Source organism: Bradyrhizobium sp. CSA207, from assembly GCF_029051685.1.
Taxonomy (GTDB): Bacteria; Pseudomonadota; Alphaproteobacteria; order Rhizobiales; family Xanthobacteraceae; genus Bradyrhizobium.
The window spans coordinates 54,816-278,859 of record NZ_JAACFT010000006.1 but is presented as its reverse complement, the minus strand read 5'-3'; the positions used below and the strand labels follow the sequence as shown (position 1 = coordinate 278,859).

Sequence of the window (224,044 nt, the reverse complement as noted above, 5' to 3'; positions counted from 1 at the left end):
TCGTTCTCGCCGAGAATCTTGATCTTGCCGACCACGGCGCGCCCGACGCTGCCGCGATGCTCCAGCCATTCTTTCGAATTGCAGACGGTGACGCCGTTGCCTTCCGAGCCGGCGTAGTACTCGATCAGGATCGGTCCCCACCATTCGATCATCTTTGCCTTGACGTCGACCGGGCAGGGCGCGGCGGCATGGATCGCGCCTTTCAGCGTGGAGACGTTGTAGCGGTTGCGGACCTCGTCGGGCAGCTTCAGCATGCGCACGAACATGGTCGGCACCAGCTGCGACTGCGTCACCTTGTGCTTCTCGACCAGCTTCAAAAACTCTTCGGCGTCAAAATGCTCCATGATGATGGAGGTGCCGCCGAGCACGATCGCCATCATGTTGAAGCGCAACGGCGCCGCGTGATAGAGTGGCGCCGGCGAGAGGTAGATTGTGTCGGCGTTCATGCCGCACATGTTGGCGCAGAGCACGCGCAAGAAGGCGTTCGGCTCGTCGATCGGCTTGCCCTCGAACGCCTTCTTGATGCCTTTGGGGCGGCCGGTCGTGCCTGACGAATACAGCATGTCGTAGCCGGCGACTTCGTCCGCGATTGGCGTCGTCGGCTGCGCAGCCGCTTCCCTGTCGTAGGAGCGGAAGCCCGGCAGCGGCTCGTCCATCATGTAGAAGATCGGCTCGCCGGCGGCGCCCTTGATCAGGCCCTTGATCTGGTCGGCGCATTTCGGCGTGGTGATCACGACCTTGGCGCCGCAATCGGCGATGATGTAGTCGATCTCGTCCTGCTTCAGATAGCGGCTGATCGCGGTGTAATAGAGCCCGCTGCGCTGTGCCGCCCAGCAGATCTCCATGAAGGCGAGGCGGTTCTCCATCAATAGCGCGATGTGGTCGCCCGCCTTCAAGCCGAGCGAGCGGAACAGGTTTGCGCCCTGGTTCGAGAGTTCGTCGAGCTCGCGGTAGGTGATCGCCTTGCCGGTGCCGGCCATCTGGTAGGCGATCTTATCGGGATTTGCGCGGGCGTGGATGGAGGGATGAGTCATTGGGAAGGTCTCAAAACAAGTAAGGTGTCATCCCGGCGAAAGCCGGGATCCATAACCACAGGCCTCGGTTGTTGAGACAAGATGGAGCTCCAGCGCAGCACAACCACAGCCTCCTGTGATTATGGGTCCCGGATCGGCGCGCGCTTGAGGCGCGCTTGTCCGGGACGAAACCCCTGCGCGGAAGAGGCTTACAGCCGCTCCACGATCGTCACGTTGGCCATGCCGCCGCCTTCGCACATGGTCTGTAGGCCATAGCGCTTGCCGCGATGATGCAGGGCGTGAATCAGCGTCGTCATCAGCTTGGTGCCGGAGCAGCCGAGGGGGTGACCGAGCGCGATGGCGCCGCCATTGACGTTGAGACGTTCCGGATCGGCGCCGGTGCTCTTGAGCCACGCGGTCGGCACCGAGGCGAAGGCCTCGTTGACCTCGAACAGGTCGATGTCGTCGATCGTCATGCCGGCCTTCTCCAGCGCGCGCTTGGTGGCGTGCAGCGGTGCGTCCAGCATGATGACGGGATCGCCGCCCATCATGGTCATGTGATGGATGCGCGCCAGCGGCTTTGCGCCGAGCTGCTTCAGGCCGCGTTCGTTCACGACCAGGACGCCGGAGGCGCCGTCGCAGATCTGGCTGGCGCTGGCCGCGGAGAGCTTGCCGTTCTCGACGATCAGCTTGACGCCCTTGATACCGTCGAGTGTCGCGTCGAAGCGGATACCCTCGTCGATGTGGTGGGTATCCTTGGAGCCGTCGGCGCGCGTGATCTCCAGCGGCACGATCTCCTTCTTGAAGTGGCCGGCCTGGGTTGCCGCGATCGCGCGCTGATGGCTGTTGTAGGAGTATTCGTCGAGTTCATTCTTCGACAGGCCGTACTTCTCGGCCATCATCTCGGCGCCGGTAAACTGGCTGAACACGATGTTCGGATAGCGCTGCTCGATGCCCGGGCTTTTGTAATTGCCAAAGCCGTTCTTGGCCGGGAGCTGCGACGACAGGCCCATCGGCACGCGCGTCATCGATTCCACGCCGGCGGCGATCACCACGTCCATCGCGCCCGACATCACCGCCTGCGCTGCAAAGTGCAGCGCCTGCTGCGAGGAGCCGCACTGGCGGTCGATCGAGGTGCCCGGCACGCTCTCCGGCAGCTTCGAGGCCATGATCGCGTTGCGCGCGACATTGTTGGACTGCTCGCCAACCTGCATGACGCAGCCCATGATCACGTCCTCGACCAGGGCCGGATCGACCTTGGTGCGGTCGACCAGCTCGTTCAGCACCTTTGCGGCGAGATCGGCCGGATGCCAGCCGGCGAGGCGGCCCCCCTTGCGCCCGCCGGCGGTACGCGCAGCGGCGACGATGTAAGCCTCGGCCATGTCGGTTTCTCCCTGGATTGTTCTGAATGGTTGGTTGTCGGGGCGGATTTAAGGGTCGACCGGTCGTTTAGTCAATCGATCAATTAACTCTTGTGATGAGGCGCTGCTTGGGCTTATCTGCAGCCCGCGCGGCGAGAACAGGGATTTCCGTGACTACCAGCGTACCGAACAGGCTCCCCAGCGGGAAGAATTCCACGGCAGAGAAGTTGCTCGTGGCCGCCAGCGAGCTGATGATCGAGCGCTCGTCGATCGAGATTTCGCTGAGCGACATCGCCCAGAAGTCCGGCGCCAACGCCGCACTGGTCAAATATCACTTCGGCAACAAGGACGGCCTGTTGCTGGCGCTGCTCGCGCGCGATGCCGCGACCGAGCTGTCCAATCTCGAATATCTGCTGGCGCAGCCGATCACGTCGACCGCGAAGCTGAAGCTGCATATCGGCGGCATCATCCGCGCCTATCACCGGTTTCCCTACATGAACCGGCTGATCCATTATCTGCTGCACGAGAGCGTCGCGGGCTCCGCCGACGAAGTCTCGAAATTCTTCGTGGCGCCGCTGCTCGATTTTCATCGCCGGCTGCTCGCCGAAGGCGTCAGCCACGGCGAGTTTCGCCAAACCGATCCGGTGCTGTTCTACACCAGCCTGATCGGCGCCTGTGATCATCTGTTCTTCGGCCGGCATGCGATGTCTCGCGCGACCGGCGTCGGCCCGGTCACCGACGAAGTCTGCCGGCAATATATCAAGCACATGGAAACGCTGATCTGCGGCGGCATCCTCACGAGATCCGAGGAAGCTGCCGCGGCCGGATGATGCGGCCGAAACTCAAGTCCAGAGAAGAAACGCCCAAGGAGAAGGTAGAGGAAAGGTACAAGCGATGCAGTTGAAAGACGTTGCCGTTCTCATCACCGGCGGTGGGTCGGGCCTCGGCGCGGCGACCGCCCGCGCTATGGCCGCCAAGGGCGCCAGGATCGGCGTGATCGACCAGAGCAAGGAAAACGCCGAGAAGGTTGCGGCCGAAGTGAAGGGCGTCGCGCTGCATGCCGACGTCACCGACGAGGACGGCATCAAGGCGGCGATTGCCAAGGCGGAAGCCGTCCACGGCGTCGCGCGCGTGCTGATGAACTGCGCCGGCATCGGCGGCTCGCAGCGCATCGTCGGCAAGGACGGCGTTTATCCGCTGGCGAAGTTTGCCCGCATCATCAACGTCAATTTGATCGGCACCTTCAACTGCCTGCGGCTGTTCGCGGAGCGCCTCGTCACCGCAGAGCCGATCGGCGAGGAACGCGGCGTCATCATCAACACGGCCTCGGTCGCTGCTTACGAAGGCCAGATCGGCCAGATCGCCTATTCGGCGTCGAAGGGCGGCGTCGTCGGCTTGACCCTGCCGGCAGCCCGCGACCTCGCCAGCCAGAAGATCCGCGTCAACACCATCGCGCCCGGCCTGTTCCTGACGCCGCTGTTGATGGGTTTGAGCGAAGAGGCTCGCAAGAGCCTCGGCGCCCAGGTGCCGCATCCCACACGGCTCGGCGATGCCTCTGAATACGGCTCGCTTGCCGTGCACATCGTCGAGAACCCGATGCTCAACGGTGAAACCATCCGCCTCGACGGCGCTATTCGCATGGCGCCAAGGTAGGGCGACGCTCTTCTTCCTTCTCCCCTTGTGGGAGAAGGTGGCGCGAAGCGCCGGATGAGGGGTTCTCTCCGCGGAGACAGACCCCTCACCCAAGTGAATTCTTGGCTCACATCGATCATGCCCTCTCCCACAAGGGGAGAGGGCGCAGTCATCGGCACTTCATGCCATGGATGCAGGAAGTCCACTTCCACTTCCCCGACAAGCGAAAGCCTGTCTATATCAGGCGCTGAACGAGAATGATCCGCAAAGGACGAGTAATTCCGGGAGACGCAAAATGAGTGGGAGTGCGGCAGCGGTGATGATGAAGCCCGCCTTTCGCAAGGTGGAGTGGCTGGCGCGCGACATCGACGTCGAGCGCCGCGACGACGGCACGGTGGTGCTGAGGTCGCGCATTCCCTTGCAAGCTTACGAGAAGCACATCCCGGCCTCGTTGGCGAAATGGGCGAGAGAAGCGCCGGAGCGCATCTGGCTCGCACAGCGGGGCGGCGCTGATCGCGCGTGGCGAAAGGTCTCTTACGGTGAAGCCAAGCACACCGTGGATGCGCTGACGCAGGGCCTGCTTGATCTCGGCCTCGATAGTCGTCCGGTCGCGATCCTGTCCGGCAATTCGATCGAGCACGCGCTGATGACGCAGGCCGCGATGCAGGCGCGTTCTCCGGCCGCACCGGTGTCGCCGGCCTACTCCTTGATGAGCCACGATCACGTCAAGCTCAAGTACCTGTTCGACCTGATCAAGCCGGCCGTGGTGATGGTGCAGGACGGCCCGACCTTCGAGAAAGCGCTGAAGGCGCTCGATCTTACCGGCGTGACCGTCGTTCACGTCGTGCGCCCCTGCGACGGCATCAACAGCGTCAGCTTTGCCGAACTCGCCGCGACGCTTGTGACCGCCGACGTCGAAGCGTCGATCGCGAAGATCACGCCCAAGACCGTCGGCAAGCTGCTGTTCACCTCCGGCTCGACGGGCATGCCTAAGGCGGTCATCAATACGCAGGAGATGATGTGCGCCAATGCGGCGATGATGATGCAGGTGCGACCGCGCACGCCTGGCGGCCCGCTGTCGACCATGCTGGACTGGATGCCGTGGAACCACACCATGGGCGGCAACGCGGCCTTCCATCCGATCCTGGTCGATGGCGGCACCCTCTATATCGACGATGGCCGCCCGATGCCGGGCCAGTTCGAAGAGACGTTGCGCAATCTTCGCGAGGTCTCGCCGACCTATTACGCCAACGTGCCTGCGGGTTACGCCGCGCTGGCAGCGGCCATGGAGAAGGACGACGCGCTGTGCCGTTCCTTCTTCAAAAATCTCTCGATCATGGCCTATGGCGGCGCGCGGCTGCCGGACGATCTCTACGACCGCATGCAGGCCCTCGCCGTGAAGACCACCGGCGAGCGCATCGTGTTCTACACCGGCTGGGGCTCGACCGAGACCGCGCCGACCTCGACCGGCACCTATTGGAACACCGAGCGGGTCGGCCTGATCGGCCTGCCGTTCCCCGGCGTGGAATTGAAGATGGTGCCGTGCGATTCGAAATACGAGCTGCGGCTGCGCGGGGTCAACGTCACGCCGGGCTATTTCGGCCAGCCTGATCTCACCAGGAAGATGTTCGACGAGGAAGGCTTTTACTGTATCGGCGATGCCGGCATATTCGTTGACGATTCCGATCCGGTGAAGGGCATCATTTTCGCCGGCCGCGTGGTGGAAGATTTCAAACTCACGACCGGCACGTTCGTGCATGTCGGCTCGCTGCGCACCGATACGATCGCCGCCGCGACGCCCGTCGTGCACGACGCGCTGGTCGCGGGGCAGGATCGTCCCTTCATCGGCCTGCTCGCCTGGCCGAACCTGCACGCCTGCCGCCAGCTCGCCGGCAGTCCCGACCTGAGTTTCGAGGACGCCGTGAAGCACCCCGAGGTGATCGCCTGCTTCAGGCGCGGGCTGGAGGCTCACAACAAAGAGTGCAAAGGCGCCAGCAGCCGCATCATCGCTCGCGCCATGCTGATGGCCGAGCCGCCCTCGATCGACGGCAACGAGCTCACCGACAAGGGCTACATCAACCAGCGCGCCGGCCTCGAGCGCCGCGCCGCGCTGGTTGAGCGGCTTTATGCGGACAAGCCGGACCAGGATGTGATCGTGCTGCGATGAAAAACGCACTCTCTCCATTCGTCATTCCGGATGGCCCGCAGGGCCGGGCCCGGAATCCATCAGGCCGCATACGCGCGGCGAAATGGAACCTCAGATGCGCAATTGCGCATCATAGCTCGCGACTTTGTCGCGCCCCGGAATGACGTCATCAAATGACAACGAGTAAAAAGGCACGCCGCCATGAACTTCGATTTCTCCGACGATCAAAAGCAGCTCCGCGATCAGGCGCGCAAGTTCCTCACTGAGAAATGCTCGCCCAAGGCCGTGCGCGTCGTGCTCGACGGCAAGGCGCCCTATGACAAGGAGCTGTGGAAGGGCCTCGCCGAGATGGGTTTTCTCGGCGTCGCAATTCCCGAGGAGTTCGGCGGCGCGGGTGCCGGCCATCTCGAGCTCTGCGTCATCGCCGAGGAGATGGGCCGCGCCAATGCGCCGGTGCCGTTCTCATCGACCGTCTATCTCGCCGCCGAAGCGCTGCTGATCGCCGGCAGCGACGCGCAGAAGAAGAAGTGGCTGCCCGCGATCGTCTCGGGCGAGGCGATCGGGACGCTGGCGCTGTTCGAGGGCAAGGGCAATCCATCGCCGAAGAACATCAAGCTCGCTGCGGCTGGTGGCGTGCTCAACGGCGTCAAGCGGCCGGTCGCCGATGGTGCCATCGCGAACTTTGCGGTGGTTGCCGCGCGCACGGGGACGGGCGGGCGTGACGGCGATATCTCGCTGTTCCTGGTCGATCTCAAAGCCGGCGGCGTCGAGGTGAAAAGCCTGACCAATCTCGACCCCACCCGCGGCCAGGCCGAGCTGACTTTCAGGGATTGCAAGGCCGAGCCGCTTGGCGCGGCGGGCGAGGGCTGGAGCATCCTCACGGAGGTGCTCAACCGTGCCGCGGTGCTCTGCGCCTTCGAGCAGGTCGGCGGCGCCGACCGAGCACTGGAGATGGGCCGCGATTACGCGCTCGATCGCATCGCCTTCGGTCGCCAGATCGGCTCGTTCCAGGCGGTCAAGCATATGCTCGCGGACATGTACGTGTCGGCGACGCTGGCGCGCTCCAACAGCTATTACGGCGCCTGGGCGCTCTCGACCAACGCGACCGAATTGCCGGAAGCCGCAGCCGCCGCGCGCATCAGCGCGACGCAGGCGTTCCAGCACTGCGCCAAGAACAATATCCAGGTCCATGGCGGCATGGGCTTCACCTGGGAGTTCGACTGCCACATGTACTACCGCCGCGCCAACGCCATGGCGCTCGGGCTCGGCAGCCTGTCCTATTGGGAAGACCAGTTGATCGATCGGATGCGCAAGAAGAACGCGGCGTAGGGAGATACTCGTGTCCCGGACGCGGTGCAGCGCGGAGCGGTGCGCTGCAGAGCCGGGACCCAGAGAGCCGCAAGGGACCCCGGATCTGCAGCGCGTCACTTCGTGCCGCGCAGCGTCCGGGGAACGCAGGAGAGAATAGCGCCATGAACTTCGACGACACCCCGCAAGAAGCCGAATTCCGCGCCACAGCCCGCGCCTGGATCGCGGCGAACGCGCCCAAGCAATATGAGGAGGAATTGCGCAAATCCTCGCTCGGCCGCACCCAGCTCAAGAACGCCAATATTCTGGAGGTCGCAAAGGCCTGGCAGAAAAGGAAAGCCGATGCTGGCTGGGCCTGCCTGCACTGGCCCAAGGACTATGGCGGCCGCGGCGCCTCGCCGATCGAGCGTGTGATCTGGCAGCAGGAGGAGGGCCCGTTCGGCAAGCTCTCCGGCATGTTCATCATCGGCCACGGCATGTGCGGGCCGACCATGATGGCGTTTGCGCGCGAGGAGCATAAGCGCACTTATCTGCCGCCGCTCGCCTCCGGCGAAAAGGTCTGGTGCCAGCTGTTCTCCGAGCCCGCCGGCGGCTCCGACGTCGCGGGCCTGCGCACGCGCGCCGAGAAAGACGGTGACGACTGGGTCATCAACGGCCAGAAGATCTGGACATCGGGCGCGCATTATTCGGACTATGGTATTCTTTTGACCCGTACCGATCCCAACGTGCCCAAGCACAAGGGCCTCACCATGTTCTTCCTCGACATGAAGAGCCCGGCCGTCGAGGTGCGCCCGATCAAGCAGGCGAGCGGCGCCTCCGACTTCAACGAGGTCTATTTCACCAACGTTCGTATTCCCGATCACCAGCGCCTCGGCGAGGTCAATGACGGTTGGAACGTCTCGCTGACCACGCTGATGAACGAGCGCATGTCGATCGGCGCGGGCGTCTCGACCGGCTTTCCGGAACTGTTCGACTATTGCTCCAGCCTGATGCTGGACGACGGCCCCGCGATCGAGGATCGCGCGGTGCGCTCGAAGCTGGCGAACTGGGCGGTGAAGGCGAGTGGCTTGCGCTACACCAGCATGCGCGCGATCTCCGCGTTGTCGAAGGGCGAGCGGCCGGGACCGGAGAATTCCATCGGCAAGCTGGTGGCGGGCTCGATGATCCAGGATGTCGCCACTTACGCGCTGGATTTGCAGGGCGCCGCCGGCGTGGTCAGCGGTCCCCAAGATGCCGAAGTTGCGGGCCGCTTCCAGGCGATGCTGCTCCGCGCGCCTGGTACCCGCGTCGAAGGCGGCACCGACGAGATCATGCGCAACATCATCGCCGAGCGGGTCCTAGGCCTGCCCGGCGACATCCGTGTCGACAAGGACGTTCCGTTCAACAAGATCCCGACGAAGGGAAGAAGCTGATGACCCTCATCCTGAGGAGCCGCGAAGCGGCATCTCGAAGGATGAAGGCCCGACTGGGGCCTTATGGTTCGAGACGGCGCTACGCGCCTCCTCACCATGAGGGGCTGACACCGAGCAAACATTGAGAGGTCCGCCATGAATTTCGACGACACGCCGCAGGAAGCTGCATTCCGCGAGACCGCGCGTAAATGGGTCGATGCCAACGCGCCGAAGGAGTTCTTGGCGGAGCTATCAAAATCCTCGCTCGGCCGGATTCGGCTCGCCAATCACGACATCGTCGATGTCGGCAAGGCCTGGCAGAAGAAGAAGGCCGAAGGCGGCTGGGCCTGCCTGCACTGGCCGAAGGAATATGGCGGCCGCGGTGCCACCCCGATCGAGCGCGTGATCTGGCAGCAGGAGGAGGGTGTCTACGGCAAGCTGACGCAGCCGTTCCAGATCGGCGAGGGCATGTGCGGTCCGACCGTGATGGCCTGGGGCAGCGAGGACGCCAAGCGGCGCCATCTACCGAAGCTCGCCGCGGGCGAGGAGATCTGGTGCCAGCTGTTCTCCGAACCGTCCGCGGGCTCGGACGTCGCCGGGCTGCGCACGCGGGCGGAGAAGAAGGGCGAGAACTGGATCATCAACGGCCAGAAGATCTGGACCTCCGGCGCGCATTATTCCGACTTCGGCCTCCTGATCGCGCGCACCGATCCCAACGTGCCCAAACACAAGGGCCTCACCATGTTCTTCCTGGACATGAAGAGCGCCGGCGTCGAGGTTCGTCCGATCAAGCAGGCCAACGGCATGCAGGAGTTCAACGAGGTCTATTTTACCGACGTCGTGATCCCGGACAGCCAGCGTCTCGGCGCCGTCGGCGAGGGCTGGAGCGTCTCGCTGACCACGCTGATGAACGAGCGCATGTCGATCGGTTCGCGGCTCGCGACCGGCGTCCCCGAGATGTTCGAGTTCTGCTCCAATCTGATGCTGGAAGACGGGCTTGCCATCGACGATCCCGCCGTGCGCTCGAAGCTTGCGAGCTGGGCCGTGAAGTCGAGCGGATTGAAGTACACCAGCTACCGCGCGATTTCGTCGCTGTCCAAGGGCGAGCAGCCGGGCCCGGAAAACTCCATCGGCAAGCTGGTCTCGGGCATGATGCTCCAGGACATCGCCACCTACGCCATGGACCTCCAGGGCGCGGCCGGCGTTCTCACCGGCACTGACGAGGAGACCGTGCAGGGCCAATTCCAGCAGATGCTGCTGTCCTCGCCCTCGATGCGCATCGCCGGCGGCACCGATGAGATCTTGCGCAATATCATCGCCGAGCGCGTGCTCGGCCTGCCCGGCGACATTCGCGTCGACAAGGACGTGCCGTTCAACAAGATCCCGACCAAGGGGCGGTGAAGAAGGGCTGTAGGGTGGGTTAGCCCTGCGGATGCGCGAAGCGCAATCCGCCCGGCGTAACCCACCACTTCTGCCAATGCTGAAACAAAAGAGGTAGGTTACGCCTTCGGCTCACCCACGCAGACGAAAAGGCCGCGCCATGGATGCGAAATCGCCCACTCACACCACCGAAGGCCGCATCGGCGTGCTCGAAGAGCTCCTCAATGAGCGTTACTCGGTCCGCGCTTTCCTGCCGAAGCAGGTCGATCGCGCCACCATCGAGCACGTGCTGAAGACCGCGCAGCGCACCGCGTCCTGGTGCAACAGCCAGCCCTGGCAGGTCGTCATCGCCAGCGGCGAGGCCAAGGAGCGCTTCCGCAAGCTGATCTACAAGGAGGCCTCTAGCGGTCTTGGCGATGACTACGATTTCACGCCGCCGCGCGAATATGTCGGTACCTATCTGGAGCGCCGACGCGAAAGCGGCTTCCAGCTCTACAACACGCTGGGCATCGCCCGCGGCGACAAGGCGGCCTATGCGAAACAGGCGCTGGAGAATTACAATTTCTTCGGCGCGCCGCATGTGGCGATCATCCACACCAACGAGCCGCTCGGCATCTATGGCGCGATCGATTGCGGCGCCTATGTCAGCAATTTCATGCTGGCCGCCCAGGCGCGCGGGCTCGGCACCATTCCGCAGGCGGCATTAGCGCGCCATTCCGGCCTGATCCGACGTCACTTTAATCTTTCGGACGACCGCCGCGTCGTCTGCGGCATCTCGTTCGGCTATGCCGACCACGCCCACAAGGTCAACAGCTACCGCACCTCGCGGGCGAGCGTCGCTGATACCGTGACGTTTGTGGAGGACTGACGGCAGCGGTCGCATCGCTTGCGTGCTGCGCAGGAAGTACTCTCACGAAGACGGCCGTTGAACGGCCGTCTTTACATGTGTCGCTGGGTCCGATTGACGTCAGCCGCTATCCGCCGCTGCCGCCGATGACGGCGCGCACGGTCTCGTCAGGTCCAAAATCCTCGGCGCCGTCGACATAGAGCAGCGCTGCGAGCTTCGAGCGGGCGCGGTTGACGCGGCTCTTGATGGTGCCGACCGCGCAGCCGCAGATCGAGGCTGCGTCCTCATAGGAGAAGCCGGAGGCGCCAACCAGGATCAAGGCTTCGCGCTGGTCCTGCGGAAGCTTTTCGAGCGCCGTGCGAAACTCCTCGAACTCGAGATGCGCGTTCTGCGAGGGCTGCGTTTTCAGCGTCTTGGCATAGTTGCCTTCCGCATCCTCGACCTCCCGCCGCCGCTTGCGATAGTCGGAGCGGAACAGGTTGCGCAGGATCGTGAACAGCCACGCCGGCAGGTTGGAGCCGGGCTGGAACGAGTCGATGTTGGCGAGCGCGCGCAACAGCGTCTCCTGAACCAGATCGTCGGCACGGTCCGCATTGCCGCTGAGTGAGATGGCGAACGCGCGCAGACTCGGCACGGCCGCCAAGATGTCATTGCGCAGGGAGTCCGTGAGAGGCATTAATCCCTCCCATTGTTGTTGTCGTTAGAGCCCCCGTCATTTTCCACTTGGGGCGTCGCTCCCGGCGCATCAAGCTTCTTGATCAGCTCCGCGAACCGATCCGGAACCCCCTGCCGCACGACGTCGTCGTACATGGCGCGCAGTTGGTGCCCGATCCGGGATTGAATCTCCGGAGTGAGCCCTCCCTTGCCGGGGGTCGTGCTTCTGCTGGCTTGAGACTTGAGATCTTTCATGACCTGTTCCACGTTTCCCCGAGTTAAGTGACTGCAAAATAGAGAAATTTTCTCAACCGGGAGCCGTTCCCTAGTTAGGCACAATGCGAGGTTCGATAAAAAGTTCCCCCTCTTACGGAACTTTTCTTGGTCTGGAGCGTAATCAGCCGTGCGGGGGAACCAGGGCCTCCCCCTCGTTATGCACCAAGGCTGGGCCCGATGAATGGAGTGGGGATGTCCCGTTCACAGCTTGTTGCTGAGCACTTGCCGTTGTTGCGCCGGTATGCACGTGCCCTGACGGGCAGCCAGGCCTCCGGCGACGCCTATGTCGCAGCCATGTTGGAAGCCATGTTGGGAGACCCGTCGGTGCTCGACGAGAGCCGCGGACCGCGGGTCGGCCTATTCCGGCTGTTCACCCAGATCTGGAATTCGGTCTCCGTCAACGATGACGCCGAAGTGGCGACCCTGCCGATGCCGCCGGAGCGGCGGCTGTCGAACATCACGCCGCTGCCGCGGCAGGCGTTCCTGCTGCTGTCGCTCGAGGGATTTTCGGAAGAGGAAGTCGCCTACATCCTCAACACCGACGTCGCCGAGACGCGGCGGCTGGCGGACGCTGCAGGACGCGAGATGGCTGCCGAGATCGCCACCGACGTGCTGATCATAGAGGACGAGACCTTCATCGCCATGGACCTCGAGAGCCTGGTGAAGAACCTCGGGCACAACGTTGTCGGCGTCGCGCGTACCCATGCCGATGCGGTGGCGCTCGCCAAGAACAAGCGGCCCGGCCTGATCCTCGCCGACATCCAGCTTGCGGACGGCTCGTCGGGCCTGGACGCCGTCAACGAATTGCTGCGCACTTTCGAGGTGCCGGTGGTGTTCATCACCGCCTATCCGGAGCGCTTCCTCACCGGCGAGCGGCCGGAGCCTGCGTTCCTGATCTCGAAGCCGTTCCAGCCGGCGATGGTGTCGGCGGTGGCGAGCCAGGCGCTGTTCTTCCAGCGCAACTCGCGCAACCGCGCGCCCAGGGCGCCGGCGGCTTAAGAAGGCGCCGGCGGTGTAACCGCGGCCTGACATTGGCTGATGATAATCCGATCCGGCGTACCGCAAGGTTGCGCCGGATTTTTCCTGTCGTTTTGCCGCGCTTGACGGCCGTTGAATTCGCCGCTCATACCTCGTGCAGCGGCCACGTTGCAGCCGCAGTGCAACCGGAGACGTGTTCATGGACCAGCAACTTCTCGACCGCCTCGCCATCCGCGACCTCGTCGAGAACTGGGCGGTCTGGCGCGATGCCGGCGACTGGGAGCGCTTTGCCACCGTCTGGCACGACGAAGGCTGGATGTCCGCCACCTGGTTTCAGGGGCCGGCACGGGATTTCATCCGTGTCAGCCAGGAGGGGTTCGCCAAGGGCGTGCGCATCCTGCATTTCCTCGGCGGCACCAGCATCGAGATTTCCGGCGAGCGCGCCATCGCCCAGACCAAGATGACGATCTCGCAGCGCGCGCCAGTGCATGACGTGCCCTGCGACGTCGTCTGCACCGGGCGCTTTTATGATTTCCTGGAGAAGCGGCAAGGCCATTGGGGCATCGTTCGCCGCCAGCCGATCTACGAGAAGGACCGGATCGATCCGGTCGATCCCGCCGCAACCCTCCGCCTCGACAGCCAAGCTCTCGCTGCGCTGCCTGAAGGCTACCGCCATCTCGCCTACATGCAGGAGCTGATCGGCTACAAGATCAAGCGCGACATGCCGGGCCTGACCGGGCCTGAGGTCGAGAAGCTCTATGCCGAGGGACGGACGTGGCTGGCGGGGAAGGCGAAATGAACTCCCAAAAAAAGCAGGGCGCGACTGGCATCACCACAGTCGCGCCCTACGTCGCCGGCTTATGGGGCAGGGGGGAATAGCCGGCTGTTGTGACGACTCCCGGGTGCGGGAGTCGTTCCAGGCGGGTGCAAAATATTTTCCGAGGCTCGCGACTTTCTGGCACACGGTTAAGTGATCTTAGCCGTTGAGAACTCCTGGTCCTGTGCTTGCGTTGTTCCCGCGATCGCCATGGGGCGAGGGATCGATTGCCATGTCACAGATTTATAAGGGATTTTTGGGAGCCGTCGCGATTGTCGCGACGCTTGGCGCCGCGCAGCTGGCTTTCGGCCACGATCTCGCCGACCGCTGGCAGGCGGTCGCGGACAAATCCGGCGATGTCGTCAATCGCGCCGGCAAGGCCGACCGGCTCGCCGACCTCAAGCAGGCCCCGGCTCCCACCCGCACCGTCTCGATGCGCCTGAACGATCTCGCCGATACGTCCGTCTTGCTGCGGGTGCCCGCGTCGACCGAGACCGGCAATGCCAAGCCGCCGGTGCTGCTCCCCAACCAGAACCAGAAACAGGGCCGCAACAAGCCGACGATCGCCTGCGAGCCGATGGTCAGCTCCCTGACCGAAGTCGCCAAGCTGCTCCAGCCCGGCCGCTGCTTGACCTGATCCCCGCCGGCCGTGGACAAATCGCCCTTCCCCCCGCCGGGAGGCGATCTATCACGTCCACTTGATCCCCTCTCCCTTCGCGTTATATCCGGGGTTTCTTCCCCTTTCCTTTGACCGGATAGACGCATGACGACGTCAGATACGGCTGCGCATACGCAGCCCTTCCAGGCCGAGGTTTCCGAGCTTTTGCACCTCATGGTGCACTCGGTCTATTCGGAGACCGATATTTTCCTGCGCGAGCTCGTCTCCAACGCGTCGGACGCTTGCGACAAATTGCGCTACGAGGCGATCGCCAATCCGGCGCTGCTGGGTGAGGGCGACGCGCTCAAGATCCGCATCGCCCCGAACAAGGCGGCCTCCACGCTCACGATCGCCGACAACGGCATCGGTATGGAGCGGCAGGAGCTGATCGACCATCTCGGCACCATCGCCCGCTCCGGCACCAAGGCCTTCGTGTCGAAACTGAAGGAGGCCAAAGACGGTCTCGGTCTGATCGGCCAGTTCGGGGTCGGCTTCTATTCCGCCTTCATGGTCGCCGAGAAGATCGTCGTGGTCAGCCGCCGCGCCGGCGAGAGCGACGTTTGGAGCTGGACCTCCTCAGGCGGCTCGGGCTTCGAGATCGCCCGCGCCAGTGAGGAAGAGGCCGCGCACGTGCAGCGCGGTACCGAGATCGTCCTGCACTTGAAGGATGACGCCAAGAAATATCTCGAGACTTATGAGATCGAGCGGATCGTCGGCGCCTATTCCGACAACATCCTCTTCCCCATCGAGCTCGTGCCGGAAGAGGGCGAGCCGCGCCAGATCAATTCGGCGAGCGCGCTGTGGCAGCGTTCGAAATCGGAGCTGACGGCCGAGGACTACAAGAAGGCCTATCAGCAGATCGGCTCCGCCTTCGATGATCCGGCGATGACGCTGCATTATCGCGCCGAGGGCCGCTATTCCTACGCCGTGCTGCTGTTCGCGCCGTCGACAAAGCCGTTCGATTTGTTCGAACCCTCGCGCAAGGGCCGGGTGAAGCTCTACGTCCGGCGCGTCTTCATCACCGACGATGCCGATCTGTTGCCGGGTTACCTGCGCTTCATCCGCGGCGTCGTCGACAGCGAGGATCTCCCGCTCAACATCTCGCGCGAGATGCTTCAGAACAATCCGCAGCTCATGCAGATCCGGAAAGCTGTGGCGACTCGCGTCGTCAACGAGCTCGAAAGCCTCGCCGAGAAGGACCCGGAGAACTTTGCGAAAATCTGGGACGCCTTCGGCGCGGTGCTGAAAGAGGGCATCTACGAGGATTTCGAACGCCGCGAAAAGCTGCTCGCGCTGTCGCGCTTCACCACCACATCGGGCGAGAAGCGTTCACTCAAGGACGTCATCGCCGATTTCAAGCCGAACCAAACCGAAATCTATTATCTCGTCGGCGACAGCATCGAGCGGCTGAAGTCCAATCCCCGGCTCGAGGCGGCGACCGCGCGCGGCATCGAGGTGCTGCTGCTGTCCGATCCGGTCGACGCCTTCTGGACCTCGATGCCGTCGGAGTTCGAGGGCAAGCCGCTGAAGTCGCTGAGCCAGGGCGATCTCAACCTCGACCTGATTCCGCGCGTCGACGAGACCGACGAGGCCAAGAAGGACGAGCCCGTCGCCGACGAAGCCGCCACCATCGCCGTGATCAAGGCCGCGCTCGGTGAGCGCGTCAGCGACGTCAAGGCCTCGACGCGCCTCACTAACTCCGCCTCCTGCCTCGTCGCCGACAGCCAGGGGCCGAGCCGCGAGCTGGAGCGCATCCTGGCGCAGCAGAATCGCGGCAAGCCCACCAAGCCGATCCTGGAGATCAATTTGCGCCATCCGCTGGTGACTGCGATCACCAAGGCGCAAGCCGGCTCCAAGGTGGTCGACGACCTCAGCCTGCTCCTGCTCGAACAGGCGCAGATCCTCGATGGCGAGTTGCCGGAAGACCCCGCCGCTTTTGCTGCGCGGCTGAACCGGCTCGTATTGCAGGGGCTCGGCGGATAGCGGCCCCGTAGACGGCGAAATCATCTCACACTGCGCTCCTTCCCCTTTGCGGGGGAGGAGGTTGCCCAGGAACGGTATCTGTCGTGATGGTCGCGAACAACGCCGAGCGGCTATGTGCGTCACGCGAGCCACACCTCACCTTGCCGTCATCTGTCCTTAGGAACAGTCGCGTGCGCCGAGATGTTGTGCCATATGAACCCGCCGGCATCGACTTCGCCGACGTTACCGATTCGAGGATTTCTTCATGCGCCTGCCGTTCCTGACCCTCACTGCGATCTTCACGCTGCTGGGCGCAGCCGATGCCAGCGCGCAGAGGTACGATCCGGCCTATCCCGTATGCATGCACCGCTACACCGGCGGCGGCGGCGGCTTGGGCGGCGGGGGCGGTGACTACTTTGACTGCACCTTCACCTCGTTGCCGCAATGCCGTGCCACGGCGTCGGGCCTTGCCGCGACCTGCGACCTCAATCCCTATTACGCCTTCAACGAACCGCTGCCGCCCCGCCGGCGTCACAAGAAGGTGCAGCAGTAGCGGTAGGCGATGCGGCTTCCGGAAACAGGTTTGATGCATCGCTCAGTGGGCCTGATGTGACTGCCGGTGCGGTGCTCATGGCCGCGCCGTCTCACTCGCAGACCGTCGATCCCAGCTATCTCGTCTGCATGCACGTCTATTCAGGCTCGAGCGGTGGCGGCGGAGAGTGGTACGACTGCTCCTTCATTTCGCTGCCGCGGTGCCGCGCCGCGGCTTGGGGCCGCGCCGCGACCCGCGATCTCAATCCCTACTATCCCGTGAACGCCCCGCCGCGATCGTCCCCGGGGCGTCGGTCCGCCTTGCCAGCAGATGTCGCGACCTAGTCCTTCTTGATCCCGACAACTCCACCACCTTGCGCCAGCGCTCTGCCTCCGCGGTCAGCACGCCGCCGAACGCGTTGGCGTTGCCGTGCAGCGGGACCGCGCCGAGTTCGGCGATGCGGGGCCAGGCCGCACGCCGTTCCCGTCGGCTTGGTAAAGGATGACGAGAGTTAATCGGGAGCTAACCGAGTTTTACCTTGTCTCTTAACGCCTAGGCAGGACGCACGGAGCTAAACTGCCGGGACCAGCAGACACGTTCCGAAAGAATGAACGGCATGACCACCGGCGTCATCGAACAATCGAAAGCTGTGCGCGCGCCCTCGGCTTCAAAAATCTGGCTGAAGGCGATCGAGCTCACCGCGCGGATCGAGACATTGCCGGGCCGGCTGTTCGCCGACGTCGTCGACGACTGGGCGCGGCGTCAACCCGATCGCGCTGCGCTGGTCACCGACGACGCAAGCCTCGACTATCAAGGCCTGTCGAAGCGCATCAACCGCTATGTGCGCTGGGCGCGCTCGGTCGGCGTCGCCAAGGGCGACACCATCGGCCTGATCATGCCGAACGGCATCGATTACGTCGCGGCCTGGCTCGGCATCAGCCGCGTCGGCGGCGTGGTCGCGCTGATCAATACAAAACTCGTGGGGCAGTCGCTCGCCCATTGCATCGATGTCGCAAAGCCGTCGCACCTCATTGTCGCGCACGGGCTGGACGAGACGCTGGGCAGCGCGTCGCCGCATCTGAAGACGGACGCAAAAATCTGGATCCACGGCGATGCGCGAAGCGAGCGCGCGATCGATGTCGCGCTCGCCGCACTCGACGACGGCCCGCTCGCGCCGGATGAGCATGGCGGCGTCACCATCGACGACCGTGCGCTGCTGATCTACACGTCCGGCACCACGGGCCTGCCCAAGGCCGCCAGCATCAGTCACCGCCGCATCCTCAATTGGGGCTTTTGGTTCGCCGGCCTCACCGGCGCGGCCCCGCAGGACCGGCTCTACGACTGCCTGCCGCTGTTCCATTCGGTCGGCGGCATCGTCGCGCCGTGCAGCATGCTCGCAGCCGGCGGCTCGGTCGTGATCGCGGAAAAATTCTCGGCGTCGAATTTCTGGCATGACGTCGTTCGGCACGATTGCACGCTGTTCCAGTATATCGGCGAACTCTGCCGCTATCTGCTGAAAGCGCCGCCGTCGGAATACGAGAACCGCCACCGCCTGCGGCTCGCCTGCGGCAACGGCCTGCGCGGCGACATCTGGGAGGATTTTCAGGGACGCTTCGCCATTCCCCGCATTCTCGAATTTTACGCCGCGACCGAAGGCAATTTCTCGCTGTTCAACGTCGAGGGCCAGCCCGGCGCGATCGGCCGGGTTCCGCCGCTGCTCGCGCACCGCTTCCCCGCCAGCCTCGTCAGGCTCGATCCCGACACTGGCGCGCCGCTGCGCAATGAAGACGGACTTTGCATTGCCTGCGCGCGCGGCGAGGCCGGCGAGGCCATCGGCCGTATCGGCACGGCGGATCAGGGTGGCGGTCGCTTCGAGGGCTATACCGATGCGGGAGAGACCGAGAAGAAGGTTTTGCGCGACGTCTTCGCCAAGGGTGATTGCTGGTTTCGCACCGGCGACCTGATGCGGCTCGACGACAAGGGCTTCTTCCACTTCGTCGATCGCATCGGCGACACCTTCCGCTGGAAGGGCGAGAACGTCGCGACCTCGGAGGTCAACGACGCCGTGCGCGATTTCACCGGTGTCGTTGACGCCACCACCTATGGCGTCGGCATTCCCGGGACCGACGGCCGGGCCGGCATGAGCGCGATCGTGGTGAACGAGGGCTTTGACATAGCTGCACTGCCTGCGCATCTGGCGCAGCGATTGCCGCCGTATGCGCGGCCGGTCTTCATCCGCATCTCGCACGAGCTCGACGCGACCGAGACGTTCAAGCAGAAGAAGGGCGAGTTGGCACGCGAGGGGCTCGACCCGAACGCGATAACAGATCCGCTGTTCATGGCCGAGCCGAAATCCGGCGCCTATGTCGCGCTGGACGAAGAGACATATGCGCAGATCGTGGACGGCTCGATCAGGCTGTAGCCGCACGAAAATCCGGAGATAGGTCCAATTTTATCCGAATTGTCCAAGAGGCCATTTACTTCTGTCGGGTAAACAAGCGGCCATGGGAGGCGGTCATCAAGAACCGCCGCAACACGACGACAACAGAAGCGAGCCAGCCATGTCGGTAAGGTCTAAGGTTATTGAAGCGATCCAGCAGATCGCCAAAGAACAGCACGTCACGCTTCCTGAGCTTTCGGAAGACCTGTCGCTGCACGAGACGGGCTTCGATTCGCTCGCCTTTGCGATCCTGGTCGCGCGCCTGGAGGACGAGACCGGCGTCGACCCTTTCACCATTTCCGAGGACGCGGCGTTCCCCGCCACTGTGGGCGATTTCGTGCGGGCCTACGAAAATGTCCCCGCGTGAGATCTTTGCGCTCCGCGACCATCTCGGCGCGGAGCTGACGGGCCGCACCCTGTCGGATGCGCACACGAGCGTGTCGCTGACCGATGTCCTGTCGCAGACCGTCCTGGGCGGTCGTCTGCGCGAGCTGTCGGGCCGCGCGGTATTGTTGAAGCTGTCCGATCAGCTCCGGTCGGGCCTTGCCATGATCGAGCTCGACGGCATCGCCCGCCGCATGCTGCTGTGTCCGCCGGATCTCAATCCGGCGCATCTGGACGCGCTGATCGCGGATGCCGGAATCGACGCCGTCGTCACCGACGAGCCGGATCGCTGGACTGACACCGGCGTTCCGCTGGTCGTCACCGCACAATTGCCGCTCGTGCCAACCATTCCCGCTCAGACCGAGCGCGGCACTGAATGGCTGATGCTGACCTCGGGCACGTCGGGTGTGCCGAAGATCGCGGGGCATACGCTGGAAGCGCTCACCGGCGCCATCGTTGCCGAAGGCGCCGCGCGCGGTCCGGCGCCGGTGTGGGCCACGTTCTACGACATTCGTCGCTATGGCGGCCTGCAAATCTTCCTCCGCGCCATTCTCTCCGGCGGCTCGATGGTGCTGTCCGACCCGCATGAGGCGCTCGCCGATCACGTCGCGCGGCTCAATGCGCGCGGCGTTTCGCACATCTCCGGCACGCCCTCGCATTGGCGCAAGCTGTTGATGAGCGGTTCGGCCGCGCACTTCGCTCCGCGTTACGTCCGTCTCTCCGGCGAGATCGCGGACCAGGCGGTGCTCGACGGCTTGAAGGCGGCATTTCCGGGATCGTCGGTCGGCCACGCCTATGCCTCGACCGAGGCCGGCGTCGGCTTCGCCGTCAATGACGGGCTGGAGGGCTTTCCGGCGGACTATCTCGGCAATCGCAACGGCGTCGAGATGAAGGTCGTCGACGGATCGCTCCGCATCCGCTCGAGCCGCACCGCGCACGCCTATATCGGCCGCGACGCGTCCGCGCTCACCGACGATGACGGATTCGTCGACAGCGGTGACATGGTCGAGCTGCGCGGCAACCGCTATTACTTCGTCGGCCGCCGTGGCGGCATCATCAATATCGGCGGGTTGAAGGTTCATCCCGAGGAGATCGAGGCGGTGATCAATCGTCATCCCGACGTACGGATGTCGCGGGCGAAATCGCGGAAGAGCCCGATCACCGGTGGCATCGTGGTTGCCGACGTGATCCTCGCCGACGGCACCGATCCGGGGCGGGCGAAAGAGATCCGCGAGCAGATCGTCCAGCAGTGCCGCGCCCAACTCGCGTCGCACAAGGTGCCGGCGGTAGTCCGTTTCGTCGAAACCCTCGACGTCACCCCGGCCGGCAAATTGGCGCGCACCGATGCATAATGTCCTCGTCACCGGCGGCAGCCGCGGCATCGGTCTTGCGATCGGCAAGCGCCTGGCCGGCGCCGGCTACAACGTGATCGCGGCGGCGCGGCGCGAGAGCGAGGAGCTCAAGGCCGCGATCGCCGAGTCCGAAGGACACCTGCATTTCCGGGCCTGCGATCTCGCTGTGATCGATGCGATCCCGGCTTTTGCGAAGCTCATCCGCGAAGAATTCGGCGCGATCTATGGCCTCGTCAACAATGCCGGCCTTGGCACCGAAGGCCTGCTCGCCACCATGCACAATTCCGAGATCGAGGCGCTGGTCCAGCTCAACGTGCTGTCGCCGATCATTCTCACCAAATACGTCGCGCGGCAGATGATGGCGGACGGTGCGGGCCGCATCGTCAACATCTCGTCCATCATCGCGACGACGGGCTACAACGGCCTGTCCGTTTACGGCGCGACCAAGGCTGCCGCCACCGGCTTCACCCGCTCGCTCGCGCGCGAGGTCGGGAAGCTCGGCGTCACCGTGAACGCGATCGCACCCGGCTTCATCGACACCGAGCTCACGCACAATCTCTCCGACGAGGGACGCAAGCGCATCGCCGGTCGCAGCGCACTGCGCCGTTTGCCGGACATGGACGACGTGGCGCGGATGGTGGAATATCTTTTGGGCGAAGGCGGCCGCAACGTGACCGGCACCGTGTTCACGATCGACGCGGGGAACACGGCGTAATCGGGAACTCCCTCGCCACAATTGAGTTGATCCGCGATAATGTCATTTCCCCGGATTTGGTCGTAAGATGCGCCGCAATCGATTGGGTTACGTCAATCGATCTGCCCCAATCGCCAGGGAGCAGCCCATGAAGATGTCAAGCATGACCGCTTCGAACGTGATCGCCAATCGCGGCCGGATCGAGCAATCCGCCGCGAAACCGGCCGACGTACACTGCCCGCCGATGACGCATCAGAATTCCGGCGATCATGGCCATGAGATGTATCCGCAGCAATTCGTGCGGCTCGTGGGGTGCCACGCTGTATCGGCGCCTTCGCTGGGCAAGCGTCAGGACGAGAAGCTGCACTAACGCGTATCGGCGCTCACGGTTCGTGCTTCGGCAGATCAATCCGTTCGTGTGAAAACTCCGCCGGTCCCTCGGTGAGGCGGCGAATACGGCGCTCGCGTTCGCCCGGCGGCAATGCGGGATCGAGCAGCCGGTCGATCTCGTGCACAGCGATCTCTTCGAGCCTGGTGGCGTCCGATGCGGTCGCCGTGTGGGGTGCCGCGGATGCCGCGGGCGCCACTCTCAACCCCATTTCGACCAGCTTGCAGATAGCATCCGAACGGGTCAAATGATGCGCTTCGGCCCAGGCGTCGACGGCCGAGGTCAATTCTTCGGGCATCTTCACCGCGCTGACGGCATCGAGCCCCGTGCGCCGGCGCACCGGGGAGCCAGAATCCTTGTTGCCGAAGTCAGACACCTCGATCATCCCGCTAGAGGTCTAAGTGATCCAATCGTAGTAGCGATCGGCGGGCAACTGTTTGATGCCGATCAATGACGAAGTGCGGCAATGCGGCGCGGCGTGATCTTGTTGTCCGCCTCCATTTCAGCCAATGATCGGGACTACGAGGGCGCGCCGGCCGATGAACCCGGATCGACCCTGCCACGTATCTGTTTCGGACGCGCTTCCCAATGATCCGGCATCATCCGATGACCCCAGGCGAAACCTTCTACGGCGCTATTCCCGTCTTCCACGGCTTCACCAGCCTGATGGATCCCAAGCTCTATTCGCCGCTGCCTGACGACTGGACCATCGGTGTCGCCGACATCGTTGATTCCACCAAGGCGATCGCGGCGCACCGCTACAAGGCGGTCAACATGGCGGGCGCCGCAGTGATCGCGGCGGTGACGAATGCACTGGAAGGGCGGGAATTCCCGTTCGTGTTCGGCGGCGACGGCGCGAGCTTTGCGGTCGCGCCCGGCGATCTCGACCCTGCCCGCGAAGCGCTGGCCGCGACCGCAACGTGGGTGCGGGGGGATCTCGACCTGAAGATGCGCGTCGCGCTGGTGCCGGTCAGCGCCATTCGCGCGCAGGGCCTCGACGTGCGCGTCGCGCGCTTCGGTCCGTCGGCCAACCTGTCCTATGCGATGTTCTCCGGCGGCGGACTGGGCTGGGCCGATGCGGCGATGAAGCGCGGCGAGTTCGCGGTCACCGAGGCGCCCGCTGGCACGCAGCCTGATCTCTCCGGGCTATCCTGCCGCTTCGAGGAAATTCCCGCCTCGCGCGGATTGATCCTGTCGGTGCTGGTGGTGCCGGCGCGCGGCGCCGAGGCGCAAGCGTTCCGGAAGGTGATCGAAGATGTCATTGATCTCGTCGAGCGCAGTCCCGATGCCGGCCGGCCGGTGCCGTCGCAGGGGCCGCCGCTCAAATGGCCGCCGCAGGGGCTGGAATACGAGGCGCGGGCGAAGCGGGGCGGCTCGCTGTTGCAGCGACGAATCGGCGTGCTGTTCTACACGTTGTTCGTCTATCTCATCGTGCGCTTCGACATCAAGATCGGTGGCTTCGTACCGAAGCTCTATACGCGGCAGGTGGTCGAAAATTCCGACTTCCGCAAATATGACGACGGCCTGCGCATGATCCTGGACTGCACCCCCGAACTCGCGCGTGCGTTGAGCGATCGCCTCGCGGCAGCAGCGCGCGACGGCATCGTGCGCTACGGCCTCTACCAGCAGGACGCAGCGATGATGACCTGCTTCACGCCCTCGGCGTTGCGCAGCGATCACGTGCACTTCATCGACGGCGCGCGAGGCGGTTACGCGTCGGCGGCGACGGCGCTGAAGGCAATGATGGCGAGCTAACGTCCCGCGCGCGTCCAGGTTTCGCCGCCGCAGAGCGCGCCGACGCAGCCTTCGACGCGCAGCGAATCCGCGCCCGCGACGGTGATGCTGCTCGCATAGGTGCTGCCGTCGTCGGCATTGTAGATCTGGCCGGACCATTTGTTCGGGCCCGTGGGCTGCATGCCGCTGAACAGCGGCAATCCGATCATCGGACGCCTGGCGAGCGCGGGATTGGGGTTTTTGCTGTCGGTCGCCGGCTGGCCGGTCGCAGTGTCGTGAGGCTCCCTCAGCCAGACGATGACGCCGCAGATGCCGCTGCCGCACTTGCCGATCTTCACGCGCGCATCGCCCGCCTGGGTCAGCCAGATGCCACTCGCGTCGGCGCTCTGGGCATAAGCGGGTGCGCCGGACAGCGCAGCCAGAAAAACGGTCAGGACGGCGAATCTGAATGTCATGGAGAGAGCCCCGGAATGGAGGCGCCTCCATAGCAGCCCATCAGGATAGTGCAACGCCCGATTGAATCACATTTCTGCGCTCATTTGCCCCAGCGCACGAAGGCGACCGAGGCTGCGGTCGAGAGCCCAAACGCGACCATGGCGCCGCCGACCAGCGCGAACAACGTCCATGCCGGCGCCTGCACCATGACGAGGCCGGCGCCGCCGATCGCCACGATCAGAAGTCGCGCGGTCGAGGCGAGCACGGGGCCGCCGACGCGCGCCGCGCCTTGCGACGAGAAATACAGCGAGACGCCGATGCCGAAGAACACGAAGGCCGGGCCGGCCCAATGGAAATAGCTGCGTGCGGCGGCGGTGACGCCGGGGTCCCGGGTAAAGAGCGATACCCACAGCGACGGATCGATTGCGACGAGAAGGCCGACCAGACCGACAGTGAGGCCGGAGGCGGCAGCCGCAGTCCAGGCGACTCGCCGTGCGCGCTGCAGGTGCCCAGCACCGATCGCCATGCCGACCATCGGCACCGAGGCGATGCCGAACGCGAAAGTGATCGGGATCAGCAGAAATTCCAGCCGCGAGCCGATGCCATAGCCGGCCAGCACCTCGGTGCCGAAGGTCGCCAGGATCTTGGTGAAGATCAGGATCGTGAGCACGGTCTGGAGCGGCGACAGGCAGGCGACCGCGCCGACCTTGAGAATGTCGAAAAACATTGCGCGCTCGAAATGGAAGGCGCGGACATTCAGCGGCAACCGGCTGCGGCCGGACAGCAGATACCAGAGCAAGAAGACTGCGGCGCCGCTGAACGCAACCAGCTGGCCGGCGGCGACCCCAGGCATGCCGAATTGCGGCACGCCGAACAGGCCGAGCCCCAGCGTGCCGCCGAGCGCGACTTGCACCAGGCTTGCCCCGATCAGCGTCATCGAGGGCAGGCGCATGTCGCCGGTGCCGCGGATCACCGAGGCGAGCGTGTTGACGAGCCAGATCGCGATCGCGCCGGAGAACAGCACCTGGGAATAGCCGCAGGCTTCCTCGAGCACGCGTTCGCGGCCGCCGAGCAGCGCGAAGAAGCTGCGGCCGAAGGGAAGCATCATCGCGGTGAAGAACAGCCCGCCGCAGAGGCCGATGATGGCGGCATGCAGCGCCAGCGTCGCGGCGCCGTCGCGATGTCCCGCGCCGAGTGCGCGGCTGATTGCAGACGAGACGCCGCCGCCCATCGCGCCGGCGCTCATCATTTGCGTCAGCATCGCGAACGGAAACACCAGCGCGATTGCGGCGAGCGGGACAGTGCCGAGCCGGCCGATATAGGAGGTCTCGGCGATCGCAACCAGCGTGCTGCCGACCATCGCGATCATGTTGGGGAGCGCCAGCCGCAGCAGCGTCGGCAGGATCGGCGCCGTCAGCAGGCTGGCGATGGGGGAGGCGACCGGTGCACGCGGCGGCGCGGCGTCAAGGGAGGCGTCGATCGTCATGTGTCACCGGGCGGAAAATTAAATGATGATCGACATATTATAGGGCGAGCCGCGCCGGCACAGCCCCGCCGTCACGCAGGGCTCACCACGGCAGGCCGCATAGGTCGATAGTGCCGAGGCGCGGTGCGCGGACGATGTCGAACACGAAGGGGGCCATTAGATCGAACCGGATCCGCCCCTCCGGCTGCTCGCAATAGACATCGCCGGTGAAGGCGCGCCAATTGCGAGCCTCGTAGAACGCCACATTGTGCGGCTCGCAGACTAGCAGGGCGAAGCGGACCGCCTCGTTGGCGCGCATGGTGTGCACCGCCGCGTCGATCGCCATGGTCGCATAGCCGCGTCCGCGCTGATCCTCGCGCGTGCACACGCCGCCGATACCACCGACATGTACCTTGCCGCCGTTCCAGGTGATGGTGCGGAAGTAGACGCCGACATGGCAAACGAGGCCGTCCTCGGGCGTCTCGATCAGCACGCGCAGATCGGCATTGGCCCATTTGACGTGACCCCAGGGCAGCTTTTCGACGATGTGGGGGCCGAACACCGCCTGATGCAGCGGTTCGGCGATCGGCCACGAGGCGTCGCCGTTCAAGATGTCGATCTCGATGCTCATTGCTTTCTCTTTTGCATCTCGGCTACCGGGGGGATTCGATCTGCCATAAGCGCTTCAAAGGCAATGATATTTTACGGCGAGCCGCCACTCCGGATTGGATGTTCAATTGATGCGACGATTTTGTGCAATCCGGCCACGTGAGCGCATCACCCGTTTGCGCAAATTGGCGGTATTTAATGGCCGCGGAACCTTCTATAAGGGGTGACCGTTAAGCTACGTTCCCCACCAGTTGCGGACAAGAACCCATGACATTCACGCTGCCCCCTCTTCCTTACGCCTATGACGCCCTCGGGCAATTCATGTCGAAGGAAACGCTGGAATTCCACCACGACAAGCACCATCAGGCCTACGTCACCAACGGCAACAACGCGCTCAAGGGGACCGAATGGGAAGGCAAGTCCCTTGAGGAGATCGTCAAGGGCTCGTTCGGCAAGAACCCCGCCGTGTTCAACAATGCCGGCCAGCACTACAACCACATCCACTTCTGGAGCTGGATGAAGCCCAATGGCGGCGGCACCAAGCTGCCGGGCAAGCTCGAGAAGAAGATCAACGAGGACCTCGGCGGCTTCGAGAAGTTCAAGACGGACTTCCAGGCGGCCGGCGTCGGCCAGTTCGGTTCCGGCTGGTGCTGGCTCCAGGTCAAGAACGGCAAGCTCGAGATCTCCAAGACCCCGAACGGCGAGAATCCGCTGGTGCACGGCGCCACCCCGATCCTCGGCTGCGACGTCTGGGAGCACTCCTACTACATCGACTATCGCAACCGCCGTCCGGACTATCTGAAGGCGTTCGTCGAGAACCTCGTGAACTGGGAATACGTCGAGTCCCTGTTCGACAAGGCCTGAGTGATCCACTCGATCATTCCGGGTTCGATGCATCGCACCGTCCGGAATGCCAGTGAAAGGCATCGAAAAGGCGGTCGCATGCGCGGCCGCCTTTTTGCTGCGCATTCTCCAGCCCCTGCACAGCCCTGCGCAAAGCGCGCATGGGCCCTGTCATGGTTTCGTTTGCATCGGGGGCAGGGTCTCCTTAATCAGGATTGGCATCCCTTCCCTCCGATCCAAGCCCCGTTGTCAGAACCTTCTTCGAAAGACCCGGCGCCTGCCGCGGACGCCGAGTCCGAGCCGCGGCCTGGGCGCGTCCGCAAACCGATCGGCTGGTCGACGCTGGTCATCGCCGCGTTGGTTGCGCTCAGTGCGGCGCTGGTCTGGCGGCGCGACGGCACCGACGGTGTGCTGGAGATCCTCACCCACGATCTGTCGCTGTTCGGCGGCATCCTGCCGCGCGTGCTGGCGGGCTGCCTGCTCGGCGCATTCATCTCGGAAATCCTGCCGCACGAGAAAGTCTCGCGCTCGCTCGGGCCGAAGTCCGGGCTGAAGGGGCTTTTGATCGGCACCGCCTTCGGCGCGATCCTGCCCGGTGGGCCCTTCACCGCCTATCCCGTGGCGAGTGCGCTGCTGGCGGTCGGCGCCGATTTCGGCGCCACCATTGCCATGGTCGTGAGCTGGACCCTGATCGGTTATGGCCGCGCGGTGGCGTGGGAAATCCCGATCATGGGCACCGATTTCACCCTGTGGCGCATCGTCATCTCGCTGCCGCTGCCGGTGCTCGCCGGCGCGCTCGGCCGTTTTGTGTATGTCCGGATGTATCCGAAGCCGGTCACGAAGGACGACGAGACGTGAGTGCGGCGCTTCTCATCGATATCCTGCTGTGGGGCTCGGTCTTCGGCGTCGGCCTGATCGCCTTTCGCCGCGGCCCTCCAGTGTTCAATGCCTCGCTGCGCGAAGGCTCGATGGACTTCATCAACATCGTGCCGCGGATTGCGTTGGGAGTGATCGGCTCCGGCTATATCGCCGCCATCATCCCGCAGGAGGTGATCACCGGCTGGCTGGGGCCGGATAGCGGCTGGCTCGGGGTCGCCACCGCCGTGGTCGCCGGCGCCGCCACGCCAGGCGGTCCCGTGATCGGCTTTTCCATCGGCACGGTGGCGCTGAAATCCGGCGGCGGGGTGCCGCAGGTGGTCGCCTATGTCGTTGCCTGGGCGCTGTTCGCCTTCCAGCGGGTGATCTTGTGGGAAATCCCGTTCATGCCGGCCCGTTTCGTCTGGTTCCGCTGTGCGGTTTCGGTGCCGTTCCCGTTCGTCGCCGCCGCCATCGCCATGGTGATCGGCAAGCCCTGAGCTGGGCGTGGACAGGCGTAATGTTATAATATAACATCTTCAAATGGTTCCCGCCGCGTCCCACGCCCACCATCACGACCATTCCGACGCCCACTCGCATGGGCACGACCACGTGCATGCTCATGTCCACAGTGCGACCTCTCCGCATCCGGCCCAGGCGGCGCCCTGGTCGATCCTGCGCATGACCATGGCCACGCGCCTTTCGGCCGCGATCGCGGTCTGCGCGGTGCTGTGGGGCATCGTCTGGCTGGCGATGAGGTGATCCATGGCGGCACTGCATTTCCACAACGTCACGCTCGGCTATGACCGGCATCCGGCCGTGCATCATCTCAATGGCGAGGTCGCGCCGGGCGCGCTGGTGGCCGTGATCGGCCCGAACGGCGCCGGCAAGTCGACGCTGCTGCGCGGCATCGTCGGCATCCTCAAGCCGCTCGACGGCAGCATCCATCTCGGCGAACTCGACTCCCGCGATATCGCCTATCTGCCGCAGAGCGCGGAGATCGACCGCAGCTTTCCAATCTCGGTGTTCGATTTCGTCGCCACCGGACTGTGGCGCGCGACCGGCCTGTTCGGCGGCATCGGCAAGGCCGCACGCGACAAGATCTTGCATGCGATTGCGGGCGTCGGGCTCAACGGTTTCGAGAATCGTCCGATCGGCACGCTCTCCGGCGGGCAGACGCAGCGCGTGCTGTTCGCGCGCGTTCTGCTCCAGGACGCGAGCCTGATCGTGCTCGACGAGCCCTTCAACGCCATCGACAGCAAGACCACGATCGATCTGCTCGCGCTGGTGAAGCACTGGCATGGCGAAGGCCGCACCGTGTTGGCCGCGCTGCACGATCTGGACATGGTGCGCACGCATTTCAGCGAGACGCTGGTGCTAGCGCGCGGGCCGGTGGCATGGGGCCCGACGGCGGAAGTTCTGACGCCGGAAAACCTGATGGTCGCGATGCGGATGTGCGAAGCGTTCGACGACAGCGCCGCGGCCTGCGCCGCCGATGATGCCCGCTCGCGAGCGGCGTGACATCTGATGTTCTATGACGCGTTGATCGGCCCGTTCACCGAATTCGAGTTCATGCGGCGTGCGCTCGCCGCCGTGATCGCGCTGTCGCTCGCGGGCGCGCCGATCGGCGTGTTCCTGATGCTCCGGCGGATGAGCCTTGTCGGCGACGCCATGGCGCACGCGATCCTCCCGGGCGCGGCCGTGGGTTTCCTGCTCTCCGGCCTCAATCTGTTCGCGATGACGGCCGGTGGCCTGATCGCCGGTTTTGCGGTCGCGATCCTCGCCGGCGTGGTTTCGCGCTCGACCGGGCTGAAGGAGGACGCCTCACTTGCAACCTTCTATCTGGCGTCACTCGCGCTGGGCGTCACCATCGTCTCGATCAAGGGTACAAACATCGACCTGCTGCACGTGCTATTCGGCAACATCCTGGCGATGGACGACCAGACGCTGCTGGTGGTCGCCTTCAACGCCACGGTCACGCTGCTGGTACTGGCCGTGATTTACCGCCCGCTGGTGATCGAGAGCGTCGATCCCCTGTTTCTGCGCACCGTCAGCCGGGCCGGAGGACCTGCGCATCTCGCCTTCCTCGCGCTCGTCGTCGTCAACCTCGTCAATGGCTTTCAGGCACTCGGCACCTTGCTAGCGGTCGGCCTGATGATCCTGCCGGCCGGCATTGCGCGTTTCTGGTCGCGTGATCTGACGGCGATGATCTGCATCGCCGTGATCGTCGCCGCTGTGTCCGGCTATGCAGGCCTCGTGCTGTCATTCCAGACACGCGTGCCGTCCGGGCCTGCGATCATTCTGGTGGCGAGCGGGCTCTACATCGTCTCCGTCCTGTTCGGCCGTGTCGGCGGCGTTATCAGGCAGCTGTTTCCCGGCCGGCATCTGGAAGCGTGACGGCAATGCGACGTGTCCTGCTTTGTGTGCTCTTGCTGATCGCCTCGCCGCTGCACGCCGCCGAGCGACTCAACGTGGTCGCCAGCTTCTCGATCCTTGCCGATTTGGTCCGCAATGTCGGCGGTGACCGCATCAGCCTCACGACGCTGGTTGGCGCCGACAGCGACGTCCACGTCTACACGCCTGCGCCTGGGGACGCGAAGCGGATCGCGGATGCAAAGCTCGTCATCGTCAACGGGCTTGGTCTCGAAGGCTGGCTGCCGCGGCTGGTGCAATCCTCGGGCAGCAAGGCAAGGGTCGTCACCGCAAGCGCCGGCATTACGCCCCTGAAACTCGGCACGGCCGCAGATCCCCATGCCTGGCAGTCGGTCCCCAACGCCAAGGCCTATGTCACCAACATCGCCACTGCGCTGGCCACCACCGATCCGAACGATGCGGACTTCTTCCGTGCCGAGGCAAAAGCCTATCTGGAAAAGCTCGAAACGCTCGACCGCGAGGTGCGTGAGGCGGTGGCAAAAATACCGCCGGAGCGGCGCAAGGTGATCTCCACCCACAACGCCTTCGGCTATTTCGCTGCCGAATATGGCATCCAGTTCATCGCGCCGTTGGGTGTCTCCACCGAAACCGAGCCCAGCGCCCGCGATATCGCGGCCATCATCGGCCAGATCAAGGCCCAAAAAATCCCGGCGGTATTCCTGGAGAACATCAGCGACGACCGGCTGATCCGCCGGATCGCCGCCGAGACCGGGGCAAAGGTCGGCGGGACCCTGATTTCGGACGGTTTGACCGGCGAAAAGGGGCCCGCACCCACTTACATTGACATGGTCAGGCACAATATAAAGGCGCTGACCAGCGCGCTTGACCAATAGGGCAGGGGCCACCCGCCTCGCGTCGCGCAAAAGCCCGAAGTCCGGAGTTGTTATGTCTGAAGCGACCTCTCAAAAAATTCCTGTGACCGTGCTGACCGGCTATCTCGGTGCCGGCAAGACGACGCTGCTCAACCGCATCCTGTCGGAAAACCACGGCAAGAAGTACGCCGTCATCGTCAACGAATTCGGCGAGATCGGCATCGACAACGACCTCATCATCGGCGCCGATGAGGAAGTGTTCGAGATGAACAATGGCTGCATCTGCTGCACCGTGCGCGGCGACCTCGTGCGCATCATGGACGGGCTGATGAAGCGCAAGGGCAAGTTCGACGCCATCATCGTCGAGACCACGGGCCTTGCCGATCCGGCGCCGGTGGCCCAGACCTTCTTCGTCGACGAAGACGTGCAGAAGAATGCCCGGCTCGATGCGGTCGTCACGGTCGCCGACGCCAAATGGCTGTCCGACCGGCTCAAGGACGCGCCCGAGGCCAAGAACCAGATCGCCTTCGCTGACGTCATCGTGCTGAACAAGACCGATCTCGTCACCAAGGGGGAGCTTGCCGAGGTCGAGGCCCGCATCCGCGCGATCAACCCCTATGCAAAGCTGCACCGCACCGAGCGCTGCTCGGTGGCTTTGGCCGACGTGCTCGATCGCGGCGCCTTCGACCTCGACCGCATTCTCGACATCGAGCCGGACTTCCTCAATGCCGACGATCATGACCACGACCATGATCATCACCATCACGGCCACGACCATCATCATCATCACGGCCACGGCCTGAAGCACTATCACGACGAGGACATGCAGTCGCTGTCGCTCAAGAGCGACAAGCCGCTCGATCCGAACGTGTTCATGCCCTGGCTCCAGAACCTGGTGCAGGTCGAGGGCGGCAAGATCCTGCGCTCCAAGGGCATCCTCGCCTTCCACGACGATGACGACCGCTACGTCTTCCAGGGCGTCCACATGATGCTGGAGGGCAATCACCAGCGGAAATGGCAGGACGGCGAGCCGCGCGAAAGCCGCCTCGTCTTCATCGGCCGCGAATTGCCGGAAGAGGCTATTCGCACGGGCTTCGAGAGCTGCATCGTCTCGTGATGAAAGAGTTTGCGCCGGCTCCCGATTCAGCCTCGATCGTTTCCGTCACCGACAGCGTCAAGCCGGTCGCGCTCGGGATGGGCGTGATTTCAGCCCATTTCCTTGGCCACCGCGCCGCCTTTGTCGGCGGCGAGGAGAACGTCGCGCTGGTCGATAGCCAGGGCGAGATCAGCAAGGTCGCCGTGCATAGCGGCGGCATTCTCTCGGCTGCGTGCGACGGCAAGCGCCTCGTCATGGGCGGCGACGACGGCAAGGTTGTTGCGCTCGATGCCAAGGGCGAAGTGACGCTGCTTGCCACCGACCCCAAGCGGCGCTGGATCGATGCGGTGGCGCTGCATGCCGACGGCGCCTTCGCCTGGTCGGCCGGGAAGTTCGCCTTCGTCAAGAGCGGCAAGCAGGAGGAGAAATCGATCGAGGTGCCCTCGACCGTCGGCGGGCTTGCGTTCGCGCCGAAGGGCCTGCGGCTCGCGATCGCGCATTACAACGGCGCGACGCTGTGGTTTCCGAACATGGCGGCCACCGCCGAATTCCTGCCCTGGGCCGGCTCGCATCTCGGCGTCACCTTCAGCCCGGACAACAAATTCCTGGTCACCACCATGCATGAGGCGGCGCTGCACGGCTGGCGGCTTGCCGACAACCGTCATATGCGCATGACCGGCTATCCCGGCCGCGTCCGCTCGATGTCCTGGAGCGCGGGCGGCAAGGCGCTGGCGACCTCGGGCGCCGACGCCGTCATCCTGTGGCCGTTCGCCAGCAAGGACGGTCCGATGGGCAAGGAGCCCGCGATGCTCGCGCCGCTCCAGGCGCGCGTCTCGGTGGTTGCCTGCCACCCCAGGAACGACATCTTCGCCGCCGGCTACAGCGACGGCACTGTGCTGATGGTGCGGCTGGAGGACGGCGCCGAGATCCTGGTCCGCCGCAACGGCACGCCGCCCGTGGCCGCGCTCGCCTGGAACGCCAAGGGCACGCTGCTGGCGTTCGCGGATGAAGATGGGGACGGCGGCCTACTTGAGCTTTAATCTGTCATCGTTCCGGCCGTATAGGGGGCCATGCGGTTTCTGACGACTTTCCAGATTGCTGATTTTCTCGACACGCTGGTCAGCCTGTTCACGGCCTTCGTGCTGGGCACGCTGATCGGCGCCGAGCGGCAATACCGGCAGCGCACCGCGGGCCTGCGCACCAACGTGCTCGTTGCGGTCGGAGCCGCCGCCTTCGTCGATCTCGCCATGCATCTGACCGGCGCGGACGGCGCGGTGCGGGTGATCTCCTACGTCGTCTCCGGCATCGGCTTCCTCGGCGCCGGCGTCATCATGAAGCAGGGCATGGACGTGCGCGGGCTCAACACCGCGGCGACGCTGTGGGCGTCGGCCGCGGTCGGCTCCTGCGCCGGCGCCGACATGATTGCGCAGGCCGCTGCGCTGACCGTGTTCGTCATCGCCGGCAACACCATGCTGCGTCCGCTGGTCAACGCCATCAACCGGATCCCGCTGAACGAGAAGGCGTCGGAGGCGACGTACTATTTCAAGCTCGCGGTTGCGGCAGATGCTCTGCCCGACATGCGCGACCGGCTCGTCGACAAGCTCGAGGGTGCTAAATATCCGGTGGCCGATATCGACGTGGTCGAGACCGGGGATGACCTGATCGAGATCGTCGCAAAGCTGGTCGCGACCGCGGTCGATCCGAACGAGCTGAATGCGGTGACGACCGATCTGCAACACCTGCCCGGCGTCCGCCACGCCACCTGGGAAGTCAGCACTTCCGACTGAGCGCGGCGTTTTGGCGCGCCGACGTGCGGTTCCGATTTGCCCAGCACGGAACCGCTGTCGCGCCAATTCGTTGATCCCGCGGACAAAAGCGGTGATCGATATGACCGGCAAAGACCACAAGGGCACACTGACACGAGACCTGCTGATCGCCTGCTCGCTGTTTGTGGCTGGCGTCGTGGTGTCGGGCCTGTCGTTGGTGCAGATCCGTGCCGAGAGCCGGATGCAGACGGCGCAGGCGACGGGGCCGCTCCAGGGCACGCCCTCCGACGATCAGAGCAAGCCGCCCGCGGAATCCAAGCCGGGCGGCGAACGGCCGACTACGCCGGCGCCCGAACCCGCGCGCCCCGAACCGCAGACCCAAGGCGCAGCGGGCGCGGCTAAACCAGCATTACCGCCGGCACCTGCCGAGAAGATCGCACCGCCAATCAAGGAGAAGTAACGACCTGGTCGTTGCAGCGTCATGGCCGGGCTTGTCCCGGCCATCCACGTTCTTGGAGCTGCACGAAGCAAGTTCGTGGATGCCCGGGACAAGCCCGGCCATGACGATCAGCCCCTCACCGCACCAGAATATTCCGGAACTGCCAGGGATCGCTGGTGTCGATATCCTCCGGAAACAGTCCCGGACGATCCGTCAGCGGCGTCCAGTCGGTGTAGTAGCCCTTTACCGGGCCGAGATACGGCAACTGGATTTCCAGCAGACGGTCGAAATCCATCTCGTCGGCTTCGACGATGCCTTCGTTGGGGTTTTCCAGCGCCCACACCATGCCGCCGAGCACAGCAGAGGTCACTTGCAGGCCGGTGGCGTTCTGATAGGGCGCGAGCATGCGGGTCTCTTCGATGGAGAGCTGCGAGCCGTACCAGTAGGCATTGTTGTCATGGCCGAACAGCAGCACGCCGAGTTCGTCGATGCCATCGACGATCTCGTTCTCGTCGAGAATGTGGTGTTTTTCCTGCATCTTCGCGGCGCGGCCGAACATTTCATGCAGCGACAGCACGGCATCGTCAGCCGGATGATAGGCATAGTGGCAGGTCGGCCGGTAGACCGCCGTGCCCGATGCGTCGCGCACCGTGAAATAATCGGCGATCGAGATCGACTCGTTGTGGGTGACGAGGAAGCCATATTGCGCGCCGCGAGTCGGGCACCAGGTGCGCACGCGCGTGTTGGCGCCGGGCTGCATCAGATAGATGGCGGCGCCGCAGCCAGCTTCGTGGGTCCGCGCGTTTTCAGGCATCCATTTTTCGTGGGTGCCCCAACCGAGTTCGGACGGCTGCACGCCTTCCGACAGGAAACCTTCCACCGACCAAGTGTTGACGAAGACGTCCGGCTCTTTCGGCGACTTGGAGCGCTGGGTGTCGCGTTCGGCGATGTGGATGCCCTTGATACCAGCCTGCCGCATCAAGTCCGCCCATTCGGCTCTGGTCTTCGGCTTAGGGGCATTGAGCTTAAGATCAGCGGCGACATTGAGTAGCGCCTGCTTGACGAAAAAGGAGACCATGCCGGGATTGGCGCCGCAGCAGGAGACGGCCGTGGTCGAACCCGCGGGGCGCGCCTTCTTGGCGGCCAGCGTCGCTTCGCGCAGGGCGTAGTTGGAGCGCGCTTCCGGGCCCTTCGAAGCATCGAAATAGAAACCGAGCCAGGGCTCGTTGACGGTGTCGATATAGAGAGCACCGAGTTCGTTGCAGAGCTCCATGAAATCGGTAGAGCCGGTATCGACCGAGAGATTGACGCAAAAGCCCTGGCCGCCGCCTTCGGTGAGCAGCGGGGTCAGCAAATCGCGATAATTGTCGTTGGTCAGGCCCTTCTGGATGAATCTTACATTGTGCTTCTCGCAATGTGCCTTGCGGCCCTCGTCCTTGGGGTCGATCACGGTGATGCGCGACTTGTCGTAATCGAGATGCCGCTCGATCAGCGGCAACGTGCCTTTGCCGATGGAGCCGAAGCCGACCATGACGATCGGGCCGGTAATCTTCGCGTAGATCTGCGAGGCGGGGCTCATAGGATGGTTTCTCCGGAAAGTGCGGGCAGACAAATGGTGAGGGGTGGATCAGGCGCTGCGGCGCTTGGCGGTCACTTCGATCTCGACTTTCATCTCGGGCTTGTAGAGCGCCGAAACGACGACGAGGGTTGCTGCCGGCCGGATGTCGCCCAGGACTTCGCCGCAGACCGCGAAATGGGCGTCCGCATCCTTGACGTCGGTGAGGTAGTAGTTCGCGCGAACGATGTCGGCCATCTCGAATCCGCCCTCCTTCAGGGCGGCTTCAATGGTCTTGAAGCAGTTGCGTGACTGGCTGGTGACATCAGCCGGCATCGTCATCGTGGTGTAGTCGTAGCCGGTGGTCCCCGCGACGAAGGCGAACTCGCCCTCGATCACGGCGCGGCTGTAACCGGCGGTCTTCTCGAACGGGGAGCCGGTGGAAATCAGGCGACGGGGCATGGGCTCGGACCTCGATTGAGGGGGATGTTTCGCGGGTTAAAGGGCGTTTCTCGGGCTCGCGCAACCCCAAAGGAACGGGCGTCGGAGTAGGCGCGTGCAGGCACCGCCGCGCGACGCGGCTTGGGTCGTCGCCATGATGGCAATCCCTTAGGCCGCGTGCGCGTGCAGGGCGCGCGACGCCCGCCGTTTGGGCAACGCCGCGCCGCTCGGGATAATCATCCCGGAGACGCCGTCGAGGGCGCCTTCGGTGAGTTCCAGCGCGAGCAGGCGGTCGCGCTGGAACGGGCCGGGCAGCGAGAGCTCGCCGGTCTTGGCGGCCGAGAAACCAAAGCGGGCGTAGTAGGGGGCATCGCCGAGCAGGATCACGGCGGCATGCCCGCGCGCCCGGGCGGCGGCCAGCGCTTGTTGCATCAGCGCGGCGCCGATCCCGAGCTCGCGGCAGGCAGGATCGACCGCCAGCGGTCCGAGGACCAAAGCGGGCCTGCCTCCGGCGCTGACGTGCCACAGACGCACGGTTCCCACGAGCTGTCCCTCGTGCACGGCGGCAAGCGCGAGGCCGGCGGCGGGTGCACGTCCGTCGCGCAGGCGCTGGCAGGTGCGGCCATGGCGGTTCTCGCCAAAGCAGGTATCCAGCAGCGCTTCACGCGTCGCGACGTCGGCAGCACGCTCGGCGCGGATCGCGAACGGAGCGGCTTTCGAGGTGAGGGCGATCTGTGGCTTCCGAAGAGCAGTCATGGCGCGTCAGTCCCCGCTTGAATCGACGTGCGCGCAGCACGCCGGTCCAAGGCGTCGTCAGAATCGAAATGTCAGGGAAGGAGCCGGCAAGCCGGCTCCGGGGTTCGTCAGGCCTCGAACGGGAGGCGGATCAGATGTGATACGTCTTCAGCGGCGGGATGCCGTTGAACGCCACCGCCGCGTAAGTCGACGTATAGGCTCCGGTACCTTCGATCAGCAGCTTGTCGCCGATCTCGAGCGTGACAGGGAGCGGATACGGGTTCTTCTCGTACAGCACGTCGGCGCTATCGCAGGTCGGGCCAGCGAGGACGCAGGGCGTCATGTCCGCCCCGTCATGCGGGGTGCGGATGGCGTAACGGATCGACTCGTCCATGGTCTCGGCGAGACCGCCGAACTTGCCGATGTCCAGATAGACCCAGCGCACCTCGTCCTCGTCGCTCTTCTTCGAGATCAGCACGACTTCGGATTCGATGATGCCGGCGTTGCCCACCATGCCGCGGCCGGGCTCGATGATGGTCTCCGGAATCTGGTTGCCGAAGTGCTTGCGCAGGGCGCGGAAGATCGACCGGCCGTAGGTGACCACCGGCGGCACGTCCTTCAGGTACTTGGTCGGGAAGCCGCCGCCCATGTTGACCATGGTCAGGTTGATGCCGCGCTCGGCGCAGTCGCGGAACACCTGCGAGGCCATCGCCAGCGCACGGTCCCACGCCTTCACCTTGCGCTGCTGCGAGCCGACATGGAAGGAGATGCCGCACGGCTCCAGGCCCAGGCGCTTGGCAACGTCGAGCACCTCGACCGCCATTTCCGGGTCGCAGCCGAACTTGCGCGACAGCGGCCACTCGGCGCCGGCGCAGTCATAGAGAATGCGGCAGAACACCTTCGCGCCGGGCGCGGCACGGGCGACCTTCTCGACCTCGGCGGCGCAATCGACCGCGAACAGGCGAATGCCGAGCGCGAAGGCGCGCGCGATGTCGCGCTCCTTCTTGATCGTGTTCCCAAAGGAGATGCGGTCGGGCGTAGCTCCAGCGGCCAGCGCCATCTCGATCTCGGCGACCGTGGCGGTGTCGAAGCAGGAGCCCATGGAGGCGAGCAGAGCCAGCACTTCCGGCGCCGGGTTCGCCTTGACGGCATAGAACACGCGGCTGTCGGGCAGCGCCTTGGCAAAGGTCTGGTAATTGTCGCGCACGACTTCGAGGTCGACGACGAGACAGGGCTCGGTGTCCCGGCCCTCGCTGCGGCGGTTGCGCAGGAATTCCTGAATACGTTCGGTCATAGCACTCTCCCAAACGGCCCAGCGACGGGGATCCGTTCAAAAAATGACGTCGGATAAGAGCGCTCCGGCCAGATCGCGCGATGGAGGCGCGACGAAGCCAAAGACTCAAACCAGACTGTGCTGCCGTGGATTGGTTGGGAATGCTCCCGCCCGCTCACCTGGCAATGAAGGACAAGCCTTTTCAGTAGCCCGCGCCGGCGTTGGAATGCCGGTAGAGACCAAAAAAGCCCGATCCGTCGTTGCTTTAAGTCGCGTCCCCCGTTGAGAGCGGGGTGCGCCGGTTCGCCTCCGGCTGCCAGTCACGGTTGCAAAGAGTAAAGTCACCTTCGACAAGGCATCTCTTGAGAGAGATGCTGGACGCTTCGGGTTCGCTTCATCTTCCGACTTTTCAGTCTTCCGATTTCGGCGCTTCCGAAGAGCCCCTCGGCTTCTTCACCCCTTGGCGGCTGTCCGGCCTCTTGTCCGGATACCTACCGACTGACACACGACCACAGGCACGTGCGAAATTGGGCAAGTCCGCACATAAGCGTTTTGACTCTGCTTCGCAAGAATTTTTTTAGGCTGCGAACCGAATTGCCTAACATCTGCTTGCGCTGTGTCGCGCAGGCGACGCCGAACATGAACAGGCGTTAAGTTTTTCCGTGCAGCGCGCGTCTCGCGCGCGTGCGCGCTTCAGCCGCGCTTCGTGAACGGCTCGACGCGCTGAGCTCCACGGACGAACGCGGTCATGACGAGGACGCCGAGTGCGAACAGCGCGGCCTGGAGGATATGCGCGCCTTGATCGCCGAGCCCGAACAGGATCGCGAGCGCCCAGCCGCCGGCAAAGGCCGCGCCGAACACTTCGGCGCCGATCAGGATGGCGGCGCTGATGACGGTGATGACGCTCGGCCAGACGATCTGACGGGAGGACGAGGAAGGCGCGTTCATGGGTTCAAGGTCCGTGGCTTCGAGGGCCGCAATCTCCCCGAAAAGCCCGCCGGGAGCAAGGCCAAATGGCCCAAAAAAGCCCCATCGCGTGCTATAGCTGGCCCCGACAAATCGGCTCAGAAATCGGGACTTGTGATGTCAGAACTCCGCCAGACTACGGACTCCGAGACCAACCCGCTGCTGAAGGCCTGGGTGACGCCGTTTGCGACCCCGCCGTTCGACGAGATCAAGCCGGAGCACTTCCTGCCGGCCTTCGAGCAGGCCTTCGCCGACCATTCCGCCGAGATCGCGGCGATCACCAACGATCCGGCGGTGCCGGACTTCGCCAACACCATCACGGCACTGGAGCGCTCCGGCAAGCTGTTGAACAAGGTCACCGCGGTCTTCTACGACCTCGTCTCGGCGCATTCCAATCCGGCCATCCTGGAGATCGACAAGGAGGTCTCGTTGCGGATGGCGCGGCACTGGAATCCGATCACGATGAATGCCGTGCTGTTTGGCCGCATCGCCCAGCTGCACGAGAACCGCGCCAATCTCGCTCTCACGCCGGAGGAAATCCGGCTGCTGGAACGGACCTACACCCGCTTCCACCGCTCCGGCGCCGGCCTTTCCGATGAGGCCAAGACGCGCATGGCCGAGATCAACGAACAGCTCGCCCAGCTCGGCACCGGCTTCAGCCATCATCTGCTCGGCGACGAGCAGGAATGGTTCATGGAGCTCGGCGAGGGCGACCGGCAGGGCCTTTCCGAGAGCTTCGTCGCCGCCGCCAAGGCCGCGGCAGAAGAGCGCGGCATGGCCGGCAAGGCCATCGTTACGCTGTCGCGTTCCTCGGTCGAGCCGTTCCTGAAGAGCGCAGGCCGGCGCGACCTGCGCGAGAAGATCTACAAGGCCTTCGTCGCGCGCGGCGACAATGGCAATGCCAACGACAACAACACGATCATCGTCGAGATCCTGAAGCTGCGCGAGGAGAGCGCCAGGCTGTTGGGCTATCCGACCTTCGCCGCCTACCGGCTCGAGGATTCCATGGCCAAGACGCCGGAGGCGGTGCGCGGCCTGCTGGAACGGGTCTGGAAACCCGCCCGCGCCCGGGCGCTGGCCGACCGCGACGAGATGCAGACGCTGATCACGCAAGAGGGCGGCAATTTCAAGCTCGCGCCTTGGGATTGGCGCTTCTACGCCGAAAAGCTCCGCCTCCAGCGCGCCAATTTCGACGACGCCGCGATCAAGCCCTATCTCGCGCTCGATCATATGATCGCGGCTGCCTTCGACTGCGCCACGCGCCTGTTCGGCATCACCTTCGAAGAGCGCAAGGATGTCCCGGTCTGGCATCCGGACGTCCGGGTCTGGGAGGTGAAGGGCCGGGACGGCAAGCACAAGGCGCTGTTCTACGGCGACTACTTCGCCCGGTCGTCAAAGCGCTCCGGCGCCTGGATGACCTCGCTGCGCGACCAGCAGAAGCTCGACGGCGAGATCGCACCGCTGATCCTCAACATCTGCAATTTCGCCAAGGGCGCCGACGGCCAGCCTTCGCTGTTGTCGCCCGACGACGCCCGGACCCTGTTCCACGAGTTCGGCCACGGCTTGCATGGCATGCTCTCCAACGTGACTTACCCGTCACTGTCGGGCACCTCCGTCTTCACCGACTTCGTCGAGCTGCCGTCCCAGCTCTACGAGCATTGGCAGGAGCGGCCCGAGGTGCTCCAGCAGTTTGCCCGCCACTATCAGACCGGCGAGCCGCTGCCCGACGACCTGCTGCAACGGTTCCTTGCCGCGCGAAAGTTCAACCAGGGCTTTGCCACCGTCGAGTTCGTCTCCTCGGCCCTGATCGACCTCGAATTCCACACCCAGCCGGCTTCGGCCGCGCAGGACGTGCGTGCCTTCGAGAAGAAGGAGCTGGAGAAGATCGGCATGCCCGAGGAGATTTCGCTGCGCCACCGGCCCACGCAATTCGGCCACATCTTCACCGGCGATCATTATGCCGCGGGCTATTACAGCTACATGTGGTCGGAAGTGATGGACGCCGACGCCTTCGGCGCGTTCGAGGAGGCCGGCGACATCTTCGATCCCACCGTGGCCAAGCGTCTGCACGACGACATCTATTCCTCGGGCGGATCGGTCGATCCGGAGGCCGCCTATGAGGCGTTCCGCGGCCGCCCGCCGGAGCCCGACGCGCTGCTCCGCCGTCGCGGCCTGCTCGACGACGCAAAGGCGGCCTGATGGGCATGCGCGCCCCGTTCGGATTGCTGCTCGCCGCCGGCCTCACGCTCGCAGGCAGCGCGGCGCGGGCGCATCCGCATGTCTGGATCACCGCGAGCAGCGAATTGCTCTACGCAGCCGACGGCACGATCACCGGCGTTCGCCACGCCTGGACCTTCGATGACATGTTCTCGGCCTATGCGGTGCAGGGGCTCGAGGGCAAGACCAAGGGGGCCTACACGCGCGAAGAGCTCGGGCCACTGGCGCAGACCAATGTCGAGTCGCTGAAGGAATATGCCTACTTCACCTTCGCGCGAGCCGACGGCAAGAAGGAGCGATTCCAGGAGCCGGTCGACTATTTCCTCGACTACAAGGATACGGTGCTGACCCTGCACTTCACGCTGCCGTTGAAGAATCCGGTCAAGCCCAGGCAATTGATGCTCGAAGTGTTCGACCGCTCCTTCTTCATCGACTTCCAGATGGCCAAGGACAATCCGGTCAAGCTGGTCGGTGCGCCCGCCGGTTGCCAGATGAAGCTGGAGCGCCCGAGCGACGGCACGGCGAGCGCGCAGAAGCTCAACGAGCAGACCTTCATGAGCGGCGAGAACGCCAATTTCGGCATGATGTTCGCCAACAAGATCACGGTGGATTGCCCTTGAAGCGGCATCTCTCTCCTCTCGGGCGCGGGCTGATCGCCTGCGCTGCGGTTCTCCTCGTCGCTGGCGTGGCCGATGCGGCGCTCCACAATGTCCTCGCGCAAAATCCGTTCGGCGCGCCCCGGTCGGCGGCTGAGCCCGAAGTCGGTGGCGTCATCGGCTGGCTATTGGCAAAACAGTCGGAATTCTATCGGCAGATGTCCGCGACCATCCGCGCTGCCAAGACCGACGGCTCGGCGGTGTGGACGCTGCTCTTTATCTCGTTCGCCTACGGCATCTTCCACGCTGCAGGCCCCGGTCACGGCAAGGCAGTGATCGCTTCCTATCTCGTCGCCAACCGCGAGACCGCGCGGCGCGGCATCGTACTGTCGTTCGCGTCCGCATTGATGCAGTCGCTGGTCGCGATCCTCATCGTCGGTATCTCGGCCTGGGTGCTGAATGCGACCGCCAAGACGATGTGCAAGGCGGAAGGCGCCATCGAGATCGCGAGCTACGCCCTGATCGCGCTGTTCGGCCTGCGTCTGGTCTGGGTCAAGGGCGGCACCTTGATCCGTGCGCTCCAGGCCGCCCAGCCCGTGCCGGCGATCGCGGGCGTGCCGCATCATCACGATGACGGCCATCACCACCATGATGCGCATGATCATCATGACCACGATCACGGTCACGTCCATGCCCAGCATGGGCATGACCACGTCCACGACGAGCATTGCGGCCATTCCCATGGTCCCGCGCCGAGTGAGCTCGCCGGGCCCGGCGGCTGGCGGCGCGGATTCGCCGCGATCCTGACCGTCGGCATCCGCCCATGTTCGGGCGCGATCCTGGTGCTGGTGTTCGCGCTGGCGCAGGGGCTGTTCTGGGCCGGCATCGCCGCGACCCTGTTGATGGGGCTCGGTACCGCAATCACGGTTGCAGCCATCGCGGTCGTTGCCGTTTTCGCCAAGGACGTCGCCGGCCGCCTGAGCGCCGGGCGCGACGGCGGCGGCGCGCTGTTCATGCGCGGCATCGAATTCGGCGCCGCCGGCCTCGTGCTGCTGTTCGGCGCGGGCCTGCTGTTCGGCTATATCGCGGCCGAACGAACGACGTGTTTTTGAGCTCTTCCCTCTCCCCTTGCGGGAGAGGGTCGCTTCGCAAAGCGAAGCGGGGTGAGGGGTTCTCTCCGCGAATTCCTCTTTATCAATGAGCTCGCGGATCTAACCCCTCATCCGGCGCTTCGCGCCACCTTCTCCCACAAGGGGAGAAGGTAAGAAGGTCACACCGGCAAAAACCGCTTCAACATCGGCATGAAGAAGATCCCAAGATTGATGGCAAAGCCGATGCTCCAGAGGATGGAGCGCAGTGTCGGGCGGTTGCCGAGATAGGTCAGCACATAGGCGATCCGCACGATCAAGAACAGCACCGCGAGCTCGTCGATCAGGCGCTGCGGCGAGTCTCGGAATTCGGCGAGCAGCACGGCGAAGGCGAAGAATGGGAAGGTCTCGATGCCGTTCTGGTGCGCGCCGAGCGCGCGCTGCGCGATGGCGTCCTCATAGAAGGCGGGATCGCGCGGCCGCGAATTGTCGAAGGCGCGAAACCTGATCCATTTGATCGAGGCGATCGTTAAGAGATAGAGCAGCAGCGCTCCGAAAACGCACCATTCCGCAAGCGTCATGGTTCCTCCCCCTGTGCACCGACCCTAGCGAAACCGGCCCAAACTTGACAAGTTCGGAGCAACGCGCGACGCAACTTACCATGACGACCATTGTCCCCATCGCGACCGCGAAGCCAGCGGTGCAACCCGGGCTGCCGCGGGTCGGCGTGCTCCTGGTCAATCTCGGTACGCCCGATACGGCCGATGCCCCCGGGGTGCGCGTCTATTTGAAGGAATTCCTCTCCGATCCCCGCGTCATCGAGGACCAGGGCCTGATCTGGAAGCTCGTGCTGAACGGGATCATCCTGCGCAGCCGCCCCCGGACCAAGGCGCTCGACTACCTGAAGATCTGGAACACCGAGAGAAACGAGTCGCCGCTGAAGACCATCACGCGGTCGCAGGGCGACAAGCTTGCAGCCGCGCTATCGGACCGCAGCCACGTCGTCGTGGACTGGGCGATGCGCTATGGCAATCCCTCGATCCAGTCGGGCATCGAAGCACTGATCGCCAAGGGTTGCGAACGCATCCTCGCCGTGCCGCTCTATCCGCAATATTCGGCCCCGACCTCGGCCACCGTCTGCGACGAAGTGTTCCGTGTGCTCTCCCGCCTGCGCGCGCAGCCGACGTTGCGGGTGACGCCGCCGTATTACGAGGACGAGGCTTATATCGAGGCGCTTGCGACCTCGATCGAGGCGCATCTCGCCACGCTGCCGTTCAAGCCGGAGCTGATCGTCGCCTCGTTCCACGGCATGCCGAAATCCTATGTCGACAAGGGCGATCCCTACCAGGGCCAATGCGTCGCCACCACCGAGGCGCTGCGCCGCCGGCTCGGCATGGACGCGACAAAGCTGCTGCTGACGTTCCAGTCACGCTTCGGCAATGACGAGTGGCTCCAGCCCTACACCGACAAGACGATGGAGCGGCTCGCCAGGGAAGGCGTGCGCCGCATTGCCGTGGTGACGCCGGGCTTCTCCGCCGACTGCCTGGAGACGCTGGAGGAGATCGCGCAGGAGAATGCCGAGATCTTCAAGCATAATGGTGGCGAGCAGTTTTCCGCGATCCCCTGCCTCAATGATAGCGAACCCGGCATGGATGTGATCCGCGCCCTGGTGCTGCGTGAGCTTCAGGGCTGGATCTGATGGGCGCCGGATGAATCGCCGCGACGTCTTGGGGCTTCTTGGGACGCTTGCCACGCTGCCGTCGTCGGCACTGGCGCAGTCGGCCGCGACGCGCCGGCTCGGCGTGCTCTCAGTCACGGCGGACGATGATGCGGTCGGGCAGACCCGCAGCGCCATCCTGGTCGAGGCGCTCGCCGCGCACGGCTGGAAGGAGCACGGCAACCTCGAGATCGACTGGCGCAGCGGTGGCGGCGACCGGGCGCGCATCGCGCGGCTCGCCGATGAATTGGTCGCGCTCAAGCCCGACATCCTGCTCGCAGTCGGCACGCCGTCTGTGGAAGAGCTGCGCCAGCGCACCGCGACGACGCCGATCGTGTTCGCCGTCGTCACCGATCCCGTCAGCCAGGGGTTTGTCCAGAACCTTGCCCATCCCGGCGGCAATATCACCGGCTTCACCGATTATGACGGCCCGCTGGCCGGCAAATGGCTGGAAATGCTGGCGCAGGTTACGCCGCCTGCCGCCCGTGTCTTCGTCGTCTACAATCCCGCCACCGCCCCGTTCGCCGGCCTGATGCTGCGCACGGTCGAGGACGCCGCTCAGAAGCTCGATGTGACCGTCGAGCCCGCGCCGGTGCATGACGCCGCATCGATCGCCGCGCTGGCATCGCGGAAGGACGGCGGCTTCTTGATCCTGCCGGACTTCTTCACCATGGCCAATCGCGCGCCCCTGCTGGCCGCGATCGCGCAAGCGCGCGTGCCCGCGGTGTACTGGAGCCGCACCTTCGTCGACGAGGGCGGGCTGATGTCCTACAGCACCGACAGCGTCGAGCAGCTCCGCCGCGCCGCCTCCTATATCGATCGCATCCTGAAGGGCGCGCAAGCGGCCGATCTTCCGGTCCAGAACCCCACCAAATTCGAGCTCGCGATCAACCTGAGGGCGGCCAAGGCGCTTGGCCTCACCATTGCCCCCGGCCTGCTCGCACTCGCGAACGACGTCATCGAATAGGCTTGTCGGCGACGCGGTAGGCTAGAAACGCTAATGCTGGCCGCCTAGGTCCGCGCCTGCACGCTTTCAAGAGCGCCTTGCAAATACTTAATCGTGGCCGTTCCCTCACGGTACGTGTTGTGCAGAATTGCGCCGGTGCCGACGTGAGTCGCGACCGCTAACCCCTCGCTGAACCGTTGGGGTCGTGATCCCGACCAATGACAGCGCGGGAAAGGTTCTTTTCCTGCCTTGGAGGACATATGAGCGGTTTCGACATTTTCGCGATTGTGCTGGTATTGCTTGTCATCGTCACGCTCATTGCCGGCGTGAAGACGGTGCCGCAGGGCTATGACTGGACCATCGAGCGGTTCGGCAAATACACCCAGACGCTGACGCCGGGGCTCAACCTGATCGTGCCTTATTTCGATCGCGTCGGCCGCAAGATCAACATGATGGAGCAGGTGATCAACATTCCCGAGCAGGAGGTGATCACCAAGGACAACGCCACCGTGACGGTGGACGGAGTCGCCTTCTTCCAGGTGTTCGACGCGGCGAAAGCGAGCTACGAGGTCTCCAACCTCGAGCAGGCGATTATCGTGCTGACCATGACCAACATCCGCTCGGTGATGGGCTCGATGGATCTCGACCAGGTGCTGTCGCATCGCGACGAGATCAACGAGCGCCTGTTGCGGGTGGTCGATGCCGCGGTCTCGCCCTGGGGGTTGAAGGTCAACCGGATCGAGATCAAGGACATCGTGCCGCCGGCCGATCTCGTCGAGGCGATGGGCCGACAGATGAAGGCTGAGCGCGTCAAGCGTGCCGACATCCTGCAGGCCGAAGGCGCCCGCCAGTCCGAGATCCTGCGCGCCGAGGGCGCCAAGCAGGGCCAGATCCTCCAGGCCGAAGGCCGCCGCGAGGCCGCCTTCCGGGATGCCGAGGCGCGCGAGCGCCTGGCCGAGGCCGAGGCCAAGGCGACCCAGATGGTCAGCGAAGCCATCAGCAAAGGCGACGTCGCAGCGCTGAACTATTTCATCGCGGACAAGTACATCAAGGCATTCGGGCAGCTGGCCGACTCGCCGAACCAGAAGATCATCATGCTGCCGGTTGAAGCGATGAGCATGCTGGGCTCGCTCGCCGGCATCGGCGAGATCGCAAAGGCAACGTTCGGCGAAAGCGCGGCATCCGTCGCGGCCGCCGCTCGCCGCGGCTCGGTGCCACCCACGGCTCCCACGCCAGCGGTTCCGCCGAGGTGACGGCATTATTCATAGAGGTCGTGTCATGACCGACATGTTCGTTTCGCTCGGCACCTGGAACTGGCTGATCTTCGGTTTCATCCTGATGGCGCTGGAGGTGCTGGCGCCGGGCGTGTTTCTGTTCTGGCTCGGGCTGGCCGCGCTGCTGGTCGGGCTGATCTCGTTCGCTGTCGTCGTGTCCTGGCAGATCCAGCTCTTAATGTTCGCAGTGTTCGCAGCCGCCGCCGTCCCGGTGTGGCGCCGGCTCGCCCGGCCGAAGTCCGCTACCGGCGCAAGCCCCTTCCTCAACAAGCGCGCGGACGCGCTGCTCGGCCGCGAGTTCACGCTGGAGAAGCCGATCGTCGACGGCAGCGGCACGATGCGCATCGGCGACACCGTCTGGCGCGTCTCCGGCCCGGATACGCCGGCCGGGACGAGAGTGAAGGTGGTGCAGGTCGACGGTGCCAACCTGACGGTCGCCGCGGCGTAGCTTTCTTCCCCTCCCCCCTTGTGGGGGAGGGTGGCTCGCCGCGCAGCGGCGAGACGGGTGAGGGGTTCTCTCCGCGATGAATCTGCTGCAAGCGAGTGCGCGGAGAGAGACCCCTCATCCGGCGCTTCGCGCCACCTTCTCCCACAGGGGGAGAAGGGAAGTCTGCGTGCTTGGCTACATCTTCGATTCCTACTTCCTCCACCTCTCCGCAAACCGGTGCAGCGGCATGAACGTCTCGCACAAGTCGCGCCCCAGCGGCGTCAGGCCGTAACCGCCGGCCTCGCCGAGCTCCACAAACCCAGCTTCGCGCAATTCGCTCAGCCGCGTTTGCAGCACCGTCGGTGAGGCCTCGTCGCAGGCGGTCCGCAGTGCACGGGAGGTGAGGGGGGCGTCGCGCAATTCCCACAGGATCCGCAGGCTCCAGCGCCGTCCCAGGAGGTCGAGCAACGCCATGATCGGCCGTCCCGTGCGCGAGCCGCGGACGCCGCTTGATCTGGAAGACGCCTGTTTCGCCATCGTGACCCTCTTGCGCTCTGCTACAGATAATGTAGCGTATGCGCTACGATAATTGTAGCACCGGAGACGGACCATGTCTCAAGCCATGTCTCAAGCCATGTCTCAAGCCACGCCCCGCGTCGCGCCGCTCGCGCCGCCTTATCCCCCGGAGATCCAGATGCAGTTCGACCGCATCATGCGCGGCGCGCCGCCGCTGATGCTGTTCCGGGTGATGGCGGGCCACGCCCGCGCCTGGGACAAGTTTCGCGCTGGCGGCCTGCTCGATCCCGGGCCGCTGTCCTTGCGCGAGCGCGAGATCGTCATCGACCGCACCTGCGCGCTGACCGGATGCGAATATGAATGGGGCGTGCACGTTGCGGTCTTCGCCGGGCCGGCGAAACTCACCGACGACGAGGTCCGCGCCACGGTGCAGGGCGGTGCGACGTCAGCGTGCTGGTCGCCGGCCGAGCAGCCGCTGATCGCCGCGGTCGACGCGTTGCATCACCGCGCGACGCTTGACGATGCGGAGTTCGCCGCGCTTGCGGCGCATTACGACGAGGCGCAGATTCTGGAGATCATGCTGCTGTGCGGCTTCTATCGCACGGTGTCGTATCTGGCGAACGGACTGCGATTGCCGCTGGAGCAGAAGGCGGCGCGGTTTCCAACCGTCTAACCGCCCGTCATTGCGAGCGTAGCGAAGCAATCCAGAGTCTTTCCGCGGCGGCAGTCTGGATTGCTTCGCTGCGCTCGCAATCACGGAGGAGAGAGAGAGGGCGCCCTAAGCCACCCCCGCCCGCAACAGATCGTGCAGATGCACGATGCCGACCACCTTGTTCGCCTCGGTCACGACCAGCGTCGTGATCTTGCGCGTGTTCAGCACCTCGATCATCTCGGTCGCGAGCATGGAGGGCGGCACAGTTTTCGGCTGCCTGGTCATGATGTCGTCGACCGAGGCCGTCAAGAGATCGGGCCGCATGTTGCGGCGCAGGTCGCCATCGGTGATGATGCCAGCGACCTCGCCTCCCTCGTTGACGATGCAGACGCACCCCAGGCCCTTGGCCGACATTTCCATCACGGCATCCGACATCTTGGTGCCGGCCGGCTTCACCGGGATTTCCGCGCCGGTGCGCATGTAGTCGCGAACGAATTTCAGCATGGCGCCAAGCTTGCCGCCGGGGTGGAAATGCGCGAACTCCAGCGCGGTGAAGCCGCGGCCTTCGAGCAAGGCGATCGCAATCGCATCGCCGATCGCGGCCTGCATCAGCGTCGAGGTGGTCGGCGCCAGATTGTGCGGGCAGGCTTCGCGCGCCTTCGGCAGCTCGATGACGATGTCGGCGGCCTGCCCGAGCGAGGAGGCCGCGTTCGAGGTCACCGCGATCATCGGGATCGCAAACCGCGCCGAATAATTCACGAGGTTCTTCATCTCCGGCTGCTCGCCGGACCAGGACAGCGCCATGATGACGTCGTCGGTGGTGATCATGCCGAGGTCGCCATGGCCGGCTTCGGCGGCGTGCACGAAGAAGGCGGGCGTGCCGGTCGAGGCCAGCGTCGCCGCGATCTTGCGCGCCATGTGGCCGGACTTGCCGAGCCCGGTGACGATGACGCGGCCCTTGGCCTGCCGGATCAGGTCGACAGCTGCTGCAAACGTTGCGCCGAGCGGGCCGCGCAGCGCGGCGGCGAGCGCGTTGATGCCGCCGCTCTCGGTCTCCAGCGTGCGGAGCGCGGATTCGACACTGGGGGCTGGGCCGGATGATGGGGTCATCAGCGGTTTCGAACTCGGCATGCTTTGATCCAGGAAGGTGGGCGATCGCCCGGTCGGCGCCTCCTTAGCACGCCGGGGCCTTCGAGGCGACGCGGGTCTCCAGACCCTCAACGGGTCATTAACCATAATTGTTTTAACTCCATTAACGATGGTTCCCGCTGTTCGCGCCGGACCATCGTGGAAGTGCCTGATTTCGTTGGAGTTATATTATCGTGGGGTCGTCTCCAGGCAGGGGCCGGAGCAAACGCGCGCAACTCGTCCGCGCCGCTTTGCCATGCCTGCTGCTGACCGCGCTGGAGAGTGCTCCGGCCACGGCCCAGAGCCTCACGCCCGATCTGTTCAATCCGAGCCGCGGCGGCTTCGCTTCGCCCGACACGCTGCCGACGCGTCGCACCGCCGGCGTGCCGCAGGCGCCGACGGATGCGCTGCCGGTGCTACCCGATCCCAATGCCGATCCACGCAAGCGCCAGCAGGCACCGGCGAGTTCGCGCATCGGTCAGGTCCCGACCTACGGCCTGCCTGCCGCCAACGGCGCCAGCGGTTCAGGTTACGACTCGCTCAACCGCAAGCGGCAGCAGCCAAAACTCTATCCGGGGCAGCCGAAGCCGAAGCGCGCCGGCCCAGGCTCGCCGGTGCATCCTACGACACCGGTCGCGAGCCTCGGTCCGCCGCGCATCGCGCCGCCGCCGTCGGACACCGCCAACAAGACGCCGATACCGCGAGCGATGGCCGGCACTGTGCCCGGCCAGCCGCTGCGCCGCCGCCTCAAGCTCGACGAAGATCCGTTCGGCGCGGTTGGCGACTACGTCGGCAGCTTCCTGATCAAGGGCGGGCTCGAACTCTCGGCCGGCTACGACACCAATCCGGCGCGCCTCAACAAGCCGGTCGGCTCGCCGGCCTATGTGGTCGCGCCCGACCTGCTCGTGGTGTCCGACTGGGAACGCCACGCGCTGGTCGCGGATTTGCGCGGCTCGTTCTCGGGCTACACCAACAACATGCCGGCGACGATCGACGGCTTTGCCTCGCCCTCGCCGGTCGAGGTCGATCGCCCCGATTTCACCGGCCATGTCGATGGCCGCTTCGATGTCGATCGCGACCTCAAGCTGACCTCGCAATTCCGCCTCAGGCTCGCCACCGACAATCCCGGCAGCCCGAACGTGCAGGCCGGCTTGCAGAAATTTCCGGTCTACGCCACCTATGGCGGCACCTTCGGCTTCGACCAGACCTTCAACCGCTTCCAGGTCGCGGCCGGCGCCACCGTCGATCGCACCGCTTACACCAACTCCAAGCTCACCGACGGCACGACCTCGAGCAACGACGACCGCGACTTCAACCAGTATGGCGGCGTCGGCCGTTTCTCCTATGAGCTGAAGCCGGGCCTGAAGCCGTTCGTCGAAATCCAGGGCGACAGCCGCGTGCATGACCAGGCGGCCGACCGTAACGGTTACTTCCGCGATTCATCCGGCGGCTATGGCAAGGTCGGCTCGTCCTTCGAGTTCTCGCGCATCCTCACTGGCGAAGTCTCGGTCGGCTATTCCGCGCGCAACTATGTCGATCCGCGCCTGAGCCAGCTCGCGGGCTTCCTCACCTCGGGCTCGCTGATCTGGAATGCGAGCGGCCTGACCACGGTGAAGTTCTTCACCGACACGCAGATCGCGGAGACCACCATCCCCGGCTCCTCCGGCGTGCTGGTGCGCACCTATGCGGCCGAAGTCGACCACGACTTTCGCCGCTGGCTCACGGCCGTCGGCAAGTTCACCTACGGCACGCTCGACTACCAGGGCCAGAACCGCAACGACAAGACCTACTCGCTCGAAGGCAATCTGATCTACAAGCTCAACCGCAACCTCTGGGTCAAGGGCACTCTGCGCCACGACATCCTGGACTCGAACCAGCCGGGCTCGAGCTCGCAGGGCACGGTGGTGATGGTTGGGGTGAGGCTGCAGAATTGAGGATGTTCGAGCGCGCCAGTTGAATCGCCGCTCTCACCATTCACTCCCCCGTCATACCCCGCGAAAGCGGGGTATCCAGTACACCGCGGCTTATCCGTATTCGTTTAACGTCTCTGGAACACTGGATCGCCGGCTCCAGTGCGCAATTGCGCACAAGGCGGGCGATGACAGCTCAGATTGTGACGATTAGCTCGCGCCCCACTCACCTTGGCAGATCCGTCTTCCCCATCAGGAACGTATCGATCGAGCGGGCACACAGCCGTCCCTCGCGGATCGCCCACACCACCAGCGATTGGCCGCGGCGCATGTCTCCGGCCGAGAACACGTTCGGGCGCGAGGTCTGGTAATCCAGCGTGTTGGCCTTGACGTTGCCGCGTGGGTCGAGCTCGACCGAGAGCAGCTTCAACAGGCCCTCGTGCACGGGATGCACAAAGCCCATCGCGAGCAGGACGAGGTCGGCGTCGAGGTCGAACTCGGTGCCGGCAATCGGCTTGAACTTGTCGTCGACGCGCACGCAGTGCAGCTTCCTGACCTTGCCGTTCTCGCCGGAAAACTTCTGTGTCAGCACGGCGTACTCGCGGATCGCGCCTTCGGCCTGGCTAGAGGACGTCCGCATCTTCAGCGGCCAGTTCGGCCAGGTCAGGCCCTTGTTCTCGCGCTCGGGCGGGGCGGGCATGATCTCGATCTGGGTGACCGAGAGCGCGCCCTGGCGCAGCGAGGTGCCGATGCAGTCAGAGCCGGTGTCGCCGCCGCCGATGACGACGACATGCTTGCCACCGGCCAAGATCTCGGTGACGCCGCCCAGCGGCTCCTCGGAGACGCGGCGGTTCTGCTGCGGCAGGAAGTCCATCGCATAGTGGACGCCGTCGAGGTCGCGGCCGGGGATCGGCAGGTCGCGCGGAGCTTCCGCGCCGCCGGTCAGCGCGACCGCATCGTACTCGTTGAGCAGCTCGCGCGGATCGACATTGCCTTCCGCGCCGACATGGCTGTTGTAGTGGAAGGTGACGCCTTCGGCTTCCATCTGCGCCACACGGCGGTCGATGATGTTCTTCTCCATCTTGAAGTCGGGAATGCCGTAGCGGAGCAGGCCGCCGGCCTTGGCGTACTTCTCGAACAGATGCACGTCGTGGCCGGCGCGCGCGAGTTGCTGCGCGCAGGCCATGCCGGCCGGACCAGAGCCGATCACCGCGACCTTCTTGCCGGTCTTGACCGCTGCGACTTCCGGCTTGACCCAGCCATTGTCCCAGGCGCGATCGACGATCGCGCACTCGATGGTCTTGATGGTGACGGGATTGTCGTCGATGTTGAGCGTGCAGGATGCCTCGCACGGCGCCGGACAAATGCGGCCGGTGAACTCCGGAAAATTGTTAGTCGAGTGCAGGTTGCGCGAGGCTTCTTCCCAGTTGTCCTGATAGACGAGGTCGTTGAAGTCGGGGATCTGGTTGTTGACCGGGCAGCCGGGCGTGCCGGGCGCGACCGACCCGGTGCCGTGGCAAAAGGGAATGCCGCAGTTCATGCAGCGCGCGGCCTGGTCGCGCGTTTCCTTCTCGCTCAAGGGAACGACGAATTCGTGAAAATGCTTCACGCGCTCGGCGACCGGTGCGTACTTGCGATCATGCCGTTCGATTTCGAGAAAACCCGTGATCTTGCCCATCAAACCCGAAGTCCCTGCCGCTTAATCGTTTGTCGTTTCGCCCCTCATCCTGAGGAGCAGCGCCGTTAGCGCCGCGTCTCGAAGGATGAAGGCCCCGCTGATGGTCTCATGGTTCGAGACGGCGCTTCGCGCCTCCTCACCATGAGGCTTTCTTACCTACGCCCCGATTGCGATTTTCGGCTCGGCGTCCGCGTTGGCGGCCAGTTCGCGCAGCGCGCGCCGGTACTCGACCGGCATCACCTTGCGGAATTTGAGCAGCCACTCCTTCCAATTGGCAAGGATATCGGCGGCGCGCTTGGAGCCGGTCGCCTTGGCGTGGCGCGTGATCAGGACGTGCAGCCGCTCGACGTCGGACTCGAGCAGGTTGTTGAACACGTCGACCCGGCCATGCGCTTCGAGGTCACCAAACTGGTTGTAGGCGCTCTGGGCAATCATCTCCTCCGAGAGGACCGGCTGGAGCTCGACCATCGAGAGGTTGCAGAGCTTGTCGAAGTCACCGGTCTCGTCGAGCACATAGGCGATGCCGCCGGACATGCCAGCTGCGAAGTTGCGCCCGGTCTTGCCGAGCACGACGACGATGCCGCCGGTCATGTATTCGCAGCAATGATCGCCGGCGCCCTCGACCACCGCGACCGCGCCCGAGTTGCGCACGGCAAAGCGCTCGCCGGCGACGCCGCGGAAGTAGCACTCGCCCTGAATGGCGCCGTACATCACGGTGTTGCCGACGATGATGCTCTCTTCCGGCACGATGCCGCTCTCCTTCGGCGGCTTGACGATGATCTTGCCGCCCGAGAGGCCCTTGCCGACATAGTCGTTGGCTTCGCCTTCGAGCTCGAAGGTGACGCCGTGCGCGAGCCAGGCACCGAAGGCCTGGCCGGCGGTGCCCTTGAGGCTGACATGAATGGTGTCATGAGGCAGCCCGGCATGGCCGTAGATCTTGGCGACCGCACCCGACAGCATCGCGCCCGCGGAACGGTTGGTGCTGTTGATCGCGGCTTCGATCTTGACCGGTGCGCCGCGGTCGAGCGCGGGCTGTGCCTTCTCGATCAGCGAGCGGTCGAGCACCGCTTCCAGATGATGGTTCTGGCGCTCCGAATGGTAGATCTTCTGGCCCTTTTCCTCCTTCTGGCGGACGAAGAGCTTGGAGAAGTCGAGGCCCTTGGCCTTCCAGTGCGCGACCAGCTTGGTCTGATCAAGCAGCTGGGTCTGGCCCACCATCTCGTTGAAGGTGCGGAAGCCGAGGCTCGCCATGATCTCGCGGACTTCCTCCGCGACGAAGAAGAAGTAATTGATCACGTGCTCGGGCTGGCCGGTGAAGCGCTTGCGCAGAACCGGATCCTGCGTCGCGACCCCGACTGGGCAGGTGTTGAGGTGGCACTTGCGCATCATGATGCAGCCGGCCGCGATCAGCGGCGCGGTGGCGAAGCCGAACTCGTCTGCGCCCAGTAGCGCGCCGATCACGACGTCGCGCCCGGTGCGGAAGCCGCCGTCGACCTGGACCACGATGCGGCTGCGCAGCCGCTCGCGCACCAGCGTCTGGTGGGTTTCGGCAAGACCGATCTCCCACGGCGAGCCGGCGTGCTTGATCGAGGTCAGGGGCGATGCACCCGTGCCGCCCTCGAAGCCCGCGATGGTGACGTGGTCGGCGCGCGCCTTGGCGACGCCCGCGGCCACCGTGCCGACGCCGATCTCGGAGACGAGCTTGACCGAGACCGCGCCGTCCGGGTTGACGTTCTTGAGGTCGTAGATGAGCTGCGCCAGATCCTCGATCGAGTAGATGTCGTGGTGCGGCGGCGGCGAGATCAGGCCGACGCCCGGCGTTGAATGCCGGACCTTTGCAATCGTGGCGTCGACCTTGTGACCGGGCAGCTGGCCGCCTTCGCCGGGCTTGGCGCCCTGGGCCATCTTGATCTGCATCATGTCGGAGTTGACGAGATACTCAGTGGTGACGCCGAAACGGCCCGAGGCGACCTGCTTGATCGCTGAGCGCATGGAATCGCCGTTCGGCAGCGGCTTGAAGCGGTCGGCTTCCTCGCCGCCTTCGCCGGTATTCGACTTGCCTCCGATCCGGTTCATAGCGATCGCGAGCGTGGTGTGCGCCTCGCGCGAGATCGAGCCGAAGCTCATCGCGCCAGTGGCAAAACGTCGGACGATGTCCTTGGCCGGCTCGACTTGCTCGATCGGCACCGGCTTTCGCTTCTCTTCCTCGGCGCCCTTGATCCGGAACAGGCCGCGCAGCGTCAACAGGCGCTCCGACTGCTCATTGAGGATCTTTGCAAAGGCGCGGTAGCGCTCCAGCGAATTGCCGCGCGCGGCGTGCTGAAGCAGCCCCACCGACTCGGCGGTCCAGGCATGGTCCTCGCCCCGGGTGCGGTAGGCATATTCGCCGCCGACGTCGAGCGAGGTCTTGTAGACCAGCGCGTCGCCGAACGCGTCGGCATGACGGCGCACCGCCTCTTCGGCGATCTCGGACAGGCCGACGCCCTCGACGCGAGTATGGGTGCCGGCGAAGAATTTTCCGACGAAGTCGGCCTTGAGGCCGACCGCGTCGAAGATCTGCGCGCCGCAATAGGACTGGTAGGTCGAGATGCCCATCTTGGACATCACCTTGAGCAGGCCCTTGCCGATCGACTTGATGTAGCGCTTGACGATCTCGTAGTCGTCGAGCGAGCCGGGCAGGCGGTCCTTCATCGCGATGATGGTTTCGAACGCGAGATAGGGATTGATCGCTTCGGCGCCGTAGCCGGCGAGGCAGGCGAAATGATGCACTTCGCGCGGCTCGCCGGATTCGACGACGAGGCCGACCGAGGTGCGCAGGCCGGTGCGGATCAAATGGTGATGCACGGCGGCGCAGGCGAGCAGCGACGGGATCGGCACCCGGTCGGTGCCGACCATGCGGTCGGACAGGATGATGATGTTGACGCCTTCGCGCACCGCGCTTTCAGCGCGCGCACAGAGCTCATCCAGCACCTGGTCCATACCGGCCGCACCGAGGCCGGCGTGGAAAGTCGTATCCAGCGTGCGCGACTTGAAGTGGGATTCGGCCACGTCGGAGATGGAGCGGATCTTTTCGAGATCCGCGTCGGTCAGGATCGGCTGACGCACTTCAAGACGCTTGGTAGTGGCCATCCCCTGGAGGTCGAACAGGTTCGGCCGCGGTCCGATGATCGAGACCAGGCTCATCACCAGCTCCTCGCGGATCGGGTCGATCGGCGGATTGGTGACCTGCGCAAAATTCTGCTTGAAGTAGGTGAACAGCGGCTTGGCCTTGTCCGACAGCGCCGAGATCGGCGTGTCGTTGCCCATCGAGCCGGCTGCCTCCTCGCCGGTGGCCGCCATCGGTGTCATCAGGATGGCGATGTCTTCCTGGCTGTAGCCGAACGCCTGCTGGCGATCGAGCAGCGACAGGTTGGAGCGTACGCCGGTGGTCGGCACCTTCGGCAGCTCTTCCAGCACGATCTGGGTCCGCTCCAGCCACTCCTCGTAGGGATGACTCCGGGCGAGCTCGGCCTTGATCTCGTCGTCGGGAATCAGGCGGCCCTGCTCGAGGTCGACCAGCAGCATCTTGCCGGGCTGGAGCCGCCACTTGGTGATGATCTGGTCCTCGGGGATGGTCAGCACGCCCATCTCGGACGCCATCACGATGCGGTCGTCCTTGGTGACGAGATAGCGCGCCGGTCGCAGGCCGTTGCGGTCGAGTGTGGCGCCGATCTGACGGCCGTCGGTGAAAGCGATCGCAGCGGGGCCGTCCCACGGCTCCATCAGCGCGGCATGATATTCGTAGAAGGCACGGCGCTTCTCATCCATCAAGGGATTGCCGGCCCACGCCTCCGGAATCATCATCATGACGGCGTGCGGCAGCGAGTAGCCGCCCTGCACCAGGAATTCGAGCGCGTTGTCGAAGCAGGCGGTGTCCGACTGGCCTTCATAGGAGATCGGCCACAGCCGGCTGATGTCCTTGCCGTAGAGCTGCGAGCTCACTGAGGCCTGGCGTGCCGCCATCCAGTTGACGTTACCGCGCAGCGTGTTGATCTCGCCGTTATGCGCGATCATGCGGTAGGGATGCGCCAGCGACCAAGCCGGGAAGGTGTTGGTCGAGAAGCGCTGATGCACCAGCGCCAGCGCGCTCTCGAAGTCCGGCTCGTGCAGATCGGGATAGTACTTGCCGAGCTGGTCGGCGAGGAACATGCCCTTGTAGATCACGGTGCGGCAGGACATCGAGCACGGATAATAGCCCGCGAGCCCGCGGTCGCGGCGCTGGTAGATCGCCTGGGAGATCGACTTGCGCAGGATGTAGAGCCGGCGCTCGAAATCGTCCTCGGTCTCGGCGGTGCCATTGCGGCCGATGAACACCTGCATGCAGGCGGGTTCGGTCGGCTTCACGGTGACGCCGAGCGAGGAATTGTCGGTCGGCACATCGCGCCAGCCGAGCAGCGTCAGGCCTTCCGCCTTGATCTGGTCGGCGATGATGCTCTTGATGACATTGCGCCAGGCGGTATCGCGCGGCAGGAACAGCGCGCCGATGGCGTATTCGCCGGGATTTGGCAGCGTGAAGCCAAGCTCCTTGGCCTTGCGGACGAAGAAGGCGTGCGGGATCTGCACCAGGATGCCGGCGCCGTCGCCGGCGCGCGGGTCCGCGCCGACCGCGCCGCGATGCTCGAGGTTGCAGAGGATGCTCAGCGCGTCCGCGACGATCTCGCGGGACTTCTTGCCCTTGATGTTGGCGATGAAGCCGACGCCGCAGGAATCCTTTTCCAGGCTCGGATCGTAAAGGCCTTCAGCCGGCGGACGCGAATTGTGCTCCTGAATCGGATCGGTCGTTTTCGAGGCGACCGTCGCCGACAGTTGTTCTGCCACGATGTTTGCGCGCTCGAATTGCGACCCGTTCATGATTCCTGTCCTCTCCATGCGGCGAGCTGCCTCACCGCCATCTTCGGCGCACCTTGGGCGTTCCGCGGCACCCGCTCCTGGGCTACCGCTCGTCCGCTGCGAGCCGCATTTTCTTAAATTCAGGCCAAGGCGTTCTAGGTCCCCGAGAACGGCTTTGCCTGTTGCCTTCTGGCGCTCGAAAGCACCAATTTTCGTTGCAATCCCTATGCCGGAACCGCAAGCAAAATTGAGACAGTCTTCCTGTCCTAACCATCACCTTGCCAAATTTTTGTCTATCACACAAGCGCGCGCAAGTCCTGATTCCCAACCTGTCAATCAACGCTTTCCGCTTGGTGCGCCCCGGATTTGAAGCAAACGCGCCCCGATCCGGCCCAAGCGCCGCCAGAATCCCGAATGAAGCTTCGCCTTGGCCCTTCGAAAGGCGCGCCACCACGCAAGAAGCGAAAGAGCGCAAGCCCCGTCAGGGCCTGACAGGAGCGTATCGATCATGAAGTTTTTCACAGCATGTGTGGCCGCAGCCTTGCTGGCGCTAGCCGCGACTGCGGCCCAAGCGCAAATTCTGGCGAACGGAGCCGCGCGCGGAGCCTATGTCGCGGTGTCGGATTTCGATGGGCCGTATGGACCGTCGGAAGCCGCCCCGCCTCCGCCGCCGCGTTACGGCTATGGCTATGATGACGGGCGCGCGCCGGCGCCGGTGGCGGTCTTGCCGGCAACCGAGGTCTATGCGGTGCTGCGTGAAAATGGCTTCTCGCCGCTCGGAATTCCGCGCCTGCGCGGCGCCGTCTACACGATTGCGGTGATCGACCGCCGCGGTGACGACGGGCGTCTTGTGATCGACGCCCGCGATGGCCGGATCCTCCGTTTCATGCCGGCCGCCGACGCCTTCGGCATGGCCCCGGCCTATGAGGAGCGCGCGGTATCACCTTACGGGCCGCAAAGCGCGCTGCCGCCGCCGACCGCGATCCGGGGTGGACCGCCGCGGCCCCCAGCCCCGATCCCGAACGTCGCGAGCCGCACCGTGCCGCTGCCCAAGGCCGCCCCGCCGCGCGGCGAGATGCCGGTAGCGGCCGCCAAGCCGGCGTCGCCCGAGCCGGCGCCGCAGCAGGTCCAGGCACCGCAGGCTCAGCCTGTGCAGCAGACGGCTGCCGCGCAACCGAAGACCGCCGAGTCGGCGCCGCAAGCCGCGCCAACGGTCGGCCAGGCCAAGCCCGCCGCGACGATCCTTCCGACCCAGGACATGCCGGCGGCACAGGGGCTGGATTAAGCGCGACGCCAAGTAATCGGCTCGCTGTGAGATGCGAGTCGGTCCCACACTTTCAGTGTCGTCCTGGCGAAGGCCTCCCTCAGCTGCGCCCATACCCCGCCGCTTCCAGGATCAGATTCGCCACGTCCTCCGGATGCGACACCAGCGAGAGGTGGCCGGCATCGAGCTCGATCGTGGTGGCGTTCATGCGCTTGGCGAGGAAGCGTTCGAAATCGGGATTGATGGTGTAGTCGTTCTTCGACACCGCGTACCAGCTCGGCTTGGCGTGCCAGGCGGCTTCGGTGGTGCGGCCGGCGAAGATCGAGGCCGCCGTCGGCCATTGCACGGCATAGAGCTCCTTCGCCTGCTCCGGCTTCACGCCGTTGGCGAAATACTTCAGGAACGCGTCCTCGGAGAGCTTGGTGAAACCGTCGCGCTCGACGATGCCGGCGCGCGCGGGGCCTGCCGGAAACTGCTTCGACAGAGCAACAAAATCCTCGTTGGCGTCAGGCGCACGTGCGGCGACGTAGACGAGGGCGGTGACCTTCGGGTCGGTGCCGACCTGGCTGATCACGGTGCCGCCCCAGGAATGTGCGACCAGCACGGTCGGCCCGTCCTGCTCGGCCAGTACGCGCTTGGTCGCCTCGACGGAGTCCGCCAGCGACGACAGCGGATTCTGCACGGCGGTGACGTGCAATCCGGCGGCCTGAAGGATCGGGATCACCTCCGACCAGCTCGAGCCGTCGGCCCAGGCGCCGTGCACCAGCACGACATTCTTCGCCTTGACGGTTTGCGGTGTCTGCGCGTGGGCAAAGCTGATGGGAGCCGCCAGCAGGCTCGCGGCGACGAAAAGGCTGCGCCAAAGTGTCATGATCGTTCTCCGTCTTGTTTTTGGGGTCGATGCCCAAAGGACGGAGGAAGGAGCGGCGCTGTTACGCGTCTTCACCGCTCTGTGATGCAGTGCGAAAGGCGGCCAAGCGGACAGCCAGCCAGGACGACGGGGAGGCAGTTGAGCAGAACAAAAAAACGCCCCGGGGGCACCGGGGCGTTTTCCAAATCTGGAAGTGGCGTGCGCTTTACGCGGCCTGCGCGGCCGAATTCTCGATCACCTGCGCGCCTTGCGCACCGGTGTTGATCGCGATCTGGCGCGGCTTTTTGGCTTCGGGAATCTCGCGCACGAGGTCGACGTGGAGCAGGCCGTTCTCGAGCGAGGCGTTCTTCACCTGCACGAAATCGGCGAGCTGGAAGGCGCGCTCGAACGCACGCGCGGCGATGCCGCGGTAGAGCACTTCGCTCTTGCTGTTCTCGTTCGCGACTTTCTCGCCCCTGATCGTCAGCGTGTTTTCCTTCGCGACGATGGAGAGCTCATCCTTGGCGAAGCCGGAGACCGCAACCGTGACGCGGTAGGCGTTCTCGCCGGTCCGCTCGATGTTGTAGGGCGGATAGCCGGGGCTGCCGTCCGAACCCGCCTGGTCGAGCAGGTTGAAGAGACGGTCGAAGCCGACGGTGGAACGGTAGAAGGGGGTCAGATCGTAGGTACGCATGGTCAAGTCCTCCATTGAGCGACTGTTGGTAACCCGCCCGCCTATCGGGCCGGGCCTAGTCTGTGTGCAGCCTGATGTTCCGGTTCCGAAACACTGGTAGCGGCCTGCACCATGGTGATATGGGTTTGGGGAAACTGCGTTCAAGAGGGCGGCAATCAGCGCCTTTTCGGCGCCCCCGCCTCCTGATTTTCAGCATCTTCCCTGCCCATGACGCTGGTCTCGATTCCGTCCAATCCCGTGCCTGAAGACGTCGTCAGCGGCACCATCAAGACGCCCGATGGCGCCGAGCTGCGCTTTGCGCGCTGGACGCCCCCGGCGAACCGCAAGGGCACCGTCTGCGTCTTCACCGGGCGTAGCGAGCAGATCGAGAAATATTTCGAGACGGTGCGCGACCTGCGCGACCGCGGCTTTGCGGTGGCGATGATCGACTGGCGCGGGCAGGGCCATTCCTCGCGCCGGCTGCGCGATCCGCGCAAGGGTTATGTGCGCGACTTCGCCGACTTCGAAATCGACGTCGAGACCTTCGTGCAGCAGGTGGTGCTGCCCGATTGCCCGCCGCCCTTCTTCGCGCTGGCCCATTCCATGGGCGGCGCGGTGATGCTTCGCCTGGCGCATGCGGGAAAGCGCTGGTTCGATCGCATGGTGCTGTCGGCGCCGATGATCGACCTGCCCGGCCGCGCCACCTCGTTTCCAGTGCGGACGCTGCTCAAGACCATGCGCCTGTTGGGCCAGGGCGGCCGCTACGTTCCCGGCGGCAGCGATCGCCTCACCGGGCTCGATCCCTTCATCAACAACTCCCTGACCAGCGATCCCGTGCGCTACGCCCGCAATGCCGCGATTCTGGAGGAGGATCCGACGCTCGGGCTGGCCTCACCGACGGTCGCCTGGGCCGATACGGCGTTCCGCGCGATGAACACTTTCAAGCGCATGAGCTATCCGTCCGAAATCCGCCAGCCGATCCTGATGCTGGCGGCCTCCAACGACACCGTGGTCTCGACCGCGGCGATCGAGGAGTTCGCCTATCATCTGCGTGCCGGCTCCCACCTCGTCATCGCCGGCTCGAAGCACGAGATCCTCCAGGAGCAGGATCGCTACCGCTCCCAGTTCTGGGCCGCCTTCGACGCCTTCGTGCCGGGTACGCCGCTGTTCAAGTGAGATTGTGTTTGCGATGTCGTCCCACGAGCGCGTCATGCCCGGGCTTGTCCCGGGCATCCACGTTCTTGGTGCCGCACTGAAGATCGTGGATGGCCGGGACAAGCCCGGCCATGATGGCGAGGAGTAGTTCTCGCCCAACTACAACGTCTTCAGATACTCGATCAAATCGTAGCGCTCCGAATCGTCCTTGAACGTGCGGCCGATGACGCCGGGGCGTTTCGGTTCGCCGTCCTTGCGCTCGAAGGAATGGCCGAGCACGCTGTTGCCCTGGATCGGCTTGTCGTCAGGTCCCGTCATGGAGAACTGCGTTTCGCCCGTCTTGCAGCGCTCGTCCACGCTGACCGGAAAGCCGACGGTCACGGGATCATAGTCGCGGTGGCCCATGCAGAACTTCGTTGGGCGCTCGTTTTGTGGCTTCAGCAGCCAGTACAGCGAAGGCACCGAGCCGTTGTGCAGGTAGGGCGCGGTGGCCCAGATGCCGTTCAGCGGCCGCGCCCGGTAGCGTGGTCCGGGCGCCGGATTAAGACAGTTCTGGCGCGACAGATTCCACAATTTCGCCCGCTCGGCGTCCGGGGTCTTCTCGTCGTCCATCCACTTGCGGGCGACGAGGTCGACGACCGTCATCAAGCCCAGTGCGTACACCATCTCGGTCGGCGAGCTCGCGGTCGAGCCGTTGCATTGCCACCAGGTCTTGAGATCGGCCGTATTCACCTTCAGGAAGCCGGGCACGTCGACCGTCCTGTTGCTCAGCACAAGGGACTGCTCGGGATCGGTCTTGATCTCGTCGAGCGGGATCGTCACCGCGTTCAGGACCTTGCTGTCGCCGCTTGTCTCCCAATGTTTCGAGGACCAGAAGGCCGGGGTGTCGACGGCCGGCAGGTGACATCCGGAGCACATCTCGGCGTAGATCGCACGCCCCCGTTCGACGCGATCAGCCTTCAGCTTCCAGGCATCGTCGAGGATCTGCGACGGCCATTTCGGCGACAGCAGGCCGCCGAACTTCGGCTCGGCCGCCTTGAACGGATCGGGACCCCTGAGCATGTCCTCGATCCAGCCGAGCGTGTTGATATGAACGGAGGACCGCCAAAGCCTGTCCTCCGGATAGGCGTCGGAGAGATTGAGCAGCGCGGTCACGCCGAGGGCTTCGCCGGCATTGCGGATCAGCGGTTGTTCGATCGAGGCGTCGTATTGGGCAAATTTGAACCACGGCACTGTCCAGATCGCGGGGTAGCTGACCGGCGCGTCCTGGGCATGCAGGTTCTTTTCGAAGCCGCTGAGCCCGCTCAGCGCGAGATCCTGCGAAAACACCTGGTTGCCGATGCGATTGAGGGCATCGAGGCGGCCGAAGCCTTCCTCGGTGTCCTTCTGCACCTTCTTGTCCCAGGTCTCCTTGTGCGTGATCGTATCGTTGTACTTGTTCTGCCAGTCGATCAGAAACTTGCCGATCGCGCCGAGCTTCTGCTTGAGCGCGTCGCGGTCCGTCTTGCTGGCTTCGGGGCCGAGCACGCGATCGGCAAAGCGCTGGAAGCGGAACGGAACGTACAGCGTGTAGGCGATCGACAGGCCGGTCGCGATCTCGAGCTTCTTCAGGTCGGTCGTGGCGGGGCCGCCGTCGAAGCGCACGTCCACGCCCTTGTAGTGGATCTGGCCAGTATGGCAGGCCGCGCAGGTCAGTCCGATCTTGTCCTGTTCGCGACGGCCCGTCGCCGGATCGACGACACCGGTCATCCGCGCGAAGCCGACAGGCAGGCCGTCGACGTTCTCCGCCGCCGTCCATCGGGTCGACAAGTCCGGCACCTGCGTCGTCGTCTCATAGACGTTGGCGTAGCCGAAGCGGCGCAGCGTCGTCACGTCGGTCTGGATCGACTGCGGGCTCGGGATGAAGCCGAAGCGCTCGAGATAGGCGCTGTCCTTCAGCATGCCGGGCCGCGAGACCAGATGAAGGCGTGGCTGCTCCAGCGCCAGGAACCAGCTGTAGGGCACCGGAAAAGTCGCGGTGCCCTGGCTGGCATGGTGGAACCAGTGCCGGTCCTTCAGCGACCAGTTTTGCTCGAGCCAGTAGGCTGCCGTCGTCTCCGGCACCCTGGGTAAAGGCGGCGGCAGCAGCTGCGCGAGGATTCCCTTCTGCGGCAGCATGGCGCGGACCTGGTCGGGGAATTCGGCGACCGCAACGAGCGCGACGAGGCCGATGGCGAGCAGCAAGGCGGCAAGCTTGAGAACGCCCCGCACTGTGCGCTGGCAGGCCGACAGCACCGGCTGCGACAGCAGCCGCTGGTTGATGCGAGCGGGAAATTTGCGCTCGTTGAACAGCGTGCGCACGTCGGCCACGCCGAGATAGCGGTCCTCGCCTTCGCCCTTGCCCATGATCTTGAGTAGGATGGGCCATTCGAATTTCATCAGCAACGGGTAGTACCAGCGCGCGGCGCTGCCGGCGCGCTTGAGATTGTCGCTCATGAAGGTCTTGATGTCCGAAGCATTGAGACCTTGCTCGGTGTTGCCGCTGTCCGGATCGCTGTAGGCACGGCCAAATCTCGCGAGCCGCGCGATCTCGTCCTCGTTGACCTTGCCGTCGACGCCGAGGATGCGCGAGCCGGCTCCGAGCTTGTCGAGGGGGCCGCCGCGCAACGCATCGAGCTGCGCGCCCGAAAAGATGCTCTTCAGGATGTGACCGAGACCGTTGGCGATGAGCGCCACGCCGCGCACCTGGAGACCGGCGAATGCCTTCTTCGGCCCCGTTTCGCCGCTCGCATCCGCGATGGTCTGCGACAGCGTGCCGAGTGGAACCGTTCCGCCGGCAACAAAACCCTCGCCGACGAGGCCGCGCAGGAACGGACAGGGATTGTCCGGCGATACTTCTATCGAGGGAACGAAGGGCTTCGAGGTGGGGTCATGCATGGCCCAAAATCCTGAAAACAGCGAATCGTGAAAATCAGACGCGCCGATAGAGCGCGGAAAGTCCTAACAAACGGACAGCAGACTATACTACTTCAGCGTGTGACAAAGTGTGGCTGAATTCACTGTGGTGTCAACAAAAGCGGACGTGAGATCACCGCGCGGCCACAGCTTGCCCTCAGGATTCGGCGGCGCGTTTGACGTCGCTCTGGACCAGGGTCAATTTGCCGAGCGGGACGCCCGCTTTCAGCAGGCCCTCGCGGTAGTGGGCGATGTCCTCGGGCCGTTTCCAGTGAAAATTGCGCAAATGGCGGTCGACATTCAGGGTCGGGTAGTTGCCCATCAGCACCAAGGTGGCCTCGCTCGCTTCGGCGGTCCGCCCCAACTGCGCCAGTGCCGCGGCGCGGATCGCCAGCGCCTGCATGTGGTTGGGGTTGACGTAGAGCTGCTCGCGGGCCCACGACAGGGTCGCATCATACTGCCCCAGAAGGTAATGGCTGAACGCGTTCAGCGCCGCCCATTGGTAGCGCGGGTCGCTGTTGTCGCGCTGCGCCGCCATTGAAAACAGCTCGATCGCCTCGCGGTGCTCGCCGATGACGAAATGGCAGATGCCGAGCACGCCGCGTGCGCCCACGTCGTAGGGATTGAGGGCGACGGCGCGCTTGGCGGCGTCCATCGCGGCCTCGTCATGCCCCTCCATGGCGTGGACCCAGGACAGGATCGAGAACGCGAAGGAGGAGCGTGGGTCGAGCCGGACGCTGGTTTCGGCGAGGTTCATCGCCTCTGCCCACATCTGGCGCGTGCCTTTGACCCAGCCGAACTGGATGCTCTGGATCTGGATCGTGGCGAGATAGGCGTGTGCGATCGACAGTTTGGGCTCGAGCCTGATGGCCTCCCGGAACAGCTCGACGGCGGCGTTGAGGTCCTCTTTGGTCTGCCGGTAGTAGTGGGACAGCCCCTTGAGGAAGCGGTCCCAGGCGGTCACGTCGGTCGAGAGCCGCGCCGGCGCCGAGGCCTCCGCCCGGACGATCTCGGTGGCGATGGCGGCGGACAGGTTCGTGGTGATCTCGTCCTGCATCGCGAAGAGGTCGCCGATGTCGCGGTCGTAGCGGCCGGTCCAGAGCTGCTCGCCGGTCTCCGGCGCAATCAGTTCGGCGGTGACGCGGATCTTGGCTCCGGCACGCCGCACCGAGCCCTGGATCAAATAGGTCGCGTCGATCTCCCGCGCGATCAGGCGGGTGCTGGTGTTCCTGCCCTTGAAAGTGAAGGTCGAGTTGCGGCTCAGCACGCGATAGAAGGATTGCAGCGACAGCGCGTGGATCAAATCCTCGGTCAGGCCGTCGGAGAAATATTCGTCCTGGGCGTCGCTGAGATTGGCGAAGGGCAGCACGCCGACGATCGCGGTGCGGTACTGCTGTGCGAGATTGGATGCCTCTTTCAACTCGGGCGCAAGCGCCGGTGCGCCCTCGTGCGTCCAGGTCCAGACGCCGATCGGATCCTTGATGTTCTTGAAGCGGTGATTGCCGGCATCGACCAGCGGCACGGTCAGATGCTTGCTCGCCTCCTCGTAGGCCTTGGCCGAGATGGCGAACCCGCCGGGGCTCGCCACGGATTCGAGGCGTACGGCAATATTGACATCGTCACCGAAGACCTCGTCCTCGTCGGCGATGACGTCACCCATATGGATGCCGAGGCGAAACTGCATGGCACGATCGGCGGGCAGATGCTGGTTGCGCTCCGCCATCAGCGTCTGCATCGCGATCGCGGCCTCGGTGGCGCCGACGATGCTCGGGAATTCCAGCAAGAATCCGTCGCCGGTGTTCTTCACGACGCGGCCGCCATGATTGAGGATAATCGGGTGGATCGCGCTGCGATGGGCCTTGAAGGCGGCATGGGTGCCGGCCTCGTCGCTGCCCATCATGCGCGAATAGCCGGCGACATCGGCGCAGACGATGGCAGCCAGGCGTCTTTCCATATCCACGGAGCTCCAAGGGCTGGCGGACCGGCCACGGCGATGGCAGTCGCCTCGAATCCTGCATTTCAAGAACCCTGCCTTTATAGAGCAGATGAGGCCGAGCGAAAGTATGATCCGCATTGCAAATTCGAGGTAAATTCTGCGCAATCGCGGCGGTGGACGGTGCGGGCCGAACCGATTAAGCCGAATCCCTTGAGACCGCCCGATCGGGGCGACGGGAGAACGGCATGCTGGGCATTCACGAGATCTGGCTCTTCGTCCTGTCGGGATTGCTGCTCAATATCACGCCAGGGCCTGATACGGTCTACGTCATCGGCCGCAGCATGCAGATGGGATGGCGGGGCGGGGCGGCCGCCGCCCTGGGCATCAGTTGCGGCTGCTTTTTTCATGTCGCGGGCGCAGCAATCGGCCTTTCGGCCCTGCTGATGGCCTCATCCACCGCCTTCTCGATCCTGAAGCTGGTTGGCGCGGCCTATCTCGTCGTGACTGGCTTGCAGATGCTGTGGTCGCGCCCGGCGCTGGCGTCGGCGATTGACGAGCCCGCGCGGACCTCGCTGCGGCGCGTCTTCCTCCAGGGCGTCTTCACCAACGCGCTCAATCCCAAGGTGGCGCTGTTTTTCCTGGCTTTCCTGCCGCAATTCGTCGCAGCCGACGCGCCGCACAAGCCGCTCGCCTTTCTGACGCTGGGCCTGATCTTCATCTGCACGGGAACATTGTGGTGCTTGGTGCTGGCCGCGTTCGCCGCGAAGGCCGTGCACCGGCTCGGGCAGTCCGAAGGCGTGATCGCCTGGATCAACCGGGCGCTTGGCGGCCTCTTCATCTATCTCGGCATTCGCGTCGCCATGCTGGAGACGCGGTAACCCGCCTTACGCGAATTCCTTCGCCAGCGCGCTGCCGGCGAGATAAAGGCCAAGCAGGATCATTGCGATCAGGAACCAGCGGCGAAACGCCTCCGCCGGCATCCGCGCTCGCACCGACTGGCCGATGAACATGCCGGCAAAGGCGCAGGCCATGCCCACGGCGCCGGGCACGGCATTGGCCGGCGTCAGCAATCCGCCGGCCGTCAGGTTAAAGGCGAGCGCCAGTGTCGCAGTGGTGAAGAACACCCCGAGCGCCTGCACCAGCTCGTCCTTCTCCATGCCGATCGCCTGCATGAACGGCATCGAGGGGATCACCTGCACGCCGGTCGAGGCCGAGATCACGCCGGTGACGACACCGACCACGCCGCCAACCCATTTCTCGTTCTGCGGCGCGACGCGGAAGTGAAACTTGTTCAGCCCGATGACGGCGTAGATCACCAGCAGCACGCCGAGCACGATCGTGCCGTAGCGCGCATGCGGGCCGGTCAGCGCGCCGGCATTGAGCCAGCATCCGATCACCGTGCCGATCATCAATGGCCACAGCCGCCTCAGGATGTCGCGCAAGTGAGGGCCGACGAAGGTCTGCCAGATGTTGGTGACGATGGCCGGCACGATCACGATGGCGATCGCCCGGCTGGGGGCCATGCTCACTGCAAGCAGGCCCATCGACACGGTTGGTAGGCCGAGCCCGACCACGCCCTTGACGAATCCGGCAACCAGGAACACGGCGGCGATGACGATGAGAAGCGGGTCGATCATGCCCTGCACATTGACCGAAGCCGCGCCCCGGCACAATCTGGAGGTTACGGAGACAACCTTCGTATCAAGCGAAGGCTGAGGAGAACTCGCCATGCGCTTCGACCTCATCGACCTCCAGCTCTTTATCGCGGTCGCCGACCAGCGCAGCATCACCCGCGGGGCGGAGCGCTCGCACCTGGCCCTAGCCTCGGCCAGCGCGCGCATCAAGGGGCTCGAGGAGGCGCTCGGCGTGGCGCTGCTCAAGCGCGGGCGCCGCGGCGTGGAATTGACCCCGGCGGGCGAAAGCCTGCTCGATCACGCGCGCCTCGTCATCCACCAGATCGACGCCATGCGCGGCGATCTCGCCGGCTTTGCCAGCGGTGTGCGGGCGAGCGTGCATTTCCTTGCCAACACCTCGGGACTGTCGGAGCATTTGCCGAAGGCGCTCGCCGGCTTCCTGCGCGAGCATCGCGACGTCGCCATCGACATCGAGGAGCGCGAGAGTACCGACATTGCGGCTGCGATCACCGCCGGCGCCGCCGACCTCGGATTTGCCGCCGAGCACGCGCTGCCCGACCATATCGAGCGGTTCTCCTTCAGCGAGGATCGCCTGATCCTGATGACGTCGCGGCGCGGCCCGTTCGCCGGGCGCCGCCAGATCGATTTCCAGGAGGCGGGGGCCTGCGATTTCGTCGGGCTGACCAGCGCCACCGCGCTCCAGATGCACATCTCGAAACATGCGGCGCGGCTTGGCATGCGGCCGCATTTCCGCGCCCGCCTGCGCGACTTCGACGCGATCTGCCAGCTGGTCGCCGCCGGTGTCGGCGTAGCTCTGGTGCCCGAAGCCGCCGCCCGCCGCTGCGCCAAACTGATGCCGCTGGCCATAGTCCGCCTGCGCGACGCCTTCGCCAATCGCCGCCTCGTGATCTGCGCGCGGAGTTTCAAGACCCTGCCGCGGCCGGCCAAGATGCTGGTGGAGCATTTAAGGGCCGCGGCGATGTAGAGGCGTGCTGCTGCCGCGATCTCAACTGTGCTCCCTCCCCCCTTGTGGACCCCTTGTGGGGTAGCCCAGGAAAAGGTTTCTCTGTCGCGAAGGAAGCGCTCTTGCGCCGATTGATGGAGTCCCCGTGTGGCACCCCCCTCCCTAGCCCTCCCCCACAAAGGGGGGGAGGGAACGCAGCAGTGCTTGCGGCGACACCAGCATCAAGTCATGAGCTACTTCGCCGTTTCCACGCCGGCGTCCTTGATCACCTTCGCCCATTTCGCGGTCTCGTCCGCGATGAAGCTGCGAAAATGCTCCGGGGTGTCGCTGATCAGCGTGGCGCCTTGCGCGGCGAGCTTTTCCTTCACCGCCTGATCCGCCATCGCCTGCGTTGCGAGACGATGCAGCGCGGTGATGATTTCCTTCGGCGTGCCCTTCGGCGCCACCATGCCGTACCAGTTTTCGATGCGCAGGTCAGCAAAGCCCGCTTCCGCCGTGGTTGGCACGTCGGGCACAGTCGGTGCGCGTTCGCGTGAGCCGACCGCGATGGCGCGCAAGGAGCCGGCCTTGATCTGCGGCAGCAGCACCGGCAGGTCGAGGAAGGTCATCTGCACCTGCTGTCCCAGAAGATCGTTCACCGCGGGTGCGGCGCCGCGATAGGGCACGTGCACGATGTCGATCTTGGCCGTCAGCTTGAACAATTCGCCGGCAAGATGCGGCAGGCTGCCGGGGCCGGAGGAGGCGAAGTTGAGCTTTCCGGGCTGCGCCTTGGCCAGCGCAATCAGCTCGGCCATGTCTTTCGCGGGCACGTTGGTTGCCACCACCAGCATTTCCGGCACGGTCGCAACCAGCGTAACCGGTGTCAGGTCCGAGAGCGCGTCGTAGGCGACCTTCTCCATGCTCGGGCTGATGGCGAGCGCCCCGGCGCTGGAGATCGCGATGGTGTAGCCGTCGGGCGCGGCCTTCGCGACTGCGTCGGTGCCGAGCACGCCGCCTTGTCCGCCGCGATTGTCGATCAGCACCGGCTGGCCGGACAGTTCCGACATGCGCTGGCCGATCACACGCGCGATGATGTCGTTGGGTCCGCCGGCCGGGAATGGCACCACCAGCTTCATCGGCTTGGCGGGGAAATTCTGGGCGGATGCGAGCACCGGAAACAGAAACAGGATCGCGAGAACGAGCTTGCGCCAGTTTTTCATCAGGCCCCTCGCATCGCTTATCCGTTGAGCAGTCTCATTGCTTCTTCGTGGACCCGCGCGTCACCGGCGGCGATGATGCGGCCGCCGCCCTGGGCCGGCTTGCCTTCCCAGGTGGTGACGACGCCGCCGGCGCCGGTCACGATCGGGATCAGCGCTGCGATGTCATAGGGTTTCAGCTCGGTCTCAACCACGAGATCGACATGGCCGGCCGCCAGCATGCAATAGGAGTAGCAGTCGCCGCCATAGCGCGACAGCCGCGCGCCCTGCTCGATGCGGCCGAAGGTGGCGCGATCGCGCTCGTTCATCAGCAGCGGGCTGGTGGTGTAGGTCGTCGCCTCGCTGAGCGAGGCACAGCGGCGGACCTGGAGCCGGCGCTCGCCGGAGGGGCCTTTATAATGGGCCGAGCCGTTGTCGCCGGAAAAGCGCTCGCCGATGAACGGCTGGTGCATCATGCCGTACACCGGCGCCCCCTTGTGCAAGAGCGCGATCAGAGTGCCCCAGATCGGAAAGCCGCCAATGAAGGACTTGGTGCCGTCGATGGGATCGAGCACCCAGACATAGTCCGACTCCTCGCGCTCGCTGCCGAATTCCTCGCCGACGATGCCGTGCTGGGGGAAGTTGGCCTTGATCAGCCGCCGCATCACCGCTTCCGCGGCACGGTCGGCCTCCGTCACGGGGTCGAAATCCTTGGTCTTGCTCTTGTCGTCGATCGACAGCGAGGTGCGGAAGAACGGCAGGATGGTTTCGCCGGACGCAGTGGCGAGCCGTCCGATGAAGGCGGAGAAGTCGATCACCGTCACGGCGTCTCCTCAAAGCGAAAGTCGGGTGAAGCTTCGCATCTGCCTATCTCAATTCGCCTGTGACGGGCAGCGCTGTCTTGATTTGCTCCCTGGTATTTTGGATGCCGCGCCACGTTGCCTCAGACGAGCCATAGGCTGGCCAAATATCGATCATTGAGTTGAATGCTTAGTTCCGGGCTTGCCTCGTTCGTATGCAAATGACAATCAACCCATTGAATTCTCTTATCAAAGGGGCTGAATCTGGGTTTCTCTGGAAGCAACCGAGCCATGTGTGTTTTGCATGGGAAACGGCTCAAAAGCCCTTGCACTTTGTGCGGCGCGGCCGCATATTGTTGCGGTGCGGTAGCGCTCTGCGTTACCGCTGCCCTCCTTGGGCGTTTCCTCCCTAGACTTGGGCCGCTTGTTCATAACAAGCGGCCCTTTTTTCTTGCGGCCTTCGTCTTCACTTCAAGCGCGCGAAAACGCGAAGCGAAGATTCCGCGCTCGATCCGCTCACGCCTGCTGCCGTGTCCGGTCGCGATACGCGATGTGATCGCGCGGCGAAGCTTGCGCCTATTCGGCCGCGGCCTGGAACGGGCCGAGATCGCCGAACGGGATCGTCGTCGCCAGCACGTCGGCAAGCACCGCGAAATCGGACGCGACCTGAGCGAAGCGCGGGCTGCGCTCGCGCCGTCGCTCGTCCATGTAGATCGCACGGTTCAGCTCGAGTTGCACGGCGTGCAGGCCGCTGGCCGGATTGCCGTAGTGCTCGGTGATGAAGCCGCCGGCATAGGGCTTGTTGCGTCCGATCGAATAGCCTAGCCCGCTCATGGTTTCCTCGACCCGGTCCGGCAACAGCGGCGTGCAGCTCGTGCCGTAACGGTCACCGATCACGATGTCGGGCCGGCGCGGCTCGTCACGGGAGACGCCGACCGACGGCATTGAGTGGCAGTCGACCAGCACCACCGTACCGAACATCTGGTGCACCTTGTTGATCAGACGGCGCAGCGCGCGGTGGTAAGGCTTGTAGAGCGTTTCGATCCGCGCCAGCGCATCGTCGACCATGATGCGCTCGCGATAGATCTCCTGGCCGTCGCCGACCACGCGCGGGATGGTGCCGAGCCCGCCCGCCACCCGCATCGAGCGGGTATTAGCGAAGCTCGGCAGGCGGCCCGAGAACATCCGCGGGTCCAGCTCATAGGGCTCGCGATTGACGTCGACATAGGAGCGGGGAAAGTTGACCCGTACGGTCGGAAAGCCGCGGTCGCTGAGATGGCCGATCAGTTCGTCCATGAAGGAATCTTCCGACCGCCGCAGCGTCGGCAGGTCGATCCGCGAGGTCGTGAGGAATTCGTCCGGGTAGGCCGAGCCGGAATGGGGCGAGTTGAAGATGACCGGCGCGCGCCATTGCGCGGGCTCCACGATCTCGAAGGCTGGCGACGCTTCGCCGTCAAACCGGGTCATCTTCTCAGGCTTCGTCCCTTCGCGCCGCAAGATCCGGAAAGATCCGGCAAGGTCCGGATCGAATCGACTCGGCCGGTCGAGCGGCTCTTATGTGTCGCCATTGTCCGGAATCGCAACCGCTCTGCCAAGCGAAAAGATGTGATCGGCACTGGAACGTATCTTAACCCTGCGGGGATGGAGGAGGGGTCTCTCCGAGCCGCTCGATTGCTTCCAGCCGCATTCGGGTTCACAAGGGGCGCTCGCACAGCTCGCCAAGGGTTTCGCTGAGGGTTAAAGATTTTCACCCGAAATTTACCCTCTGTCGGGCTTAGTGACCTCTGCTGATGCCTTGGGGATTCAACGTTCCTGCCATGCCAAAAATCCTGCTCGCCGAAGACGACAACGACATGCGCCGTTTCCTGGTCAAGGCGCTGGAAAACGCCGGTTTTCAGGTCTCGTCCCATGACAATGGCATGGCCGCCTATCAGCGGTTGCGGGAAGAGCCGTTCGAGATGCTCTTGACCGACATCGTGATGCCGGAGATGGACGGCATCGAGCTCGCCCGCCGGGCCTCGGAACTCGATCCCGACATCAAGATCATGTTCATCACCGGCTTTGCCGCGGTCGCGCTGAACTCGGATTCGGACGCCCCCAAGAACGCCAAGGTGCTGTCCAAACCGGTGCACCTGCGCGAATTGGTGAGCGAAGTGAACAAGATGCTGGCGGCCTAAATCCGCCTGTTCCGTCCTTGCGCCGGCTCTCCCGAGCCGTTATAGGGACCCCACCCGATCTAGACGATCTCTAGGGCACGTAGCTCAGCGGGAGAGCACTACCTTGACATGGTAGGGGTCACAGGTTCGATCCCTGTCGTGCCCACCATCCTTCGCTCGCGATAGCAGAGAGAAGGATGCCGCACCGAAGCCCGAAGGGGCAGGCGGCTTTGCGCCACGAATCATTCCTCGGCGAGCCAAACTCATCAATGCGAAGGAACAGCCGGATGCCGTCCGGCATTGGTTCGCCATGCCGAAAACTTTCAAGAGCGGCGATCACGTCAGCTGGAATTCCGAGGCTGGCCGGGTGCGCGGCCATATCCTGCGCGTGCACACCAAGGACGTCGAGTACAAGGGCTACGTCCACCATGCCAGCCCGGACGATCCGCAATACGAGATCAAAAGCGACAAGACCGATCACGTCGCCTTGCATAAGGGCCGGACGCTGCGCTTGCTGCGGAACTGACGGACCGCGGGCAATCTGACAGCTGGGGCGTCTCATGGCTCACCCATTCTTCACGATCGGCCACGGCACACGTCCGATCGGTGAATTCGTCGCACTGTTGCAGGGCGCCTCCGTCACGTTTGTCGCCGACGTTCGCACGGTGCCCCGCTCGCGCACCAATCCACAATACAACCGCGAGACCCTGCCACGAGCACTTGCGGCCGTTTCGATCGGCTATGAGCATATCGCCTCGCTCGGCGGCCTGCGCAGCCGCAAGCGCGAGGTGCCGCGCCAGACCAACGCCTTCTGGCAGAACGATAGCTTTCACAATTATGCCGACTACGCCATGAGCGACGCCTTTCAGGCGGGCCTCACGCATCTGCGCCAGCTGGGCGATGGGCAGCGTTGCGCCATCATGTGCGCAGAGACGGTATGGTGGCGATGCCACCGGCGGATCATCACCGATTGTCTGATTGCCCGGAGGGAGACGGTGTTTCACATTCTCGGACCAGATAAGGTCGAGCAGGCCGAGATGAATGCGGCGGCGCAGCTCCAGGCTGACGGCCGTTTGAGCTATCCGGCGGAAGGTTAGCCACGCGCACTCGGCGGGCTTATGCTTGTCGTAGGTCCGTAGCCCGGTTGGAGCGCAGCGAAATCCGGGATCTGTCCCGCGGGTCTTTCCGGATTGCGCTGTGCTCCGTCCGGGCTACGATCTCATCTCTGACGCGAGGCCTCCCATGGGTGTTTCCGTCCTCGAACAGGCCAGGATCCAGGCGCAAGTTCTGGTGCCCTTGGTCAAGGCGCTCCAGGCCGAACTTGGCGAGGCGCGCGCGAACGCGCTGGTGCGAAAGGCGCTCGGCGATCTCTATCGCGGTTTCGGCGAGGAATTCTGGAAGACGAAGAACGAGGCCAATCTCGGCAAAGCCGTCTCGTCCGCCTTCAAGACCTATGCCCGCGACGGAGCGCTCGCCTACGACGTCATCGAGCAGTCGCAAGATGCATTCGCCTTCGATGTCACGCGATGCGCCTATGCCGAATTCTACCAGGCGCTGGGCGAGCCGGAGCTCGGCTTTCTCCTGGTCTGCACCGCGGACTTCGCGACCGCAGAAGGGTTCGGTCCCGACATCGAGCTCACGCGAACGCAGACCATCATGCAAGGCGCCGATCATTGCGATTTCCGCTACCGGCGCAATCCGGGCGCGGCGCAATGAAGGGGAGCGGGCGATGCGGGCAATCTGTCTTGCGTCGGCGATGTCGGCGCTGATCGCCTTGCCAGCTCACGCAACGATGATTGACTGGCCAACCGAACTCGCGCACTGCCGCGCGCTCCGCGAAAACATCGCGCCCCTGCTCCAGGCCGGCCAAGGAATATCCGCGGTCGGGCGCTCCAGCGTCGCAGCCCGCCGCTGCGTCTGGATCGAGCGCAGGGCATCGCGCAAGAAAATTCCAGGCGCGGAGCCGCGATAGGCCGGCGGACTGCCGCGCAATCAACCACACGCTCGGTCATTGCGAGCGCAGCGAAGCAATCCAGACTGTTGTCGCGGAAAGATTCTGGATTGCTTCGCTGTGCTCGCAATAACGATGTGGCGGAAGTTGCGCACACGATCTCTCCGCCGTCGCCAGGACGACGTCGGTGTTCGAGGCGTCAGGCGTGGTTAGCTCACCAGATACTTCTTCACCGCCGCCTCGTCCCACGCGATCCCATTGCCGGGCTCCTCGCTCGGCAGCGCAAAGCCGTCTTTGATCGCGAGGCGCGTTGCCAGCACCGCGTCGGCCCAGTCGACATATTCGAGCCAATGCGCGGTCGGTGTCACGCACAGCAGATGCGCGCTGATTTCCGAGAACAGATGCGTCGACATCTCGACGCCGGCGGCATGTGCCAGCGAGGCCGCGCGCAGCCAGCCGGTGACGCCGCCGATGCGTTGCACGTCGGGCATCACGAAGTCGCAGGCTTCCGCTGAGAGCGCGGATTGCATCGAAAAGGCGCTGTCGAAGTTCTCGCCGATCTGGACCGGCGTGCGCAGTGCGTCCGCGATGCGGGCGCAGCCGGCGTAGTTGTCGTGGCGGATCGGCTCCTCGATCCAGGTCAGCCCTTCGTCGTCGAGCATCTCGCCGCGGCGGATCGCCTCGGTCACCGTCAGCGCCTGGTTGTAGTCGCACATCAGCGTCACCTGGTCGCCGACCGCTTTTCGCACCGCGCGCACGACCGCGAGATCCTCTCGCGCATCGGGCCGGCCGACGCGGATCTTTGCGGCCTGGAAACCCTCGGCCAGCAGCTTGTGCGCTTCGTCGACGGCAGCGCCTGCCGGCATGATGCCGAGCCCCTTCGAATTGTAGGCCTTGACCGGCTTCGGCGCGCCGCCGAGCAGGCGCGCCAGCGGCAGGCCTCTGCTGCGCGCCAGCGCATCCCACGCCGCCATGTCGATGCCGGATTGCGCCAGCCGCTGCAGGCCGGCCAGTCCGAGCAGCGTGAAGCGCTGGGTCAGTTTGCGTTCGATCTCGAACGGCAGCAGCTCGTCGCCTGTGAGCAGCTCCGACATTTCCGTGACCATCGCCGTCAGCGGCTTCAAGGCCGAGGGCGTGATCGAGAATAGATAGGCATGCCCCCGCACGCCCTGGTCGGTCTCGCAGTCGATCAGCACCAGCGGCGCCTTGGCGACTGCGCCGGTCGAGGTCTTGAGCGGCAGGTTCATCGGCACGATCACGGGGCGCGCATGGAAGCGCTTGATGCGGATGGTCTCGGTCATGTGGAGGATCTCCCGGCGGAGCGAATGCAGGTCGCTGCCGATCTTAAACGATCGTGATGAAACGAAAAGGCGCCTGTGCCGGCATCGTGCCGCCGTTCTGCTCGCGCATGGCGATCAACCCCGGCTACTGCAATGTCGGCAATTTCGGCAGCAGCGACTGCATGGACTACTACGCCCATCATTCGGTTGACGCGCTGAACGATGCCTCGGTTGAAAAGAGCTGCGTCATCACCGAGCGCGCGCCCGGCCTCGAGCTTTAGCTAGACCCGGCGGTCGTGAAGTCCGGCGATGCGGCGCGGGTACGCTCGCTGCTGGAAAGCGCGCTGGCTTCGCTGAAGCCGGCCTGATGCGTCTCATCGTGCCGCGCCTTCGGTGAAAGCGGTCTCGATCACCTCGCCGAACGGCTGCCAGGACCGGCCGTCGAACTGGACGAGCCGCATCTGCCTGATCGGGAGATAGCTGTTCGGCGTGGTGTTCATCCTGATGCTCGGCAACGCAACGGAGGGCTGATAACCCTTAAGCGAAGCCGCCTGACGCATGATGTTCTCGCGCGATAGATCGTCGCCGCATTGCTTCAGCACGTGCGTCAGCGACTCGGCGGCGGCGTAGCCATAGAGCGCGGCGCTGTTGTTCGTACTCTCGACGTGATGATACTTGTCCATGAAGGCGAACCAGTCCTTCATGGCAGGATCGTCTTTCCATGCGGGATCGCTCGGATCCTTCAAAAAGGCCGCCGAGATCACACCGGCCGAATTCTCCAGGCCTGCGGGCGCCATCGCATTGGCGATCGAGGCGGAGGCGTCGCTCACGATGAAGACCGGGCGCCATTTGAGTGACGCCGCCAGCCTGATCACCTTGGACGCCGTCGAGGGCACGCCGAGAAAGACGAAAATATCGGCGCCTGAACGCTTGAGGATCGAGACGTGCCCTTCGAGATGCTCATCGGCAATGTCGAAGGCGATGTCGACGAGGACGAGACGGTTCAGGTCGCCAAGGCCTTCCTGGATGCCCCTGTAGAGCATGCGGCCGAACTGGTCGTTCTGCCAGAGCACCACGATCTTCTTCCGCGGATAATAAGCCTGGATGTAGTTGGCGTAGATGCGCCCCTCCGACCGGAACGACGGCTGCCAGCCCATGGTCCAGGGAAACGCCTTGGCCTGGCTCAACTCCTCGTCGCCGGAGGCGACGAAAAGCTGCGGGATTTTCTTTTCGTTCAGATACCAGCGCGTGGCGAGATTGCCTGGCGTGCCGAACGATCCGAACATCAAATGCACGTCGTCCTGCTCGACCAGATTGCGGGTCAGCTCCAGCGCCGTCGTCGGGTCGGAATTGTCGTCGCGCGTGATGAAACGGACCTTGCGGCCGTTGATGCCGCCCCGATCGTTGATCATGTCGAAATAGGCGGCCTCCGCCTGGCCGATCGCGCCGAATTCCGAAAGCGGTCCCGAATACGGCACGACATTGCCGATGCGGATTTCGCTGTCGGTCGCGGATTGTTCTGCGTGTTGCTGGGACATCGCCCCCAGCGCCGCGAACGCGAAGATCAGAACGAACAGCAGTCTACCGGTGACGCGCATGCTCGACACCTTGACGTTGGCCCCCGGAGAGCTCGGCTCGATCTGCCCCAGGGTGGGTTAATCTACGTCAAGCGTTTGTCAAAGCTGTGGCTGGGCGGCCGGATTCAACCTTGCGTCCTCTTGAGGCGAAACGGCAGTCGTGCTGACTCGCTCACTCAAGCCGGCGCGAGGCAGATAAAGCTTGAGCTGATTGAGCCCCGTTGTTGCCACGAGGAAGGTCTGCCCCCTCTCCCGCAAGTGGGAGAGGTTGAGGCCTGGGCTCTATCTCTGTTTAACCCCACTAACGTCACGTCGCCGCTACGGCAGCCCCCGCGCCTCTAACTGATGCACCAGCAGCAGCGTCGGCTCGGCCAGGCTGTCGCCGGAGCCGTCGAGCCCGAAGGCGCTAGCGATGCCGTCGCGGCTGCGCAGGATCGTGCTGCGTGGGCAGTGGCCGGCGCCGCACAGCGTCTTCTTCAGGGTCTCGCCCTGCGCCACGAGGTTTGCGGGATCGCCCGCGGCCCAGGCCAGCACGATCGGCGCGTCGACGTTGAGGATGCCGGGAAAGACCGACCGCTTGTCATACTGGCTGGCATCTGTGCCGAAATAGGCCTTCTCGCTGTCGCTTGCGTTCTTGCCGACGCGGTAGATTCCGGACACCAGCACGACCGCGGCGACATCGGCGTGGTCGGCCTGAAGCTCGGGATGCGCCAGCAGGCTCGCGACATGGAAGGCCCCGGCGCCATAGCCGACCGCGACAATCTCGCGGGCGTCGCCATTGAACAGGTCGATATTCCCGTGGACCCAGGACAGCGCCGCCGCAACGTCGGTCGCACCCCTCGGCCAGGTCGCCGCGGGGGCCTGTCGATAGTTCACGCGCACCCCGATCATGTCGTTGCGCGCGGCAAAGCACATCGCGGCGTCCTGGATGTCGCGGGACAGCTCCGGCGCGGTCCGGTCCCCGGTGAAGGTGTCCCCCGCCACGAACAGCAGCACCGGCCGCGGCGTCTGCGCCTTGGTCGTGCTGGCGGCGACATCGAGCACATTGGCCTCGCTTTCGCCGTAGCGCAGGCCGCGCGAGAAGGTGACCTGGTCGCACAGCCGCGCGGTGCCGCCGGCGATCGTATCGGAGTCGGTGAGGCCCACCCGGACGAGATCGGAGGGCGCCGTCAGCGGCGCCGGCAGTGGGCCATGCGCGGACGCCGCCGTGACAGTTAGAATAAGGAAAAATGCGAGATAATTCTTCATGTTGGTGCCGGCCTTGCGAGCCTGATATGGGCTCGCTCGTTTGGCCTGTCTTTTCAATTCGCCTTATTAGTTAGTTCGTCTTGCGGCGATTTCGCGGCACCTTTGGCTCGCCCGCCAAGCCCGGCTCAATTCCCCGGCTGGAACGTGCAATCCGCTCCACTGCCGTCCTTCCGGCGGATAGCGTTGGGGTCGATCGTGCAGCTCAGCCGGGTCAGGCTCTCGAAATCCGATCCCGCCGCGCCGTCGGGCGGAATGCCGGCGAGCGCCTCGGTCGCGAAGATCTCGCTGGCCGTGGAGCCGTTCACGGTTTTGACCTTCTTGCCGAAGGTGATCTCGCAGTTGCGCAAGGTGATGTCGACATTGCCGGTGCGGCAGACGATCCTGTCCGCGGTGACCACGATCATCTTCTTGTGGGGAACGTCGCTGTTGGCGGCGAACAGCATCGCCACCGCCCTCTTCTCGGCGCGCGACAGGTCAGGCGACAGCGGCGCGATCACGCCCGCGAGCGCCAGCGCCGTCGAACCCGAGACTTTTCCGGGTGTGGCGCCGGAGGCGTCGGCGATGTGGGAGGCGATGGCAAGAACGATGGCGCAGGTGAGGATCACTCCAGCGGATTTCATTCCTGCCTCCATGGCCCCGAAATCTTTAGGCCGCCATTTTCCGCTGGACCGTCTTCTTCGCCGTCTTCTTCGCCGACTTTTTGGCCTTCTTCGCTGCCTTCTGGGCAGCGAGATAAGCGCCGACCTTCTTGGAGGAATGGCCTGCCGCGGCCACGGCAGCCTTCAGCTTCGCCGGCGTGATCTTGAATTTCTTCGACCAATAGCGGACCTCATAGGCCTCGCTCAGCGCGATCCGGCTCTTGTCGGAGGCGCGGTGCTTCTGGAGCTTGATGTATTCCTCGACCTTCCGGGCGGAGTGGCCGACCTTCTTGACGGCGTATTTCAGCTTGGCCGGCGTCACCTTGAACTTCTTCGACCAGTACGCGACTTCATACTTCTCGCCGAGCGCGATCAGGGCGCGATCCGCTCCGCCCCGCTTTGCCTTGTTGTCGGCCATGCTTTTCTCCCGCCCCGGAATCCGTGCGTCCACTCTAGCATGCAATCGGATTCGGAAGGCAAGCCGGCAGACCGCGCGCCTGTTGCGCGGCGCGCGGCGTTTTGCGCCGTCGGGTCAAGCCTTTGCGAAGCACGGCCGAGCCTCGCGCCGGCAAGGCCGTTCTACTGTGCATGGGGTTGTTTTCACGTTTTTTGTGCCCTCGCATCTCCGTGATGGAACCTAAAGGCGGCTGGTGCGACTTACATATGACGCGGGGAAACGTGCGAGGCTGTCATGGCAGAGCATTGGAAGCATACCGCCGATCCAGCCGAGATCATGCGGGCAAATGGTCACCCTGAACTGGAGTATGCCGCGGGCTGGACCATTGCTGGCCTGGTGACCATCGGCACCATCCTCGCCGCCTGGGTGTTCGCAATCTAGCGCGTTTTAGGCGGACGGAAACCGGAGCTCGAAGGCCGCGCCCTCGTCGGTCCGGCTTGAGCCTGATAGAGCCGCCATGTCGCTGGCCCCGGTCGATCCGGATCGTGCGCCTTGCACTCGAAGCCAATCGTCGATCAGCACTAGCCCTTCGCAAACTGGCGATAGTCCGGTTCGCGGTGAAACCAGAATTCGTAGCCGGACACGCCCTTCTGCATGGCAACGTCGTGGATCGGCTGGTTGAGTGGAACGATCGGAACGTCCCGCATGCAAAGCGCGATGAAATCCTTCACGGCCTTGTCGTACTCTGTCGCGTCCGTGGTGAAGCGCGCCTTGTCGATCAGCGCGTCCATGTCCTTGTTCTGGTAGGAGGAGATGTTGAAGATCGAGTTGTTGCCGTGAAAATTCCAGTAGAAATAATATTCGGGATAGTCGAGCCAGCCGCTGAAGCGGTTGAGCGCGAGCGGCAGCTCCTTCTTGTTGAGCGTCGTGCGCCAGTTTGCACCGGGAATTTTCTCGATCGACGCCTTGATCCCGATCTTTGCGAGACTCTCCTGGATCAGGATCGCGGTCGGCTCGCCGACGGTCGCTGTACCCGTGTCGAGCGACAAGGTCGTCTCCAGGCCGGACTCGAATCCAGCCTCCTTGATCAACGCCTTGGCCTTATCGAGATCTGTGACATAAGGAAACGGTTGCGGCCACACCGGCTTTGAGACATCCGCAGATCCGCCGTACATCGGAACAGCGCGCGCGAAAAACGCGCTGGCCTGGATCTGCTCGTAAGGCATCGCCCAGGCGACGGCCTGACGCAGCTTGGCGTTGTCGAACGGCGGTTTTGCAGTGTTGAGGGCGACGTACCAGAGCGCATTGGGAATCGGCACGCCCGATACCTTGACCTTTCCCTCACTGATGATCTGCTCGAAGTCGCGCGGCGCAAAGCCACTGGAGAGGTCGGCGTCACCGCGCTCGAGCATCGCGCGGCGGGTGCCCGCAGACGGGACATCGCGCGCGATCACCCGCTTGATCTTCGGTAGTGGTCCGCTTTTCCAGTCGTCGAACCGCGTCAGCACGGTCTCGCTGCCCGGCTTCCAGCTTTCGATCCTGTAAGCTCCGCCGCCGGCTTCGTTGTTCTTGAGCCAGGCCAGCGCCCAAGGGTCTTCCGGCGTCGCGTTCTTCCTGGCGAGTTCTGAGTTGATGACGAACGGCACGACGACCGCCACGTTGAACAGCAGCATCTTGTCCCTGCGGACATAGTCGATGCGGAAGGTGTGGTCGTCGACGACCACGAACTGCTCGGGCTTTTCGAGTGATCCCGCCGACATCTGGAAGGTCGGAAAGCCGCCGACCTTCACGGCGCGGTCGAACGACCATTTGACGTCCTTCGCAGTGACTGGCGTGCCGTCGTGGAATTTCGCGTCCTTGCGCAGCTTGAAAGTGCAGGACATGCCGTCAGCGGCGACTTCCCAGCTCTCAGCCAGTTCAGGCGCGAGTGTCGCGCGATCGTATGAGGGCGTGCCGTCGGGTAGTGTTTTGGAAGCGTAGGTCAGCAGGCGATCATAGCAGTTCCAGGACAGGCCGTTCACGGTCTGGTTGGAGCCGACGCCTTGCATGTCGAGCGAGTTCGGTCCGAGCTCCTGCACCACCAGCAGCGTCTCGCTGCGCCCCTGCGTCCAGGCTGAGGGTGCAACGACCGCAGTCATTCCGGCCACACCCAGACCGCCGAACACGACGCCGCGGCGGCTGATATCGAAAGGTGATGTGCTCATGGGTGCCTCCTGCCGATAGTTGTTCGACATCGAGAGGCAAGGCGTGTGCCAGCGGCCCAGACTTTGGAGCCGCCCCCTTAGGAGAACACGGAGCGGATTGCGGGCCGCCCGTCGTTCAGGGCGTGACCGCGCCGCGCACCACGGCGCGCGGTGCAGTCAGCTCTTTCCAGGTGGAGTTGGCGACATGCACCGGCGAGAACGCGGGACGCTCGATGTAGCGGCCGTCGCCGGCCTCGGCGCGCAGATCGCCATCCTTCCACACGATGCGGCCGCGCCCGAGTGTCGCGGCCGGCCCGCCCGTGCAGGAAAAACCCTCGAACACGTTGTAATCGATCCGGCTCACCTGCCGCTTCGCGCTGATGGTCTTTGTCGCCTTGGGATCCCACACCACGATGTCGGCATCCGAGCCCACCGCGATGGCACCCTTGCGCGGATAGATGTTGAGGATGCGGGCGATGTTCGCCGAGGTCACCGCGACGAACTCTTCCTTCGTCAGCCGCCCGGTGGCGACGCCTGCAGTCCACAGTAGCGCCAGGCGGTCTTCCAGGCCGCCGGTGCCGTTCGGGATCTTTCTGAAATCGCCAAGCCCGAACCGCTTCTGCTCGGTCGTGAACGCGCAATGGTCGGTTGCGACCACCTGGAGCGAGCCGGATTGCAGGCCGGCCCACAGGCTGTCCTGATGCGACTTGTCGCGGAACGGCGGCGACATTACCCGCTGAGCGGAATGATCCCAATCCCTGTTCTCGTATTCACCGGCATCGAGCAGCAGATGCTGGATCAGCGGCTCGCCATAGACGCGCTTGCCGGCGGCGCGCGCCCGCGCGATCGCCTCATGGGCCTCGCGGCAGCTGGTGTGCACGATGTAGACCGGCGTGCCCGTCATGTCCGCGATCATGATGGCGCGGTTGGTGGCTTCGCCCTCGACTTCCGGCGGCCGCGAATAAGCGTGCCCCTCCGGGCCGGTGACGCCGCGCGCGATCAGCGCCTCCTGCATCAGGGCGACAACGTCGCCGTTTTCGGCATGCACCACCGGCATGGCGCCGAGATGGGCGCAGCGCGCGAACGAGTTGTAGAGCTCGTCATCGTTCACCATCAACGCGCCCTTGTAGGCCATGAAATGCTTGAAGGTGTTGATGCCGTAGGTTTTGACCACGGTTTCCATCTCGTCGTAGATCTGCTTCGACCACGACGTCACCGCCATGTGGAAGCCGTAGTCGGAGGCCGCCTTCTCGGATTTGTGCCGCCATTCCTGATAGGCCGCGAGCATCGACTGGCCGGGATCGGGCAGGCAGAAATCCACCACCATGGTGGTGCCGCCGGTCAGCGCCGCCTTTGTCCCCGACTCGAAATCGTCAGCGGTGACGGTCCCCATGAACGGCATTTCGAGATGCGTATGCGGATCGATGCCGCCCGGAATCACGTAGGCCCCGCCAGCATCGACGATCTCCGTGCCCGTGGGCGCCTCGATCGATGCGCCGACCGCGACGATGCTGTCGCCGTCTATCAGCACGTCGGCGCGGCGCGAATGATCATGATTGACGACAGTGCCGCCGCGAAGGAGGAGAGGCATGGAGGGACTCCGGGGGAGAGTAGGATGTGCGAAGCTAGGCGCAGGGCGCACGTTGCAACAGACGAAAATTTAATCAGCGTCTGAGGCGTTCCTGAGCGCGCAGAGGTGGCGGCGGAACACGTGTTGCAGATGCGAAGGCGCATCCGAGGCCAGATCCGAGGCCAGATCCGAGGCCAGATCAATGTCTCGCCGCGCGCCGACGAGCCACTCGGCCGCCGCCGCTACTGGCCGATCTACGAACGCGCCGAGGCACTCGTCCCGCCACCCGGCATTCATTTGAGCGGCTATGACATGCGCAACGGCCAGTCCTGGTTCGATCCGAAACGGGTCAAGGTCCGATCTTACCTGGTCGCGGTCGCGCGAGGCGAGGAACTACGGCAAGGCCTATATGTCGCCGCGACTTTGCCGGTGCATGTCGTGGATGGTTACGTGATTGCCGAGGTCTGAACACGCGTTTCGGATTGTGATTTCGACGCAGGTGCGATAAGGCTCGCCCCATTCACGGCGGAGATGAGCTTTGTCCAAACAATCCCTGCGAGAGGAGGCCGAGCGCCTGATCCGCGAATCGATGGAAAAGAAGACCGTCGTCGTCAAGCAGGGCGATACCCGCATTGAGGCGGTCTGCGGCAAGTGCGGCGCGCCGAACCGGGTGCAGGCCCCCAAGGGCCAGACTCGCGTCAAGTTCGCCTGCAAGCAATGCGCGCACCAGCAGGAAACGCTATAGGGCACGGCGCCTAGTCGCCCCTTACGAACTTCGCGAACGCCTCCGCATAATCCGGGTGCCAGCGCGACAGCGGCGGACGGTTCTCGATGATGTCACCGGCGGCCCACAGCATGCGCTTTTCGTCGAGCGCGCGCGGCACGTCGTTGTCCGGGCACAGGATGTAGAAGTCGCCGGCTTGAAGCCGCGCGATCATGAAGTCGACGGTCTGCTCCGGCGTCCAGGCGCCGGCCGGCTTTTCAGTGCGCCCCTTCGCCGTCAAACCGGTGAACACGAAGCCGGGAATGAGCAGGTGCGCGCTGATGCGGCAGTCCTTCGTGTTGCGCAGCTCATGCTGGAGCGCCTCGGTGAACGCCTTCACGCCGGCTTTGGAGACGTTGTAGGCGGGATCGCCAGGCGGCGTGGTGATGCCCTGTTTCGAACCGGTGTTGATGACGAGGCCGGCCTTGCCGCGCGCAATCATGTTCGGTGCGAAAATGCGCGAGCCGTTGATGATGCCCCACATGTTGACGCCGATGATGCGCTGCCAGTTGTCAGGCTTGCCGAACAGCGTGCTGCCAGGCTGGATGCCAGCATTGTTCATGAGAACGTCAGTGCCGCCGAAACGCTCGCGCACGGCGCGCTCCAGTTCAGCGACGCTTCCGGCTTGACTGACATCGACTGCGAACGTCATCACATTTGTGGCCGCCGTGATGGATGACAGTTTTGTTGCAGCCTCTGCCAGCCGGCCCTGGTCGACATCGGCGATGCACACCTTCATGCTGGCACGCGCGAAGGCTATGGCAGCGGCAAGGCCAATGCCGGACGCACCACCCGTGATCACGGCGACATTGTCCTTGATGATGGCGGGGTGTGGCATGGATCTTCTCCGGGGCAGAGTGTTGCACTCGGTCGAGCTATAACATGGCGGGCGCGCGACCTTGCACAAGTTGGCATGGGAGGTCTTCGGTCCGCGCCGACTTTACGCCTATCCGGCACAGCTGTATCCTATGTGATCTAACGATCCCGCCCAGATCGAACCAAACAATGACCTCATCAGGGAGTGCAGCCATGGCTGTGTCGCAGGCTATTCCGATCACGCGCCATCCATTCGCCAACGGGTCCTACAAGCAGATGCTGATCGACGGGAAATGGGTCGACGCCGCTTCCGGCAAGCGCTTCGCGACCCACAATCCCGCCACCGGCGAGCTGCTCGCAACCGTTGCCGAGGGCGACAAGGAAGACATTGATCGCGCGGTCGCTGCCGCCCGCCGCGCCTTCGAAGGTCCCTGGAGCAAGGTCAAGCCGTTCGAGCGGCAGAACCTGCTGCTCAAGCTCGCCGATCTCGTCGAGAAGAATTTTGACGAATTGTCGCAGCTCGACACCCTCGACATGGGCGCGCCGGTCAGCCGGACTCGCGCCTATCGCCTGCGCGCCATCGGCATGCTGCGCTACTATGCGGGGCAGACCACCGCCATTCACGGCGAGACGGTCGAGAACTCGCTGCCCGGCGAGATCTTCTCCTACACGCTGAAGGAGCCGATCGGCGTCGTCGGCGCCATCATTCCCTGGAACGGTCCGCTCACGGCGACGATCTGGAAGATCGGTCCGGCGATCGCGACCGGCTGCACCGTGGTGCTCAAGCCTGCGGAAGAAGCGCCGCTGACCGCGCTGCGCATCGCCGAGCTCGCGATGGAAGCCGGCGTGCCGCCCGGTGTCATCAACGTGGTTCCCGGCTATGGCGAGACCGCGGGCGCGGCGCTTGCCTCGCATCACGACGTCGACAAGGTCGCCTTCACCGGCTCGCATGTCACGGGCCAGTCGATCATCCGCGCCTCGGCCGGCAATCTCAAGCGCGTCTCGCTCGAGCTCGGCGGCAAGTCGCCTGACATCGTGTTTGCCGACGCCGATCTCGATGCCGCGGTGCCGGGCGCCGCGATGGCGGTGTTCGCCAATTCCGGCCAGATCTGCAGCGCCGGAACGCGGCTGTTTATCGAGGAGTCGATCTACGAGGAGTTCGTCGGCCGCGTCGCCGAGTTCGGCAAGAAGCTGCAAGTCGGCAACGGCCTTGATCCCAACACTCAGATCGGACCGCTCGTGTCCGAGCAGCAGCTCGAGCGTGTCACCGGCTATCTCGACATCGGCCAGAAGGAAGGCGCAACGGCGCTCGCCGGCGGCGGCCGCGTCACGGAAGGCGCCTTGTCAAAGGGCTTCTTCGTCTCGCCGACGGTGTTTGCCAATGTCCAGGACAACATGCGCATCGCGCAGGAGGAAATATTCGGGCCGGTCATCTCCGCCATCGCCTTCAAGGACATGGACGAGATGGTCAAGCGCGCTAACGCCACGACGTTTGGCCTCGGCTCCGGCCTGTGGACGCGCGACGTCAGCAAAGCGCATGCCGTCGCGAAACGCCTGCGAGCCGGCTCGGTGTGGGTGAATTGCTACCAGGCGATGGACCCGGCCATGCCGTTCGGCGGCTACAAGATGAGCGGCTACGGTCGCGAGTCCGGCAAGCAGCACGTCGAGGAGTATCTCAACGTCAAGGCTGTCTGGATCAAGACGGCGTAATCCTATTCTCTCCCGCGTTCCGCGATAGAGAATAGTGCTTTTGCGGGGCGGCGCCTTTTCCGGTGACCGCCCTTCGCTATACGATCCGCATCCTTCCATAGTCATTCGGGGCCATCATGAAATTTCCAGCGTTGTTCAAAACGTTGCAGGTCGGTCCGTACAAGCTCGCGCATCGCGTCGCGATGGCGCCGCTCACCCGGATGCGGGCCGAACGCGAGAGCTTTTCGCCGCGACCGCTGAATGCCGAATATTATGGCCAGCGCGCGACGCAAGGCGGCCTGCTCATCGCGGAAGCGTCTCCCGTGCTCTCGCATGGCCGCGGCAACCCGGCGACGCCCGGCATCTATTCCGAGATGCAGATTGCTGGCTGGCGCAAGGTGGTCGAAGCCGTGCATGCCAAGGGCGGCATCATCTTCCTCCAGCTCTGGCATGTCGGCCGCGTCTCGCATTCCTCGTTCCATGATGGGGCGCTGCCGGTCTCGGCCTCGGCCATCCCGATCAGGGCCGAAGGCATGAAGGCGATGACCGCCGACGGCAAGATCTCCGATTACGAGACGCCGCGCGCGCTGGAGACCGAAGAGGTCAAGGACATCGTCGAGGCGTTCCGGCAGGGCGCGAAGAACGCGCTTGCCGCCGGCTTCGACGGCGTCGAGATTCACGGCGCCAACGGCTACCTGCTCGAGCAGTTCCTGCAGTCGCGCAGCAACCAGCGCACCGATCAATATGGCGGTTCGATCGAGAACCGCGCGCAGCTTTTGCTGGAGGTGACGCAGGCCGCGATCGAGGTCTGGGGCGCGGGCCGCGTCGGCGTACGACTGTCGCCATACGGCGTTGCCAACGATTCCGGCGAGGCCGATCCGATGCCGCTCTACACCCACGTGGTGAAGGCGCTCGACAAGCTCGGTCTTGCCTATCTGCATTTCATCGAGCCGCGATCCAGTGGGTCCGGCCGCGCCGAAGTCAACTGGCAGAACGTACCGTCGGCGATGGTGCTATTCCGCCCGCTCTATAGCGGCGTGCTGATGACCGCCGGCGGTTTTACCGGCGAGACCGCAAATGCGGCGATCGCCGACGGCCATGCCGATATCATCGCCTTCGGCCGCATCTTCATCTCCAACCCGGATTTGCCGCGCCGGCTTCGGCACGGCTATCCGATCACGCCGTACAACCGCGCGACGTTCTATGGCGGCGAGGAGAAGGGCTATACGGATTACCCGATGTATGACGAGCTGACACCAGCGTAAGCGTTTTTCTTCCGTCGTTCCGGGGCGGCGCGAAGCGTCGAACCCGGAATCCATCTCGCCTCTAACTATGCGGTTAAATGGATTCCGGGCCCGCGCCTTTCGGCGCGTCCCGGAATGACGAGCTTGATTTGTCGCGCGACTGCCAACACAATTTCAGTCATTGCGAGCGCAGCGAAGCAATCCAGAGTCTTTCCGTAGAGGCAGTCTGGATTGCTTCGCTGGGCTCGCAATGACGACGGAGAGAGACAATGGCCAAAGCCGCAGCCGCTGCAGGAACCGCTACCGGCCAATGCCTCTGCGGCAAGGTCACTTTCGAGATCGACGTTCCCGCGCGCTGGGCCTGGCATGATCATTCGGCCGCCAGCCGGCGCGTCCATGGCGCGGCCTACGCGACGTACGTCGGAAGCTGGAAGAAGCGTTTTCGTATCATTTCGGGAAAAACTGCGCTGACCCGCTACGAGGATAAGGCAACCAAGACAGCGCGCAGCTTCTGTTCCCATTGCGGTACGCCGATCGCCTATGAACGGCCGCGCGGGCCACATATGGTCAACATCCCCCGCGCGCTGTTCAACGAGCGCACCGGCCGCCAGCCGCTCTATCACATCGCCATCGAAGAGCTCCAGGAATGGGCCTATACCGGCGAGCCGCTGGTGCCGCTGAAGGGCTTTCCCGGCGTGGTCTGGCAGCGCTCGAAAAAGAAGAAGCGTGCTGGCGGCGAGGATCCGTTCGAGCTGGGCCGCGAGGAGATGTAGCCCACTCCAGTCTCGTGCCCCGGACGCAGCGCAGCGCCTCTTCGGCGGTGCGCTGCTGAGCCGGGGCCCATGCGTCCGCGAACCCGGTGATAATCGGGGTCCCGGCTCTGCGTCGCATCACTACGTGCTGCGCCGCGTCCGGGACACGAGATTGTCCCGCGCAACGCAGCCATGACCGCGCTTCCTTGCGCGCATCCTCCGACTTCGGCCATCATGCCGCCTGCCGCGGCAGCGCCCGCAAGGCTTGGAGGAAACATGAAGAACAAGATCACCGGCCGCTCCGCCTTTCTCGCGCTGCTCAAGGACGAGGGCATCACGCACCTGTTCGGCAATCCCGGCACCACCGAGCTGCCGATCATGCATGCGCTGAAGGATCATCCCGACCTTACCTATGTTATGGCGATGCAGGAGAGCCTGGTGGTGGCGATCGCGGATGGCTACAGCCGTGCCTCAGGAAAACTCGTCGCCTGCAACGTCCATGTCGCGCCCGGTCTTGGGAATGCGATGGGCTCGCTCTACAATGCGCAGTTCACGGGCACGCCGATGATCTTGACGGCGGGCCAGCAGGAACAGGGCCACGGCTTGATGGAGCCTGTGCTGTATGGCCCGCTGGTGCGGATGGCCGAGCCGCTGGTGAAATGGGCGGTCGAAGTAACGCGTCTGGAAGACCTGCCGCGCATCGTGCGCCGCGCCGCAAAAGTCGCGACCACGCCGCCGACCGGGCCGGTGTTCATCTCGCTGCCCGGTGACATCCTCAACAGCGAAGCCGGCATCGATCTCGGCCGCTCCACCCGCATCGACACGCGCACAAAGCCGTCGGACGAGGCGCTGAAGGCCTTTGCCGCGGGCCTGCTCAAGGCTGAACGTCCGGTAATCGTCACCATGGACGAAGTCGTCAAGAGCGATGCGCTGAAGGAGGCCGCCGAACTCGCGGAGCTATTGGGAGCGGCCGCCTATCAGTCCGCGACGCCCTATGGCTCGCACTTCCTCTCGGAGAGCCCGAGCTTCGTCGGCACGCTGGCGCGGGTGCAGAAAGTCGCGCGCGATACGCTCGCCCCCTATGATCTGCTGATCGCGCTCGGCGGCGACCCCTTGCGGATGTCGGTCTATAGCGAGGTCGACGCGCTGCCGGAGGGCCTTGGCATCGTGCAGGTCGGGCTGGTCGATTGGGAAATCGCCAAGAACTACGGTGCCGAGATCGCGCTGAAGGCGGACCTGAAGGAAACGCTGCGTGCGCTGATCCCGCTTTTGAAGGAGATGGGCGGCGCGGCGCTGGCGCAGCGCGCGAAGCAACGTCTCGCCGAGCTTGCTCCGAAGAACTGGACCGCGCGGCGCGCTGCCCTGGTCGAGCAGATCGGCAAGGTCGCGGGTCGTACCCCGATCGATCCTGATTGGCTGGTGCTGCAAATGGTTGAGGCGATGCCCGACAACGCCATCCTCGTCGACGAAGGCCTCACTTCCAGCCGCCAGATCACGGCACTTCGTGCGCACCGCGACCGCTTCGGCTATCACGGGCTGGCGTCGGGCGGCATCGGCTGGGGCCTGCCGGCCTCGGTCGGCGCCAGCATTGCCAACCCGGAACGCTCCGTGGTGTGCTTCTCCGGCGACGGCAGTGCGATGTATTCGATCCAGTCGCTATGGACGGCAGCACATCACAAGCTGCCGCTCAACGTCGTCATCGCCAACAATGGCGGCTACCGCATCATCAAGCAGCGCCTGCTCGCCTTCCACGGCGACGACAATTACGTCGGCATGGACTTTGTCGATCCGCCGGTTGATTTCGCCGGAATTGCCACGGCGCTTGGCTGCGAGGCGATCAAGGTCAGCGATCCCCGGGAGTTGAACGCGACGCTGTCGTCCGCGTTCAACCGTCCCGGGACGAAGCTGATCGAGGTGATGGTGGACGGGAAGGTGTAGGACACAGCCGCCGTCATTGCGAGCGAAAGCGAAGCAATCCAGACTGCCACCGCGGAAAGACTCTGGATTGCTTCGCTTCGCTCGCAATGACGAGGAGGCGGCAGTTCTATCCCGTCTTCACCACCCGATACCCTGCAGCAGGATGTGGCGCGCCCAGCCTGGCGCGTCCAGCGCCGAACAGCTTCTCCCGCAGCGTGCCTTGCGCATATTCCGGTTTGTAGCGCCCACGCCGCGTCAGCTCCGGCACCAGCATGTCGGCGATATCCTCGAAGTCGCCCGGCGAGATCGCGAAGGCGACGTTGAGACCGTCGACGTCGGTCGCCTCGAACCATGCCTCGATCTTGTCCGCGACCATCTCCGGCGTGCCGACCACGACGGGGCCCGCGCCGCCGACCCCGACATGCTCGATGACATCACGCACGGTCCAGATGCGGTCGGGATCGGCCCGGGTGACGTTGTCCATCGCGCTGCGGCCGGCGTCGTTCTGGACGTGGCGCACCTGCTGGTCGAGGTCGTAGCCGGAGAAATCGACGCCGGTCCATCCCGACATCAGCGCCAGCGCGCCTTCGGAGCTGATGTGGCGGCGATAGTCGGCATACTTTTCCTTCGCCTCCGCCTCAGTGCGCCCGAGGATAATCGTCATCATCGAGAACATCAGGATCTCGGCAGGGTTACGGCCGAGCGCGGCGGCCTCCTGGCGGATAGCGGAGACGCGCGGCGCGATCACCTTGGCTGATGGCCCTGACATGAACACGCATTCGGCATGGCGCGCCGCGAATTGCCGCCCGCGTGGCGATGTGCCGGCCTGGTACAGCACCGGCGTGCGCTGCGGCGACGGCTCGCTGAGGTGAATGGTGTTGTTGATGCGGTAATTCGCGCCCTCATGGTTGACGCGATGAACCTTTGTGGGATCGGTGAAGATGCCACGCTTGCGGTCCCGCAGCACCGCATCGTCCTCCCAGCTCCCTTCCCAGAGCTTATAGACGACCTCCATATACTCGTCCGCAATGTCGTAACGGTCGTCATGCCCGGTCTGCTTGTCCTTGCCGGCGCCGCGCGCGGCGCTGTCGAGATAGCCGGTGACGACGTTCCACCCGATCCGCCCCTCGGTAAGATGATCGAGCGTCGACATCCGCCGCGCGAACGGATAGGGCGGCTCGAAGGACAGATTGCTGGTGACACCGAAGCCGAGATTCTGCGTCACCGCCGCCATTGCCGAGAGCAGCAGCAGCGGCTCGTTCGACGGCGTTTGCGCTGCGTTGCGCAAGGCTGCGTCAGGGCTGTTGCCATAGACGTCGTAAACGCCGAGCACGTCGGCCAGGAACAGCCCGTCGAAACGGCCGCGCTCCAGCGTTTTGGCGAGATCGATCCAGTAGGGCAGGCGGTTATAGTCGGCAGTGCGGTCGCGCGGATGGGTCCACAGGCCCGGTGATTGGTGTGCGACGCAATTCATCGCAAATGCGTTGAGCCTGATCTGTTTGGCCATGCTGGTCCCTCGGCGCCCTGTCCCGGGCACTCTTCGAATGATAGACGGGCGCCCGAATTTGGCGAAGTTCTTGCATATAACTCGACCTTGGCAAGGCCAAAAGCAGCAGCGCTGCTGCCCTTGGCAAGCCAATCTCAAGAGAGCAAGAACGAAATCCCAAGAACTATCCGGTCCCCGCCACTTTCGAAGGCCCACCCGTCTCGGGTATGGTCCTTCGCCTCGCAACCCTGAAAAAGCAAGTAATGACCAGAGCCGACGCCATCGCCCGCGCCCGTGACGATTTCAAATCCGGCGCGTTCCTCGCCGAACTCGACCGCCGCGTTGCCTTCCGGACCGAAAGCCAGAACCCCTCGCGCGGTGCTGAACTGCGCGCCTATTTGGAACAGGAGATGCAGCCCGCTTTCGCGGCGCTGGATTTCGAAAGCCGCATGGTCGAATCCCCGAGCGGCAAGGCGCCGTTCCTGTTCGCCGAACATCGCGAGAGCGAGACGGCACCGACGGTTCTGATCTACGGCCATGGCGATGTCGTCGACGGCATGGAAGGCGAGTGGCGCGAGGGCCGCGATCCCTGGCGCACCACGGTGTCCGGCATTCGCCTTTACGGCCGCGGCACCGCGGACAACAAGGGCCAGCACAGCATCAACATGGCGGCGCTCCGCGCGGTGCGCGACGCCCGCGGCGGCAAGCTCGGCTTCAACGCCAAATTCATCGTCGAGATGGGCGAGGAGATCGGTTCGCCCGATCTCGGCAAGGTCTGCGATCTCAACCGCGACGCATTGAAGGCCGACCTGTTCATGGCCTCCGACGGGCCGCGCCTGTCCGCGGACCGGCCGACCCTGTTTCTCGGCTGCCGCGGCGGCATCCGAATCCATCTCGACGTCAACCTGCGCGATGGTGGGCATCACTCCGGCAATTGGGGTGGCGTGCTTGCCAACCCCGCGACCATTCTGGTCAACGCGATCGCCACGCTGGTCGACGGCCACGGCCGCCTTCAGCTCGATGCGCTGAAGCCGCCGCGTCTCACCAACCAGATCCGCAGCTATCTCGCGGACGTGCAGGTCGTGCCGACCGAGGACGAGCCGGCTCTGGCGGAGAACTGGGGCGAGGAAGGATTGTCGGCGGCTGAGCGGCTCTACGCCTGGAACACGCTCGAAGTGCTGGCGATGTCGTCCGGCAATATCGATAAGCCGGCCAACGCCATTCCCGGCCGTGCCAATGCCGTGCTGCAACTGCGTTTTGTGGTCGGCACCAGGATCGACGGCCTGATCGAGGCCATTCGCGCGCATCTGGCCGCGAAGGGCTTTCCGATGATCGAGGTGCGGGCGGCGCAGAGCTTTGCCGCCTCGCGCACCGATTTCGACAGCCCGTGGATCAAATGGGCGGCGGATTCGGTCCAGGAGACCACCGGCAAGACGCCGGCGGTGCTGCCGAATTTCGGCGGCTCGCTGCCCAACGACGTATTTTCCGAGATTCTTGGCCTGCCGACGATCTGGGTGCCGCACTCTTATCCCGGCTGCTCCCAGCATGCGCCCAATGAGCACATCCTGCTGCCTTTGACCGAAGAGGCCTTGACGATAATGGCTGGCCTGTACTGGGATCTCGGCGAATTGCCCAGGCCGCTAACCTGAGCCGTTAACCTGAGCCGCATTCCAGCCGAAAGTCACATTCTAATCCGGGCCGATTTGTGCTTGCATTCGGCCGCATCATCCTGAAAGGGGAAGAAAAAAGTGAAACATTTCCGTACCATCGGCATCGCGCTGGCCGCGACCTTTGCCGTCAGCCAGGCCGGGGCCCAGGAGCTGACTGGCACGCTGAAGAACATCAAGGACACCGGCGCGATCACGCTTGGCTTCCGCGACTCCTCGATCCCGTTCTCCTATCTCGATGACAACCAGAAGCCCATCGGGTTCGCGATGGACATCTGCTACAAGATCGTCGACGCCGTGAAGAAGGAGCTCAAGCTCGACAAGCTCGAAGTCAAGCTCAATCCCGTCACCTCGGCGACCCGCATCCCGCTGATGGCCAACGGCACCATCGACCTCGAATGCGGCTCGACCACCAACAACGCCGAGCGCCAGAAGCAGGTCGCCTTCACCAACACCCATTATCTGACTGCCAGCCGCTATGTCTTCAAGAAGTCGAGCGGCCTCAAGTCAATCGATGACCTCAAGGGCAAGTCGGTGGTCTCGACTGCCGGCACCACCAACATCAAGCAGCTCACCGAGGCCAACGTCGCGCGCGGCCTCGGCGCCAACATCATCCCGGCCAAGGATCACGCCGAATCCTTCCTGATGGTCGAAACCGACCGCGCGGTGGCCTTCGTCATGGACGACATCCTGCTTGCGAGCCTCGTTGCCGGCTCGAAGTCGCCGGACGATTACGTCATCTCGAAGGATGCGTTCTCCAAGCCCGAGCCCTACGGCATCATGCTGCGCAAGGACGACGCGCCGTTCAAGAAGGTAGTCGATGCGGCGACCGCCGCGCTCTACACCTCCGGCGAGGGCGAGAAGATCTACAACAAGTGGTTCACGCAGAAGATCCCGCCGAAGGGTCTGAACCTCAACACCCCGATCTCGGCCGAGCTGAAGAACGAGTTCGCCAAGCCCACGGACTCGCCGAACCCGGACGACTATAAGTAACGACTATAAGTAAACCGAGCTGTGCGCCTCTCCCTGCAAGCGCGGAGAGGCGCACATTCCGGCCAATCTGGAGGGAGTGGCCGGACATTTGCATAGGCGCCTGCGATAACCATGATTGGCGCGTTCGCGCGGGGGACACGTGAACTACCACTGGAACTGGGGAATTTTCTTCCAGCCGAACCCGATGGGGACAGGCACCTATCTCGACATGCTGCTGGCGGGATTGGTGCTGACCCTCAAGACGGGTGCGCTCGCCTGGATCATCGCGCTGATCACCGGCTCGATTGTCGGCGTGATGCGCACGCTGCCGTCGAAGGGAGCGTACTGGTTCGGCTTTGCTTATGTCGAATTCTTCCGCAACATGCCGCTGCTGGTGCAACTCTTCCTGTGGTTCTTCGTGCTGCCGGAAGTGCTGCCAAGGTCTGCCGGACTGTGGCTGAAGCAACTGCCGAACGCGCCGTTCTGGACGGCTGCGATCGGCGTCGGGTTCTTCATGTCGGCACGTGTCGCCGTGCAGTTGCAGGCCGGCATAGGCTCGCTGCCGCGCGGGCAGAAGATGGCAGCGACCGCGCTGGGCCTGACAACATTGCAAGGCTACCGCTACATTCTGCTGCCGATGGCGTTCCGCATCATCCTGCCGCCGCTGACGTCCGAGTTCCTCAACACCATCAAGAACACGGCCGTAGCCATCACCATCGGCCTGCTCGAACTCACCGGACAGGCGCGCTCGATGCAGGAATTCTCGTTCCAGGTGTTCGAGGCCTTCACCGCAGCGACCATCCTCTATCTCCTCGTCAACGCCGTCGTCGTGACCGCGATGCGCTTCCTCGAGCGCTACGTCGCGATCCCCGGCTACATCACGGGGAAATAGCACCATGTTCAGCAATTTCGATTTCGATGTCGTCCGCCGCGCGCTGCCCTATCTATTCTACGAGGGCATGACGTTCACGGTGACGCTGACGGCGCTCGCCGCACTCGGCGGCCTGATCTTCGGCACGGCGATCGCGCTGATGCGGCTCTCCGGCTTCAAGGTCCTGGGCCATATCGCCGGCGTTTATGTCGACTTTATGCGCTCGCTGCCGCTGGTGCTGGTGATCTTCTGGTTCTACTTCCTGGTGCCCTATATCGGGCAATGGGTGACCGGAGCGTCGCGGCCGATCAGCGTCGGCGCGTTCGCGTCCTCGCTCATCACCTTCATCATGTTCGAGGCGGCGTATTTCTCCGAGATCATGCGCGCCGGCATCCAGTCGATTTCGCGCGGGCAGCCGGCCGCGGCGAACGCACTCGGGCTGACCTATGCCCAAACCATGCGCTACGTCGTGCTGCCGCAGGCGTTCCGCAACATGCTACCGGTCCTGATCACGCAGACCATCGTGCTGTTCCAGGACACTTCGCTGGTCTACGTGTTGTCGATCACGGACTTTTTGGGCGCGGCGAGCAAGGTCGCGCAGCGCGACGGGCGTCTGGTCGAGATGTATCTGTTCGCTGCCGTCGTCTATTTCACCATTTCCTGTGTTGCGTCCTTTGGCGTCCGCCGCCTCCAGGCGCGCATCGCCATCATTCGATAGGTGGAATTTGGATTTGAGATCTGGAAGCGGGCTCCTCTTCACCTCTCCCATAGGGAGAGGTCGGATCGCTCTAGCCATCCGGGTGAGGGGTCCCGCTCCAACGACAGACCTGAACCCCTCACCCGGCGCGATGCGCCGACCTCTCCCCTTGGGAGAGGTGAACCGAGTTTGCCGAGGCGCTTGAGAAGCACATGATCGAAATCAGCCACGTCAACAAATGGTACAGCCCGACTTTCCAGGTGCTGACCGACTGCACCACCAGCGTCACCAAGGGCGAGGTGGTCGTAGTCTGTGGGCCCTCGGGCTCGGGCAAGTCGACGCTGATCAAATGCGTCAATGCATTGGAGCCGTTCCAGAGCGGTGACATCAGTGTCGACGGCACCAAGGTCAACGATCCCAAGACCAATTTGCCGAAACTGCGCTCGCGGGTCGGCATGGTGTTCCAGCACTTCGAGCTGTTTCCGCATCTGAAGATCATCGACAATCTCTGCCTCGCGCAACAAAAGGTGCTCGACCGGCCGCGCGACAAGGCAGTCACGAAGGGCATGATGCTGCTGGAGCGCGTCGGGCTGAAGGAACAGGCGCAGAAGTTTCCTGCGCAGCTTTCCGGCGGCCAGCAGCAGCGCGTGGCGATTGCGCGCGCGCTCGCCATGGACCCCATCGTCATGCTGTTCGACGAGCCGACCTCGGCGCTCGACCCCGAAATGGTGAGTGAGGTGCTCGACGTCATGGTCGACCTCGCCCATGAGGGCATGACCATGATGGTCGTCACCCACGAGATGGGCTTTGCCCGCAAGGTTGCCAATCGCGTGATCTTCATGGACCGCGGCGAGATCGTCGAGGACGCGCCGAAGGACGATTTCTTCGGCAAGCCGCGCAGCGACCGCGCACAGAAGTTCTTGTCGAAGATTCTCTCCCACTAACTCAGTCGTCATTCCGGGACACGCCGCTTGGCGCGGGCCCGGAATCCATCGGGCGGCAGTACACGAGGTGAAATGGATTCTTTGATGCGCAATTGCGCATCAAAGCTCGCCGCTTCGCGCCGCCTCGGAATGACGAATCGAGGGGGTGCTCGGTGCCTCCAATTGACGTATAAGCGCGCTGATTTCCCCTTTCCCCACCAGGAGACCTGCCTTGGACTCGATTGCCTACGTCAACGGCTCATTCGTCCCGCTCTCGGAGGCCAAAGTCTCGGTCCTCGATCGCGGCTTCCTGTTCGCCGACGGCATCTACGAGGTTTCGGCCGTGCTCGACGGCAAGCTGGTCGACAACGCCTCGCATCTGGCGCGGCTGGAGCGCTCGGTCGGCGAGATAAAGCTGAAGCTGCCGGAAACCATCGAGCGCATCACCGCGATCCAGAAGGAGCTGATTGCGCGCAATAACGTCGCAAGCGGCCTCGTCTATCTCCAGGTGACGCGCGGTGCCGACAAGGGCCGCGACTTCGCCTTCCCCAAGGGCGACGTCAAGTCGAGCCTGGTGATGTTCACCTCTGAAAAGGACATCATCAACGCGTCCTCGGCCAAGACCGGTATCAACGTGATCACGGTGCCCGACATCCGCTGGGAGCGGCGCGACATCAAGAGCGTGGCGCTGCTGGCGCAGGTGCTGGCGAAGCAGGCCGCGGCCGAAGCCGGCGCTGGTGAAGCCTGGATGCTGGAGGACGGGTATGTCACCGAGGGCGGATCGTCCTCGGCGTTCATCCTGACCAAGGACGACGTCATCGTGACCCGCAAGAACTCCAATGCGATCCTGCCGGGCTGCACCCGCAAGGCCGTGGTGGCATTGGCCGAAGAGCGCCAGCTCCGCGTCGAGGAACGTTCCTTCACGGTCGCCGAAGCGCGCGCCGCCAAAGAAGCGTTCGCCACCTCGGCCTCGCTGTTCGTGCAGCCGGTGGTCGCGATCGACGGCCAGAAGGTCGGCGATGGCAAGCCGGGTCCCATGGCGACGCGGCTGCGCGAGATTTATGTGGAGTTCGCGAAGGCGACGGCGGTTTAGGCCAACGCAATCGACGGAGACGATGGGTGCGACTTGCTCGCTACATGCTCCGCCGTCATCGTCCGGCTTGACCGGGCGATCCAGTACGCTGTGGCGGTTGTTTTGTATCTCGCTGTCTCTGGGATACTGGATGCCCCGCCTTCGCGGGGCATGACAATTGAAAGCGCGGAGGCAACGCCCCTCACGCCACCGACGCCTTTACCTTCACCGGGTGGATCGCCCAGAACGAGATCGCTTGCTTCGCAAGCTCCTCAGGGTGAGGAGATAGACATGTGTTCGCTTCAGTGCGACGGCGGTGGCAGGCGACCGAACACCTGCTCCAGCGCCATTCCAATCGCGAGCAGGCGACGATCGCTGCCCGCCGGTCCGTCCAGCTCGAGGCCGATCGGCAACTGGCTGCTGGCGCCCAGCGCGATCGGAATTTGGACGCCGGGAATGCCGGCATTGCTGCCGGGATCGGTGTTCTGGATGAAGAGGCCGAAATTCTCGAGGCTGCTGGAGTCCGGGTTGGAGGCAATCGCGACGCGCGGCGTGGTCGGGAAGGCGATGGCGTCCAGCCGGTTGTCGGCAAAAGTCTTGCCGTAGAGCGCCTGCAGCGCCGGACGCGCAGTCTTGACGGCTGCGTCATAGATCGGCTTGGCGTCGACAAGTGTATTATCGGGACCGGGCAGTTTGCGTAGGATCACCAGGCCGTCATAGGTGCCCTTGACGTCGGGGCTGGCGATCTCCTGCGCCAGTGCTTCGATGGTGATGCCGGTGCCGGTGTGCGCGAGATAGGCGACCATGTCGTCATAGGCCTCGTACAGCGCGACCGGGAAGCCGACCTGGCCGTTGAGCCCGGCGAGCTCCGGCATCTCGATCTCCACCACCGCGATGCCTTGCGCTTTCATCTGCGTGACGGTCGCGTGGAAGGCGGCCTCGGTGTCGGCATCGAGATTGACGAGCATCGTCCTCACGATGCCAATCCGCACCCCCGCGAGATCAGCTGGCACCACCGCATCGCCACCCGCGATGACGCGGTCGAGCAGCGCGACGTCGGCCATGGTCGCAGCCATCGGGCCGGCGGTATCGCGCGTGTGCGAGATCGGCGCGATGCCCGCTTGCGGATAGCGGTCGACGGTCGGGCGTAACGACGCGCATCCGTTCAGCGCAGCCGGCACCCGGACCGAACCGCCGGTGTCGGTGCCGAGCCCGCCCGCGACGATTCGCGCTCCGATCGCGGCGCCCGTTCCGGACGAGGAGCCGCCGGCAATCATGGCGCGATCATAGGCGTTGCGCACACCGAACTCTGGGCCGGTCTTGAACGCCGTGTTGTAGCCGGAGATGCCGAAGGCGAGCTCGTGCATGCTGGTCTTGCCGATGATGACCGCGCCTGCGGCCCGCAGTTTTGTGACCACCGGCGCATCGGCGCGCGGCACATAATCTTTCAGCGCCGGTGTGCCCGCGCTACAGGGCAGTCCCGCGACCTCGATATTGTCCTTGATCACAATGGGAACACCGCCGAGCGGCTTGTCCCTGTCGCCGTTCGCGTCGAATGCCGCAGCAGCCTTCAAGGCGCCGGCCTCGTCCAGGGTGACGAAGGCGTTCAGGTCGGCATTGGCTTTGGCGCGGGCCAGCGCTTCTGTAGTAAGCGCTGTGCTCGTCACTGTTCCAGCGCGGAGGTCGGCTGCGGCCTGGGTCAGGGTCAACTGGTCGAAATCCATGATGCGTCACCCGAATGCAAGGGCATCGTGACGGTGCCCCTTCAAGACGTGAGGCTGAGGCTTCGTCGGCGTCGCGTCAACCGGTGGCCCGCATCTTTGGCGGCCGCGATGCGGTCAAATCCGCAAGCAGGCGTTCCACCTCGGCCCTCACCTTCGCAATAGCCACATCCTTCACCGGCCCGTAGCCGCGGATATCCATCGGGGCTTTGGCGACCGCGACAACATCAGAGAGGCGCTCGGCGTCGAGACCGTCGAGCATCCGATCGATCAACCCCTGGTACCAGCCGATCAGCTCCCGCTCCGTCCGCCGTTCGGCCGTGTAGCCGAATGGATCGAAGGGCGTGCCGCGCAATCCTTTGAATCGCGCGAGCGCGGACAGCGGCATCTGGATCCACTGGCCGAAGGCGCGTTTGCGCGGACGACCGCGGGCATCGCGCTTCGACGGAAGCAAGGGCGGCGCGAGATGATACTTGATGCTGAAGTCGCCGTCGAATTCGCGCTTCAATTCGTCGAGGAAGCCGCTCTGCATGTGCAGGCGCGCCACCTCGTATTCGTCCTTGTAGGCCATCAGCTTGAACAGGGCGCGCGCGACCGCCTCGGTCAGCGCCTCGCTGCCCAACGCCGCCTCCGCATTGCGGACTTTCGCCACGAGCGTCCGGTAGCGCGTTGCATAAGCGGCATCCTGATAGGCGATGAGGAACTCAGCGCGCCGGTCGATGAGTTGGTCAAGCGTCTCGGATATTGGAGCGCCATCCGGCTTCGGCATCGAATCCGGATCGGCGGCAGCGATCCGGCCCCAGGCAAACGCCTGCTTGTTGCTTTCGATCGCGACACCGTTGAGCTCGATCGCGCGCAATAGCGCTTGCAACGAGATCGGGACCAATCCATGCTGCCAGGCGAAGCCGAGCATGATGATATTGGCATAGACGGCGTCGCCGAGCAGTCGTTCAGCGAGCTCGTTCGCGTTGATGGCATCGAGATTATTCTCGCCGATGACCTGGCGGATCTCGCGCAGGCGGGCGGGCGAGGCGAGATCGGCGTCGCGGAAGCGGACGACGTCACCGGTCGGCATCTCCGCCGTGTTGATCGCGGCGCGCGTGCCGCGGCGGTAGGTGCCGGACGCTTTTGGCGAGGAGCTCACCACGAGATCGCAGCCGATCAGCGCATCGGTCGCGCCCTGGTCGACGCGAACCTGATGCAGCATCTCAGGGCTTGCAGCAAGGCGGATGTAGCTCAGCACAGGGCCGAATTTTTGTGCAAAGCCAGTGAAATCCAGGACTGAGACGCCGCGGCGTTCGAGATGCGCAGCCATGCCGATCAGGGCGCCGACGGTGATCACGCCGGTGCCGCCGACACCGGTCACGAGCAGGTCGTAGGGACGATCGAGCGAGACGGGCGCAGGCAAGAGAAGCGTCGCCGCACGGCCGACCGCGTCGATCTGGCTAGCGGCCTTCTTCCGGCGCGTCGCACCCTCGACGGTGACGAAGCTCGGGCAGAAACCGTTGAGGCAGGAGAAATCCTTATTGCAAGCCGACAGATTGATCCGCCGCTTGCGGCCGAACGGCGTCTCCTTCGGTTCGACACTGAGGCAGTTGGATTCAACCGAGCAGTCGCCGCAACCTTCACAGACGAGATCGTTGATATAGGCAAAGCGCTTGGGGTCGGCGATCTGTCCGCGCTTGCGCCGCCGCCGTTTTTCCGTGGCGCAGGTCTGCTGATAGACCAGCACGGAGACGCCGGGGATGTCGCGCAGTTCGCGCTGTACAGCGTCCATTTCCTCGCGCGGGTGAATGGTCACGCCGATGGGCAGGTCCGCTGGCGAAAACTGCGATGGCTCATCCGATACCAGCGCAATCCGTGCCACGCCTTCCGCGCGGACGCTGTGCGCAATCGCATGCACACTGACGGGGCCGTCGACCGGCTGGCCGCCGGTCATTGCCACCGCATCGTTGAACAGGATCTTGTAGGTGATGTTGGCCTTCGCCGCGATCGCCTGCCGGATCGCCATCGAGCCGGAATGATAATAGGTGCCTTCGCCAAGATTCTGGAAGATGTGCTTGTGGCCGGTGAATCGTGACGAGGCCGCCCAGTTCACGCCTTCGCCGCCCATCTGGATCAGCGACGAAGTCTCGCGGTCCATCCAGCTCGCCATGAAATGGCAACCGATGCCGGCCAGCGCCTTCGAACCGTCCGGGACTTTCGTGGACGTATTGTGTGGGCAGCCCGAGCAGAAATAGGGCGTGCGTGTCGCACCGGCGACGTTGATCGTGCGCGCCGCCTCAGGCAACAGCGCGGCGGCGCGCACGGCGAGATTGAGGCCCGGAAACATTGGATCGAGCCGGCGTGCAAGCACGCCAGCCAGCGCGCGCGGCGACAATTCGCCGATCCAGGAGATCAGCCGTGCGCCGGTCTCGTCGTGCTTGCCGACCATGCGCTCGGGCTTTGTGCCCGGATAGTCGTAGAAATACTCCTTGAACTGGCTCTCGATGATGCCGCGCTTTTCCTCGACCACGAGAATCTCGCGCTTGCCCTTCACGAATGTCATCGCGTCATGCAGCGCCAGCGGCCAGACCATGCCGACCTTGTAGATGTCGACGCCGATGCTGCGGCACGCGGCTTCGTCCAGCCCGATCAGCCGCAGCGCTTCCATCAGGTCGAGATGCGCCTTGCCTGTCGTGACGATGCCGTAGGTGGCGTTGGCAATGTCGTAGATGTGGCGGTCGATCGGATTGGCTTTGGCAAAGGCGTAGACCGCATGCTTCTTCGCCTCCAGCCGCTCCTCGATCTGCGGCCCCGGCAGATCGGGCCAGCGATAGTGCAACCCGCCCGGCGGCAGTGTGAAGTCTGGCGTGCGAAACAGGCGCGGCGGGCGCAGCGCGACGGATGCGCCTGACTCCACGATCTCCGAGATCGCCTTGAAGCCGACCCACATGCCGGAGAAGCGGCTCAGCGCGTAGCCATATTCGCCGAACGCGAGATATTCGCCGACGCTGGCCGGATGCAGCGTCGGCATGAACCAACTCATGAAGGCGACATCGGACTGGTGCGGCATCGAGGAGGAGACGCAGCCATGGTCGTCGCCGGCGACGACAAGCACGCCGCCATGCGGCGAGGAGCCGTAGGCATTGCCGTGCTTGAGCGCATCGCCGGAGCGGTCGACGCCGGGTCCCTTACCGTACCAAAGTCCGAACACGCCATCGACCTCGCGGTCGGATTGCGTCTCGACCTGCTGCGAGCCGAGCACCGCGGTCGCGGCGAGGTCCTCGTTGACGGCAGGGAGGAATTCGATGCGGTCCCGCTTCAGGCGCTCGTTGATGCGCCAGAGCTCGAGATCGATGCCGCCGAGCGGCGAGCCACGATAGCCGGAGATGAAGCCGGCGGTGTTCAGTCCTTCGGCGCGATCGCGTCGCGCCTGGTCGAGCGCAATGCGGACGATCGCCTGCGTGCCCGTGAGGAAGACTCGGCCCTCCTCGCGGTCGTAGCGGTCGGAGAGCTCGTAGGTATCGAGTGACGGAATGGCGTCCATGGCGGACCTCGCGCGGCGTCCCTGTCGGATCGGCAAATGTTAAGCTTGGGGCGCTGGTAGGTCTTACCTATTCATTCCGATCAGACTGTCATTTCGGTAAAACATTGCAAATTGTGTCGCATTATGGCATAATCTACCAAGCGAAGGTGCCTGCATGATTGAAGACCAGGACGCACGGATTCTCGGCCATCTCCAGAAGGACGGCCGCGCCACCAATCAGCAGCTTGCCGATGAGGTTGGCATGTCGACCTCGGCCTGCTGGCGGCGGGTGCGCGCGCTCGAGGAGACCGGCGTCATCCGGGGCTATGCGGCGCTGGTCGCGCGCGAGCAGGCCGGCTTTGCGATGTCCGCCATCCTCCATGTCTCGCTTGAACGGCACGACGCCAAATTCGTCGATGAATTTGTGGCCCGGGTGACGACGCGCCGCGAGGTGCTGGAGTGTTTTGCGACGACGGGCGACGCCGACTATCATTTGCGTGTCGTCGTGCAGGACATGGCGGCCTACAACAGGTTCCTCGACGAATTCATGTTTCGCATCCCCGGCATCCGCTACGTCCGCAGCAACGTGGTGCTGAAGGAAATCAAGACGAGCGTGGCGCTGCCGTTTTGAAAAGATACCTGCGCAAATCTATCTCCTCATCCTGAGGGCTTGCGGAGCAAGCGTCTCGAAGGGCGAGGCCAAGAGCGGGGCCTTCACCCTTCGAGACGCGCGAAAACGCGCTCCTCAGAATGAGGTCGGATAGTCGGCCTCGCAGCCAAGTGTACAGGCTACCGCTGCTCACGCACGAATCGATTTCGCAGCGTGCCAATGCCGGTGATATCAATCTCCACGACATCGCCGTGCTTGATGTCGGGCGAGGCGCCGTCGGTGCCCATCCAGATCACGTCGCCGGGCCACAACGTGAAGTACTTGGACAGCTCGATCAGGAACGGTACCACGCCGAAGATCATGTCGTTGGTATGGAAGCGGTTGGTCTCCTTGCCGTTGACGCGGACGACGGTCTGCATCTTGGCGAGATCGGCCTCGGTCTCGATCCATGGGCCCATTGGCTTGAAGGTGTCGGCGTTCTTCGACCGCCACAGGCTGCAATCGGCCTTCTGCCAGCTGCGCTCGCTGACATCGTTGCCGATGGTGTAGCCGAACACGCAATCCATCGCGTTCTCCTCCGTGAGATGCTTCACCTTCTTGCCGATGACGACGACGAGTTCGCCCTCGTAGTGAATCTTCTCGGTCGCGAAAGACGGGATCACAACCTCCTCGTCATGCGCGATCAGCGCGTTCTGCGCGCGATAGCCGATCTCGGGTCTGTCAGGGACGGCCGGCACCTCGCCGCGCTTGTCGGCGGCCTCCTTCAGATGCTTCAGATAGTTCAAGCCGACGCAATAGAAGGTGCGCGGGATCAGCGGCAGCTCGATCTTCACTTGCGATAAGGCAAGCGTCTTCGAGGTGCGTTGCCATTCCCCGAAGGGATCGCCGTCGACCGCGATTAGCTGGTCGCCTTCAACGATCCCCCAGGAGGTCTTGCCCGAGGCGGTGAATTTCAGCCAGCGCATGTCGGATCCTCCCACTATTCCGCAGCGTCGCGCGGCTGCACTTTCCAGGCGCCGGCAGCCGGCCGCTTCAGCCCGAGATTCTCGCGCAGCGTCTTGCCGCGATAGTCCTTCTGGAACAAGCCGCGGCGCTGCAATTCCGGCACGACATGGCGCACGAAGTCGGCGTAGGAGCCGGGCACATAGGTCGCCGCGATAACGAAACCGTCGCAGCCGCGCTCGACGAACATCTCTTCGAGTCTGTCTGCGACCTCTTTGGGCCCACCGACCATCGCGTCCTGAAGCTGGCCGCGGCCGGAGAAGGTGACGAAGTCCCGGGCGCTCGGATTGCTCTTGCCCGAATTCTTCAAAACGCCGTCGCGGATGCCCAAGATGCCTTGCATGCTCTTGAGTTCTTCCGTCGTCAGCGGCTCGTCGAGATCCTTTGAGGCGAAATCGTAGTTGAGGGCCTCGGCGAGCAGCGACAGCGCGTCGATCTGGAGCGGCAGCTCGTTGATCAGCGCCATCTTGTCCTCGGCTTCGGATTTGGTCGCGCCGCAAACCGGCGTCGTCAGGTTGCAGAGGAACATCTGGTCGGGATCGCGGCCGGCCTTGGCAGCCTCGTTGCGCACGGCCGCGTAGCCGTCCTTTGCTGCGGCGAGATTGCGCGCGGCGGTGAAAATCACCTCACCCCAGCGCCCGGCAAAGCGCTGGCCGCGGCCGGACGCGCCGGCCTGGATGATCACGGGATGGCCCTGGTCAGAGCGCGGCACCGTGAACGGTCCGCGCGACTTGAAGGCCGGTCCGTTGTGATCGAGTCGCTTCACCTTGGCCGGATCGGCGAAACGGCCGCTCTTCTTGTCCATGATGAGCGCGCCATCCTCCCAAGTGTCCCAATGGCCGAGCACGACCTCCATGAATTCGTCGGCGCGGTCGTAGCGGGAGTCGTGCTCGGGATGGGAGTCCTTGCCCATGTTGAGCGCCTCGCCGTCATTGAGCGAGGTCACGACATTCCAGCCGGCGCGCCCGCCGGACATCAGATCCAGTGTTGCGAAGCGGCGTGCAACGTCGAAGGGTTCGTAATAGGTGGTCGAGCAGGTCGCTCCCAGCCCGAGCTTGTCGGTGACCAAGCCCATCGTGGTCAGCACGATCAGCGGGTCCATCTTCACGCAGCGGATGCCGTATTCGACGGTGTGGGCGTGATCGTTGCCGTAGCGGTCCGGCATCGCCAGGCGGTCGTCGAAAAAAGCCATGTGGAATTTGCCGGCTTCCAGGATGCGCGCGATCTGCTGATAGTAGTCCGCCGACATCGAATCGTGGCGCGAGTCCGGATGCCGCCAGGAGCTCGGCAAGTTGGTGCAGTTCTGTGCCTGGAGGAAGCCGACCAGTACCATCTGCCGCGTCATGCTGCTGTTCTCCAATTCGTCAGGCCAGATCGAGCACTGAGCCGAGCCTGTACTCGCGCGCCAGTGCCCGCAGGTTCTCCCAGGTCGCATCCTCGATCTCGATGCCGTCGCGCAGGCGTTGCTGCTCGCGCAAGCCCTCGATCTCGCCGGGATAGAACACACGCCCTGCTGCCTTCGGACGGAGGAGCAGCGCCGCGCTGATGCGCGCGAGGCGGTCGGCCTTGATAATCGGCATGGCGCTTCCTCAGGTCTCGCCCTTGGCGGGCGCTGGTTGTTGGGCGCCATCGTCTCAAAGCACAGGTGCGATATCAATCTCTCGTAAACCAATACAGGGCTGCAAATTCGTGAAGCGAACGCGCCTTTGGTCGAAGGCGCCATCCCGTACAGCGGGAATCCGGACAGTTTGGCGCCGGTCGTTCGCAGCTCGTTCACTTTGATTGACGGTTTGCGGGGACCAATAACGACCATTTAGGCCATCGCCTTCATAAAGCTACCCGGGAGAAAATGGCAGAAATGTCGGGGAGTTGAGATCGTGCAAACGCCCCTCGCGCGCACATTTGCAGCGTTGAGCGCCATCAATGAAGCGATCCTTTATGCGAAATCGCCGGACGAGCTGTACCAGAAGGTCTGCGACGCCGGGTTTTCGAGTGGGGACTTCATGGCGGTGGCCGTGTTCCTGGTGGAGCCGGACGGCCAGCGGCTGCGGTTTGCGGCCGGCTGCGGCGACGACGTTGCGCGGCTGCGTGCGATCAAGATCACCACGGAGGCCGGTACGCCGGAAGGGTCGGGCGTCGGCGGCGAAGCCTTTCGCAGCCGGAGGCTCTGCATCAGCAACGATTTCCTGAACGATCCGCGCTCGCTCGCCTGGCGCGAGGGCGCGGCGAAGGCTCACATCGGCGCCGCCGCGGCGGTGCCACTCTTGTGCAATGGGCAGAGCGTCGGCGTGCTGTACGTGACGCGCAGCGACGCCGGATCGCTGAATGAGCAGATGGTGTCGCTGTTCGAGCGTATGTCGGCCAACATTACCTATGCGCTGGACAATTTCGCCCGCGAAACCGCGCGGCAGATCAGCGAGCGAGCGACACGGCGGCTCAACCGCATGTTCGGCGCCATCAGTGCCACCAACGAAGCCATTCTCCGCGCCAAGACCGAGCAGGAGCTTTACCAGCTCGTGTGTGACGCCTCCGTGCATGGTGGCAAGTCGCTGGCGACGATCGTCCTGCTTCGCGAGGCGGATTCGCATTGGATGAGTCCGGTCGCTTCCACGGGACAGAACCTGGAGCTGGTCACCCAGTCACGCTATTCGATCGACCCTGAAAACCCCTACGGCAAGGGCATCTCCGGCGAGGTGTTCCGGACGCAGAAGGCCATCGTCGAGGAAGATCTCGCCAGCCGCACCCGGGGAACGCCTTGGGAGCAGGCCAATGTCAACACCGGCGTCGCCGCTTGTGTGGTAGCGCCTCTGATTAAGCACGGCGAGAGCGTCGGGGTGCTCTTGTTTTTCGTCAGCAGGTCGTGGGCCAAGGACGAGGAGGTCGTCGCGCTGCTGGTGCGCATGGCGGAGAACGTCTCGTTCGCAATCGAGAATTTCGACCGCGAGACCGAGAAGGCCAGGATCGCTGCGGAAGAAGAACGGTTGGCGCGGATGTATGCCGCGCTCAGCGCCACCAACGAGGCGATCCTGCGCGCGCGCTCGCGCGCCGAGCTGTTCGATCTCGTCTGCGAGGCGACGGCGCAGGGCGCCAAGTTCACCTCGGCTACCATTGCGCTTGTCGATCATAGCGCCGGGCTGCTGCGCGTCGCCGCCTGCTACGGACCGAATGCGGATCAGGTCCGCAATTTCAAGTTTTCCACCTCCGATCAAATTCCCGAAGGGCAGGGATTGACCGGCACCGCGTACCGCACGCGCCAGCCTGCCGTCAGCAACGACGTGCTGGCAGACGACCGCATCAAGCCCTGGCAGGCCAGCGCCCGCCGCAACGGCATCGCATCATCCGCGGCGCTGCCGCTGTTCAACGGCGACAGGATCGAAGGCGTATTCCTGTTCAACTCGCCGGAGCGCGGCACCTTCACGGATGAATTCGTCGAGCTGCTGCGCAAGCTTCAGGCCAACGCCGCCTTCGCGCTGGAGAATTTCGATCGCGCCGAAGAAAAAGCGCGGGCCGACAAGCAGCGTGATCGCCTGAGTGGCATGTTCGAGGCGCTCAGCGCGACCAACGAAGCCATCATGCGGGCCAAGACGCGCGAGGAGCTGTTCGACGTGGCGTGCCAGGCGGCCGTGCTCGGCGGCGTGTTTGCCTCGGCCACGATCGGCATCATGGACGACAAACGGGAGTTCGTCCGCGTCGTCGCAGTGAAGGGGCGCCTCCAGGAGCGAATGGTCGGACGTACCTGCTTTGTTTCCGCTGATCATCCCGAGGGTCAGGGGATTATAGGGATCTCGCTGCGGACCCGCCGACCCAGTGTCATCAACGACTATCTGCACGATCCGCGATCGCTACATTGGCATTCCAAGGCGGCCGAGGATGGCACGCGCGCCGCTGCAAGCTTCCCGCTTCTGCGGGCCGGCCGGGAGCCGATCGGCATTCTGCTTTTCCTCGCACCCGAAGCGAATACATTCACGCCCGATCTGGTCGAACTGCTCGGACGCCTGGCCGAGAACGTCTCCTTCGCGCTCGACAATTTCGATCGTGCCGAGGAGAAGGCTCGCACCGAGGCCCAGAAGGAGCGTCTGACGCGGATGTTCGCGGCGCTGAGCGCGACCAACGAGGCGATCATGCGGGCGAAGTCGCGCGCCGAGCTGTACGATCTCGTCTGCCTCGCCGCATCGAATGGCGCAAAATTCACCTCCACCACCATTGCGCTGGCCAAGCCGGACAGCGACCAACTGGAAATCGTGGCCAGCGCCGGACCGTCGTCCGACACCACGCGCAACATCCGCCTCTCCACGGACCCCGAGCGCCCCGAAGGTCGTGGGATGAGCGGCACGGCGTTCCGCACGCGCCAGCCTTGCATCAGCAACGATTATCTCAACGACGATCGCGTCCGCGTCTTCCACGCGGTCGTCCGCGGCGACGGCGCGCGGTCGGGCGCGGCGTTCCCGCTGGTCGCGCACGACCGGGCGGTTGGCGTCATGATCTACATGTCGACCGAACCGGACACTTTTACGGGCGAGTTCGTCGAGCTGTTGCAGCGTCTCGCCGAAAACGTTTCCTTCGCGATGGAGAACTTCGATCGCGTCGACGAGAAGAACAAGGCTGACGAGCGGATCGAATACCTCGCCTCCTACGACAGCCTGACCAATCTGCCCAACCGAGAGACGTTCAACGCGTTGCTGCGGGGAGCGATCGAGACCGCGCAGCGCCAAGAGCACCGCTTTGCGCTGCTGTTCATCGATCTCGACCGCTTCAAAGTCATCAACGACTCGCTCGGCCACGAGGCTGGCGATCTGCTTCTGCTCGAAGTCGCCGACCGCCTGCGCAACGCGTTACGCGCAAGCGATGTGGTGGCGCGGCTCGGCGGCGACGAGTTCGTGGTGATCCTCGACCAGTGTGGCGAGGTCGACGACGTCCAGCGCATCGCGACCGAACTGCTGACGGCGCTGGGCAAGCCCATGGAGCTTGCCGGCCACGAGTGCCACACCACCGCTTCGATCGGCATCGCGATGTATCCAGCCAACGGCGCCGACGCGCAGACGCTGACCAAGAACGCCGACATGGCGATGTATCTCGCCAAGGAAGACGGCAAGAACGGCTATCGCTTCTTCTCCAAGGAGGTGAAGACGCAGTCGATCGAGCGGCTGTCGCTTGAAAGCGCGCTGCGCCGGGCGCTGGAGCGCGAGCAGTTCTCGCTGAATTACCAGCCCAAGGTGGACATGGCGACGAGCCAGATCACCGGCGTCGAAGCGCTGTTGCGCTGGACGCATCCCGATCTCGGCAACATTTCCCCGGCGCAGTTCATCCCGCTTGCCGAGGAAACCGGCCTGATCGTGCCGATCGGCCGCTGGGTGGTGAAGGAAGCCTGCGCGCAGGCCATGGCCTGGCAGCGTCGCGGCCTGCTGCCTGTGTCGATGGCGGTCAACCTGTCGCCGCGGCAGTTTGCCGACGCGCATTTGTTGCAGGACGTCGACGAGGCGCTGGCTGCAAGCGGCATGTCGCCGGTGTTGCTCCAGTTAGAGGTCACCGAGAGCATGATGATGCGCAATGTCGGGCGCGCGCTGAAAGTCCTGGATGCGATCCAGAGCCGCGGCATTCGCCTCGCCATTGACGATTTCGGCACCGGCTATTCCTCGATGTCGCTGATGAAGCATTTCCCGATCGACACCATCAAGATCGACCGCTCCTTCGTGCGCGACCTGCCGCAGGATACCGAGGACCAGGCGATCGCGCAGGCGATCATCAGCATGGGCAAGGCGCTCGGCATGACCGTGGTCGCCGAAGGCGTCGAGAACGCCGAGCAGGAGGCGTTTCTGCGCGCCCATGGCTGCGACGAGATGCAGGGCTTCCTGATCTCAAAGCCGCTGCCGGCGCGGCAGATGGCCGAGCTGCTGCGACCGATGGTCCTTCCCATCGCACCGCCGCTCCAGCCGGAGCCGGATCCGGACGAGGCCGTGGCGTTACGGTTGGAACGCGCTGTCGTCTGACGGTTGCGGGTGCAGTTCGCGGACGTCCTCTTCCTTGATTTCCGCCTTGCGCGGAAAATCATCCGGCCAGGTCAGCGAGGTTTGTTCGGCGAACAGCGCGAGAAGGGCATGCGCGCCATCGGCAAAGCTCGAGCCGTCGCCGAGGCCGAGCTCGCTACACCACGCGTGTCGCATCGGCTCGTGCACGTCGAACATCGCCATCGCCGGTCCCCACCACCAGGCCGGTGCCGGCGAGCGTTCGTCCTCCGGCACGGCGTGCCAGAGCACGAGCTCGTCCATCACGCGCTCGAATTGCAGGCTTGCGGCCTGATGCATTCGCTCCGTGCTCCCTGGGGCCACGCCTGAAATCAGGCGACGCGCCGACTCGATCTGTTTCGCTGTGAAAAATCGGCTCGCGCTATTGGTCGAACCAAGTGTGCCGCCTGCGTCGGCGGCTATACAAAACGTGCGGCGGCCTGGAAAGTTGCCAACGCTGACTGTCACAGTCTCTTTAGCCGCTCAGGGTGCCGACCGGCAAGGCACAATAAGGGCGCCTGGTGCGGCGAGGGGGCATCTCGGCGTCCCTCAGCGGTTGAAGGGCCGGTTGCGGCTGAACAGCAGATAGAGCGCACGTGGATTGGTGGTCAGATAGCGCCAGAACAGGCGGCGCGGCTCGAGCCACGTGCGCCAGGCCCACTCCAGTCCGATCTTCTGCATCCATTGTGGCGCGCGGGACCGGCTGCCCGAGAGGAAGTTGAACAGGCCGCCGGACGTCTTGATGACGCCGACATTGGTGAGAAGTGGCGTGAATTCCTCGACGAAGGCCTGCTCGCTGGGCACGCCAAGCGCGACCCAAAGATAGTCCGGTGCGAGTGCATTGATCTCCTCGACCCTGGCCCGCATGGCATCGCCGCGGAGATAGCCGTGGCTGTGCCCAACAATCTTGAGGTTCGGATACAGCTTCTGGACGTTCGCGACCGCTGCTGCGTTCTCGTCCTCGCTGGCGCCAAGCATGTAGAAGGTACGGCCGGCAGCTTCCGCCTTGCGCGCGACGACGTGGAACAGGTCAGTGGTTGCGACGCGCTCGGGCAGCGGAAACCAGGATTGCAGCTTGGATGCCGCCACCAGCGGCTGGCCGTCGGCATTGATCAGGTCGGCGGCGCGGAACAGGCGCTCGGTCTGCGGCTCGGTCGAGCAGCGTGCCAGCACCTCGCCATTGGCCGAGGTCAGGAACAGCGGTCGGCCGATGCGATGACGCGGGTCGGTCGCCTCGATCATGAAATCGGCGGTCGCTTCGAGGTCGAGCGTGGCCATGCGAAGGCCGCCGACGGTGACCCGCGGCACTTCGGCGGTCGCGGCCCGCCCCTCGAAATTGACGCGGCGCTCAAGCATATTGTCTGCCTCGCTGGCGCGTTTGGATTGCGGGGGTGAGCTCGTCGAGCACGACGCCGACGAGCTTGCGCTCGGCGCCGCCGAGTGCGGCCAGGATCTCTTCCATGCTGTCGTTAATGTCGAGGCTGGTTGGCAGCACCGCGACCAGCGCGTCGACGCCATCGAGCAGCTTGCGGCCGGCGGCCGAGAGTGGCATCGCGGGACCGTCGAGGAGGATTAGGTCGTAGCCGCCGGCGGAACGCGCCAGCGTAATCGCCTTGCGGATGGCCTCCGTCGCCTTGCCGGCATCGCTCTCGGCAGCCGGGAGCACCGAGATGCCGTTGACGGTCTTGATCTCGCGCACGGCCTTGCTGCCGATCGAGAGCCAGCCGTGCTTTTCCGGCTCGCCCTTGGCCGGACGGTTGACCTTGCTGGAGAGCGTGTGCGCCTGGTGGTCGGCATCGATCATCAGCACGCGGGTGCCGTCGCGCGCCGCCGCAAGCGCGAAGTTCAGCGCACTCACGCTGCGTCCGGTGGTTTCGTTGGCGCCGACGAGAGCGATGACCGGCATCGCCTTGCCGCCGGCGCGGCGGGCCACTGCGGCGCGCATGTCGCGCAAGGCGTTGAGCAGTGTGGTCAGCGGAAATCCGGGGCGTAGCGTCGGCCAGCCCAGTCGAGTGAGATCGACGCCGCCGCCGGTGGCGAGAATGGCGCCGAGCGTGTGAATGACGTCGGCCTCCTGGAGGCGTGCGATCAGGGGCTTTTCCACCAGCGAAAGTGGCGGCGCGGCGGGCTCCGGAGCAGCGGCCTGCGGTGGAGCGGCCTCCGGAGAAGTCTTGGCAACTTCCGGAGTGCGCGCGTTCAGCGGCGGCCGCGAAACCTCTGGAGTTCGCGAAACCTCCAAAGGACGCCTGGTCTCCGGGGCTGGCGTGCGCTCGCGACGTGCTGGCGTGGGCACCGGCGAGGTCGCGCCGAGCAACAGGATCTCGGCCGCGACCAACCAGCCTGAAGCAGCGAGCGCGCCGAAGATGAAGCCGATCATGGCGAACAGGCTCATCGCCGGCGGGAACGAACGCCGCTGCGGCACCGTGGCTTCGCCGATGACGCGCGCTGCCGAGGTGTTCAGGCTCTCCTGCTCCTCGGTCTCGCGCGAGCGCTTGAGGAAGGATTGATAGACGTCGCGGCTGGCATCGGCCTCGCGCTCGAGCTCGCGCAGCCGCACGGCGGCCTGGCTAAGCTGGACGCTCTGCCGCTTCTGGGCCTCCAGCGCCCGGTTGAGCGAGGCCTCATAGTCGCGGGCGCGCGTCAGGTCGTTCTTGGCCGATTGGGCGAAGCGGTCAATCTCCTCGCCGATGGTGCGCTTGAGATCCTCGACCTGCTTCTCGGTCTGCCGCAGCGCCGGGTGACGCGGCCCGAGCTCGCCGGCCTGCTCCGCATATTTCTTGCGGGCGTCGGCATATTGGGCGCGCAGGTTGGCGATCGTCGGCGATTGCAAGGCTTCGGGAATAGCGCCGGCATCTGCAGCCGTGCGCCGGCTCGCCTCGATCTGGTCGAGCCGCGCCTGCGCATCCATCGTCGCCGCGCGGGCCGCGGAAAGCCGCTGGTTGCTGGAGGAGAGCTGTTGATCGCTGATCAGCGCGTCCTGGGTGCCGACGAAATTGTTCTGGGCCTTGTAGGTGGCGAGCACGGTCTCGGCGTTGCGCAGCCGCTCGCGCAATTCCTTCAAGCGCCCGGACAGGTCGCTGGTCGCACGCCGCGCCGCCAGAGCCTGCGAATTGCGGGAGTCCGAAAGATAGGTGCTGGTCAGGGTGTTGGCGAGCATCGCCGCTTTCGCCGGATCGGTCGACCAGACCTCGATGTCGACGATGAAGCTCTTATCACCCTTGCGAATCGTGATGTGCTTGTTCAGGGCGTCGAGCGCCGCAAGCTGCACGTCTTTTATTTCTGCAGCAGAGGGCGTGCGTGGTTGCAGGCCGATCAGGCCCAGCAGCGACGACATCAGGCTCCCGGCATCGCCACCGCCGCCAAATTCCGGATCCTTCTCGAGATTGGCCTGCTGGATCACCTGCAACAGCACGCTGTTGGATGTGATCAGGCGCGCCTGGCTCTCCACCACCATGGACATGCCGGAGACGTCCTGTGCGCGGGGGGTGAGCTCGCGATCGACGAGCTGGAGCTCGCGCGGGTCGACATAGAGCTGAGAGGTCGCGGTGTAGCGGGGTGTGAGACTCTTGCCGATGGCGACCGCAAGCGTCGCGCCGAGCAGGGCGGCAGCGGCAATCGCGATCTTGCGCCGCCAAAGCAGGTTGACGAGCTCCAGCACGTTGAAGCCGGTCGGCAACCTCCGCTGCGGGGCCTCCGGTCTGGCCCGATCTATCGGCTGGTTATAGTCAAGCATCATCCCCAGCTTCCATTCCAAGTGCCGCAGGCTGAGGGGTTACTCTTCGCTCTACGCCACGCACCCGGGATATAGGTGCCCAATCAACGCAACAGGGAAAATTAACCATACTCATTGAGGGACTATTCACCGAAATGGCAAACAAAGCGTTTAAGCGCCCGCCGCTTCCCGACGTGGCGTCGTGACGCCCTCGATGCGCCGGCGCCGCAGAGATTAACGGTTCGTTACTGCGCGGGTGCGCCATGGTCATCAACGCTTCCGCAGGATGACGTGATAGTCGCCGCGGCGGACGTCGGTCCCGCGCGGGAGGAGGGCATTCATAAGCGCCGCGCCGGCATCGACGAGGGCGGCGAACAGCGGCTTGCGCTGGCGCATCTCGGGATAGCGCGGGCTCTCGACCTCGCGGCGGTAGATCATGTCGAGGCCATGGGCGGTCGCGAACGTTTCGAGCTTCGACAGCGTCACCAGCGGATGGAAGAAGGTCGGGAACGGCGGCTCGCCGGGCAGGCCGGCATTCTTGATGCCACGGATGTTCCGGTAGAACCAGACATGGAACCAGTGCGGCGAGAATTTGGTGACCACGCCCGAGAGCGAGCGCGGATTGGGCGCACCGATCAGGATCATCCCGCCGGGCTTGAGCGCGTCGCGGAAGTTCAACAACGCGGCTTCGACGTCAGGCAGATGTTCGATCACGTTGTAGCAAATCACGACATCGAAGGTTTCAGCGCCGAAGCGGAAGGTTTGCACATCGCCGAGGATAGCGTCATCCGCGTAAGTGTTGTTGCGGACCTGGTCCTCATCGATATCGACGACCGTGACGTGGCTGCGGCCGAGCACGTCAACGGGCAGGAAGCTGCAGGAGCCGCCTCCGGCCTCGTAGATGGCGAGCCGGCCTTGCGGAAGTTCGCGGCGCAGCACGTCGTGAATGGCGAGCAGGCTATCGCGCGCTTCGCCAGGCACCATCTCGAGCAACGCCTGGTTATGGGCGGGCCTGGCGGGAGTGGGGATCGCTGTCGCGAAATCGATCGTGGCTGGCTTGTTCATGTTTCCTTACCGCGCTTGTTCGACTCAAATTTACAGGAAAAATCCCTCGTGCCCGAAGAGCAAATCTAATGCCGGGCCTCTTCACCGGTCGCGGTGCTTACGGTCGGGTTAATGCGCATATGCGTTAACTACGGCATCTTCCGCATTGCGCGATTGCCGGACGACGGACCGCGAATTGCAATATCGCACGCGCTAGAGCTCATAGGAAAACGAGCGAAGGCGGTTAAGCGCTTGGTGATAGGCTTGCATGCTCGAGAAAGTCGGCAAGATGGCTCGTTTTGTCGCCGAAACGGGCCGTTCATTTTGGCACGCATCTGTTCAACGTTGCTGTGCCGTCGCGGGACTGCGTCGATGCACGCGATCGACGCAGGGTTTCTTCAACACATCTCGGGCATCTAGAACGCTATGACGTTGATTCCGACAGACCTGTCCGCCAACCGGATCTCGGACGCCGTGCGCGATCCCAACCGGGAGATCGCTGCGAGCTCGCGCGTCATCGACTTGTCGGTTGGTATCGTCGTCTGTATTCCCTGCTTTCGCCGCCCGCAGCATCTGCGGCTGACGCTGGAGTCGCTTGCCAGCCAGCGTACCCCGCGCTCCTTCGCGGTCGTCATGGTCGAGAACGACGCGGCAGGGCGCGAGAGCGCGCCGGTCGCTGCGGAATTCCTCGCTGCCGGCAAGCTCCAGGGCATCTGCCTGGTCGAGCAGCGTCAGGGCAATTGCCACGCGATCAACGCCGCGTTCGAGACGGCGCAGGCGCTGTTTCCCGCCGCAACCCGCTTCCTGATGATCGACGACGACGAGATCGCCTCGCCCGACTGGCTCGAGCTGATGGTTCGCACCTGTGAGGCAACCGGCGCGGACGTGGTCGGCGGACCGGTGCTGCCGGTGTTCGACGACGACAGCCGGCCCTGGCTCGCGCGTCATCCCGCCTTCTGTCCCGCGTATGAATACAGCGGCGCGGTACCTCTGATTTATGGCTGCGGCAATTGCCTGATCACGCGCGCGGCGTTCGAGCGGTTCGATCGTCCCGCCTTCGATTTGCGCTTCAATTTCCTTGGCGGCGGCGACTGCGATTTCTTCGTGCGGTGCCGCGATGCCGGCATGACATTCCACTGGACGGCGGAAGCCGTCATCACCGAGACCGTGCCGCAAAGCCGCACCAGCCCCGGCTGGATCGCGAGGCGTGGTCTGCGCATCGGCGCGATCAATTATCGTGTGCAGTACAAGGCCGCGCCAAGCACGGCGGCGCGGGCGTGGGTGTTTGCGCAGATGCTCGGACGGCTGCCGCTGTCGCTGGTTCGCGCGGCGCGCCTGCTGACATCGTCGAAAGCCGTCGTCGCGACGCACCCCGTGATGGTCGCACTCGGCGCTGCGCTCGCGGCGTTCGGTGTCGAACCGAAGCCTTACGAAGCCTCGAAGATCGTGTCCTGACGCCGCGGACTAGATGCCAAAGCAGGCGAGGACGACCCTGATCGCGGCGCGCGGCAGCGATATGGGCGACCGCCGGCCGACCATTCCGAGATAGGCGAAGGCGTCACGATATCTGCCGAAGCGGACCGCCTGCAGCGCCGAATAGGTGACGAGATGAATCTCGGCGGCCCGGCGCAGCCCGGCTGCCGCGGCCTCTGGAAGTCTCGCAAGGATCAGCCCATCGTCGAAGACCCGCGCGATCGCCGGGAAGAAATCCTGCGGCGTCCGCACGGCTGCGTTCATGGTGTTGGTCGTGTGCAGGCGATAGTCGAGCAGCAGCTTTGGTGCGAACTCGAACTCGCCGATCGCGGCAAGACGGCACCAGCAATGCCAATCCTCGCAATATCTGAGGGAGACGTCGAAGCCGCCGATGGCACGAAAGGTCTCCGCACGTGCGAGCGCAATGCCGCCATTGACAATGAAGTTGCCGCTGGCGAGCCGTGCCAGCACGTCGCCGGACGGCTTGCGACGTCCCTTGAGGAGATCCCGCCGGCCGATCTGCCGCCCCTCGCTGTCGATCGTGTTGTAGTCGCCGTAGACGAGGATCGCGCGCGGAGCACCGCGCGCCGCCGCGAGCAACGCTGCCACCGCGCCGGGACGCAAGCGGTCGTCGGCATCGAGAAAGAGCAGCCATTCGCCGCTCGCGTGTCGGGCGCCGAGATTGCGTGCCGCCGATACACCGGCAGAGTCGCTGGTGATCAGGCGCAGCCGCGGGTCACGAAAGGCGCGGACGATCGGCGCGGTGTTGTCGGTCGAGCCGTCGTCCACGACGATCACCTCGGTGACGTCGCGTTGCGCCAGCGCGCTCGCGATAGTCTCGCCGACGTAGGTCGCGGCGTTCCTGGCGGGAATGACCACTGAGACCGACGCGACCGGGTGCACCGGCAGCGGGATTCGCCCGACTGTCGCTACGCGCCGGGCGGCCGATCCATTGAGCATATCGTCGGCGCTGATCAAGCTGCAGCTCGTTCTTAATGGTCTGTTAACCAGGGTGCATCTGCCGCGCTGGCAATTGCAGGCGAACGCGGCTTCGGTCGTTGAAGATGATACCCGCATGACGACCAAATCGGTGCTGCGAAAGCCCGCGTCGTGCCGGTATCGTAGAATAGCGTTAAGCCGGTGACATTAAGCCTGTAAGCCTGTGCGCGGCTACGTCTGGACAATCTCACGCTGGAACAGCGGGCGCTGCAATATTTCGAGATCTCGCGGAGCATCGTGCGGGAGCGGGCTGTACCGCGCAGCCCCGGCATCCTGGTTGACGGATGGTTAACGGGGATCGGCTATGACCTGAAGCTTCCCCGGCTTATCGAACCGGCCTTGAGCCATGGATCGCAGCGCCACTGACATGACCGACGTTGAGGCCCGATCGTTCGGCCACGTGCTGCGCGATGGGCTTGCGAAGCTGAATGTCGTGCAGGCGGCGCGCTGCCTCGTCGCGGTCGCCGCCCTGCTGCTTATCCTGATTACGCTCGATCCCTTTCCAGACCTGCGCAGCGAGGCCGTCGCCAACGTCGTCGGCGGCCGGATGGCGCTGAACTACGTTTCCTTTGGATTGCTGGCTGCGGTCGCGGTGCTGTTCGCAATCGCCAGCGATGCGCCCTCGCTGAAGACCCTGGTCACCCCGCTGCACCTTTGCTTCATCGGCTGGATGCTGATCAACCTCGTCTTCTCCGAGAGCCGCGAGGTGTCGATCCAGCGGTTCGTGTTGGCGGTCAGCGTGACCTCGCTCGCCGTCCTGCTGCCACTGCTGCCGCCAACGCAGCGAAGCTTCAATCTGTGTCTTGGCGGCACGGCGCTCGCGCTGCTGGTGCTGTGCTATCTTGGCATCTTTCTCGCGCCGCAATACTCGATCCACACCGCGCTCGACATCACCGAGCCGCAGCTCGCGGGCGACTGGCGCGGCAGTTTCGTCCACAAGAACGTTGCTTCGCCCGTGATGACCATCCTGGTCTATGTCGGCATCTATCTCTGTGCCGTCGGATCGTTCGTGATGGGGCCCGTGATCGCTGCGCTTGCCGGCATCTTCCTGATCTTCACCGGCGGCAAGACGTCGTCGGTGCTGTGCCTGACCATCTACGCCGTGGCGTCGCTCGTCTATGTCACGCGAGGCCTGTGGCTGAAGCGGATCGTCTGCTTCGCGCCGCTGATCGCCATGAACCTGCTGACGGTCGGCAGCGTCCTCAGTCCCGGCCTTGGCGCCGTCACGCGGCTGCTTCCAGTCGATCCGACCTTCACCGGCCGTTCCGACATCTGGGAGTTCGCGCTCGCCGCCGTTGCCGAAAAGCCGGTCATCGGTCACGGCTATGCGGCGTTCTGGGACGATGTGACCGAGCGGCAGACGGCCCAGGGCTCCGAATGGGCGGTGACCGCCGCGCATAGTCACAACAGTTACCTCGATCTTGCCGTCACCATCGGCCTGCCGGGGCTGGTCCTCGTCATCCTCATCTTCGTGCTCGCTCCGCTCAAGAATTTCCAGACGGCCCAGGCTCACAACCGCAGCGGCGCGCTGGGAAAGCTGTTCCTGACCGTGTGGCTGTTCGGCCTGTATTACGGGACGACCGAAACCTTCCTGCTCGAACGGCAGAATCCGATCTGGTTCATGTTCGCTCTCGCGGTAGCGGGGCTGCACTTCCTGGCCAGGTTCCAATGCGTCGCTCCAACGGAACCGGATCGCTGACAGGTTGCCGCAGCCGCACGTTTCATAGCGGCACATGAAGGGGCACATGGAGGACAGCGCGACTTAACGATCAGCAGCGACGCAACTTGTGGTCTGCGGCAAAACATAATCTACCTGGAAAAGTTCAGTAACTGTACGCGGATGACCTTTCTCAGCCTCGAGCAGCCAGATGATCGGGTGTCCAGCACGCGGAGAATCTCGGTCGATTTCACCCGTGACTGGCGACAGGCTGCATCGCGCCTGAACGATGGCCATCGCACTGCGTTTCAGCATGGTTACTGGCTCGGCGCCTGGTACGAGGCGTTTGACGGTGTCGCGCCGCTGATCGCCGTGATCTCCAATGCCGCGACCGGCAAGGACATCGCGATGGTGCCGATGATCAGCCACACGCGGCGCGGCATCCGCGTCGTCGAGTTCGCCGATCTCGACGTTGCCGACAACAACGCGCCGATCCTTGCGTGCGACGCCACGTTCGATACCGCCGATATGCCTGCAATCGGCCTGGCGCTGGTCGAAGGGCTGCGTGCCTTGCCCGACCGCTTCGATCTGCTGCGCCTGAAGAAGATGCCGGCCCATGTCGGCGGCAAGCCGAACCTGCTGGTGTCGCTCGGCCGTATCGGATCCTGCTCGCTCAACGGCAATGTCGTGCTGACGGGCGACGACTATGCGGATTATGAGGCGTCGCTCAGGCGTCTGCAGCTGCCGCGGTGCTGGCGCGTCTTCAGCCGTCTTGGCAGCGCGCGGTTCGAGATCGCCACCGATGTCGAGCGCGCGCGCGAATTTCTCGATGTGATGGACGTCCAGCAAGAAGAGCGGATGAGACAGCTCGGCTTTCGGTTCGTTCTGAACGACCATGCTCACGCCCGATTCTATCGCGAGGTGGCGCGCCAGGGTGTCGCTGAAGGCTATGCCGTCGTCTCGGCGCTGGTCTGCGACAAGGGGATCGTTGCCACCACGTTCGGCGTCAGATACGGCGCGGCCTATGTCCTGCTGCGCATCAGTCATTCCGGCACGACCGGGGCGAACTTCTCTCCCGGGCTGCTCGCGACCGAACGCACCATGGCGGCGCTGCATGCGCAGGGCGTGCGCCGGTTCGATCTCAGCATCGGTAATCAGGACTACAAGCGCCGCCTCGGCGCCGAGCGGGTGCCACTGACCGACGTCAGCGTCGCGCTGTCCTGGCGCGGCGTGCCTTATGCCTGGCGCGACCATGCTGCGCAGGGACTGCGTCGCCATCCAAGGCTCGCTGCGTTGGCGGCGCGCGCGATGGGCAGGGCCGCACCCTAAAGCGCGCAAAGCCTCGGATTGCAGTAGCCATTCGACTATCGCAATCGTTGTGCTATCCTAGCCTCGCTGCCCGGAGGCGACATGGAAGATCGTTCGGCGAAATATCGCGCATTCTATGCGCAGTTGATCTGCGCCGCGGCCAGGACCACGGATCCCCGTATTGAGCAGGCCTTTCGCATGGTCGAACGGGAGCCCTTCGTCGGCCCGGGGCCGTGGTCGATCTCGGTTGGCGGTCACCCCTATGTCGTGACGCCGGACGATGATCCCGCCTTTATCTATCAAAACACGTTGCTGGCGCTCGATCACGCGCGCGGGCTCAATATCGGGATGCCCGGTGCGCACGCTTATTGGCTCAGCGGGTGTGCTGTGCGGGAAGGCGAGACGGTGCTCCAGATCGGTGCGGGCAGCGGCTATTATACCGCAATTCTCGCTCATCTCGTGGGAGCCGGTGGCCGTGTCCATGCCTATGAAATCGACCAACGTCTGGCGGCACTCGCGCGCGACAATCTAAAGGATATCGCGCAGGTCGAGCTGCACGAGCGCTCGGGCATCGCGTCCGATCTGCCGAACGTGGACGTGATCTATGTCTGCGCGGGTGCGGCGCGGCCAGCTCCGGAATGGCTCGGGGCGTTGCGGCCCGGGGGCCGTCTGGTGTTTCCATTGGCGCCCGAGGGTGTGCACGGCGGCATGTTGATGCTCACGCGTCCGCAACAGGGTGCGGTCTGGCCTGCCAAGTTTCTCGGCCGGGCCCAGTTCATCGGCTGCGCGGGACTGCAGGATGCGGACGCCGCCCGGCGATTGACCGAGGCGTTCGCGAAAGGATGGGACAGCGTGCAGTCCTTGCGGACAGGGGACGCGCCCGACGAGACGTGCTGGTTTGCCGGTGAGAATTGGTGGCTTTCGACCGCGCCTGCGCCGTCACCAACGGATCCCGTCCGGCCCCACGCCGACATCACGCAGGCCTAGCGGGACGACCCCGTGCACCCGGCGCAGTGGAAGCGGCCGCGCGAGGCCCGGAACAGGCTGCGGCAGTACCAGCGCCGCGCCAGCGCCTGAGCTGGCCTGCGGATCATCTGCGCGATCAAGAGGATTTCGAAGGCCATACGCGTTGCTCCTGCAACGTTAGATGGGGCGGCATTCCCACGAGAGAATGCCGCCCAAATCGCATCAGCCATGCAGTCGATCGTGAAGTTTAACCGCGAAGCTTAGCCATGAAGTCTAGCCATGTAGTCTCTTGGCGGTCTCGGCGATCGCGCGCCCCTGATAGCGCGCACCCGCAAGCTCGTTGGCGCTGGGCTGGCGGCTGCCGTCGCCGCCGGTGATCGTGGTGGCGCCGTAGGGCGCACCGCCGGTCACTTCGTCGAGCTTCATCTGGCCGGCAAAACCATAGTTCATGCCGACTACGACCATGCCGAAATGTAAGAGGTTGGTGATGATCGAGAACAGCGTCGTCTCCTGGCCGCCATGCTGGGTCGCGCTCGAGGTGAAGGCGCCGCCGACCTTGCCGTGCAGCGCGCCCTTGGCCCAAAGGCCGCCGGCCTGGTCGAGGAAGTTCGCCATCTGCGAGGCCATCCGGCCGAAACGGGTGCCGGTACCGATGATGATCGCGTCGTAGTTGGTGAGGTCCTCGATCTTGGCGACCGGCGCAGCCTGGTCGACCTTGTAGTACGAGGCCTTGGCGACCTCAGGCGGAACGAGCTCGGGCACGCGCTTGATGTCGACCGTGGCGCCGGCTTCGCGCGCCCCTTCGGCAACCGCATTCGCCATCGCTTCGATGTGGCCATAGGCGGAATAATAGAGGACGAGAACTTTGGTCATGGATGGTCTCCGTTGTGTGGTCGAGGTGCTTGGCGATTGGATCGTCATGCCCGGGCTTGTCCCGGGCATCCACGTTCTTGTTTGCTTGTGGAGAGGCGTGGATGGCCGGGACAAGCCCGGGCATGACGGAAGCGCTTTACGCCGCGTCGACGAGCACGAGCTCGGAATCTTCCAGAGCCGTGATCTTCAGCCGGTCCTCGTCGCGGATTGCGGCGCCGTCGCGGGCATTGACGCGCACGCCATTGATCTCGACCGCACCTGCCGCGGGCACCAAATAGAGGTAACGCGACTTTTGCGGCTCGTACTCGGCGCTCTCGCCCGCTTTCAGCGTGGTTGCCAGCACGCGCGCGTCGGCGCGGATCGGCAGCGCGTCCCCGTCGTTCTCGTCACCGCTTGCGATGGTGACGAGCTTGCCGGAGCGGTCCGCCTTCGGGAACGGCTTCGAGCCCCAGGTGGGCTGGCCGCCGCGCGCCGTAGGCTCGATCCAGATCTGGAAGATCCGGGTCTTGGTCGGCTCCAGATTGTACTCGGAGTGGCGGATGCCGCTGCCGGCGCTCATCACCTGCACGTCGCCGGCTTCGGTCCGGCCCTCGTTGCCGAGGCTGTCCTGGTGGGTGATCGCGCCCTCGCGCACGTAAGTGATGATCTCCATGTTGGCGTGGGGATGGGCGGGAAAGCCGGTGTTCGGCGCGATCTCGTCGTCGTTCCACACCCGCAAGGCGCCGTGACCCATATTGTTCGGGTCATAATGGCTTGCGAAGGAGAAATGATGCTTGGCCTTGAGCCATCCGTGATCGGCGCCGCCGAGCTTTGCGAAAGGTCTGAGTTCGATCATCTGCGTGGTCCTTGTTTTGAACGGGTGAGGCCCGGATCAGGCGCCAAAACCGCCGTCGACATTGAGTACGGTGCCGGTGACGAAGGAGGCTTCCGGGCTCGCCAGGAAGACCACGCCGGCTGCAACTTCCTCGGGGCGGCCGAAGCGCTGCAGGGCATGCTGCTTGCGCTGGGTCTCGGCGAACTCGCCGCCGTCCTTCGGATTCATGTCGGTGTCGATCGAGCCGGGCTGCACCACGTTGACGGTAATGCCGCGTGGGCCGAGGTCGCGTGCCGCGCCCTTGGTGTAGCCGACGACGGCTGCCTTGGTGGCGACGTAGTCGGCGAGCCCCGGGAACGAGGCGCGGTCGGCGAGCATCGAGCCGACGGTGACGATGCGGCCGCCTTCACCCATCAACTGCGAGGCGGTGCGGATCGCCGCGATCACGCCATGCACGTTGATTGCATCCTGCCGGGCGAGGCCTTCCGTGTCGGCAGCGGCATCGTCGATCGCGCCGCCTGCGGCGACGCCGGCATTGTTGACGAGGATGTCGAGATGGCCGAATTCCTTCGCGACGTCCTTGACGAGTTGCGTCACGTCCTTCGCCGAGGCCTGGTCGGCCTTGAAGGCGCGGGCCTTCACGCCCTTGGTCTTCAGTTCTGCAACGACGGCTTCGGCCTTTTCTGGGGATGCGACATAGCTGATGGCGACATCGGCGCCTTCATCGGCGAGAGCGCGGGCGGACGCCGCACCGATGCCGCGCGAGCCGCCGGTGACGAGGGCAACCTTGCCTGAGAGCTTCTTGGTCATTGGATTTCTCCATTCCCTGGAACTGCGATTGACCCTTGGATAAGCCCCCGTCCGTGGTATAGAAATAGAAACTGTCGAAACGCATTGTTTCCTTAAATAGACCTATCGGACCCGCCCCATGGCAAAACTCCCTGATTTCGAGGCGCTCGCGGTTTTCGCAAAAGTCGTGGAATTACGGTCGTTTGCGGCAGCCGCCAGCGAGCTCGTGATGTCGAAAGCCACGGTGTCCAAGGCGGTGACCCGGCTGGAGGAGCGGCTCGGCGCCCGGCTGTTCAACCGCACCTCCCGCCGGCTCGCGCTGACCGATGCCGGGCACAAGCTCGCCGACCGCGCGGCGCGTCTGCTCGCCGATGGCGAGGCGGCGGAGAACGAGGCGCTGGCGCAATCGGTGGCGCCGCGGGGGCTGGTGCGGCTCGCGGTGCCCATGACCTTCGGGGTGAAGGCGGTGGCGCCGCTTTTGCCGGAGTTTTTCGAGGCCTATCCGGACGTCTCGGTCGATCTGCACTTGAGCGATGCGACCGTCGACCTGATCGGCGAGGGCTTTGACATGGCGGTGCGGATCGCGCGATTGCCGGATTCGTCGCTGATCGCGCGCCGGCTCTTCACCATGCCGCGCTACACGGTGGCCGCGCCGTCCTATCTCAAGCGCCACGGTCGGCCGACCCATCCGATGCATCTGGCCGAGCACAAATGCTTCGCCTACGCCTATCTCTCCACACCAAATGTCTGGCACTACACCAATGCAGCCGGCGAGCAGGCCAGCGTGCGCCCGGGTGGACAGCTTCGCGTCAACAATGGTGAAGCGGTGATGCCGGCCCTGGTCGCCGGCCTCGGCATCGCCGAACTCCCTGAATTCATCGTCGGCGAAGCGATCGCCTCCGGCCAAGTCGAAGTGATCCTGAAGGAGTGGAAGCAGGCCGAAGGCGCCGTGCACCTGGTGACGCCACCCGGCGGCCCGCGGCCTGCACGCGTCGAGGCGCTCGGCGATTTTCTCGCCGCGAAATTGCCGGGGACCTGCAAGCGGCGGATGCGCGGAAAATCCGGGGCGGTCTGACTACGACACTTTGACGCCGTCGCTGGCGACAATTCGCAAGGCCGGCTTCAGCGTCTCCTCCAGCTGCGTCTTCAATTCATGAACACGCGGGTCGGTCGAGCGCCTCGCGCAAACTGCATATTGATGCACGGATTGCGCCAATGCATGCCGCGCCTCCGCCGTTCGCGTCACCTCCGGCTTTGAAAGCCGCAGCACGATCGCAGCGAGATTCACCAGCATCTCGTCCAATGCGACGTCGATGGTCCCAAGTTCTCTCATCACTCACTCCCTACGGGGAAAAAACGGTGGGGTCAGGGATGCGTTCCGGGCCGGGGGCCGAACACGGCTAACACTTCGTAAAGGCGGCCCGCGGGGGCGAGACATCATCGCGACCGACAGCGCGCGGTTGATTGCGGCGGTGAAGAAGATCGGCAAGGTGGAATAGGTTCCTGCCGCGCTTTCACATTTTTTTGTTGGTCCACAACCCGCTCGCGTCTCATTAATTGACGAGAATTCGAGAGAATCGAGAAGGATCTGGACATGCGAACAGAGCGGATCGCGCTGGGTGTGGCGCTTGCGATCGGCGGCATCGTGGCGCAGAGCGCGGCGTCCGCCCAAGAATATCGCGGCACGATGGAACAGCAGATGGCCTGCACACCGGATGTGTGGCGTCTGTGCAGCGACCAGATTCCCGATGTGAATCGCATCGTGGCCTGCTTGCAACAGAATACGCCGCAGCTTTCCAGTGGTTGCCGCGCGGTGTTCCAATCCAACAACCAGGCGCAGCAGCCGGCCCCGCGCAATCGCGCCGCGCCGCCCCCGCGCTACAACGCTGCGCCTCCGCCGCCCGCACCGCGGCCCTATGATGACGACGACTAGCTCGACTTACGGCCTGATCTCGCAGACGTCGACCCATTCAGCCGCGGTCAGGTCGACCATCCGCTCGGGCGTGATGCGCACGGCGCTGTGGGTCGAGCCTGCGGCCGGCACCACGACGTCGAACGCCTTCAGCGACACGTCGCAATAGATCGGCAGCGGCGTCTTCAGCCCGAACGGGCAGACGCCGCCGACCTCGTGGCCGGTGATTTCCGCGACCTCTTCCAGCCCGAGCATCTTCGGCTTGCCGCCGAACGCCGCCTTGACCTTCTTGTTGTCCATCCGCGAGGTGCCGGCGGCGACGATGAGGATGACGCGCTCGCCGATCCGCAACGACAGCGTCTTGGCGATCCGGCCGGGCTCGACGCCATAGGCTTCGGCGGCCAGCGCCACGGTCGCGGAGCTGATCGCGGATTCGATGACGGATATGTCGGGAGCTTTCTCGGCGAAGAAATCGCGAACGGATTGCAGGCTCATTCCAAACGGCTCATTACGGGCTTATGGGCGGGCGGCGATCTTGGGCAACTCGGAGAGCGTGCGGACGCGATGATCCGGCGCAAACCCGAGCTGATCCATCTGAGTGCGGATCGCCTTGAACAGGGTCAGCGGTGCCACGAGTTCGTTTTCGACGCAAGCCAGCGCCATCGCCTCCGGCGTGACCCGCTCGATCCAGGCGACATTCAATCCGAACGATTTCGCGCCGGCCACGTCCCAGGGATTGGAGGAGACGAACAGAACCTCGTTCGCTGCGGTGCCGAGCACCTCGCCGATCAGCGCATAGGCCTCGGGAGAAGGCTTGAAGATCCTTTTCGCATCGACGCTGATGGTCGCGTCGAGCAGGACGTCGAGGCCGGAATTGCGCACGAGCGCATTGAGCATGTCCGGGCTGCCATTGGACAGAATGGCGAGCTTGCGCGGCTTCAGCTCCGCAAGCGCGCTTGCAGCGTCCGGATAGAGATCGAGATGCAGATATTTCTCGATCACGCGCTCGAACGCCTCGCTCTCGTAGGCGAGACCGAGCACGCGCAGCGTATAGGCGAGCGAGTCCCGCGTCACCGCAGCAAAGTCCTGGTAGCGCTGCATCAGCGAGCGCAACCAGGTGTATTCGAGCTGCTTGATGCGCCAGATCTGCGTGATGATCTCGCCATAGCCTGGAAACGCATCCTCGGTGATGTCAGCCACCGACTGGATGTCGTAGAGCGTGCCGTAGGCGTCGAAAACGACGGCTTTGATCATCACGTTGGTCCCTCGATCAAATCCCCAAAAGCTTGCGCGCGTTGGCCTTGAGCACCTTCGGCCGGATCTCGTCGCGGATGTCGATCTTGGCAAAATCCGCGAGCCAGCGGTCCGGCGTGATCACCGGCCAGTCCGATCCGAACAGCATCTTGTCCTGCAGGATCGAGTTGATATAGCGCACCAGGATCGGCGGGAAATATTTCGGCGACCAGCCGGACAGGTCGATATAGACGTTCGGTTTGTGGGTCGCGACCGACAGCGCCTCCTCCTGCCAGGGGAAGGAGGGGTGGGCGAGGATGATCTTGAGATCGGGGAAATCCGCAGCCACGTCATCCATGTACATCGGGTTGGAATATTTCAGCCGCATCCCCATGCCGCCGGGCATGCCGCTTCCGACGCCGGTCTGGCCGGTGTGGAACAGCGCGATCGCGCCGCCATTGTTGATCTCTTCATAGAGCGGATAGGCCATGCGGTCGTTGGCGTAGAAGCCCTGCATGGTCGGATGGAATTTGAAGCCGCGGACGCCGTATTCCTCGATCAGCTTGCGCGCCTCGCGCGCCCCTAACTTGCCCTTGTGCGGATCGATCGAGACGAAGGGGATGAGGACGTCGAGATGGTCGGAGGCGACCTCCAGCATCTCGTAATTGTTGTAGCGGCGGAAGCCGGTCTCGCGCTCGGCATCGACCGGGAAGATCACCGCGGCGATGTTCTTGGAACGGTAATAGGCCGCGGTCTCCGGCACGGTTGGCGGGTGCTTGTTCGGCGATTTGAAATACTCCGCCATCTGCGCCTGGAAGTCGTCATAGCCGTCGTCAGCATGGCAGCCGCAGGGCTCCTCGGCATGGGTATGGATGTCGATCGCCACGACGTCGTCGATGTTCGGCAGCTTCAGCTTCGGCATTGGTTTCCTCCCGAGGGGTTGCCAAATTGATTATATGATATAACGAAATTGGCAAGGCTGGACTGCCAAGGCTGGACTGCCAAGGCTGGACTGTCGCGAGCAGGGCGGTGGCGATGGGGCCGTTTCAGCCCTATCCCGGGTTAATCGGCTCGGAGTGAGCCGTTTGCATTGACAGGCTGTCCCGCCATGCCTTAGAAACCGCCCCGTCCCGGGCGGTCGTCCGCCGGCGGGGAGAATCTCATTTTGCCATATTCGCGCGTGCCGAAACGGTAGTGCCGAACACGGCCTTTCGAACGTTCAGGATTCTGTCATGAAGGTCCGTAACTCGCTGAAATCACTGCGTGGCCGCCACCGCGCCAACCGCCTGGTCCGCCGCAAGGGCCGGGTCTATGTGATCAACAAGGTGCAGCGCCGCTTCAAGGCTCGCCAGGGCTGATTTCGGCCAAGGCTGATCTCGGCCTGATCCCTGCCGGACGCCGAAGCGCGCCCCGCAAGACCACGGTCTCACACGAGTTTGACGCCGCCCTGCTTTGCAAGGGCGGCTTTACGCGTTTAGACTTTCACCATGGCAGTGAGATTCCTTTTCGCGCGCACCCTGTGCCTGGCCCTCGTCCTGGGAGCCGCCGGCATCGCTCCGGCCATGGCGCAGGTTGATCCGCCGGCCCCGCCTGGCACGCAGAAAAAGATCCCCGAGGCACCGGCCAAGCTTCCCAAGGTCGACCGCACCAAGAATTTGGATTTCCTGTTCGGCGCGCTGAAGGCCGCCCCTGATGAAGCCAGCGCCAAGCATGTCGAGGCGCGGATCTGGGCGATCTGGATCCACACTCCGAGCGACACCGCGGCGCTGCTGATGTCGAGGGCCAAGACGGCGGTCGACGCGCAGAAGATCGACGTCGCCATCAAGCTTCTGGATTCCGTCATCAAGCTGCGGCCCGATTATATCGAGGCCTGGAACCGGCGCGCGACGCTCTACTACATGCAGAACGACTATGGCCGCTCGCTGGCCGATATCCAGCAGGTGCTGGCCCGGGAACCGCGCCATTTCGGCGCGCTCGCAGGCCTCGGCATGATCATGCAGGAGGTCGGGGACGAGAAACGCGCACTCGAGGCCTACCGCAAGGCGCTCGCCGTCAATCCGCATCTCGACAAGATTCCCGACCAGGTCAAATCCCTGACCGAGAAGGTCGAAGGCCGCGACATCTAGCGCATAACTCGATCATTTTTCGATCGATTGCGACGCGCGGCGATTAACCACGATCGCATGCCTCGCGCTGCAGGGGCTATTGCGCGGGCAAGGCGAGGCCTAACTGCATGGCAGGAGCGAAGCCATGAAGCGTTTGATCTTTGCAGGTAGCTTGCTGTTGGCGTCGGGGACAGTGAGCCTCGCCGACGGGCTATTCTGGGTGGTCGGCAACCGCGCCACCGGCAAATGCAACATCGTGACCAGCAATCCCGTGATCGCGGGCGACGTCTGGTTCGGCGACGGTCCCTACAAATCAAGAGCCGATGCCAAGCTTGCCCGCTCGACCATCCGCGCATGTCCCGCGGTCGGTCCCGACGACGAAAAGGACGAGGACAGCACGAACTAATCGTCTGCGTCCTAATGCAGGACGCCGTTGCCACGCTCGGTGGAGCCCTGATCGGCAGCTGCGGCGTAAGCCTTTACGAGCTCCGCCTCGAGATGCTCGTTGATCAGCAGCAGCGCCCGCACGGCTCCGCGCAGATCGCCGCTGCAGCTCGCGACGATCTCGTCGATGGCAGTGTCTTTCGATCTCAAGCTCATCGAAAATCCTCCGGTTCAAACCAGGACAAATCCTGCCGGTCTTTCCTGCATCCCCTGAAAGTTGCGAGGAGGATCGGCGCCCACCCGCGCCTAGATGGCGGAACCGACCGTGGCGATTATATGGAGGCCCCGATGACGACTGCATGAAGCTGGTCCGGGGCTTGCGCATCGCCAAAAGTATCGTTGATTTCATTGCGTTTTCGCGGATTGAGATTATGCACATATCCACAGCCCCGGCCCTTTCCGTGGAAACGCTGGAGCGAAACTGCCGTGTGGCAAGGTCCGTAGCTGCCATGTGCCTTGGATTGTCCGGACTCTCTCCATGATCGTGATGTCAGTCGTGACCGCGCTGGTTTTGCTGGCGCTGGCCACGCAGGCCGGTGTCGTTGCCGTGCAACGCGCCTTTCCACCGCAGGGCCAGATGATCGAGGTTGACGGCGCGACGCTGCATGTCGTCGATCTCGGCCCGCGCGACGCAGGCCCGCCCATCGTGATGTTGCATGGCGCGAGCTCCAATCTCGAAGCGATGCGCCGCCCGCTCGGCGATCTCCTGGCCAAGAATCATCGTGTTATCCTGTTCGACCGTCCCGGCCATGGCTGGAGCACGCGGGCGCGACGGCAGGATTCGACGCCGCAGATCCAGGCACGGATGATCGACGAGGCGCTTGGCAAGCTCGGGATCGCGCGCGCGATCGTGGTCGTGCATTCCTGGAGCGGGGCACTCGGGGCGCGGCTGGCGCTCGATCATCCGCACCGGGTCGCGGGCCTCGTGATGCTGGCGCCGGTCACGCATCCCTGGCGCGGCGGCGTCGGCCGCTACAACGAGATCATCGCAACGCCTGTGATCGGTCCGCTGCTCGCCTACACCGTCACCTTGCCGCTTGGATATTTCCTCGCCGAGCCCGGCGCGCGCGACGTGTTCCTGCCGCAGGTCATGCCGGACGGCTTCGTGAAGGACTCCGCGACGCCGCTGCTGCTGCGCCCGCGCGAGTTCATCGCCAATGCCTATGACCTGGTGACGCTGAAGGAATCAGTCGCCGCGCAAGTTGCGCGGTACGGCGAGATCACAGTGCCGGTCACGATCATCGCCGGCGAGCCGGACAAGACCGTATCGACCAACATTCACGCCCGTCCGTTTGCCGCATTGGTGCGGAATGCAAAGCTGATCGTGCTGCCCGATCTCGGCCATATGGTGCAGATCGCGGAGCCGGATCTCGTGAAGACCGAGATCGAGACGGTGATCGGCAAGATCGTGCCAGTGCAGGCGGCCGCTGATTAGCGGCCGCCTCTCTCGCGCTTACTGCTTGATCTTGCCGTCCTTGTCGAACTGCGAGACGTAGGCCCAGAGATTGTTGATCTCGGTCTCGTTCTTGATGCCGGCGAACGCCATCTTGGTGCCGGGGATCTTGGCCTTGGGGTCCTTGATGTATTCCTTGAACACCGCCTCGTTCCAGGTGATGCCGGAATTCTTGTTCGCGTCGGAATAGTTGTAGTCGGGCGCGGTGCCGGACTTGCGGCCATCGAGGCCGTTGAGCTCGGGGCCGACCTTGTTCTTGGCGCCTTCGCCGATTGCGTGGCAAGCCAGGCATTTGTTGAACGACGATTTGCCGGCCGCGACATCCTGCGCCATCGCAGTGGAGGCCGTGACAGTCACGGTGAGGATCATCAGTGCGCCAAAAGTCAGTTTTTTCATCGGGTGCTCTTCGTCTCTTCCCTGGTGGGTCTAGCCTGGTCAGTCCCTTGCCGGACGGCAACCGTCGGACCTGCCGCTTTTGGCATGGCCCGCTCGGCTTGGACAAGCCACGAAACCATGACAGGTTTCACGATTTCCTACTTGTCCCAGAGCGAACTCGCCTGCGATCGTCGATCCGACTTTCGGATGGCCTACCCAAACCACCGCGGACGTGGTTGATTTGCCGCGATCGTGCGGCGCGAGTCGGAAGGATATGTCAGGATGGATGTGCTATGGCCATCATGATGCCTGCCAGCGACCAGGCAGTGCTCGCGCGCCGTGCGGAGATCGTCGCCGCACTGCGCGCGATCGTGCCCGGCGAAGGCGTGATCGACAGCGCCGCGGAGATGCGGGCCTATGAATCCGACGGGCTGACCGCCTATCGGCAGCCGCCGATGGTCGTGGTGCTGCCGGATACGACCGAGCAGGTCTCGCTCGTCCTGAAATATTGTGCCGGGCAGGGCATCAAGGTGGTGCCGCGCGGCTCCGGGACGTCGCTGTCCGGCGGCGCGCTGCCGCTGGAAGACGGCGTGCTGCTGGGTCTCGGTAAGTTCAAGCGCATCCGCGAGATCGATTTTGACAATCGTGTCGTCGTCACCGAACCTGGCGTCACCAATCTGGCGATCAGCCAGGCGGTCGCGCATGCCGGGTTCTACTACGCGCCCGATCCGTCGTCGCAGATCGCCTGCTCGATTGGCGGCAATGTCGCGGAAAATTCCGGCGGCGTGCACTGCCTGAAATACGGCATGACCACCAACAACGTGCTCGGCTGCGAGATCGTGCTGATGAGCGGCGAGATCCTGCGCATTGGCGGCAAGGGGTGCGAAAATCCCGGCTACGATCTGATGGGCGTCATCACCGGCTCCGAAGGCCTGCTCGGCGTCATCACCGAGATCACGGTGCGCATCTTGCAAAAGCCGGAAACGGCGCGCGCACTGATGGTCGGTTTCGCGCAGGTGGAAGCGGCCGGCGAATGCGTCGCGCGCATCATCGGCGCGGGCATCATTCCCGGCGGCATGGAGATGATGGACAAGCCCGCCATCCACGCCGCGGAGGCCTTCGTCCATGCCGGATATCCGCTCGATGTCGAGGCGCTGCTGATCATCGAGCTCGACGGCCCCAAGATCGAGGTCGACGAGCTCATCACGCGCGTCGAGGCCATCGCCAACGGCTGCGGCTCGACCACCTGCCAGATCTCGACGTCGGAGGCGGAGCGCAATCTGTTCTGGGCGGGCCGCAAGGCGGCGTTCCCCGCCGTCGGCCGCATCTCGCCCGACTATCTCTGCATGGACGGCACCATTCCCCGCGGCGCGCTGCCAAAGGCGCTGGCGCGCATCCGCGATCTGTCGGAAAAATATCAGCTCGGCTGCGCCAACGTGTTTCACGCCGGTGACGGCAATCTGCATCCGCTCATCCTCTACGATGCCAACAAGCCCGGCGAGATCGAGCGTGCCGAGGCCTTCGGCGCCGACATCCTGCGCGCCTGCGTCGAGTTTGGCGGCGTGCTCACCGGCGAGCACGGCGTCGGCATCGAGAAGCGCGACCTGATGCCGGAGATGTTCAGCGAAATAGACTTGAACCAGCAGCAGCGCATCAAATGCGCCTTCGACGCACAGGGGCTCCTCAACCCCGGAAAAGTGTTTCCGACACTGCACCGCTGCGCCGAGCTCGGCCGCATGCATGTCCATGCGGGCAAGCTGGCGTTTCCGGACATCCCGCGGTTTTAGCGACAACCGCTGCACCTTCGCTGCAATGCGCCAAATTTGATTTCCGTTGTAAACTTCGCTACCGGCACAGTCGTGGATACGCTTAGGGTACGAGACGCCAAAGACCTCGAAGAGGTGGTGCGCGCGGCGATTGCCAATGAGCAGCCGCTCGAGATCATCGGCCATGGCACCAAGCGCGGCATCGGCCATGCAATGGCCACCAACGCGGTGCTCGATGTCTCCGCGCTGAGCGCGGTGACCTCCTATGAACCCAACGAGCTTATCGTCACGCTTCAGGCCGGCGCGCCCTTGGCCGACGTGCTGTCGATGATCGATTCCAAGAACCAGCAATTCGCCTTCGAGCCGATGAACACGGCGCCGCTGCTCGGCACGCCCGCGCTCGGAACCATCGGCGGCATGATTGCAGCCGGGCTGGCCGGGCCGCGGCGCATCAAGGCTGGCGGGGCGCGCGACCATCTGCTCGGGGCGCACGCCGTCTCGGGCTTCGGCGACAGCTTCAAAACCGGCGGCAAGGTGGTGAAGAACGTCACCGGCTACGACCTCTGCAAGCTGCTGGCGGGCTCCTGGGGGACGCTGGCGGTCATGACCGAGGTCACGCTGAAAGTGATGCCGAAGCCTGAGGCCGAACGGACGCTGCTGCTGCGCGGGCTCGACGATGCCGCGGCCAACAAGGCCATGACCGCAGCGCTCGGCTCGCCCTTCGACGTCTCCGCCGCTGCGCATCTGCCGAAATCGGCGTTCCGGGCCACGACGGAAGGGCTCGGCGACACCGCAGGCAAGGGTGAGGCGCTGACTGTGCTGCGCCTCGAGGGGATCACGGCCTCCGCCGCCCATCGCGCGGGCTCCCTGCGCGAATTGCTGGCGCCGTTCGGAACCGCGACGCTGGTCGAGGATGCCGCGTCTTCGGCGCTGTGGGCCACGATCCGCGATGTCCTGCCGTTCGCGGCCAGCGGCGCGCTAGGCGCCTGGCCGGTCTGGCGGATCGTCTGCCCGCCCGCGTCAGGCGCGGCGCTCGGCACGCAATTGGCGCGCGAGACCGGCGGCGAGTTGATCTATGATTGGGGCGGCGGCTTGATCTGGGCGGCGCTGCCGCCGAAAGACGATGCGCATGCTCCCGCCATGCGTTTGCGCGCGGGCGCCGTCGGTGGGCACGCCATGCTGATCCGGGCGGCCGAGGACGTCAGGCAGAGTGTCGATGTGTTCCATCCGCAAGCTCCGGGCATTGCCGCTCTGAGCGAGCGGGTCCGTGCCGGGTTCGATCCGAAGACCATCCTCAACCGGGGACGGCTGATGCGGAGCCCTGCGGCATGAAGACTGAATTTTCACTCGCGCAGCTCGCCGATCCCGACATCGCGGAAGCCGACAAGATCCTGCGCGCCTGTGTCCATTGCGGCTTCTGCACCGCAACCTGTCCAACCTATGTGCTGCTCGGCGACGAGCTCGATAGCCCGCGCGGCCGCATCTACCTGATGAAGGAGATGCTGGAGAAGGACCAGGCGCCAACGGCGGAGGTGGTCAAGCACATCGATCGCTGCCTGTCGTGCCTTGCCTGCATGACGACCTGCCCCTCAGGGGTGAACTACATGCACCTCGTCGACCAGGCCCGGGTCAGGATCGAGCAGCGCTATCAGAGGCCGCTTGCCGAGCGGCTGCTGCGCCGGGGGCTGGCCTTCGTCCTGCCGGACCCGCAGCGCTTTCGCGCGAGCATGCGGCTGGCGCGGCTGGCCCGTCCGCTTGCCGTATTCCTGCCGACGCCGCGGCCGTCGGCCACGCCCGGCCTGATCCAGCGCATCAAGGCGATGCTGGCGTTGGCCCCTAGCCGTCTGCCGTCGCCGGGCCCTGCCGCGGGCAGCGTGTTCGCGGCGCTCGGCAAGAAGCGCGGCCGGGTCGCGCTGTTGCAGGGCTGCGCTCAGCAGGTCCTGGCGCCGCGGATCAACCAGGCCGCCATCAACCTGCTCACCCGCCACGGCATCGAGGTCGTGCTGGTCAAGGACGAGCAATGCTGCGGCGCGCTGACCCACCACCTCGGCAACGACCACGATGCGCTCGCCCGTGCCCGTGCCAACGTCGCGGCGTGGCGGGCGGAAGCGGCAGGCGAGGGGCTCGACGCCATCCTGGTAACGGCCTCCGGCTGCGGCACGGTGATCAAGGATTACGGCTATCTGCTGCGCGAGGATCGCACGTTCGCAGCCGATGCAGCGCAGGTCTCCGCACTCGCCAAGGACATCACCGAATACGTCGCCGGACTTGGCCTCGCGCCGACGACGCGACAGGACAACATCGTCGTCGCCTATCACTCCGCTTGTTCGTTGCAGCACGGGCAGAAAATCACGACGCTTCCGAAAGAATTGCTTTCCAAGAATGGATTCGTGGTGAAAGATGTCCCGGAGAGCCATTTGTGTTGCGGTTCGGCGGGGACTTACAACATTCTCCAGCCCGACCTTGCGGGCAGGTTGCGCGATCGCAAGGTCGCCAACATCGCGAGCGTCAAGCCGGACATGATTGCCGCGGGCAATATCGGCTGCATGGTGCAGATTGCCAGCGGTACGTCAGTTCCGGTCGTGCACACGATTGAGCTTCTCGATTGGGCTACGGGCGGCTCACGGCCGGCATCGAATTGGTCGAGCGGCGCTGCGTCCGGCGGTGACGGCTGAAGGCGCCCGATCGACCATTGATTGGCGGCAACAGGAGGACCACGATGGCGAAAGCGAAGAAGAAGAAAAGCAAGAAGGCCAAAAAGGCCAAGAAAGTCGTAGCGGCCAAGAAGAAGACCGCGAAGAAGGCGACGAAGAAAGCCGCCAAGAAGTCCGCGAAAAAATCCGCGAAGAAGTCTGCAAAGAAATCGGCCAAGAAGGCTGCGCCGAAGAAGGCCGCCAAGAAGACTGCAAAGAAGGCGGCCAAGAAAGCGGCGCCCAAGAAGAGCGCGGCCAAAAAGAGCGCGGTCAGGGCGAAGCCTGCGCCGGCTCCAACGGAAGCTCCGGCTCCAGCTGCCTCGCCGGCACCGGAAACGAGCTGGGCGACGCCTTCGCCTGCTGGGGACCAAGCACCGGTCGAAGGGTCGGGCTAAGGCCCTCCCGCATCCTCCAACGACTGCGAACAGAAGGGCCGTAGCGACGACGCTGCGGCCTTTTTGCATCGCCGCCGGCGCCCCGAGTAGCCGCCATGTCCTGCCTCGTCTGATTCGTAGCGTGGGTGCTACAATCTTTCGTTTCCGTACTATCGCGGTCCCTCCTGCGCACTTTGCAATGCAAATGATGTGGTCGGGAAGCAACACACGCTGACAACCTTTCGTGGAATCGTCAGAATGCCCAAAAAGTCGGCAGATGCCCGCGCTTTTTGCTTCACGGGGCGCCTCCTCCCATCCAGATTGCCGCAGTTACGCAATTTTGCAGTCAGGTCGTATGCCCCGGGGGGCTTCCGGGATCGACTGGGGTTTAAGAACCGGTGATGGGGATCGAAATGAAAAAAGTGGCTTTGTTGGCAACGGCGCTGGCAATGGTGACGGGTTCGGCTTTCGCGGCAGACATGCATGTGAAGGCATTGAAGGCTCCGCCGCCGCCCGCCTTCGACCCCTGGGATATCGCCTTCGGCGGCGCGATCATGAGCGACTACATCTTCCGCGGTATCACCCAGTCGAATCACAAGCCGTCGGTCGCTGCCTATTTCGAGCCGCGCTACAACGTCACGAAGGACCTCCAGCTCTACGTTGGCGTAGCCGGTGAGAGCATCTCCTTCCCGAACCGCGCTGCGGCTGAGATCGATATCTACGGTGGTATCCGCCCGACCTTCGGAGCGTTTGCCTTCGACATCGGCGTCTGGGGTTACCTGTATCCGGGCGGCACCTGCTATTTCGGCGCTCCCGGCATCGACAACGCGGGCGTGTTCCAGGGGGCTGACTGCGCCGAGAAGGCCCTCCTGAACACCAATGTGATCAAGAAGGACCTGAGCTTCTTCGAAGTCTACGGCAAGGGCACCTACACGGTGAACGACAACTGGTCGTTCGGCTTCACCGAATACTATACCCCGAGCTACCTGAACTCGGGCGCCTGGGGCAACTACGCTTCGATCACCGGCAAGTACATTGCGCCCAGCACGATCTTCGGTTCGAGCGGCGTCGGCATGTACGTCTCGGGTGAGTTCGGCCGTCAGTGGCTCGGCACCTCTGACAGTTTCTATGGCGTCCCGGCCTTCCCGAACGGCATCAAGTATGCTGACTACAACACTTGGAACATTGGCGTCGGTTTCACCTACAAGGTCATGACGCTGGACCTGCGCTACTCCGACACCGATCTGTCGAAGGGCGACTGCAACGCCTTCACCAGCGACTTCTCAGCCCGTGGCAACATCGCGGCCAACTCGGGCACGAATATTACTCCGATCAATCCGACCGGCGTCGGCTCCAACTGGTGCGGCGCGGCCGGTATCGCCAAGCTGTCCTTCGACCTGACGGCGATGACCAACCTGAAGTAAGTTTCTTCCCGAGACGACTTCGCAAGGGCGGCAGAGCGATCTGCCGCCCTTTTGCTTCTTGGGGTCTGGAGCGCTGCGAAGGTGCCCGGCCTTCTTGGTTCGAGACGCGCCGTAAGGCGGCGCTTCTCACCATGAGGGTCTGGGATTTTGCCGCGAAATCCGACCTCATCCTGAGGGCCCGCCAAAGGCGGGCGTCTCGAAGGATGGGCCGCAAGGAAAGGCCTATAGGGGATACGATAGCCTTGGCTTTGCCACGCCCTGCTCAGCGCACTCCGTTCGGCTCGGCGTGGGCCGGCTTGCCGGCGTCGCCGAGGACGTGAATCTCGCCGCGCTCAACCATCGTCATCTTGCGGGTGTGGAAGGCGTCGAGCGTCGAGCGGTGGCCGATCGAGACGATGGTGGCCCCCGGCAGCTTCTCCGCCAGGAGCCGGTAGAGCCGGGCCTCGGACGGCTCGTCCAGCGAGGCGGTGGCCTCGTCCAGGAATAGAAAGTCCGGCCCATGCAGCAGCGCGCGGGCAAGCCCCAGGCGCTGCTGCTCACCGAGCGACAGCATCCGATTCCAATGGCCGTCCTCCTCGAGCCGTTCGGCGAGGTCGGGTAGCCCGACCGCGACGAGGGCGTCCCGGACCTGCGTCGTTTCGAACGCGCCGGGTGCAGCGGGATAGACCACGGCGTCCCGCAGCACACCGACCGGGAAATATGGCCGCTGCGGCAGCATCATCAGCTTCGCCTTCTCGGGAATGACGATAGTGCCGGTGCCGAACGGCCAGATGCCGGCGATGGCGCGGAACAGCGTCGACTTGCCCGAGCCCGACGGCCCCGTGACGAGCACCCGCTCCGGGGCCTGGATGGCGAATGCGTCCGCGGCGACCAATGGCGCCCCATTCGGCAGGTTCACGCGGAGCTGCTCGAAGCCGATCGCGCGGCTGCCGCCCGCTGCCTTGATGCCGATCGTCGGCTCGTATTCAGCGAGCCTGCTGGTCGAGCGCACGGACATTTCGAACCCGTCGAGACGGGCAACCACGGCGCGCCATTCGGCAATCGAGCGATAGGCCGTCACGAAGAACGACAGCGCGCGCTGCACGCTGCCGAAAGCCGAGCCGGTCTGCATCATATCGCCGAGCTGAATCCGCTTGGCGAAATAGGCCGGCGCCACCAGCGCATAGGGAACGATGACGGCAGCCTGGCTGTAACTCGCCGTGAATGCAGTGAGGCGCTTGGTCCGGCCCATGATCGCGTACCAGTTGCCGACGACGCGGCCGAACCGGTCCAGCAGGCGCCCACGTTCGGCGCCTTCGCCGTTCAAGAGCGCAATCTGCTCGGAATTCTCCCGCACGCGGACGAGGTTGAAGCGGAAGTCCGCTTCATAGCGCTGCTGCTCGAAATTGAGATTGACCAGCGGCGCGCCGATCAAGTGCGTCAGCGCGGTGCCGAAGATCGCATAGATCAGCGCACCCCAGCACAGATAGCCGGGAATCACGACATCGGCCCCGAAAATGTGCAGGGGCGCGGCATTGGAGAGGCCCCAGAGGATGATGACAAAGGAGAACAGTGTCACGATCGACGAGAGCAGGCCTAGGCCGATCGTCAGGGTCTGTTCGACGAAATTCTTGACGTCCTCGGTGATGCGCTGGTCCGGGTTGTCCGCCGCATCGCCCTTGAGCTGCATCCGGTAATGCGTGGCGTCTTCGAGCCATTCGCCGAGATAGTGGCGCGTCAACCATTGCCGCCACCGGATCTGGAGCCACTGGTTCAGGTAGAGCTGATAGACCGCCAGCGCGACGAAGCTGGCCGCGAGGATGACGAAGAACCAGACTTCGCTGACGAACTTGTCCCAGTCGTAGGCCTGGAGCGCGGTGTAAAACCGGTTCTGCCACTGGTTAAAGAGGACGTCGATCGCGACCAGCGACAGCTCGATCGCAATCACCGCGGCGAGCAGGCCGCCGCCGGCCCATTTGTCCTCCGATCGGAAATAGGGGATGGCGATTCGCCAAACGGTCGCGAGCGTCGCGCGGATGTTCTTCACAGAGGGGGATCTCCTGCGGGGTATGCGCAAATGCCCGGAGCCAGACGGCTAAGGCAACGGCGGCTATGAGCGCGCTTAGACTAAAGTCGCAAGTTCTGCAATTTGCGTTGGCTTGTCGCAGCCTGCAACCCTAGCATGGGGTTCAACGGCGCGGGGTGGGGCCTTCGGGATTTCGCGAGCTTGTGAGCGGACGGGAACCGCCGCATTCGCGAGGAATTCGCGGCCGACTCGGGGGTTATCGCTTCAGCCTCAAGCAGGATCGGCTGTCCACGCGGGCCGCCTGCCGCACACATGCGTGGGGGAGGAAGACCATGTGGAATCAAGTCTATGACCCTGTGCACAGTCCCGTGCTGTCGACGATTGCAGCGGCAATACCCGTCGTCACGCTGCTGGTCCTGATTGCAAGCGGTCGCGTCAAGGCGCACATCGCGGCGGTCATTGCCGTGATCGTGACCAACCTGATCGCGATCTACATCTTCACCATGCCGGCGAACATGTCGATCCGGGCCTCGCTGCTCGGCATCGTCACCGGGTTCTTCCCGATCGGCTGGATCGTCCTCAACGTTATCTTCCTCTATCAGGTGACGGTGACAACCGGACGCTTCGAGCTCCTGAAGCGCGCGGTCGGCGGCGTCACCGAGGACCGGCGGCTGCAATTGTTGCTGATTGCCTTCTCGTTCGGTGCCTTTTTTGAGGGGGCTTCCGGCTTCGGCACGCCCGTCGCCATTACCGGGGCAGTGCTGATCGGGCTCGGCTTCTCGCCGCTCGCGGCCTCCGGCCTCTCGCTGATCGCCAACACCGCGCCGGTCGCCTATGGCGCGCTGGGCACGCCGATCCAGGGCCTTGCCTCGGTCACTGGACTCGATCCCTATATCCTCGGCGCGATGGTCGGACGGCAATTGCCGTTCTTCTCGCTGATCGTGCCGTTCTGGGTGGTGTGGGCGTTCGCCGGCTGGAAGGGCATGAAGGACGTCTGGCCGGCGATTCTCGTCACCGGCGTGTCGTTCGCAATCCCGCAATTCGTGATCTCCAACTATATCAACCCCTGGATCGTCGACATCGGGGCGTCGCTGATCTCGATGGGCGCGCTCATCCTGTTCCTGAAAGTGTGGCGGCCCAGGCAGCTCTGGTTGTCGCCGGCGCTGCGCGGCCGCGACGAATCGGTCTCGCATATGGGTACGACAGCGCCGCTCGACAAAACTCCGCTGACGCAGGCCGAGCTGTGGAGTGCGCTGCTGCCGTGGATCATCGTCTGCATCGTGATGCTGATCTGGGGCAACGGTGCCTTCAAGACGTGGGCGAATTCGATCTTTACCTGGAACTACGCCGTTCCCGAGCTGCATCAGATGATCAACAAGATGCCCCCGGTCGCGCCCAAGCCGACGCCGGAAGGTGCGGTGTTCGCATTCACCTATCTTTCCTTCACCGGCACCGGAATGCTGCTCGCGGCGATCCTCTCCGGATTCCTGATGGGCGTCGGGCCCGGCCGCCTGCTCGTCGAATATGGCCGCACTATCCGGCTGTGCGCGATCTCGCTGATCACGATCTCCGCGATGCTCGCGATCGGCACGCTTACCCGCCTCTCCGGCGTCGACGCGACGCTGGGTCTCGCCTTCGCCGCAACCGGCGTGCTCTATCCCTTCTTCGGCACGTTGCTCGGCTGGTTGGGCGTTGCGTTGACCGGATCGGACACCGCATCGAACATCCTGTTCGGCAACCTCCAGAAGATCACCTCGCAGCAGATCGGCCTGTCACCGATTCTGATGGCTGCGGCGAACTCCTCCGGTGGCGTGATGGGCAAGATGATCGACGCGCAATCGATCGTTGTCGCCTCCACCGCCACCAGATGGTACGGGCACGAGGGCTCGATCCTGCGCTATGTTTTCTGGCATTCAATCGTGTTGGCCTGCCTCGTCGGCGTGCTGGTGACGTTGCAGGCCTATGTCTGGCCGTTCACGGCGATGGTGCTGAAGTAGCAGCCCACGCCCGGCTTTGCCGCAAATCCCCGCGGAGGTTTCCGCGGGGATTTTTGCACGCGGGCGAACCTTCTCATGGCCGCCGCCGTCTTGTAAAAGGTGCGGCAACTCCGGTCGAGAGGTCTTATGGTTTCGCTCAAGCAGATGGCGTGTGCGGCGGTCGCAGTGCTCGCGATGTCCGCCGTCGCGCGTGCGGAAGATGGCTTCCCCTTCGGCACCGAGATGACGCTGGAGGCGCTGCCGCAGCCCGGCTCGAAGCGGATACCGAACATCGAGATCGGCGACAATGGCGAGGTGGTGCTGGAGCTCTGGTGCAAGGGCGGCAAGGGCCAGTTCTCCGTTGCCGGCAACACCGTGATATTCGTCCCCGGCCAGATCCAGGACCGGTCCTGCCCGCCTGCGCGGGCGCAGGCCGATGACGATCTCGTCACGGCGCTGGGCAGCGTCGAGACCTGGAAGCGCCAGGGCGACGTGCTGACGCTTCTCGGCCCCAAGCCGCTGCGCTTCCGCGTGACGGGGAATTAGCTCCGCGAGCAGCACTCTCGTGTCCCGGACAAGGCGCAGCGCGTAAAGCGATGCGCCGCTGAGCCGGGACCCGGATTCTATCCGCAATCGAGCTCGTAACTTCTGGGCCCCGGCTCGGCAGCGCATCACTGACGTGCTGCGCTGCGTCCGGGGCACGATGCTCGGCCTATTTCCACACCGACTTGTCGGCGTCCCAGCGCTGGCCCTTGAGCTCTTTGACGAGCGCCTCGACCGAGCCGTTGTCGTCGGGCTGATCGCCTTCCTCGTCGGCAGTGGCTTCGTCCGACAGGTTGAGCTTGGCGCCGCTGCTCTCGTCGGCCGTCGTGGTCGAGGGGCTGCCGATCCAGAGCATCAGCCGGTCGGTCGTGCCCGGTTTGTCGGGCGAGACGAGGCCGGCGACCTCGATTGTGTCGGTGAGCTCGAGCGCCGGGAAATCCTGGTTCGGCCGCTTGAAGACCAGCTTGAGCTTGCCGGTGGCCGGGTTGAAGCTTTGCGAGACCGGCTTGGCCGCGAGCGTCCTGCTGAGCACGTTTGCGACGGCGGCCGCGAGCTTGTCGCGGTTGATCTTGTCGCCGTCGCGCCAGTCCGCGGCGGGGATGCGGATGGTACGGTCCATCTCGGTCATGCCAGCGGTCCAGCCCGCGGCGGTGACGCCCGGCATCGCCTTGAATTTTGCGAGCAGCGCGCCGGCGCGTTCCGGATCGACCGACATGTTGATGGTCTGCTCGCCAGCGCGCAGCGCCTCGCAGCCGACGTTGAGGCTCGCCAGCGTCACCTCGACATCCTGGCCCTTCAGGCTCTTCAGGAAGTCGGTGACAGCATCCAGCTTGACCTTGACCGCGATCGCTTCCGGCGAGACGTCGGTAAAGTCCTTCGGCTGCGGCGTGATGCCGTCGTCGGAGGTCTGATTGTCCAGAAATTCCCTCTCGCTGAGATCGGAATTGTCGGGCGAGGTGACCTCGGTCACGGCCTGGCCGATGCCGATCTGACCGCGGAATTCGAAGGTGTCTCCGGTCGGCTTGCGCAAGAGCTTGACGGTGACCGGCGCCTTCTCACTGATGCTCTGCGTCGTGCCCGTCAGCGTTTGGCCCGCGACCTGGAGATTGACGACGAAGCGGTCCTTGCGGTCGGAATTTTTTGCGACGGGATAGCAGACGTCGAGCACCGCCGAGGTGACCGTCTTGCCCTGCCGCGTTTCCTTCAGGATCACGTCGGCATTGCCGTCCATCAGCCCGTCGATCGAGGTGAAATAGCGCGTCTCGACGCCGCCCGGGGCAGTGGCCTTCGGCGACAGCTTCATCTGGGCGGAGGCGGGACCCAGTGGCGCCGCAAGCAGAGCCGCCACAAGAGCCGTCGAACAAACCAGCAGCGCGCGCATCGATAAGTCCTCAAAGTCAGAATCGGCGCCACCGTAGTGGGTTTTGGCCGCCGGTTGAATCGGAAAGCGCGGGCCATGGTCGGCAAAAAAGAAGGCCGCCCGGAGGCGGCCTTCGCATGATTGTAATGGAGGGGATGGGCCTTAGAAGCCGCCCATGCCGCCGCCGGCGGGCATCGCGGCCGCAGCTTCCTTCTTCGGCGTTTCGGCGACCATCGCCTCGGTGGTCACCAGCAGGCCGGCGATCGAGGCGGCGTCCTGGAGCGCGGTGCGCACCACCTTGGCGGGGTCGATGATGCCCTTCGCGACCATGTCGACATAGTCTTCGGTCTGGGCGTCGAAGCCGAAGGTCTCGGACTTGTTCTCCAGGATCTTGCCGACGACGATGGAGCCTTCGAGGCCCGCGTTTTCGGAGATCTGGCGGACCGGGGCTTCCAGCGCCTTCAGCACGATGTTGATGCCGGCCTGGACGTCGGCATTGGCGTTGGTGAGACGGCCCACCGCCTTCTTGGCACGCAGCAGGGCGACGCCGCCGCCGGGGACGATGCCTTCCTGCACCGCGGCGCGGGTGGCGTTGAGCGCGTCCTCGACGCGGTCCTTCTTCTCCTTGACCTCGATCTCGGTCGCGCCGCCGACGCGGATCACCGCGACGCCGCCGGCGAGCTTGGCGAGACGCTCCTGGAGCTTCTCACGGTCGTAGTCCGAGGTGGTTTCCTCGATCTGCGCCTTGATCTGGCCGACGCGGGCCTCGATCTCGGGCTTCTTGCCGGCACCCTTGACGATCGTGGTGTTCTCCTTGTCGATCACGACTTTGCCCGCGCGTCCCAGCATCTTCACGGTGACGTTCTCAAGCTTGATGCCGAGCTCTTCCGAGATCAGCTGGCCGCCGGTCAGGATCGCGAGGTCCTCCAGCATGGCCTTGCGGCGGTCGCCGAAGCCCGGTGCCTTGACGGCGGCAACCTTGAGGCCGCCGCGCAGGCGGTTGACGACCAGGGTGGCCAGCGCCTCGCCCTCGACGTCCTCGGCGATGATGACGAGCGGCTTGCCCGACTGCACCACGGCTTCCAGCACCGGCAGCATGGCCTGAAGGCCGGACAGCTTCTTCTCGTGCAGGAGGATGTAGGCGTCCTCGAGCTCGGCGGTCATCTTCTCGGCATTGGTCACGAAGTAGGGCGACAGATAGCCGCGGTCGAACTTCATGCCTTCGACGATGTCGACCTCGGTATCGAGCGACTTGTTCTCCTCGACGGTGATGACGCCCTCGTTGCCGACCTTCTGCATCGCCTGGGCGATCATCTTGCCAATGGCGGCATCGCCGTTGGCGGAGATGGTGCCGACCTGGGCGACCTCGGAGGAGGAGGCGACCGGCTTGGCGCGCTTCTCGATGTCCTTGACGACAGCCGCCACCGCGGCGTCGATGCCGCGCTTGAGGTCCATCGGGTTCATGCCGGCGGCAACCGACTTGGCGCCTTCGCGCACGATCGCCTGGGCCAGCACGGTCGCAGTGGTGGTGCCGTCGCCGGCGAGGTCGTTGGTCTTGGAGGCGACCTCACGGACCATCTGGGCGCCCATGTTCTCGAACTTGTCCTCGAGCTCGATCTCCTTGGCGACGGTGACGCCGTCCTTGGTGATGCGGGGCGCGCCGAACGACTTCTCGATCAGGACGTTGCGGCCCTTGGGGCCCAGCGTCACCTTGACCGCGTTGGCGAGAATGTCGACGCCGCGCAGCATGCGTTCGCGCGCGTCTCCGGAAAATTTGACGTCTTTGGCAGCCATGTTCTTGCTCCTGAAAAACTTGAATCGATGAGGCGCCGCAGTTTTTCCTCGTCATTGCCGGGCTTGACCCGGCAATCCATCATCTTGCGAAAAACGATGGATGCCCGGGTCGTCTGGCGCGAAGACGCGCTTCTACCCGGGCATGGCAATGGAGCATTCAGCGGCTGTTCAGGCGTCCGGCCTTAGGCCATTACGCCCATGATGTCCGACTCCTTCATGATCAGGAGCTCTTCGTTGTCGATCTTGACCTCGGTGCCCGACCACTTGCCGAACAGCACGCGGTCGCCGACCTTGAGGTCGATCGGGATCAGCTTGCCGGCCTCGTCGCGGCCACCGGGGCCGACGGCGACGACTTCGCCCTGGGACGGCTTTTCCTTGGCAGTGTCCGGAATGATAATGCCGCCCCTGCTCTTTTCCTCGGCGTCGATACGTTTGACCACGACACGGTCATGCAGCGGACGAAATTTGGATTTAGCCATGACGTTTCCCTTTGGAGGCTCGCTTCGGATGCAACAGAAGTGGGTTGGGGGCGGCGCTGCCGTCCGCCCTCTCCGAGATCGAACGACGCGCTTAGCAATCGACGTTTTCGAGTGCTAATAGTGTGTCCGGGAATATGGCTTGGCCGCGATCCTGTCAAGCAAGGTGGTTAAGCGATTGGTGAGGCGGATATAGGATTGTGGCTCCAGAAACTTATTTGCGGTGCTGGCGTATTCAAGGACGTCATTGCTCCAACAGTGGTTTTGCGCTTGGCTGCAGCAGGGGTGCGGTCGCGGTCTTGGTCGGGGGCACTTTGCTCGGGGGAATAGCATGATCGGTTCAGCTCACGTGCGCACGGTTGCCAATCTGGCCGCCGCTTCCATGTTGGCGCTGCTGCTGGGCGCCTGCGGCGGTGGCATGAGCCTGCCGTCCTTCTCGTCGTCGCCGCCGCCGGAGGCCGAGCCCGGCACCGGCCCGGAAATGCCGGCGAGCATCCGCGCCGACGAGGTCGTCGGCCGCTGGGGCCTCGCCTCGTTCCAGAACCCGGCCGACCGCGCCCGGACCGAGGCCGCCGCCCGGGCCCAGTGCAAGAATCCCTATGTGATCACCGCCGGCTCCTCCGGCGGCGTGATCATGCATCTCGCCGACCAGGCGACGCCGCAGGAACTGCGGCTGAAGGGTTCGCCCAGCGGCAAGAATTATATCGGGCCGCCCGGTCCGACGCCAGGCGAGCAGGACCGCGAGATCGTCTCCTTCGACGGCCGCGTCCTGATCACCCGCTTCATCGACAAGGACGCCGCCACCCGCTACGGCAACATGGTCTACGTCCGCTGCGCGCCAAGGGCGTGATCGAGGTGCCGGCCTGATCACGCGTCAGTGCGAGGAGCGAAGCGGCGAAGCAATCCAGGCCGTTTCCACAGAGGCAGCCTGGATTGCTTCGCTTCGCTCGCAATGACGAGGCAACAAAAAACGCCGGCTTACGCCGGCGTTTTGTTTTCTCTCTGTCGCGTCCGATCAGTCGAACAGCGCGTCGATGTCGTCCTGAGAGGCGTGGCCGACGTCGCCGGCGAGCTTCGGGCCGTTGAGAAGCTTTTCGTCCTCGCTGCGGGTGTCGGCCTGCGGCACGACGTGGGACTTGATCGCGTCGACGCCGCCCCAGATCTCCATCATCGCGTTGATGTGCTGCTCGATGAATTTCATCGTGCCCATGACCTTGCTGATGCGCTGGCCGGTCAGGTCCTGGAAGTTGCAGGCCTCGAAGATCGAGATGACGCGTTCCTGGATGTCGTCGGCCAGACGCTTCTGCTGGTCGGCCGACTGGACCTTGGACATCGCGCTGGCGGCCTGGTCGATCGACTCCGCGGCTTCGAGGATCTGCTGGGTCGCCTGCTCGGTGCCGCCGACCACGGCGCCGAGCTCGCCATTGACCTTGGCCATTTCGCCGCCGTCAAAGCTCTTGCCGTGCAGGGTCGCGATTTCGCGCTTGGTGCGGTCGATGGCGTCATGGATGAGGTCGAGCTCGACCTTCAGCTTCTCGCACTGCTCGATCTGAGCCCGGTACGTCTCCAGCATCGTGCGCGCATCGGAGAGCTCCCGCTCCGTCGAGGCGTCGATCGCCGCCATGGCTGCGCTGCCGGACAGCGGGGCAGTGCCCTTCGCCATCTGTGCACGGATCGCGCGCAGCTCGGCCATGATCTCGCTATGCATCGGGATTGCCTCCTCGGTTACGTCGAGGATTGGCAATTCGCCACCGACGATATCTTCGACACGAAAACGCTTGCGGTGAACAGCCATCAGGATACTCCCCCCACCTCACTCACGCGCCTTTGTAGGCAGAAGCGATTTAACACGAAGTTCACAGCAGGAACTGACATGCGCGCCGCACGCGACTGCCGGCAAACGAGCGATTAACCATGCGTGCGCAGCGTTCACCGAAAATAAACGCTGATCGCCAAATTGCCCCTCGCTTGGCGACGTGGTGAATCCAAACGCCGTTTCCGTTTACCAAACAAAGTGGCTTTTGCTCTTTATTGACCACGTCGCGAGCGCGGATCAGTCAGCGCGTTCGACGGCGAGTGCAACTAGACGAAACAGTACAGAGTACGTCGATGTTCAAGAAAATGTCTGTCGCGTTGCTCGGCAGCGCTTGCACCTTCATTGCCGGCGCCGATCGCGCGAGCGCCTTCGACAACACCGTGCCGAACGATCCGCCCGCCGTGCTCTATCAGCCGCAGGTGCCGCCGGCGCCGGTGCGCGTCGCATCCAATTCGAACATGGGCGGCGGCTTCATCGAATTCCTGTTCGGGGACGGGCCCGGCCGCGGCCAGGCCTACGCTCCGCAGCAGCCGATGTATCAGCAGCAGCCGGCCTATAACGACCCGCGCCGCCTGCCGCCGATGGGCGAGCCGCAGATGCAGGGCGCAAGCCTGCAGCAGGAGACGATCGACCCGCGGCAGCGTCAGCTCGATCCGAAATTCGAGAAGCAGCTTGTTGACTATAGCGGCAAGGAAAGCGCCGGAACCCTGGTGGTCGATACGCCGAACAAGTTCCTCTATCTCGTCGAAGGCAACGGCAAGGCGATGCGGTACGGCATCGGCGTCGGTCGTCCCGGCTTCACCTGGTCGGGCGTTAAATCGATCACGGCCAAACGCGAATGGCCGGATTGGACGCCGCCCGCGGAAATGATCGCGCGGCGTCCCGATCTGCCGCGGCACATGGAGGGCGGCCCGGAAAATCCGCTCGGTGCGCGCGCGATGTATCTGGGCTCGACGCTCTATCGCATCCACGGCTCCAACGAACCCTGGACCATCGGCACCAACGTCTCCTCGGGCTGCATCCGCATGCGCAACGAGGACGTCATCGACCTCTACGGCCGCGTCAATGTCGGCACCAAGGTCGTGGTGATGTGAAGCGTCACGCGCTCGATGTGAGCCATTAACTCCGCGTGCCGCGCCGGCTCGCGATGCGCGGCATCGAAGGCGTTGCGTGCCGCCGGCGTTCGTCTTCCAGCTATGGACTATGCTTGCTGGCGGCGCCGCGCCGACCCGAGACGACGGACAACGGAGCAGCGACGAGTTGATGAATGGGAATGCGGTGCGCGAGCGGAGCGGGTGAACCGCCGCGCCGACAGCTCCGCCTCCCTGACGCGCTCGTGCAGTCCCTCCAACTCGTACAATTCGGTGATGAGGTCTGTTGTCATGTCCGTCAAGGTTGCAATGCGCTGCTGAAGTGGACTCATTTTTTAAAACCCGACTATGGCCAAGAGAGGCAGCCACATTGGTGTGTGGCATGAGCAACGTGTTCTTCAAGTTGAACACCCATGTCCGAATTTGGAAATCCGGGAGTCTACGGCCCCGCGCGTCAGAGGGCGATTCCGTCTTTCACGGTGAACTCAGGCGCATCCGGCAACGTTCAGCCCAGTGCAATCGATAACCGTGCGCATTAGTTATACTATATCGAACGGCTTCTCTGCGTGCAGTGGCACCGAAGGCGCTTGAGCTATGTCGTAAGAGAAAACGGCCGCCTAGAGGCGGCCGTTCCGCACCTGCCGGGCGAATTGCTCACGCGTAATCGCTGCCGCCGTCGTCGCCTCCGCCGAAATCGCTGTCGTCGGCCACGTCCACGTTGTCGTCGTCGTTCGGATCATTGTAATTGCTATCGTCGTTCGACGCCTGATCAGTGAAGCCCTGACGGGAATCGTTGCTGCGATCACCGCCGGAACCGATATCGTTGAGGCCGGCATCGCGGGCGAGCGAGCCGCCGGACTGGTCGCTGCCGCCCCACGGGCTGCCGCCGTGATCGCCCAAGGCGTTGGTGTCGCCAAAAGCCTGGTGCGATCCGCCGCCCATCATGCCGCGGATGCTCGAGAGTAGCAGCGATCCGCCGACGACGCCGGCCGCGGCTGCCGCCGCCGTGCCGAGGAAGGAGCCGCCGCCTCCGCCCATCGGCGGAGCGCCGTAACCTTGGCCCTGGCCGGGAGCCTGCCCATAAGGCGGCTGGCCGTAACCCGGCTGGGTCTGCTGCATCGCACCGCCGCTGTTCCAGACCGGCCGCGCGTCGCGCGGTGGCACATTTGGAACCGAGCCGCGCGAGGGACCCGAGCCGAACAGGCTTTCGCGCATGGTATCCAGGAAGCCGCCGGACTGAGCCTGCTCGGGCGCCTGCGCGGCCTCCAGCTCCTGGATGCGGGCATGCGCACGCTTCAGCGCCTCGTCCTGCAACAGCACGGTCTGCACCAGCGCATAGATCGCGCCGGGCGCCTTGCGCAGCCCGTCGGAGATCGCGGCGATCGCGTCGGGATCGCGCGGTGCATTTTCCAGTTTCGAAAGCCGATCGAAAAGGTCGTCAACGAGCTGGCGTTCCTGCGGCGTCATGATTTGTCTCCTTCGCGCGAAACCAAGCGCGACGAAGATGTAGGGTTCCATTGTGGCCCCAACAGTGGCGCGCGGATTAAATTTCGGTATGCGACAAGCTGCCTCGCGGGGCCAGCTTTCGCCGGTTTCACCCCAGTGTCACGTTTTGCGCCGCGAGCAGCTGCGCGAAGGCGTCGCCGGTGAGATAGGCATGCTCGCGCTCGCGGACATCCGTCATCGGATCGAGGCCGGTGAGGACGTCATCGACGAAGCCGGGATGGCACATGATGAGGCCGCCATCCGGCAGGCCTTCCAAAAATTGCCGCATCAGCTCGCCGAAATCGGCGGCCCGCGTGAAATCATAGGCGCCCGCAAAACCGGGATTGAAGCTGAGGCCAGCGTCGCCGGCGCGGCGGCGGAACTGCGCGCTCAGGATGTCGAGCACCAGCGCCTTCGGCGAGGCCAGCCGCTGTGCCAGCGGCAGGTTGCGGCCGCCCTGGCGCACCCAGGCTTTTGGCGCGACTTCGCTGACGGCATCGACGAAGCCGTCGCGCACCTGCGGAAAGAGCTGGACATGCTGATGGCCGTCGACGAAGTCGGGGGCGCGCCCGAAAGCTTCCGCGAAGGCCGCCAGTTGCGCCTTCACCTCATTGCGGAAGAACTCGCGATCGAGCCGCCGGGCAATGCCGGCGCGCAAGAGTTTCGGGAACGGCAGGAACATGTCGCCGTCGAGCGGGCGGAAATGCATGGTCAGCGGCCGGAACGGCGCCGACAGCGTCACGTGCAATCCGATCGCGCAACGCGGGTTGGTCTTCGCCGCCGCCTGCAGTGCGTCGATCTCGCCGCGATCGATCGCGGGGCCAACCATCATCACCGAGGTGGCGTTGAGGCGGCTGCGTTCGATCAGGTCGCGGATGGCGCGGTTGACGCCCGGGCTGATGCCGTAATCGTCGGCGCAGAGCCAGATCCGCCGCGGCGTCGCGGCGGCGCTCATTCCGCCGCAGTCCTGTTCGAAGTTTTTTCGGCCTCGTGAGCCTCAAAGCGCTTCTCGCTGTGCTCGGCGACGAAGTAGATCGGGCGCGCCTTCAGCTCGGAGAGGATCTTGCCGATATATTCGCCGACGATGCCGATCATGATCAGTTGCACGCCGCCGATCGTCATCAGGCCGATCACGAGCGAGGGATAGCCGGGCACCTGCTTGCCAGTGGTCCAGACCTCCCAGAGGATCGACAGGCCAAACAGGAACGCGCCGCCTGCCAGGATCACGCCGAGCAGGCTGGCAAAGCGCAGCGGCGCCACCGAAAACGACGTCAACCCTTCGATCGAAAGACCGAGCAGGCGCGTGGCGCTGAAGGTGGTCACGCCATGGACGCGCGGTGCCGGCTCGTAGTCGACGCGGATCTGGCGGAAGCCGATCCAGCTTGCCAGTCCCTTGAAGAAGCGGTTGCGTTCGGGCAATTGCCTGAGAGCTGCGACCGCACGCGGCGAGAGCAGGCGGAAGTCGCCGGCGTCCTCGGGGATCTTCTGGCGGGCGCCCCAATTGATCAGCGAATAGAAACCGTGCACGGCGAGCCGGCGCAGGAACGTCTCGTTGTCGCGATGCGCCTTGGCGGTATAGACGACGTCGTAGCCATCCTCGATCCAGTGCCGCACCAGCTGCTCGACCAGCGCCGGCGGATGCTGGCCGTCGCCGTCCATGAACATCACGGCGCCGCACCGGGCATGATCGAGGCCCGCCATCAGCGCGGCTTCCTTGCCGAAATTGCGCGACAACGAGACCACCTGGACGTCGATCGCGTCGGCCGGCAGGCTGCGTGCGATCGACAGCGTCGCATCCGCACTGCCGTCGTCGACATAGACGACCTCGCAGGCCAGTCGGTAGCGCTGCAGCAGGGTCTTGGCGAGATCGCAGATGCGCTGGTGCAGCGACGCCAGTCCCGCCGCCTCGTTGTAGACGGGGACGACGATCGACAGTCCCTTCGCCGCGGCGCCGGTGGCAGTGGTCGTCAGGCCGGAAACGTCAGAGCCCAGCGTCATCGATCAAGGTTCCAGATGCGTTCAAATTCTCTCAACAGCATATGGTAGCTGCCGTTTTCTGTCGCTACGCTGAACGGACCTGAGGCTCACCGCCGCAGGAACGCGTCCAGCCTGGCGAACAGCGGGTTCTCCCGGTCGAACACGTAGTCGAGCGAGACCACCGAGACCGTCTCGGCGCCATGCTCGCGCAGAAAGCTCGCGAGCGCATAGAGCTGCCCCGGTGGGCAGTGCAGCGTGAGCATGCCTGACGAGGTCGGTCCGCCGAACGGAGTCTCGACCCCAAAGTTCTTGTGGGCCTGGTCCAGCAGGGCGGCGTCGCACTGCCGGAACCGGGTGCGGACTTCGCGGTATTTGTTGGCCCGCGCCCGCGCCGCGATGTGATCGAGGATCACGCGCGCGGTCTCCCGCGCCTGCGGTGACCAGTCGGCCTCCTTCGAGGCCACCAGATTGGCCTGGCTACGCAGGATCACGCCGTCATCGAGCACCCTGAGGCCGTTGGCGGCGAGCGTCGCGCCCGTCGTCGTGATGTCGACGATCAACTCGGCTGCGCTGGCCGCCGGCGCGCCTTCGGTGGCGCCGGTGCTTTCGACGATGCGGTAATCGGTGATGCCATGGCGCGAGAAGAAGGCGCGGGTCAGGTTGATGAACTTGGTCGCAACCCGCATCCGCATGTGATGCTGCTCGCGAAAGCCAGTGGTGACGTCGTCGAGGTCGGCCATGGTGCGGACGTCGATCCACGCCTGCGGTACGGCGACGACGACGTCGGCATAGCCGAAGCCCAGCCCCTCGATCAACGCGACGCGCTGATCGGCATCTGCGATGGTCTCGCGCACCAGATCTTCCCCGGTGACGCCGAGGTGCGCCATGCCGCGCGACAATTGCGCGGCGATCTCGCTGGCCGAGAGGTAGGCGACCTCGACATTGTCGAGGCCCGCGATCGTGCCGCGATAGTCGCGTGCGCCGCCGGCCTTCGACAGCTTGAGCCCTGCGCGGGCGAAAAACGCCTCGGTGTTTTCCTGAAGGCGCCCCTTGGAGGGAACGGCCAGGACGAATGGCGCGCTCATGAATTGAGCTCCTTGCGGCCGATCCGGGTCAGCGCGTCGACCCAGACCGAGAAGCCGACGGCGGGAATCGGGTCCGGCGACCCGAGCTGGGTCATCAGCCCGTCATAGCGGCCGCCGGCGACCAGCGGCTCGGCGCCGTTGCCGCTGTGATGCAGCTCGAATTCGAAGCCGGTGTAGTAGTCGAGCCCGCGCCCGAATGCGGTCGAGAAGCGCGTCTGCTTCACGTCGATGCCGCGTGCAGCCATGAAGCCGACCCGGCTCTCGAACTGGTCGATCGCGGCGGCAAGGTTCAGCTTTGCGTCGGCGGTCAGCGCGCGCAGCCCGGCGATCGCATCGTCCGGATTGCCCGATATCGCCAGGAAGCGCTTGAGCACTGCGATCGCCTCGCGCGGCAGCGCGCCGCCCTTCAGCGTCGATTGCTCGAGGAAGCGGTCGGCGATCTCGGCCGTGGTGCGGCCGCCGACATTGGTGGTCCCGGCGATCGACATCAGGTCGGTGACAAAGGCGAGTGCCGCTTTGCGGTCGGAGCCGGCGAGTGCCGCCAGCACGCCCTCATATTCGCTGCGGGTGGCGGTGGCCGCCTGCGCGAGCCGCTCCAGGTCCTGCTCCAGGCTGATCTTGCGGTTGAAATCCTTGACCAGGCGGCGGCGCCAGACCGGATAGAGGTCGAGCGCGTCGAGCAGTGCGTTGAACAGCGCCACGTCGCCGGTGCGGATATCGACATCGCGCACGCCGAAGGCGGCGGTCGCCTCCAGCGCCAGCGCCAGCATCTCGGCATCCGCCGCGGCGCGGTCCTGGCGGCCGAACGATTCGATCCCCGCCTGCAAGAATTCGCTGGGTCGGCCGCTGCGGTAACGAAACACCGGTCCGAGATAGCTGAACCCGGCCGGCTGGCCGGCGCGTCCCGAGGCAAGATAGTCGCGCGCCACGGGAATGGTCAGGTCCGGCCGCAGGCAGAGCTCCTCGCCGGAGAGATCCGTGGTCAGGTACAGGCTCTTGCGGATGTCCTCGCCGGAGAGGTCCAGGAACGGCTCGGCCGGCTGTAGGATAGCGGGCTCGGCTCTGACATAGCCGGCCTGCGCGAACGACAGCAGCAGCGTATCCGCCCAGGCAGCGGAGCCGGCAGCATTTGAGGTGGCAGTCGCGGTCATGACAGGGTCCATCGTCCGGCTGGAACCGGGCAGGGCAAGGAAGGGAAGCGAGTTGGCGCAGGCCTTAGCATGGTCGCAAAGCGGTTTCGACCTCCAAAGGATCAATCGCTTAACGGTCGGCCAACGCGCAGAAATCAGGTGGTCGAGCCGCCCCAATCGCCGAGCACCGCCTGCACCAGCGCCAGCGCCGCCACCGCGGCCGTATCGGCGCGCAGGATCCGCGGGCCCAGCGCCAGCCGCAGGATTTTTGGCTGCCGCAACAGCAGCGCCCGCTCTTCCTGTGCAAAACCACCTTCGGGGCCGATCAGGACGTCGATGCCAACTCTGCCTTGGTCATGTCCGGCCTCACGCGCCTGTTGCAGGCTCTGAATGGGGCTTTCGACCTCGGCCGCCTCGTCGCAGAAGACCAGCAGGCGGTCGGCGGTGCGCTGACCGAGGAACCGCTCGAGCGGCACAGGTTCGGCCACGGCGGCGAGGCTCAGGATGCCGCATTGCTCGGCCGCCTCGGTGACATTGGCGCGCATGCGCTCGGTGTTGACGCGGGAGGTCTGGGTGAAGCGGGTCTGGACCGGTTGTAGGGTGGCGGCGCCCATCTCGACGGCCTTCTGCACCACGTAGTCCAGCCGGGCGTGCTTGAGCGGGGCAAAGACGTAGGTGAGGTCGGGCAGCCGGTCCTGGGGCCGGGTCTGCTGGAGGATGACGAGGCCGTCCGGCCGCTTGCGGCCTTCGATCGCGGCCTGCCATTCGCCGTCGCGGCCGTTGAAGGCCAGGATCGGGGCCCCGGCGCCGAGTCGCAGCACGTTGCCCAGATAATTGCTCTGGTCGCGGTCGAGCGCGACCCTGGCGTCCTGGGCAAGGGGGACATCGACGAACAGGCGGGGGGCGCGGAAATCGTGGGAGGGCATCGTCCAAAAGTCCAATTTGGCGCCGTTCTTAGCCGAAAGCAGTCGTTTCGGGGGTAAATATTGCCGAATTGATGCGTCCGTGCGCCGCGCTCTCGCCCTATTCAACGGGTTGTTAAGCGCCGGCGGGAATCGTAAAAGCACAAACACGCTGGTTGCGCTTCAATTGGGAAGACGCCGAACCCGTAAGCTCCTGCCGGAGAGACTGCCTTGATGATCCGTCATCTGATGGTTCCGATCGCTGCCGCCATGCTCACCGTGGGGGCCACGGGCGCCTATGCGCAGGGGTTCCCGGCGCCGCTGCCCAACCAGACTGCACCCAGTTCAGCGTTTCCGCCCGTGAACGGATCGGCGCCGGTCGCCTCCGTCGGCGGCGCGCCGCAATCGTCCTTTCCCGTCAACGGCGCCGCGCCCGTCGGAGGCGCCGGCGCTTTCAGCGCGGCCCCGCCGACGCAAGGCGGGCCCGGCGAAGACTGCATGAAGGCCTTCATGCCGCTGCGCGAGGAAGCCGAGAAGCGCGGCAAGATGATCAAGGCCGCAAGCGACCGCCACGCCCCGCCGGACGAGGCCTGCAAGCTGATCCGCAGCTTCAGCCAGGCTGAAGGCAAATTGATCAAGTACATCGATTCAAACGCCGCCAAATGCGGAATCCCGCCGCAGGTTGGCGCGCAGATGAAGGACGGCCACAAGAACACCGAGGCCATGCAGACGAAGGTCTGCAACGTTGCGCAGCAGATGCAGCAGCAGCCGCGCGGTCCGGCCGGCCCGTCGCTGAGCGAGGTGCTGGGCTCCGGCTCGGCACCCGAGGCCAATGCCGGCAAGAAGGGCGGCAGCACCTTCGACACGCTCAACGGCAACGTCCTGACCCGATGAGTGATGCATCCGCCCGCGTTGCCGATTCCACCGGCAACTGGGTCGATACGCTTGCGCCGCAATGGGCGCGACCATACTTGCGGCTCTCCCGCTTCGATCGCCCGATCGGCTCCTGGCTCCTGCTGATGCCGTGCTGGTGGTCGGCGGCGCTGGCCTCCGGCATGGCGCATGATTCGAGCCGACTGCCGTTCACCATCATCCTGTTCTTCATCGGCGCCTTCGTGATGCGCGGCGCCGGCTGCACCTGGAACGACATCACCGACCGCGACCTCGACGCCAGGGTTGAGCGCACGCGCTCGCGCCCGCTGCCATCGGGCCAGGTGAGCGTGAAACAGGCGCTGGCGTTCCTGGTCGCGCAGGCGCTGATCGGTCTCGTCGTGCTGTTGCAATTCAACCGCTTCGCGATCCTGACCGGGATTGCCTCGCTGGTGATAGTCGCGATCTATCCCTTCATGAAGCGCGTCACTTGGTGGCCGCAGATCGTGCTCGGTCTCGCCTTCTCCTGGGGCGCCCTGATGGGATTTGCCGTCATCTTCGCGCGCATCGATGTGACCGCGCTCGTGCTCTATGCCGGCGCGATTTCCTGGGTGATCGGCTACGACACCATCTACGCGCATCAGGACACCGAGGACGACGCGCTGATCGGCGTCAAGTCGACCGCGCGCCTGTTCGGCGCCCACACGCATCAGGCGCTGATCATGTTCTACGGGCTCGCGGTGATGCTGATCGGCGTCGCGCTGGCGTCAGGCGATGCGCGCTGGCCGGCATGGCTCGGGCTCGCGGCGTTCGCCGCGCATCTGGCGTGGCAGATCAGGCGGCTCGGGATCGACGATCCTGCGCTGTGCCTGCGCGTGTTCAAGTCGAACCGCGATGCGGGGCTGTTGTTGTTTGCGGGGTTGCTCGCCGACGCGGTGATGCGGGCTGCGTAGGCTTCGCAGGGTGGGTTAGCGAAGCGTAACCCACCTCTTTGTTTCCGCGGGGATGGACTCACCCCTAAAGTTCTTCGCTCAGTTCCGTGCGATGATCTCGCGTTCGTCGCGATGAACCGAAAGCTCGCGTGCGACACCGGTGCGCCGGCGCATCAGGAACTTGGGACGGCGGGCGCGGATCGCGTTGGCGCGGCGGCGGCGCGGCGCAGGCTTGCGGGCACCTTCGTCCAGTTGGGGCAGCGCAAGGGTCTCGCTCCAGATCGCCCAGGCTTCAGTGAGTTCGTCGCCGTCTGCGCTGACGAGCAGCGGAACGGAGAGCGAGGGATCGCGGTGGACCAGAACGAGGGTCTGCGCCTCGTCATTGCCGCGCAGCGCGACGCCCGTGAAGTCGCTGACGCGCACATTGATCGCCATCTGCATGCCGCGGACGGCACGGCGCAGCACGACGCGTTCGCGATGAAGCTCGATCTGCCTGACATATCCGTCGGCGCGCGGATCATGCGCATCGAAGCGGACCGGAAGGGAAAGAGGGTCGAGCCGCAGGCTGCGGCTCGACCCGGCGGGAGTGATCCCGCTTGTTGCTGTTTGACGCCTCACGGCTTTAGTCTCCCCGCCAGGATTATGTTCCCGGTCGATGCGAGGACCTTAGCGCGGCGCTTTCGGAAACCGCTTAAAAAGGCTGGTTAATCCAGCGTCACCGCCGCTCATGATTGACAAGACCTTGGCGCGCATGATTGACGAGACGTTGCGCTAAGAGTGCGAATCTGAGCTTTTGGCGGGCTGAAAATGCTTGAAGTCCGCGCCAATCGGGCACATCTGTGGGTTTCGGTCCCGAACCTCGCCCCAACAGGATTTCGTTTGTGAACCCTTCACCATCCGCAAGCTCGACGCTTTCGTCCAAGGATTCGTCCAAGGATGTGTCCAAGGCCAACCGAGACCTGTTCGACCAGTCCGTACTCTCCGATCTCGCACAGCGGCTGGTTGAGGCGGCCAGGCGTGCCGGTGCCGACGCGGCCGATGCGGTCGCGGTGCGCGGCATCTCGCAAGGCGTCGAGGTGCGTGACGGCCGCGTCGAGGAATCCGAGCGTTCCGAGGGCGACGATGTCGGTCTGCGCGTTTTCGTCGGCCAGCGCCAGGCGGTGGTCTCGACCAACGACGCCAGCGGCGATGCCGTGACCAAGCTTGCCGAGCGCGCCGTTGCGATGGCACGCGTTGCGCCCGACGACAAATATGTCGGGCTCGCCGATCCCGCGCTGCTCGCGCGCGACTTCCCGGATCTCGATCTGCTCGACGCCAATGTACCGGCCACTACCGAGCTTGAGCGCCGCGCACTCGAAGCCGAGGCCGCTGCGCTCAGCGTCAAGGGCGTGAGCAAATCCGGCGGTGCGTCGGCCTCCGCCGGCATCGGCGGCATGGTGCTGGTGACCAGCACCGGCTTCCACGGTTCCTACCTGCGTTCGAGCCAGGGTATCTCGGCGACCGCGATATCGGGCGAAGGCACCGGCATGGAGCGCGACTACGACTTCACTTCGGCGCCGCATGGCGCGGATCTGCTGTCGCCGGAGATGGTCGGCCGTTCGGCAGGCGAGCGCACGGTGGCGCGCTCCAATCCGCGCAAGGTCGAGACCTGCAAGGTGCCGGTGGTGTTCGATCCCCGTGTCGCGGGCTCGCTGGTCGGCCACCTCGTCGGCGCCATCAACGGCGCCTCGATCGCGCGCAAGACCAGTTTCCTCAAGGACAAGCTCGGCCAGCAACTGTTCGCCAAGAACGTCCGCATCATCGACGATCCCCTGCGCAAGCGCGGCCTGCGCTCGCAGACCTTCGATGCCGAAGGCGTCGCGGTGAAGAAGATCGCGCTGATCGACGAAGGCGTGCTGACCACCTGGCTGCTGGACTGCGCCACCGCGCGCGAACTCGGTCTTGCCACCACCGGGCACGCCCATCGCGGCGTCTCGTCCTCGCCGTCGCCCGGTCCGTACAATCTGCATCTCGAAGCGGGCACGCCGACGCCGGCCGAGCTGATCTCCGACATCAAGCAGGGCTTTTACGTCACCGACCTGATCGGCTCCGGAGTCAATGGCGTCACCGGCGACTACAGCCGCGGCGCCTCCGGCTTCTGGATCGAGAACGGCGAGATCACCTATCCCGTGAGCGAGGTGACGATCGCGGGTCATCTGTTCGAGATCTTCAAGTCGATGCAGCCGGCGAACAATCTCGAATTTCGCTACGGCGTCAATGCGCCGACGGTGCGCATCGAGGGACTGACGCTTGGCGGACGCTGAGGCGAACGACGCCATCCTGGCGCGCGACGCGGGGCTGCTGAAGGACTCGGTACGGGAAGCGGGCGCGCTCGCGCAGTCGATGTTCGGCACCGAGCTGAAGAAGTGGACCAAGGGCGCTTCGTCGCCGGTCTCGGAAGCCGACATCGCTGTCAACGACCTCCTCGAAGCGCGGTTGCGCTCCGCCACGCCGGATTATGGCTGGCTTTCGGAGGAGAGCGCCGACGACGCGGCGCGGCTTTCGCGGCGGCTGACATGGGTGGTCGATCCCATCGATGGCACCCGCAATTATCTGGGCGGCCATCACGACTGGTGCGTCAGTGTGGCGCTGGTCGAGGATGCCTTGCCCGTCCTTGCCGCGGTGTTCGCGCCGACCAGCGGCGAATTCTTTTTCGCGGCCCGTGGCGAGGGCACGACGCTCAACGATGCGCCGGTGCGGGCGACGCCGGGATCCGAGCTCGACTTCTCCCGCGTTGCCGGCCCGAAGCCGCTGGTCGAACGGCTCAAGCCGTCGCTGGGCGAGATCAAGCTGCATCCGCGAATCGGTTCGCTCGCGCTGCGGCTCTGCCGGGTCGCCCACGGCGGACTGGATGCGGCTTTTGCGGGGGGCAACAGCCACGATTGGGACCTTGCGGCGGCCGATTTGATCGTGCAGGAAGCGGATGGTAGGATGAGCGACCTCTCCGGAGGACCCATCCTTTATAACCGCCGGGAAGTCACGCACGGGGTGCTGGTGGCAGCGGGCCGCGATCGTCATGCGAGCATTGTCGCGCATTTTCGAAATCGCCCCTTGCCCTGAGCGCGTCCGTCGTGCTTGTCGACAACTGCTTTGCCGGGCAGCCCGTTAGGAAGAGAACCCATGCCAGATAGTGCCCCGCAACAACTGCTCCATCTCGTCATCGGTGGCGAGCTGCTCGATCTCGAGCACAACACCTTCAAGAACCTGGACGACGTCGAGGTCGTCGGCCTCTATCCGAACTACGCGACGGCCCATGCCGCCTGGCGGGCCAAGGCGCAGAGCACGGTCGACAACGCGCAGATGCGCTATTTCATCGTCCATCTGCACCGGCTGCTCGATCCGAATCAAGAATCGAAGGCGCGTTGAAAAAGCTGCTTCGCAATACGCTGCGAAGCAGCTGGTTTCAGCGTGCCGTCGGGGTTCTGGCGGCCGAATATCTGCGTCTGGTCTGGCGGACCAACAAGTTCACGTTCGATCCGCCGGACGTCTATGAACGCGTCGAGCCGCAGATCCCGGCGATCTTCGCCTTCTGGCACGGCCAGCATTTCCTGACGCCCTTCATCAAGAACAAGGACTGGTACAAGGCCAGGGTCCTGATCTCCCGCCATCGCGACGGCGAGTTCAATGCGATTGCCGCCGAGCGGCTCGGCATCGGCACCATCCGCGGTTCCGGGGACCACGGCAGCGCCTTTCACCGCAAAGGTGGCGTCGGCGCCTTCAAGGAGATGGTGCGGACGCTGCAGGACGGATGTAATGTCGCGCTGACCGCCGATGTCCCGAAGCGCTCGCGCGCGGCCGGGCTCGGCATCATCATGCTGGCACGGGAATCGGGGCGGCCGATCATGCCTTTCGCGATGGCGACCAGCCGCTTCATCCGGCTCAAGAACTGGGACCGCACCACCATCAATTTGCCATTCGGGCGGGGCGCATTGGTCGGCATCAAGGAAATCCACGTTCCGCCGGATGCCGACGCTGCGACCATGGAATCGCTGCGGCTGGAGCTGGAAGAGACGTTGAACGAAGCGACGCGCCGCGCCTATGCGCAACTCGGCCGGCCGGGACCCCAAGATGTCTAACTCGCTGCCCAATTCGCTGCCAATGACGCTGCGGGTGTATCGGCGCCTGGCCTCCGGGCTGGTGCCGCTCGCGCCTGCGCTGATCAAGCGGCGGCTGAAGCAGGGCAAGGAGGATCCCGCACGCGTCGGCGAGCGCCGCGGCCTCAGCCGGGATGTGCGGCCGCACGGCCCGCTGGTCTGGATCCACGGCGCCAGCGTCGGCGAGGTCCTGGCCGCCGCCGCGTTGATCGAGCGGCTGCGCGAGTTGAACCTGCGCATCCTGCTGACCTCGGGCACCGTCACCTCGGCGGCCGTCGTGGCGAAACGCTTTCCGCCCGACGTCATCCATCAATACGTTCCTTACGATTCTCCGCGCTACGTCGCGCGCTTCCTCGATCATTGGAAGCCGTCGCTGGCGCTGTTCATCGAATCCGACCTGTGGCCGAACCTGATCCTGGCGGGCGCGACGCGGCGAGTGCCGATGGTGCTGATCAACGGGCGGATGTCGCCGCGCTCCTTCCCGCGCTGGCGGCGGATGCACGGCACCATTTCGGCGCTGCTGTCGCGGTTCGACATCTGCCTCGCGCAATCCAACACCGATGCCGAGCGTTTTGCAGCGCTCGGCGGCCGCGACGTCCTCACCACGGGCAATCTCAAGCTCGACGTGCCGGCGCCGCCCGCCGATCCCGCCAAGCTCGAGCGGCTGATGGCGATGACGCGCGGCCGTCCGATCATCGTCGCGGCCTCGACCCATCCGGGCGAGGAGGAGATTCTCGTCGCGGCGCATCGCAGCCTCGCCGGATTTTTTCCGCAGCTTCTCACCGTGATCGTGCCGCGTCATCCGGATCGCGGCTCCGCGCTTGGCGGTTTGATCACGGCCTCGGGCCTGAAGGCGGCGCTGCGCTCGCGCGAGGAACTCCCGACGGCCACGACCGACATATACGTCGCCGACACTATGGGCGAGCTCGGCCTGTTCTACCGCCTCTCGCCGATCGTATTCATGGGCGGATCGCTGATCCGCCATGGCGGACAGAATCCGATTGAGGCAATCAAGCTGGGTGCCGCGATCATCCATGGTCCGCACGTCTTCAACTTCGCCGACGTCTATGAGGCGCTCGATGGCAACGGCGGCGCGCGGCAGGCCGAGACCCAGGAGCTGCTGGTCAAGCAGCTCGGCCAGCTGCTGGCCGATCCCGCCGTGCGCGACAAGATGCAACGTGCAGGCGCAGGCGTGGTCGAGCAGCTCGGCGGCGCGCTGGACCGCACCATGTCCGCGCTCGAGCCGTATCTGATGCAATTGCGGATCGAGATGGGAGCCGCCAATGCGTGAGCCGGCCTTCTGGTACCGGCCACGTTCTTTCAAATCGCATGTGTTACGGCCGTTGGGCGCGCTCTATGGCGCGATCACCGAACGGCGCATGCTGCGCGAAGGCGTCGATGCCGGCATCCCTGTGATCTGCGTCGGCAACTACCACGTCGGCGGCGCCGGCAAGACGCCGACCGTTCTCGCACTGACGAAGCTACTGCGCGAGCTCGGCGAGACGCCGGTCGTACTCAGCCGCGGCTATGGCGGGCGCTTGACGGGCCCAGTGATGGTCGATCAGATGCGTCATACCGCAGCCGATGTCGGCGATGAGCCCCTGATGATGGCGCGCGACGTGCCGGTCGCGGTCGCGCGCGACCGCCTCGAGGGCGTGGTGCTGGCAAAGTCACGGGGTGCGACCGTGGTTCTGATGGATGACGGTTTTCAGAATCCCCGCATCATGAAGGACGCGTCTCTGATCGTAATCGACAGCGAGCGCGGCCTCGGAAACGGCAAGGTGTTTCCGGCCGGTCCCCTGCGCGCGCCACTGAAGGCGCAGCTCGCGCGCACCGATGCGCTGGTGCTGATCGGCGACGGCCATTCCGCGGACGATGTCGCATCGGAGATCGCGGCGCGCGGCATGCCGGTGCTGCGCACGCGCTTGCGACCGGATGCGGCGTCGGTCGAAAGATTGTCCGGCAGGCGCGTGTTGGCCTTTGCCGGCATCGGCGACCCCGAGCGGTTCTTTCGCACGCTGCGCGCCAACAACGTCGACGTCGTGCGCACGCGCGCCTTTGCCGATCATCACATGTTCTCACAAGGCGAAATCGCGGATCTGTTGGCGGAGGCGAGGGACGAGCAGCTCATGCCCGTCACCACGGAAAAGGATCGTGCGCGCATGCGCGGCCAGGACATGCCTCGGGAGATTCTGCATTTCGCCGTGCAGATCGAATTTGACGACGCGCCGGCGCTTCGTCACCTGATCAGCGATCATCTCTACAAGGCGCGCGAGCGGAGATTCGGCAGGCGATGATCTCGTAGTGTGGGCAAGCGACTTCGCCGTAGCTCAAAGAGCGAAGGCGGAGTTGCCCCGCATCCATGCTGCGGTTCGACAGTCAGTCATGCTCACCACGCCCCAACGGCCATTAACCCGATAATGGTCAGGCACGAGGCGCAGGCCACCATGACAGTATAGCATTCAGGTGTATTCATCGCTGCCTCCCAGACTGTTGCCAATTGCTTGGTCACTGCTACGCGGGAGAGGTCGCCGGTCTTGGGCCGCTTCAGTTCGGCGCGCCGCGGCGAGTCTTGCGGTGTGCGTCCGTCGTCTCATCTTCACCCTGATCTACAGGATGATGATTCGCTTCGAGAGCTTCAGAGCGTTCAGCTGCGATCAGAAGCTGTTTCCGCATTTCAGCGAGGCGGGCGCGGCAATATTCACGATAGAGCAGGTCTAATATGGCGGGCATGATCACCCCCATCGTTTGACTCTCGATTTAAAGATATTTCATTGCAAATTTTCGAGGTGATGGTAGCCCGCCAGATGGCTCTTCGATATGAGCCCGTTCACAGACTGCGCCAATTCCAAAGTTCAATGGCCGTCTTTGTCTGTGCGATAAAAAGAACAGGGCTAATTACCTAACATCCAATATAGCAGCCTTCTGTTTCACCAAGACTTCGTCAAACAACTTAAGGGCGCTGAGCCGCAACAAAGAATCCAACCACAGCGCGAAATAACTTACCAGGGAGTGCAAGCACTATTCGATGCAACGCGGATCGGCACGACGGAGATCATTGCGGCTGTGAGACTTGTAGTTCGGGCGCGGGCAAACGTCGTCGGGACGCCGACACATCCATCCCCATGCCCCGCTGCACGCTCATGTTACACCGGCAGGGCAGCTGCGCTTTGCCCATCCTGCAGCAGCTTGCCATTCACCGGTCATTCATCGCAAAACTTCTATCGGTCTGGGATCGATCAGGAGAATTCGATGAAACTGCCGTTCGCAGCCGTCGCCGCCTGTCTTGTGTGTCTGATCATTGGGCCTGTGTCCGCGCAGACGTCGCCGCCAGCTGCGCCCGCTGCTCCCACCGGCGCGGTGCCGGTTCCTGCGACCAAGCGCGTGACGTGTCTCGGCACGACGCAAAACCTGAAGGGGCAGGACAAGCGCGATCAGCTGCAGCTCTGCCTGGCGCAGGCGCGGCTCGATTGTCTGAAGCAGGCGATCGACCAGAAGATCGTTGGTGAGGCCCGGAAGAATTTCATCAAGAGCTGCTTGGGCGGTGATGGCGCGGAGCAAGAATAGGCGCGCCCGTGGTCCTACGGCTGCGGCTTCGGCGCGCCCGGGAAGTGCCGCTCGAGCACAGCCGCGGGCGTGGCGTAGGCCTCTTGCAGGTCGACGCTCCAATATTTCAATTCGTCGAGCGGAATCCGTGTGTCTGATATCGCGCAGCGTACATAGGTTCCCGGCGAGATTACGCGGAAATCGCCGTCGAGATATTGTACCTGGGCTTCGCCATTGCCCGAAGGGCCGAACTTGTTCAGCACGGTCGAAAGTCTCCGTGGAAGGCCTCTCCATGGAAAACCTTGGAGGGCATGATGTGTTGAACCGGATGTATCATAGATGGGGCGGCTTGTCCGCCCGTTAAACCCACCGACTTGTGATGTTTTGCCGCCGTTTTCGCATGATAGTGCTGCGGCGAAGGATCGCTGGTTCCGGCCCGCTTGCAGCCGGCACCTCATACGGCAGAGTCCGATGCGCCTTCGACTGACCGCCCTGATCCTGATGCTGCTGATGCCGGCTGCGCGTGCCGCGCCCGCGCCGCAGCAGGTCGACATTCCGCTGTCGACCGGCGTCTTGCATGCGCAGCTCTACAAGCCCGAGGGCGAGGGGCCATTTCCGACGATGATCGCGCTGCACGGCTGCGGCGGCCTTGGCGGCCATTCCGATCCGGTGCTGCCGCGCTACCGCGACTGGGCACTGCAATTGCTCAAGGCGGGCAATGCCGTGCTGCTGCCCGACAGCTACGGTTCGCGAGAGCTCGGGCCGCAATGCCGGGTCAAGGAGCTGCACGTCAAGGCGCGGCGCGAGCGTGTCGCCGACGTCGCGGCGGCGCGCGGCTGGTTGATGAAGCAGGCCTGGGTCGCGCGCGACCGCGTCAGCCTGATCGGCTGGGCCAACGGCGCGAGCACGCTGCTGTGGGCGGTCCGCCCGCAGAATGCGGCGCGCGACGCCGTTCCGGATTTCCGCGCCGCGATCGCCTTCTATCCGGACTGCCGGATTTCGGCCGGCCTCGGCTGGAGCACGCGGGTGCCGACGCTGGTTCTGATCGGCGCCAACGATGACGTGTCGTCACCGCCGGCCTGCCGCCAGATGGTCGAGGGGGCGCATGGCCGCAGCGCGCTCGCGCGCATCGTGGTCTATCCCGGTGCCTATCACGATTTCGACCGCGCCAACACGCCGCTGCACGCAGCTGCCGGCAGCACCGATGCCGCAACCCCCGAACGCGGTCATCTCGGCACCGATACGCAAGCGCGCGCGGATTCGCAAAAGCGGGTGGCGGAGTGGCTGGCCCGGTAGCGACCGTGTTGTAGCCCGGATGGAGCGAAGCGAAATCCGGGACGCAATAACGCGCGGCACGACCCGGATTACGCTTTTTGCTCCATCCGGGCTACGCATGCCATTGCGCAAGCGGGGCTGCCCGAGGAACAACGATTGAGGCGGACAGCCCCGCATCGACCATCGCCCTGCACGGATGATGGCCGACCGTGAATCTACGGATCGCGCCTCGCGCCGGTTTCAGCTGGTGTCGGTGCCATAGTTCGACCACGATGTCGATTAAACGCATCCCCATGCGCAACCGCATCGCCCTTTTCTCCTCCGCACTGATCGTCTTCACCGTCGCGATCTTCCTGTATGAGGCCCACGCTGGCGCAACAATGCGCGCGCCGGAACATTGCGGCTTCTGGACCACGATCGACGCGGGATTGTCCTGCAGGTAGGCCGCGGTTCATCGCCTCCACACCGTCATTGCGAGCGCAGCGAAGCAATCCAGAATCCCTCCGCGGAAGGATTCCGGATTACTTCGCTGCGCTCGCAATGACGAGTTCGTGGAAGCGCCACCGCCTCTAAAACAAACTGCCCTGATCCACCGGCTTGCCCACGCGCTTCGGCGCGGGCTTGGCCTCGTGCGAGGCGCTCTTCTGTTGCGATGCCGCGCGCTTTGCGGCCGGGCCGGGCCGATCTAAGTCCGCGGTCGCGCCGACACGGCCATCCGCAAACTCGATCTCGACGCGCGCACCCGGCCCGACGCTGTCCGCGGAATGCAAGGGATGGCCGGCCTCGTCGCGCACCAGCGCAAAGCCGCGGGCGAGCACGCTGCGATAGGACAGCGCGGAGAGCAGCTTGCCGCTATTGGCAACGCGGGTGTCGAGCCTGTGCAGCAGCGTGACAAGTGCGCGGCTGGCGCGCTCGGCCAGACGCTGCGTGCGCTCGCGCTGTCGGGCGATCGTGTTGCGCTGGGCCTGCGCGTTCGAAAGTTTTGAGGCGCGCAAGCGAACTTCAAGCCCGGCAAAACGGTCGCGGCGCTGCCGCAAGAGCGAGCGCGCGGACAGGCCGAGCCGCTCGCCGCACACGGTGAGCCGGTGATCTGCCTGCGATATCTGCCCGTGCAGCACCCGCAGCGTCAGCTTTGCGCCGGCGGCAGTAAACCTTCGGAAATGGGCGTGCGTGTTGGCCTTGAGGCCGCGGGGCAGGGACGCGCCGGCCGAATCCAGCCGCTGCCGTGGGATCGCCAGGAGATCGCCTGCCGCCGGCAGCGCGCGCGCGGCTGCGCGCAGCTCGTTGCGTCGGCTTTCATGGCCGCGCTGCCAGCAGGCCCGCGTGCGGCGCGCGAGATCGGCGACCTCGACGAAGAGATCGCTGCGCACCGGTACGGCCATCTCCGCGGCCGCCGTCGGCGTCGGCGCGCGCTTGTCGGCGACGAAGTCGATCAGCGTGATGTCAGTCTCGTGGCCCACCGCCGAGATCAGCGGGATCATGCTCTCGGCCGCCGCGCGCACCACGATTTCTTCGTTGAACGACCAGAGGTCCTCCAGCGAACCGCCGCCGCGCGCCACAATCAGCACGTCGGGGCGCGGAATCTTGCCGCCCTCCGGCAGCGCGTTGAAGCCGCGGATCGCGGCTGCGACCTGCTCGGCCGAGCCTTCGCCCTGCACCTTGACCGGCCACACCAGCACGTGGCGGGGGAAGCGGTCTTCCAGCCGGTGCAGGATGTCGCGGATGACGGCGCCGGTCGGCGAGGTCACGACGCCGATCACCTCCGGCAGCCAGGGCAGCAGCTGCTTGCGCGCCTGGTCGAACAGGCCCTCGGCGGCGAGCTTCTTCTTGCGCTCTTCCATCAGCGCCATCAGCGCGCCGATGCCGGCCGGCTCCAGCGCCTCGATCACGATCTGGTATTTCGAGGAGCCCGGATAGGTCGTGAGCTTGCCTGTGGCGATGACCTCGAGCCCTTCCTGGGGCTTGAAGCGCATCCGCACGTGCACGCCCTTCCAGATCACCGCCTCGATCTTGGCGCTCTCGTCCTTGAGCGCAAAATAGCAGTGACCGGAGGAATGGGCGCCGCGGAAGCCGGAGATCTCGCCGCGGACCCGGACATGGCCAAAGGCATCCTCCACCGTCCGTTTCAGGGACTGCGAGAGCTCGGAGACGGTGAATTCGGGGGCGTTGAGCAGCGGTTCCGCAGGCGGCATCGGCAAACGATTCGGCATGTTGGGGTCAGACCCGACGTTAAGGATTTTTACCGGCTGGCGCCAATCCTGGGATTGATCGCAAGAGTACTCTGCATTATAGAGTTCTCTATAGGTGGCTAATTCATGGGGGTAGGTCATGGCGGTTCGGCTGCTGCGCGGCGTGTTGAACGGACTGAAATGGGTCCTGTGTGGGGTCGGCGGCGTGGCGCTGATCCTAGCCGCGATGATCGCAACGCCGCTGCAGCGGCCGCCTGAGCTGCGATCGGTCTCGGAGTCGGTGAAGCTTGTCGACTTTTCGACCATGCCGCCGCTCGAGCGCTTCCAGGCCCGCGACGGCACTTGGATCGGCTTCCGCCACTACGCGCCGAACGGACCGGCGGGCGGCCGCGGCGCGATCTTCATCCATGGCTCCTCCGGCTCCAGCGGCACCGTCAACCACGCGCTGACCTATGCGATCGCCGGGCGCGGCGTCGAGACCTGGGCGCTGGACATGCGCGGCCACGGCGGCTCCGGTACGCGCGGCGACATCGGCTATGTCGGCCAGCTCGAGGACGATCTGGTCGACTTCGTCGCGTATGTCCGCAAGAGTGCGCCGGACCTGCCGCTCACTCTGGTCGGCCATTCCGCCGGCGCCGGCTTCTCGCTCCGCGTCGCCGCGACACCGATCATGCAGGACATGTTCGTGCGCACCGTGCTGCTCGCGCCCTATCTCGGCTACGACGCGCCGACCAACAAGCCGCATTCCGGCGGCTGGGCCAATGCCGATCTGCCGCGCCTGTTTGCGCTCGCCGCTCTGCGCAAGCTCGGCATCGACTGCTGCGCGCAGCTTCCGGTGCTCGCTTTGGCCGTGCCGGCGAACTCGGCGAAGTACCTCGTCTCCACCTATTCCGACCGCCTGATGCGCAATTTCGCGACGCGCGGCTATCGTCTCGATCTTGCGGCGACGACCCGCCCGATCACGATCTTCGGCGGCGCCGAGGACGAGATGATGATCTCGGACAAATATGCCGGGGCCGTTCAGCCCATCAAACCGTCGGTCGACGTCAAGATCATCGACGGCATCAACCACATGGGCATCGTCACCAGCCCGAAGGCGATCTTCGTCATCGCCGAGGACGTGGCAACGCGCGGGGCGGGGCAGTCATGATCGACAGCAGGGAGGCATCCGCAGCGCTGGCCGATATCGACGACATCGTCCAGCGCGTGAAGCAATCGCAGCTCTATGAGCTGGCGAGCCTTGCGGCCGTGTGGTGGGGCATGTTGGTGTTCGCAGGCAATCTCGTGACCTGGCTCTGGCCGATCCACGCGGCCTACACGTGGGTTGCCGTGGACGTTGTTGGCGTCGGCGGTCTGGTTGCGCTGCGCGTGTTCAACCCGCCGCACCACCCTCACGGTGCCGCCCATAGCATCAGGATCCTCCTGGTGTTCGTGTTGTTCTTCGCCTTCGGCTATCTCTGCACCAACGTCGTCGGTCATTTCGGTCCGCGCCAGCTGGGAGCGTTCTGGCCGCTCTACTTCATGCTGTTCTACACGCTGGCGGGTCTCTGGTTCGGCCATGCCTTCGTGGCGATCGGTCTTGGCATCTCTGCGCTGACGCTGATCGGATTTTTCTACATCGGCGAGGCGTTCCCGCTCTGGATGGCCTTCGTCAACGGCGGCGGCCTGATTCTCGGCGGCCTCTGGATGCGGCGGATCTAGCCAATGGCCGAGCTCGACGACATCATCCACCAGCCGTTGCGATTGAAGATCATGGCGGCGCTGAACGCGCTGCCGGCCGCGACTGGTCTGGAATTCTCCAGGCTCAAGAAGCTGACCGGCGCCACCGACGGCAATCTCGGCGCCCATATCGAGACGCTGGCCAAGGCCGGCTACGTCCAGGTCGACAAGGCCTTCGTCGGCAAGAAGCCGCAGACCATGGTCACGGCCACCGCCGCGGGTCGCGGCGCGTTCGCAAGGCATGTTGCGACGTTGCAGGAGATCATTGCAGGGAAGCAGAGCTGATCTCCTGCGGTGCGGATTTCTGTGCCCTCTCCCCTTGTGGGAGAGGGCATGATCACTGGCAGCCTCGGGCTCGCTCGGGTGAGGGGTCTGTCTCCGCGGATGGAGACCCCTCATCCGGCACTTCGCGCCACCTTCTCCCACAAGGGGAGAAAGGACAGCGGAGCGCGCCTGCCTCGGAATGACGGAGAATCGGATGACGGGGAAGTTGGGGCACACACCCCTTGAGACCCGAGCCGATTCGTGCGACCGACGCGTTCAGCAAACCCCCATTCTGAGCCTTCCATGCACATTCTCCTGCTCGGTTCCGGCGGCCGCGAACATGCCCTGGCATGGAAAATCGCGGCTTCCCCCCTGGTGACGAAACTCTGGTGCGCGCCCGGCAATGCCGGCATCGCGCGGGAGGCGGAATGCGTGGCGCTCGACGTCGCCGACCATGCCGCCGTGATCGAGTTCTGCAGGAAAAATGCGGTCGAACTCGTGGTGGTCGGCCCGGAGACGCCGCTCGCCGCCGGCATCGTCGATGATCTCACCAAAGCCGGCATCAAGGCGTTCGGGCCGAGCGGGGCGGCAGCACAGCTCGAGAGCTCCAAGGGTTTCACCAAGGCGCTGTGCACCGAATTCGGCATCCCGACCGGCGCCTACAAGCGCTTCACCAACGCCAATGACGCGCGCGCTTACGTGCAGAGCCAGGGCGCCCCGATAGTGGTCAAGGCCGACGGCCTTGCCGCCGGCAAAGGCGTCGTCGTCGCCAAGACCGTGCGTGAGGCCGAGGACGCCATCGCCATGATGTTCGAGGGCGCCTTTGGCGAAGCCGGCGCCGAGGTCGTCATCGAGGAATTTTTGCCGGGCCGCGAGATCAGCTTCTTCGCGCTGTGCGACGGCGAGACCGCGATACCGCTGGCCTCCGCGCAGGACCACAAGCGCGTGTTCGACCACGACGTCGGCCCGAACACCGGCGGCATGGGCGCCTATTCGCCGACGCCGCTGGTGACGCCGGCGATCCACGACGCCATCATGGCCAAGATCATTTTGCCGACGGTCGCCGGCATGAAGCAGCGCGGCACGCCGTTCCGCGGCATCCTTTACGCTGGGATTATGCTGACGACGCAGGGCCCAAAGCTGTTCGAGTTCAACGTCCGCTTCGGCGATCCCGAGTGCCAGGTCTTGATGCTGCGCATGATGTCGGACATCGTGCCGGCGTTCCTCGCCGCCTGCGACGGGCAGCTGAAGCATTTCGATCTGCGCTGGCATCCGGACTCCGCGCTCGCCGTGGTGATGGCGGCAAAGGGCTATCCCGGCGATTACCAGAAGGGCACGCGCATCGAGGGCCTCGATGACGCCGCGAGGATCGACACCGCCGAGATCTTCCACGCCGGCACGGTGGCGAAGGACGGCGCCATCCTCGCCAATGGCGGCCGCGTGCTCAACGTCTGCGCGCTCGGAAAGACCGTGACGGAGGCGCAGGCGCGCGCCTATCAAGCCGTCGACCGCATCAACTGGCCGGAAGGTTTCTGCCGCCGCGACATCGGCTGGCAGGCGGTAGAGGCGGAGAAGACCGGCCGCTGATATCAGCCAAAGCGAGGATAAGAATAATGTCGGATCTCGCCGACCTCTACCCCGGCTTCGCCTCCGAATGGATCAACACGTCCTTTGGCCGCATCTTCGCCCGCGTCGGCGGCAAGGGGCCGCCGCTGCTGCTGCTGCACGGCTTCTCCGAGACGCATGTGATGTGGCACCGCGTCGCGCCGCAACTCGCCGACAGGTTCACGCTGATCATCGCCGATTTGCCGGGCTATGGCTGGTCGGACATGCCCGAGAGCGACGCGCTGCATATGCCCTACAGCAAGCGCGCGATGGCGAAGGCCATGGTGGAGGTGATGGAGCAGCTCGGCCATGTGCATTTTGCGCTCGCCGGCCATGATCGCGGCGGCCGCGTGTCCTACCGCCTCGCGCTCGATCATCCCGGCCGGCTGTCGCGCCTCGCCGTGCTGGATATCCTGCCGACTTATAATTACTGGGAGCGCATGAACCGCGCTTACGCGCTGAAGATGTATCACTGGACCTTTCTCGCGCAGCCCTATCCGCTGCCGGAGACGCTGATCGCGAGCAATGGCGAGTTCTTCCTGCGCTTCAAGATGGCGAGCCAGACCAGGTCGAAGACGCTGGATGCCATCGATAGCCGGGCGCTCGAACATTACATCGCGCCGTTCCGAGATCCCGCGCGCGTCCACGCCATGTGCGAGGACTACCGCGCCGGCGCCTATTTCGACTACGATCTCGATAAGGCCGATTTCGAGGCCGGCAAGAAGATCACGATCCCGATGCTGGCGCTGTGGGGCAGTGCCGGCATTGCCCAGGCCGCCGCCACACCGCTCGATATCTGGAAGCAGTGGGCGACCAACGTCGAGGGCATGCCGGTGGATTCCGGGCACTTCCTCACGGAGGAGAACCCTGACGTCACCGCGAAGGCGCTGCGCGATTTCTTCACAGCTTGATCCACATCGTTGTGGCGGGGCATCGCGCCCACAAACTCAGATGTCATCGCCCGGCTTGACCGGGCGATCCAGTACGCCGAGAAGGCAGTGATTGAGTCGACAGGCTGCGGCGTACTGGATGCCCCGCCTTCGCGGGGCATGACAGCGGAATGTGAGGTTGTCAGCGCCGCTCCCGAAAAAACTCCCGCAGCAGCCGGGCCGCCTCGCTCTCGCCGACCGACGCGTACACCTCCGGGACGTGATGGCAGGTCGGCGAGGTGAAGAACCGGACGCCGGATTCCACTGCGCCGCCCTTGGGGTCGGCTGCGCCATAATAGAGCCGCCTGATCCTTGCAAAGGAGATCGCGCCTGCGCACATGGTGCAGGGCTCCAGCGTGACGTAGAGGTCGCAGTCGACCAGCCGCTCGCTGCCGATCTTCTTGGCGGCTTCGCGCAGCGCGATGATCTCGGCATGGGCCGTGGGGTCGTAGTCGGTCAGCGTCCTGTTGGCCGCCGTCGCGATGACCTCGTAATTGCGGACCACGACGCATCCAATCGGAACTTCGCCCGACTTTCCGGCGTTTTCGGCCGTTTTGAGCGCCAAATCCATGAAAGAAGGGACTTTCATGCCTCGTATCATCGCCAGAAACCTGCTAGTAGCTGCGCCTTCAGCAAGAGTGAAGACCGGTTTTGCCTGAGCATGCGGCTCGAAAAGAGCGCGCACAATGCCCATTTGACCATCCCCAAATCGACCATTCCGAAGTGAGACGATTCATGCCCCGCGACAGCGACAAAGACAACGATTCCCCGCGCGGCCGGCGTGATCGCGGTCCGCCCAAGGGCCGCTCCGGCAAGTCACGCGGCCCGGAGAAGAAGTTCGCCAAGCGCGGTTTCGAGAGCAAGGGCGCAGGCGAGAAGCGGCCGTTCGCCGGCAAGCGCGAGGACCGCCCCTTCCGCAGCCGCGACGAGGCCGGGCCGCGGCCCGACCGTGGCGACCGGCCGAAGTTCAATCGCGAAGACCGGCCGCGCGGCGAACGCTCCTTTTCCGATCGTCCCTCGCGCGACGGCGAGAAGCGCTCGTTCAAGCCGCGCGGTGACCGCCCGTCCTACGGGCGCGACGACCGTCCGCCGCGCAGCCGCGATCGCGACGATTCCCGCCCCGCCGGCCGGACCAGTGACAAGAAGTTCGGCGACAAGCGGCCCTACACGCCGCGCGGCGAACGCCCGGAACGCACGTTCGATGGCGAACGGAAGTTTTCTCGGGGCGCACCGGACCGCAGCGACCGCCCGCGCGACTTTGCAGACCGCCCACGCTCCTTCGGTGATCGCAATGACCGTCCGCGCGATCGTGGCGAGCGCAGTGATTCAAAGCCCTGGCAAAAGCGCGATGCAGCCCCGCGCGGCGACCGGCCGCCGCGCAAGGATTTCGGCAAGGGCCCGCGCAGGGACTTCGCCGGCCGTGATCGCGGCCAGGATAAGCCCTGGCAGAAGCGCGAAGACCGGCCCGAAGGCGGCCGCGGCGATGACCGTCCGCGCTTCTCGCGCACGCGCGACGATCGTGCATCCGGCGATCGTCCGTTCCGCGAGCGGCCCAAATTCGATCGCCCGCGCGAGGACCGTCCGAAATTCGATCGGCCCCGTCGTGACAATGATGGCGAGCGTGGCGCTCGCGGCGGCGACCGTCCCAAATTCGATCGTCCACGGCAGCGTCCCGAAGGCCGCTCCGACTGGCACGAGCATCCGCGCAGCGAAGCTCGTTCCGGCGACCGTCCGCGGCGTGAAAACGAGGATGACAGCAGGATCTTCGAGAAGCGTCCGGCCTTTGGCGGCCGCGGCGCCTATCGCGAGCGCGATCGTGATGTCGACCGCCGGCCGCGGCGCGACGAGGAGCCGAAGCCGAAGAAGGCCGGCGAGCGCATCGCAAAAGCGCTGGCCCGCGCGGGCCTCGCCTCGCGCCGCGATGCGGAGGAGATGGTCACCCAGGGCCGCGTCGCCGTCAACGGCCGCGTGATCAATTCGCCGGCGCTCGACATCACCCAGAACGATGTCGTCACCGTCGACGGCAAGCCGTTGCCGCCGCGCGAGCGCACCCGGCTGTTCCTCTACCACAAGCCACGCGGCCTGATGACGACGCACGACGACCCTGAGGGCCGTCCGACCGTGTTCGACAATCTGCCGGAAGGCCTGCCGCGGCTGATCTCGATCGGCCGGCTCGACTTCAACACCGAAGGCCTGCTGCTGCTCACCAATGATGGCGGGCTCGCGCGCACGCTGGAGCTGCCGGATACCGGCTGGCTGCGCCGCTACCGCGTCCGCGCCCATGGCGACGTCACGCAGGCCCAGCTCGACGAGCTCAAGAACGGCATCGAGATTGAAGGCGTCAAATACGGTCCGATCGAGGCGACGCTGGAGCGCGACCAGGGCGCCAATGTCTGGCTGGTGTTCGCGATCCGCGAAGGCAAGAACCGCGAGGTGCGCAATGTCTGCGCCCATCTCGGGCTCGAGGTGAACCGCCTGATCCGGGTGTCCTACGGCCCGTTCCAACTCGGCGAGGTGCCGGAAGGCGAGGTCGAGGAGATCAAGTCCCGCGTGTTGCGCGACCAACTCGGCGACAAGGTGATCGAGAAGTCGGGCGCACAATTCGACATGCCGCAGAAATCCGTCTCGCGCGAGGACACTGCGCCGCCCGAGAAGAAGCCGGTCAAGCGCGACGTGATCAACGACCGCAAGGGCCGCCGCGTGCTGGTCCAGCGCACCGGCAGCGACGAGGCGCGCGAGCGCAACGAGGCCGAAGCCAGCGGCTACGGCCCGCCGCGCCGTCCCAAGCGCGGCTATCACGGCAAGCGCGATCTGACGCCGAAGGACGACGAGTAACGTCGAATGGTTCAAACGACCCTGACGCTCAGCAACAGATCGTCATGGCCGGGCTTGACCCGGCCATCCACGTCTTGCTCGCGTCCACGGTTGAAGAACGTGGATGCCCGGGGCATCTGCGCGAAGACGCGCTTCGCGCTTTTGCCCGGGCATGACGGGGACACTTAGATGCGCGTCGTCGGCGGCCGATTGAAGGGGCGCAATCTTGCCTCGCCGTCCTCGCGCGACATCCGCCCCACGGCGGACCGACTGCGCGAGTCCGTCTTCAACATCCTCATCCACGCCTACGACGATCCGATTCTGGACGCGCGCGTGCTCGACCTCTTCGCCGGCACCGGCGCGCTCGGAATTGAAGCGGCCTCGCGCGGCGCAAAATTCACGCTGTTCGTCGACAACGGCGCCGAGGCGCGCGCGCTGCTGCGCAACAACGTCGAGGCGCTCGGCCTGGGCGGCGTCACCAAAGTCTATCGCCGCGATGCGACCGATCTTGGACCTGCGCATCCGGTCGAGCCGTTCTCGCTGGTCTTCCTCGATCCGCCCTATGGCAGGGGTTTTGCCGAAAAGGCGCTCGCGAGCTTGCGCGACGGCGGCTGGCTCACGCCGGGCGCGCTGCTGGTGGTCGAAGAGGCGAAGGCCGCACAGTTCGCGACGCCGGAAGGTTTCGAGGAATTGGAGCGGCGCGCGTACGACGATACCGAGTTCGTGTTTTTGAAGAGCTCGTCTGCGTGAGGCGGGTTAGATCGCCGGACGGGTATTTGGGCGGCCTTCATCCGACATCCGCAATCCGTGCGTCGAGAGCGAACATGCCCTGGTAGACCTCCGGATCGCCGGCTCCGCCGATAATGTCAGGCGCCAACTCGGCAGCCCTGCGCCAGGCATGTTGGACTGCCGCTGCGTCGAGGGCCTCGATCAGCAGCAGTCCCGCAAAGCAGCCTTCAGCTGTCCGCATGCCTTTTTCAACTGTAGGTACGGACGTCCTGGCCTGATCCGTCGCGCCGATTTGCACGGCGGCCACGCCGTCGCAGCCGACGATGGCGTTCGCCAGCCCTTCCGGATTGCCCGGCAGCTGTTCGATGCGCAGGGCCAGCACGGTGGCGCCCTCGCCACGGCCAGCCCGGGCTATCATGCTGCCGCCTCCGCGAATGAAGTTACCGAGGCGCGGCATGATGTGCTGCGACCAGGGCGTCGGCGAGTTGAGACGGGCGAGGTAAGCCGGCCCGTCGAGAACCTCGGGGGCTTCGAGCTCGTACAATATGAAGAAGCGGTTGATGTCAGCGCGCATCGCGCGGAAGACGCGGCACCCGAGGAAGCCCTTGGTCGTCACGCGTTCGCTCGTATGCTCGCGTGTCAGCCAGTGACGGTAGTCCGTCAGGTCGTCGGGATTGATGTCGCTCCAGATCGCCAGAAATCCTGCGCCGCGCATCCTGCCCCTCCCTCGATTTACGCCGCGCTGCCCGCAGCCAAGCCGTGCAAGGCCGCAGGAACGGCCACGGGCAGGCGCCCCAGCCTCTGAACGGCAGCGATGATGGCGGCGATATAGCCGTAAGGTCCAAGCCCGCAAATCACTGCGGTCGACGCGCTGGACGTGATGGAGTGCCGGTGAAGCTCGTCCCTGGCGTGGATATTCGAGATGTGGACCTCGATCTTCGGGCCGCCGAAGATCTTCAGGGCATCGATCAGGGCAATCGAGGTGAACGAGAACGCCGCCGGATTGATGATGATCGCATCCGCGCTGCCATGGGCCGATTGGATCAAGCTGACGAGCTCGCCCTCGATGTTGGATTGATAGAAGGAGAGCGAGATGCCTAGCAGCTTGGCGACCTCCTCGCAGCTTGCCTCGATCTCGCCGAGTGTCGTCGAGCCGTAGATGTGCGGCTCCCTGATGCCCAAGAAATTGAGATTAGGACCGTTCAGGACCATGATCCTCGTCACCATCGGACCGCTCCTTCTTTGAATTGACTAGCCACCGAACCATTTGGCGGGTCCGGTGACCAATTGCGGGAAGAGCACCATCAGAAGCAGCACGACGAGCTGCGCGATCATGAACGGCCACACGCCCTTGATGATCTCTTCCATGTTGATCCGGGAAACGCCGCACACGACGTTCAAGACGACGCCTACCGGCGGCGTGATCAATCCGATCGCATTGTTGATGATGAACAGGACGCCGAAATAGACCGGATCGATGCCGGCCTGTTTGACGATCGGCATCAGGATCGGCGTCAGGATCAGGATCGTAGGCGCCATGTCGAGCGCTGTCCCGACGACGACAACCAGCACCATGATCGCAAGCATCAGCAGTGTCTGATTGCCCATGAACGGGCGCACCAGATCCACCACCTGGGTGGCGATCTCGGCGACGGTGATGAGCCATGAGGAGACCAGAGCTGCGGCGACCAGAAACATCACAATGCTGGTGCTGAGCGCCGCCGAGACCATGACCTCGTAAAGCTGCGACAGCTTCAGCTCGCGATAGATGCAGGTCGCGACGAACAGCGCGTAGACCGCAACGACGACCGCAGCCTCCGTCGGCGTAAAGATTCCGAAGCGCAGGCCGACGACGATGATCACCGGGAGCATCAGCGCCCAGAAGCCGTCGGCCACCTCCCGGCCGACTTCCCGCAACGACTTCCGTGGCGGACTTTCGATGTTCTCGCCGCGGGCGACCCACCACCAGGCAAAGCAGAGTCCTACCCCCAGAAGCAGCCCAGGGACGATCCCAGCCAGAAACAGCTTGGAGATCGAGACCCCGCCGGCGACCCCGAACAGCACGAAACCGATGCTCGGCGGAATGATCGGCGCAATGATCCCTCCCGCCGCGACCAGGCCCGCCGCATACATCCTCTTGTGACCCGCCGCGACCATCATCGGGACCAGCAGGGCCGCCAGTGCAGCCGCGTCCGCCGCGGCCGATCCGGACAGCGAGGCCAGTGCGCAAGATGCAAGGATGGCAACGTAGCCCAATCCACCGCGCACGTGACCGACCAGCGCCAGCGCGATATTCACGATCCGCTTTGCCAGCCCGCCCTTGTTCATGACCTCGCCGGCGAGCATGAAGAACGGCACGGCCATCAGCGGAAAGCTGTCGGCGCCGTTGATGATGTTCTGTGCGACGATCTGCGAATCGAAGATATCGAGGAAGTGCATCAGGGCGACGCCGCACACGATCAGCGCGAACGCAATCGGCATGCCGAGCGCCATGGCCCCGAGCAGCGAGAATGTGAAAACCGCGATCGTCATGCTGCTGTCGGACGGGCAACCAGAGCCATGGCGCTCAGCTGTGCTCGTCGCTTTCCTTCACCGCAATGAGGTCTTCTTCGCTTGCCGCGCCGGTCACGACGCGGAACAGGTCGTAGGCGAGGATGATTGCTGCCGAGACGCCGAAGACCAGCCCGGACGAATAGAAGAACAGGCCGACCGAAATCCCCGACGCCGGCGCCGCGTCGCCAAATGTCAGGACGGCCTGCTTCGCGCTGCCGAGCGTGAGCAGCCAATCGGCATACAGCATCAGCAGGTAGCTGGCGACAAAGCAGACGCGCCTGCCCCGGGGCGACAGTGCGCGCACGAACGTATCGACGCCGAGGTGGGCATGCTGGCGCAAAGCAACGATCGCTCCGAGAAAGGTCAGCCAGACCAGCAGCCAGCGCGACAGCTCCTCCGAGATGGCGATGCCGGAGTTGAAGGCGTAGCGGAGCACGACGTTGCTGAACACCAGGACCACCATCGCCGCGAGACAAAGCGCGATCGTTGCCTTCAAGACCTCGCAGTAAAGATCAAGGATCTTTGCCATCGAGTATCCGCCCTTGTCACTTGACCGTGCTGCGAATGCGCGCGAGTTCGGTGTTGAAGAGCTTGACCTTCTCGGGATCGTATTCCCCGGAGAATTTCTCGATGACCGGCTTCACCGCATCCTGCATCCGCGCGTATTCCGCCGGCGCAATTTCGTTGAATTGCATGCCCTTGGCCTTGAGCTCGCCGAGCGCCTGGTCGGCGGCGCGCTTGGTCTGCTCGCGCTGATACTGGACGGTTTCCGCGTAGGTATCGCGCAACATCTTCTGCTCCTCGGGCGAGAGTTTGTCCCAAAACTTCTTGCTGACGATGATGATGTTCTGGGTGAACGTGTGATTGGTCGCAGAGACGTATTTCTGCACCTCATAGAACTTGTTCGACAGGATGACGCTGTAGGGATTTTCCTGGCCGTCCACCGTCTTGTTCTCGAGCGCCGTATAGAGTTCGCCGAAGGCCATCGGCACCGGGTTGGCCTTGAACGCCTTGAAGGTCTCCAGATAGACCGGATTCGGAATCACGCGCAGCTTCAGGCCGGCAAGATGCTCGAGCTTCGCCACCGGCCCCCTGCTGTTGGTGACGTTGCGGAAGCCAAGCCCCCAATAGCCGAGCGGGATGAGGTCCTTTTCGGGCAGTAGATCCATCATCGCCTTGCCGAATGCGCCCTCGGCGAGCGCCGTCGCCTGGTCGAAGGTAGCGACGCTGAACGGGAAATCGAACAAGCCGAGGTCCTTGACGACGCCGGCCAGCGACGTCGTCGAAGCCGAGAAGATTTCCTGGGTGCCGCCGCGAACGGCCGATTGCTGTTGCAGCTCGTTGCCGAGTTGAGAGGCGGGAAATTCCCGTATCTTGAGCTTGCCGCCGCTCTTGGCGGCGAGGACCTCGGCGAACTTTTGCACGCCGAGGCTGACCGGGTGATCGGTATTGTTGAGGTGCCCCCAGCGGATCGTCCGCTCCTGCACCTGCGCAATCGCCGGCAATGCCGCGAGAACAGCGCTCGCCGCGACCGCCAAACCCAGCATCTTCCATCGCATGCCGACCTCCCTGTGATCACGTCCGCGGTCTGACGCCGCGGCTTCTGACGCAGAGAAGCATATGAGACTTGGATAGTCAAAATAGGAAATGGCTTTTATCATATGATTTCTGTATCGTCATAGGAGAGGGGACGAGAGTCCGCCGGGCTCTGCCGCCAACCAAGGCCAACGCAATGTCTTTGATCGACAAGGAAGAAACTGCGGTCAGCGAGGACTGCTACCGCAGGATCCGAACTGACGTCATATTCGGCCGGCTTGGCCCGGGCCAAAGGCTCAAGCTCGAGGCGCTGCGGGAGAGCTACGGCGCGAGCGTCAGCACGCTGCGCGAGATCCTGACCCGGCTGGCCGCCGAGGGTTTCGTGACAGCGGAGGGCAGGCGCGGCTTCGAAGTGGCCGTGGTCTCCGCCGATAATTTGCGCGAGCTTGCCGGCCTGCGGCTGCTGCTCGAGTCCCACGCGATGGCGATCTCGTTCGCCAACGCCGACGTCGAATGGGAGGGCCGCATCGTCTCCGCCCATCACAAGCTCGCCTCGACGGAGCGGCTCATGGACACCGGCATCGGCGAGCCCGAACAGTGGAAGCGCTATGACGGCGAATTCCATCAGGCGCTGATCTCGAACTGCGGATCCCGCGTGCTGATGGAGACGCATAGCCTCGTCTTCGACAAATACTTCCGCTACCAGATGGTGGCATTCCACTATCGCGGCGCCGAGCCGGCCGAGCAGCACCGAACGTTGCTCGCATGCGCGTTGAAGCGCGATGCCGAGACGGCGCAGAAGGTGCTTTCCGCGCACGTCAACAATTGCGTCGCGCACGCGCTCGCGAACGGCTCGCTGCGCTGAAGGGGCGCACGGTGACGGCACGTATTATCCCGGCCCATCGCGTGGAAATTGCCGTTCCTGCCGCGGACGTGCTTGGCGAGACGCCGCTGTGGTGCGACCGCTCGAACAGGCTCTGGTGGATCGATATCGACCGGCAGCTCCATCAATCATTCGATCCGTCCACGGGAGCCCACAGCTCGTCTCGCCACGACTGCCGGTTTCTCGGCAGCCAGGCGCTCGCATCCGACGGCTCGCATATCCTCGCGCAGGATCTGAACCTGCGGCGGCGGGATCCCGCAAGCGGTCTATTGAACCACTTTTGCGAGGTCGAACACGACCTGGACAACCGGCTCAATGACGGGCGTGTCGACGCACGCGGCCGTCTCTGGATCGGGACCATGGACAATGAGCTTCATCGTCCAAACGGTGCGCTGTATCGGATCGGTGGCGACGGCACTGTAGCGCGCCTATTCGGGGGCGTCATCGTGACCAACGGAATCGCGTTTTCGCCGGACAATCGCACTCTGTATTTCACCGATACCCGGCGATACTGCACATGGTGTTTCGACTTCGACCTTGATGAAGGCATGATCGGCAACAGAAGGCTGTTCGCCGATTACGGCGCCACGAAAGAGCGGCCGGACGGCGCCTGCGTCGACGTTGACGGCGGGCTTTGGACCGCATTCTTCTCGGGTGGCCGTCTGGTGCGCTATCGGCCGGACGGCCGCATCGATACGGTCATTGCCATGCCGGTCACCAATCCGACATGCGTATGCTTCGGTGGAAGAGACTTGAAGACCATGTTCATCACCAGCGCGCGAAAGTTTCTGGGTCCCGAGCAACTGAACCTCGAGCCCTACGCGGGAGATCTGTTTGCCATCGATGGCATTGCGCAGGGTTTTCCGGAGCACCGCTTCGCGGTCAATTCGCAGCCGTAAGGCTGTCCGGTGGCTCATCAGCCGCCGGATTCACCTGCGCCCGAACAGCTTCTCGACGTCCGCGAGCTTCAGCTCGACATAGGTCGGCCGGCCGTGATTGCACTGGCCGGAGTTCGGCGTTTCCTCCATCTCGCGCAGCAGTGCATTCATTTCCTCGGGCCTGAGCCTGCGGCCGGCGCGTACCGAGCCGTGGCAGGCCATGGTGGCGGCGACGTGCATCAGGCGACGTTCAAGAGGAAGCGCCTCGTCCCATTCGGCCATGTGCTCGGCGAGATCGCGCAAGAGCCCGCCGGCATTGGTCTTGCCGAGCAGCGACGGCGTCTCGCGCACCGCGACCGCGCCGGGGCCGAAGGATTCGATCGTAAGGCCGAACGACGCCAGCTCGTCGCTGCGCGCGAGCAGGCGCTCCACCGTGGCTTCGTCCATCTCGACGATCTCCGGGATCAACAGGATCTGCCGCTGCACGCCGTTCGCGGTGAGCGAGGCCTTCAGCCGCTCATAGACGATGCGCTCATGGGCAGCATGCTGGTCGACGATGATCAACCCATCGCGAGTTTGCGAGACGATGTAGGTCTCGTGGAGCTGGGTGCGCGCCGCGCCGAGCGGGCGATCGACGAGATCGCTGACGGGCTGCGTGTCGATCCGCACGTCGGCGCTGGGCGCGCCGACGTCGAATGCGGCCTGGCTGCGTTCGGCGAAAGCAGGTGCTGCGGCGCCGCCGAAAGACGGCAGCGGCCCGCTCGGCGCGGACGGGGACGCCCGCCAGTCCCAGCTCGCCGGGCGCGGCGCAAAAGCAGGCCGGAACGAGGACAGCGCACTGTCGCCGCTGTTGGCCGCCGTGCGCCGGCCCTCGCGCGCGAGGCCTTCCTTCAATCCGTGCACGATCAGCGCGCGCACCAGACCCGCATTGCGGAAGCGCACCTCGGTCTTGGCGGGATGGACGTTGGCGTCGACCTCGCGCGGGTCGAGCGTGACGAACAGCGCCACCACGGGATGGCGGTCGCGCGGCAAATAGTCAGAATAAGCCGCGCGCACCGCCCCTAAGATCAGCTTGTCGCGCACCGGGCGGCCGTTGACGAAGAGATATTGCCCGAGCGCATTGGCCTTCGTCAGCGCAGGGGCCGCGGCGTAGCCGGCAACGACGACGCCCTCGCGCTCGGCGTGCACCTCGATGGCGTGGCTGCGAAACTCCGGCCCCAGGATGTCCCCGAGCCGCGTCAGCCGTCCGGCGGCGCCGGGCAGCGCGGCGGCCCAGGTCACCGGCGCGCGCTCCTCGCCCGCCAGCGTGAAGGCGACGTCGGGCCGCGCCATCGCCAGCCGCCGCACCACCTCGCGGATCGCTTCGGCCTCGGTGCGGTCGGTCTTGAGAAATTTGAGCCGCGCCGGTGTCGCGTAAAAGAGGTCATTGACCTCGACGCGCGTGCCGTGCGCCAACGCCGCCGGCATGATCTCGGACTTCTCGCCGCCCTCGACGGTCAGCGCCCAGGCATGCGGCTCGCTGGCGTGCCGCGTCGTGATCGACAGACGCGCGACGGAGCCGATCGAGGGCAGCGCCTCGCCGCGGAACCCGAGCGTGCGGATCTGGAGCAGGTCCTCGTCGTCGAGCTTGGAAGTGGCGTGGCGCTCCACAGCCAGCGCCAGGTCGCTGGCGGTCATGCCGCCGCCGTCGTCGGTGATGCCGATCCGGCGCCGGCCGCCGCCATCGGTGAGGACATCGATCCGGCTTGCGCCGGCATCGATCGCGTTCTCGACCAGTTCCTTGACCACGCTCGCGGGACGTTCGACCACTTCGCCGGCGGCGATGCGGTTGACGACCTGCTCTGGCAGCTGGCGGACGGGCATGAGTTCGATTTCAGATTCGGGACGCTATTCTATGCCGTGTTGCGTCAAAAGCATGGGTTGAGCAACAGGCGCGTGGCGCGCTGGGGAAAAGGGGTGCCTATCACCTTGAAGACATTGGACGATCGCGCGGGCCGCTTGTGCGGGAATTGTCCGTTCGGCGCGCTTCGGCCGGATTGTGAGCAGCCAGTGCCCCTACCGCGGAATCTATCGATGATGGGCAGTGCTAGGGCGTTTATTCATAAACGTGAGCTTCCCAGAGCAAACTGAAAGTTGCCCGTTTGGTTGGCATCGGCTGCTTGTGACCCGAAGCAGCCGTTCAGCTCAGCGTCCGCGGTTCGTGGGGGCGGGTCAAAAATGAGATATCCGCAGACTCCGTGATGTAACCAACGTAGCGAAAATCGCGGATACGGCCGACCTGCTCAAACCGCCAGTCCAGAAGAATGAAATAGCTGGGCGGCCCGTCAGGCTTTGCAGGATCGGTCACGATTACCGCAAGGCGGCCTTCAACGACTCCCAAGCGGAGATGCCAATCGGATATCCCCTCGTAATTTCCAAAGTACCGACCGGCTTCCGCGCCGCGCAGCCGCGTTCTTCCAACGAGCTCCACGCGAACGTCCTCTGCCAGCATATCCCGAACGGAATCGAAATCACGGGCATTGAACCGGTCAACATAGGCTGAAAGGCGTGTCCTTTCTGCGGCAGACAGCGTCGGCGGCGGCCGGTCATCCGGCTCCAGCTTGATGGTTCGCAACCGCTGGCGACCGCGATGAAGGGCGGCCTTGACGGCAGGGATGCTGCTCTCGGTTATGCCGCCGATCTCTTCGAGCGAATAGCCGAGAACGTCCATTAGAACAACCGCGCTCCGCTCGGCCGCCGACAGACGCATGAAGGTCCGCAGCCCAGCCGCCGCCAATTGACGCTGTTGTACCCTGTCAATGTCATCAGCAACCACCGAGAGGTGCTCATCTGCAAATGTTTTCTGCTGCCGGGTACGCTGACGCAAGAAATCCAGCGCAGCATTGTGGGCGATACGAAAGATCCAGCCTTCGGTATTGCGTACCATGACTGGCTCGCGCAACGACATGACGGCCTTGGCCATCGCGTCCTGCACGATATCCTCGGCATCGATAACCGAACCGGTCATCCGTGCGCAGTACCGGTGCAGCTTTGGCCTAAGCGTCGCAAACACCCCGTGGAGGTCGTCAGCACCGTTCTGTCCGCGCAAGTTGGTTTTGCCAGGACTTGCCACCAAGGGTCACTTTCTTTCGACAGGAAAGCGATAGTTGCCGATGATGCCTGCTCTGTTCTGGACGGGAACTGTCAGGCGCCTCGCGTCGCCATTATGCTGAAAGGCTGCAAAAGCACTCAGCTTTTGCAGCACTTCCAACGGGTCAGAGACCAGATGGCAAAACGTGCAAAACGTGCCATCGTCCAGCTGAAAGACAAGATACTCTACATCTTTTGGTGCGCGCGCGGCCAGTTCGCGAAAGACGCCCACGATCAGGCGTTGATTCTCTTCAACTTTTTCAGGCTTCACGCGATATTGCACAAGCTTAAACATCGTAGGTTCGTTTCCTGATTTGGAAGGTCCCACGGCGAAGACGTATGACGAGCTGCGAAAGATTCCCTCGCGATGCAAATATATTTTTGGCCGGGAATCTTTTGGGGTCCCTCTACCGTCAAATCCAAACCATTACTTCCTCATGGAGCGGACATGATCTTGATTACCGGGGCAGCCGGCCTGAGTGGATCGGCCATCGTAAGCGAGTTCTCTCTTAACAAGGTGCCGGTACGTGCGCTCGTTCGTGATCGCATAAAGGCGGACGTGATCGCGAAATTGCCGGGAGTCGAAGTCGTAGAGGGCGACATGGCCCGTCCCGAGACCCTCGGACCTGCGCTGGAGGGGATCGACCAAGCCATGATGATCTCCAGTTCCACTGCGACAATGGTCGCCACTCAAACCAGCTTCATCGACGCTTGTCGGGCGGCGGGCGTGCGTCGTATCGTCAAGTTCTCCGGAAAGGAGTCCGGGATCGGCTTCGACGCGGCAAAATTTCCCTTCACCCGCATGCACGAAGAAATCGAGGACTATCTCGAGAACTCCGGTGCATCCTGGACACATCTGCGTCCGGCCCAATTCATGCAGGTTTATCTCCGGGCGTCCGCGACGATTGCACAAAAAGGCATGCTCTTCCTCCCGCACGAGGAAGTGGCACTCTCTCCCGTTGACATTATCGATGTCGCAAAGATCGCGTTCGCTGTGCTGACGCGCGATAGTCGGGAGAACCTATCACTGGACATTACCGGACCGCAGGCGCTGAGCATGGCGGCGATCGCCAAAATAATCGGCGATGCCATTGGCAAACCCGTTCGTTATCAACCGATCGATGCCGAAGAGCACCGCCGCGCGATGGCAGCTGCCGGTCTGCCTCCATTCATGATCGACGCGCTCAGTGAACAAGCGGCCGAACGACGGAGGCATCCGGAATCTGATATCAACCTCGGAGCGCATGAGGCCTTCGGGGTTGAGCCAACGCGGTTCGAGCAGTTTGCAAAGCGCCACGCGGCAATATTCCGCGGCGACAACCATTCCTCCTCCTGACGTGCTTTGGGCTTGGGCAAGATGCCGAACTTGCAGCAAGTCATCGTGTACGATTGGATTTCCGCTCCTGCGAAGGGTTTTGGATGCCGGCCCAATGGTTGGCGGTGCCACAAGCCGTGAGGGCCGGCGTCCGAAACCCTTCACAAACTGCTCCCTGGTCAGGCATCGCATATGACTTCTGGGAAGCTGCCGAACGTGTCCGGCCTGCATGGTTCGAGACGCCCGCTTTGGCGGGCTCCTCACCATAAGGGTCTGATATCTCGCCGCAAAATCCGACCTCATCCTGAGGGCCCGCCGTAGGCGGGCGTCTCGAAGGATGGCCGCACGCGAACCTTCCCGCCACATTCGTCCATGCGGATGCGGTGGCGGTGACGATCAGATTTCCTTCTATTAGCGGGTTGTTTCGTTGCAGCCGTTGCGAGGGCACGCCGGGTTCACGGCACGCGTAGATGTTCCGCGCCGCCGCATATGAGGAGCACAATTCCGCGAAACCGCCGCGAAATCCCTCAACGATGACCACACGATCCGGGTTGCATAGCGACTGCGCCGTTCGTCTCTCTGCGCGATGGGACGGTCCAGTCCAGGCGAACGGCGAAAAACACCAGCCGCTCATCGCGAACAAAATCCAGGAGAAATGGATGAAGTTAGTGAAGACCTCAGTGATCGCATGCGCGCTTTCGGCCTTGCTCGCGGGCCCCGTCCTGGCGCAAGGCGTCTCCTCCGACACCAAGGCGCGTGGCGGCGTGCAGAGCAAGGGCGTTCAGGGCGGCGCAGCGGCTGGCGACGATGAGGAATTGAACGCGCAGCCGGGCGCAGCGGGCGAGAAGATGGGCATGAAGTCGACCAAGGGCACCAAGGGCTCGGCCGGCACCACGGGCAGCGCTACGCACAAAGGGACCGCGGACGATTCCACGTCGGGCGGTGCCGCCCCAGGCAAGCGTTACTAGTCTTCCGCGAAACGACAGACCTCCGGTCGCCCCCGCGGCCGGAGGTTAGTCTGGTTGTCCGGATTGCAATTCCGCGTCGAAACGGCACGCCCCGTCCCGGCGCGCCGAGGATGCTGCCGTGCCGCCGATCTGCCCGACATGTCAGACAGTTACGCAAAACCACAGGGCATAGCGCCGACCATCGCCGGCTACTGTGCATGGGGTTGTTTTCGACTTTTTTGTTTGGATGGTCACCAAACGCGTCAGGCCGGGCCCGATCGCTCAGTCGTCAAAACCGCGGCCGCGCTTTGCCTTGACGTCGCTGCGGTGCTTCTTGCCCTCGAGCCGGCGCTGCTTGGACGCAAAGGTCGGCCGCGTCGCGCGCCGCGGCGTCGGCCGGACCATGGCCTCGCGCAGGATCTCGAGGAGCCGGTCGATGGCATCCTGGCGATTGCGCTCCTGGGTGCGGAAGCGCTGCGCCTGGATCACGATCACGCCGTCCTTGGTCATACGCTGGCCCGCGAGGCGGGCGAGGCGCAAGCGCGCATCCTCCGGCAAGGTCAGCTTGGTCGTGTCGAAGCGCAGTTGCGCCGAGGTCGCGACCTTGTTGACGTTCTGCCCGCCGGGCCCGGAGGCGCGGACGAAGCCGATCTCGATATCGTCCTCGTCGATGACGAGATCGCGGGATATCCGCAGCATGGTGGCACCATTCGTGATGCCCGGACATATCCCGGACATCCAGGTTCGGCAATGGCGCCAGAAACGCAAATGGCCGGCGAGCCCGGCCATTTCAGGACGCGTAGGGAAGACCTCAGTTCGACATTCAGTTCGACTTGGGCACCGCTGCCGCTGGTTGCGCCGCTGCCTGCGGCGCACGGCCGACGACGACGGTCAGGAGCCCCTGGCCCCACAGGCACTTGGCGGCCGTCTTGGCGTCGTCAAACGTCACCGCATCGACGATGGCGTTGCGCTTTTCGATGTAGTCGATCGGCAGCTTGTCCTGCTGGTACTGCAGCAGCGCCTGCGCGAGCTTGGAGGAGGTGTCCAGCGCCAACATCTGCGAGCCCTTGAGATAGGACTTGGCCTCGTCGAGCTCCTTCTGCGTCGGGCCCTCCTCGGCGATGCGGCGCACCTCCTTCTCGATGGCATCGATGGTGTCGCCGGCGCGGTCGGCGCGCGTGCCGGTGTTGCCGATGAAGACCGCCGAATGCTCCATCCACAGCAGGGACTCGAACACAGAATAGGCCAGCCCGCGCTTCTCCCGCACCTCGCGATAGAGCCGGGAGGACAATCCGCCGCCGCCGAGGATGTGGTTGACGACATAGGCCGCCATGAAGTTCGGATCGTTGCGCTTCACGCCGGGTCCGCCGAAGGTGATCACCGTCTGTGGTACGTCGAGCGGCACAAAGGCGCGCTGCGGCGGCTTGCCTGCCTCGATGTCGGGCACCGGCACGAGACTGGCCTTGGCGGGCAGGGCGCCGAAGGTCTGATCGAGCAGCTTGCCGAGCGTGGCCGGATCGACGTCACCGACCACGGCGATCTTCAGTCCGTCCTTGGCTAGCACGCGGCCGACATAGTCCTTCATGTCGGCGACCGTGATGGTCGGCACGCTGTCGAGCGAACCGTTGGTCTGCCGGCCATAGGGATGATCGCCGAAGGCGACCTCCAGGAATTTGCGGCTCGCCAGCGATGACGGATTGGTGGTCTCGCGGCGCAGCCCCGAGATGACCTGGGAGCGGATGCGCTCGACATCGGCTGCCTCGAAATGCGGCGAGGTCAGAGCCATCCGCAACAGGTCGAAGGCCTCGTCCTTGTTGTCGCGCAGCATGCGCAGGCTGCCGCGGAAGCTGTCGCGGGTGGCGCTGAAGGACAGCTCGATGGCGCGACGGTCCAGACGCTCGTGGAACGTCTTGGAGTCGAGATCGCCGGAGCCTTCGTCGAGGAGGTCGCCGACCAGATTGGCGACGCCCGACTTGTCTTTGGGATCCTGGGCCGAGCCGCCGGCAAAGGAATATTCCATGGCGATCAGCGGCACGGTCGCATCCTGCACGAACCAGGCCTCGATGCCGCCCGGCGAGATCAGGTGCTGGATCTTTGCGGCCGCCTGTGACGGCGAGATCGTGGCCAGCGTGAGCACCGCGCCGGTGGCAACGGACAATGCGATGCGCCGCGCGCGCGAGAAAGCAAAAGGATAGGTCACGAACGCTTCTCCTCGCGCTTGGTGCTAGCAGTGTCTTTGATCAGATAGCCCGTTACCGAGCGCTTCTTCTCGAGCCATTTCTGTGCGACGGCGCGAACCTGTTCGGCGGTGACCGCGCGGATGCGGTCCGGCCAGCTTCTGATGTCCTCGATCGACAGGCCCGTGGTCAGCGCGCCGCCATACCAGCGCGCCAGCACCGCCTGGTTGTCCTGGGCGTAGATCGCTTCCGCGATGAGCTGGGTCTTGACCCGCTCCAGGTCCTCGGCGCGGACCGGGTTCTGCGCGAGGTCGGCAATGACGCCGTCGACCACCTGCTCGACCTCGGCGAAGCTGACGCCGGATTTCGGCGCGGCCGAGATCGCGAACTGGGTCGGATCGAGCGAGATGCTTGAATAGCTGGCGTTGGCGGAGACGGCGAGCGGCTTGTCGACGACGAGGGCGCGGTAGAGATAGGAATTGCTACCGCTGCCCATCAACTGCGCCAGCACGTCGAGGGCGGCACTCTCGCCGGCTGCGGCGGTCGCGGCCGAGGGCACCAGATAGTAGCGCCGCACGCTGGGTTGCTCGACGCGCGGATCCGACAGTGTGACGGTGCGCGGCGCGGCCGGATCTGGCTCCTGCGGGCGGATGCGCCGCGCCGGGATCGCCGGCTGGGCTGCAATCGGCCCGAAATTGCGCTCGACCAGCGGACGGATTTCGGCGGCCTCGACGTCGCCGGCGATGACCAGGATGGCGTTGTTGGGCGCGTAGAAGCGGCGGTAGAAGGCGAGCGCATCCTCGCGATCGAGCTTCTCGATCTCCTGGTGCCAGCCGATCACGGGCCGGCCGTAGGGATGGTTGAGGTAGAGCGCCGCCATGATCTGCTCGTTCAGCCGCGCGTCGGGATTGTTGGCGACGCGCATGTTGTACTCTTCGAGCACGACGTCGCGTTCCGGCAGCACGTTCTCGTCCTTGAGGATCAGGCCGGTCATGCGGTCGGCCTCGAACTCCATCATGGTCGGCAACTGCTCGCGCGGCACGCGCTGGTAATAGTTGGTGTAGTCGACTGAGGTGGAGGCGTTCTCGTTGCCGCCGACGCGAAGCACGGTCTGGGAGAATTCGCCGACCGGGTGCTTGTCCGTGCCCTTGAACATCAGGTGCTCGAGGAAATGGGCGAGCCCCGACTTGCCCGGCGTCTCGTCCGCCGAGCCGACCTTGTACCAGATCATCTCCGTGACCACGGGGGTGCGGTGGTCCGGAATCACCACGATTTGGAGGCCGTTGCTGAGCGTGAAGCTGGCGGGCGGGGCCGATGTCACCGTGGTCTGGGCGAGGGCAGCGCCGGCCGAAAGGACACTCGTCGAAAGCAGCGCGGCAAGGAGGCGGGCAGCCGATCGGTAAGGGGACATCATGATCCTTATGAAAAGCCGAGCACGGATGTCCGGCTCGGAGGCACGGCATCGTACACCGTGCGGCTGACGCTTCGCGTCACGAAGCAGGGAACGCCAATTAACTCGAAGCAAGCATGGGCCAAGCAATTATGGGCCAAGCAATCATGGGCCACGTCCGGCCCGCGCGGACCGGCATCGTCCGGTTCGCCCCTCGAACCTTGCTGCGGGACAGGAGCGTTATTGCTCCTTCTCCTTGCCGGACATGACGTCGAAGTAAGTTCGCTTCGAATTATCCGGCCCGGAGCCATAGGCATAGTTCGGCGATGGCGTCTGATATCCCGGCGGAGGTTCCACCAGCGATTGGCGCGGCGGCTCCGACGTGAACTGCTTGGACTCGGGGTCGCTCCCTTTGAAGAGCTTCCACAGGCCGCCAGTATATCCGAGTTGGGCGGGGCTGAGCGTCGGGTTATTGGTGCTGTTGCCGGGCTGGACCGGGTCGTTGCTCTGGCGGGACGGTGCGGCCGTCCTGGCCGCGTTCATCTCGCTCGGCGAGAGCGGCCGGCCGGCCTGCCAGCTCTCCGTCGCTTTGGTCGCTTTCTTCCGCGCGGCGATGGCTTCCTTGCGGCGCTTCTCGTCGGGATCCTTCGGCCAGTTCGGCGCAGCGTTGGCCTCGGTCGCAGCCGGCGGCGGCAGGTCGAGCTTGGGCGGCACGACGAGCGGCGAGCGCTCGCGGTATTCGATGCCAGGCTTCTCCATGCTCTTGGCACCGATGCCGGACATCAGATTGTCGATGAGCTTCTCTTCGAAGGTCATGTCGTCATCGTCCTCGTCGTCGCCGGCGCGGGCCGCGCCCGCCGACATGACGAGACCGATGCCGAGCGCGACAGCGGACAATTTCAGTGCTCGCCAGAACCCCTGCCGGGGATCTCGAACCATCGAAACGCTGGTCTCGGAGCTACGCATCACTGTACCTGTTCCAAATTGTGGCAGATGACCGCGTCGCGCGCGGCCGACCCCGCAGGGCAAGGTTCCGCCTGCCGGCCCGTATCAGCCGGGATCAGGGCGCTTTTGCGGCGGGTACCCCCAGGAAGGAATCATACAATAGCGCCGCCACGCCAGCAACGATCGCCACGTCGGCGAGGTTAAAGACGTACCAGTTGAAGGTATTTCCGCCGATCTCGACGTGAAACAGGGCGAAATCGACCACCGCACCATAGGCGAGGCGATCGATGCTGTTGCCGATGGCCCCCCCGATGATCAGCCCCAGCGCGACGGTCGCAAGGAAGGTGCGCGACCAGGCCATCCAGATCGCCAGCGCCACCACCGCGATGGCCTTGACGGCCATCAGCGCGAACTGGGCCGCCTGGCTGTCGTTCTGGAGCCAGCCGAAGCTGATCCCGATGTTCCAGGCCAGCACCAGGTCGAAAAACGGCGTCACCTTCACCGCGCCGCGACGAGCCAGATCGAATACGTTCAGCAGCCAGAGCTTTGAGGCCTGGTCGGCCACGAGCGTGATCACAGCCGAGAGGATGCCAGCGTGGAGCGGGGTCATGTTCGGGATCAGACCCCCACCCCCAGCGCCTTCCATTCGCGCAGCGCCTTGGCGTCGCGCGGAGTGACGTCGGGATATTCTGGGTCTTCGCCGACCGTCGGCGAAATCTTCCAGGAGCGGGCGCATTTGGTGCCTTGCGCCTTCTCCACCACGACGGCGACGCCGGGTACGGCATCGAGACGGAACGCGCCCGCCGGCGCCTCGCTCTCGCGCACCTCGTAGTTCGAAGTGATGCAGATCTCGGCGAGATCTGTGTCGAACAGCGTCGCCAGCATGTCGCGATCGGCGACATAGATGACCGGTGACGCCTCCAGCGACGAGCCGATATTCTTGGCGGCACGCTCGAGCTCGAGCGCACCGGTGACGACGCGGCGCACGTTGCGGATCGCCTCCCATTTCGCGGCGAGTTTGTCGTCGCGGAGCTTTTCGAGGCCTTCCGGGAACTGGGTCAGATGCACCGAAGGCTCGGCATCAGGCCTGTACATCCGCCAGGCTTCCTCCGCGGTGAAGCTCAGGACCGGCGCCAGCCATTTCAGGATCGCGTTGCAGAGCTGATCGATCGTGGTCAGCGCCGCCTTGCGCGTCAGCGACGACGGCGGATCGCAATAGAGCGTGTCCTTGCGGATGTCGAAATAGAATGCGGAGAGCTCGCTGTTCAAGAAGGCGGACAGCGTCGCCACCACCGTCTTGTAGTCGAATTCCTGATAGGCCTTGCGGATGGTGGCGGCTCGCACCGCGAGCTCGTGCAGCATCAGCCGTTCGAGCTCCGGCATCTCGGCGAGCGCGACCGCGTCGGCGGGCTTGTAATGATGCAGCGTGCCGAGCATCCAGCGCACGGTGTTGCGCAGTTTGCGATAGGTCTCGACCGTGTTCTTCAGGATCTCCGGACCGATGCGCTGGTCGTCGGTGTAGTCGCAGGCGGCGACCCAGAGCCGCAAAATGTCGGCGCCGGATTCCTTGATGACGACCTGCGGCTCGATGGTGTTGCCGAGCGACTTCGACATCTTGCGGCCGTGCTCGTCCTGGGTGAACCCGTGCGTCAGCACGATGTCGTAGGGCGCCCGCCCGCGCGTGCCGCAGCTTTCCAGCAGCGAGGAGTGGAACCAGCCGCGATGCTGGTCCGAGCCTTCGAGGTACATCACGGTGTCCTTGCCACCGTCGACCTTGCGCTTGATGCCGGCAAGGCCGGGGAAGTGCACGGGATCTTCGAGCACGAAGGCATGCGTGGAGCCGGAATCGAACCAGACGTCGAGAATGTCGTCGATCTTCTGCCAGTCTTCGTTCGCACGCGCGCCCAGGAACCGCTCGCGCGCGCCTTGCGCGTACCAGGCGTCGGCGCCTTCCTTTTCGAAGGCTTCGCCGATGCGGGCGTTGACGACCTCATCCTGAAGGATCTCAGCGGTGCCGTCGCCCTTCTCACGCACGAACACGGCGATCGGCACGCCCCAGGCGCGCTGGCGCGAGATCACCCAGTCGGGGCGCGCCTCGATCATGCCGTTGATGCGGTTCTCGCCCGACGGCGGCACCCATTGCGTGACCGAGATCGCGTGCAGCGCGCGGGCGCGCAACGTGTCGCCGCTCTTCGACTTGCCGCCTTGGGCGATGTCCTTGTCCATCGCGATGAACCATTGCGGCGTGTTGCGGAAGATCACCGGCTTCTTGGAGCGCCAGGAATGCGGATATTGGTGCTTCAGCCGGCCGCGCGCGAGCAGCATGCCGCGTTCGACCAGCGCCTTGATCACCGCCTCGTTGGCGTCGCCCTTCTCGCCCTTGTCGTTGATGACGCGCTTGCCGACGAAGCCAGGGGCATGATCTGTGTAGGCGCCATTCTCGTCGACCGTGTAAGGGATTGCCGTGTTGATGCCGCGGGCATCGAGATCGCGCGCCTGCGCCGTCCAGGCATCGAAGTCCTCGCGGCCATGGCCGGGCGCCGTATGCACGAATCCGGTGCCGGTATCGTCGGTGACATGGTCGCCCGGAAGTAGCGGCACGATGAACTCGTAGCCGCCGGCAAGGCCCTTGAGGGGATGGGCGCATTCGATCGCGTCCATGGTGTCGCTAGGGATGTTGCGAACTTTCTCAAAGGCCGTCACGCGCGCCTGCTTGAACACCTCTTCGGCGAGCGCATCGGCGAGGATCAGGAGATCGCCGGTTTTGGCCCAATTGTCGGCCGGCGCGTCTGTCACCTTATAGAGGCCATAGGCGATCTTCGGCGAGAACGAGATGGCGCGGTTGCCCGGCAACGTCCAGGGCGTGGTGGTCCAGATCACGACGCTTGCGGAGGCGAGCGCGCCATGTGCAGGCGAGGTGACCGGAAATTTCACCCACACCGTATCGGAGGTGTAGTCCTCGTATTCGACCTCGGCTTCCGCGAGTGCGGTCTTCTCGACCACGCTCCACATCACCGGTTTGGAGCCGCGATAGAGCGTGCCGTTGGCGGCGAACTTCATCAGCTCGCGCGCGATCTGGGCTTCTGCGGGATACGTCATCGTGGCGTAGGGATGATCCCAGTCGCCGATCACGCCGAGGCGTTTGAATTCCTCGCGCTGCACGCCAAGCCAATGCGTCGCATAGGCGCGGCATTCCTTGCGGAAGTCGATCATCGCGGCACTGTCGCGGAAGTCGGGCTTCTGCTTGCCCTTCTTGCGATAGTGCTCCTCCTCGACCTTCCACTCGATCGGCAGGCCGTGGCAGTCCCAGCCCGGAACGTAGTTGGAATCGAAGCCGAGCATCTGCTGGCTCTTGGTGACGAGATCCTTCAGGATCTTGTTCAGCGACGTGCCGATATGGATGTTGCCGTTGGCATAGGGCGGGCCGTCATGCAGCACGAACTTGTTGCGGCCCTTTGCGCTCTCGCGCAGCTTCTCGTAGAGGCCGATCTCGTACCAGCGCTTGAGGATCTCCGGCTCGCGCTGGGGCAGGCCGGCGCGCATCGGGAATTCCGTCTGCGGCAGGAACAGGGTTTTCGAATAGTCTTTGAGTTCGGACTTTTGGGACTTTTGCGGCTTTTCGGACATGAGGCTGACTGGCTCGGAAGGGCGCGGGAACAGATGCTCGACTGGAATCGCGGGGTGAAACGACAACATCCCGGTCTTGCGCCGAGCCAAAAGGCTCAGGCGGAAGCCGGGCCGCTAATCCCTATGATGCACCGCGCAAACATGGGCTCTCCATAGCAGCCGGATCGGGGAAGCGCAAAGGCCCGGCAGGCCGGTTTTGAGCCTCAATCGATGACGCCCAGCGCCGGAAACGCATCTGGCGCGGCGGCCAGCATGGCGCGGGCGCGGGCGGAGTCGTTATCCATCTGGCGGATCAGGGCTTCGAGATTGTCGAATTTCAGCTCCTCGCGGATGAAGCCGATAAAGGCGCAGTCCAGCGCCTGCCCGTAAAGGTCGCCCTTGAAGTCGAACAGGAAGATTTCGAGAAGGGGCGCGCCATTGTCGAAGGTCGGACGGCGGCCGAAACTTGCGACCCCGTCCAGGCGCTCGGTGCCGCGGCCGACCCGCACCGCATAGATGCCGTGCTTCAGGCCGCAATTGGCGTCCAACCGGATGTTGGCGGTGGGATAACCGAGGTCGCGGCCACGCTTTTCGCCGTGGATGACCTCGCCGGTGATGAACCAGGGCGCGCCCAGCATGGCGGTAGCTTCGTCCAATTGGCCCTCGGCGAGTGCGATCCGGATGGCGCTGGAGGAGACTGGCCGTTCGTCGATATCGACGTGCGGCTGGACGTCGACCTCGATGCCGAGTCGAGGCGCCTCGTTGACCAGGAGGCTCGGCGAGCCGACCCGGCCCTTGCCGAAATGGAAGTCGTAGCCGACCGCGATGCCGCTCACCCCGAGGCGCTCGATCAGGTCATGGTGAATGAAATCTTGCGCGGTGGTCCCGGCGCGAGCCTTGTCGAAGGTCATGACCACGGCGCCGGCAAGCCCGGTGCCGGCCAGCAGCCGCAGCTTCGCCGGCTCGTCCGTCAGGCGGAATTGCGGGGTGTTGGGGCTGAAAAACCGGCGCGGATGCGGCTCGAAGGTCAATGCCAGCGCAGGGCGGCCATGCGTCCGGCCCATTTCCAGGGCGGCCGCGATCACCGCGCGGTGGCCGAGATGAACGCCGTCGAAATTGCCCATGGCGACCACGGCGCCCCGCGGAATCGCGGAATCCGGCGTGGTGTCGCGGATAACGGTAAAATGCGGGGCCATCAGGGGAATTTCTCGAACCGGCAGGACGGATCGGGACCGTGGCGTGACCGGCCGGATGAAGTCAAGCGGGCGGATGTGTCGGCATCGAACACGATTTCAATCTTTACTGGGCCCCCCCAATTAACGCGCTGTTTAACGCCTTGGTGCTAGTCCTTGACCGTGGAACCGCTGGGCTCCGTCCTGGCAGGTCCGATCGTAATATTCCTTGGTTTGCGTTTGGGGGAGTCGAGATGGCGGTTGATTTGTCGATGCCGGTTCTGGTGGTGGACGACTACAGCACCATGATCCGTATCATCAGGAATCTGCTGAAGCAGCTTGGCTTTGATAACATCGACGATGCCAGCGATGGCTCAGCGGCGCTCAACAAGATGCGTGGCAAGAAATACGGGCTTGTGATCTCCGATTGGAACATGGAGCCGATGACGGGTTATGACCTCCTGCGCGAAGTGCGGGCCGATCCCAACCTCGCCACCACGCCCTTCATCATGATCACGGCGGAATCCAAGACCGAGAACGTGATCGCGGCCAAGAAGGCCGGAGTGAATAACTATATCGTCAAGCCGTTCAACGCGGCGACGCTGAAGACCAAGATCGAGGCGGTCTTCCCGGACATGGCGAGCGCGTAAAGCGCCGCCCAACCGGACTTACAGCTTTCACCAGTGTCGTTATGCCCGGGCTTGTCCCGGGCATCCACGTTCTTGGAGCTGGAAAGGAGGTCGTGGATGGCCGGGTCAAGCCCGGGCATAGCGGCTCTTAGCTCAGAGCTAAGCCGTCACCACTTCAATTCACGCATCAGCGCCTTCGGCGGGTGGCCGAACAATTCCGCCACGGAAGCCGGATCGAGCTGGTCGAGGCCTTCGAATTCCTCGGAATGGATGCCGCGGGTGACGAACAGGCAGTCGATGCCGAATTCGCGCGCGCCGGTGAGGTCGGTGCGGACGGAATCGCCGATCGCCAGTACCTTCTTGCGATCGATCTGGTGGCCCTGGCGTTCGCCGGCAAGCACCATCGCACGCTCGTAGATCGGCCGGTGCGGCTTGCCGTAGAAAATCACCTCGCCGCCAAGCTCGCGATAGAGCTCGGCGATCGCGCCGGCGCAATAGATCAGTCGGTCGCCGCGCTCCACCACGATGTCGGGATTGGCGCAGATCAGCGTCAGCTTGCGCTCGCGCGCCTTCAGCATCATGCCGCGATAGTCTTCCGCCGTCTCGGTCTCGTCGTCATAGAGGCCGGTACAGACGATGTAGTCGGCCTCTTCCATCGGTGCGAGCGTGGCATCGAGGCCGCGATAGATCGAGTTGTCGCGCTCCGGCCCGAGCCAGAACATCTTGCGCCCGGGATGGTCGGCGACATAGAGCCGCGTCAGGTCGCCCGAAGAGACGATCGCGTCATAGGTCTCGTCAGCGACGCCAAGCTTGCGCAATTGCCGCTGCACGGAGTCGGCGGGTCGCGGCGCATTGGTGATCAGGATCACCGTACCGCCGCGGCTGCGATAGGTGTGCAACGCCTCGCAGGCCTCGGGAAAGGATTCCAGGCCGTTGTGGACCACGCCCCAGATGTCGCTGAGCACGACGTCCACACCGCCCACGAGCTCACGCAGGCTTTCGGCGAAATGCAGCGTGGTCATGATGCGCGCGGCCCGTCAGACGCGGCGCGCGAGCGCCGCGTTGCCGGTGATACGCTGCGGCGGAGACGCAGCCGACGTCGCGCCTGAGCTTTGTGTCCCGGAGCCATTGGATCCCTGAGTGTCCTGCGCCTGGGTCGGCGAGGCTCCGCCGGTAGCAGATGCCCCCTCCGGCCGCAATGGGCGGGGTGGCGCGAACAGAAAACCCTGGCCGAACCGCACATCAAAGTCGAGCAGGTCGACCACCGCACGCTCGCCCTCGATCCGCTCGGCGATCAGATCGATGCCGAAGCGGCCGAGCAGGTCCGACAGATCGGACGGGTGGATGTCGGAGGTCGAGGCCTGCCTGGGGTCGAGCAGCAGCGTGGCCGGTACCTTGATGAAGCGCACGCCGCGGTCGGCGAGCTCGCGCGGCTCGATCCGCAAATCCGTGACGTGGTCGATCGAGAAACGGAAACCGCGCTGGGCGAGCGCGGCGAGATTCTCGGTCTCGGCGGGGCCGAGATTGCGGAAGGTCGATTGCTTGAACTCCAGCACCAGCGAGGGCGCCAGCGCCCGGTTGGCTTCGAGGAAGTCGAGGCATTGCGCGAACGTGGTGGAATTGCCGAGCGTGGAGGCGGCGACGTTGCAGAACACGCCGACCTCCTTGTTGCGCACCATCAGCCGGCGCAGCACCTGCACACAGCGCAGCATCACCATGGTGTCGATGCGCCCGATCAGGCCGGAGGCTTCGGCGATGCTGATGAATTCCTCGGCGGCGATCAGCTGGTCGCGCTCGTCGCGCACCCGCGTCACTGCTTCATAGAATCGCACCTTGCGCTGCGGCAGCGTCACCATCGGCTGGAGGAAGATGTCGATGCGGTTCTCGTCGATCGCGTTACGCAGAGTGGCCAGCATCTGGGTCTGGTTGCGTCCGCCAGCAGGGGCATGGACCGTCGGCGCAGCCGCAGGCCTCGGCGCCGCCGTGAGCGAAGACGGTGTGACCGGCCTTTCCTCGGCCATCACCGGCCGTTCCTCGCCCATTGTCATCAAGTCGATCGGCGCTTCCGGTTCCGGCTTCGCCACCGGGATAGGAGCCGGCGTCCCGTCGGCCAGCAGGTCTTCATGGGCCGATACAGTGGCGGCGAGCTGCCTGACCAGCCCGCCGAGCTCGTTGATTTCGCCGACCACCGACTGGATGCGGTCGGAATTGGTCGAATTGGACGAGGCGATGCGCCCCTCGATCGCCGCGAGCCGTCGGCCGAACTCGGCCACCTGGCGGGCGAGGTCGGCGGTGCCGCGCGACAGGTCGGCGATCTGGCCGCCGACGTCGCTGCGGTCACGCAGCCGCATCGACACCGCGTTGTAGAGGATCAGGAAGGTCAGCGCGGTCAGCGCCACGATGGCGGATTCGGTTCCGCTGATGCCGGCGACCGAGTAGAGGACCAGCCCGAGCGAGGCCGCGACCAGAACCATGCAGATGGCGATGAAGATCGTCGAAATGCGAATCATGCCGCGCGTTACGCCTCAAGTGCTGACTGCCTCATCCCCGGGAAAGCACGGGCCTTGGTCCGGCGCCGTGACGTCTCATGCTCCCCAAGCCAGCGGACCTTAACATCATTGTTGATTCGAGGGGATAGCAGCCGCTTACGCGTGGCAGCTCGGCCGCAGCAGGTTGAGCCTGACCACCCGCAATCAAAATGGCGCGGTGGCGCCGACCGTGTCGGCGGAGACGGCCTCGCGGCTGCCGAGCGGCTTGGGCCGCCCGGTGGTCGTGTCCCGCAGGGTCTGCCGTTCGATCTCCGAGTTCAGCTCGGCCCCGAACATGATGACGATCGCCGACATCCACATCCACATCATCAGGCCGATCGCCGCGCCGAGCGAGCCGTAGGTGGCGTTGTAATTGGCGAATTCCGAGAGATACCAGGACAACAGCGCCGAACCGGCGATCCAGAGGATGGCGGCCGTCACCGCGCCGAGGCTCAGCCATTGCCAGCGCGGAGCGTCGCGGCTGGGCGCGAAGCGATAGAGAACGGCAAGCGCCACAAGGAGAATGACGAACAGCACCGGCCATCGCGCAAGAGCGATGATCAGCTTGCTTTCGGGCGCGAGGCCGAGATGGTTGAGCGCGAGCGGGAAGGCGACCACAGTGCCCACCATCAGCAGCAGCGCCGCGATGCCGCCGACCGTGAAGGCCAGCGACACCATGTTCAGCCGGATGAAGCTGCGCTTCTCGCGCTCCTCATAGGCGACGTTGAGGGCATCGAAGATGGCTTTGACGCCGGCATTGGCGCTCCAGATCGCGAGCACAAGTCCAAACAGGAAGGTGACGCCGAGCGCCGTATTGCCGTTCGACACCACGCGCCCGACCTGCTCCTCGACGATCTGGAACGCGCCCTCGGGCAGCATCATCGCCAGCGTCTGCAAATTGGCGCTGATCGTCAAGGGATCGGCGAACAGACCGTAGGATGAGACCAGCGCGGTTATGGCGGGGAACACCGCAAGCAGCCCGAAGAAGACGACGCCGCCCGCGGTGGCGAGCAGGCGATCCTCGTCGATGCGCTGATAGGTGCGCCAGAAAACATCCTTCCAGCCCGACCAGGGGATCGCGAACGGGCTTTTGGCGCGGCGGCCGCGGCCGGGCTGCGTCGCTGCGCCCGCCGGACTCGTTTCGGGCGAATTTGCCTCACTGTTACGGTGGTCTCGCGGCGGCCCCGGCCGGATCAGGCCGGACTCCTGGAAATACCGTTCCGCGGTCAGCACGAACACGGTCGTGGCTGCCACCAGCAGCCAGCTGTCGAGCTGCTCGGAGCGCCGCGCACGCATTTTAAGTATCCATTCCGTGCCGGTGACGCCGCCGGCGCGCCGCCGTGAGACCAACCAGCCCAACGGCTGCGAGCATCAGGCCGAGCTGCACGGACCGGTTGGAACGACCCGGCCAGGCTTTGCCCGACCAAGACTTGCCGCCATGGCCGCGTTCGCCCGGTGCGAGCGGCACCAGAGGAATCGTCGTCGCGACCTCTTTCACCGCCTGCTTCATTGTTCCGCGCGGGATCCGCGGGGTAGCGATCGCCACGCGCAGGCGGCTGGCGAGCGGCACGACCGGCTTGGCCTTACGCTTGATCTGAGCCATGGCCACGCCAGCGCATGCGGCGGCCAGCACCAGCAGCACCGCGCCGACTGCGCCCAAGCCCCAGAATTGTCCGTACGTGATTGCTACCCAGCGGTATAAGGCGATCAGGCCGACAAACAAGGCTGCGACGACGAACAAGCCCGCCACTGCGAACAGTCCCGCCGCAACCGCGTAGGACGTCGCACGTCCCGTGGCCTCATTGGTGCGGTCGCGCAGATAGGATCGCGTGGCGCGCTTGAGGTGGTTGAGCTTGAGCGCCACGCCGGCGCGCAGCAATTCGCCCGATGGCGCAAGCATGCGGACATCCTCCGAGTGCGAGACATTCGTCGGTGGATGAACACGGCCGAATTTGACTTGTTCCGACGGCACGCGGCCGTCGTGACGGATCAGCCGAGATCGGCTGCCGCGATCCAGAACACTTCGCCCTCGGAGTCCTCGGTGTCGAGCCAAAGCAGCGGCAGCTCCGGAAATGCCTCGTCGACCAATTCGCGGCCGCGGCCGATCTCGCAGAGCAGGCCGCCATCCGGCGTGAGATGGTCGGGGGCGTCGCGCAGGATGCGGCGGACCACGTCGAGACCGTCGGCGCCCCCGTCGAAAGCGAGTCTTGGTTCCGCGCGGCACTCCGGCGGCAGCGCCGCCATGCCTTCCGCGTCGACGTAAGGCGGGTTGGTGATGATCAGATCGTAGCGCGCATCGCCGAGCGGCGCGAACAGGTCACCGCGATGGAGCGTGATCCGCTCGTCGAGCCCGTGCTCGCTGACATTGCGCGTTGCAACTTCGAGCGCGCCCTTGGAGATATCGACGGCATCGACCGCGGCATTCGGGAAATGATGCGCGGCGAGGATCGCCAGGCAGCCCGATCCCGTGCAGAGATCGAGCACCCGTTCGACGGCCGTGGGGTCGTCGATCAGCGAACCGGCCTCGCCATCGCCGCCGAAATGCGACTCCATGAGCTCGCCGATGAAGGAGCGCGGAACGATGACGCGCTCGTCGACATAGAAGGGCAGGCCGCGCATGTAGATCTTGTTGACGAGATAGGCGGCCGGTTTGCGCGTGGTGACGCGCTTGTGGATGAGATCGAGGATGGTCTTGCCTTCCGCTGATGTGACGCGGGCGTGGGCGAAGGCCTCGAACTGGTCGGGATGCAGATGCAGGGCCTCGCAGACCAGGAACGCCGCCTCGGCGACCGGATCGGTCGTGCCATGCGCGAAGGCGAGCCTGGCTTCGACAAAGCGGCTTACCGCGTAGCGGACGAAATCGATGAGGGTAAGGAGTTCGCCCCGGCCAACCTTCGCGAGTTTCGGCGCGGCGCGGCCGCGCACGGTCTTTTTCGAAGCTGTTGCCATCAGGATCGGGTCCAGCGTGCGGCGGCCTCGTCGTCGCGGGCCTGGGCCTCGACCCAGCCGGCGCCGGTGGCGCTCTCTTCCTTCTTCCAGAACGGCGCGTTGGTCTTGAGGTAATCCATCAGGAACTCAGCCGCCTCGAACGCCGCCTGGCGATGTTGCGAGGCGGTCAGCACCAGCACGATGTTCTGGCCGGGCATGAAGCGGCCGACGCGGTGGATGATGGTGACGCCGCTGAGCGGCCAGCGCGACGTGGCCTCGTCGACATGGCGCTTGATCTCTTCCTCGGCCATATCAGGATAATGTTCGAGCGTGAGCGCCGAAATCCTGGCGCTGTCCTCGTCGCCGCGGCAGATGCCGGAGAAGGTCACGACCGCGCCGATATCGGTGCGGCCCTTGGTCAGGCCCGCGATTTCGCGCGCGACGTCGAAATCGTCCTCCTGGATGCGGATGGTGACGGGGCCACTCATGCTGTCCCCGCTGCGACGGTGTCCCACCTCTCCCCGTTAGGGAGAGGTGAGGCGGCGCCATACGCTGGTCGGTCCAATAACATGAGGCACTAACCGCCGGTCATCGGCGGGAAGAACGCGATCTCGCGCGCGCCCGCGATCGCGGCGTCCGGCCTGACATGGGCGTGGTCGATCGCGGCGCGGATCACCTTCGGCTTTTCGAACGCATAGGCATAGGCTTCGCTCCGGCCGGACAGCCAGGCGATCAATTCCTCCACGGTCCGTACGGTCGCCGGCGGCTCGATGGTCTCCTCGGCCTTACCGATCCGCTCGCGCACCCAGGCGAAATATTTCAGCTTCATCCTTCATCCTCCTTGATGAGGTGATGGATGCCGGCGCGGAAATAGTCGTAGCCGGTGTACATGGTGAGGAGTGCCGAGGCCCACAGCAGCAACAGGCCGATCTGCGTGACCACCGGCACGACCTGGTCGCCGGCTTCGCCCGCAAGCAGGAAGCCGATCGCGACGAGCTGAACCGTCGTCTTCCACTTGGCGAGCTTTGTGACGGGCACGCTGACGCGCAGCGCCGCCAGATATTCCCGAAGGCCCGAAACCAGGATCTCGCGGCACAGGATCACGATGGCAGCCCACAGCGACCAGCCATGGATGATGCCGTCGGCGGCCAGCATCAACAGGCAGGAAGCGACCAGCAGCTTGTCGGCGATCGGATCGAGCATCCGGCCGAACGCAGATTGCTGATTCCAGATCCGCGCATAATAGCCGTCGAGGTAATCAGTCACCGCGGCGCCGATAAAGATAGCCACCGCCACCCAGCGCAGCCAGAGCGGGCCGTCCATGATCGACTGCGCGTAGATGCACCCAACCACGACCGGGATCGCGGCGATCCGGCCGTACGTCAGGATGTTCGGGAGGGACATCGCGCGGCTGGTCGTCCCTCGTGTGGTGGCGATGTTCATCCGTCCTACCAATACCGCTGCAGCCTGAAGGTCAACCGTCCCGCTCCCCAAATGAGACGCGGGATACGACGCCCATATGACCGCGGCCCCCCATTAATTCATCCCGGTTGGGGATGGAAATACTCGAAAATCCTGCGTGCGCTTTCGGCACTCACGCCCGGAACCTTGCCGAGATCGACGATCGAGGCCCGTTCGATCTCCTTCAGGGTTCCGAAATGGTGCAGCAAGGCACGCTTGCGTGACGGACCGATACCCGGAATCTCCTGCAACCCGGCCTCGCGGATGTCCTTCTTGCGCAGCTTGCGGTGCGAGCCGATGACGAAGCGGTGGGCCTCGTCCCGCAGCCGCTGGATGAAATAGAGGACCGGGTCGCGCGGCTCCAGCTTGATCGCCTCGCGCTCCGGCATGAACAAGGTCTCGCGACCGGCATCGCGGTCCGGCCCCTTGGCCACCGACATCAGCGAGACCTGGGTCAGCCCGAGGCCCGCGAAGATTTCGCGCACCGCATTGAGCTGGCCGCGGCCGCCGTCGATGATCACGAGATCGGGCCATTGCGGAAAATCGTCGTCCTTGGTTTTGGCCGCACCCTCTTCAGGCGGGTTGATGAGGCGCCTGAAGCGGCGCTCCAGCACCTCGCGCATCATGCCGTAGTCGTCGCCCGGCGTGAGCCCTTCGGACTTGATGTTGAACTTGCGATACTGGTTCTTCACGAAGCCGTCCGGGCCGGCGACGATCATAGCGCCGACCGCATTGGTGCCCTGGATGTGGCTGTTGTCGTAGACCTCGATCCGCTTCGGCGGATGCGGCAGGCTCAGTGTCGCGGCCATGGCCTCCAGCAGTCGGCCCTGGGTCGCGGTGTCCGCGAGCTTGCGGCCGAGCGCCTCGCGCGCGTTGGTGAGGGCGTGGGTAACGAGTTCTTTCTTCTCGCCGCGCTTCGGGGCCGTGACCTCGATCTTGTGGCCGGCCTTGATCGATAGCGCGTTGGCAAGCAGCTCGCTCTCCTCGATCTCGTGCGAGAGCAGGATGACTTTCGGCGGCGGCTTGTCGTCATAGAACTGGGCGAGGAAGGAGCCCAGCACCTCCTCTGGCGTGAAGGTCTTCTCCGCGCGCGGAAAATAAGCGCGGTTGCCCCAGTTCTGTCCGGTGCGGAAGAAGAATACCTCGACGCAGGAGAAGCCGCCCTCCTGGTGGATGGCGAACACGTCGGCTTCCTCCACCGTGCGCGGATTGATGCCCTGCTGCGACTGGATCGCCGACAGTGCTGCGAGGCGGTCGCGGTAGAGCGCAGCGCTCTCGAATTCGAGCGCGCTTGATGCCTTCTCCATCTCGCCTGCGAGTTCCTGCTTCACCGCCTGGCTCTTGCCTGACAGGAAGTCGGTCGCCTCGCGCACCAGCGTCGTATAGCCGGGAAAATCGATCTCGCGGGTGCAGGGACCGGCGCAGCGGCGGATCTGGTAGAGCAGGCAGGGCCGGCTGCGGCTCTCGAAGAAAGAATCGGTGCAGGAGCGGATCAGGAAGGCACGCTGCAACGCCGTGATGGTGCGGTTGACGGCGCCGGCCGAGGCAAACGGGCCGAAATAGCGCCCGGGTCGGCTCTGCGCGCCCCGATGCTTCAGGATCTGCGGCGCCCAATGATCGCCGGTGATCAGAATATAGGGAAACGACTTGTCGTCGCGGAGCTGCACGTTGAAGCGCGGCCGGAGCTGCTTGATGAGGTTGGCCTCGAGCAGCAGCGCTTCGGTCTCGGTCGTGGTCGAGACGATCTCCACGGAAACCGTGGCGGCGATCATGCGCAGGATACGCGCCGGCTGGGGCGCACTGAGGCGCGCGTAGTTGGACAGCCGCTTTTTGACGTTCTTGGCCTTGCCGACATAGAGCACATCGCTGTTCGCATTGAGCATGCGATAGACGCCGGGCGAGGTAGGGGCGAACCGGACCGCTCGCTCGATCGCCTCATGGCCCGTCGCCAACGGCTCTTCGCCGACCGCGCCGCTCTCTTCCAAGATGTCCGGCAACCGTGAATCGTCCTCGTCGTCACCGCTTGTGGTCGCGGGATCGAGGTCCGGCGGCGCCAGCCCCTCAGGCGGGATGTCCGGCGCGCTGCCGCGTTCGGGTTTGCGCGCGCGTGTATCGTCCGGATTGTCGGTGGAATCGTGAACCATGGGACGAATTTAGGCGCTGGGAGTGCCGATTTGAAGTTCCGGCCGTGCCGCACGCACAGGATGGCGCGCGCAGTTCCCGGTAACGCTTCCTTAAGTCTGTTAACAGCGTGGTAACGGGTCTTAGCAGCCCTTTAACCCGAAACTCTCGATAAATCTTACGCGAATAGTTCTTGGTTCCATAACCATGCAGTTTGCCTTGCGCGGCGGCGCAGGCATCGCATGGGTTGCGGCAGTTGCGTTGGAGAGAGTGATGAAGGCGTTCGTTGTGGGCGCAGCCGCGTTGGTTGCTGCCGGCTGGACAGCTTCGGCAGATGCCGCCGATCTCTACGGGCAGCGCGCGCCCTATACCGTCAACCAGCCGCTCAACGCCTATAGCTGGGCTGGCCCCTATCTCGGCGGCAACGTCGGCTATGAATGGGGCTCGGTGCACAACAATCCCGCAAAGCCCTCTGGCTTCGTCGGCGGCGTGCAGGCCGGCTACAATTTCCAGAACGGGCCGTGGGTGTTCGGCGTCGAGGGCGACATCCAGGCAGCCGGCGCCGACGACACTTTCGCGCCGTGGAAGTTTTCCAACCCCTGGTTCGGGACCCTGCGCGGCCGCGCCGGCTATGCCTTCAGCAACGTGCTGTTCTACGGCACGGCCGGTCTCGCCTTCGGGGAGCTGCGCGCGCAGACCTTCGGCTGGACCGAATCGCACACCACCGCCGGCTGGACCATTGGCGGCGGCGCAGAAGTCGGGCTTGCGCCGAACTGGAGCGCCAAGCTCGAATATCTCTACATCGATCTGTCGACGAGTCAGTTTGCAATTACAGGCGTGTCAAACGGTTATAGCGCCAGCGTCGTGCGCGCAGGCGTGAACTATCACTTCTGATAGCTAAAGAAGAAAATACCGGACCTTCAGCTTCCCGGCCGCATGCGGCCGGGATTTTTTTGCGTCAGGCTCGCTAGGCGAGGATGACCAGGTTGACCGCTTTCGGGCCCTTACCCTTCTTGTCCGGTTCGACTTCGAATGTGATACGCTGTCCTTCGGCAAGGTCCTTCAGTCCCGCTCGCTCCACAGCAGTGATGTGAACGAAGACATCGCGACCGCCGTCGTCCGGCTTGATGAAGCCGTAGCCGCGCTCGCCGTTAAAGAACTTGACCGTTCCCGTCATGGCCATCGGGAAACTCCCCCTCATTGCTCCTCCGCCGCGACGCAGACGCACGCCACGGCATGACCGGGCCTTACGAAGCCCGGGAGCTGGCCATCCTTGGGCAGACCATTCGGTCCGACTGGATCTTTCTTAGGCCTTCACTCCGCCGCAACCATTCGCGGAAGCGGAACGTAAAGCCAGTCACGGAAACAGCATAATACGGTTCTTTGCAGATTGACTACCGCTACTGCATATTTTTCCCAAGAATGCCGGAGCCTTACGGCTTTGGGACGTCCAACCGGAAGCGCGCCGCGCCGCCCTGGCCGAGCGGTACTTCCAGTTCGGGAAGGATCGTCTTGAGCTCGCCATGCAGCGTATAGGGCGGATTGACGATCAGCAGTCCGGTGGAGGTGAGGGCCGCGCCGTCAACCTGCGGCGCCGCGCTGAATTCGAGCCGCAGGCATTTGCCCGGGGGTTTTGCTGCCGCTGCGGCCCGCGCCACCAGTTGCGCCAGCGCATCGGTGGCGCGGCGGCTCTTGGCCGGATACCAGATTACATAGATACCTGTCGGCCATTTCGCGAAGGCTGTGGAGAAGGCCTCGCCAAGCCGTTCGAACTCGTCCTTTGCCTCGAAGGACGGATCGATCAGCACGAGCCCGCGCCGCTCCTTCGGCGGCACGAATGCCGGCAGCGCGACCCAGCCGTCGAGATCGACCACGCGGGCCTGTTCGTCGCGCCGCAGCACGTCGATCAGCGCCTTGCGCGCCTTTGGCTCGAGTTCGCAGGCGACGAGGCGGTCCTGCGGCCGCATCAGGCCGCGCGCGATCAGCGGCGAGCCCGGATAGGCCTTGAGCTCGCCCTTCGGATTGAAGGCGCGGACGATGTCTAGATAGGGCTTGGTCAGCGCGAGGCTTTCGTTCGACAAGCGCGCCTGCATCAACCGTGCGATACCCGTCAGCCATTCGCCGCCGCGCCGCGCCTCGTCGCTTTCGAGATCATAGAGGCCGGCGCCGGCATGGGTGTCGATGACGCGGAACGCGCCCGGCTTGTCCTGCAGATAGGTCAGGATGCGCGCCAGCACGATGTGCTTGATGACATCGGCGAAGCTGCCGGCATGGTAGGCGTGGCGGTAATTCATGACCGAGAGTTACGACATCCAGGCGATGAAAGTAACTCCCGTCATTCCGGGGCGGTGCGCAGCACCGAGCCCGGAATCCATTTTGCCACCGGCAATGCGGACAGATGGATTCTCAGATGCGCAATTGCGCATCATAGCTCGCGCTTCCGCGCGCCCCGGAATGACGAGCTGAGAGCCTGCTCTACCCACCCCTGATCGGCGGCATCGTCACCTGGTCGCGGCGGCAGGCGCGGCGATCGTTTTCTTCGCAGGCGCGGAATTGCAAGTCCTTGCTGAGGCAGACACGGACCTCGGAGAGCCGCGTCCGGTTGCAGGTGACCGAGACGGCGGCATTGCTCAAGCCCGGATTGGCCTTGATGAAGGCCTCCTCGACCTCGGCCGGGGCCACGGTCTTGGCCTGCGACAGGTCGAGATACTCGGCCGGAATCTTGATCGCGGCACGGGCCTTTCGGATTGTCTCGAAATAGTTGCGGTCGGTGAGCCCGGCGCAGGTGCCGTGCTTGTCCCATTCGTTGAATATCAGGCCCGGCGCAGGCATCAGATCGAGCATCGAGGAGACGATGCTGCGGTTCAGCCGCGGCGCCGGCCGCTGGCAGTATTCGGGGAAGCCGTTTTCATATTGCGGCCACAAGCCGTGCACCACGAAGGCATATGGCCGTCCGCCGCACTGGATCTGCGAACGTCCGCCGCGTTCGGCGGCTTCGTCGCAGAAGGAGGGCGACCAGGATAGCGACAGCACGTAGAAATCGAACTCGCCCGGCGCATTCTGCCGTTTGTCCTGCGCCCGCGCGCTTGCGGCGACAAAGACCAGCCCGGCGGCCAGGGTGAGCGAGATCATCAGGCGGGAAAACGAACGCAATCTGGAATGAAACATAGCGGCGCCCCTCAACTAGACTGTGCAAACCAGCCTAGCAGGCGACAGGAACATTTCAAGAACAAATTTCGAGCGGCGCGCCGTCCGTGGCGGGCCGTGCACGAATCAGGGCTTGGCAGCGCGGCAGGCCGGATTGTAGGCCCAGTTGCGGTCCAGGCCGACCACGCACCATTCGACGCCATTGCCGTAGCCGGCGAAGCCGCCGTCCTCGATGATCGAGAAGTGCACTTTGCGCATCTTGCCGTCATTGAGCATGGCTTCGCCCGTGCAGTAGCGGCGCGGAATATTGTCGGATTGCCAGGGCCGGAACGCGGTCTCGTGAACGGCAGCGAAGCCGGTGATCTTCAACGAGGAATTCCAGAACGAGCTTTCCTTCTCCCAGAACTGGTTGGCGATGGTCGGCAGCGCCTTGTCGCAATCGGCGACGTTGCCGTCATAGCGCGGTCCGCTCAGCCAGAAATTCAGCTCCAGTGGATTGGCGGCCCTGGCCTCACTGAGCGACAGCGCCCCGAGCATGAGGCCGAGCAAAGCGGCAAAGCGGAGCGATGTCAGGGACGAAAGGGCGCGCATGGACAATCCAGACAGCATGATCTGCGAGGGACGGACGGTGCCGCGAAGGCCGGGAGAGGTCAAGTGCAGCGCGGCAACACTTGCCGACGAGTTGACCGCGATGGCACGGCAGAGGGGCCTTCCGTTCTTTTCAGCGCCGCGCCGGCACCGTAAGCTGTCCCCAACCAATTGGAGTGACGGGAATGCGAATCATTGCGGCCGCGGGCCTTCTTGCCAGCCTGGTTGTCTCGGGTGCGTTGGCGAGCCAGTCGGCACGTGCCGATATCCTTCCGGTGCCGCCGTTCAAGGGCAACGACACCGGCGGCATCATCGCTTATTCGATGGCGACGCAGGTCGACGCCCGGCAGGTCGCGGTCGACCACTGCGCGCGGTACGGCAAGGTGGCCAAATTCCTCGCGGTGCAGGGCTATGAGGGCGGCTACATCTCGTTTTCCTGCCGCTGGGTGCCCTATGGTGCCGCCGACCAGCCGATCCGCACGCTCTACTGAGGCGGTTCTCGTAACGCCAAGATAGCGTCACCTCATCTCAGCTGGGAGCCTCTCGCATGACGCGCAAGCTCGCTTTGCTCGGTTCGGCCGTTTGCCTGATTGTGTCCGCTGGCGCGGCGGTCGCCGATGATTTGCCGGTGCGCAAGGCCGGCCTGTGGGAGTTGAAGATGGTCCGAACCGGCTCGGCGATGCCGGACATGACCATGCAGCACTGCACCGACGAGAGTGTCGACAAGGAGATGAACAACAACGTCTCCCCGATGGCCAAGCAGATCTGCGCCAAGCAGGACATTAAGAAGACCGCGACCGGCTATGTCAGTGATTCCGAGTGCAACGTCGCCGGCATCAGCACCACCTCGCATGCCGAGATCACAGGCGATTTCAACTCGGCCTACACGGTCAAGACCTCCTCGCACGCACAAGGCGGCGCTGTCGGCGCGGCGGGCCGCGATACGACCATGACGCTCGAGGCCAAGTGGCTAGGCGCCTGCAAGGCGGACCAGAAGCCCGGCGACATCGTGATGCCCGGCGGATTCAAGATGAATGTGCGCGACGTCGACAAACTGAAGGCGCTGCTGCCGAAGTAGGTGGCAGTGGCCGTTGGTCGCGCTGTCTCCCTCTCCCCTTGTGGGAGAGGGTGGCTCGCCGCGTAGCGGCGAGACGGGTGAGGGGTCTCTCTCGGCGCGTTAATCTCTTGCCTCTGAGCGCGTAGAAGCAACCCCTCATCCGGCGCTCCGCGCCACCTTCTCCCACAAGGGGAGAAGGAAGAAGCGGGCTACACCGGTATCCTCACACTCGCGCGCAGGCCGCCCATCGGGCTGTCGCCGAGCGTGATGTCGCCGCCGTGGGAGCGGGCGATGTCGCGGGCGATGGCAAGGCCGAGGCCGGTGCCACCTTCATCCTGGTTGCGGGCGTTGTCGAGCCGCAGGAACGGCTTGAACACCTCTTCGCGCAAATGCATGGGGATGCCCGGCCCGTCGTCGTCGATGGTGACGGTCAAATAACGGTGATCGCGCTGGCCGGCGATGGCGATGCTTTTGCCGTAGCGCGCGGCGTTGGTGACGAGATTGGCGAGGCAGCGCTTGAACGAGGCCGGCTTCACCGTGACCACCGGCAGGCCGTGGAACGTCACGGTGGCGATGTGGCCGTGACGTTCGGCGTCGCTGCGCAGCTCTTCCAGCGCCTGGGCCATGTCGGTCGGCTGCGACTGCTCGCCGGAATCGCCGCGGGCAAAGGCGAGGTAGTCCTCCAGCATCATCGACATCTCGTCGACGTCCTTGCGCATGCCCTCCAGTTCGGGGCTGTCGCCGATCAGCGCCAGCTCGAGCTTGAACCGGGTCAGGATGGTGCGCAGATCGTGGCTGACGCCGGCCAGCATCGCGGTGCGCTGCTCCATCGTGCGCTCGATGCGCGATTTCATCTCCAGGAAGGCCACGGACGCGCGCCGCACCTCGCGCGCGCCTCTGGGGCGGAAGTTCGGTGCCTCGCGACCCTTGCCGAAACTTTCGGCGGCATCCGCAAGCCGCAGGATCGGCTTGATCTGGTTGCGCAGGAACAGCACCGCGACGATCAAAAGGATCGAGGACGTGCCGACCATCCAGAACAGAAAAATCTCCGAGTTCGAGGCATAGGCGGCGCTGCGCTGCGCGAACACGCGCATCACCGCGTCGTCGAGCTGGATGCGGATCTCGACGAGATTGGAGCGGCCGACGGTGTCGATCCAGAACGACCGCCCGATCTGGCGGCCGAGCTGCACCGACAGCGTCTGGTCGAGCAGCGAGAAGAACGGCTTCGGCCCCGGCGGCGGCATGTCGCCGGCGGGAAGGAAATCCACCACGAGGCCGAGGCGCTGCTGGGCGATGCGGCGGATCTGGTCGCGGTCCTTGTCCTGCGGATAGCCCTTGTAAACGTCGATCAGGGCGGCGATGTCCTGCACCACCGCGGCCGACAAGCGGCGCGTCACCGTGTTCCAGTGCCGCTCCATGAACACGAAGGCGACCACGGATTGCAGCACCACCATCGGCACGATCATGATCAGCAGCGCACGCGCATAGAGGCCGGTCGGCATCCAGCCCTTGAACGCGTTGCCCATCCAGCCATTGGCGGCGGAGACGCGCCCGGCGGCGCTTCGCAGCAGCGTCAGGCCGGTATCGATCGTGCTCATCGCTCGCGCTTCACTGCTATGAACTCTAGGGCGAGGCCACAAGCCGGTAGCCGATGCCGCGCACCGCCTGAAGAAACAGCGGATTGGCGGGGTCGTTCTCGATCTTGCGCCGCAGGCGGTTGATCTGCACGTCGACGGCGCGCTCGTTGACACTGCCATTGCCAGTCAGCGCGCTGCGCGGCACGGTCTCGCCCGGCGTCTCCGAGAGAATCCGCAGCATCTCGCGCTCGCGGTCGGTGAGGTGAATGACCTCCTCGCCCTGGCGCAGTTCGCCGCGATCGAGATGATAGACGTAGGGGCCGAACGCGATCTTCTCCACCGTCGCGGCCTGCGGCGGCGGCGCGGCGCGCTTGAGGATGTTGTTGATGCGCAGCGCAAGCTCGCGCGGCTCGAACGGCTTTGCCACGTAATCGTCGGCGCCGATTTGCAGGCCTTCGATGCGGCTTTCCGCTTCGTGCCGCGCCGTCAGCATCACGATCGGGACCGAGGAGGACGTCCGGATGAAACGCGCAAGATCGAAGCCGGTCTCGCCGGGCATCATGACGTCGAGGATCAGCAGATCGAAATGCAGGCCGAGCAGCTTCGAGCGCGCATCGCCGGCGCTCGCGGCGGTGGTGACGCGATAGCCCTCGCTAGCGAGGAAGCGCGACAACAGATCGCGGATGCGGCGGTCGTCGTCGACCAGCAGCAGATGCGGGGCATCGTCGGCGGGTTGCACCGGCGGGCGGGCGAGCGTGGCAGCGAGCGGCACGGTCACTCCTTTGCGTCTTGGTTGACTGTGGCGAAGATCGTCTCGAGCACCTTGTCCGGATCGTCGCGGTCGATCATCGCGCGCAGGAAGCGCTTGACGGTCTCGGCATCCTGCGGCGTCATTTCCGAGAGCGCCTTGGTGATCCGCGTGGTCTGCAGGCCGGCCAGCTTCTGCACCAGCGCCTCGCCCTTGGGTGTCGCATAGAGCAGGCGCTGGCGGCGGTCGTTGTCGCCGGTCTTCTGCACGATGTAGCCTTCGTCCAGCAGCTGCTTGAGCACTCGGCCGAGCGATTGCTTGGTGATGCGCAAGACGTCGAGCAGATCGGCGACCTTGAGCCCCGGATAGCGGTAGACGAAATGCATGACCCGGTGATGGGCCCGGCCGAAGCCGAAAGCCTCCAGCTCGTGGTCGGGGTCGCCGACGAAATCGCGATAGGCGAAGAACAGCAGCTCGATGATATCCCAGCGCAAATTGGCTCCATCGCCTGCTGCCGGCCGCGGCTCGGCGGCGTCATGAGGGGGAGTTGCGAAATTTATGTCAGGCATATTGACGTATCTTGGGTTCAATGTTACAAAACGATCAGCCCGTACGAAATTTTAGATCGTTCCGCGTCGGGCGGTATCTTCAAGAGCGGCCGGAGAGAGCCGGACAGCGGCGACGGCCGGATCAGATCTACCGTGCGATTGTCGAGCGGCATGTCGACAAAACATACTGGACTTCCGCCTTCCGCAAAAGCATGTCCTCGGCGACATGCTGGCCACGGAAACCGGCCGTAACAAGGCTGGCGGTGGTCCGGCCACAAACCTAATCAAGCCAGCCGGGCCCAAACAGGGCAGGCGGGCGCCAGAACAGGTCGCCACCGGCAGCGGGAGCCAAGGACATGAGCATGAAATTCGACATCCATCCCGCATCCAATCCGACCCCCGAAAAGGATCGTGTCGCCAAGCTGGCGGACCCGGGCTTCGGGCGGGTCTTCACCGATCACATGGCCATCGTCCGCTATAACCAGGCCAAGGGCGGCTGGTACGACGCGCGCATCGAGGCACGCGCGAACTTCCAGCTCGATCCGGCCGGCGCCGTCCTGCACTACGCGCAGGAAATCTTCGAGGGCCTCAAGGCCTACAAGCGCGACGATGGCGGCGTGAACCTGTTCCGCCCCGACGCCAACGCGCGGCGGTTCAGGGACGCGGCCGACCGCATGGCGATGGCGCAGCTGCCCGAGGAAGTCTTCATCGAAGCGGTCGAGCAGGTCGTGCGCATCGACCGCGCTTGGATTCCGAGCGGCGAGGGCAGCCTTTACCTGCGCCCCTTCATGATTGCGAGCGAGATATTCCTCGGCGTCAAGCCGTCGTCCGAATACATCTTCGCGGTGATCGCCTCGCCGGTCGGCTCCTATTTTAAGGGCGGTCCCGCGCCGGTCTCGATCTGGGTGTCGGAGAACTACACGCGCGCCGCGGTCGGCGGCACCGGAGCCGTCAAATGCGGCGGCAACTACGCCGCGAGCTTGCGCGCGCAGGCCGAGGCCATCCAGCGCGGCTGCGATCAGGTGGTTTTCCTCGATGCGGTCGAGCGCCGTTACATCGAGGAGCTTGGCGGCATGAACGTCTTCTTCGTGTTCGAGGACGGCTCGCTGTCGACGCCGCCGCTCGGCACGATCCTGCCCGGCATCACCCGCGACTCCATCATCGCGCTCGCCAAGGATGCCGGCAAGACGGTGCGCGAGGAGCCCTATTCGCTGGACCAGTGGCGCAAGGATGCAGCTTCCGGCAAGCTGAAGGAAGCATTCGCCTGCGGCACAGCCGCCGTGATCTCGCCGATCGGCAAGGTGCGCTCGGTCGGCGGCGACTTCGACATCAGTGGCGGCGCCGCCGGCCCCGTCGCCATGGGCCTGCGCAAGCAGCTCGTCGATATCCAGTACGGCCGCACCAACGATCCGCACAACTGGATCAAAAAGGTGATTTGATTGGCGAAACGGGTGCTTCCCTTCTCCCCCTGTGGGAGAAGGTGGCGCGAAGCGCCGGATGAGGGGTTGTTTCCTCGTATTCAAATGCGAGTTGCACTCGCGGACAGAGACCCCTCACCCGTCTCGCCGCTACGCGGCGAGCCACCCTCTCCCACAAGGGGAGAGGGGAAGAAGCTCACGCCAGCAGTTGCCGCTTCGCGCGTCGGCTGGTAAACGCCGCGCATGGCCGAGAAACCCAAAAAACCGCAGAAACTGAAGGCGCGCCTGCCGCGCGGGCTGGAGGATCGCGATCCCGCCGCGATCCGGGCCACGCGCGAGATGGTCGAGAAGATCCGCGCCGTGTACGAGCTCTACGGCTTCGAGCCGGTGGAGACGCCGGCGATGGAATACACCGACGCGCTCGGAAAATTCCTGCCCGATCAGGACCGCCCGAACGAGGGCGTGTTCTCGTTCCAGGACGACGACGAGCAGTGGATTTCGCTGCGCTACGATTTGACCGCGCCGCTGGCGCGCTACGTCGGCGAGCGATACGGGACCGACGCTCTGGTGTTGCCCTATCGCAGCTACCGCGTCGGCTACGTCTTCCGCAACGAAAAGCCCGGCCCCGGCCGCTTCCGCCAGTTCATGCAGTTCGACGCGGACACGGTGGGTTCGGCAACGCCGGCGGCGGACGCCGAGATCTGCATGATGGCGGCGGATACGATGGAGGCGCTGGGCATCGCGCGCGGCTCGTATGTCGTGAAGGTGAACAACCGCAAGGTGCTCGACGGCGTGCGCGATGCGCTCGGCATCGCCGATGACGGCCAGTGGCTCACCGTCATGCGCGCGATCGACAAGCTCGATCGGCTCGGCCTGGACGGAGTCAGGCAATTGCTTGGTCCTGGTCGCAAAGATGAGTCCGGCGACTTCACCAAGGGGGCAGGGCTGAAGGACGAGGACATTGCGCTGGTCGTCTCCGCTATCGAGCACAATAAAGACGCGCCGATTGATCCGCGCCTCAGTGCGAGCGTCGTTGGACAGCAGGGTCGCGATGAGCTCGACCAGATCAGCATGCTCGTGATTGCCGCCGGCTATGGCGAAGATCGCATCAAGATCGACCCCTCCGTCGTCCGCGGCCTCGAATACTACACCGGTCCAGTCTTCGAGGTCGAACTCCTGCTCGACACCAAGGACGAGAAGGGCCGTCCCGTGCGCTTTGGCTCCGTTGGCGGTGGTGGCCGCTATGACGGCCTCGTCTCGCGCTTCCGCGGCGAGCCGGTGCCGGCGACCGGTTTCTCGATCGGCGTCTCGCGACTGCAGGCCGCGCTGACGCTGCTCGGCAAGCTCGACACGCGGCCCGAGTTCGGCCCCGTCGTCGTCACCGTGTTCGACCGCGACCGCGTTGCCGACTACCAGAAGATGGTCGCAAGCCTGCGCACCGCCGGCATCCGCGCCGAGCTCTATCTCGGCAACCCGAAGAACATGGGCAACCAGCTCAAATATGCCGACCGCCGCAACGCGCCCTGCGTCATCATCCAGGGTTCTGACGAGAAGGCGCGCGGCGAGGTGCAGATCAAGGACCTGATCGAGGGTGCGAAAGCGGCCGCCGCGATCGCCTCCAACCAGGAATGGCGCGAGAGCCGTCCGGCGCAATTCTCGTGCAGCGAAGCCGACCTCGTCGCCAAAGTGCGCGAGGTGTTGGCGCGCCATGACGTAAGCTGGGGATAGCCATTCGCAGGCGACGTCGTGCCCGGGCTTGTCCCGGGCATCCACGTCTTGTTTGATGGGAAAGAACGTGGATGGCGGGGACAAGCCCGGCCATGACGAAAGCAGGGAGCAAACAAAATGCCTGAGATCACCGTCAGCATGGCCGTGGGCCGCACCGACGAACAGAAGGCCGGCATGATGCGCGACATCACCCAGGCACTGGTGAAGAATCTCGGCGTCGACGCCGACGCCGTCGTCATCCAGATCAACGAAGCCCCGCTCGCCCACAAGATGAAGGGCGGCAAGACCTTCGTGGAACGTGCGGCGGCGGCGAAGAAGTAGTTTCGGGTCGCGCGGCAATCACATTTGTCGTCCTGGCGAAGCCAGGACCCATTACCCCAGCTTTATGTTGTTGCGGTAGGTTGTGGTTTACACCGCGCCGACGATACGCAGTCGGGGTAATGGGTCCTGGATCGGCGCTTCGCTTGTCCAGGACGACCAGGTAGAGAACCATGGACGCACGCGACTTCATCACGATCGGCATGAGCGCCGAGCGCACGCTGGTGGTGCCGGTGGAGCGCACGGTCGGGCATTTCGTGCCGGGCATGCCTTTTGTCTATGCGACGCCGATGATGATTTTGGAGATGGAGATGACGTCGGGCGATGCGATCCGCGCGGCGCTAAGGCCTGGCTGGGTCACGGTCGGCACCGAGGTCGACATCCGCCATCTTGCGGCAGCCCGCGTCGGCGCGACAGTGCGAACCACCGCGAAGGTGGTCGCGGTCGAGCGCCGCGTCATCCGCTTCGAGGTCGAGGCGTTCGAGGGCCCACGCAAGCTCGGCGAAGGCCGCCACGCCCGCGGTCTCGTCAATGTCGAGATGTTCAACAAGCGGTTAGGGGCGTAGCCGCTACCTGCTCAGACCTCATCCTGAGGAGCTTGCGGAGCAAGCGTCTCGAAGGATCGCCGCAGCGAGATGAGGGGCCTTCATGGTTCGAGACGGCGCTTCGCGCCTCCTCACCATGAGGGGATCCACCTACTTCGCCAGCTCCTTCGAACGCTTCGTGGCCGCCGCGATCGCACGGATCATCAGGTCGCGCAGGCCGGGCTCGCCCATCAGCACGCCGAGTGCTGCGGCCGTGGTGCCGCCGGGCGAGGTGACGTTCTGGCGCAGTGTGCCGGAGGCAAGCTCCGATTGATGGAGAAGCTCGCCGGAGCCGGCGACGGTTTCGCGGGCGAGCCTGGTCGCCAACGCCTCGGGCAATCCCGCCTCCACGCCGGCGCGCGCGAGCTCTTCGGCGAGCAGGAACACATAGGCAGGGCCCGAGCCGGAGACGGCGGTCACCGCATCCATCAGGCCTTCATCCTCGACCCATTCGACGGAGCCGGTGGTGCGCAGCAGGGCATCGGCCACGCTACGTTGCTGCGCGCTGACATTCGTCGCGGCGACGGCAACGGTAATGCCGCGGCCGATTGCGGCCGGCGTGTTCGGCATCGCCCGCACCACGGCGCGGCCGCAGACCTCCGTAAGCGAGGCGATCGTGATTCCCGCCATGATCGACACCACGGAGGTCTTGTCGGAGACGAACGGCTTCAGCTTGGCACCCGCCTCGCGAAACAATTGCGGCTTGACCGCGACGACGAGTGTCTCGACCGCGCCGGCGGTCGTTGCATCGGGGTTGAGCGCAACGCCCTTGGCGGCAAGCGCGCTGATCTCGGGCGAAAGATAGGGATCGATCACCGCGACGCGGCGCGGGTCGAGCCCGCCCGCCAGCCACCCGGTCAGCATCGCGCCGCCCATCTTGCCGGCGCCGGCAAGCAGGATGGTGCCGGTGATATTTTGGAGGGTGTTGTTGCTCGTCATAGCCGCTGCCAAACTCGGTGTCGTCCTGGCGAAAGCCAGGACCCATTACCCCGAATGTTTCTAGTGGATGGAAGGCGGAGCAACAAGCATCGCGCGGTACGGAGAGACCTCGCGGTATGGGTCCTGGATCTGCGCTCGCCAGGGGCGGCGCTGTGCGCCGCCGCTCGCTTGTCCAGGACGACGTTGAAAGCTGTGCGGCTCACTCACATCTTGAGGAGACGCGCCCTACGCCTCGCCCGCCGTATCGAACATCGCGGCGTCCATCGCTTCCGTGGTGGACTTGCCCGCCCACACCACGAACTGGAACGCCGGGAAATAGCGTTCGCTGGCGTGGATGGCGCCGGCGAGCATGGCTTCGCATTGCGCGGTCGACGCGGTCAGGCCGCCCGGCAGAACCAGGGCCTGGCGGTGCATGATCATGCCGGTGTGGGTCCACAGATCGAAATGCCCGACCCACAATTGCTCGTTGATCGCCGCGACCAGCCGCTGCACCTCCGACCTTCGCGCAACGGGAATCTTCATGTCGAATGCGCAGGCCAGATGCAGCGCCTCGATCTCGCCCATCCAGGTGAACGAGAGCTGATAGTCGGTCCATTGTCCCTTGGAGACAATCGTAAGTTCGTCTTCGCCGGAGCGTTCAAACGGCCAGTTGTTGCTGGCGGCAATATCCTCGACCACCGCGAGCGGATGGTTTCGGGAATCGATTGTGCTTTCGAGCAGGGACATGCCGTCTCGACCTCTTGCCTTTTTGTTGTCTTTGATACGCACGCGGTTGGCCCGGCGCGCGCTCCCTCAACGTCGCTACGGCGTCCCCTCGGAGTCGCTGTTGCGATCCCTCGGATCGGCACGGGCCTGTCGCGGATCAAGTGATGTGATTTGCGGAATCTGCGCAACCGGGTCCGGAGTCCGTCCACAAGTCAGGACTCGTTCGTCCACAGCTCATCTCGGCCACAATTATTAACGAGCAGAACAAATCGGAATCGGATTTGCCGGATCCGGCGATCGTTAATTCCGTCCCGCGAGGGCCAGCCCGCCGGGACGGCATGGGACCATGCGATTTTCCAATGCGGAACGCGCTTGCCGCGGCCGCCGGCCGGCGTCATATTTCCCCTCAGGCCGTTCATCCTGAGCGGCCGATGTTCTCAGGGCGGGGTGAAAGTCCCCACCGGCGGTAAGGGCCGAAAGGCCTAAGCCCGCGAGCGCCTTCCCCAAGGATTCTCCTGAAAAGGGTTCTCCTGAAGGGAAGGGTCAGCAGATTCGGTGCAACTCCGAAGCCGACGGTTAAAGTCCGGATGAAAGAGAACGGTCGGTGGCGGACGCATCGCAGGATGCGGCTGTTTGTCGTTCCGTGTGCCCTGATTCTGGTCCTTAAGAAGGAAAGCCATGAATCAGATGTTGCAAGATCCCCAAACCGAAGCTGCCCAAGTCGAAACTTCCCAAGTCGCCCCATCGCCGGTTCCACAGGATCCGGCGACCGGGCACCCGCGCTTCGCCAAGCCGCAGCGGGTGGCGTTCGTGCAGGCCTGCTGGCACCGCGACGTGGTCGAGGAGGCCCGCATCGCCTTCATCAAGGAGGCGGAAGCGCGCCACCTCACCCATGTCGACGTGTTCGAGGTGCCGGGCTCGTTCGAGATCCCGCTGCACGCCCAGATCCTGGCCAAGACCCGGCGCTACACCGCGATCGTCGCGGCCGGCCTCGTGGTCGATGGCGGCATCTATCGCCACGAGTTCGTCGCCGACACCGTGATCAAGGCGCTGATGGACGTGCAACTGCGCACCGAGGTGCCGGTGTTCTCTGCGGTGCTGACGCCGCAGCAATTCCACGAGACCGAGGTGCACTACGACTTCTTCCGCCGCCACTTCGCCATCAAGGGCGTCGAGGTCGCGGAAGCCTGCGCCAACACGCTGCTCGGGCTCGAGCGCCTGCGCGGCCAGGTCGCCGCGGGGATCGTGGGGTAGGCCAAGTGGTCATTCCGGGGCGCGTCACCGGGTCCGCGCAAAGCGCGGCCCGATGACAGGCTCCGCGCGAGCCCGGAATCCATTTATCTACGTGAACTGCTGCAAGATGAATTCCGGGTTCGGCGCTGACTGACGCGCCGCCCCGGAATGACGACAGCGAATGTTCAGTCGAACAGGCTCGACACCGACTCTTCCGCGGCGGTGCGCGCGATCGCGTCCGAGATCAGGCTGGCGATCGGCAGCGTGCGAATGTTCGGTGCCTTGCTCACAGCATCCGTGGGCTGGATCGAGTCGGTGATCACGAGCTCTTTCAGCTTGGAGTTGGTGATGCGGGCGGCCGCGCCGCCCGAGAGCACGCCGTGAGTGATGTAGGCGTAGACGTCCTTGGCGC

The 224,044-nt window shown here is 64.5% G+C and carries 216 protein-coding genes, 1 tRNA gene, 2 pseudogenes and 1 riboswitch (2 of these 220 only partly in view); of the genes and pseudogenes, 114 read left to right on the top strand and 105 right to left on the bottom strand.

All coding sequences use genetic code 11. The features are described 5' to 3' along the window. Together GWG65_RS09185 and GWG65_RS09180 are read right to left on the bottom strand one after the other, a co-directional pair. Positions 1-1,034 carry the 5' portion of an acyl-CoA synthetase gene (locus GWG65_RS09185; RefSeq protein ID WP_275195112.1) on the bottom strand. Its footprint begins 511 nt before the window's first position, so the window shows 1,034 of its 1,545 coding nt (coding positions 1-1,034); the start codon lies at positions 1,032-1,034; its stop codon lies beyond the left edge, outside the window. A gap of 188 nt (positions 1,035-1,222) precedes the next feature. Then, complete coding sequence (locus tag GWG65_RS09180) at positions 1,223-2,395, bottom strand: acetyl-CoA C-acetyltransferase (RefSeq protein WP_275195111.1); 1,173 nt, start codon at positions 2,393-2,395, stop codon at positions 1,223-1,225. Between the two features lie 206 nt (positions 2,396-2,601). Here GWG65_RS09180 and GWG65_RS09175 point away from each other — a divergent pair, with 206 nt between their 5' ends. The 7 genes from GWG65_RS09175 to GWG65_RS09145 all read left to right on the top strand — a co-directional run bounded on the left by GWG65_RS09175 (position 2,602) and on the right by GWG65_RS09145 (position 11,099). Beyond that, on the top strand, positions 2,602-3,204 hold the full coding sequence (locus GWG65_RS09175) for a TetR family transcriptional regulator (protein WP_275195110.1): 603 nt from the start codon (positions 2,602-2,604) through the stop codon (positions 3,202-3,204). 64 nt (positions 3,205-3,268) lie between these two features. Further along, positions 3,269-4,027: an SDR family NAD(P)-dependent oxidoreductase gene (locus tag GWG65_RS09170; RefSeq protein ID WP_275195109.1), complete on the top strand. Its 759-nt coding sequence runs from the start codon at positions 3,269-3,271 to the stop codon at positions 4,025-4,027. Between the two features lie 274 nt (positions 4,028-4,301). Beyond that, complete coding sequence (locus GWG65_RS09165; protein ID WP_275195108.1) at positions 4,302-6,173, top strand: AMP-binding protein; 1,872 nt, start codon at positions 4,302-4,304, stop codon at positions 6,171-6,173. Positions 6,174-6,353: 180 nt separating this feature from the next. Next, positions 6,354-7,481: an acyl-CoA dehydrogenase family protein gene (locus GWG65_RS09160; RefSeq protein WP_275195107.1), complete on the top strand. Its 1,128-nt coding sequence runs from the start codon at positions 6,354-6,356 to the stop codon at positions 7,479-7,481. A gap of 143 nt (positions 7,482-7,624) precedes the next feature. Beyond that, entirely contained in the window at positions 7,625-8,872 is a 1,248-nt protein-coding gene (locus tag GWG65_RS09155; protein WP_275195105.1) for an acyl-CoA dehydrogenase, read from the top strand. Positions 8,873-9,007: 135 nt separating this feature from the next. Beyond that, positions 9,008-10,252: an acyl-CoA dehydrogenase gene (locus tag GWG65_RS09150; RefSeq protein WP_275195103.1), complete on the top strand. Its 1,245-nt coding sequence runs from the start codon at positions 9,008-9,010 to the stop codon at positions 10,250-10,252. 139 nt (positions 10,253-10,391) lie between these two features. Beyond that, positions 10,392-11,099 (top strand): nitroreductase, encoded by a 708-nt coding sequence (locus GWG65_RS09145; protein WP_275195102.1) that lies wholly within the window; start codon positions 10,392-10,394, stop codon positions 11,097-11,099. A 106-nt stretch (positions 11,100-11,205) separates the two neighbouring features. Here GWG65_RS09145 and GWG65_RS09140 read toward each other — a convergent pair whose 3' ends face one another. Then, entirely contained in the window at positions 11,206-11,754 is a 549-nt protein-coding gene (locus GWG65_RS09140; RefSeq protein WP_011090521.1) for a sigma-70 family RNA polymerase sigma factor, read from the bottom strand. Then, positions 11,754-11,987, bottom strand: a complete 234-nt coding sequence (locus GWG65_RS09135) for a NepR family anti-sigma factor (protein WP_187436475.1) — start codon at positions 11,985-11,987, stop codon at positions 11,754-11,756. Before GWG65_RS09135 ends, GWG65_RS09140 begins: the two co-directional genes overlap by 1 nt. A 213-nt stretch (positions 11,988-12,200) precedes the next feature. On the opposite strand from GWG65_RS09135, the gene GWG65_RS09130 reads away from it, so the two are divergent. From GWG65_RS09130 to GWG65_RS09080, 11 genes are all read left to right on the top strand, one after another. Further along, positions 12,201-13,007 (top strand): response regulator, encoded by an 807-nt coding sequence (locus GWG65_RS09130; protein ID WP_275195097.1) that lies wholly within the window; start codon positions 12,201-12,203, stop codon positions 13,005-13,007. 178 nt (positions 13,008-13,185) lie between these two features. Next, positions 13,186-13,785, top strand: a complete 600-nt coding sequence (locus GWG65_RS09125; RefSeq protein ID WP_275195096.1) for a nuclear transport factor 2 family protein — start codon at positions 13,186-13,188, stop codon at positions 13,783-13,785. A gap of 250 nt (positions 13,786-14,035) precedes the next feature. Further along, the gene (locus tag GWG65_RS09120; protein WP_247387305.1) at positions 14,036-14,440 is read left to right on the top strand and encodes a hypothetical protein; all 405 of its coding nucleotides are present in this window, start codon (positions 14,036-14,038) and stop codon (positions 14,438-14,440) included. A 126-nt stretch (positions 14,441-14,566) separates the two neighbouring features. Continuing rightward, positions 14,567-16,444: a molecular chaperone HtpG gene (gene htpG / locus GWG65_RS09115; RefSeq protein WP_275195095.1), complete on the top strand. Its 1,878-nt coding sequence runs from the start codon at positions 14,567-14,569 to the stop codon at positions 16,442-16,444. A gap of 244 nt (positions 16,445-16,688) precedes the next feature. Continuing rightward, a complete protein-coding gene (locus GWG65_RS09110; RefSeq protein ID WP_275195094.1) occupies positions 16,689-16,976 on the top strand; it encodes a DUF3551 domain-containing protein in 288 nt (95 codons plus the stop codon). A gap of 77 nt (positions 16,977-17,053) precedes the next feature. Beyond that, positions 17,054-17,299 carry a hypothetical protein gene (locus GWG65_RS09105; protein ID WP_342760633.1) on the top strand — a complete coding sequence of 82 codons (246 nt, stop codon included), beginning with the start codon at positions 17,054-17,056 and terminating at the stop codon, positions 17,297-17,299. Positions 17,300-17,562: 263 nt separating this feature from the next. After that, a complete protein-coding gene (locus GWG65_RS09100; protein WP_275195091.1) occupies positions 17,563-19,377 on the top strand; it encodes a long-chain-acyl-CoA synthetase in 1,815 nt (604 codons plus the stop codon). A gap of 139 nt (positions 19,378-19,516) precedes the next feature. Continuing rightward, on the top strand, positions 19,517-19,762 hold the full coding sequence (locus tag GWG65_RS09095; protein ID WP_275195141.1) for an acyl carrier protein: 246 nt from the start codon (positions 19,517-19,519) through the stop codon (positions 19,760-19,762). Next, positions 19,749-21,131, top strand: a complete 1,383-nt coding sequence (locus GWG65_RS09090; RefSeq protein WP_275195090.1) for a fatty acid--CoA ligase family protein — start codon at positions 19,749-19,751, stop codon at positions 21,129-21,131. The genes GWG65_RS09095 and GWG65_RS09090 overlap by 14 nt, the downstream gene beginning before the upstream one ends. Beyond that, the gene (locus GWG65_RS09085; protein WP_275195089.1) at positions 21,124-21,846 is read left to right on the top strand and encodes an SDR family NAD(P)-dependent oxidoreductase; all 723 of its coding nucleotides are present in this window, start codon (positions 21,124-21,126) and stop codon (positions 21,844-21,846) included. Before GWG65_RS09090 ends, GWG65_RS09085 begins: the two co-directional genes overlap by 8 nt. Before the next feature lie 127 nt (positions 21,847-21,973). Then, a complete protein-coding gene (locus tag GWG65_RS09080; RefSeq protein WP_247386796.1) occupies positions 21,974-22,195 on the top strand; it encodes a hypothetical protein in 222 nt (73 codons plus the stop codon). Between the two features lie 13 nt (positions 22,196-22,208). On the opposite strand, the gene GWG65_RS09075 is transcribed toward GWG65_RS09080, so the two are convergent. Further along, positions 22,209-22,598: a hypothetical protein gene (locus tag GWG65_RS09075; protein ID WP_275195087.1), complete on the bottom strand. Its 390-nt coding sequence runs from the start codon at positions 22,596-22,598 to the stop codon at positions 22,209-22,211. 221 nt (positions 22,599-22,819) lie between these two features. Between GWG65_RS09075 and GWG65_RS09070 the strand changes: the two genes are divergently transcribed. Then, positions 22,820-23,968, top strand: a complete 1,149-nt coding sequence (locus GWG65_RS09070; protein ID WP_275195086.1) for a DUF3095 domain-containing protein — start codon at positions 22,820-22,822, stop codon at positions 23,966-23,968. On the opposite strand, the gene GWG65_RS09065 is transcribed toward GWG65_RS09070, so the two are convergent. The 3 genes from GWG65_RS09065 to GWG65_RS09055 all read right to left on the bottom strand — a co-directional run bounded on the left by GWG65_RS09065 (position 23,965) and on the right by GWG65_RS09055 (position 26,478). Beyond that, positions 23,965-24,402 (bottom strand): DUF2147 domain-containing protein, encoded by a 438-nt coding sequence (locus GWG65_RS09065; protein WP_275195085.1) that lies wholly within the window; start codon positions 24,400-24,402, stop codon positions 23,965-23,967. The two genes, GWG65_RS09070 and GWG65_RS09065, sit on opposite strands and share 4 nt — an antisense overlap. A gap of 80 nt (positions 24,403-24,482) precedes the next feature. Then, positions 24,483-25,868, bottom strand: a complete 1,386-nt coding sequence (locus GWG65_RS09060) for an MATE family efflux transporter (RefSeq protein WP_275195084.1) — start codon at positions 25,866-25,868, stop codon at positions 24,483-24,485. Positions 25,869-25,950: 82 nt separating this feature from the next. Beyond that, on the bottom strand, positions 25,951-26,478 hold the full coding sequence (locus GWG65_RS09055; RefSeq protein ID WP_275195083.1) for a GNAT family N-acetyltransferase: 528 nt from the start codon (positions 26,476-26,478) through the stop codon (positions 25,951-25,953). A gap of 245 nt (positions 26,479-26,723) precedes the next feature. On the opposite strand from GWG65_RS09055, the gene GWG65_RS09050 reads away from it, so the two are divergent. From GWG65_RS09050 to GWG65_RS09000, 11 genes are all read left to right on the top strand, one after another. Continuing rightward, positions 26,724-27,320, top strand: coding sequence for a superoxide dismutase (locus GWG65_RS09050; RefSeq protein ID WP_014491764.1), 597 nt, complete (start codon positions 26,724-26,726; stop codon positions 27,318-27,320). A gap of 225 nt (positions 27,321-27,545) precedes the next feature. Then, the gene (locus GWG65_RS09045) at positions 27,546-28,157 is read left to right on the top strand and encodes a permease (protein ID WP_275195077.1); all 612 of its coding nucleotides are present in this window, start codon (positions 27,546-27,548) and stop codon (positions 28,155-28,157) included. Then, positions 28,154-28,654: a hypothetical protein gene (locus GWG65_RS09040; RefSeq protein ID WP_275195076.1), complete on the top strand. Its 501-nt coding sequence runs from the start codon at positions 28,154-28,156 to the stop codon at positions 28,652-28,654. The genes GWG65_RS09045 and GWG65_RS09040 overlap by 4 nt, the downstream gene beginning before the upstream one ends. A gap of 43 nt (positions 28,655-28,697) precedes the next feature. Continuing rightward, complete coding sequence (locus GWG65_RS09035; protein WP_275195075.1) at positions 28,698-28,916, top strand: hypothetical protein; 219 nt, start codon at positions 28,698-28,700, stop codon at positions 28,914-28,916. Between the two features lie 3 nt (positions 28,917-28,919). Beyond that, a complete protein-coding gene (locus tag GWG65_RS09030) occupies positions 28,920-29,675 on the top strand; it encodes an ABC transporter ATP-binding protein (protein ID WP_275195073.1) in 756 nt (251 codons plus the stop codon). Positions 29,676-29,681: 6 nt separating this feature from the next. After that, positions 29,682-30,551 (top strand): metal ABC transporter permease, encoded by an 870-nt coding sequence (locus GWG65_RS09025; protein WP_275195072.1) that lies wholly within the window; start codon positions 29,682-29,684, stop codon positions 30,549-30,551. 5 nt (positions 30,552-30,556) lie between these two features. Continuing rightward, a complete protein-coding gene (locus GWG65_RS09020) occupies positions 30,557-31,420 on the top strand; it encodes a metal ABC transporter substrate-binding protein (protein WP_275195070.1) in 864 nt (287 codons plus the stop codon). A gap of 52 nt (positions 31,421-31,472) precedes the next feature. Then, positions 31,473-32,516 (top strand): GTP-binding protein, encoded by a 1,044-nt coding sequence (locus GWG65_RS09015; RefSeq protein ID WP_275195069.1) that lies wholly within the window; start codon positions 31,473-31,475, stop codon positions 32,514-32,516. Then, entirely contained in the window at positions 32,516-33,535 is a 1,020-nt protein-coding gene (locus GWG65_RS09010) for a WD40 repeat domain-containing protein (protein WP_275195068.1), read from the top strand. The genes GWG65_RS09015 and GWG65_RS09010 overlap by 1 nt, the downstream gene beginning before the upstream one ends. Positions 33,536-33,565: 30 nt before the next feature. Continuing rightward, the gene (locus tag GWG65_RS09005) at positions 33,566-34,282 is read left to right on the top strand and encodes an MgtC/SapB family protein (protein WP_275195067.1); all 717 of its coding nucleotides are present in this window, start codon (positions 33,566-33,568) and stop codon (positions 34,280-34,282) included. 100 nt (positions 34,283-34,382) lie between these two features. After that, positions 34,383-34,721 (top strand): hypothetical protein, encoded by a 339-nt coding sequence (locus GWG65_RS09000; RefSeq protein ID WP_275195066.1) that lies wholly within the window; start codon positions 34,383-34,385, stop codon positions 34,719-34,721. A 115-nt stretch (positions 34,722-34,836) separates the two neighbouring features. Here the strand turns inward: GWG65_RS09000 and GWG65_RS08995 are convergent, their stop codons facing one another. From GWG65_RS08995 to GWG65_RS08975, 5 genes are all read right to left on the bottom strand, one after another. Continuing rightward, on the bottom strand, positions 34,837-36,279 hold the full coding sequence (locus GWG65_RS08995) for a homospermidine synthase (RefSeq protein ID WP_275195064.1): 1,443 nt from the start codon (positions 36,277-36,279) through the stop codon (positions 34,837-34,839). Positions 36,280-36,327: 48 nt separating this feature from the next. Further along, positions 36,328-36,717 carry a RidA family protein gene (locus tag GWG65_RS08990; protein WP_275195063.1) on the bottom strand — a complete coding sequence of 130 codons (390 nt, stop codon included), beginning with the start codon at positions 36,715-36,717 and terminating at the stop codon, positions 36,328-36,330. A 147-nt stretch (positions 36,718-36,864) separates the two neighbouring features. Further along, positions 36,865-37,452: an N-acetyltransferase gene (locus GWG65_RS08985; protein WP_275195062.1), complete on the bottom strand. Its 588-nt coding sequence runs from the start codon at positions 37,450-37,452 to the stop codon at positions 36,865-36,867. Between the two features lie 130 nt (positions 37,453-37,582). After that, the gene (locus GWG65_RS08980) at positions 37,583-38,725 is read right to left on the bottom strand and encodes a type III PLP-dependent enzyme (protein WP_275195060.1); all 1,143 of its coding nucleotides are present in this window, start codon (positions 38,723-38,725) and stop codon (positions 37,583-37,585) included. A 672-nt stretch (positions 38,726-39,397) separates the two neighbouring features. Beyond that, the gene (locus tag GWG65_RS08975) at positions 39,398-39,652 is read right to left on the bottom strand and encodes a hypothetical protein (protein WP_275195059.1); all 255 of its coding nucleotides are present in this window, start codon (positions 39,650-39,652) and stop codon (positions 39,398-39,400) included. 135 nt (positions 39,653-39,787) lie between these two features. Between GWG65_RS08975 and GWG65_RS08970 the strand changes: the two genes are divergently transcribed. From GWG65_RS08970 to GWG65_RS08960, 3 genes are read left to right on the top strand one after another with little or no spacing between them, the layout of a single operon-like run. Further along, positions 39,788-41,869: a M3 family metallopeptidase gene (locus GWG65_RS08970; RefSeq protein ID WP_275195058.1), complete on the top strand. Its 2,082-nt coding sequence runs from the start codon at positions 39,788-39,790 to the stop codon at positions 41,867-41,869. Continuing rightward, the gene (locus GWG65_RS08965; RefSeq protein ID WP_275195056.1) at positions 41,869-42,507 is read left to right on the top strand and encodes a DUF1007 family protein; all 639 of its coding nucleotides are present in this window, start codon (positions 41,869-41,871) and stop codon (positions 42,505-42,507) included. Before GWG65_RS08970 ends, GWG65_RS08965 begins: the two co-directional genes overlap by 1 nt. Further along, entirely contained in the window at positions 42,504-43,595 is a 1,092-nt protein-coding gene (locus tag GWG65_RS08960; RefSeq protein WP_275195054.1) for a nickel/cobalt transporter, read from the top strand. The genes GWG65_RS08965 and GWG65_RS08960 overlap by 4 nt, the downstream gene beginning before the upstream one ends. Before the next feature lie 158 nt (positions 43,596-43,753). Here GWG65_RS08960 and GWG65_RS08955 read toward each other — a convergent pair whose 3' ends face one another. Next, positions 43,754-44,152, bottom strand: a complete 399-nt coding sequence (locus tag GWG65_RS08955; protein ID WP_275195053.1) for an MAPEG family protein — start codon at positions 44,150-44,152, stop codon at positions 43,754-43,756. An 80-nt stretch (positions 44,153-44,232) separates the two neighbouring features. On the opposite strand from GWG65_RS08955, the gene hemH reads away from it, so the two are divergent. The 4 genes from hemH (at position 44,233) to GWG65_RS08935 (ending at position 47,956) form a co-directional block, all read left to right on the top strand. Further along, positions 44,233-45,270 (top strand): ferrochelatase, encoded by a 1,038-nt coding sequence (gene hemH, locus GWG65_RS08950; RefSeq protein ID WP_275195052.1) that lies wholly within the window; start codon positions 44,233-44,235, stop codon positions 45,268-45,270. 10 nt (positions 45,271-45,280) lie between these two features. Continuing rightward, positions 45,281-46,255, top strand: coding sequence for an ABC transporter substrate-binding protein (locus tag GWG65_RS08945; protein WP_275195050.1), 975 nt, complete (start codon positions 45,281-45,283; stop codon positions 46,253-46,255). Between the two features lie 239 nt (positions 46,256-46,494). After that, positions 46,495-47,487: an SPFH domain-containing protein gene (locus tag GWG65_RS08940; RefSeq protein WP_275195049.1), complete on the top strand. Its 993-nt coding sequence runs from the start codon at positions 46,495-46,497 to the stop codon at positions 47,485-47,487. 25 nt (positions 47,488-47,512) lie between these two features. Further along, complete coding sequence (locus GWG65_RS08935) at positions 47,513-47,956, top strand: NfeD family protein (RefSeq protein WP_275195048.1); 444 nt, start codon at positions 47,513-47,515, stop codon at positions 47,954-47,956. 189 nt (positions 47,957-48,145) lie between these two features. On the opposite strand, the gene GWG65_RS08930 is transcribed toward GWG65_RS08935, so the two are convergent. Further along, the gene (locus GWG65_RS08930; protein ID WP_275195046.1) at positions 48,146-48,472 is read right to left on the bottom strand and encodes a helix-turn-helix domain-containing protein; all 327 of its coding nucleotides are present in this window, start codon (positions 48,470-48,472) and stop codon (positions 48,146-48,148) included. A gap of 97 nt (positions 48,473-48,569) precedes the next feature. Here GWG65_RS08930 and GWG65_RS08925 point away from each other — a divergent pair, with 97 nt between their 5' ends. Continuing rightward, entirely contained in the window at positions 48,570-49,124 is a 555-nt protein-coding gene (locus tag GWG65_RS08925) for a carboxymuconolactone decarboxylase family protein (RefSeq protein WP_275195139.1), read from the top strand. A gap of 105 nt (positions 49,125-49,229) precedes the next feature. On the opposite strand, the gene GWG65_RS08920 is transcribed toward GWG65_RS08925, so the two are convergent. Beyond that, entirely contained in the window at positions 49,230-50,234 is a 1,005-nt protein-coding gene (locus GWG65_RS08920) for a KpsF/GutQ family sugar-phosphate isomerase (RefSeq protein ID WP_275195044.1), read from the bottom strand. A 191-nt stretch (positions 50,235-50,425) separates the two neighbouring features. On the opposite strand from GWG65_RS08920, the gene GWG65_RS08915 reads away from it, so the two are divergent. Beyond that, on the top strand, positions 50,426-52,165 hold the full coding sequence (locus GWG65_RS08915) for an outer membrane beta-barrel protein (RefSeq protein ID WP_275195042.1): 1,740 nt from the start codon (positions 50,426-50,428) through the stop codon (positions 52,163-52,165). Positions 52,166-52,367: 202 nt separating this feature from the next. Here the strand turns inward: GWG65_RS08915 and GWG65_RS08910 are convergent, their stop codons facing one another. Continuing rightward, the gene (locus GWG65_RS08910; RefSeq protein WP_275195041.1) at positions 52,368-53,819 is read right to left on the bottom strand and encodes a glutamate synthase subunit beta; all 1,452 of its coding nucleotides are present in this window, start codon (positions 53,817-53,819) and stop codon (positions 52,368-52,370) included. A gap of 156 nt (positions 53,820-53,975) precedes the next feature. Continuing rightward, the gene (gene gltB, locus GWG65_RS08905; RefSeq protein WP_275195039.1) at positions 53,976-58,709 is read right to left on the bottom strand and encodes a glutamate synthase large subunit; all 4,734 of its coding nucleotides are present in this window, start codon (positions 58,707-58,709) and stop codon (positions 53,976-53,978) included. Positions 58,710-59,196: 487 nt separating this feature from the next. Here gltB and GWG65_RS08900 point away from each other — a divergent pair, with 487 nt between their 5' ends. Then, the gene (locus GWG65_RS08900; protein WP_275195037.1) at positions 59,197-59,973 is read left to right on the top strand and encodes a hypothetical protein; all 777 of its coding nucleotides are present in this window, start codon (positions 59,197-59,199) and stop codon (positions 59,971-59,973) included. A gap of 79 nt (positions 59,974-60,052) precedes the next feature. Here GWG65_RS08900 and GWG65_RS08895 read toward each other — a convergent pair whose 3' ends face one another. Together GWG65_RS08895 and GWG65_RS08890 are read right to left on the bottom strand one after the other, a co-directional pair. After that, the gene (locus GWG65_RS08895) at positions 60,053-60,823 is read right to left on the bottom strand and encodes an alpha/beta hydrolase (RefSeq protein WP_275195036.1); all 771 of its coding nucleotides are present in this window, start codon (positions 60,821-60,823) and stop codon (positions 60,053-60,055) included. Positions 60,824-61,028: 205 nt separating this feature from the next. Further along, entirely contained in the window at positions 61,029-61,496 is a 468-nt protein-coding gene (locus tag GWG65_RS08890; RefSeq protein ID WP_275195035.1) for an Hsp20 family protein, read from the bottom strand. Between the two features lie 207 nt (positions 61,497-61,703). Between GWG65_RS08890 and GWG65_RS08885 the strand changes: the two genes are divergently transcribed. Then, positions 61,704-62,651 carry an alpha/beta hydrolase gene (locus GWG65_RS08885; RefSeq protein WP_275195034.1) on the top strand — a complete coding sequence of 316 codons (948 nt, stop codon included), beginning with the start codon at positions 61,704-61,706 and terminating at the stop codon, positions 62,649-62,651. 138 nt (positions 62,652-62,789) lie between these two features. Here GWG65_RS08885 and GWG65_RS08880 read toward each other — a convergent pair whose 3' ends face one another. Beyond that, a complete protein-coding gene (locus GWG65_RS08880) occupies positions 62,790-65,546 on the bottom strand; it encodes a di-heme-cytochrome C peroxidase (RefSeq protein ID WP_275195033.1) in 2,757 nt (918 codons plus the stop codon). A 175-nt stretch (positions 65,547-65,721) separates the two neighbouring features. Then, entirely contained in the window at positions 65,722-67,518 is a 1,797-nt protein-coding gene (locus tag GWG65_RS08875; protein WP_275195032.1) for a tetratricopeptide repeat protein, read from the bottom strand. A 227-nt stretch (positions 67,519-67,745) separates the two neighbouring features. Between GWG65_RS08875 and GWG65_RS08870 the strand changes: the two genes are divergently transcribed. Then, complete coding sequence (locus tag GWG65_RS08870; RefSeq protein ID WP_275195031.1) at positions 67,746-68,378, top strand: LysE family translocator; 633 nt, start codon at positions 67,746-67,748, stop codon at positions 68,376-68,378. 6 nt (positions 68,379-68,384) lie between these two features. Here GWG65_RS08870 and GWG65_RS08865 read toward each other — a convergent pair whose 3' ends face one another. Further along, entirely contained in the window at positions 68,385-69,137 is a 753-nt protein-coding gene (locus GWG65_RS08865) for a sulfite exporter TauE/SafE family protein (RefSeq protein ID WP_275195029.1), read from the bottom strand. Between the two features lie 91 nt (positions 69,138-69,228). Between GWG65_RS08865 and GWG65_RS08860 the strand changes: the two genes are divergently transcribed. Further along, positions 69,229-70,119 carry a LysR substrate-binding domain-containing protein gene (locus GWG65_RS08860; protein WP_275195028.1) on the top strand — a complete coding sequence of 297 codons (891 nt, stop codon included), beginning with the start codon at positions 69,229-69,231 and terminating at the stop codon, positions 70,117-70,119. A 212-nt stretch (positions 70,120-70,331) separates the two neighbouring features. Here GWG65_RS08860 and GWG65_RS08855 read toward each other — a convergent pair whose 3' ends face one another. The 3 genes from GWG65_RS08855 to GWG65_RS08845 all read right to left on the bottom strand — a co-directional run bounded on the left by GWG65_RS08855 (position 70,332) and on the right by GWG65_RS08845 (position 73,540). Next, the gene (locus GWG65_RS08855; protein WP_275195026.1) at positions 70,332-71,297 is read right to left on the bottom strand and encodes a tripartite tricarboxylate transporter substrate binding protein; all 966 of its coding nucleotides are present in this window, start codon (positions 71,295-71,297) and stop codon (positions 70,332-70,334) included. A 17-nt stretch (positions 71,298-71,314) separates the two neighbouring features. Then, positions 71,315-72,097 carry a histidinol-phosphatase gene (gene hisN / locus GWG65_RS08850; RefSeq protein WP_275195025.1) on the bottom strand — a complete coding sequence of 261 codons (783 nt, stop codon included), beginning with the start codon at positions 72,095-72,097 and terminating at the stop codon, positions 71,315-71,317. 552 nt (positions 72,098-72,649) lie between these two features. Beyond that, positions 72,650-73,540, bottom strand: coding sequence for an N-formylglutamate amidohydrolase (locus GWG65_RS08845; protein ID WP_275195023.1), 891 nt, complete (start codon positions 73,538-73,540; stop codon positions 72,650-72,652). A gap of 350 nt (positions 73,541-73,890) precedes the next feature. On the opposite strand from GWG65_RS08845, the gene GWG65_RS08840 reads away from it, so the two are divergent. The 5 genes from GWG65_RS08840 to GWG65_RS08820 all read left to right on the top strand — a co-directional run bounded on the left by GWG65_RS08840 (position 73,891) and on the right by GWG65_RS08820 (position 75,945). After that, positions 73,891-74,250: a response regulator gene (locus GWG65_RS08840; RefSeq protein ID WP_007597092.1), complete on the top strand. Its 360-nt coding sequence runs from the start codon at positions 73,891-73,893 to the stop codon at positions 74,248-74,250. A gap of 73 nt (positions 74,251-74,323) precedes the next feature. Next, positions 74,324-74,398 (top strand) — tRNA-Val (locus GWG65_RS08835). A 141-nt stretch (positions 74,399-74,539) separates the two neighbouring features. Further along, positions 74,540-74,755: a DUF2945 domain-containing protein gene (locus GWG65_RS08830; RefSeq protein WP_148740709.1), complete on the top strand. Its 216-nt coding sequence runs from the start codon at positions 74,540-74,542 to the stop codon at positions 74,753-74,755. Positions 74,756-74,789: 34 nt separating this feature from the next. Continuing rightward, on the top strand, positions 74,790-75,326 hold the full coding sequence (locus GWG65_RS08825; protein ID WP_275195021.1) for a DUF488 domain-containing protein: 537 nt from the start codon (positions 74,790-74,792) through the stop codon (positions 75,324-75,326). Positions 75,327-75,471: 145 nt separating this feature from the next. After that, positions 75,472-75,945 (top strand): L-2-amino-thiazoline-4-carboxylic acid hydrolase, encoded by a 474-nt coding sequence (locus GWG65_RS08820; RefSeq protein ID WP_275195020.1) that lies wholly within the window; start codon positions 75,472-75,474, stop codon positions 75,943-75,945. A gap of 444 nt (positions 75,946-76,389) precedes the next feature. Here GWG65_RS08820 and GWG65_RS08810 read toward each other — a convergent pair whose 3' ends face one another. Next, positions 76,390-77,481 (bottom strand): enolase C-terminal domain-like protein, encoded by a 1,092-nt coding sequence (locus tag GWG65_RS08810; RefSeq protein WP_275195017.1) that lies wholly within the window; start codon positions 77,479-77,481, stop codon positions 76,390-76,392. A gap of 92 nt (positions 77,482-77,573) precedes the next feature. On the opposite strand from GWG65_RS08810, the pseudogene GWG65_RS08805 reads away from it, so the two are divergent. Beyond that, positions 77,574-77,828, top strand: a pseudogene (locus tag GWG65_RS08805) (adenylate/guanylate cyclase domain-containing protein); the annotation flags it as partial. 6 nt (positions 77,829-77,834) lie between these two features. Here the strand turns inward: GWG65_RS08805 and GWG65_RS08800 are convergent. The 4 genes from GWG65_RS08800 to GWG65_RS08785 form a co-directional block, all read right to left on the bottom strand. Continuing rightward, positions 77,835-79,058, bottom strand: a complete 1,224-nt coding sequence (locus GWG65_RS08800) for an ABC transporter substrate-binding protein (protein ID WP_275195016.1) — start codon at positions 79,056-79,058, stop codon at positions 77,835-77,837. 297 nt (positions 79,059-79,355) lie between these two features. Next, positions 79,356-80,285 carry a carboxylesterase family protein gene (locus GWG65_RS08795; protein WP_275195014.1) on the bottom strand — a complete coding sequence of 310 codons (930 nt, stop codon included), beginning with the start codon at positions 80,283-80,285 and terminating at the stop codon, positions 79,356-79,358. A 125-nt stretch (positions 80,286-80,410) separates the two neighbouring features. Then, positions 80,411-80,905, bottom strand: a complete 495-nt coding sequence (locus GWG65_RS08790; RefSeq protein ID WP_275195013.1) for a hypothetical protein — start codon at positions 80,903-80,905, stop codon at positions 80,411-80,413. Between the two features lie 25 nt (positions 80,906-80,930). Then, positions 80,931-81,341 (bottom strand): DUF3606 domain-containing protein, encoded by a 411-nt coding sequence (locus tag GWG65_RS08785; RefSeq protein ID WP_275195012.1) that lies wholly within the window; start codon positions 81,339-81,341, stop codon positions 80,931-80,933. A gap of 273 nt (positions 81,342-81,614) precedes the next feature. Here GWG65_RS08785 and GWG65_RS08780 point away from each other — a divergent pair, with 273 nt between their 5' ends. Continuing rightward, positions 81,615-81,761 (top strand): hypothetical protein, encoded by a 147-nt coding sequence (locus GWG65_RS08780; protein ID WP_187435981.1) that lies wholly within the window; start codon positions 81,615-81,617, stop codon positions 81,759-81,761. Between the two features lie 140 nt (positions 81,762-81,901). On the opposite strand, the gene GWG65_RS08775 is transcribed toward GWG65_RS08780, so the two are convergent. Both GWG65_RS08775 and hydA read right to left on the bottom strand, forming a co-directional pair. Beyond that, positions 81,902-83,524 (bottom strand): ABC transporter substrate-binding protein, encoded by a 1,623-nt coding sequence (locus tag GWG65_RS08775; protein WP_275195009.1) that lies wholly within the window; start codon positions 83,522-83,524, stop codon positions 81,902-81,904. A gap of 115 nt (positions 83,525-83,639) precedes the next feature. Then, on the bottom strand, positions 83,640-85,094 hold the full coding sequence (gene hydA / locus GWG65_RS08770) for a dihydropyrimidinase (protein ID WP_275195007.1): 1,455 nt from the start codon (positions 85,092-85,094) through the stop codon (positions 83,640-83,642). Between the two features lie 174 nt (positions 85,095-85,268). Here hydA and GWG65_RS08765 point away from each other — a divergent pair. Continuing rightward, positions 85,269-85,382, top strand: a pseudogene (locus GWG65_RS08765) (amidohydrolase); the annotation flags it as partial. Positions 85,383-85,611: 229 nt separating this feature from the next. Then, positions 85,612-85,818, top strand: a complete 207-nt coding sequence (locus GWG65_RS08760; RefSeq protein ID WP_148740720.1) for a hypothetical protein — start codon at positions 85,612-85,614, stop codon at positions 85,816-85,818. A gap of 10 nt (positions 85,819-85,828) precedes the next feature. Here GWG65_RS08760 and GWG65_RS08755 read toward each other — a convergent pair whose 3' ends face one another. After that, positions 85,829-86,674, bottom strand: coding sequence for an SDR family NAD(P)-dependent oxidoreductase (locus GWG65_RS08755; RefSeq protein ID WP_275195004.1), 846 nt, complete (start codon positions 86,672-86,674; stop codon positions 85,829-85,831). 191 nt (positions 86,675-86,865) lie between these two features. Here GWG65_RS08755 and GWG65_RS08750 point away from each other — a divergent pair, with 191 nt between their 5' ends. The 4 genes from GWG65_RS08750 (at position 86,866) to GWG65_RS08735 (ending at position 92,275) form a co-directional block, all read left to right on the top strand. Next, entirely contained in the window at positions 86,866-88,362 is a 1,497-nt protein-coding gene (locus tag GWG65_RS08750) for an aldehyde dehydrogenase family protein (RefSeq protein WP_275195002.1), read from the top strand. 116 nt (positions 88,363-88,478) lie between these two features. Further along, entirely contained in the window at positions 88,479-89,606 is a 1,128-nt protein-coding gene (locus tag GWG65_RS08745) for an alkene reductase (protein ID WP_275195001.1), read from the top strand. Positions 89,607-89,854: 248 nt separating this feature from the next. Further along, positions 89,855-90,358, top strand: coding sequence for a GFA family protein (locus tag GWG65_RS08740; protein WP_275194998.1), 504 nt, complete (start codon positions 89,855-89,857; stop codon positions 90,356-90,358). 255 nt (positions 90,359-90,613) lie between these two features. Continuing rightward, the gene (locus GWG65_RS08735) at positions 90,614-92,275 is read left to right on the top strand and encodes a thiamine pyrophosphate-binding protein (RefSeq protein ID WP_275194996.1); all 1,662 of its coding nucleotides are present in this window, start codon (positions 90,614-90,616) and stop codon (positions 92,273-92,275) included. Positions 92,276-92,381: 106 nt separating this feature from the next. On the opposite strand, the gene GWG65_RS08730 is transcribed toward GWG65_RS08735, so the two are convergent. Further along, positions 92,382-93,761 carry an LLM class flavin-dependent oxidoreductase gene (locus tag GWG65_RS08730; RefSeq protein WP_275194994.1) on the bottom strand — a complete coding sequence of 460 codons (1,380 nt, stop codon included), beginning with the start codon at positions 93,759-93,761 and terminating at the stop codon, positions 92,382-92,384. Positions 93,762-94,003: 242 nt separating this feature from the next. Between GWG65_RS08730 and GWG65_RS08725 the strand changes: the two genes are divergently transcribed. From GWG65_RS08725 to GWG65_RS08700, 6 genes are all read left to right on the top strand, one after another. Next, positions 94,004-95,389 (top strand): M20 family metallopeptidase, encoded by a 1,386-nt coding sequence (locus GWG65_RS08725; protein ID WP_275194992.1) that lies wholly within the window; start codon positions 94,004-94,006, stop codon positions 95,387-95,389. Between the two features lie 99 nt (positions 95,390-95,488). Then, complete coding sequence (locus GWG65_RS08720) at positions 95,489-96,400, top strand: amino acid ABC transporter substrate-binding protein (RefSeq protein ID WP_247381418.1); 912 nt, start codon at positions 95,489-95,491, stop codon at positions 96,398-96,400. Between the two features lie 139 nt (positions 96,401-96,539). Next, complete coding sequence (locus tag GWG65_RS08715; RefSeq protein ID WP_275194991.1) at positions 96,540-97,271, top strand: amino acid ABC transporter permease; 732 nt, start codon at positions 96,540-96,542, stop codon at positions 97,269-97,271. 4 nt (positions 97,272-97,275) lie between these two features. Next, positions 97,276-97,968: an ABC transporter permease subunit gene (locus GWG65_RS08710; RefSeq protein WP_275194990.1), complete on the top strand. Its 693-nt coding sequence runs from the start codon at positions 97,276-97,278 to the stop codon at positions 97,966-97,968. A 191-nt stretch (positions 97,969-98,159) separates the two neighbouring features. Beyond that, positions 98,160-98,891: an amino acid ABC transporter ATP-binding protein gene (locus GWG65_RS08705; RefSeq protein ID WP_275194989.1), complete on the top strand. Its 732-nt coding sequence runs from the start codon at positions 98,160-98,162 to the stop codon at positions 98,889-98,891. 211 nt (positions 98,892-99,102) lie between these two features. After that, entirely contained in the window at positions 99,103-99,963 is an 861-nt protein-coding gene (locus GWG65_RS08700; protein ID WP_275194988.1) for a D-amino-acid transaminase, read from the top strand. A 281-nt stretch (positions 99,964-100,244) separates the two neighbouring features. On the opposite strand, the gene iaaH is transcribed toward GWG65_RS08700, so the two are convergent. Together iaaH and GWG65_RS08690 are read right to left on the bottom strand one after the other, a co-directional pair. Beyond that, a complete protein-coding gene (gene iaaH / locus GWG65_RS08695) occupies positions 100,245-101,666 on the bottom strand; it encodes an indoleacetamide hydrolase (RefSeq protein ID WP_275194986.1) in 1,422 nt (473 codons plus the stop codon). A 76-nt stretch (positions 101,667-101,742) separates the two neighbouring features. Further along, on the bottom strand, positions 101,743-105,192 hold the full coding sequence (locus GWG65_RS08690; RefSeq protein ID WP_275194985.1) for an indolepyruvate ferredoxin oxidoreductase family protein: 3,450 nt from the start codon (positions 105,190-105,192) through the stop codon (positions 101,743-101,745). A 154-nt stretch (positions 105,193-105,346) separates the two neighbouring features. Here GWG65_RS08690 and GWG65_RS08685 point away from each other — a divergent pair, with 154 nt between their 5' ends. Next, complete coding sequence (locus GWG65_RS08685; RefSeq protein WP_275194983.1) at positions 105,347-105,802, top strand: Lrp/AsnC family transcriptional regulator; 456 nt, start codon at positions 105,347-105,349, stop codon at positions 105,800-105,802. 158 nt (positions 105,803-105,960) lie between these two features. On the opposite strand, the gene GWG65_RS08680 is transcribed toward GWG65_RS08685, so the two are convergent. From GWG65_RS08680 to GWG65_RS08670, 3 genes are read right to left on the bottom strand one after another with little or no spacing between them, the layout of a single operon-like run. After that, a complete protein-coding gene (locus GWG65_RS08680) occupies positions 105,961-106,746 on the bottom strand; it encodes a fumarylacetoacetate hydrolase family protein (RefSeq protein ID WP_275194981.1) in 786 nt (261 codons plus the stop codon). 14 nt (positions 106,747-106,760) lie between these two features. After that, a complete protein-coding gene (locus GWG65_RS08675; RefSeq protein WP_275194980.1) occupies positions 106,761-108,128 on the bottom strand; it encodes an LLM class flavin-dependent oxidoreductase in 1,368 nt (455 codons plus the stop codon). A 19-nt stretch (positions 108,129-108,147) separates the two neighbouring features. Further along, on the bottom strand, positions 108,148-108,363 hold the full coding sequence (locus GWG65_RS08670) for a hypothetical protein (protein ID WP_275194979.1): 216 nt from the start codon (positions 108,361-108,363) through the stop codon (positions 108,148-108,150). Positions 108,364-108,660: 297 nt separating this feature from the next. Between GWG65_RS08670 and GWG65_RS08665 the strand changes: the two genes are divergently transcribed. Continuing rightward, complete coding sequence (locus GWG65_RS08665) at positions 108,661-112,770, top strand: GAF domain-containing protein (protein ID WP_275194978.1); 4,110 nt, start codon at positions 108,661-108,663, stop codon at positions 112,768-112,770. Here GWG65_RS08665 and GWG65_RS08660 read toward each other — a convergent pair. The 4 genes from GWG65_RS08660 to GWG65_RS08645 form a co-directional block, all read right to left on the bottom strand. After that, positions 112,744-113,085: a hypothetical protein gene (locus GWG65_RS08660; protein WP_275194976.1), complete on the bottom strand. Its 342-nt coding sequence runs from the start codon at positions 113,083-113,085 to the stop codon at positions 112,744-112,746. The genes GWG65_RS08665 and GWG65_RS08660 overlap by 27 nt on opposite strands. A 249-nt stretch (positions 113,086-113,334) precedes the next feature. Continuing rightward, complete coding sequence (locus GWG65_RS08655) at positions 113,335-114,141, bottom strand: WecB/TagA/CpsF family glycosyltransferase (protein WP_275194975.1); 807 nt, start codon at positions 114,139-114,141, stop codon at positions 113,335-113,337. Further along, on the bottom strand, positions 114,134-116,518 hold the full coding sequence (locus tag GWG65_RS08650) for an exopolysaccharide transport family protein (protein WP_275195137.1): 2,385 nt from the start codon (positions 116,516-116,518) through the stop codon (positions 114,134-114,136). The genes GWG65_RS08655 and GWG65_RS08650 overlap by 8 nt, the downstream gene beginning before the upstream one ends. 249 nt (positions 116,519-116,767) lie before the next feature. Further along, entirely contained in the window at positions 116,768-117,562 is a 795-nt protein-coding gene (locus GWG65_RS08645) for a class I SAM-dependent methyltransferase (RefSeq protein WP_275194973.1), read from the bottom strand. Between the two features lie 405 nt (positions 117,563-117,967). Between GWG65_RS08645 and GWG65_RS08640 the strand changes: the two genes are divergently transcribed. Then, positions 117,968-118,996: a glycosyltransferase gene (locus tag GWG65_RS08640; RefSeq protein WP_275194972.1), complete on the top strand. Its 1,029-nt coding sequence runs from the start codon at positions 117,968-117,970 to the stop codon at positions 118,994-118,996. Between the two features lie 9 nt (positions 118,997-119,005). On the opposite strand, the gene GWG65_RS08635 is transcribed toward GWG65_RS08640, so the two are convergent. Continuing rightward, positions 119,006-119,992, bottom strand: a complete 987-nt coding sequence (locus tag GWG65_RS08635; RefSeq protein WP_275194971.1) for a glycosyltransferase — start codon at positions 119,990-119,992, stop codon at positions 119,006-119,008. 367 nt (positions 119,993-120,359) lie between these two features. Here GWG65_RS08635 and GWG65_RS08625 point away from each other — a divergent pair, with 367 nt between their 5' ends. From GWG65_RS08625 to GWG65_RS08615, 3 genes are all read left to right on the top strand, one after another. Beyond that, a complete protein-coding gene (locus tag GWG65_RS08625; RefSeq protein ID WP_275194970.1) occupies positions 120,360-121,712 on the top strand; it encodes an O-antigen ligase in 1,353 nt (450 codons plus the stop codon). Positions 121,713-121,853: 141 nt separating this feature from the next. Next, entirely contained in the window at positions 121,854-122,999 is a 1,146-nt protein-coding gene (locus tag GWG65_RS08620; RefSeq protein ID WP_275194968.1) for a GNAT family N-acetyltransferase, read from the top strand. Positions 123,000-123,080: 81 nt separating this feature from the next. Next, entirely contained in the window at positions 123,081-123,965 is an 885-nt protein-coding gene (locus GWG65_RS08615) for an rRNA adenine N-6-methyltransferase family protein (RefSeq protein WP_275194967.1), read from the top strand. Here GWG65_RS08615 and GWG65_RS08610 read toward each other — a convergent pair. The 4 genes from GWG65_RS08610 to GWG65_RS08595 form a co-directional block, all read right to left on the bottom strand. Continuing rightward, positions 123,962-124,102, bottom strand: coding sequence for a hypothetical protein (locus tag GWG65_RS08610; protein ID WP_275194965.1), 141 nt, complete (start codon positions 124,100-124,102; stop codon positions 123,962-123,964). The two genes, GWG65_RS08615 and GWG65_RS08610, sit on opposite strands and share 4 nt — an antisense overlap. 115 nt (positions 124,103-124,217) lie before the next feature. Further along, complete coding sequence (gene wrbA / locus GWG65_RS08605; protein WP_275194964.1) at positions 124,218-124,817, bottom strand: NAD(P)H:quinone oxidoreductase; 600 nt, start codon at positions 124,815-124,817, stop codon at positions 124,218-124,220. 136 nt (positions 124,818-124,953) lie between these two features. Continuing rightward, positions 124,954-125,652, bottom strand: coding sequence for a pirin family protein (locus GWG65_RS08600; RefSeq protein ID WP_275194963.1), 699 nt, complete (start codon positions 125,650-125,652; stop codon positions 124,954-124,956). 36 nt (positions 125,653-125,688) lie between these two features. Further along, complete coding sequence (locus GWG65_RS08595; RefSeq protein WP_275194962.1) at positions 125,689-126,441, bottom strand: SDR family oxidoreductase; 753 nt, start codon at positions 126,439-126,441, stop codon at positions 125,689-125,691. Positions 126,442-126,559: 118 nt separating this feature from the next. Here GWG65_RS08595 and GWG65_RS08590 point away from each other — a divergent pair, with 118 nt between their 5' ends. After that, positions 126,560-127,495: a LysR family transcriptional regulator gene (locus tag GWG65_RS08590; protein ID WP_275194960.1), complete on the top strand. Its 936-nt coding sequence runs from the start codon at positions 126,560-126,562 to the stop codon at positions 127,493-127,495. Here the strand turns inward: GWG65_RS08590 and GWG65_RS08585 are convergent, their stop codons facing one another. After that, the gene (locus tag GWG65_RS08585; RefSeq protein WP_275194959.1) at positions 127,496-127,753 is read right to left on the bottom strand and encodes a hypothetical protein; all 258 of its coding nucleotides are present in this window, start codon (positions 127,751-127,753) and stop codon (positions 127,496-127,498) included. Between the two features lie 261 nt (positions 127,754-128,014). On the opposite strand from GWG65_RS08585, the gene GWG65_RS08580 reads away from it, so the two are divergent. Beyond that, entirely contained in the window at positions 128,015-128,353 is a 339-nt protein-coding gene (locus GWG65_RS08580; protein ID WP_275194958.1) for a hypothetical protein, read from the top strand. Positions 128,354-128,359: 6 nt separating this feature from the next. On the opposite strand, the gene GWG65_RS08575 is transcribed toward GWG65_RS08580, so the two are convergent. The 3 genes from GWG65_RS08575 to GWG65_RS08565 are packed head-to-tail and all read right to left on the bottom strand — an operon-like array spanning position 128,360 to position 130,487. Next, positions 128,360-128,827: a YbaK/EbsC family protein gene (locus GWG65_RS08575; RefSeq protein WP_275194957.1), complete on the bottom strand. Its 468-nt coding sequence runs from the start codon at positions 128,825-128,827 to the stop codon at positions 128,360-128,362. Positions 128,828-128,848: 21 nt separating this feature from the next. Further along, a complete protein-coding gene (locus GWG65_RS08570; RefSeq protein ID WP_275194955.1) occupies positions 128,849-129,589 on the bottom strand; it encodes a haloacid dehalogenase type II in 741 nt (246 codons plus the stop codon). A 13-nt stretch (positions 129,590-129,602) separates the two neighbouring features. Next, positions 129,603-130,487 (bottom strand): amidohydrolase family protein, encoded by an 885-nt coding sequence (locus GWG65_RS08565; protein ID WP_247381512.1) that lies wholly within the window; start codon positions 130,485-130,487, stop codon positions 129,603-129,605. A 310-nt stretch (positions 130,488-130,797) separates the two neighbouring features. Here GWG65_RS08565 and ykgO point away from each other — a divergent pair, with 310 nt between their 5' ends. From ykgO to GWG65_RS08550, 3 genes are all read left to right on the top strand, one after another. Then, a complete protein-coding gene (gene ykgO / locus GWG65_RS08560; protein ID WP_006611362.1) occupies positions 130,798-130,923 on the top strand; it encodes a type B 50S ribosomal protein L36 in 126 nt (41 codons plus the stop codon). 129 nt (positions 130,924-131,052) lie between these two features. Further along, positions 131,053-131,691, top strand: a complete 639-nt coding sequence (locus tag GWG65_RS08555; RefSeq protein ID WP_275194953.1) for a tetratricopeptide repeat protein — start codon at positions 131,053-131,055, stop codon at positions 131,689-131,691. A 124-nt stretch (positions 131,692-131,815) separates the two neighbouring features. Continuing rightward, on the top strand, positions 131,816-132,076 hold the full coding sequence (locus GWG65_RS08550) for a hypothetical protein (protein WP_275194952.1): 261 nt from the start codon (positions 131,816-131,818) through the stop codon (positions 132,074-132,076). An 11-nt stretch (positions 132,077-132,087) separates the two neighbouring features. Here GWG65_RS08550 and GWG65_RS08545 read toward each other — a convergent pair whose 3' ends face one another. Then, positions 132,088-132,270, bottom strand: a complete 183-nt coding sequence (locus tag GWG65_RS08545) for a hypothetical protein (RefSeq protein ID WP_275194951.1) — start codon at positions 132,268-132,270, stop codon at positions 132,088-132,090. A gap of 322 nt (positions 132,271-132,592) precedes the next feature. Here GWG65_RS08545 and GWG65_RS08540 point away from each other — a divergent pair, with 322 nt between their 5' ends. Continuing rightward, complete coding sequence (locus GWG65_RS08540; protein ID WP_275194950.1) at positions 132,593-133,549, top strand: alpha/beta hydrolase; 957 nt, start codon at positions 132,593-132,595, stop codon at positions 133,547-133,549. 18 nt (positions 133,550-133,567) lie between these two features. Here the strand turns inward: GWG65_RS08540 and cycA are convergent, their stop codons facing one another. Further along, on the bottom strand, positions 133,568-133,963 hold the full coding sequence (gene cycA / locus GWG65_RS08535) for a cytochrome c-550 CycA (protein WP_275194948.1): 396 nt from the start codon (positions 133,961-133,963) through the stop codon (positions 133,568-133,570). Between the two features lie 272 nt (positions 133,964-134,235). Here cycA and GWG65_RS08530 point away from each other — a divergent pair, with 272 nt between their 5' ends. The 5 genes from GWG65_RS08530 (at position 134,236) to GWG65_RS08510 (ending at position 140,199) form a co-directional block, all read left to right on the top strand. Further along, positions 134,236-135,729 (top strand): FAD-linked oxidase C-terminal domain-containing protein, encoded by a 1,494-nt coding sequence (locus GWG65_RS08530; protein ID WP_275194947.1) that lies wholly within the window; start codon positions 134,236-134,238, stop codon positions 135,727-135,729. A gap of 72 nt (positions 135,730-135,801) precedes the next feature. Then, positions 135,802-137,040, top strand: coding sequence for an FAD-binding protein (locus tag GWG65_RS08525; protein WP_275194945.1), 1,239 nt, complete (start codon positions 135,802-135,804; stop codon positions 137,038-137,040). Continuing rightward, positions 137,037-138,383, top strand: a complete 1,347-nt coding sequence (glcF, locus tag GWG65_RS08520; protein ID WP_275194944.1) for a glycolate oxidase subunit GlcF — start codon at positions 137,037-137,039, stop codon at positions 138,381-138,383. Before GWG65_RS08525 ends, glcF begins: the two co-directional genes overlap by 4 nt. Positions 138,384-138,427: 44 nt before the next feature. Further along, positions 138,428-138,796 (top strand): histone, encoded by a 369-nt coding sequence (locus GWG65_RS08515; RefSeq protein ID WP_275194943.1) that lies wholly within the window; start codon positions 138,428-138,430, stop codon positions 138,794-138,796. 392 nt (positions 138,797-139,188) lie between these two features. Continuing rightward, the gene (locus GWG65_RS08510; RefSeq protein WP_275194941.1) at positions 139,189-140,199 is read left to right on the top strand and encodes a TorF family putative porin; all 1,011 of its coding nucleotides are present in this window, start codon (positions 139,189-139,191) and stop codon (positions 140,197-140,199) included. Between the two features lie 262 nt (positions 140,200-140,461). On the opposite strand, the gene GWG65_RS08505 is transcribed toward GWG65_RS08510, so the two are convergent. Next, entirely contained in the window at positions 140,462-142,225 is a 1,764-nt protein-coding gene (locus GWG65_RS08505) for an ABC transporter ATP-binding protein/permease (protein WP_275194939.1), read from the bottom strand. 311 nt (positions 142,226-142,536) lie between these two features. Between GWG65_RS08505 and GWG65_RS08500 the strand changes: the two genes are divergently transcribed. After that, on the top strand, positions 142,537-144,201 hold the full coding sequence (locus GWG65_RS08500; protein WP_275194938.1) for an L-lactate permease: 1,665 nt from the start codon (positions 142,537-142,539) through the stop codon (positions 144,199-144,201). 126 nt (positions 144,202-144,327) lie between these two features. Beyond that, on the top strand, positions 144,328-144,726 hold the full coding sequence (locus GWG65_RS08495; RefSeq protein ID WP_275194935.1) for an META domain-containing protein: 399 nt from the start codon (positions 144,328-144,330) through the stop codon (positions 144,724-144,726). A gap of 166 nt (positions 144,727-144,892) precedes the next feature. On the opposite strand, the gene GWG65_RS08490 is transcribed toward GWG65_RS08495, so the two are convergent. The 3 genes from GWG65_RS08490 to GWG65_RS08480 form a co-directional block, all read right to left on the bottom strand. After that, complete coding sequence (locus GWG65_RS08490) at positions 144,893-146,104, bottom strand: hypothetical protein (protein ID WP_275194932.1); 1,212 nt, start codon at positions 146,102-146,104, stop codon at positions 144,893-144,895. 141 nt (positions 146,105-146,245) lie between these two features. Beyond that, positions 146,246-147,877, bottom strand: coding sequence for a chaperonin GroEL (groL, locus tag GWG65_RS08485; protein WP_275194930.1), 1,632 nt, complete (start codon positions 147,875-147,877; stop codon positions 146,246-146,248). A 182-nt stretch (positions 147,878-148,059) separates the two neighbouring features. Then, entirely contained in the window at positions 148,060-148,356 is a 297-nt protein-coding gene (locus tag GWG65_RS08480; protein ID WP_200513063.1) for a co-chaperone GroES, read from the bottom strand. Positions 148,357-148,684: 328 nt separating this feature from the next. Here GWG65_RS08480 and GWG65_RS08475 point away from each other — a divergent pair, with 328 nt between their 5' ends. After that, positions 148,685-149,203, top strand: a complete 519-nt coding sequence (locus tag GWG65_RS08475) for a hypothetical protein (protein WP_275194927.1) — start codon at positions 148,685-148,687, stop codon at positions 149,201-149,203. A 165-nt stretch (positions 149,204-149,368) separates the two neighbouring features. Here GWG65_RS08475 and GWG65_RS08470 read toward each other — a convergent pair whose 3' ends face one another. Continuing rightward, on the bottom strand, positions 149,369-150,148 hold the full coding sequence (locus GWG65_RS08470) for a protein phosphatase CheZ (protein WP_275194925.1): 780 nt from the start codon (positions 150,146-150,148) through the stop codon (positions 149,369-149,371). Positions 150,149-150,462: 314 nt separating this feature from the next. Here GWG65_RS08470 and GWG65_RS08465 point away from each other — a divergent pair, with 314 nt between their 5' ends. Continuing rightward, a complete protein-coding gene (locus tag GWG65_RS08465; protein WP_275194924.1) occupies positions 150,463-151,263 on the top strand; it encodes a L,D-transpeptidase in 801 nt (266 codons plus the stop codon). 651 nt (positions 151,264-151,914) lie between these two features. Here the strand turns inward: GWG65_RS08465 and GWG65_RS08460 are convergent. The 6 genes from GWG65_RS08460 to GWG65_RS08435 form a co-directional block, all read right to left on the bottom strand. After that, a complete protein-coding gene (locus GWG65_RS08460) occupies positions 151,915-152,727 on the bottom strand; it encodes a DUF2076 domain-containing protein (protein WP_275194922.1) in 813 nt (270 codons plus the stop codon). Positions 152,728-152,854: 127 nt separating this feature from the next. Continuing rightward, complete coding sequence (locus GWG65_RS08455; RefSeq protein ID WP_275194920.1) at positions 152,855-153,700, bottom strand: ChbG/HpnK family deacetylase; 846 nt, start codon at positions 153,698-153,700, stop codon at positions 152,855-152,857. Beyond that, positions 153,697-154,743: a glycosyltransferase family 2 protein gene (locus tag GWG65_RS08450; protein WP_275194919.1), complete on the bottom strand. Its 1,047-nt coding sequence runs from the start codon at positions 154,741-154,743 to the stop codon at positions 153,697-153,699. The genes GWG65_RS08455 and GWG65_RS08450 overlap by 4 nt, the downstream gene beginning before the upstream one ends. Positions 154,744-154,829: 86 nt before the next feature. Next, positions 154,830-155,807 (bottom strand): ATP phosphoribosyltransferase, encoded by a 978-nt coding sequence (hisG, locus tag GWG65_RS08445; RefSeq protein ID WP_275194917.1) that lies wholly within the window; start codon positions 155,805-155,807, stop codon positions 154,830-154,832. Next, positions 155,804-156,958, bottom strand: a complete 1,155-nt coding sequence (locus GWG65_RS08440) for an ATP phosphoribosyltransferase regulatory subunit (RefSeq protein ID WP_275194916.1) — start codon at positions 156,956-156,958, stop codon at positions 155,804-155,806. The genes hisG and GWG65_RS08440 overlap by 4 nt, the downstream gene beginning before the upstream one ends. Positions 156,959-157,092: 134 nt before the next feature. After that, positions 157,093-157,863, bottom strand: a complete 771-nt coding sequence (locus GWG65_RS08435; RefSeq protein WP_275194915.1) for a 16S rRNA (uracil(1498)-N(3))-methyltransferase — start codon at positions 157,861-157,863, stop codon at positions 157,093-157,095. A gap of 210 nt (positions 157,864-158,073) precedes the next feature. Here GWG65_RS08435 and GWG65_RS08430 point away from each other — a divergent pair, with 210 nt between their 5' ends. Both GWG65_RS08430 and ubiA read left to right on the top strand, forming a co-directional pair. Next, a complete protein-coding gene (locus GWG65_RS08430; protein ID WP_275195135.1) occupies positions 158,074-158,733 on the top strand; it encodes a hypothetical protein in 660 nt (219 codons plus the stop codon). Beyond that, complete coding sequence (ubiA, locus tag GWG65_RS08425; protein WP_275194913.1) at positions 158,730-159,662, top strand: 4-hydroxybenzoate octaprenyltransferase; 933 nt, start codon at positions 158,730-158,732, stop codon at positions 159,660-159,662. The genes GWG65_RS08430 and ubiA overlap by 4 nt, the downstream gene beginning before the upstream one ends. 78 nt (positions 159,663-159,740) lie before the next feature. Here ubiA and GWG65_RS08420 read toward each other — a convergent pair whose 3' ends face one another. Next, entirely contained in the window at positions 159,741-160,259 is a 519-nt protein-coding gene (locus GWG65_RS08420) for a DUF6101 family protein (RefSeq protein WP_275194912.1), read from the bottom strand. A 263-nt stretch (positions 160,260-160,522) separates the two neighbouring features. Between GWG65_RS08420 and GWG65_RS08415 the strand changes: the two genes are divergently transcribed. The 6 genes from GWG65_RS08415 to lpxK are packed head-to-tail and all read left to right on the top strand — an operon-like array spanning position 160,523 to position 166,071. Further along, the gene (locus GWG65_RS08415; protein ID WP_275194910.1) at positions 160,523-161,944 is read left to right on the top strand and encodes a TldD/PmbA family protein; all 1,422 of its coding nucleotides are present in this window, start codon (positions 160,523-160,525) and stop codon (positions 161,942-161,944) included. Further along, positions 161,931-162,740, top strand: a complete 810-nt coding sequence (locus tag GWG65_RS08410) for a 3'(2'),5'-bisphosphate nucleotidase CysQ (protein ID WP_275194909.1) — start codon at positions 161,931-161,933, stop codon at positions 162,738-162,740. Before GWG65_RS08415 ends, GWG65_RS08410 begins: the two co-directional genes overlap by 14 nt. Before the next feature lie 60 nt (positions 162,741-162,800). Continuing rightward, positions 162,801-163,046, top strand: a complete 246-nt coding sequence (locus tag GWG65_RS08405; protein WP_045011381.1) for a DUF4170 domain-containing protein — start codon at positions 162,801-162,803, stop codon at positions 163,044-163,046. Further along, complete coding sequence (locus tag GWG65_RS08400; RefSeq protein WP_275194906.1) at positions 163,043-163,756, top strand: lysophospholipid acyltransferase family protein; 714 nt, start codon at positions 163,043-163,045, stop codon at positions 163,754-163,756. Before GWG65_RS08405 ends, GWG65_RS08400 begins: the two co-directional genes overlap by 4 nt. After that, a complete protein-coding gene (locus tag GWG65_RS08395) occupies positions 163,719-165,065 on the top strand; it encodes a 3-deoxy-D-manno-octulosonic acid transferase (protein ID WP_275194905.1) in 1,347 nt (448 codons plus the stop codon). Before GWG65_RS08400 ends, GWG65_RS08395 begins: the two co-directional genes overlap by 38 nt. Beyond that, positions 165,058-166,071: a tetraacyldisaccharide 4'-kinase gene (gene lpxK / locus GWG65_RS08390; protein ID WP_275194903.1), complete on the top strand. Its 1,014-nt coding sequence runs from the start codon at positions 165,058-165,060 to the stop codon at positions 166,069-166,071. The genes GWG65_RS08395 and lpxK overlap by 8 nt, the downstream gene beginning before the upstream one ends. 250 nt (positions 166,072-166,321) lie before the next feature. Here the strand turns inward: lpxK and GWG65_RS08385 are convergent, their stop codons facing one another. Continuing rightward, complete coding sequence (locus tag GWG65_RS08385) at positions 166,322-166,519, bottom strand: hypothetical protein (protein ID WP_275194901.1); 198 nt, start codon at positions 166,517-166,519, stop codon at positions 166,322-166,324. Positions 166,520-167,026: 507 nt separating this feature from the next. On the opposite strand from GWG65_RS08385, the gene GWG65_RS08380 reads away from it, so the two are divergent. Further along, on the top strand, positions 167,027-167,341 hold the full coding sequence (locus GWG65_RS08380; protein WP_275194900.1) for a hypothetical protein: 315 nt from the start codon (positions 167,027-167,029) through the stop codon (positions 167,339-167,341). Between the two features lie 14 nt (positions 167,342-167,355). Here the strand turns inward: GWG65_RS08380 and GWG65_RS08375 are convergent, their stop codons facing one another. Beyond that, positions 167,356-167,583, bottom strand: coding sequence for a DUF2093 domain-containing protein (locus tag GWG65_RS08375; protein ID WP_148744042.1), 228 nt, complete (start codon positions 167,581-167,583; stop codon positions 167,356-167,358). Between the two features lie 208 nt (positions 167,584-167,791). Here GWG65_RS08375 and GWG65_RS08370 point away from each other — a divergent pair, with 208 nt between their 5' ends. Continuing rightward, the gene (locus GWG65_RS08370; protein WP_275194899.1) at positions 167,792-168,616 is read left to right on the top strand and encodes a dienelactone hydrolase family protein; all 825 of its coding nucleotides are present in this window, start codon (positions 167,792-167,794) and stop codon (positions 168,614-168,616) included. Between the two features lie 272 nt (positions 168,617-168,888). Next, entirely contained in the window at positions 168,889-169,038 is a 150-nt protein-coding gene (locus GWG65_RS08365) for a hypothetical protein (protein ID WP_275194898.1), read from the top strand. Positions 169,039-169,164: 126 nt separating this feature from the next. Here GWG65_RS08365 and xseA read toward each other — a convergent pair whose 3' ends face one another. Continuing rightward, the gene (gene xseA / locus GWG65_RS08360) at positions 169,165-170,787 is read right to left on the bottom strand and encodes an exodeoxyribonuclease VII large subunit (protein WP_275195134.1); all 1,623 of its coding nucleotides are present in this window, start codon (positions 170,785-170,787) and stop codon (positions 169,165-169,167) included. 136 nt (positions 170,788-170,923) lie between these two features. Here xseA and GWG65_RS08355 point away from each other — a divergent pair, with 136 nt between their 5' ends. The 5 genes from GWG65_RS08355 to GWG65_RS08335 all read left to right on the top strand — a co-directional run bounded on the left by GWG65_RS08355 (position 170,924) and on the right by GWG65_RS08335 (position 175,283). Next, the gene (locus GWG65_RS08355; protein WP_275194897.1) at positions 170,924-171,934 is read left to right on the top strand and encodes an alpha/beta hydrolase; all 1,011 of its coding nucleotides are present in this window, start codon (positions 170,924-170,926) and stop codon (positions 171,932-171,934) included. Next, a complete protein-coding gene (locus tag GWG65_RS08350) occupies positions 171,931-172,485 on the top strand; it encodes a hypothetical protein (protein WP_275194896.1) in 555 nt (184 codons plus the stop codon). Before GWG65_RS08355 ends, GWG65_RS08350 begins: the two co-directional genes overlap by 4 nt. Before the next feature lie 3 nt (positions 172,486-172,488). Continuing rightward, on the top strand, positions 172,489-172,788 hold the full coding sequence (locus tag GWG65_RS08345) for a transcriptional regulator (RefSeq protein WP_275194894.1): 300 nt from the start codon (positions 172,489-172,491) through the stop codon (positions 172,786-172,788). A gap of 282 nt (positions 172,789-173,070) precedes the next feature. Then, positions 173,071-174,354, top strand: a complete 1,284-nt coding sequence (purD, locus tag GWG65_RS08340) for a phosphoribosylamine--glycine ligase (RefSeq protein WP_275194892.1) — start codon at positions 173,071-173,073, stop codon at positions 174,352-174,354. A gap of 26 nt (positions 174,355-174,380) precedes the next feature. Next, entirely contained in the window at positions 174,381-175,283 is a 903-nt protein-coding gene (locus GWG65_RS08335; protein WP_275194891.1) for an alpha/beta hydrolase, read from the top strand. 160 nt (positions 175,284-175,443) lie between these two features. On the opposite strand, the gene GWG65_RS08330 is transcribed toward GWG65_RS08335, so the two are convergent. Further along, the gene (locus GWG65_RS08330) at positions 175,444-175,902 is read right to left on the bottom strand and encodes a nucleoside deaminase (protein ID WP_275194890.1); all 459 of its coding nucleotides are present in this window, start codon (positions 175,900-175,902) and stop codon (positions 175,444-175,446) included. Positions 175,903-176,036: 134 nt separating this feature from the next. Here GWG65_RS08330 and GWG65_RS08325 point away from each other — a divergent pair, with 134 nt between their 5' ends. Further along, on the top strand, positions 176,037-178,136 hold the full coding sequence (locus tag GWG65_RS08325; protein ID WP_275194889.1) for a pseudouridine synthase: 2,100 nt from the start codon (positions 176,037-176,039) through the stop codon (positions 178,134-178,136). Positions 178,137-178,304: 168 nt separating this feature from the next. Then, positions 178,305-178,865 (top strand): 16S rRNA (guanine(966)-N(2))-methyltransferase RsmD, encoded by a 561-nt coding sequence (rsmD, locus tag GWG65_RS08320; RefSeq protein ID WP_275194888.1) that lies wholly within the window; start codon positions 178,305-178,307, stop codon positions 178,863-178,865. Between the two features lie 37 nt (positions 178,866-178,902). On the opposite strand, the gene GWG65_RS08315 is transcribed toward rsmD, so the two are convergent. The 5 genes from GWG65_RS08315 to GWG65_RS08295 are packed head-to-tail and all read right to left on the bottom strand — an operon-like array spanning position 178,903 to position 182,956. Continuing rightward, positions 178,903-179,559, bottom strand: a complete 657-nt coding sequence (locus tag GWG65_RS08315; protein ID WP_275194887.1) for a hypothetical protein — start codon at positions 179,557-179,559, stop codon at positions 178,903-178,905. Between the two features lie 17 nt (positions 179,560-179,576). Further along, the gene (locus tag GWG65_RS08310) at positions 179,577-180,071 is read right to left on the bottom strand and encodes a type II 3-dehydroquinate dehydratase (RefSeq protein ID WP_275194886.1); all 495 of its coding nucleotides are present in this window, start codon (positions 180,069-180,071) and stop codon (positions 179,577-179,579) included. 24 nt (positions 180,072-180,095) lie between these two features. Then, positions 180,096-181,376, bottom strand: coding sequence for a TRAP transporter large permease subunit (locus tag GWG65_RS08305; RefSeq protein WP_275194884.1), 1,281 nt, complete (start codon positions 181,374-181,376; stop codon positions 180,096-180,098). Between the two features lie 34 nt (positions 181,377-181,410). Further along, complete coding sequence (locus tag GWG65_RS08300; RefSeq protein WP_275194883.1) at positions 181,411-181,926, bottom strand: TRAP transporter small permease; 516 nt, start codon at positions 181,924-181,926, stop codon at positions 181,411-181,413. 16 nt (positions 181,927-181,942) lie between these two features. Beyond that, complete coding sequence (locus tag GWG65_RS08295) at positions 181,943-182,956, bottom strand: TRAP transporter substrate-binding protein (RefSeq protein WP_275194881.1); 1,014 nt, start codon at positions 182,954-182,956, stop codon at positions 181,943-181,945. A 173-nt stretch (positions 182,957-183,129) separates the two neighbouring features. On the opposite strand from GWG65_RS08295, the gene GWG65_RS08290 reads away from it, so the two are divergent. Both GWG65_RS08290 and GWG65_RS08285 read left to right on the top strand, forming a co-directional pair. Further along, positions 183,130-183,798 (top strand): GntR family transcriptional regulator, encoded by a 669-nt coding sequence (locus GWG65_RS08290; RefSeq protein WP_275194880.1) that lies wholly within the window; start codon positions 183,130-183,132, stop codon positions 183,796-183,798. After that, complete coding sequence (locus tag GWG65_RS08285; protein ID WP_342760632.1) at positions 183,699-184,715, top strand: SMP-30/gluconolactonase/LRE family protein; 1,017 nt, start codon at positions 183,699-183,701, stop codon at positions 184,713-184,715. Before GWG65_RS08290 ends, GWG65_RS08285 begins: the two co-directional genes overlap by 100 nt. Before the next feature lie 30 nt (positions 184,716-184,745). On the opposite strand, the gene mutL is transcribed toward GWG65_RS08285, so the two are convergent. The 3 genes from mutL to GWG65_RS08270 form a co-directional block, all read right to left on the bottom strand. Continuing rightward, positions 184,746-186,557 (bottom strand): DNA mismatch repair endonuclease MutL, encoded by a 1,812-nt coding sequence (mutL, locus tag GWG65_RS08280; RefSeq protein WP_275194879.1) that lies wholly within the window; start codon positions 186,555-186,557, stop codon positions 184,746-184,748. A gap of 316 nt (positions 186,558-186,873) precedes the next feature. Further along, entirely contained in the window at positions 186,874-187,782 is a 909-nt protein-coding gene (locus tag GWG65_RS08275; protein WP_275194878.1) for a sigma-70 family RNA polymerase sigma factor, read from the bottom strand. A 30-nt stretch (positions 187,783-187,812) separates the two neighbouring features. Next, entirely contained in the window at positions 187,813-188,118 is a 306-nt protein-coding gene (locus GWG65_RS08270) for a hypothetical protein (protein WP_275194877.1), read from the bottom strand. Between the two features lie 153 nt (positions 188,119-188,271). Between GWG65_RS08270 and GWG65_RS08265 the strand changes: the two genes are divergently transcribed. Further along, positions 188,272-189,159, top strand: a complete 888-nt coding sequence (locus GWG65_RS08265) for an NmrA family NAD(P)-binding protein (protein WP_275194876.1) — start codon at positions 188,272-188,274, stop codon at positions 189,157-189,159. Positions 189,160-189,797: 638 nt separating this feature from the next. Next, positions 189,798-190,106 carry a hypothetical protein gene (locus tag GWG65_RS08260; protein WP_275194875.1) on the top strand — a complete coding sequence of 103 codons (309 nt, stop codon included), beginning with the start codon at positions 189,798-189,800 and terminating at the stop codon, positions 190,104-190,106. Positions 190,107-190,367: 261 nt separating this feature from the next. Here the strand turns inward: GWG65_RS08260 and arfB are convergent, their stop codons facing one another. The 7 genes from arfB to GWG65_RS08225 all read right to left on the bottom strand — a co-directional run bounded on the left by arfB (position 190,368) and on the right by GWG65_RS08225 (position 199,399). Beyond that, entirely contained in the window at positions 190,368-190,784 is a 417-nt protein-coding gene (gene arfB, locus GWG65_RS08255; RefSeq protein WP_275195131.1) for an alternative ribosome rescue aminoacyl-tRNA hydrolase ArfB, read from the bottom strand. 124 nt (positions 190,785-190,908) lie between these two features. After that, positions 190,909-192,285: a pitrilysin family protein gene (locus tag GWG65_RS08250; protein ID WP_275194873.1), complete on the bottom strand. Its 1,377-nt coding sequence runs from the start codon at positions 192,283-192,285 to the stop codon at positions 190,909-190,911. Further along, on the bottom strand, positions 192,282-193,673 hold the full coding sequence (locus GWG65_RS08245; RefSeq protein WP_275194872.1) for a pitrilysin family protein: 1,392 nt from the start codon (positions 193,671-193,673) through the stop codon (positions 192,282-192,284). Before GWG65_RS08245 ends, GWG65_RS08250 begins: the two co-directional genes overlap by 4 nt. Positions 193,674-193,892: 219 nt before the next feature. Then, positions 193,893-194,618, bottom strand: a complete 726-nt coding sequence (locus tag GWG65_RS08240; protein WP_275195130.1) for a hypothetical protein — start codon at positions 194,616-194,618, stop codon at positions 193,893-193,895. 94 nt (positions 194,619-194,712) lie between these two features. After that, entirely contained in the window at positions 194,713-195,207 is a 495-nt protein-coding gene (gene lspA / locus GWG65_RS08235) for a signal peptidase II (RefSeq protein WP_275194871.1), read from the bottom strand. A gap of 8 nt (positions 195,208-195,215) precedes the next feature. Next, complete coding sequence (gene ileS / locus GWG65_RS08230; RefSeq protein WP_275195128.1) at positions 195,216-198,224, bottom strand: isoleucine--tRNA ligase; 3,009 nt, start codon at positions 198,222-198,224, stop codon at positions 195,216-195,218. Between the two features lie 203 nt (positions 198,225-198,427). Then, positions 198,428-199,399: a bifunctional riboflavin kinase/FAD synthetase gene (locus GWG65_RS08225; protein ID WP_275194870.1), complete on the bottom strand. Its 972-nt coding sequence runs from the start codon at positions 199,397-199,399 to the stop codon at positions 198,428-198,430. A 230-nt stretch (positions 199,400-199,629) separates the two neighbouring features. On the opposite strand from GWG65_RS08225, the gene GWG65_RS08220 reads away from it, so the two are divergent. Further along, the gene (locus GWG65_RS08220; RefSeq protein ID WP_027551917.1) at positions 199,630-200,025 is read left to right on the top strand and encodes a response regulator; all 396 of its coding nucleotides are present in this window, start codon (positions 199,630-199,632) and stop codon (positions 200,023-200,025) included. Positions 200,026-200,171: 146 nt separating this feature from the next. Here GWG65_RS08220 and GWG65_RS08215 read toward each other — a convergent pair whose 3' ends face one another. The 9 genes from GWG65_RS08215 to uvrC form a co-directional block, all read right to left on the bottom strand. Further along, complete coding sequence (locus GWG65_RS08215) at positions 200,172-201,026, bottom strand: TIGR01459 family HAD-type hydrolase (protein ID WP_275194867.1); 855 nt, start codon at positions 201,024-201,026, stop codon at positions 200,172-200,174. A gap of 15 nt (positions 201,027-201,041) precedes the next feature. Continuing rightward, the gene (locus GWG65_RS08210; RefSeq protein ID WP_275194865.1) at positions 201,042-202,514 is read right to left on the bottom strand and encodes an EAL domain-containing protein; all 1,473 of its coding nucleotides are present in this window, start codon (positions 202,512-202,514) and stop codon (positions 201,042-201,044) included. 183 nt (positions 202,515-202,697) lie between these two features. Beyond that, a complete protein-coding gene (locus GWG65_RS08205) occupies positions 202,698-203,828 on the bottom strand; it encodes a YihY/virulence factor BrkB family protein (RefSeq protein ID WP_275194864.1) in 1,131 nt (376 codons plus the stop codon). A gap of 1 nt (position 203,829) precedes the next feature. Further along, entirely contained in the window at positions 203,830-204,432 is a 603-nt protein-coding gene (locus GWG65_RS08200; protein ID WP_275194863.1) for a phage holin family protein, read from the bottom strand. Positions 204,433-204,521: 89 nt separating this feature from the next. Next, on the bottom strand, positions 204,522-205,481 hold the full coding sequence (gene prmB / locus GWG65_RS08195; RefSeq protein ID WP_275194862.1) for a 50S ribosomal protein L3 N(5)-glutamine methyltransferase: 960 nt from the start codon (positions 205,479-205,481) through the stop codon (positions 204,522-204,524). Then, complete coding sequence (locus GWG65_RS08190) at positions 205,481-205,948, bottom strand: molybdenum cofactor biosynthesis protein MoaE (protein WP_275194860.1); 468 nt, start codon at positions 205,946-205,948, stop codon at positions 205,481-205,483. The genes prmB and GWG65_RS08190 overlap by 1 nt, the downstream gene beginning before the upstream one ends. Positions 205,949-206,037: 89 nt before the next feature. Further along, positions 206,038-206,289, bottom strand: a complete 252-nt coding sequence (gene moaD, locus GWG65_RS08185; protein ID WP_148745283.1) for a molybdopterin converting factor subunit 1 — start codon at positions 206,287-206,289, stop codon at positions 206,038-206,040. Next, on the bottom strand, positions 206,286-206,903 hold the full coding sequence (gene pgsA, locus GWG65_RS08180; RefSeq protein WP_148745281.1) for a CDP-diacylglycerol--glycerol-3-phosphate 3-phosphatidyltransferase: 618 nt from the start codon (positions 206,901-206,903) through the stop codon (positions 206,286-206,288). Before pgsA ends, moaD begins: the two co-directional genes overlap by 4 nt. A gap of 98 nt (positions 206,904-207,001) precedes the next feature. Next, complete coding sequence (gene uvrC, locus GWG65_RS08175; protein ID WP_275194858.1) at positions 207,002-209,065, bottom strand: excinuclease ABC subunit UvrC; 2,064 nt, start codon at positions 209,063-209,065, stop codon at positions 207,002-207,004. A 250-nt stretch (positions 209,066-209,315) separates the two neighbouring features. On the opposite strand from uvrC, the gene GWG65_RS08170 reads away from it, so the two are divergent. Then, on the top strand, positions 209,316-209,936 hold the full coding sequence (locus GWG65_RS08170) for an outer membrane protein (protein WP_275194857.1): 621 nt from the start codon (positions 209,316-209,318) through the stop codon (positions 209,934-209,936). 73 nt (positions 209,937-210,009) lie between these two features. Here the strand turns inward: GWG65_RS08170 and GWG65_RS08165 are convergent, their stop codons facing one another. The 4 genes from GWG65_RS08165 to GWG65_RS08150 form a co-directional block, all read right to left on the bottom strand. Then, a complete protein-coding gene (locus GWG65_RS08165; protein ID WP_028176631.1) occupies positions 210,010-210,225 on the bottom strand; it encodes a cold-shock protein in 216 nt (71 codons plus the stop codon). A 250-nt stretch (positions 210,226-210,475) separates the two neighbouring features. Further along, positions 210,476-211,336, bottom strand: coding sequence for a 23S rRNA (adenine(2030)-N(6))-methyltransferase RlmJ (gene rlmJ / locus GWG65_RS08160; RefSeq protein WP_148745277.1), 861 nt, complete (start codon positions 211,334-211,336; stop codon positions 210,476-210,478). A gap of 181 nt (positions 211,337-211,517) precedes the next feature. After that, complete coding sequence (locus GWG65_RS08155) at positions 211,518-212,210, bottom strand: ribonuclease T2 (protein ID WP_275194853.1); 693 nt, start codon at positions 212,208-212,210, stop codon at positions 211,518-211,520. A gap of 105 nt (positions 212,211-212,315) precedes the next feature. After that, a complete protein-coding gene (locus GWG65_RS08150) occupies positions 212,316-212,780 on the bottom strand; it encodes a hypothetical protein (protein ID WP_275194851.1) in 465 nt (154 codons plus the stop codon). Positions 212,781-212,962: 182 nt separating this feature from the next. Between GWG65_RS08150 and GWG65_RS08145 the strand changes: the two genes are divergently transcribed. Continuing rightward, complete coding sequence (locus GWG65_RS08145; protein ID WP_275194850.1) at positions 212,963-213,268, top strand: hypothetical protein; 306 nt, start codon at positions 212,963-212,965, stop codon at positions 213,266-213,268. Positions 213,269-213,324: 56 nt separating this feature from the next. Next, complete coding sequence (locus tag GWG65_RS08140) at positions 213,325-213,855, top strand: DUF3617 family protein (protein WP_275194849.1); 531 nt, start codon at positions 213,325-213,327, stop codon at positions 213,853-213,855. 188 nt (positions 213,856-214,043) lie between these two features. Here GWG65_RS08140 and GWG65_RS08135 read toward each other — a convergent pair whose 3' ends face one another. From GWG65_RS08135 to GWG65_RS08125, 3 genes are read right to left on the bottom strand one after another with little or no spacing between them, the layout of a single operon-like run. After that, entirely contained in the window at positions 214,044-215,432 is a 1,389-nt protein-coding gene (locus GWG65_RS08135) for an ATP-binding protein (RefSeq protein WP_275194847.1), read from the bottom strand. Between the two features lie 25 nt (positions 215,433-215,457). After that, on the bottom strand, positions 215,458-216,189 hold the full coding sequence (locus GWG65_RS08130) for a response regulator transcription factor (RefSeq protein ID WP_275194846.1): 732 nt from the start codon (positions 216,187-216,189) through the stop codon (positions 215,458-215,460). After that, positions 216,186-216,728, bottom strand: coding sequence for a MarR family transcriptional regulator (locus GWG65_RS08125; RefSeq protein ID WP_275194845.1), 543 nt, complete (start codon positions 216,726-216,728; stop codon positions 216,186-216,188). Before GWG65_RS08125 ends, GWG65_RS08130 begins: the two co-directional genes overlap by 4 nt. A 335-nt stretch (positions 216,729-217,063) precedes the next feature. Here GWG65_RS08125 and GWG65_RS08120 point away from each other — a divergent pair, with 335 nt between their 5' ends. From GWG65_RS08120 to GWG65_RS08105, 4 genes are all read left to right on the top strand, one after another. Then, positions 217,064-218,146, top strand: a complete 1,083-nt coding sequence (locus tag GWG65_RS08120; protein WP_275194844.1) for a branched-chain amino acid aminotransferase — start codon at positions 217,064-217,066, stop codon at positions 218,144-218,146. A gap of 222 nt (positions 218,147-218,368) precedes the next feature. Next, complete coding sequence (gene hisS, locus GWG65_RS08115; protein WP_275194843.1) at positions 218,369-219,853, top strand: histidine--tRNA ligase; 1,485 nt, start codon at positions 218,369-218,371, stop codon at positions 219,851-219,853. Between the two features lie 117 nt (positions 219,854-219,970). Beyond that, positions 219,971-220,174, top strand: a complete 204-nt coding sequence (locus GWG65_RS08110; protein ID WP_007596840.1) for a tautomerase family protein — start codon at positions 219,971-219,973, stop codon at positions 220,172-220,174. A 170-nt stretch (positions 220,175-220,344) separates the two neighbouring features. Then, positions 220,345-220,737 (top strand): hotdog domain-containing protein, encoded by a 393-nt coding sequence (locus GWG65_RS08105; protein WP_275194839.1) that lies wholly within the window; start codon positions 220,345-220,347, stop codon positions 220,735-220,737. Positions 220,738-220,866: 129 nt separating this feature from the next. Here the strand turns inward: GWG65_RS08105 and proC are convergent, their stop codons facing one another. Beyond that, a complete protein-coding gene (gene proC / locus GWG65_RS08100) occupies positions 220,867-221,694 on the bottom strand; it encodes a pyrroline-5-carboxylate reductase (RefSeq protein WP_275194838.1) in 828 nt (275 codons plus the stop codon). A 225-nt stretch (positions 221,695-221,919) separates the two neighbouring features. Further along, positions 221,920-222,420: a YbjN domain-containing protein gene (locus tag GWG65_RS08095; RefSeq protein WP_275194836.1), complete on the bottom strand. Its 501-nt coding sequence runs from the start codon at positions 222,418-222,420 to the stop codon at positions 221,920-221,922. A gap of 408 nt (positions 222,421-222,828) precedes the next feature. Next, positions 222,829-223,002: riboswitch (FMN riboswitch) on the top strand. Between the two features lie 75 nt (positions 223,003-223,077). On the opposite strand from GWG65_RS08095, the gene GWG65_RS08090 reads away from it, so the two are divergent. Further along, positions 223,078-223,653 carry a 6,7-dimethyl-8-ribityllumazine synthase gene (locus GWG65_RS08090; protein WP_275194835.1) on the top strand — a complete coding sequence of 192 codons (576 nt, stop codon included), beginning with the start codon at positions 223,078-223,080 and terminating at the stop codon, positions 223,651-223,653. 164 nt (positions 223,654-223,817) lie between these two features. Here GWG65_RS08090 and GWG65_RS08085 read toward each other — a convergent pair whose 3' ends face one another. Next, positions 223,818-224,044: the end of a ribose-phosphate pyrophosphokinase gene (locus GWG65_RS08085; RefSeq protein WP_187435840.1), read on the bottom strand. The gene runs 727 nt beyond the window's last position; 227 of the gene's 954 nt are visible here — the last part of the coding sequence; the start codon falls outside the window, past its right edge; its stop codon occupies positions 223,818-223,820.

Excerpts from the sequence above, each read along its gene's own strand:
- GWG65_RS09180 (WP_275195111.1), bottom strand. The coding sequence starts at position 2,395 with ATGGCCGAGGCTTACATCGTCGCCGCTGCGCGTACCGCCGGCGGGCGC.
- GWG65_RS09170 (WP_275195109.1), top strand. The coding sequence starts at position 3,269 with ATGCAGTTGAAAGACGTTGCCGTTCTCATCACCGGCGGTGGGTCGGGC.
- GWG65_RS09165 (WP_275195108.1), top strand. The coding sequence starts at position 4,302 with ATGAGTGGGAGTGCGGCAGCGGTGATGATGAAGCCCGCCTTTCGCAAG.
- GWG65_RS09160 (WP_275195107.1), top strand. The coding sequence starts at position 6,354 with ATGAACTTCGATTTCTCCGACGATCAAAAGCAGCTCCGCGATCAGGCG.
- GWG65_RS09155 (WP_275195105.1), top strand. The coding sequence starts at position 7,625 with ATGAACTTCGACGACACCCCGCAAGAAGCCGAATTCCGCGCCACAGCC.
- GWG65_RS09150 (WP_275195103.1), top strand. The coding sequence starts at position 9,008 with ATGAATTTCGACGACACGCCGCAGGAAGCTGCATTCCGCGAGACCGCG.
- GWG65_RS09145 (WP_275195102.1), top strand. The coding sequence starts at position 10,392 with ATGGATGCGAAATCGCCCACTCACACCACCGAAGGCCGCATCGGCGTG.
- GWG65_RS09140 (WP_011090521.1), bottom strand. The coding sequence starts at position 11,754 with ATGCCTCTCACGGACTCCCTGCGCAATGACATCTTGGCGGCCGTGCCG.
- GWG65_RS09135 (WP_187436475.1), bottom strand. The coding sequence starts at position 11,987 with ATGAAAGATCTCAAGTCTCAAGCCAGCAGAAGCACGACCCCCGGCAAG.
- GWG65_RS09130 (WP_275195097.1), top strand. The coding sequence starts at position 12,201 with ATGTCCCGTTCACAGCTTGTTGCTGAGCACTTGCCGTTGTTGCGCCGG.
- GWG65_RS09125 (WP_275195096.1), top strand. The coding sequence starts at position 13,186 with ATGGACCAGCAACTTCTCGACCGCCTCGCCATCCGCGACCTCGTCGAG.
- GWG65_RS09120 (WP_247387305.1), top strand. The coding sequence starts at position 14,036 with ATGTCACAGATTTATAAGGGATTTTTGGGAGCCGTCGCGATTGTCGCG.
- htpG (WP_275195095.1), top strand. The coding sequence starts at position 14,567 with ATGACGACGTCAGATACGGCTGCGCATACGCAGCCCTTCCAGGCCGAG.
- GWG65_RS09110 (WP_275195094.1), top strand. The coding sequence starts at position 16,689 with ATGCGCCTGCCGTTCCTGACCCTCACTGCGATCTTCACGCTGCTGGGC.
- GWG65_RS09105 (WP_342760633.1), top strand. The coding sequence starts at position 17,054 with ATGGCCGCGCCGTCTCACTCGCAGACCGTCGATCCCAGCTATCTCGTC.
- GWG65_RS09100 (WP_275195091.1), top strand. The coding sequence starts at position 17,563 with ATGAACGGCATGACCACCGGCGTCATCGAACAATCGAAAGCTGTGCGC.
- GWG65_RS09095 (WP_275195141.1), top strand. The coding sequence starts at position 19,517 with ATGTCGGTAAGGTCTAAGGTTATTGAAGCGATCCAGCAGATCGCCAAA.
- GWG65_RS09090 (WP_275195090.1), top strand. The coding sequence starts at position 19,749 with ATGTCCCCGCGTGAGATCTTTGCGCTCCGCGACCATCTCGGCGCGGAG.
- GWG65_RS09085 (WP_275195089.1), top strand. The coding sequence starts at position 21,124 with ATGCATAATGTCCTCGTCACCGGCGGCAGCCGCGGCATCGGTCTTGCG.
- GWG65_RS09080 (WP_247386796.1), top strand. The coding sequence starts at position 21,974 with ATGAAGATGTCAAGCATGACCGCTTCGAACGTGATCGCCAATCGCGGC.
- GWG65_RS09075 (WP_275195087.1), bottom strand. The coding sequence starts at position 22,598 with ATGATCGAGGTGTCTGACTTCGGCAACAAGGATTCTGGCTCCCCGGTG.
- GWG65_RS09070 (WP_275195086.1), top strand. The coding sequence starts at position 22,820 with ATGACCCCAGGCGAAACCTTCTACGGCGCTATTCCCGTCTTCCACGGC.
- GWG65_RS09065 (WP_275195085.1), bottom strand. The coding sequence starts at position 24,402 with ATGACATTCAGATTCGCCGTCCTGACCGTTTTTCTGGCTGCGCTGTCC.
- GWG65_RS09060 (WP_275195084.1), bottom strand. The coding sequence starts at position 25,868 with ATGACGATCGACGCCTCCCTTGACGCCGCGCCGCCGCGTGCACCGGTC.
- GWG65_RS09055 (WP_275195083.1), bottom strand. The coding sequence starts at position 26,478 with ATGAGCATCGAGATCGACATCTTGAACGGCGACGCCTCGTGGCCGATC.
- GWG65_RS09050 (WP_014491764.1), top strand. The coding sequence starts at position 26,724 with ATGACATTCACGCTGCCCCCTCTTCCTTACGCCTATGACGCCCTCGGG.
- GWG65_RS09035 (WP_275195075.1), top strand. The coding sequence starts at position 28,698 with ATGGTTCCCGCCGCGTCCCACGCCCACCATCACGACCATTCCGACGCC.
- GWG65_RS09030 (WP_275195073.1), top strand. The coding sequence starts at position 28,920 with ATGGCGGCACTGCATTTCCACAACGTCACGCTCGGCTATGACCGGCAT.
- GWG65_RS09025 (WP_275195072.1), top strand. The coding sequence starts at position 29,682 with ATGTTCTATGACGCGTTGATCGGCCCGTTCACCGAATTCGAGTTCATG.
- GWG65_RS09020 (WP_275195070.1), top strand. The coding sequence starts at position 30,557 with ATGCGACGTGTCCTGCTTTGTGTGCTCTTGCTGATCGCCTCGCCGCTG.
- GWG65_RS09015 (WP_275195069.1), top strand. The coding sequence starts at position 31,473 with ATGTCTGAAGCGACCTCTCAAAAAATTCCTGTGACCGTGCTGACCGGC.
- GWG65_RS09010 (WP_275195068.1), top strand. The coding sequence starts at position 32,516 with ATGAAAGAGTTTGCGCCGGCTCCCGATTCAGCCTCGATCGTTTCCGTC.
- GWG65_RS09005 (WP_275195067.1), top strand. The coding sequence starts at position 33,566 with ATGCGGTTTCTGACGACTTTCCAGATTGCTGATTTTCTCGACACGCTG.
- GWG65_RS09000 (WP_275195066.1), top strand. The coding sequence starts at position 34,383 with ATGACCGGCAAAGACCACAAGGGCACACTGACACGAGACCTGCTGATC.
- GWG65_RS08995 (WP_275195064.1), bottom strand. The coding sequence starts at position 36,279 with ATGAGCCCCGCCTCGCAGATCTACGCGAAGATTACCGGCCCGATCGTC.
- GWG65_RS08990 (WP_275195063.1), bottom strand. The coding sequence starts at position 36,717 with ATGCCCCGTCGCCTGATTTCCACCGGCTCCCCGTTCGAGAAGACCGCC.
- GWG65_RS08985 (WP_275195062.1), bottom strand. The coding sequence starts at position 37,452 with ATGACTGCTCTTCGGAAGCCACAGATCGCCCTCACCTCGAAAGCCGCT.
- GWG65_RS08980 (WP_275195060.1), bottom strand. The coding sequence starts at position 38,725 with ATGACCGAACGTATTCAGGAATTCCTGCGCAACCGCCGCAGCGAGGGC.
- GWG65_RS08975 (WP_275195059.1), bottom strand. The coding sequence starts at position 39,652 with ATGAACGCGCCTTCCTCGTCCTCCCGTCAGATCGTCTGGCCGAGCGTC.
- GWG65_RS08970 (WP_275195058.1), top strand. The coding sequence starts at position 39,788 with ATGTCAGAACTCCGCCAGACTACGGACTCCGAGACCAACCCGCTGCTG.
- GWG65_RS08965 (WP_275195056.1), top strand. The coding sequence starts at position 41,869 with ATGGGCATGCGCGCCCCGTTCGGATTGCTGCTCGCCGCCGGCCTCACG.
- GWG65_RS08955 (WP_275195053.1), bottom strand. The coding sequence starts at position 44,152 with ATGACGCTTGCGGAATGGTGCGTTTTCGGAGCGCTGCTGCTCTATCTC.
- hemH (WP_275195052.1), top strand. The coding sequence starts at position 44,233 with ATGACGACCATTGTCCCCATCGCGACCGCGAAGCCAGCGGTGCAACCC.
- GWG65_RS08945 (WP_275195050.1), top strand. The coding sequence starts at position 45,281 with ATGAATCGCCGCGACGTCTTGGGGCTTCTTGGGACGCTTGCCACGCTG.
- GWG65_RS08940 (WP_275195049.1), top strand. The coding sequence starts at position 46,495 with ATGAGCGGTTTCGACATTTTCGCGATTGTGCTGGTATTGCTTGTCATC.
- GWG65_RS08935 (WP_275195048.1), top strand. The coding sequence starts at position 47,513 with ATGACCGACATGTTCGTTTCGCTCGGCACCTGGAACTGGCTGATCTTC.
- GWG65_RS08930 (WP_275195046.1), bottom strand. The coding sequence starts at position 48,472 with ATGGCGAAACAGGCGTCTTCCAGATCAAGCGGCGTCCGCGGCTCGCGC.
- GWG65_RS08925 (WP_275195139.1), top strand. The coding sequence starts at position 48,570 with ATGTCTCAAGCCACGCCCCGCGTCGCGCCGCTCGCGCCGCCTTATCCC.
- GWG65_RS08920 (WP_275195044.1), bottom strand. The coding sequence starts at position 50,234 with ATGCCGAGTTCGAAACCGCTGATGACCCCATCATCCGGCCCAGCCCCC.
- GWG65_RS08910 (WP_275195041.1), bottom strand. The coding sequence starts at position 53,819 with ATGGGCAAGATCACGGGTTTTCTCGAAATCGAACGGCATGATCGCAAG.
- gltB (WP_275195039.1), bottom strand. The coding sequence starts at position 58,709 with ATGAACGGGTCGCAATTCGAGCGCGCAAACATCGTGGCAGAACAACTG.
- GWG65_RS08900 (WP_275195037.1), top strand. The coding sequence starts at position 59,197 with ATGAAGTTTTTCACAGCATGTGTGGCCGCAGCCTTGCTGGCGCTAGCC.
- GWG65_RS08895 (WP_275195036.1), bottom strand. The coding sequence starts at position 60,823 with ATGACACTTTGGCGCAGCCTTTTCGTCGCCGCGAGCCTGCTGGCGGCT.
- GWG65_RS08890 (WP_275195035.1), bottom strand. The coding sequence starts at position 61,496 with ATGCGTACCTACGATCTGACCCCCTTCTACCGTTCCACCGTCGGCTTC.
- GWG65_RS08885 (WP_275195034.1), top strand. The coding sequence starts at position 61,704 with ATGACGCTGGTCTCGATTCCGTCCAATCCCGTGCCTGAAGACGTCGTC.
- GWG65_RS08880 (WP_275195033.1), bottom strand. The coding sequence starts at position 65,546 with ATGCATGACCCCACCTCGAAGCCCTTCGTTCCCTCGATAGAAGTATCG.
- GWG65_RS08875 (WP_275195032.1), bottom strand. The coding sequence starts at position 67,518 with ATGGAAAGACGCCTGGCTGCCATCGTCTGCGCCGATGTCGCCGGCTAT.
- GWG65_RS08870 (WP_275195031.1), top strand. The coding sequence starts at position 67,746 with ATGCTGGGCATTCACGAGATCTGGCTCTTCGTCCTGTCGGGATTGCTG.
- GWG65_RS08865 (WP_275195029.1), bottom strand. The coding sequence starts at position 69,137 with ATGATCGACCCGCTTCTCATCGTCATCGCCGCCGTGTTCCTGGTTGCC.
- GWG65_RS08860 (WP_275195028.1), top strand. The coding sequence starts at position 69,229 with ATGCGCTTCGACCTCATCGACCTCCAGCTCTTTATCGCGGTCGCCGAC.
- GWG65_RS08855 (WP_275195026.1), bottom strand. The coding sequence starts at position 71,297 with ATGAAAAACTGGCGCAAGCTCGTTCTCGCGATCCTGTTTCTGTTTCCG.
- GWG65_RS08845 (WP_275195023.1), bottom strand. The coding sequence starts at position 73,540 with ATGACCCGGTTTGACGGCGAAGCGTCGCCAGCCTTCGAGATCGTGGAG.
- GWG65_RS08840 (WP_007597092.1), top strand. The coding sequence starts at position 73,891 with ATGCCAAAAATCCTGCTCGCCGAAGACGACAACGACATGCGCCGTTTC.
- GWG65_RS08830 (WP_148740709.1), top strand. The coding sequence starts at position 74,540 with ATGCCGAAAACTTTCAAGAGCGGCGATCACGTCAGCTGGAATTCCGAG.
- GWG65_RS08825 (WP_275195021.1), top strand. The coding sequence starts at position 74,790 with ATGGCTCACCCATTCTTCACGATCGGCCACGGCACACGTCCGATCGGT.
- GWG65_RS08820 (WP_275195020.1), top strand. The coding sequence starts at position 75,472 with ATGGGTGTTTCCGTCCTCGAACAGGCCAGGATCCAGGCGCAAGTTCTG.
- GWG65_RS08810 (WP_275195017.1), bottom strand. The coding sequence starts at position 77,481 with ATGACCGAGACCATCCGCATCAAGCGCTTCCATGCGCGCCCCGTGATC.
- GWG65_RS08800 (WP_275195016.1), bottom strand. The coding sequence starts at position 79,058 with ATGCGCGTCACCGGTAGACTGCTGTTCGTTCTGATCTTCGCGTTCGCG.
- GWG65_RS08795 (WP_275195014.1), bottom strand. The coding sequence starts at position 80,285 with ATGAAGAATTATCTCGCATTTTTCCTTATTCTAACTGTCACGGCGGCG.
- GWG65_RS08790 (WP_275195013.1), bottom strand. The coding sequence starts at position 80,905 with ATGAAATCCGCTGGAGTGATCCTCACCTGCGCCATCGTTCTTGCCATC.
- GWG65_RS08785 (WP_275195012.1), bottom strand. The coding sequence starts at position 81,341 with ATGGCCGACAACAAGGCAAAGCGGGGCGGAGCGGATCGCGCCCTGATC.
- GWG65_RS08780 (WP_187435981.1), top strand. The coding sequence starts at position 81,615 with ATGGCAGAGCATTGGAAGCATACCGCCGATCCAGCCGAGATCATGCGG.
- GWG65_RS08775 (WP_275195009.1), bottom strand. The coding sequence starts at position 83,524 with ATGAGCACATCACCTTTCGATATCAGCCGCCGCGGCGTCGTGTTCGGC.
- hydA (WP_275195007.1), bottom strand. The coding sequence starts at position 85,094 with ATGCCTCTCCTCCTTCGCGGCGGCACTGTCGTCAATCATGATCATTCG.
- GWG65_RS08755 (WP_275195004.1), bottom strand. The coding sequence starts at position 86,674 with ATGCCACACCCCGCCATCATCAAGGACAATGTCGCCGTGATCACGGGT.
- GWG65_RS08750 (WP_275195002.1), top strand. The coding sequence starts at position 86,866 with ATGGCTGTGTCGCAGGCTATTCCGATCACGCGCCATCCATTCGCCAAC.
- GWG65_RS08745 (WP_275195001.1), top strand. The coding sequence starts at position 88,479 with ATGAAATTTCCAGCGTTGTTCAAAACGTTGCAGGTCGGTCCGTACAAG.
- GWG65_RS08740 (WP_275194998.1), top strand. The coding sequence starts at position 89,855 with ATGGCCAAAGCCGCAGCCGCTGCAGGAACCGCTACCGGCCAATGCCTC.
- GWG65_RS08735 (WP_275194996.1), top strand. The coding sequence starts at position 90,614 with ATGAAGAACAAGATCACCGGCCGCTCCGCCTTTCTCGCGCTGCTCAAG.
- GWG65_RS08730 (WP_275194994.1), bottom strand. The coding sequence starts at position 93,761 with ATGGCCAAACAGATCAGGCTCAACGCATTTGCGATGAATTGCGTCGCA.
- GWG65_RS08725 (WP_275194992.1), top strand. The coding sequence starts at position 94,004 with ATGACCAGAGCCGACGCCATCGCCCGCGCCCGTGACGATTTCAAATCC.
- GWG65_RS08710 (WP_275194990.1), top strand. The coding sequence starts at position 97,276 with ATGTTCAGCAATTTCGATTTCGATGTCGTCCGCCGCGCGCTGCCCTAT.
- GWG65_RS08705 (WP_275194989.1), top strand. The coding sequence starts at position 98,160 with ATGATCGAAATCAGCCACGTCAACAAATGGTACAGCCCGACTTTCCAG.
- iaaH (WP_275194986.1), bottom strand. The coding sequence starts at position 101,666 with ATGGATTTCGACCAGTTGACCCTGACCCAGGCCGCAGCCGACCTCCGC.
- GWG65_RS08690 (WP_275194985.1), bottom strand. The coding sequence starts at position 105,192 with ATGGACGCCATTCCGTCACTCGATACCTACGAGCTCTCCGACCGCTAC.
- GWG65_RS08685 (WP_275194983.1), top strand. The coding sequence starts at position 105,347 with ATGATTGAAGACCAGGACGCACGGATTCTCGGCCATCTCCAGAAGGAC.
- GWG65_RS08680 (WP_275194981.1), bottom strand. The coding sequence starts at position 106,746 with ATGCGCTGGCTGAAATTCACCGCCTCGGGCAAGACCTCCTGGGGGATC.
- GWG65_RS08675 (WP_275194980.1), bottom strand. The coding sequence starts at position 108,128 with ATGACGCGGCAGATGGTACTGGTCGGCTTCCTCCAGGCACAGAACTGC.
- GWG65_RS08670 (WP_275194979.1), bottom strand. The coding sequence starts at position 108,363 with ATGCCGATTATCAAGGCCGACCGCCTCGCGCGCATCAGCGCGGCGCTG.
- GWG65_RS08660 (WP_275194976.1), bottom strand. The coding sequence starts at position 113,085 with ATGCATCAGGCCGCAAGCCTGCAATTCGAGCGCGTGATGGACGAGCTC.
- GWG65_RS08655 (WP_275194975.1), bottom strand. The coding sequence starts at position 114,141 with ATGCTTGAGCGCCGCGTCAATTTCGAGGGGCGGGCCGCGACCGCCGAA.
- GWG65_RS08650 (WP_275195137.1), bottom strand. The coding sequence starts at position 116,518 with ATGCTTGACTATAACCAGCCGATAGATCGGGCCAGACCGGAGGCCCCG.
- GWG65_RS08645 (WP_275194973.1), bottom strand. The coding sequence starts at position 117,562 with ATGAACAAGCCAGCCACGATCGATTTCGCGACAGCGATCCCCACTCCC.
- GWG65_RS08640 (WP_275194972.1), top strand. The coding sequence starts at position 117,968 with ATGACGTTGATTCCGACAGACCTGTCCGCCAACCGGATCTCGGACGCC.
- GWG65_RS08625 (WP_275194970.1), top strand. The coding sequence starts at position 120,360 with ATGGATCGCAGCGCCACTGACATGACCGACGTTGAGGCCCGATCGTTC.
- GWG65_RS08620 (WP_275194968.1), top strand. The coding sequence starts at position 121,854 with ATGACCTTTCTCAGCCTCGAGCAGCCAGATGATCGGGTGTCCAGCACG.
- GWG65_RS08615 (WP_275194967.1), top strand. The coding sequence starts at position 123,081 with ATGGAAGATCGTTCGGCGAAATATCGCGCATTCTATGCGCAGTTGATC.
- GWG65_RS08610 (WP_275194965.1), bottom strand. The coding sequence starts at position 124,102 with ATGGCCTTCGAAATCCTCTTGATCGCGCAGATGATCCGCAGGCCAGCT.
- wrbA (WP_275194964.1), bottom strand. The coding sequence starts at position 124,817 with ATGACCAAAGTTCTCGTCCTCTATTATTCCGCCTATGGCCACATCGAA.
- GWG65_RS08600 (WP_275194963.1), bottom strand. The coding sequence starts at position 125,652 with ATGATCGAACTCAGACCTTTCGCAAAGCTCGGCGGCGCCGATCACGGA.
- GWG65_RS08595 (WP_275194962.1), bottom strand. The coding sequence starts at position 126,441 with ATGACCAAGAAGCTCTCAGGCAAGGTTGCCCTCGTCACCGGCGGCTCG.
- GWG65_RS08590 (WP_275194960.1), top strand. The coding sequence starts at position 126,560 with ATGGCAAAACTCCCTGATTTCGAGGCGCTCGCGGTTTTCGCAAAAGTC.
- GWG65_RS08585 (WP_275194959.1), bottom strand. The coding sequence starts at position 127,753 with ATGAGAGAACTTGGGACCATCGACGTCGCATTGGACGAGATGCTGGTG.
- GWG65_RS08580 (WP_275194958.1), top strand. The coding sequence starts at position 128,015 with ATGCGAACAGAGCGGATCGCGCTGGGTGTGGCGCTTGCGATCGGCGGC.
- GWG65_RS08575 (WP_275194957.1), bottom strand. The coding sequence starts at position 128,827 with ATGAGCCTGCAATCCGTTCGCGATTTCTTCGCCGAGAAAGCTCCCGAC.
- GWG65_RS08565 (WP_247381512.1), bottom strand. The coding sequence starts at position 130,487 with ATGCCGAAGCTGAAGCTGCCGAACATCGACGACGTCGTGGCGATCGAC.
- ykgO (WP_006611362.1), top strand. The coding sequence starts at position 130,798 with ATGAAGGTCCGTAACTCGCTGAAATCACTGCGTGGCCGCCACCGCGCC.
- GWG65_RS08555 (WP_275194953.1), top strand. The coding sequence starts at position 131,053 with ATGGCAGTGAGATTCCTTTTCGCGCGCACCCTGTGCCTGGCCCTCGTC.
- GWG65_RS08550 (WP_275194952.1), top strand. The coding sequence starts at position 131,816 with ATGAAGCGTTTGATCTTTGCAGGTAGCTTGCTGTTGGCGTCGGGGACA.
- GWG65_RS08545 (WP_275194951.1), bottom strand. The coding sequence starts at position 132,270 with ATGAGCTTGAGATCGAAAGACACTGCCATCGACGAGATCGTCGCGAGC.
- GWG65_RS08540 (WP_275194950.1), top strand. The coding sequence starts at position 132,593 with ATGATCGTGATGTCAGTCGTGACCGCGCTGGTTTTGCTGGCGCTGGCC.
- cycA (WP_275194948.1), bottom strand. The coding sequence starts at position 133,963 with ATGAAAAAACTGACTTTTGGCGCACTGATGATCCTCACCGTGACTGTC.
- GWG65_RS08530 (WP_275194947.1), top strand. The coding sequence starts at position 134,236 with ATGGCCATCATGATGCCTGCCAGCGACCAGGCAGTGCTCGCGCGCCGT.
- glcF (WP_275194944.1), top strand. The coding sequence starts at position 137,037 with ATGAAGACTGAATTTTCACTCGCGCAGCTCGCCGATCCCGACATCGCG.
- GWG65_RS08515 (WP_275194943.1), top strand. The coding sequence starts at position 138,428 with ATGGCGAAAGCGAAGAAGAAGAAAAGCAAGAAGGCCAAAAAGGCCAAG.
- GWG65_RS08510 (WP_275194941.1), top strand. The coding sequence starts at position 139,189 with ATGAAAAAAGTGGCTTTGTTGGCAACGGCGCTGGCAATGGTGACGGGT.
- GWG65_RS08500 (WP_275194938.1), top strand. The coding sequence starts at position 142,537 with ATGTGGAATCAAGTCTATGACCCTGTGCACAGTCCCGTGCTGTCGACG.
- GWG65_RS08495 (WP_275194935.1), top strand. The coding sequence starts at position 144,328 with ATGGTTTCGCTCAAGCAGATGGCGTGTGCGGCGGTCGCAGTGCTCGCG.
- GWG65_RS08490 (WP_275194932.1), bottom strand. The coding sequence starts at position 146,104 with ATGCGCGCGCTGCTGGTTTGTTCGACGGCTCTTGTGGCGGCTCTGCTT.
- groL (WP_275194930.1), bottom strand. The coding sequence starts at position 147,877 with ATGGCTGCCAAAGACGTCAAATTTTCCGGAGACGCGCGCGAACGCATG.
- GWG65_RS08480 (WP_200513063.1), bottom strand. The coding sequence starts at position 148,356 with ATGGCTAAATCCAAATTTCGTCCGCTGCATGACCGTGTCGTGGTCAAA.
- GWG65_RS08475 (WP_275194927.1), top strand. The coding sequence starts at position 148,685 with ATGATCGGTTCAGCTCACGTGCGCACGGTTGCCAATCTGGCCGCCGCT.
- GWG65_RS08470 (WP_275194925.1), bottom strand. The coding sequence starts at position 150,148 with ATGGCTGTTCACCGCAAGCGTTTTCGTGTCGAAGATATCGTCGGTGGC.
- GWG65_RS08465 (WP_275194924.1), top strand. The coding sequence starts at position 150,463 with ATGTTCAAGAAAATGTCTGTCGCGTTGCTCGGCAGCGCTTGCACCTTC.
- GWG65_RS08460 (WP_275194922.1), bottom strand. The coding sequence starts at position 152,727 with ATGACGCCGCAGGAACGCCAGCTCGTTGACGACCTTTTCGATCGGCTT.
- GWG65_RS08455 (WP_275194920.1), bottom strand. The coding sequence starts at position 153,700 with ATGAGCGCCGCCGCGACGCCGCGGCGGATCTGGCTCTGCGCCGACGAT.
- GWG65_RS08450 (WP_275194919.1), bottom strand. The coding sequence starts at position 154,743 with ATGACGCTGGGCTCTGACGTTTCCGGCCTGACGACCACTGCCACCGGC.
- hisG (WP_275194917.1), bottom strand. The coding sequence starts at position 155,807 with ATGAGCGCGCCATTCGTCCTGGCCGTTCCCTCCAAGGGGCGCCTTCAG.
- GWG65_RS08440 (WP_275194916.1), bottom strand. The coding sequence starts at position 156,958 with ATGACCGCGACTGCCACCTCAAATGCTGCCGGCTCCGCTGCCTGGGCG.
- GWG65_RS08435 (WP_275194915.1), bottom strand. The coding sequence starts at position 157,863 with ATGCCCTCCCACGATTTCCGCGCCCCCCGCCTGTTCGTCGATGTCCCC.
- GWG65_RS08430 (WP_275195135.1), top strand. The coding sequence starts at position 158,074 with ATGATCCGTCATCTGATGGTTCCGATCGCTGCCGCCATGCTCACCGTG.
- ubiA (WP_275194913.1), top strand. The coding sequence starts at position 158,730 with ATGAGTGATGCATCCGCCCGCGTTGCCGATTCCACCGGCAACTGGGTC.
- GWG65_RS08405 (WP_045011381.1), top strand. The coding sequence starts at position 162,801 with ATGCCAGATAGTGCCCCGCAACAACTGCTCCATCTCGTCATCGGTGGC.
- GWG65_RS08395 (WP_275194905.1), top strand. The coding sequence starts at position 163,719 with ATGCGCAACTCGGCCGGCCGGGACCCCAAGATGTCTAACTCGCTGCCC.
- lpxK (WP_275194903.1), top strand. The coding sequence starts at position 165,058 with ATGCGTGAGCCGGCCTTCTGGTACCGGCCACGTTCTTTCAAATCGCAT.
- GWG65_RS08385 (WP_275194901.1), bottom strand. The coding sequence starts at position 166,519 with ATGGGGGTGATCATGCCCGCCATATTAGACCTGCTCTATCGTGAATAT.
- GWG65_RS08380 (WP_275194900.1), top strand. The coding sequence starts at position 167,027 with ATGAAACTGCCGTTCGCAGCCGTCGCCGCCTGTCTTGTGTGTCTGATC.
- GWG65_RS08370 (WP_275194899.1), top strand. The coding sequence starts at position 167,792 with ATGCGCCTTCGACTGACCGCCCTGATCCTGATGCTGCTGATGCCGGCT.
- GWG65_RS08365 (WP_275194898.1), top strand. The coding sequence starts at position 168,889 with ATGCGCAACCGCATCGCCCTTTTCTCCTCCGCACTGATCGTCTTCACC.
- xseA (WP_275195134.1), bottom strand. The coding sequence starts at position 170,787 with ATGCCGCCTGCGGAACCGCTGCTCAACGCCCCCGAATTCACCGTCTCC.
- GWG65_RS08355 (WP_275194897.1), top strand. The coding sequence starts at position 170,924 with ATGGCGGTTCGGCTGCTGCGCGGCGTGTTGAACGGACTGAAATGGGTC.
- GWG65_RS08350 (WP_275194896.1), top strand. The coding sequence starts at position 171,931 with ATGATCGACAGCAGGGAGGCATCCGCAGCGCTGGCCGATATCGACGAC.
- GWG65_RS08345 (WP_275194894.1), top strand. The coding sequence starts at position 172,489 with ATGGCCGAGCTCGACGACATCATCCACCAGCCGTTGCGATTGAAGATC.
- purD (WP_275194892.1), top strand. The coding sequence starts at position 173,071 with ATGCACATTCTCCTGCTCGGTTCCGGCGGCCGCGAACATGCCCTGGCA.
- GWG65_RS08335 (WP_275194891.1), top strand. The coding sequence starts at position 174,381 with ATGTCGGATCTCGCCGACCTCTACCCCGGCTTCGCCTCCGAATGGATC.
- GWG65_RS08330 (WP_275194890.1), bottom strand. The coding sequence starts at position 175,902 with ATGATACGAGGCATGAAAGTCCCTTCTTTCATGGATTTGGCGCTCAAA.
- GWG65_RS08325 (WP_275194889.1), top strand. The coding sequence starts at position 176,037 with ATGCCCCGCGACAGCGACAAAGACAACGATTCCCCGCGCGGCCGGCGT.
- rsmD (WP_275194888.1), top strand. The coding sequence starts at position 178,305 with ATGCGCGTCGTCGGCGGCCGATTGAAGGGGCGCAATCTTGCCTCGCCG.
- GWG65_RS08315 (WP_275194887.1), bottom strand. The coding sequence starts at position 179,559 with ATGCGCGGCGCAGGATTTCTGGCGATCTGGAGCGACATCAATCCCGAC.
- GWG65_RS08310 (WP_275194886.1), bottom strand. The coding sequence starts at position 180,071 with ATGGTGACGAGGATCATGGTCCTGAACGGTCCTAATCTCAATTTCTTG.
- GWG65_RS08305 (WP_275194884.1), bottom strand. The coding sequence starts at position 181,376 with ATGACGATCGCGGTTTTCACATTCTCGCTGCTCGGGGCCATGGCGCTC.
- GWG65_RS08300 (WP_275194883.1), bottom strand. The coding sequence starts at position 181,926 with ATGGCAAAGATCCTTGATCTTTACTGCGAGGTCTTGAAGGCAACGATC.
- GWG65_RS08295 (WP_275194881.1), bottom strand. The coding sequence starts at position 182,956 with ATGCGATGGAAGATGCTGGGTTTGGCGGTCGCGGCGAGCGCTGTTCTC.
- GWG65_RS08290 (WP_275194880.1), top strand. The coding sequence starts at position 183,130 with ATGTCTTTGATCGACAAGGAAGAAACTGCGGTCAGCGAGGACTGCTAC.
- GWG65_RS08285 (WP_342760632.1), top strand. The coding sequence starts at position 183,699 with ATGCGCGTTGAAGCGCGATGCCGAGACGGCGCAGAAGGTGCTTTCCGC.
- mutL (WP_275194879.1), bottom strand. The coding sequence starts at position 186,557 with ATGCCCGTCCGCCAGCTGCCAGAGCAGGTCGTCAACCGCATCGCCGCC.
- GWG65_RS08270 (WP_275194877.1), bottom strand. The coding sequence starts at position 188,118 with ATGTTTAAGCTTGTGCAATATCGCGTGAAGCCTGAAAAAGTTGAAGAG.
- GWG65_RS08265 (WP_275194876.1), top strand. The coding sequence starts at position 188,272 with ATGATCTTGATTACCGGGGCAGCCGGCCTGAGTGGATCGGCCATCGTA.
- GWG65_RS08260 (WP_275194875.1), top strand. The coding sequence starts at position 189,798 with ATGAAGTTAGTGAAGACCTCAGTGATCGCATGCGCGCTTTCGGCCTTG.
- arfB (WP_275195131.1), bottom strand. The coding sequence starts at position 190,784 with ATGCTGCGGATATCCCGCGATCTCGTCATCGACGAGGACGATATCGAG.
- GWG65_RS08245 (WP_275194872.1), bottom strand. The coding sequence starts at position 193,673 with ATGTCCCCTTACCGATCGGCTGCCCGCCTCCTTGCCGCGCTGCTTTCG.
- GWG65_RS08240 (WP_275195130.1), bottom strand. The coding sequence starts at position 194,618 with ATGCGTAGCTCCGAGACCAGCGTTTCGATGGTTCGAGATCCCCGGCAG.
- lspA (WP_275194871.1), bottom strand. The coding sequence starts at position 195,207 with ATGACCCCGCTCCACGCTGGCATCCTCTCGGCTGTGATCACGCTCGTG.
- ileS (WP_275195128.1), bottom strand. The coding sequence starts at position 198,224 with ATGTCCGAAAAGCCGCAAAAGTCCCAAAAGTCCGAACTCAAAGACTAT.
- GWG65_RS08225 (WP_275194870.1), bottom strand. The coding sequence starts at position 199,399 with ATGGCCCCGCATTTTACCGTTATCCGCGACACCACGCCGGATTCCGCG.
- GWG65_RS08220 (WP_027551917.1), top strand. The coding sequence starts at position 199,630 with ATGGCGGTTGATTTGTCGATGCCGGTTCTGGTGGTGGACGACTACAGC.
- GWG65_RS08215 (WP_275194867.1), bottom strand. The coding sequence starts at position 201,026 with ATGACCACGCTGCATTTCGCCGAAAGCCTGCGTGAGCTCGTGGGCGGT.
- GWG65_RS08210 (WP_275194865.1), bottom strand. The coding sequence starts at position 202,514 with ATGATTCGCATTTCGACGATCTTCATCGCCATCTGCATGGTTCTGGTC.
- GWG65_RS08205 (WP_275194864.1), bottom strand. The coding sequence starts at position 203,828 with ATGCGTGCGCGGCGCTCCGAGCAGCTCGACAGCTGGCTGCTGGTGGCA.
- GWG65_RS08200 (WP_275194863.1), bottom strand. The coding sequence starts at position 204,432 with ATGCTTGCGCCATCGGGCGAATTGCTGCGCGCCGGCGTGGCGCTCAAG.
- prmB (WP_275194862.1), bottom strand. The coding sequence starts at position 205,481 with ATGGCAACAGCTTCGAAAAAGACCGTGCGCGGCCGCGCCGCGCCGAAA.
- GWG65_RS08190 (WP_275194860.1), bottom strand. The coding sequence starts at position 205,948 with ATGAGTGGCCCCGTCACCATCCGCATCCAGGAGGACGATTTCGACGTC.
- moaD (WP_148745283.1), bottom strand. The coding sequence starts at position 206,289 with ATGAAGCTGAAATATTTCGCCTGGGTGCGCGAGCGGATCGGTAAGGCC.
- pgsA (WP_148745281.1), bottom strand. The coding sequence starts at position 206,903 with ATGAACATCGCCACCACACGAGGGACGACCAGCCGCGCGATGTCCCTC.
- uvrC (WP_275194858.1), bottom strand. The coding sequence starts at position 209,065 with ATGGTTCACGATTCCACCGACAATCCGGACGATACACGCGCGCGCAAA.
- GWG65_RS08170 (WP_275194857.1), top strand. The coding sequence starts at position 209,316 with ATGAAGGCGTTCGTTGTGGGCGCAGCCGCGTTGGTTGCTGCCGGCTGG.
- GWG65_RS08165 (WP_028176631.1), bottom strand. The coding sequence starts at position 210,225 with ATGGCCATGACGGGAACGGTCAAGTTCTTTAACGGCGAGCGCGGCTAC.
- rlmJ (WP_148745277.1), bottom strand. The coding sequence starts at position 211,336 with ATGAATTACCGCCACGCCTACCATGCCGGCAGCTTCGCCGATGTCATC.
- GWG65_RS08155 (WP_275194853.1), bottom strand. The coding sequence starts at position 212,210 with ATGTTTCATTCCAGATTGCGTTCGTTTTCCCGCCTGATGATCTCGCTC.
- GWG65_RS08150 (WP_275194851.1), bottom strand. The coding sequence starts at position 212,780 with ATGCGCGCCCTTTCGTCCCTGACATCGCTCCGCTTTGCCGCTTTGCTC.
- GWG65_RS08145 (WP_275194850.1), top strand. The coding sequence starts at position 212,963 with ATGCGAATCATTGCGGCCGCGGGCCTTCTTGCCAGCCTGGTTGTCTCG.
- GWG65_RS08140 (WP_275194849.1), top strand. The coding sequence starts at position 213,325 with ATGACGCGCAAGCTCGCTTTGCTCGGTTCGGCCGTTTGCCTGATTGTG.
- GWG65_RS08135 (WP_275194847.1), bottom strand. The coding sequence starts at position 215,432 with ATGAGCACGATCGATACCGGCCTGACGCTGCTGCGAAGCGCCGCCGGG.
- GWG65_RS08125 (WP_275194845.1), bottom strand. The coding sequence starts at position 216,728 with ATGCCTGACATAAATTTCGCAACTCCCCCTCATGACGCCGCCGAGCCG.
- GWG65_RS08120 (WP_275194844.1), top strand. The coding sequence starts at position 217,064 with ATGAGCATGAAATTCGACATCCATCCCGCATCCAATCCGACCCCCGAA.
- hisS (WP_275194843.1), top strand. The coding sequence starts at position 218,369 with ATGGCCGAGAAACCCAAAAAACCGCAGAAACTGAAGGCGCGCCTGCCG.
- GWG65_RS08110 (WP_007596840.1), top strand. The coding sequence starts at position 219,971 with ATGCCTGAGATCACCGTCAGCATGGCCGTGGGCCGCACCGACGAACAG.
- GWG65_RS08105 (WP_275194839.1), top strand. The coding sequence starts at position 220,345 with ATGGACGCACGCGACTTCATCACGATCGGCATGAGCGCCGAGCGCACG.
- proC (WP_275194838.1), bottom strand. The coding sequence starts at position 221,694 with ATGACGAGCAACAACACCCTCCAAAATATCACCGGCACCATCCTGCTT.
- GWG65_RS08095 (WP_275194836.1), bottom strand. The coding sequence starts at position 222,420 with ATGTCCCTGCTCGAAAGCACAATCGATTCCCGAAACCATCCGCTCGCG.
- GWG65_RS08090 (WP_275194835.1), top strand. The coding sequence starts at position 223,078 with ATGAATCAGATGTTGCAAGATCCCCAAACCGAAGCTGCCCAAGTCGAA.